At 65.3% G+C, this 227,386-nt stretch carries 203 protein-coding genes and 3 pseudogenes (2 of these 206 only partly in view); 124 read left to right on the forward strand and 82 right to left on the reverse strand.

The genetic code is table 11. The features are described 5' to 3' along the window. The 5 genes and pseudogenes from AC2T4A_RS20120 to AC2T4A_RS20140 form a co-directional block, all read left to right on the forward strand. A protein-coding gene (locus tag AC2T4A_RS20120) for a methyltransferase domain-containing protein (RefSeq protein WP_486741609.1) crosses the window boundary here: on the forward strand, positions 1-379 show its 3' portion. It extends 209 nt beyond the left edge of the window; the window shows 379 of its 588 coding nt (coding positions 210-588); the start codon falls outside the window, past its left edge; it ends in the stop codon at positions 377-379. Beyond that, a complete protein-coding gene (locus AC2T4A_RS20125) occupies positions 379-1,041 on the forward strand; it encodes a glycosyltransferase family 2 protein (protein ID WP_416750466.1) in 663 nt (220 codons plus the stop codon). Before AC2T4A_RS20120 ends, AC2T4A_RS20125 begins: the two co-directional genes overlap by 1 nt. A gap of 79 nt (positions 1,042-1,120) precedes the next feature. Continuing rightward, a pseudogene (locus AC2T4A_RS20130) lies at positions 1,121-1,366 on the forward strand ((2Fe-2S)-binding protein); the annotation flags it as partial. A gap of 10 nt (positions 1,367-1,376) precedes the next feature. Further along, positions 1,377-1,469 (forward strand): annotated as a pseudogene (locus AC2T4A_RS20135) (hypothetical protein); the annotation flags it as partial. Positions 1,470-1,488: 19 nt separating this feature from the next. Then, the gene (locus tag AC2T4A_RS20140; RefSeq protein WP_486741610.1) at positions 1,489-2,130 is read left to right on the forward strand and encodes a phosphoribosyltransferase; all 642 of its coding nucleotides are present in this window, start codon (positions 1,489-1,491) and stop codon (positions 2,128-2,130) included. A gap of 107 nt (positions 2,131-2,237) precedes the next feature. On the opposite strand, the gene AC2T4A_RS20145 is transcribed toward AC2T4A_RS20140, so the two are convergent. After that, positions 2,238-3,278 carry a LacI family DNA-binding transcriptional regulator gene (locus AC2T4A_RS20145; RefSeq protein ID WP_486741611.1) on the reverse strand — a complete coding sequence of 347 codons (1,041 nt, stop codon included), beginning with the start codon at positions 3,276-3,278 and terminating at the stop codon, positions 2,238-2,240. 235 nt (positions 3,279-3,513) lie between these two features. On the opposite strand from AC2T4A_RS20145, the gene AC2T4A_RS20150 reads away from it, so the two are divergent. From AC2T4A_RS20150 to AC2T4A_RS20180, 7 genes are all read left to right on the forward strand, one after another. Then, positions 3,514-5,772, forward strand: a complete 2,259-nt coding sequence (locus AC2T4A_RS20150; RefSeq protein ID WP_486741612.1) for a TonB-dependent receptor — start codon at positions 3,514-3,516, stop codon at positions 5,770-5,772. Positions 5,773-5,870: 98 nt separating this feature from the next. Beyond that, entirely contained in the window at positions 5,871-7,193 is a 1,323-nt protein-coding gene (locus AC2T4A_RS20155) for an LLM class flavin-dependent oxidoreductase (RefSeq protein WP_486741613.1), read from the forward strand. Positions 7,194-7,255: 62 nt separating this feature from the next. Further along, positions 7,256-8,299 carry an L-glyceraldehyde 3-phosphate reductase gene (gene mgrA / locus AC2T4A_RS20160; protein WP_486741614.1) on the forward strand — a complete coding sequence of 348 codons (1,044 nt, stop codon included), beginning with the start codon at positions 7,256-7,258 and terminating at the stop codon, positions 8,297-8,299. A gap of 4 nt (positions 8,300-8,303) precedes the next feature. After that, the gene (locus AC2T4A_RS20165; protein ID WP_486741616.1) at positions 8,304-9,233 is read left to right on the forward strand and encodes an aliphatic sulfonate ABC transporter substrate-binding protein; all 930 of its coding nucleotides are present in this window, start codon (positions 8,304-8,306) and stop codon (positions 9,231-9,233) included. Between the two features lie 337 nt (positions 9,234-9,570). Continuing rightward, a complete protein-coding gene (locus AC2T4A_RS20170; protein ID WP_486741617.1) occupies positions 9,571-10,377 on the forward strand; it encodes an ABC transporter substrate-binding protein in 807 nt (268 codons plus the stop codon). Between the two features lie 76 nt (positions 10,378-10,453). After that, entirely contained in the window at positions 10,454-11,167 is a 714-nt protein-coding gene (locus AC2T4A_RS20175; protein ID WP_416750483.1) for an amino acid ABC transporter permease, read from the forward strand. 1 nt (position 11,168) lies between these two features. Next, positions 11,169-11,861 (forward strand): amino acid ABC transporter permease, encoded by a 693-nt coding sequence (locus tag AC2T4A_RS20180; protein ID WP_416750485.1) that lies wholly within the window; start codon positions 11,169-11,171, stop codon positions 11,859-11,861. A gap of 221 nt (positions 11,862-12,082) precedes the next feature. Here the strand turns inward: AC2T4A_RS20180 and AC2T4A_RS20185 are convergent, their stop codons facing one another. From AC2T4A_RS20185 to AC2T4A_RS20205, 5 genes are read right to left on the reverse strand one after another with little or no spacing between them, the layout of a single operon-like run. Continuing rightward, positions 12,083-12,841, reverse strand: coding sequence for an ABC transporter permease (locus AC2T4A_RS20185; protein WP_486741618.1), 759 nt, complete (start codon positions 12,839-12,841; stop codon positions 12,083-12,085). Next, complete coding sequence (locus AC2T4A_RS20190) at positions 12,838-14,037, reverse strand: ABC transporter substrate-binding protein (protein WP_486741619.1); 1,200 nt, start codon at positions 14,035-14,037, stop codon at positions 12,838-12,840. The genes AC2T4A_RS20185 and AC2T4A_RS20190 overlap by 4 nt, the downstream gene beginning before the upstream one ends. Then, entirely contained in the window at positions 14,003-14,839 is an 837-nt protein-coding gene (locus AC2T4A_RS20195) for an ABC transporter ATP-binding protein (RefSeq protein WP_486741620.1), read from the reverse strand. Before AC2T4A_RS20195 ends, AC2T4A_RS20190 begins: the two co-directional genes overlap by 35 nt. Continuing rightward, the gene (locus AC2T4A_RS20200) at positions 14,836-15,894 is read right to left on the reverse strand and encodes an acyl-CoA dehydrogenase family protein (RefSeq protein ID WP_486741621.1); all 1,059 of its coding nucleotides are present in this window, start codon (positions 15,892-15,894) and stop codon (positions 14,836-14,838) included. Before AC2T4A_RS20200 ends, AC2T4A_RS20195 begins: the two co-directional genes overlap by 4 nt. A 46-nt stretch (positions 15,895-15,940) precedes the next feature. Next, on the reverse strand, positions 15,941-16,501 hold the full coding sequence (locus AC2T4A_RS20205; protein ID WP_416750495.1) for a carboxymuconolactone decarboxylase family protein: 561 nt from the start codon (positions 16,499-16,501) through the stop codon (positions 15,941-15,943). Positions 16,502-16,605: 104 nt separating this feature from the next. On the opposite strand from AC2T4A_RS20205, the gene AC2T4A_RS20210 reads away from it, so the two are divergent. Further along, entirely contained in the window at positions 16,606-17,508 is a 903-nt protein-coding gene (locus AC2T4A_RS20210; RefSeq protein ID WP_416750497.1) for an AraC family transcriptional regulator, read from the forward strand. Between the two features lie 8 nt (positions 17,509-17,516). Here AC2T4A_RS20210 and AC2T4A_RS20215 read toward each other — a convergent pair whose 3' ends face one another. Beyond that, complete coding sequence (locus AC2T4A_RS20215; protein ID WP_416750499.1) at positions 17,517-18,278, reverse strand: DUF899 domain-containing protein; 762 nt, start codon at positions 18,276-18,278, stop codon at positions 17,517-17,519. 95 nt (positions 18,279-18,373) lie between these two features. On the opposite strand from AC2T4A_RS20215, the gene AC2T4A_RS20220 reads away from it, so the two are divergent. The 7 genes from AC2T4A_RS20220 to AC2T4A_RS20250 all read left to right on the forward strand — a co-directional run bounded on the left by AC2T4A_RS20220 (position 18,374) and on the right by AC2T4A_RS20250 (position 26,179). Beyond that, positions 18,374-19,570 carry a helix-turn-helix domain-containing protein gene (locus AC2T4A_RS20220; protein ID WP_486741622.1) on the forward strand — a complete coding sequence of 399 codons (1,197 nt, stop codon included), beginning with the start codon at positions 18,374-18,376 and terminating at the stop codon, positions 19,568-19,570. Positions 19,571-19,610: 40 nt separating this feature from the next. Then, entirely contained in the window at positions 19,611-20,261 is a 651-nt protein-coding gene (locus tag AC2T4A_RS20225; RefSeq protein WP_486741623.1) for a Vgb family protein, read from the forward strand. Between the two features lie 75 nt (positions 20,262-20,336). After that, complete coding sequence (locus tag AC2T4A_RS20230) at positions 20,337-20,786, forward strand: methyltransferase family protein (protein ID WP_486741624.1); 450 nt, start codon at positions 20,337-20,339, stop codon at positions 20,784-20,786. Positions 20,787-20,885: 99 nt separating this feature from the next. Then, positions 20,886-21,578, forward strand: a complete 693-nt coding sequence (locus AC2T4A_RS20235; RefSeq protein ID WP_416750507.1) for a response regulator transcription factor — start codon at positions 20,886-20,888, stop codon at positions 21,576-21,578. Then, on the forward strand, positions 21,578-22,954 hold the full coding sequence (locus AC2T4A_RS20240) for a HAMP domain-containing sensor histidine kinase (RefSeq protein WP_486741625.1): 1,377 nt from the start codon (positions 21,578-21,580) through the stop codon (positions 22,952-22,954). The genes AC2T4A_RS20235 and AC2T4A_RS20240 overlap by 1 nt, the downstream gene beginning before the upstream one ends. An 87-nt stretch (positions 22,955-23,041) precedes the next feature. Then, complete coding sequence (locus AC2T4A_RS20245) at positions 23,042-25,261, forward strand: TonB-dependent siderophore receptor (protein WP_486743704.1); 2,220 nt, start codon at positions 23,042-23,044, stop codon at positions 25,259-25,261. A 24-nt stretch (positions 25,262-25,285) separates the two neighbouring features. Continuing rightward, positions 25,286-26,179, forward strand: coding sequence for an alpha/beta hydrolase (locus AC2T4A_RS20250; protein WP_486741626.1), 894 nt, complete (start codon positions 25,286-25,288; stop codon positions 26,177-26,179). Between the two features lie 146 nt (positions 26,180-26,325). Here the strand turns inward: AC2T4A_RS20250 and AC2T4A_RS20255 are convergent, their stop codons facing one another. Next, positions 26,326-27,219, reverse strand: coding sequence for a LysR family transcriptional regulator (locus tag AC2T4A_RS20255; protein WP_478378929.1), 894 nt, complete (start codon positions 27,217-27,219; stop codon positions 26,326-26,328). A gap of 99 nt (positions 27,220-27,318) precedes the next feature. Here AC2T4A_RS20255 and AC2T4A_RS20260 point away from each other — a divergent pair, with 99 nt between their 5' ends. Beyond that, a complete protein-coding gene (locus AC2T4A_RS20260) occupies positions 27,319-28,095 on the forward strand; it encodes an NAD(P)H-dependent oxidoreductase (protein WP_416750516.1) in 777 nt (258 codons plus the stop codon). Between the two features lie 87 nt (positions 28,096-28,182). Here AC2T4A_RS20260 and AC2T4A_RS20265 read toward each other — a convergent pair whose 3' ends face one another. Continuing rightward, positions 28,183-28,998, reverse strand: coding sequence for an aminotransferase class IV family protein (locus AC2T4A_RS20265; protein WP_416750518.1), 816 nt, complete (start codon positions 28,996-28,998; stop codon positions 28,183-28,185). Between the two features lie 124 nt (positions 28,999-29,122). Here AC2T4A_RS20265 and gcvA point away from each other — a divergent pair, with 124 nt between their 5' ends. Next, positions 29,123-30,037, forward strand: coding sequence for a transcriptional regulator GcvA (gene gcvA / locus AC2T4A_RS20270; RefSeq protein ID WP_416750520.1), 915 nt, complete (start codon positions 29,123-29,125; stop codon positions 30,035-30,037). A 90-nt stretch (positions 30,038-30,127) separates the two neighbouring features. Further along, positions 30,128-30,469 (forward strand): FKBP-type peptidyl-prolyl cis-trans isomerase, encoded by a 342-nt coding sequence (locus AC2T4A_RS20275; protein WP_416750522.1) that lies wholly within the window; start codon positions 30,128-30,130, stop codon positions 30,467-30,469. Positions 30,470-30,472: 3 nt separating this feature from the next. On the opposite strand, the gene AC2T4A_RS20280 is transcribed toward AC2T4A_RS20275, so the two are convergent. Then, the gene (locus AC2T4A_RS20280) at positions 30,473-32,437 is read right to left on the reverse strand and encodes a UvrD-helicase domain-containing protein (RefSeq protein WP_416750524.1); all 1,965 of its coding nucleotides are present in this window, start codon (positions 32,435-32,437) and stop codon (positions 30,473-30,475) included. Between the two features lie 165 nt (positions 32,438-32,602). Here AC2T4A_RS20280 and AC2T4A_RS20285 point away from each other — a divergent pair, with 165 nt between their 5' ends. Beyond that, positions 32,603-33,370, forward strand: a complete 768-nt coding sequence (locus AC2T4A_RS20285; RefSeq protein ID WP_416750526.1) for an ATP-binding cassette domain-containing protein — start codon at positions 32,603-32,605, stop codon at positions 33,368-33,370. A gap of 135 nt (positions 33,371-33,505) precedes the next feature. On the opposite strand, the gene AC2T4A_RS20290 is transcribed toward AC2T4A_RS20285, so the two are convergent. Then, positions 33,506-34,735, reverse strand: a complete 1,230-nt coding sequence (locus AC2T4A_RS20290; RefSeq protein ID WP_416750562.1) for a PilT/PilU family type 4a pilus ATPase — start codon at positions 34,733-34,735, stop codon at positions 33,506-33,508. A 187-nt stretch (positions 34,736-34,922) separates the two neighbouring features. Between AC2T4A_RS20290 and AC2T4A_RS20295 the strand changes: the two genes are divergently transcribed. From AC2T4A_RS20295 to AC2T4A_RS20315, 5 genes are all read left to right on the forward strand, one after another. Further along, positions 34,923-35,201 (forward strand): peptidylprolyl isomerase, encoded by a 279-nt coding sequence (locus AC2T4A_RS20295; protein WP_138523972.1) that lies wholly within the window; start codon positions 34,923-34,925, stop codon positions 35,199-35,201. 50 nt (positions 35,202-35,251) lie between these two features. Beyond that, positions 35,252-35,614 (forward strand): MmcQ/YjbR family DNA-binding protein, encoded by a 363-nt coding sequence (locus AC2T4A_RS20300; RefSeq protein WP_416750564.1) that lies wholly within the window; start codon positions 35,252-35,254, stop codon positions 35,612-35,614. Further along, the gene (locus AC2T4A_RS20305) at positions 35,614-36,168 is read left to right on the forward strand and encodes a putative glycolipid-binding domain-containing protein (protein ID WP_486741628.1); all 555 of its coding nucleotides are present in this window, start codon (positions 35,614-35,616) and stop codon (positions 36,166-36,168) included. Before AC2T4A_RS20300 ends, AC2T4A_RS20305 begins: the two co-directional genes overlap by 1 nt. Positions 36,169-36,408: 240 nt before the next feature. Continuing rightward, the gene (locus tag AC2T4A_RS20310; protein WP_486741629.1) at positions 36,409-37,590 is read left to right on the forward strand and encodes an MFS transporter; all 1,182 of its coding nucleotides are present in this window, start codon (positions 36,409-36,411) and stop codon (positions 37,588-37,590) included. Positions 37,591-37,872: 282 nt separating this feature from the next. Then, the gene (locus tag AC2T4A_RS20315) at positions 37,873-39,150 is read left to right on the forward strand and encodes an OprD family porin (protein ID WP_486741630.1); all 1,278 of its coding nucleotides are present in this window, start codon (positions 37,873-37,875) and stop codon (positions 39,148-39,150) included. 69 nt (positions 39,151-39,219) lie between these two features. Here AC2T4A_RS20315 and AC2T4A_RS20320 read toward each other — a convergent pair whose 3' ends face one another. Beyond that, entirely contained in the window at positions 39,220-39,501 is a 282-nt protein-coding gene (locus tag AC2T4A_RS20320; protein WP_416750572.1) for a hypothetical protein, read from the reverse strand. Positions 39,502-39,658: 157 nt separating this feature from the next. After that, positions 39,659-40,609, reverse strand: coding sequence for a phospholipase D family protein (locus tag AC2T4A_RS20325; RefSeq protein ID WP_416750574.1), 951 nt, complete (start codon positions 40,607-40,609; stop codon positions 39,659-39,661). A 246-nt stretch (positions 40,610-40,855) separates the two neighbouring features. On the opposite strand from AC2T4A_RS20325, the gene AC2T4A_RS20330 reads away from it, so the two are divergent. Then, a complete protein-coding gene (locus AC2T4A_RS20330; RefSeq protein ID WP_486741631.1) occupies positions 40,856-42,445 on the forward strand; it encodes an ABC-F family ATPase in 1,590 nt (529 codons plus the stop codon). 416 nt (positions 42,446-42,861) lie between these two features. Here AC2T4A_RS20330 and AC2T4A_RS20335 read toward each other — a convergent pair whose 3' ends face one another. Together AC2T4A_RS20335 and AC2T4A_RS20340 are read right to left on the reverse strand one after the other, a co-directional pair. Further along, positions 42,862-43,875 (reverse strand): alpha/beta hydrolase family protein, encoded by a 1,014-nt coding sequence (locus AC2T4A_RS20335; RefSeq protein WP_486741632.1) that lies wholly within the window; start codon positions 43,873-43,875, stop codon positions 42,862-42,864. A gap of 525 nt (positions 43,876-44,400) precedes the next feature. Beyond that, positions 44,401-45,009: an FMN-dependent NADH-azoreductase gene (locus AC2T4A_RS20340; protein WP_416750580.1), complete on the reverse strand. Its 609-nt coding sequence runs from the start codon at positions 45,007-45,009 to the stop codon at positions 44,401-44,403. Between the two features lie 131 nt (positions 45,010-45,140). Here AC2T4A_RS20340 and AC2T4A_RS20345 point away from each other — a divergent pair, with 131 nt between their 5' ends. Further along, entirely contained in the window at positions 45,141-46,046 is a 906-nt protein-coding gene (locus AC2T4A_RS20345; protein ID WP_416750583.1) for a LysR substrate-binding domain-containing protein, read from the forward strand. Between the two features lie 9 nt (positions 46,047-46,055). On the opposite strand, the gene AC2T4A_RS20350 is transcribed toward AC2T4A_RS20345, so the two are convergent. Then, positions 46,056-46,766, reverse strand: a complete 711-nt coding sequence (locus AC2T4A_RS20350; protein WP_486743705.1) for a DUF1294 domain-containing protein — start codon at positions 46,764-46,766, stop codon at positions 46,056-46,058. Positions 46,767-46,783: 17 nt separating this feature from the next. Beyond that, positions 46,784-47,614 carry an undecaprenyl-diphosphate phosphatase gene (locus AC2T4A_RS20355; RefSeq protein ID WP_416750585.1) on the reverse strand — a complete coding sequence of 277 codons (831 nt, stop codon included), beginning with the start codon at positions 47,612-47,614 and terminating at the stop codon, positions 46,784-46,786. A gap of 629 nt (positions 47,615-48,243) precedes the next feature. Between AC2T4A_RS20355 and AC2T4A_RS20360 the strand changes: the two genes are divergently transcribed. The 6 genes from AC2T4A_RS20360 (at position 48,244) to AC2T4A_RS20385 (ending at position 53,213) form a co-directional block, all read left to right on the forward strand. Then, the gene (locus AC2T4A_RS20360; protein WP_416750588.1) at positions 48,244-48,693 is read left to right on the forward strand and encodes a hypothetical protein; all 450 of its coding nucleotides are present in this window, start codon (positions 48,244-48,246) and stop codon (positions 48,691-48,693) included. 1 nt (position 48,694) lies between these two features. After that, positions 48,695-49,273, forward strand: coding sequence for an adhesin (locus AC2T4A_RS20365; protein ID WP_416750589.1), 579 nt, complete (start codon positions 48,695-48,697; stop codon positions 49,271-49,273). A gap of 55 nt (positions 49,274-49,328) precedes the next feature. Next, positions 49,329-50,339 carry a heme utilization protein gene (locus AC2T4A_RS20370; protein WP_416750591.1) on the forward strand — a complete coding sequence of 337 codons (1,011 nt, stop codon included), beginning with the start codon at positions 49,329-49,331 and terminating at the stop codon, positions 50,337-50,339. Positions 50,340-50,415: 76 nt separating this feature from the next. Further along, positions 50,416-51,096 carry a C39 family peptidase gene (locus tag AC2T4A_RS20375; RefSeq protein ID WP_416750592.1) on the forward strand — a complete coding sequence of 227 codons (681 nt, stop codon included), beginning with the start codon at positions 50,416-50,418 and terminating at the stop codon, positions 51,094-51,096. Between the two features lie 43 nt (positions 51,097-51,139). Further along, a complete protein-coding gene (locus AC2T4A_RS20380; protein ID WP_416750594.1) occupies positions 51,140-51,886 on the forward strand; it encodes a hypothetical protein in 747 nt (248 codons plus the stop codon). Between the two features lie 52 nt (positions 51,887-51,938). Further along, positions 51,939-53,213, forward strand: coding sequence for a hypothetical protein (locus tag AC2T4A_RS20385; RefSeq protein ID WP_416750596.1), 1,275 nt, complete (start codon positions 51,939-51,941; stop codon positions 53,211-53,213). A gap of 266 nt (positions 53,214-53,479) precedes the next feature. Here the strand turns inward: AC2T4A_RS20385 and AC2T4A_RS20390 are convergent, their stop codons facing one another. Together AC2T4A_RS20390 and AC2T4A_RS20395 are read right to left on the reverse strand one after the other, a co-directional pair. After that, on the reverse strand, positions 53,480-54,814 hold the full coding sequence (locus tag AC2T4A_RS20390; protein ID WP_416750598.1) for a sigma-54 dependent transcriptional regulator: 1,335 nt from the start codon (positions 54,812-54,814) through the stop codon (positions 53,480-53,482). Positions 54,815-54,945: 131 nt separating this feature from the next. Next, positions 54,946-56,436, reverse strand: a complete 1,491-nt coding sequence (locus tag AC2T4A_RS20395; protein WP_486741633.1) for a RimK family protein — start codon at positions 56,434-56,436, stop codon at positions 54,946-54,948. 140 nt (positions 56,437-56,576) lie between these two features. On the opposite strand from AC2T4A_RS20395, the gene AC2T4A_RS20400 reads away from it, so the two are divergent. Continuing rightward, positions 56,577-57,671 (forward strand): GNAT family N-acetyltransferase/peptidase C39 family protein, encoded by a 1,095-nt coding sequence (locus tag AC2T4A_RS20400; protein ID WP_486741634.1) that lies wholly within the window; start codon positions 56,577-56,579, stop codon positions 57,669-57,671. 2 nt (positions 57,672-57,673) lie between these two features. Here the strand turns inward: AC2T4A_RS20400 and AC2T4A_RS20405 are convergent, their stop codons facing one another. From AC2T4A_RS20405 to AC2T4A_RS20415, 3 genes are read right to left on the reverse strand one after another with little or no spacing between them, the layout of a single operon-like run. Further along, positions 57,674-58,330 carry a response regulator gene (locus AC2T4A_RS20405; RefSeq protein ID WP_478378946.1) on the reverse strand — a complete coding sequence of 219 codons (657 nt, stop codon included), beginning with the start codon at positions 58,328-58,330 and terminating at the stop codon, positions 57,674-57,676. Then, a complete protein-coding gene (locus AC2T4A_RS20410; RefSeq protein WP_486741635.1) occupies positions 58,327-59,595 on the reverse strand; it encodes a HAMP domain-containing sensor histidine kinase in 1,269 nt (422 codons plus the stop codon). Before AC2T4A_RS20410 ends, AC2T4A_RS20405 begins: the two co-directional genes overlap by 4 nt. Beyond that, positions 59,596-59,754: a hypothetical protein gene (locus AC2T4A_RS20415; protein WP_478378948.1), complete on the reverse strand. Its 159-nt coding sequence runs from the start codon at positions 59,752-59,754 to the stop codon at positions 59,596-59,598. It lies immediately after the preceding gene. 169 nt (positions 59,755-59,923) lie between these two features. Here AC2T4A_RS20415 and AC2T4A_RS20420 point away from each other — a divergent pair, with 169 nt between their 5' ends. From AC2T4A_RS20420 to AC2T4A_RS20450, 7 genes are all read left to right on the forward strand, one after another. Next, a complete protein-coding gene (locus AC2T4A_RS20420; RefSeq protein ID WP_486741636.1) occupies positions 59,924-61,126 on the forward strand; it encodes an ABC transporter substrate-binding protein in 1,203 nt (400 codons plus the stop codon). Positions 61,127-61,153: 27 nt separating this feature from the next. Continuing rightward, positions 61,154-62,122: a YVTN family beta-propeller repeat protein gene (locus AC2T4A_RS20425; RefSeq protein ID WP_416750612.1), complete on the forward strand. Its 969-nt coding sequence runs from the start codon at positions 61,154-61,156 to the stop codon at positions 62,120-62,122. 11 nt (positions 62,123-62,133) lie between these two features. After that, positions 62,134-62,865, forward strand: a complete 732-nt coding sequence (locus AC2T4A_RS20430; RefSeq protein WP_486743706.1) for an ABC transporter ATP-binding protein — start codon at positions 62,134-62,136, stop codon at positions 62,863-62,865. Further along, entirely contained in the window at positions 62,862-63,680 is an 819-nt protein-coding gene (locus AC2T4A_RS20435) for an ABC transporter permease (protein ID WP_416750614.1), read from the forward strand. The genes AC2T4A_RS20430 and AC2T4A_RS20435 overlap by 4 nt, the downstream gene beginning before the upstream one ends. Positions 63,681-63,785: 105 nt before the next feature. Then, positions 63,786-64,361, forward strand: a complete 576-nt coding sequence (locus AC2T4A_RS20440) for a PQQ-dependent catabolism-associated CXXCW motif protein (protein ID WP_486741637.1) — start codon at positions 63,786-63,788, stop codon at positions 64,359-64,361. An 80-nt stretch (positions 64,362-64,441) separates the two neighbouring features. After that, positions 64,442-65,107, forward strand: coding sequence for a response regulator AgmR (gene agmR, locus AC2T4A_RS20445; protein WP_024764454.1), 666 nt, complete (start codon positions 64,442-64,444; stop codon positions 65,105-65,107). Between the two features lie 55 nt (positions 65,108-65,162). Continuing rightward, positions 65,163-66,023 carry a DMT family transporter gene (locus tag AC2T4A_RS20450; RefSeq protein ID WP_486741638.1) on the forward strand — a complete coding sequence of 287 codons (861 nt, stop codon included), beginning with the start codon at positions 65,163-65,165 and terminating at the stop codon, positions 66,021-66,023. Between the two features lie 544 nt (positions 66,024-66,567). Here AC2T4A_RS20450 and nahK read toward each other — a convergent pair. The 3 genes from nahK to AC2T4A_RS20465 all read right to left on the reverse strand — a co-directional run bounded on the left by nahK (position 66,568) and on the right by AC2T4A_RS20465 (position 71,313). Next, positions 66,568-69,195, reverse strand: coding sequence for a hybrid sensor histidine kinase/response regulator NahK/ErcS' (nahK, locus tag AC2T4A_RS20455; protein ID WP_486741639.1), 2,628 nt, complete (start codon positions 69,193-69,195; stop codon positions 66,568-66,570). Further along, a complete protein-coding gene (gene nosP / locus AC2T4A_RS20460; RefSeq protein ID WP_416750623.1) occupies positions 69,125-70,282 on the reverse strand; it encodes a nitric oxide-sensing protein NosP in 1,158 nt (385 codons plus the stop codon). Before nosP ends, nahK begins: the two co-directional genes overlap by 71 nt. Before the next feature lie 110 nt (positions 70,283-70,392). Beyond that, positions 70,393-71,313, reverse strand: coding sequence for a LysR family transcriptional regulator (locus AC2T4A_RS20465; RefSeq protein ID WP_413350833.1), 921 nt, complete (start codon positions 71,311-71,313; stop codon positions 70,393-70,395). A 323-nt stretch (positions 71,314-71,636) separates the two neighbouring features. On the opposite strand from AC2T4A_RS20465, the pseudogene AC2T4A_RS20470 reads away from it, so the two are divergent. From AC2T4A_RS20470 to AC2T4A_RS20520, 11 genes and pseudogenes are all read left to right on the forward strand, one after another. Continuing rightward, positions 71,637-74,004, forward strand: a pseudogene (locus AC2T4A_RS20470) (TonB-dependent receptor); the annotation flags it as partial. Between the two features lie 55 nt (positions 74,005-74,059). Next, a complete protein-coding gene (locus AC2T4A_RS20475) occupies positions 74,060-74,965 on the forward strand; it encodes a TauD/TfdA dioxygenase family protein (RefSeq protein WP_486741640.1) in 906 nt (301 codons plus the stop codon). A gap of 202 nt (positions 74,966-75,167) precedes the next feature. Then, positions 75,168-76,055: a TauD/TfdA dioxygenase family protein gene (locus tag AC2T4A_RS20480; protein WP_486741641.1), complete on the forward strand. Its 888-nt coding sequence runs from the start codon at positions 75,168-75,170 to the stop codon at positions 76,053-76,055. Positions 76,056-76,277: 222 nt separating this feature from the next. Continuing rightward, complete coding sequence (locus AC2T4A_RS20485) at positions 76,278-77,027, forward strand: GntR family transcriptional regulator (protein WP_486741642.1); 750 nt, start codon at positions 76,278-76,280, stop codon at positions 77,025-77,027. After that, positions 77,024-78,775: a fumarate reductase/succinate dehydrogenase flavoprotein subunit gene (locus AC2T4A_RS20490; protein WP_486741643.1), complete on the forward strand. Its 1,752-nt coding sequence runs from the start codon at positions 77,024-77,026 to the stop codon at positions 78,773-78,775. Before AC2T4A_RS20485 ends, AC2T4A_RS20490 begins: the two co-directional genes overlap by 4 nt. Positions 78,776-79,029: 254 nt before the next feature. After that, the gene (locus tag AC2T4A_RS20495) at positions 79,030-79,275 is read left to right on the forward strand and encodes a 4Fe-4S dicluster domain-containing protein (protein WP_024767017.1); all 246 of its coding nucleotides are present in this window, start codon (positions 79,030-79,032) and stop codon (positions 79,273-79,275) included. A 221-nt stretch (positions 79,276-79,496) separates the two neighbouring features. Continuing rightward, positions 79,497-80,903: an ABC transporter substrate-binding protein gene (locus AC2T4A_RS20500; RefSeq protein ID WP_486741644.1), complete on the forward strand. Its 1,407-nt coding sequence runs from the start codon at positions 79,497-79,499 to the stop codon at positions 80,901-80,903. Positions 80,904-80,950: 47 nt separating this feature from the next. Further along, positions 80,951-81,739: an ABC transporter permease gene (locus AC2T4A_RS20505; protein WP_478378961.1), complete on the forward strand. Its 789-nt coding sequence runs from the start codon at positions 80,951-80,953 to the stop codon at positions 81,737-81,739. Then, positions 81,736-82,584 carry an ABC transporter ATP-binding protein gene (locus tag AC2T4A_RS20510; protein WP_478378962.1) on the forward strand — a complete coding sequence of 283 codons (849 nt, stop codon included), beginning with the start codon at positions 81,736-81,738 and terminating at the stop codon, positions 82,582-82,584. The genes AC2T4A_RS20505 and AC2T4A_RS20510 overlap by 4 nt, the downstream gene beginning before the upstream one ends. Continuing rightward, on the forward strand, positions 82,581-83,564 hold the full coding sequence (locus tag AC2T4A_RS20515; RefSeq protein ID WP_486741645.1) for a HEAT repeat domain-containing protein: 984 nt from the start codon (positions 82,581-82,583) through the stop codon (positions 83,562-83,564). The genes AC2T4A_RS20510 and AC2T4A_RS20515 overlap by 4 nt, the downstream gene beginning before the upstream one ends. Beyond that, the gene (locus tag AC2T4A_RS20520) at positions 83,561-83,854 is read left to right on the forward strand and encodes a DUF971 domain-containing protein (RefSeq protein WP_486741646.1); all 294 of its coding nucleotides are present in this window, start codon (positions 83,561-83,563) and stop codon (positions 83,852-83,854) included. Before AC2T4A_RS20515 ends, AC2T4A_RS20520 begins: the two co-directional genes overlap by 4 nt. Here the strand turns inward: AC2T4A_RS20520 and AC2T4A_RS20525 are convergent. Next, a complete protein-coding gene (locus tag AC2T4A_RS20525) occupies positions 83,847-84,491 on the reverse strand; it encodes an alpha/beta hydrolase (protein ID WP_486741647.1) in 645 nt (214 codons plus the stop codon). The genes AC2T4A_RS20520 and AC2T4A_RS20525 overlap by 8 nt on opposite strands. 234 nt (positions 84,492-84,725) lie before the next feature. Further along, positions 84,726-86,009: an OprD family porin gene (locus AC2T4A_RS20530; protein ID WP_416750730.1), complete on the reverse strand. Its 1,284-nt coding sequence runs from the start codon at positions 86,007-86,009 to the stop codon at positions 84,726-84,728. Positions 86,010-86,701: 692 nt separating this feature from the next. Between AC2T4A_RS20530 and AC2T4A_RS20535 the strand changes: the two genes are divergently transcribed. The 3 genes from AC2T4A_RS20535 (at position 86,702) to AC2T4A_RS20545 (ending at position 89,879) form a co-directional block, all read left to right on the forward strand. Then, positions 86,702-87,181: a winged helix-turn-helix transcriptional regulator gene (locus AC2T4A_RS20535; RefSeq protein WP_416750641.1), complete on the forward strand. Its 480-nt coding sequence runs from the start codon at positions 86,702-86,704 to the stop codon at positions 87,179-87,181. Between the two features lie 11 nt (positions 87,182-87,192). Further along, a complete protein-coding gene (locus AC2T4A_RS20540) occupies positions 87,193-88,320 on the forward strand; it encodes an HlyD family secretion protein (protein WP_416750643.1) in 1,128 nt (375 codons plus the stop codon). Between the two features lie 71 nt (positions 88,321-88,391). Further along, on the forward strand, positions 88,392-89,879 hold the full coding sequence (locus tag AC2T4A_RS20545) for a DHA2 family efflux MFS transporter permease subunit (protein WP_478378970.1): 1,488 nt from the start codon (positions 88,392-88,394) through the stop codon (positions 89,877-89,879). Here AC2T4A_RS20545 and AC2T4A_RS20550 read toward each other — a convergent pair. The 5 genes from AC2T4A_RS20550 to AC2T4A_RS20570 form a co-directional block, all read right to left on the reverse strand. Beyond that, a complete protein-coding gene (locus tag AC2T4A_RS20550) occupies positions 89,873-90,775 on the reverse strand; it encodes a LysR family transcriptional regulator (RefSeq protein ID WP_486741648.1) in 903 nt (300 codons plus the stop codon). The two genes, AC2T4A_RS20545 and AC2T4A_RS20550, sit on opposite strands and share 7 nt — an antisense overlap. Before the next feature lie 73 nt (positions 90,776-90,848). After that, positions 90,849-92,048, reverse strand: a complete 1,200-nt coding sequence (locus AC2T4A_RS20555; protein WP_486741649.1) for an MFS transporter — start codon at positions 92,046-92,048, stop codon at positions 90,849-90,851. Between the two features lie 121 nt (positions 92,049-92,169). Continuing rightward, on the reverse strand, positions 92,170-93,075 hold the full coding sequence (locus AC2T4A_RS20560) for a LysR substrate-binding domain-containing protein (protein WP_416750649.1): 906 nt from the start codon (positions 93,073-93,075) through the stop codon (positions 92,170-92,172). A gap of 392 nt (positions 93,076-93,467) precedes the next feature. Continuing rightward, positions 93,468-94,091, reverse strand: a complete 624-nt coding sequence (locus tag AC2T4A_RS20565; RefSeq protein WP_478377898.1) for a hypothetical protein — start codon at positions 94,089-94,091, stop codon at positions 93,468-93,470. Between the two features lie 183 nt (positions 94,092-94,274). Next, the gene (locus AC2T4A_RS20570; RefSeq protein ID WP_486743707.1) at positions 94,275-96,272 is read right to left on the reverse strand and encodes a TonB-dependent receptor family protein; all 1,998 of its coding nucleotides are present in this window, start codon (positions 96,270-96,272) and stop codon (positions 94,275-94,277) included. Between the two features lie 339 nt (positions 96,273-96,611). Between AC2T4A_RS20570 and AC2T4A_RS20575 the strand changes: the two genes are divergently transcribed. The 3 genes from AC2T4A_RS20575 (at position 96,612) to AC2T4A_RS20585 (ending at position 100,892) form a co-directional block, all read left to right on the forward strand. Next, the gene (locus AC2T4A_RS20575) at positions 96,612-99,053 is read left to right on the forward strand and encodes a glucose/quinate/shikimate family membrane-bound PQQ-dependent dehydrogenase (RefSeq protein WP_486741650.1); all 2,442 of its coding nucleotides are present in this window, start codon (positions 96,612-96,614) and stop codon (positions 99,051-99,053) included. A gap of 92 nt (positions 99,054-99,145) precedes the next feature. Continuing rightward, a complete protein-coding gene (locus tag AC2T4A_RS20580) occupies positions 99,146-100,411 on the forward strand; it encodes a carbohydrate porin (RefSeq protein ID WP_486741651.1) in 1,266 nt (421 codons plus the stop codon). A 148-nt stretch (positions 100,412-100,559) separates the two neighbouring features. Next, entirely contained in the window at positions 100,560-100,892 is a 333-nt protein-coding gene (locus AC2T4A_RS20585) for a DUF1508 domain-containing protein (protein WP_486741652.1), read from the forward strand. Between the two features lie 113 nt (positions 100,893-101,005). Here the strand turns inward: AC2T4A_RS20585 and AC2T4A_RS20590 are convergent, their stop codons facing one another. From AC2T4A_RS20590 to AC2T4A_RS20605, 4 genes are all read right to left on the reverse strand, one after another. Then, complete coding sequence (locus AC2T4A_RS20590; RefSeq protein WP_416750659.1) at positions 101,006-101,398, reverse strand: hypothetical protein; 393 nt, start codon at positions 101,396-101,398, stop codon at positions 101,006-101,008. 80 nt (positions 101,399-101,478) lie between these two features. After that, complete coding sequence (locus AC2T4A_RS20595; RefSeq protein ID WP_416750661.1) at positions 101,479-102,681, reverse strand: porin family protein; 1,203 nt, start codon at positions 102,679-102,681, stop codon at positions 101,479-101,481. A gap of 313 nt (positions 102,682-102,994) precedes the next feature. Beyond that, entirely contained in the window at positions 102,995-105,289 is a 2,295-nt protein-coding gene (pqqF, locus tag AC2T4A_RS20600; protein WP_486741653.1) for a pyrroloquinoline quinone biosynthesis protein PqqF, read from the reverse strand. 162 nt (positions 105,290-105,451) lie between these two features. Then, positions 105,452-106,369: a helix-turn-helix transcriptional regulator gene (locus AC2T4A_RS20605; protein WP_486741654.1), complete on the reverse strand. Its 918-nt coding sequence runs from the start codon at positions 106,367-106,369 to the stop codon at positions 105,452-105,454. Between the two features lie 253 nt (positions 106,370-106,622). Between AC2T4A_RS20605 and AC2T4A_RS20610 the strand changes: the two genes are divergently transcribed. From AC2T4A_RS20610 to AC2T4A_RS20635, 6 genes are all read left to right on the forward strand, one after another. Beyond that, positions 106,623-108,443, forward strand: a complete 1,821-nt coding sequence (locus tag AC2T4A_RS20610; protein WP_486741655.1) for a DUF1302 domain-containing protein — start codon at positions 106,623-106,625, stop codon at positions 108,441-108,443. A gap of 2 nt (positions 108,444-108,445) precedes the next feature. Beyond that, entirely contained in the window at positions 108,446-109,792 is a 1,347-nt protein-coding gene (locus tag AC2T4A_RS20615; protein WP_486741656.1) for a DUF1329 domain-containing protein, read from the forward strand. Positions 109,793-109,855: 63 nt separating this feature from the next. Next, positions 109,856-111,247, forward strand: a complete 1,392-nt coding sequence (locus tag AC2T4A_RS20620; protein WP_486741657.1) for a DUF1254 domain-containing protein — start codon at positions 109,856-109,858, stop codon at positions 111,245-111,247. Between the two features lie 152 nt (positions 111,248-111,399). Then, complete coding sequence (locus AC2T4A_RS20625; RefSeq protein ID WP_486741658.1) at positions 111,400-112,446, forward strand: AraC family transcriptional regulator; 1,047 nt, start codon at positions 111,400-111,402, stop codon at positions 112,444-112,446. A gap of 59 nt (positions 112,447-112,505) precedes the next feature. After that, on the forward strand, positions 112,506-113,033 hold the full coding sequence (locus tag AC2T4A_RS20630; protein WP_486741659.1) for a cysteine hydrolase family protein: 528 nt from the start codon (positions 112,506-112,508) through the stop codon (positions 113,031-113,033). 19 nt (positions 113,034-113,052) lie between these two features. Next, positions 113,053-113,973, forward strand: a complete 921-nt coding sequence (locus tag AC2T4A_RS20635; RefSeq protein WP_416750667.1) for a LysR family transcriptional regulator — start codon at positions 113,053-113,055, stop codon at positions 113,971-113,973. A gap of 70 nt (positions 113,974-114,043) precedes the next feature. Here the strand turns inward: AC2T4A_RS20635 and AC2T4A_RS20640 are convergent, their stop codons facing one another. The 4 genes from AC2T4A_RS20640 to AC2T4A_RS20655 all read right to left on the reverse strand — a co-directional run bounded on the left by AC2T4A_RS20640 (position 114,044) and on the right by AC2T4A_RS20655 (position 118,533). Then, the gene (locus AC2T4A_RS20640) at positions 114,044-115,483 is read right to left on the reverse strand and encodes a short-chain fatty acid transporter (RefSeq protein WP_486741660.1); all 1,440 of its coding nucleotides are present in this window, start codon (positions 115,481-115,483) and stop codon (positions 114,044-114,046) included. Positions 115,484-115,738: 255 nt separating this feature from the next. Continuing rightward, entirely contained in the window at positions 115,739-116,920 is a 1,182-nt protein-coding gene (locus tag AC2T4A_RS20645; protein ID WP_486741661.1) for an acetyl-CoA C-acetyltransferase, read from the reverse strand. Positions 116,921-117,034: 114 nt separating this feature from the next. Further along, positions 117,035-117,691 (reverse strand): CoA transferase subunit B, encoded by a 657-nt coding sequence (locus tag AC2T4A_RS20650; RefSeq protein WP_138523896.1) that lies wholly within the window; start codon positions 117,689-117,691, stop codon positions 117,035-117,037. Positions 117,692-117,837: 146 nt separating this feature from the next. Further along, positions 117,838-118,533 (reverse strand): CoA transferase subunit A, encoded by a 696-nt coding sequence (locus AC2T4A_RS20655; protein WP_416750673.1) that lies wholly within the window; start codon positions 118,531-118,533, stop codon positions 117,838-117,840. A 127-nt stretch (positions 118,534-118,660) separates the two neighbouring features. Here AC2T4A_RS20655 and AC2T4A_RS20660 point away from each other — a divergent pair, with 127 nt between their 5' ends. Beyond that, positions 118,661-119,563, forward strand: a complete 903-nt coding sequence (locus tag AC2T4A_RS20660) for a LysR family transcriptional regulator (protein WP_416750675.1) — start codon at positions 118,661-118,663, stop codon at positions 119,561-119,563. A gap of 228 nt (positions 119,564-119,791) precedes the next feature. Here the strand turns inward: AC2T4A_RS20660 and AC2T4A_RS20665 are convergent, their stop codons facing one another. Next, positions 119,792-120,532, reverse strand: a complete 741-nt coding sequence (locus tag AC2T4A_RS20665) for an IclR family transcriptional regulator (protein ID WP_486741662.1) — start codon at positions 120,530-120,532, stop codon at positions 119,792-119,794. A gap of 99 nt (positions 120,533-120,631) precedes the next feature. On the opposite strand from AC2T4A_RS20665, the gene hmgA reads away from it, so the two are divergent. Continuing rightward, positions 120,632-121,924, forward strand: coding sequence for a homogentisate 1,2-dioxygenase (hmgA, locus tag AC2T4A_RS20670; protein WP_486741663.1), 1,293 nt, complete (start codon positions 120,632-120,634; stop codon positions 121,922-121,924). Between the two features lies 1 nt (position 121,925). After that, positions 121,926-123,230 carry a fumarylacetoacetase gene (fahA, locus tag AC2T4A_RS20675; RefSeq protein ID WP_486741664.1) on the forward strand — a complete coding sequence of 435 codons (1,305 nt, stop codon included), beginning with the start codon at positions 121,926-121,928 and terminating at the stop codon, positions 123,228-123,230. Between the two features lie 351 nt (positions 123,231-123,581). Here fahA and AC2T4A_RS20680 read toward each other — a convergent pair whose 3' ends face one another. From AC2T4A_RS20680 to paaY, 5 genes are all read right to left on the reverse strand, one after another. Beyond that, positions 123,582-125,072 (reverse strand): aldehyde dehydrogenase family protein, encoded by a 1,491-nt coding sequence (locus tag AC2T4A_RS20680; RefSeq protein WP_416750683.1) that lies wholly within the window; start codon positions 125,070-125,072, stop codon positions 123,582-123,584. Positions 125,073-125,088: 16 nt separating this feature from the next. Next, the gene (locus AC2T4A_RS20685) at positions 125,089-125,493 is read right to left on the reverse strand and encodes a c-type cytochrome (RefSeq protein WP_478377913.1); all 405 of its coding nucleotides are present in this window, start codon (positions 125,491-125,493) and stop codon (positions 125,089-125,091) included. 395 nt (positions 125,494-125,888) lie between these two features. Beyond that, entirely contained in the window at positions 125,889-126,806 is a 918-nt protein-coding gene (feaR, locus tag AC2T4A_RS20690; protein ID WP_138523879.1) for a transcriptional regulator FeaR, read from the reverse strand. 164 nt (positions 126,807-126,970) lie between these two features. Next, on the reverse strand, positions 126,971-127,894 hold the full coding sequence (gene paaX / locus AC2T4A_RS20695) for a phenylacetic acid degradation operon negative regulatory protein PaaX (protein WP_416750686.1): 924 nt from the start codon (positions 127,892-127,894) through the stop codon (positions 126,971-126,973). 77 nt (positions 127,895-127,971) lie between these two features. After that, positions 127,972-128,571, reverse strand: a complete 600-nt coding sequence (paaY, locus tag AC2T4A_RS20700) for a phenylacetic acid degradation protein PaaY (RefSeq protein WP_486741665.1) — start codon at positions 128,569-128,571, stop codon at positions 127,972-127,974. Between the two features lie 377 nt (positions 128,572-128,948). Between paaY and paaF the strand changes: the two genes are divergently transcribed. The 13 genes from paaF (at position 128,949) to paaZ (ending at position 142,530) form a co-directional block, all read left to right on the forward strand. Continuing rightward, on the forward strand, positions 128,949-129,722 hold the full coding sequence (paaF, locus tag AC2T4A_RS20705; RefSeq protein WP_486741666.1) for a 2,3-dehydroadipyl-CoA hydratase PaaF: 774 nt from the start codon (positions 128,949-128,951) through the stop codon (positions 129,720-129,722). A 58-nt stretch (positions 129,723-129,780) separates the two neighbouring features. Next, the gene (paaG, locus tag AC2T4A_RS20710; protein WP_486741667.1) at positions 129,781-130,572 is read left to right on the forward strand and encodes a 2-(1,2-epoxy-1,2-dihydrophenyl)acetyl-CoA isomerase PaaG; all 792 of its coding nucleotides are present in this window, start codon (positions 129,781-129,783) and stop codon (positions 130,570-130,572) included. A 3-nt stretch (positions 130,573-130,575) separates the two neighbouring features. Continuing rightward, complete coding sequence (gene paaH / locus AC2T4A_RS20715) at positions 130,576-132,093, forward strand: 3-hydroxyacyl-CoA dehydrogenase PaaH (protein ID WP_486741668.1); 1,518 nt, start codon at positions 130,576-130,578, stop codon at positions 132,091-132,093. Beyond that, the gene (paaI, locus tag AC2T4A_RS20720; protein ID WP_486741669.1) at positions 132,086-132,526 is read left to right on the forward strand and encodes a hydroxyphenylacetyl-CoA thioesterase PaaI; all 441 of its coding nucleotides are present in this window, start codon (positions 132,086-132,088) and stop codon (positions 132,524-132,526) included. Before paaH ends, paaI begins: the two co-directional genes overlap by 8 nt. Further along, positions 132,523-133,737, forward strand: a complete 1,215-nt coding sequence (gene pcaF, locus AC2T4A_RS20725) for a 3-oxoadipyl-CoA thiolase (RefSeq protein WP_486741670.1) — start codon at positions 132,523-132,525, stop codon at positions 133,735-133,737. Before paaI ends, pcaF begins: the two co-directional genes overlap by 4 nt. Before the next feature lie 172 nt (positions 133,738-133,909). Next, positions 133,910-135,229, forward strand: coding sequence for a phenylacetate--CoA ligase PaaK (gene paaK / locus AC2T4A_RS20730; RefSeq protein WP_478377919.1), 1,320 nt, complete (start codon positions 133,910-133,912; stop codon positions 135,227-135,229). Positions 135,230-135,579: 350 nt separating this feature from the next. Beyond that, a complete protein-coding gene (locus AC2T4A_RS20735; RefSeq protein WP_478377920.1) occupies positions 135,580-135,933 on the forward strand; it encodes a DUF1428 domain-containing protein in 354 nt (117 codons plus the stop codon). 423 nt (positions 135,934-136,356) lie between these two features. Then, entirely contained in the window at positions 136,357-137,349 is a 993-nt protein-coding gene (gene paaA, locus AC2T4A_RS20740) for a 1,2-phenylacetyl-CoA epoxidase subunit PaaA (protein ID WP_486741671.1), read from the forward strand. Positions 137,350-137,464: 115 nt separating this feature from the next. Beyond that, entirely contained in the window at positions 137,465-137,746 is a 282-nt protein-coding gene (gene paaB, locus AC2T4A_RS20745) for a 1,2-phenylacetyl-CoA epoxidase subunit PaaB (protein WP_017520939.1), read from the forward strand. A 10-nt stretch (positions 137,747-137,756) separates the two neighbouring features. After that, the gene (gene paaC, locus AC2T4A_RS20750; protein ID WP_416750706.1) at positions 137,757-138,512 is read left to right on the forward strand and encodes a 1,2-phenylacetyl-CoA epoxidase subunit PaaC; all 756 of its coding nucleotides are present in this window, start codon (positions 137,757-137,759) and stop codon (positions 138,510-138,512) included. Then, the gene (gene paaD, locus AC2T4A_RS20755; RefSeq protein ID WP_478377923.1) at positions 138,499-139,032 is read left to right on the forward strand and encodes a 1,2-phenylacetyl-CoA epoxidase subunit PaaD; all 534 of its coding nucleotides are present in this window, start codon (positions 138,499-138,501) and stop codon (positions 139,030-139,032) included. Before paaC ends, paaD begins: the two co-directional genes overlap by 14 nt. A 25-nt stretch (positions 139,033-139,057) precedes the next feature. Then, on the forward strand, positions 139,058-140,134 hold the full coding sequence (paaE, locus tag AC2T4A_RS20760) for a 1,2-phenylacetyl-CoA epoxidase subunit PaaE (protein WP_478377924.1): 1,077 nt from the start codon (positions 139,058-139,060) through the stop codon (positions 140,132-140,134). 344 nt (positions 140,135-140,478) lie between these two features. Beyond that, positions 140,479-142,530: a phenylacetic acid degradation bifunctional protein PaaZ gene (gene paaZ, locus AC2T4A_RS20765; protein ID WP_486741672.1), complete on the forward strand. Its 2,052-nt coding sequence runs from the start codon at positions 140,479-140,481 to the stop codon at positions 142,528-142,530. Between the two features lie 260 nt (positions 142,531-142,790). Here the strand turns inward: paaZ and AC2T4A_RS20770 are convergent, their stop codons facing one another. From AC2T4A_RS20770 to pedF, 5 genes are all read right to left on the reverse strand, one after another. Continuing rightward, positions 142,791-144,563, reverse strand: coding sequence for a methanol/ethanol family PQQ-dependent dehydrogenase (locus tag AC2T4A_RS20770; protein ID WP_478377926.1), 1,773 nt, complete (start codon positions 144,561-144,563; stop codon positions 142,791-142,793). A 589-nt stretch (positions 144,564-145,152) separates the two neighbouring features. Continuing rightward, positions 145,153-146,082 carry a quinoprotein relay system zinc metallohydrolase 1 gene (locus tag AC2T4A_RS20775; RefSeq protein WP_486741673.1) on the reverse strand — a complete coding sequence of 310 codons (930 nt, stop codon included), beginning with the start codon at positions 146,080-146,082 and terminating at the stop codon, positions 145,153-145,155. Between the two features lie 42 nt (positions 146,083-146,124). Next, the gene (locus AC2T4A_RS20780; RefSeq protein ID WP_416751802.1) at positions 146,125-146,874 is read right to left on the reverse strand and encodes a quinoprotein dehydrogenase-associated SoxYZ-like carrier; all 750 of its coding nucleotides are present in this window, start codon (positions 146,872-146,874) and stop codon (positions 146,125-146,127) included. A 10-nt stretch (positions 146,875-146,884) separates the two neighbouring features. Further along, positions 146,885-147,766, reverse strand: coding sequence for a substrate-binding periplasmic protein (locus AC2T4A_RS20785; protein WP_416751800.1), 882 nt, complete (start codon positions 147,764-147,766; stop codon positions 146,885-146,887). Positions 147,767-147,771: 5 nt separating this feature from the next. Continuing rightward, on the reverse strand, positions 147,772-148,209 hold the full coding sequence (pedF, locus tag AC2T4A_RS20790) for a cytochrome c-550 PedF (protein ID WP_138523765.1): 438 nt from the start codon (positions 148,207-148,209) through the stop codon (positions 147,772-147,774). Positions 148,210-148,516: 307 nt separating this feature from the next. On the opposite strand from pedF, the gene exaA reads away from it, so the two are divergent. The 3 genes from exaA (at position 148,517) to AC2T4A_RS20805 (ending at position 151,674) form a co-directional block, all read left to right on the forward strand. Beyond that, positions 148,517-150,388, forward strand: coding sequence for a quinoprotein ethanol dehydrogenase (exaA, locus tag AC2T4A_RS20795; protein ID WP_478377929.1), 1,872 nt, complete (start codon positions 148,517-148,519; stop codon positions 150,386-150,388). Positions 150,389-150,444: 56 nt separating this feature from the next. After that, entirely contained in the window at positions 150,445-151,107 is a 663-nt protein-coding gene (locus tag AC2T4A_RS20800) for a pentapeptide repeat-containing protein (protein WP_486741674.1), read from the forward strand. Positions 151,108-151,239: 132 nt separating this feature from the next. Beyond that, the gene (locus AC2T4A_RS20805) at positions 151,240-151,674 is read left to right on the forward strand and encodes a carboxymuconolactone decarboxylase family protein (RefSeq protein ID WP_401086877.1); all 435 of its coding nucleotides are present in this window, start codon (positions 151,240-151,242) and stop codon (positions 151,672-151,674) included. A gap of 160 nt (positions 151,675-151,834) precedes the next feature. On the opposite strand, the gene codA is transcribed toward AC2T4A_RS20805, so the two are convergent. The 3 genes from codA to codB are packed head-to-tail and all read right to left on the reverse strand — an operon-like array spanning position 151,835 to position 155,566. Then, on the reverse strand, positions 151,835-153,076 hold the full coding sequence (gene codA, locus AC2T4A_RS20810; RefSeq protein WP_478377931.1) for a cytosine deaminase: 1,242 nt from the start codon (positions 153,074-153,076) through the stop codon (positions 151,835-151,837). Positions 153,077-153,098: 22 nt separating this feature from the next. Then, entirely contained in the window at positions 153,099-154,310 is a 1,212-nt protein-coding gene (locus AC2T4A_RS20815; RefSeq protein WP_486741675.1) for a PucR family transcriptional regulator, read from the reverse strand. Beyond that, positions 154,307-155,566: a cytosine permease gene (gene codB / locus AC2T4A_RS20820; RefSeq protein WP_478377933.1), complete on the reverse strand. Its 1,260-nt coding sequence runs from the start codon at positions 155,564-155,566 to the stop codon at positions 154,307-154,309. Before codB ends, AC2T4A_RS20815 begins: the two co-directional genes overlap by 4 nt. A gap of 519 nt (positions 155,567-156,085) precedes the next feature. Here codB and AC2T4A_RS20825 point away from each other — a divergent pair. From AC2T4A_RS20825 to AC2T4A_RS20845, 5 genes are read left to right on the forward strand one after another with little or no spacing between them, the layout of a single operon-like run. Next, positions 156,086-157,174, forward strand: a complete 1,089-nt coding sequence (locus AC2T4A_RS20825) for an amine dehydrogenase large subunit (protein WP_416751897.1) — start codon at positions 156,086-156,088, stop codon at positions 157,172-157,174. Between the two features lie 33 nt (positions 157,175-157,207). After that, a complete protein-coding gene (locus tag AC2T4A_RS20830; RefSeq protein WP_088421441.1) occupies positions 157,208-157,747 on the forward strand; it encodes a MauE/DoxX family redox-associated membrane protein in 540 nt (179 codons plus the stop codon). 4 nt (positions 157,748-157,751) lie between these two features. Beyond that, the gene (gene mauD / locus AC2T4A_RS20835; RefSeq protein WP_054910258.1) at positions 157,752-158,384 is read left to right on the forward strand and encodes a methylamine dehydrogenase accessory protein MauD; all 633 of its coding nucleotides are present in this window, start codon (positions 157,752-157,754) and stop codon (positions 158,382-158,384) included. Between the two features lie 17 nt (positions 158,385-158,401). Further along, positions 158,402-158,923, forward strand: coding sequence for a methylamine dehydrogenase light chain (locus AC2T4A_RS20840; RefSeq protein ID WP_017518360.1), 522 nt, complete (start codon positions 158,402-158,404; stop codon positions 158,921-158,923). Between the two features lie 17 nt (positions 158,924-158,940). Next, the gene (locus AC2T4A_RS20845; RefSeq protein ID WP_478377934.1) at positions 158,941-159,468 is read left to right on the forward strand and encodes a c-type cytochrome; all 528 of its coding nucleotides are present in this window, start codon (positions 158,941-158,943) and stop codon (positions 159,466-159,468) included. 218 nt (positions 159,469-159,686) lie between these two features. On the opposite strand, the gene gntR is transcribed toward AC2T4A_RS20845, so the two are convergent. Continuing rightward, positions 159,687-160,730, reverse strand: coding sequence for an HTH-type transcriptional regulator GntR (gene gntR, locus AC2T4A_RS20850; RefSeq protein WP_416751781.1), 1,044 nt, complete (start codon positions 160,728-160,730; stop codon positions 159,687-159,689). 218 nt (positions 160,731-160,948) lie between these two features. Here gntR and AC2T4A_RS20855 point away from each other — a divergent pair, with 218 nt between their 5' ends. The 6 genes from AC2T4A_RS20855 to AC2T4A_RS20880 all read left to right on the forward strand — a co-directional run bounded on the left by AC2T4A_RS20855 (position 160,949) and on the right by AC2T4A_RS20880 (position 169,333). Then, positions 160,949-161,470: a gluconokinase gene (locus AC2T4A_RS20855; RefSeq protein WP_416751779.1), complete on the forward strand. Its 522-nt coding sequence runs from the start codon at positions 160,949-160,951 to the stop codon at positions 161,468-161,470. A 107-nt stretch (positions 161,471-161,577) separates the two neighbouring features. After that, positions 161,578-162,930, forward strand: a complete 1,353-nt coding sequence (locus tag AC2T4A_RS20860; protein WP_416751777.1) for a GntP family permease — start codon at positions 161,578-161,580, stop codon at positions 162,928-162,930. A 570-nt stretch (positions 162,931-163,500) separates the two neighbouring features. Beyond that, the gene (locus AC2T4A_RS20865) at positions 163,501-165,126 is read left to right on the forward strand and encodes an NADP-dependent glyceraldehyde-3-phosphate dehydrogenase (protein ID WP_478377936.1); all 1,626 of its coding nucleotides are present in this window, start codon (positions 163,501-163,503) and stop codon (positions 165,124-165,126) included. A 417-nt stretch (positions 165,127-165,543) separates the two neighbouring features. Beyond that, positions 165,544-166,815, forward strand: a complete 1,272-nt coding sequence (locus AC2T4A_RS20870; protein ID WP_478377937.1) for a Rid family hydrolase — start codon at positions 165,544-165,546, stop codon at positions 166,813-166,815. Between the two features lie 473 nt (positions 166,816-167,288). After that, complete coding sequence (locus AC2T4A_RS20875) at positions 167,289-168,332, forward strand: sterol desaturase family protein (RefSeq protein WP_478377938.1); 1,044 nt, start codon at positions 167,289-167,291, stop codon at positions 168,330-168,332. A gap of 626 nt (positions 168,333-168,958) precedes the next feature. Further along, positions 168,959-169,333 (forward strand): hypothetical protein, encoded by a 375-nt coding sequence (locus AC2T4A_RS20880; RefSeq protein ID WP_478377939.1) that lies wholly within the window; start codon positions 168,959-168,961, stop codon positions 169,331-169,333. 61 nt (positions 169,334-169,394) lie between these two features. On the opposite strand, the gene AC2T4A_RS20885 is transcribed toward AC2T4A_RS20880, so the two are convergent. Genes AC2T4A_RS20885 through AC2T4A_RS20895 form a run of 3 tightly spaced genes read right to left on the reverse strand, consistent with a single transcriptional unit; the run spans position 169,395 to position 171,234 of the window. Then, the gene (locus AC2T4A_RS20885) at positions 169,395-169,637 is read right to left on the reverse strand and encodes a DUF2790 domain-containing protein (protein WP_478377940.1); all 243 of its coding nucleotides are present in this window, start codon (positions 169,635-169,637) and stop codon (positions 169,395-169,397) included. After that, positions 169,634-170,194 (reverse strand): cytochrome b, encoded by a 561-nt coding sequence (locus AC2T4A_RS20890; protein WP_416751765.1) that lies wholly within the window; start codon positions 170,192-170,194, stop codon positions 169,634-169,636. Before AC2T4A_RS20890 ends, AC2T4A_RS20885 begins: the two co-directional genes overlap by 4 nt. Next, positions 170,194-171,234 carry a catalase family peroxidase gene (locus AC2T4A_RS20895; RefSeq protein ID WP_478377941.1) on the reverse strand — a complete coding sequence of 347 codons (1,041 nt, stop codon included), beginning with the start codon at positions 171,232-171,234 and terminating at the stop codon, positions 170,194-170,196. Before AC2T4A_RS20895 ends, AC2T4A_RS20890 begins: the two co-directional genes overlap by 1 nt. Before the next feature lie 161 nt (positions 171,235-171,395). Between AC2T4A_RS20895 and AC2T4A_RS20900 the strand changes: the two genes are divergently transcribed. Then, the gene (locus AC2T4A_RS20900; RefSeq protein WP_478377942.1) at positions 171,396-171,905 is read left to right on the forward strand and encodes a sigma-70 family RNA polymerase sigma factor; all 510 of its coding nucleotides are present in this window, start codon (positions 171,396-171,398) and stop codon (positions 171,903-171,905) included. Further along, positions 171,902-172,657, forward strand: coding sequence for an anti-sigma factor family protein (locus AC2T4A_RS20905; protein WP_478377943.1), 756 nt, complete (start codon positions 171,902-171,904; stop codon positions 172,655-172,657). Before AC2T4A_RS20900 ends, AC2T4A_RS20905 begins: the two co-directional genes overlap by 4 nt. A 182-nt stretch (positions 172,658-172,839) precedes the next feature. On the opposite strand, the gene AC2T4A_RS20910 is transcribed toward AC2T4A_RS20905, so the two are convergent. From AC2T4A_RS20910 to AC2T4A_RS20920, 3 genes are read right to left on the reverse strand one after another with little or no spacing between them, the layout of a single operon-like run. Continuing rightward, on the reverse strand, positions 172,840-174,678 hold the full coding sequence (locus AC2T4A_RS20910; protein ID WP_486741676.1) for an amidohydrolase: 1,839 nt from the start codon (positions 174,676-174,678) through the stop codon (positions 172,840-172,842). A 19-nt stretch (positions 174,679-174,697) separates the two neighbouring features. Next, positions 174,698-175,252 (reverse strand): antibiotic biosynthesis monooxygenase, encoded by a 555-nt coding sequence (locus AC2T4A_RS20915; RefSeq protein WP_416751755.1) that lies wholly within the window; start codon positions 175,250-175,252, stop codon positions 174,698-174,700. A gap of 57 nt (positions 175,253-175,309) precedes the next feature. Next, complete coding sequence (locus AC2T4A_RS20920) at positions 175,310-176,326, reverse strand: alpha/beta hydrolase (RefSeq protein ID WP_478377945.1); 1,017 nt, start codon at positions 176,324-176,326, stop codon at positions 175,310-175,312. A gap of 455 nt (positions 176,327-176,781) precedes the next feature. Here AC2T4A_RS20920 and AC2T4A_RS20925 point away from each other — a divergent pair, with 455 nt between their 5' ends. The 3 genes from AC2T4A_RS20925 (at position 176,782) to AC2T4A_RS20935 (ending at position 182,699) form a co-directional block, all read left to right on the forward strand. Beyond that, a complete protein-coding gene (locus AC2T4A_RS20925) occupies positions 176,782-179,985 on the forward strand; it encodes an autotransporter outer membrane beta-barrel domain-containing protein (RefSeq protein WP_486741677.1) in 3,204 nt (1,067 codons plus the stop codon). Between the two features lie 166 nt (positions 179,986-180,151). Beyond that, positions 180,152-182,155 (forward strand): peptidase U32 family protein, encoded by a 2,004-nt coding sequence (locus tag AC2T4A_RS20930; protein WP_416751749.1) that lies wholly within the window; start codon positions 180,152-180,154, stop codon positions 182,153-182,155. A 142-nt stretch (positions 182,156-182,297) separates the two neighbouring features. After that, positions 182,298-182,699, forward strand: a complete 402-nt coding sequence (locus tag AC2T4A_RS20935; protein ID WP_416751747.1) for a hypothetical protein — start codon at positions 182,298-182,300, stop codon at positions 182,697-182,699. Between the two features lie 124 nt (positions 182,700-182,823). Here the strand turns inward: AC2T4A_RS20935 and AC2T4A_RS20940 are convergent, their stop codons facing one another. After that, positions 182,824-183,453 carry an FMN-binding negative transcriptional regulator gene (locus AC2T4A_RS20940; protein ID WP_486741678.1) on the reverse strand — a complete coding sequence of 210 codons (630 nt, stop codon included), beginning with the start codon at positions 183,451-183,453 and terminating at the stop codon, positions 182,824-182,826. A 214-nt stretch (positions 183,454-183,667) separates the two neighbouring features. On the opposite strand from AC2T4A_RS20940, the gene AC2T4A_RS20945 reads away from it, so the two are divergent. From AC2T4A_RS20945 to AC2T4A_RS20955, 3 genes are all read left to right on the forward strand, one after another. After that, positions 183,668-184,864 (forward strand): GGDEF domain-containing protein, encoded by a 1,197-nt coding sequence (locus AC2T4A_RS20945; RefSeq protein WP_486741679.1) that lies wholly within the window; start codon positions 183,668-183,670, stop codon positions 184,862-184,864. Positions 184,865-184,972: 108 nt separating this feature from the next. Beyond that, complete coding sequence (locus tag AC2T4A_RS20950; protein ID WP_416751741.1) at positions 184,973-186,496, forward strand: sensor domain-containing diguanylate cyclase; 1,524 nt, start codon at positions 184,973-184,975, stop codon at positions 186,494-186,496. Beyond that, positions 186,493-187,257 (forward strand): SIR2 family NAD-dependent protein deacylase, encoded by a 765-nt coding sequence (locus AC2T4A_RS20955; protein WP_486741680.1) that lies wholly within the window; start codon positions 186,493-186,495, stop codon positions 187,255-187,257. Before AC2T4A_RS20950 ends, AC2T4A_RS20955 begins: the two co-directional genes overlap by 4 nt. 195 nt (positions 187,258-187,452) lie before the next feature. On the opposite strand, the gene AC2T4A_RS20960 is transcribed toward AC2T4A_RS20955, so the two are convergent. The 4 genes from AC2T4A_RS20960 to AC2T4A_RS20975 are packed head-to-tail and all read right to left on the reverse strand — an operon-like array spanning position 187,453 to position 191,624. Next, the gene (locus AC2T4A_RS20960; protein ID WP_486741681.1) at positions 187,453-188,556 is read right to left on the reverse strand and encodes an agmatine deiminase family protein; all 1,104 of its coding nucleotides are present in this window, start codon (positions 188,554-188,556) and stop codon (positions 187,453-187,455) included. A 10-nt stretch (positions 188,557-188,566) separates the two neighbouring features. After that, entirely contained in the window at positions 188,567-189,664 is a 1,098-nt protein-coding gene (locus AC2T4A_RS20965; protein WP_416751735.1) for a polyamine ABC transporter substrate-binding protein, read from the reverse strand. A gap of 2 nt (positions 189,665-189,666) precedes the next feature. Further along, a complete protein-coding gene (gene aguB, locus AC2T4A_RS20970) occupies positions 189,667-190,569 on the reverse strand; it encodes an N-carbamoylputrescine amidase (RefSeq protein ID WP_486741682.1) in 903 nt (300 codons plus the stop codon). Further along, complete coding sequence (locus tag AC2T4A_RS20975; protein ID WP_478377952.1) at positions 190,569-191,624, reverse strand: agmatine deiminase family protein; 1,056 nt, start codon at positions 191,622-191,624, stop codon at positions 190,569-190,571. The genes aguB and AC2T4A_RS20975 overlap by 1 nt, the downstream gene beginning before the upstream one ends. Before the next feature lie 133 nt (positions 191,625-191,757). On the opposite strand from AC2T4A_RS20975, the gene AC2T4A_RS20980 reads away from it, so the two are divergent. Beyond that, complete coding sequence (locus AC2T4A_RS20980; RefSeq protein WP_486741683.1) at positions 191,758-192,621, forward strand: LysR substrate-binding domain-containing protein; 864 nt, start codon at positions 191,758-191,760, stop codon at positions 192,619-192,621. Positions 192,622-193,494: 873 nt separating this feature from the next. On the opposite strand, the gene AC2T4A_RS20985 is transcribed toward AC2T4A_RS20980, so the two are convergent. Beyond that, positions 193,495-193,938, reverse strand: a complete 444-nt coding sequence (locus AC2T4A_RS20985) for a helix-turn-helix domain-containing protein (protein WP_478377954.1) — start codon at positions 193,936-193,938, stop codon at positions 193,495-193,497. A 108-nt stretch (positions 193,939-194,046) separates the two neighbouring features. Here AC2T4A_RS20985 and AC2T4A_RS20990 point away from each other — a divergent pair, with 108 nt between their 5' ends. Both AC2T4A_RS20990 and AC2T4A_RS20995 read left to right on the forward strand, forming a co-directional pair. Further along, a complete protein-coding gene (locus tag AC2T4A_RS20990) occupies positions 194,047-194,637 on the forward strand; it encodes a flavodoxin family protein (protein ID WP_486741684.1) in 591 nt (196 codons plus the stop codon). Continuing rightward, positions 194,634-194,858, forward strand: coding sequence for a DUF2798 domain-containing protein (locus tag AC2T4A_RS20995; RefSeq protein WP_416751725.1), 225 nt, complete (start codon positions 194,634-194,636; stop codon positions 194,856-194,858). Before AC2T4A_RS20990 ends, AC2T4A_RS20995 begins: the two co-directional genes overlap by 4 nt. A gap of 172 nt (positions 194,859-195,030) precedes the next feature. Here AC2T4A_RS20995 and AC2T4A_RS21000 read toward each other — a convergent pair whose 3' ends face one another. From AC2T4A_RS21000 to AC2T4A_RS21035, 8 genes are all read right to left on the reverse strand, one after another. Continuing rightward, positions 195,031-195,447, reverse strand: a complete 417-nt coding sequence (locus AC2T4A_RS21000) for a hypothetical protein (protein ID WP_478377957.1) — start codon at positions 195,445-195,447, stop codon at positions 195,031-195,033. A 276-nt stretch (positions 195,448-195,723) separates the two neighbouring features. Beyond that, positions 195,724-196,974: an OprD family porin gene (locus AC2T4A_RS21005; RefSeq protein ID WP_486741685.1), complete on the reverse strand. Its 1,251-nt coding sequence runs from the start codon at positions 196,972-196,974 to the stop codon at positions 195,724-195,726. A 77-nt stretch (positions 196,975-197,051) separates the two neighbouring features. Then, the gene (locus tag AC2T4A_RS21010) at positions 197,052-197,987 is read right to left on the reverse strand and encodes an electron transfer flavoprotein subunit alpha/FixB family protein (RefSeq protein ID WP_486741686.1); all 936 of its coding nucleotides are present in this window, start codon (positions 197,985-197,987) and stop codon (positions 197,052-197,054) included. Continuing rightward, on the reverse strand, positions 197,987-198,736 hold the full coding sequence (locus AC2T4A_RS21015; RefSeq protein ID WP_478377960.1) for an electron transfer flavoprotein subunit beta/FixA family protein: 750 nt from the start codon (positions 198,734-198,736) through the stop codon (positions 197,987-197,989). Before AC2T4A_RS21015 ends, AC2T4A_RS21010 begins: the two co-directional genes overlap by 1 nt. A gap of 134 nt (positions 198,737-198,870) precedes the next feature. Then, entirely contained in the window at positions 198,871-200,109 is a 1,239-nt protein-coding gene (locus AC2T4A_RS21020; RefSeq protein ID WP_486741687.1) for a CaiB/BaiF CoA transferase family protein, read from the reverse strand. 22 nt (positions 200,110-200,131) lie between these two features. Then, the gene (locus AC2T4A_RS21025; protein ID WP_486741688.1) at positions 200,132-201,334 is read right to left on the reverse strand and encodes a 3-oxoadipyl-CoA thiolase; all 1,203 of its coding nucleotides are present in this window, start codon (positions 201,332-201,334) and stop codon (positions 200,132-200,134) included. A gap of 32 nt (positions 201,335-201,366) precedes the next feature. After that, a complete protein-coding gene (locus AC2T4A_RS21030; protein ID WP_486741689.1) occupies positions 201,367-202,908 on the reverse strand; it encodes a 3-hydroxyacyl-CoA dehydrogenase in 1,542 nt (513 codons plus the stop codon). Then, positions 202,905-203,681, reverse strand: coding sequence for an enoyl-CoA hydratase (locus tag AC2T4A_RS21035; protein ID WP_486741691.1), 777 nt, complete (start codon positions 203,679-203,681; stop codon positions 202,905-202,907). Before AC2T4A_RS21035 ends, AC2T4A_RS21030 begins: the two co-directional genes overlap by 4 nt. 242 nt (positions 203,682-203,923) lie before the next feature. Here AC2T4A_RS21035 and AC2T4A_RS21040 point away from each other — a divergent pair, with 242 nt between their 5' ends. From AC2T4A_RS21040 to AC2T4A_RS21050, 3 genes are all read left to right on the forward strand, one after another. Then, on the forward strand, positions 203,924-204,790 hold the full coding sequence (locus AC2T4A_RS21040; protein WP_138526449.1) for an IclR family transcriptional regulator: 867 nt from the start codon (positions 203,924-203,926) through the stop codon (positions 204,788-204,790). A gap of 58 nt (positions 204,791-204,848) precedes the next feature. Further along, positions 204,849-206,003, forward strand: coding sequence for an acyl-CoA dehydrogenase family protein (locus AC2T4A_RS21045; RefSeq protein ID WP_478377965.1), 1,155 nt, complete (start codon positions 204,849-204,851; stop codon positions 206,001-206,003). A gap of 118 nt (positions 206,004-206,121) precedes the next feature. Further along, on the forward strand, positions 206,122-207,396 hold the full coding sequence (locus AC2T4A_RS21050) for an MFS transporter (RefSeq protein WP_416751287.1): 1,275 nt from the start codon (positions 206,122-206,124) through the stop codon (positions 207,394-207,396). A 144-nt stretch (positions 207,397-207,540) separates the two neighbouring features. Here AC2T4A_RS21050 and AC2T4A_RS21055 read toward each other — a convergent pair whose 3' ends face one another. Next, complete coding sequence (locus tag AC2T4A_RS21055; RefSeq protein WP_017518411.1) at positions 207,541-207,750, reverse strand: cold-shock protein; 210 nt, start codon at positions 207,748-207,750, stop codon at positions 207,541-207,543. 290 nt (positions 207,751-208,040) lie between these two features. Here AC2T4A_RS21055 and AC2T4A_RS21060 point away from each other — a divergent pair, with 290 nt between their 5' ends. After that, a complete protein-coding gene (locus AC2T4A_RS21060) occupies positions 208,041-208,208 on the forward strand; it encodes a hypothetical protein (protein ID WP_167523180.1) in 168 nt (55 codons plus the stop codon). A 61-nt stretch (positions 208,209-208,269) separates the two neighbouring features. On the opposite strand, the gene otsA is transcribed toward AC2T4A_RS21060, so the two are convergent. The 3 genes from otsA to otsB are packed head-to-tail and all read right to left on the reverse strand — an operon-like array spanning position 208,270 to position 212,269. Beyond that, a complete protein-coding gene (otsA, locus tag AC2T4A_RS21065; protein ID WP_478377967.1) occupies positions 208,270-209,679 on the reverse strand; it encodes an alpha,alpha-trehalose-phosphate synthase (UDP-forming) in 1,410 nt (469 codons plus the stop codon). After that, positions 209,661-211,460, reverse strand: coding sequence for a glycoside hydrolase family 15 protein (locus tag AC2T4A_RS21070; protein WP_486741692.1), 1,800 nt, complete (start codon positions 211,458-211,460; stop codon positions 209,661-209,663). The genes otsA and AC2T4A_RS21070 overlap by 19 nt, the downstream gene beginning before the upstream one ends. Beyond that, positions 211,457-212,269 carry a trehalose-phosphatase gene (otsB, locus tag AC2T4A_RS21075; protein ID WP_478377969.1) on the reverse strand — a complete coding sequence of 271 codons (813 nt, stop codon included), beginning with the start codon at positions 212,267-212,269 and terminating at the stop codon, positions 211,457-211,459. Before otsB ends, AC2T4A_RS21070 begins: the two co-directional genes overlap by 4 nt. Before the next feature lie 300 nt (positions 212,270-212,569). Here otsB and AC2T4A_RS21080 point away from each other — a divergent pair, with 300 nt between their 5' ends. From AC2T4A_RS21080 to AC2T4A_RS21120, 9 genes are all read left to right on the forward strand, one after another. Further along, entirely contained in the window at positions 212,570-213,547 is a 978-nt protein-coding gene (locus AC2T4A_RS21080; protein ID WP_486741693.1) for a fatty acid desaturase, read from the forward strand. Continuing rightward, a complete protein-coding gene (locus AC2T4A_RS21085; protein WP_486741695.1) occupies positions 213,544-214,338 on the forward strand; it encodes a phosphate/phosphite/phosphonate ABC transporter substrate-binding protein in 795 nt (264 codons plus the stop codon). Before AC2T4A_RS21080 ends, AC2T4A_RS21085 begins: the two co-directional genes overlap by 4 nt. Positions 214,339-214,471: 133 nt before the next feature. Further along, positions 214,472-214,978: a sigma-70 family RNA polymerase sigma factor gene (locus AC2T4A_RS21090; RefSeq protein WP_413352082.1), complete on the forward strand. Its 507-nt coding sequence runs from the start codon at positions 214,472-214,474 to the stop codon at positions 214,976-214,978. Beyond that, positions 214,975-215,931, forward strand: coding sequence for a FecR domain-containing protein (locus AC2T4A_RS21095; protein WP_486741696.1), 957 nt, complete (start codon positions 214,975-214,977; stop codon positions 215,929-215,931). Before AC2T4A_RS21090 ends, AC2T4A_RS21095 begins: the two co-directional genes overlap by 4 nt. A gap of 120 nt (positions 215,932-216,051) precedes the next feature. Further along, positions 216,052-218,685 (forward strand): TonB-dependent receptor domain-containing protein, encoded by a 2,634-nt coding sequence (locus tag AC2T4A_RS21100; protein ID WP_486741697.1) that lies wholly within the window; start codon positions 216,052-216,054, stop codon positions 218,683-218,685. 57 nt (positions 218,686-218,742) lie between these two features. Beyond that, positions 218,743-219,756 carry an ABC transporter substrate-binding protein gene (locus AC2T4A_RS21105; RefSeq protein WP_486741698.1) on the forward strand — a complete coding sequence of 338 codons (1,014 nt, stop codon included), beginning with the start codon at positions 218,743-218,745 and terminating at the stop codon, positions 219,754-219,756. Continuing rightward, a complete protein-coding gene (locus AC2T4A_RS21110; protein WP_486741699.1) occupies positions 219,753-220,595 on the forward strand; it encodes an ABC transporter permease in 843 nt (280 codons plus the stop codon). Before AC2T4A_RS21105 ends, AC2T4A_RS21110 begins: the two co-directional genes overlap by 4 nt. Before the next feature lie 126 nt (positions 220,596-220,721). Continuing rightward, entirely contained in the window at positions 220,722-221,948 is a 1,227-nt protein-coding gene (locus AC2T4A_RS21115) for an EAL domain-containing protein (RefSeq protein ID WP_486741700.1), read from the forward strand. 393 nt (positions 221,949-222,341) lie between these two features. Continuing rightward, positions 222,342-223,214, forward strand: coding sequence for an SMP-30/gluconolactonase/LRE family protein (locus tag AC2T4A_RS21120; RefSeq protein WP_416751265.1), 873 nt, complete (start codon positions 222,342-222,344; stop codon positions 223,212-223,214). Positions 223,215-223,241: 27 nt separating this feature from the next. On the opposite strand, the gene AC2T4A_RS21125 is transcribed toward AC2T4A_RS21120, so the two are convergent. After that, positions 223,242-224,156: a LysR family transcriptional regulator gene (locus AC2T4A_RS21125; RefSeq protein ID WP_486741701.1), complete on the reverse strand. Its 915-nt coding sequence runs from the start codon at positions 224,154-224,156 to the stop codon at positions 223,242-223,244. Positions 224,157-224,261: 105 nt separating this feature from the next. Here AC2T4A_RS21125 and AC2T4A_RS21130 point away from each other — a divergent pair, with 105 nt between their 5' ends. Both AC2T4A_RS21130 and AC2T4A_RS21135 read left to right on the forward strand, forming a co-directional pair. Beyond that, positions 224,262-225,263: a zinc-dependent alcohol dehydrogenase family protein gene (locus AC2T4A_RS21130; RefSeq protein WP_486741702.1), complete on the forward strand. Its 1,002-nt coding sequence runs from the start codon at positions 224,262-224,264 to the stop codon at positions 225,261-225,263. Positions 225,264-225,321: 58 nt separating this feature from the next. After that, the gene (locus AC2T4A_RS21135) at positions 225,322-226,215 is read left to right on the forward strand and encodes a LysR family transcriptional regulator (protein WP_416751259.1); all 894 of its coding nucleotides are present in this window, start codon (positions 225,322-225,324) and stop codon (positions 226,213-226,215) included. A 55-nt stretch (positions 226,216-226,270) separates the two neighbouring features. On the opposite strand, the gene AC2T4A_RS21140 is transcribed toward AC2T4A_RS21135, so the two are convergent. Both AC2T4A_RS21140 and AC2T4A_RS21145 read right to left on the reverse strand, forming a co-directional pair. Beyond that, positions 226,271-227,314 carry an NAD(P)-dependent alcohol dehydrogenase gene (locus AC2T4A_RS21140; protein WP_486741703.1) on the reverse strand — a complete coding sequence of 348 codons (1,044 nt, stop codon included), beginning with the start codon at positions 227,312-227,314 and terminating at the stop codon, positions 226,271-226,273. Positions 227,315-227,348: 34 nt separating this feature from the next. Then, a protein-coding gene (locus tag AC2T4A_RS21145; protein WP_486741704.1) for an aldo/keto reductase crosses the window boundary here: on the reverse strand, positions 227,349-227,386 show its 3' portion. The gene runs 970 nt beyond the window's last position; the window shows 38 of its 1,008 coding nt (coding positions 971-1,008); its start codon lies beyond the right edge, outside the window; it ends in the stop codon at positions 227,349-227,351.

Here is a 227,386-nt window from a genome sequence, read left to right on the forward strand (position 1 = left end):
CGATTACAGCGCCGCCGCCGTGGCGCTGGCACGCGAACGCCTGGCGGGAATGGAAAACGTGCGCGTCGAGCAGCACCAGTTGCCCCAGGGCTGGCCCAGGGCGCGCTTCGATCTGATCGTGCTCGGCGAAGTCGGTTACTACCTCGACCCGAAGGCCTGGCAGCGCACCGCCGAACTGGCGCGGGAAAGCCTCTGCGAAGGCGGTGTGCTGCTTGCCTGCCACTGGCGTCATCCCATCGAGGGTTGCACGCTGGCAGGTGATGCGGTGCATGAAGTACTGGCCGATGCCCTGGGCAAACGCCCGGCGGTGCGCCATGTGGAGAGGGATTTCCGACTGGAGCTGTGGTTCGACGAAACCGGCTTCGACAAGGAGGCGTGATGATCGGCGTGCTGGTGCCCGCACATAACGAGGAGCAAGTGCTGGAAAACTGCCTGCGCTCGCTGCAGGAAGCGGCGCGTCATCCTGACCTGGACGGCGAGCCGGTGTGCATCCTGGTGGTGCTGGATGCCTGCACCGATGCCAGCGAAGCGGTGGTCCGCTCGCTGGGCGTAGCGGTGTTGCGGGTCGAGGAACGCAATGTTGGCCATGCCCGGCGCGCCGGCGCCGCGCAATTGCTGGAAGCGGGCGCACGCTGGCTGGCCTGCACCGATGCCGACAGCAGCGTCAGCCGGGACTGGCTGGTGCGCCAACTGGCGTTCAACGCCGAAGCGGTATGCGGCACGGTACGGGTCGACGACTGGTCCCAGCACGCCGAGCACGTGCGCCTGCAGCATGAACGTCACTACCAGAGCCGGGAGAATCATCGGCACATCCACGGCGCCAATCTCGGCATCTGCGCCCTGGCCTACCAACGCGTCGGCGGCTTCCGGCCGCTCGCCAGCGATGAAGACGTGCACCTGGTTCGTGAGCTGGAACGCAGCGGCGCGCGCATCGTCTGGACCCACCAGACCTGCGTTACCACCAGTGCCCGCCATGATTACCGGGCGCTTGGCGGCTTCGGCGAATTCCTCCAGGGCCTCGACGGGCCGGCGACGCTCTGACCGCTCGCACGGATTTTCCGAACCATCGGCCCGGTGTCCACTCACAGCCCAGGCAAGCCATCCATCTTTCGGAGGCCCCATGCCCGCAATCCGCGAGCCGTCCATGGCGGCACAGAGCATCTGCCTGACCCTCAATGGCGAAGAACGGCAGCTGCAGGTGCTGCCCTGGACCACCACCCTCGACCTGCTGCGCGAGCAGCTTGACCTCACCGGCAGCAAGAAAGGCTGCGACCACGGCCAATGCGGCGCCTGCACGGTGCTGCTGGATGGCCGCCGGGTGAATGCCTGCCTGCTGCTGGCGGTGATGCGCGACGGTTACGCACTCGGCGGTATCTGTCGGCGTGGCGGCAGCCGTGGCTAACGCGGTCTACCATGCAACCGGTAAACGCATCCGCGAGCTGCCCATCACCCTGGACAAGTTGTTGTAACTCGCGAAAGGAGCCTCTGATGCCCTCAGTGCAGTACACCAACCGTCGCCATGCCGGCGTTGCCCTCGCCATGGCCCTGCGCGACATGCCGCTGGAGGACCCGCTGATCCTCGCCCTGCCCCGTGGCGGCGTGCCGGTAGCCAAGGAGGTCGCCTGCGCCCTCGGTGCTCCGCTGGACGTGCTGCTGGTGCGCAAGATCGGCGCGCCGGGCGACGAGGAATTCGCCCTGGGCGCCATCGTCGACGGGCCCGAGCCGAACTGGGTGGTGGACGAGCAGATGCTCGAGCGCTTCGACCCGCCGCCGGAATGGTTCGAACAGCAGGTGCTGGAGCAGATCCGCGAACTGGAGCGCCGCCGCTTGCTCTATCGCGGCGTGAAGGCGCCGGCGCGCCTGGAAGATCGCGACCTGATCGTGGTCGACGACGGCCTGGCCACCGGCAGCAGCATGCGCGCTGCGCTCAAGTGCCTGCGGGCGCACCACCCACACAAGGTGGTGCTCGCCGTTCCGGTGGGTCCGGCGGAAACCGTAAAGAGTCTGCGCGAAGAGGTCGATGTGCTGGTCTGCCTGGATACTCCGACACCGTTCCGCGCGGTAGGCGACCATTACCGCGACTTCCACCAGCTCAGCGACCAGGAAGTGATCGATCTGCTGGCCAAGTGAGCTTTTCGTAGGAGCGAGCTTGCTCGCGAACCGCTCAACTGCAGAGTCGCCGGGATACTCGTTCGCGAGCAAGCTCGCTCCTACAGTGGACGGACAGGCAGCGCGGTTCAGCCGCTTTCGCGCTCCAGCACCCGGCAGCCGAGCAGGTTCAAGCGCTCCACCTCGCCCTCCAGCGGCAACACGCCGATCGACTGCAGCACGCGCAGCGCGGCGATCTCGCCAATTTCCCGCGCCGGCGGCTTGATGGTCGAGAGGCTCGGCAGCAGCATTGGCGCAAAGGGGTAGTCGCCGAAGCCCAGCACCGCGCAATCCTCGGGAATCCTCAGGCCTGCTCGCTGGCCGGCAAGCAGGCCGCCGGCGGCGAGGTTGTCATTGGCGAAGATGATCGCTTCGGGGCGTTCCGAGCCTCGCGCCATCAATGCTTCCATCGCTTGCCGCCCGGCTTCGAAGGGCGCGCTTTCGGTGGGTACGAACATCCATGGCTCGCCGCCCAGCTCGCGCAAGGTGTTGGCGTAGCCGTCGCGGCGGTCGAGCGCACTGAAGTCCCCCGGCGCACTGTTCTGCACGAACGCGATACGCCGGTAGCCCTGCCCGTGCAGGTAGCGCACCGCCTCCACGCCGACCTGGTAGTGGGAGAAACCCACCTGGATCGGTGCGCGTTCGGGCTGGTAATCCCAGACCTCCACCACCGGAATGTCGGCGCCGGCGATCAGTTTCTCGGTGGCCGGCGTGTGGAAATGGCTGGTCAGCACCAGCGCTGCCGGATTCCAGCCGAGGAAGGCGCGCACGGCGCTTTCCTCCTTGTCTTCGGAGAAGTAGCTGGAGGCCAGCAGCAGTTGGTAGCCATGGGCAGCCAGGGTGTCGCTGACAGCCTGGATGGTGTCGGCGAAGATCGGCCCGGAAATGTTCGGCACCACCATCCCCACTACCCTGCCCCGCGCCGAAGCCAGCCCGCCGGCCACCTGGTTGGGCACGTAGCCCAGCGCATTCACCGCCGCGCCGATGCGCTCGCGCAGGTCATCGGACAGCTGCGCCGGCTGGTTGAAGTAGCGCGACACGCTGATGGCGGAAACGCCGGCACGTTCGGCGACTGCGGTCAGCGTGACGCGTCCTGCGCCACGGCGTTTGCGGGGGGTCTGATTGGCCAATCCTGCTCTCCTGCCTTCCGCCATTTATCTGGCATAAAAGAATATAAACGTAATTTTTAATTATTTGACGATCTATGTGGCGATTCAGGATACTCGCCAATGTTAGCGCTAACAACACAGACTGTCCGTACCCATGCATGCCACTCGCACGAGCGAGCGCTCGTGACAGTCCCGCAGATAAAAAGGCGCCCCGGAACAAGAGAACCGAGGGCGGACCAGGGCACGAGGAGTGGCTATGCAATCGCAACAACAGGTGGCGCTGGGGCGCCCGCAATTCACTGGCCGGCGCAGTGCGCTGGCCCTGGGCATCGCCGGTGTGATCGGCGCGCTTGCCATCAGTGCTCAGGCCGCGGAGGCCACCAGCCCGCAGAGCCAGAACGCCGACTCGGCGCCGACGCTCAAGGCCGTGACCGTCACTGCGACCCGCCGCGAGGAATCGCTGCAGAAGGTCCCGGTGGCCGTCTCGGTGATCGACGGCGAACAGCTGGAACGCGACAACCGCAACAACGTGTCGAGCATCGTCCAGCAGGTGCCGACCCTGAACTTCCGCACCGGCGCCTCGAACAAGGACACCTCGCTGTTCATTCGTGGCGTGGGCACTATCTCCACCTCCCCCGGCGTCGAGCCGAGCGTGTCGACGGTGATCGACGGCGTAGTGCTCGGTCGCCCGGGCCAGGCGACCCTGGACCTGCTCGACGTCGAGCGCATCGAAGTCTTGCGCGGCCCGCAGGGCACGCTGTTCGGCAAGAATGCCTCGGCCGGCGTGCTCAACGTGGTGACCCGCGAAGTGCCGGACGAAACTACCGGCTACATCGACTATTCGCACTTCGGCGGCGGCAACGAGAACCGCACCCGCTTCGGCATTGGCGGCACGCTGATCCCCGGCAAGCTCAAGGCCAGCGTCACTGCGTTGCTGGGCAGCTACGACGGCAATGTCGACAACGTCTACAACGGCCACGAAGTCAACGGCTATAACCGTGCCGGCGCACGCACCAAGTTCGAGATCACGCCCAACGACGACCTCAAGGTCACGCTGATCGCCGACTACATGAAGGGCAACGACGACGGCCCCAGCGGCGTCATCACCAGCACCACCAGCCCGGCCTTCGCCAACGCCCTGCGCCCGGTGACGCCGGACAGCGACAACCGCAAGATCAACAGCGACTACCGTACCCACGTCGACGACACCAACAAGGGCCTGTCGGCGCAATTGGACTGGAACCTGGGCGACTACACCCTGACCTCCATCAGCGCCTGGCGCGGCTGGGACAACACCCAGTGGCAGGATGGCGACCGCCTGTCGCAGGTCACCGCGAGCATCCCCAGCTCCCACGACAAAGGCGAGCTGAACTACGACCAGTACTCCCAGGAACTGCGCCTGGCCTCGCCCAAGGGCGAGTTCCTCGAGTACGTCGGCGGCCTGTACTACATGCACGCCGTGGACGACGAGACCTACCGCCGCGTGGTGACCTCCACGACCGCGCAGAACACCGGCGTGGCCGACTACAGCACGCGCAGCGATACCTACGCGGTGTTCGGCGAGAGCACGCTGAACTTCACTGAGGATTTCCGCGGCATCGCCGGCCTGCGCTACACCCACGACGACCTGGAATACGACCACCGCCGCCGTTCCACCTCGGCCGCGGCGGTGACCGGCATCCAGCCGTCGACCTCCAGCTCCGGTTCCACCGACGAGGACGGCTGGTCCGGCCGCCTGGGGCTGCAGTACGACCTCAGCGAGCAGCTCACCAGCTACGTCACCTACTCGCGCGGCTACAAGGGGCCGGCCTACAACGTGTTCTTCAACATGCAGCCGCGCGACACCGACGCGCTGAAGCCGGAGACCTCCAACTCCTGGGAAGCCGGTCTGAAGGCCACCGCGCTGGATAACCGCCTGACCGCCAACCTCGCGGTCTTCCACACGGTCTACGACAACTACCAGGCGAACTTCTACGACACCGTCGCAGGCCAGGTGGTGACCCGCCTGATCAACGCAGGCAAGGTGAAGACCGAAGGCGCGGAGCTGGACTTCAGCTACCAGGCCACGCGCCAGCTGAAGCTCTCCGGCGCCCTCGCCTACACCAAGGCCCGCGTGGACAGTTTCGCCTGCCCGCCGGGCGCGGCGTCGAGCTGCAATGTCGACGGCAAGCCGCTGCCCTTCACTCCGGACTGGAAGAGTTACGTACGCGCCGACTATGGCATCCCGCTGGACAACGGCCTGGATGTGGAGCTGGGCACCGACTACAGCTGGCAGGACAAGGTGCAGTACGACCTCAGCCAGAACCCCGACACCATCCAGGGCGCCTACGGTCTATGGAACGCCAGCATCGCCCTGGCCGACTACAACGATGGCTGGCGCGTCGCCCTGCTGGGCAAGAATCTCACGGACAAGTCCTACTCGCCGCTGCTGGCGAGCGGCGGCAGCTACATCTACCGCATGGTGCCGCGCGACGACGGCCGCTACTTCGGCGTGGAACTGCGCAAGGACTACTGAGCCTTCTGAGGAAGTGCGGCGCCGGCTCGCCCCGGTGCCGCCCATGAGATCGAACCCGCTGCCTTGCGTCCTCCCAATGGACACACAGGAAACCCGACATGACACGAACCCTTTCCCTCGGTGCCTTTCTCATGGCCACCGGTCACCACGTCGCTGCGTGGCGCCACCCGGATGTGCCGGCTGACGGCGGCCTCGACTTCCGCCTCTACAAACGCCTGGCGCAAGTGGCCGAAGCGGCGAAGTTCGATGCCGTCTTCGTCGCTGACAGCGTCGCCGCGCCCACGGCGGATATCGCCAGCCGCATGGCCCGCTCCGATCACTTCGAGCCGCTGACACTACTCTCGGCGCTGGCAGCGGTGACCGAGCGCATCGGCGTGATCGGCACCGTGACCACCAGCTACAACGAGCCCTACCACGTGGCGCGCAAATTCGCCTCGCTCGACCATATTTCCGCAGGCCGCGCGGGATGGAACCTGGTGACCTCCGACGCCGCCGCCGAGGCACTGAACTTCAACCGCCAGGAACACTTCGGTCATGCCGAGCGCTATGTCCGCGCGCGGGAATTCCATGAAGTGGTCACTGGCCTGTGGGACAGCTGGGAAGACGACGCCTTCACCCGCGACAAGGCCAGCGGCCAGTACTACGACCCGGCCAAGCTGCACGTGCTGAACCACGAAGGCGAACACTTCCGTGTGCAGGGACCACTCAATGTGGCGCGCTCGCCCCAGGGGCGCCCGGTGATCGTCCAGGCCGGCAGCTCAGAGACCGGCCGCGAGCTGGCGGCGCAGACCGCGGAAGTCGTATTCACTGCACAGACATCGTTGGCCGCCGCGCGCGACTTCTACGCCGACCTCAAAGGGCGCATGGACACCTTCGGCCGCAGCCTCGATGAGCTGAAGATCATGCCCGGCGTCTTCGTGGTGGTCGGCCAGAGCCAGGCCGAAGCGCAGGAAAAATTCGAGGAATTCCAGGAGCTGGTAGAGCCGCAGGTGGGTGTTGCGCTGCTGTCGCGCATGCTCGGCAACTTCGACCTCTCCGCCTACCCGCTGGACGGCCCGCTGCCCGAATTGCCGCTCACCGACAGTGGCCAGCGCAGCCGCCAATTGCTGCTCACCGAACTGGCCGGGCGCGAGAACCTCACCCTCGCCCAATTGGGCCGGCGCATCGCCGGCGGGCGCGGGCACTACAGCCTGATCGGCACGCCGTCACAGATCGCCGACGAGCTCCATGCCTGGTTCGAAGGCGGCGCCGCCGACGGCTTCAACGTGCTGGTGCCGCACCTGCCGGGCGGGTTGGAGGATGTGGCCAACTTCGTGGTGCCGGAGCTGCAACGTCGCGGATTGTTCCGCCGGGACTACAGCGGCAGCACCCTGCGTGATCACCTCGGGCTCAAGCGCCCGGCCAACCGCTACACGATCTGACGACTCGCGGGCCGCCCCCGTGCGGCCCGTTTGCCTAGCGGCCCGTCTACAAAGGAGCTTCCATGACCTATCTCGCCCACCCCGACCGTTACCAGCGCGTCCCCTACCGCCGCGTCGGCCGCAGCGGCCTGGTACTGCCCGCCCTTTCTCTGGGCCTGTGGCACAACTTCGGCGACAGCGTGCCGCTGGACCGCCAGCGCGCCCTGCTGCGCACCGCCTTCGACCTGGGCATCAACCACTTCGACCTGGCCAATAACTACGGCCCGCCCTACGGCAGCGCCGAGATCAACTTCGGCCGCCTGTTGCGCGAGGACTTCGCCGCTTATCGCGATGAGCTGGTGATCTCCACCAAGGCCGGCTGGGACATGTGGCCCGGCCCTTACGGCCAGGGCGGCAGCTCACGCAAGTACCTGCTCTCCAGCCTCGACCAGAGCTTGCAGCGCCTGGGCCTGGACTACGTGGACATCTTCTACTCGCACCGTTTCGACCCGGACACGCCGCTGGAGGAAACCGCCGGCGCACTGGCCAGCGCCGTGCAGAAGGGCAAGGCGCTGTACGTGGGTATCTCGTCCTATTCCGCCGGCAAGACCGCCGAACTGGCCGCGCTGCTTAAAGAATGGAAAGTACCGCTGCAGATCCACCAGCCGGCCTACAACCTGTTCAACCGTTGGGTAGAAAAGGACCTGCTGGCTACCACCGATGAACTGGGCACCGGCGTCATTGCCTTCACGCCGCTGGCCCAGGGGTTGCTGACCGATCGCTACCTGAACGGCGTGCCGGCGGATGCGCGAGTGAATCAACCCGGCGGCGCCTCGCTGCGGCCGGAGCACCTGTCCGAGGACAACCTGCGCCGCGCCCGCGCGCTGCACGAGATTGCCCAGCGCCGGGGCCAGAGCCTGGCGCAACTGGCGCTGGCCTGGGTGCTGCGTGATGCCCGCGTGACCTCCGCGCTGATCGGCGCGAGCCGCCCCGAACAGATCATCGAGAACGTCGCTGCCCTGGACAATCTCGCCTTCAGCGCAGAAGAACTGGCGGAGATCGATCGCCACGCCGTGGAAGGCGGGATCAACCTCTGGGAGAAACCCTCCCACGACTGGAAGGAATGAGCCTGTGAACCTGCTTCATCGACTGCTCGCCGGATTGCTGCTGCTCGTGGCCAGCGCCGCTCACGCTCAGGACCCGGCGCAACTGCGCATCGGCTACCAGAAGGCCTCGGTCAGCCTGGTGCTGGCCAAGGAAAATGGCCTGCTGGAACAGCGCTTCCCGCAGACGCGCATCCAGTGGATCGAATTCCCCGCCGGGCCGCAGATGCTCGAAGCACTGAACGTCGGCAGCCTGGACCTGGGCTCCACCGGCGACATCCCGCCGATCTTCGCCCAGGCCGCCGGCGCCGACCTGCTCTACGTCGGCGTCGAGCCGCCCAAGCCGCAGGCCGAGACCGTGGTGGTGCCCAAGGACAGCCCCATCCGCAGCGTGGCCGAACTGAAGGGCAAGCGCGTGGCTTTCCAGAAAGGCTCCAGCTCGCACAACCTGCTGTTGCGCCTGTTGCAGCAGGCGGGCCTGACCCTGAGCGATATCCAGCCGCTGTACCTGACCCCGGCCGATGCCCGCGCCGCCTTCGAAAGCGGCAAGGTGGACGCCTGGGGGATCTGGGACCCGTGGTACTCCGCGCTGCTGCTGGGCGGCAACGCGCGGCTGTTGGCGGATGGTTCCGAGGTTGGGCTGAGCGGGCCGTTCTACCTGTCCAGCCGTGAGTACGCTGGAGCGAATCCCGCGTTCGTCCAGCAGGTACTGGACAGCCTCAATCAGGCTGAAGCGCTGACCCGCAGCGACGAAGCCGGCAGCGTGGCAATCATGGCGCGAGTCACTGGACTCTCTCCGGCGGTGATCGCGGAAACCTTCAAGCACCGCCCGCCCTCGCCCAACCGCCCGCTTGGCGATGCCGACATTGCTGCGCAGCAACGCACTGCCGACCTGTTCCTTGCCGAGCGCATCCTGCCCCGCGCCGTGGACATCAGCGCGGCGCGCTGGAAGCCCTGACAGCCCCTGCTCTTTGTAGGAGCGAGCTTGCTCGCGAACAATCTTCCAGGTGATTCAAGCGCTGGGCCGTTCGCGAGCAAGCTCGCTCCTACAAGTGAAACAGCGTGGTTTCTACGCACATGGAAATGGTTATCTAACCGGTTACTTTATATTTCTTCCGGTTATTAGATAGACGAATTCATTCCTTCTCCGCCGCCCCGTCGCACTGCCACACTCGGCCTCGCCGGCGGGCGACCCCCGCCCCTCTACAGCGGGCTTCTCCCACCCTCGAGCGCCCGCTCTCGATCATTCCGGGACCCCGTCACACGAGCGTGGCCCGACAAGGAGCTGGATGTTCATGAAGAAACTCACTGCCGTTACCGCCCTCGCCCTGGCCGTTGTCTCGGGCCTGGCCCACGCCGACCGCCTGGACGACATCAAGAAGGCCGGCGTGCTGCGCGTCGCCGCCTTCGACAGCAACCCGCCGTTCGGCTTCGTCGACGCCAAGAGCAAGCAGATCGAAGGCCTCGACGTGGATTACGCCAAGGCACTGGCCGACAAGCTCGGTGTCAAGCTGCAGGTGCTGCCGACCAACCCGGCCAACCGCATTCCGCTGCTGACCGCGAACAAGGTCGACCTGGTGCTGGCCAACTTCACCATCACGCCGGAGCGTGCCGAGCAGGTCGACTTCAGCATTCCCTACTTCTCCTCGGGCCAGCAGTTCATTGTCAAGAAAGGCACCCTGAGCAGCCCGGACGAGCTGAACAAATGGCGTGTGGGCGTCGACAAGGGGACCGTCAACGAAGGCGTGCTGCGCGAGAGGTTCCCCGGTGCCAAGGTTATCGCCTATGACGACACGCCTTTTGCCTTCACCGCCCTGCGCAACGGCCAGGTCCAGGCCATCACCCAGGACGGCCCGAAGCTGATCGGCCTGCTCGCCAACGTGCCGGACAAGGACAAGTACGAAGTGCCGCCCTTCACCATCTCCAACGACCTGATCGGCGTCGGCATTCCCAAGGGCGAGAAGGCCCTGGCCGAGTTCGTCAACCAGAGCCTGCAGGACCTGGAAGCCCAGGGCCAGGCACAGAAGATCTACGACACCTGGTTCGGGCCGGACACCAAGACCCCGCTCGCCCGCCTGTACAAGATCGGCGACAAGAGCTGATCCGCGCCTGACTCCGCACCACCCCACGCCCCGGTTCGCCGGGCGTGTCCGTTTCATTCACTGATGGATTCGTGACATGTTCGGCGAACTGCTCGCCCCGACCTACCTGCGCTGGCTGCTCGACGGCTTCCTGCTCACCCTGGGTATCTCCCTGTTCTGCTGCGTTCTGGCCACCGTGCTGGGCGCGCCGCTGGCCATCGCCCGGCAGGCGAACTCGCGCTGGCTGTCCTGGCCGGCGCGGGCCTATCTCGCGCTATTTCGCAATACTCCGCTGCTGGTGCAGCTGTTCTTCTGGTACTTCGGCGTGCCGGCCCTGCTCCCCGAAAACCTGGTGAGTTGGCTGAACATGCCCCACGAACTGGGTGCTTTATCGTGGCCGTCCTTCGAATTTCTGGCTGCCGCGTGGGGATTGACGCTCTACACCACGGCATTCATCGCCGAGGAGTTCCGCGCCGGGATCGCCTCGGTGCGCCCACAGCAACGCGAGGCCGGCATGGCGCTGGGCCTGCGCCCTCTGCAGGTGTGGCGCTGGGTGATCCTGCCGCAGGCGCTGCGCACTGCGCTGCCGCCGTTGATGGGCCAGTACATGAATGCGCTGAAGAACTCCTCGCTGGCCATGGCCATTGGCTTGGCCGAGCTGTCCTACGCCTCGCGCCAGGTGGAGACGCAGACCTTCAAGACCTTCCAGGCGTTCGGCATCGCCACCCTGCTCTACATCGGCGCCATTGCGCTGATCGAGGCGCTGGGCCAGGCGATCCAGCAGACCCGCCGCTATCGCCAGGGGGCCTGAGATGGACTTCTCGGTAATCTCGGACAACCTGTCCTACTTCCTGCTCGGGGCCTACCCGGATGGCCCGCTGGGCGGCGCTGCGCTCACGATCATCCTCGCCCTGGCTTCCGGCGTTGCCTCGGCCATCATCGGGCTGGCGCTGGGAATCGCGCTGTCGGTGCTGGGCGGCAAACCACGCCTGATACTGGTGGCGTTCCTCGGCTTTTTCCGCGCCATCCCGGTGCTGATGCTGATCTTCTGGACCTACTTCCTGCTGCCCATCGTCCTGCATATCGACGTGCCGGCACTGGGCACGGTGGTTTGCGCGCTGTCCCTGATCGGCGGGGCTTACCTTGCCCACTCGGTGCACGCAGGCATCGAAAGCCTGCCCAAGGGCCAGTGGGACGCCGCCCGCGCGCTGGGCCTGCGCCCGTGGCAGGTGCTCACCCTGGTGATCCTGCCGCAGGCGCTGCCGATCATGCTGCCGTCGTTCCTCAACCAGTGGGTCTCACTGATCAAGGACACCTCGCTGGCCTACGTGATCGGCGTCGGCGAACTGTCCTTCGTCGCCACCCAGGTGAGCAACCGGGTGATGGTGCATCCCACCGAGGTGTTCCTGTTCGTCGCCCTGCTCTACTTCCTGCTGTGCTCGGCGCTGGACCTGGTCGCGGCACTGCTCACAAAGCTGCGGCCGGATTACCGCAAGGCGATGTGACATACGGAGCCTGGGGCAATTTGATGCCTGTGAGCCAGCCCCAGAGCTCCCTCTCCCCAGCCCTCTCCCTGAAGGGAGAGGGAGCCGTTCGGCGTTCAGTGTTGTTCCGCAGTCGGCCGGCGAGCGCCTGGCTACCCGAAACCCAGGACAGTCCCCTCTCCCTTCGGAGCCGGGCGCGTAGCCAGGGTCAGGGCTGTATCAAGAACACTCAGAAGGTCCCATCACCCCCGTCGCCGATACAGGCTGCGCGCCACTGCATCCAAGGCGAAGCCCAGCACGCCGATCAGCAACACCATGGCCATCAGCTCCGAGTAGGCCAGGCGATCCCGCGTGTCGAGGATGTAGTAACCCAGTCCCGCGCTGACGCCGAGCATTTCGCAGGGCACCAGCACGATCCAGAGAATGCCGATGGCCAGGCGTACGCCCGTCAGCACATGGCCGAGCACGCCGGGCAGGATGACCTTGCGCAGCGTCTCGAACGGCGTCGCGCTGAGACTCCTCGACAACTGCAGCCAGCGCGGATCGAGCTGGCGCACGCCGGCGGCGGTATTGAGCAGGATCGGCCAGACCGCAGCGAACGCCAGCAGGAAGTAGATCGGCGAGTCGCCCACGCCCATCAGCATTACTGCGATGGGCATCCACGACAACGGCGAAATCATCCGCAGGAACTGGAAAGCCGGCGTGGTCGCCGCCTCCAGGTGACGCGAGGCGCCTACCAGCAAGCCCAGCGGTACGCCGACGGCGAGAGCCAGCAGCAGCCCCAGCAGTACCCGTTTCAGGCTCACCAGCACATGCTCGTACAGCTCCGGCCGGGCGAGCAGCTCGCCCAGGCTGGTGAAGGTCGCCTGGGGCGAGAACAGCTGCCCCAGGCCATCGCCGCCGAACAGGCGCACACCGAGCCACCACAAGCCGAGCAGGATGACGAGCCCGACCAGGCCCAGCGCCCAGTGGCGGCGCGTGGAAAGTACAACGGGTGTCACGTGGTGATCTCCTCGCTGCGCTCGAAGCTATCGGGGAAGCCGAAGGCGCTCAAGCCGCCCACGCTGGCAATGGCATTGCGCACGAAGCGATCGTCCACCAGGTCCTTGGCTACCTGTGTCGGCTCCAGTGCGGCGAGGAAGCCCTTGTCGCCCTGGATCAGTGTGTCCTTCAGGCGGCGCACCAATTCCTCGGTGTAGCTGGGGAACGGATACGGCTGGAAGTCGATGCGCTCCTCGTGCCAGTCGGCATGGCGGATGGCGCCGTCAGCCAGGTACTGCTGGCGTTCGCGGGCGGCCGGCGCCAGTACACGGCCGAGCACCTCCGGCGCGTGGGGCGTGTAGCGGTTCTCGCCGTCCTTGGACAGCAGCTTGGCCGCCTCGGCGCGGTTGTCGCGGGTCCATAGCTGCGCCTTGACGATGGCGTTGACCACTTTCTGCGACCACTCCGGGCGGTTGTTCAGATCGTGCTCATGCATGAACACCACACAGCATGCATGGTTGCGCCAGACATCGCCGGTAAAGCGCTGGATGCGCCCGACCTTGAGGTTCTCCGCGAGGGCGTTGAACGGCTCGGCGACGATGTAGCCGGCGATGCGTTTGGCGGCCAGCGCCGGAGGCATGTCCGACGGCGGCAGCACCACCAGGTTGACCTCATTGGCGGCCAGCGCGGCGTTGGCTGGCTTGCTTACCGCCTGCAGGCCGTTGTCACGCAACAACTGTTGCAGCACCACGTTGTGGATCGAGTACCAGAACGGAATCGCCAGGGTCTTGCCGCCCAGCTGCTTCACGTCGCTGATGTCCGGTGCCACGGTCAGCCCGGAGCCGCCGACGTGGTTCCAGGCCACCACCTTGGCGGGAACCTTGCTGCCGTAGCGCGCCCAGACGGTCATCGGTGACAGCAGGTGGATGACGTTGACCTGCCCGGAAATGAACGCCTCGATCACCTGTGCCCAGCTGCGCAGCAGCACCGGGCGCTCGGCCTTGATGCCTTCTGCGTCGAACAGGCCGTTGGCGTGGGCGACCAGCAGCGGCGTGGCGTCAGTGATCGGCAGGTAGCCGATGCGCACCGGTGCGTCCGGTTCGCTGGCGGCGCGCGCCTGCAGGCTGGTCAGCAGTGGCAACGCACCGGCGGCGGTGAGCAGCGCGCCGAGTTTGAGAATGTCACGTCGGGAGTGTGTGGGGTCGTCCAGGCACATGGGCAGGCTCCTGCGCAGAAGGGTTGTTTGCGTGGGTGCGGCTCGCCCGCCGTAGGGTTTTGAGGATGTCGACCCGCAGGGCGCCCAGTTCCTCGACCAGCTCCGCACGGGGTTGCGGCAGGTCGATGTGCCATTCGCCCAGCGTCCGCGCCGGGGTGTCACCCAGTAGCAGGATGCGGTCGGAAAGCAGCAGCGCTTCATCGATGTCATGGGTGATCAGCACGGCGGCGGTACGCCACTCGTGGATGACTGTCAGCAGCAATTGCTGCATATCGGCGCGGGTCACCTCGTCCAGCGCGCCGAAGGGTTCGTCGAGCAGCAGCACCTGCGGCTGCCGCGCCAGGCAACGGGCCAGCGCGGTGCGCTGGGCCATGCCGCCGGAGAGTTGTGCTGGCAGGAAGTCGCGGGCATGGCCCAGCCCAACCGAGGCAATTGCCTCGTCCACACGGGCTTGCAGGGTGGCTTTGTCCAGCTTCGGCTGGCGGGCGAAGTCCAGGCCGAAGGCGACGTTCTTCGTCAGGTTCAGCCATGGCAGCAGGCTCGGGTCCTGGAAGGCCACCGCAACGCGCGGGTGCGGGCCGTCGATCGGCTGACCGAGCATTTGCACGACGCCAGCCGCCGGCTTCTGCAAGCCGGCCAGCACCCGCAGCAGGCTGGATTTGCCGACGCCGCTGGGGCCGAGGATGGAGACCACCTCTGCGCGAGCCAGCTCCAGGGCGAAGCCTTCCAGCACGCTGCGCCAACCGTTGTCTCCGGGATAGCCCAGGGCAACGTCGCTGGCCTGCAGGATCGCTCGGTTCATGCCCTGGCCTGCTTCTGCAGTTCAGTGCGCAGTTGCACCAGGCTCGGCGTGACGATGGGCACGAAGGCCGACTCACGCCAGCGCCGGGCAAAGGCCGCGCCGTGCTCGGTCAGGTAGGCCTTGCCGCCGCTGGCCTGCAGTTCCAGCTGAACAGCGGCAGCTGCACCTTCGGCCAGGCCGATGCGGATGCGGAACAACCGCGCCGGCTCGGTCAGAAAGGCGCCATCGAGCAGGCCTTCGCGCAAGCGTGCAACCTTCTCGTCCAGCTCATCGGCCAGACGCTGCTGTTCTTCGCACAGCACCGAACGACGGTCGCTCAGGTGCTCGCGCACGGACTCCAGGGCCTTGCGGGTCAGGCCAATGCTCATGGCGCATTGCAGGCCGAGGAAGGCCGGGCGCACGCGTGGCAGGTATTGGCGGGCATCCTCGTGCAGCAGCCAGTCGCGCGGCAGATCGACCGCTGAGAAATCCAGCGCAGCGGTGTTGCTCGATTGCAGGCCGAGCAGTTGCAGATCGTCAGAGCGGGTCAGGCCCACGCGGTCCGACGGGATCGCCGCCACCAGCGGTGCCGCTCCCTCTCGTTCGATGGCCGCCGCCACCACGAAGCGCCCTTTGCGCAGGTTGGTCACCCAGTGCAGCCGACCATCGAGGCTCCAGCCATCGCCGGTCGAAGTCGCGTTCACTTGCAGGCGTTCAATGCCCGAGAGGAACTTCATGGCGTTGGACAGCCCGGTAGCGCCGGCCAGGCTGCCGTCGAGCAGTTCGCCGAGCAGGCGGTCACCCAGCACGCGATTGGGGCTCTGCAACAGGTATTCGATGAAGGCGCGCTGGCCCCAGAAGACGAAGGCGGCCGTCAGCGAATGGCCGGCCACATCGGCAATGGCGTCGATCGCATCGAGCACGCTGCCGCCATTGCCGCCGCGCTCTTCGGGCACACCGATGGCGAACAGCCCGGCGGCAGCCAGTTGCGGCAGTACGCTCTGCGGGTCGGTATGGCCGAGGTCGAGGCCCTCGGCATGGTCGTCGAGCCAGCGGCTCAGGGTCGGGTCGAGCATTTCGCTCTCCTTGCTTGGGCGGCGGCTGCCGCCCGGTCACACGAAATCAGTGGGTGGCCTTTTCCCAACGGTATTTGCCCAGCTCGGGGTTCAGCGGGGTCTGGGCCAGCACGTTGGCGAAGTTGCACAGGGTCGCCAGACTGATACCCAGCAGCACTTCCAGCGCATTGCCATCGCTGAAGCCGGCAGCACGGAAGGCCGCAAGGCCAGCATCGCTGACCGCGCCGCGGGTGGCGATGGATTCACGGGCGAACGCGGCCAGGGCCTCCAGGCGCGCATCGGGCAGCTCGCGCTGTTCGCGCAGGGCGGCTATGACTTCCTCGGGCAGCTTGGCCTTGTTGAAGGCCACCGCCGTGTGCCCGGCTACGCAGAAGTCGCAGCCGTGGGTGGTGGCGGCGATCAACTGGACCACTTCGCGCTCGGGCAGGCCCAGGTCGGACTTGCCGTTGAGGCCGGAAACGGTGACGTAGGTTTCCAGCGCGGCCGGCGCGTTGGCCAGCACTCCCAGCAGGTTGGGGATGAAGCCGGACCCCTTGAGGGCATTCTCGAGGAACGGCTTGGCAGCTTCCGGGGCGCTGTCGAGGGTCTGGATGGGCAGGCGGGACATGGTTCGACTCCGTTGAAATGGGGTGTCGAAAAAGTCTGTTGGTAATAAGAAATCCATTCAATATTCTAAAGTCGCTATCACTTGCTCATGAGTCTTTCCATTAGATGATTTCGTCCAGCCCCCTCGTTGATTGGTTATTAGACAACCTCGAACTGAGCGCGAGCCTGTTTCACGTGGGACGCTATTGCGGCGGCTGGCACGCATCGACGCATGGCTTGGCGCGGGCCAGTTTCCACCTGGTGGTGCAAGGGCATTGCTGGCTGCACCTGGAAGACGAAGCGCCCTGTCGGCTGGATAGCGGTGACGCGGTGTTCATCCTGCGCGATGTGCCATATCGGCTGTCCAACGAATCCAGTGCCGACGAGGCGGCTTGCCAGCCGCGCCAGAGCATGACCGCGCTGGAGCTGCAGGCCGAGGATGGCGTGGGGCTGGTCTGCGGGTTCTTCCAGTTCGATTCGGGGCTGTCGGCGCTGATCATCGACGCCCTGCCCGCCTTCCTCGTGCTGCGTGCCGAGGAGCCGTCCCAGCGGGCCGCGCGCAGTCTGTTCGAGCTGATCCTGGAGGAATGCCAGCGGCAGCCCGCGCCGTCGCAGCAGATGCTCGAACGGCTGAGCCATCTGCTGTTCCTCTACGTGCTGCGGCAGCAGGTCGTGGCCAACGTATCCCTCGGCGGGCTGGTCGCCCTCGCTCGCCAACCGCAGTTCGCCAGCCTGCTTGAGCGGATGATCCAGCAACCACAGTTGCCCTGGACACTGGAAGACATGGCGGCCTGCGCGGGCCTGTCGCGTTCGGCCTTCTTCAAGCGCTTCAACGAAACCTGCGGGCAATCGCCCGGCCAGGTACTGCTGGCCCTGCGCATGGGCCAGGCGTGCCGGCTGCTCAAGGCCGACCAGAGCGTGGCGGAAGTCGCGGCTGCCGTGGGCTACCAGTCCATCGCGGCGTTCACCCGTGCCTTCCGCAAGGCGACCGGACAGCAGCCAGGCGCATTTCGCCGCGCAGCCAACTGACGTGCTGCCTAGCGTCCGGCCTCGTATTCGTCGTGCCGCCGCCACCACATACCCTGCTCATTGCGCCCCAGCGGCGCGCGGTCGAGCCACTGGAACAGGCCCCACAGTGAGTCCAGGCCGCGGGCGTAGGTGGAGTAGCAGTGATAGAGGTTGCCGCCTTCGCGAACGAAGCTGCTCATGCCCGGCATATCGCGGGTGAAGGTCGCCACATCAGTGCCACAGCAGGCGGCCGTTTCCACCACGGGGGCCGGTGCAGGGCCTGTAATGGGGCCTTCGCGACGGAAGTTGTAGTCGACTTCCCCGCCGCGCTGCTGCGCCTCGGTGAAGGACACGTTGAAGTCATAGTTGAAGCCGCTGCCGTGGGATGACGCCCAGGGGAAACTCCAGCCCATGCGTCGGCGGTAGGCCAGCAGCTTTTCCAGTGGCGCGCGGGACACCGCCACCAGGCTCACGTCATGGTTCGCCAGGTGGGTGGCGTAACCGTCGAAGCCATCGGCGATGTTTGAGCAGGAGGGGCAGCCGGCGCGGTAGTCCGGGCCGAACATGAAGTGGTAGACCAGCAACTGCGAGCGGCCGGCGAACAGGTCCGCGAGACGTGCCGGCCCCTGCTCGGTGTCGAAACGGTAGTCCTTGTCGATCAACACCCAGGGCAGCGCCTGGCGCTTGCGCGCCAGCTCGTCGCTACGCCGGGTCAGGGCCTTTTCCTCAGCCAGCAGTTCCAGGCGCGCGGTGAGCCATTCTTCGCGGGTGGCGGTGGGATGGGCAGTCATGACAGTTCTCCTCCGCCAACGGCGGCTCGATGGGCATGGCATAGACTAGGCAGCGGGCGTCGGGGGACGGGAGTGACAAAGTTGGCAGGATTTCCATGGATTCGCTGATCACGGCGGCGGCCAGCGCCCTGGCGGCGGGCGACCCACTGGGCGCGCTGAACCGCGTGGCGCTGCGCGAGGACCCGCCAGCGCTGGCCTTGCGCGGCATCGCCATGGCCCAGTTGGGCGAATTTCCCCTCGCCCGCACTCTGCTGCGTCGCGCCGCCCGCGCCTTTGGCGCCCACGAACCGATGGAGCGCGCCCGCTGCCGGGTGGCCGAGGCGGAAGTGGCGCTGGCCAGCCGCGAGCTGAACTGGCCGACCGAACCGCTGGAGCAGGCGGCGCAGGTGCTACAGAGCCACGGCGACAGGATCAATGCCGCCCATGCCCGCTACCTGCTGATCCGCCGTGCGCTGCTGATCGGCAAGCTCGATGAAGCCGACATGTTGCTGGGCTCGCTGGAACCGGGTTCGCTACCCGCGCCTCTGCGCACGGTGCATTGGCTGATCGCTGCCGGCCTCGCCGTTCGCCGGCTGCAAGCAGCCGAGGCGCGGACCACATTGCGCCTGGCTGCCGACGCGGCTGCAGCGTCGGGCATTCCAGCCCTGTGTGCAGAGGTGGATCAGGCGGTGCACATTCTTGATGCGCCGGCAGCCCGGCGCATCGACCGACAAACCACGCGCCTGCTGTCGCTGGATGAAGTGGAAAGCCTGCTGCGCTCCGATGCCCTGGTGATCGACGCCTGCCGCAATCGTATTGGTGATATTGCCCTGGGCAGCCGCCCGGTACTCTTCGCCCTCGCCCGCGCGCTGGCCGAAGCCTGGCCCGTTGATGTGTCACGCGTCGAACTGATCGGCCGGGTGTTCCGCACCCGCCAGCCGGATGAAACCCACCGGGCGCGCCTGCGCGTGGAAATGGGCCGTCTGCGGCGTCTGCTACAGCCTTTGGCGGGGATTCAGTCGACTTCGCGTGGCTATGTGCTGGTTGCCGCCAATCCGGTGGTCCTTGCGCCGCCGCTGGAGGACGCCAACGCTGAAGTGCTGGCGCTGCTCAGCGATGGCCAGGCCTGGTCCAGTTCGGCCCTTGCACTGGCGCTGGATACCAGCCAGCGCAGCGTTCAACGCGCCCTTGAGGCACTGGCCGAAACTCGTCGGGTACAGGCGCTGGGGCAAGGGCGCGCGCGACGCTGGACACTGCCGCCGGCGCCAGGATTCGCGACGACCTTGTTACTCCCCGCGCCCTTCGGTGCCTGAATAGGCTGAAGGCTCCAATTCACACATGCAGGGCGACACCATGACCACTCACTACAAGCAATCCCCGGCGCAGGTTCTGCAGGAATACGGCCCCTTCCCCGGCGTCAGTGCCGTCCACGGCCTGACCTTCGACGGCCAGCGCGTCTGGTTCGCGGTGGGCGAGCGCCTGCAGAGCCTGGACCCGAAGGACGGCCACCTGGAGCGCGCCATCGAAGTTCCCGCCCACGCCGGCACTGCGTTCGACGGTACGCACCTGTACCAGATCGCCGAAAGCCGCATCCAGAAGATCGACCCGGCGAGCGGCAAGGTGCTCTCGACCATTCCCGCGCCGGGCAACGGCGGCGATTCAGGCATGGCCTGGGCAGAGGGTTCGCTCTGGGTCGGCGAGTACCGCGCACGGAAGATCCATCAGATCGACCCGGAAACCGGTGAAGTCCTACGCACGATTGATTCAAATCGTTTCGTCACCGGCGTGACCTGGGTCGAAGGCCAACTCTGGCACGGTACATGGGAACCCGAAGCGACCTACAGCGAGCTACGCCGCATCGACCCACAATCTGGCGCGGTTCTGGAGCAACTGGACATGCCCGAGGGCGTGCATGTATCCGGCCTGGAAGCGGACGGCGGCGAGCGCTTCTACTGCGGCGGCGGCAACAGCGGCAAGGTGCGCGCGGTACGTCGGCCGCGCTGAGGCGCGCTAAGGAAAGCAATCTGGGCTAGTGTTGGCACCTCACTGGAGATGGCCGCACTGGCCCGGAGACCGAGCATGGATTGGCTGGAACACCGTATTCCCCCGCCCCTGGTGGCGTTCATCAGCGGCCTGCTGATGTGGTTGGCGGTTCGCCCGATCACGGCGCCGGGCAGCCGTCTATGGCTGGCCCTGCTGGTGGCACTGGGTGGCGTCGCGGTCTGTCTGGCGGGCGTGGCGTCCTTCCGCCGCGCGCGCACCACGGTCAACCCGCTGAAACCGGAAAGCGCCTCCGCACTGGTGATTGCCGGCATCTACCGGCACACCCGCAACCCCATGTACCTGGGTTTCGCCATCATCCTGCTGGGCTGGTGCGTGTTCCTCGGCTCGGCACTGGCGGTGCTCGGTGTCGCCGCCTTCGTGCTCTACATCGGGCGATTCCAGATCCGCCCCGAGGAAAAAGCGTTGCGCGAACTGTTCGGCGCGGAGTTCGACGCCTTCTGCAGCCGGGTACGACGCTGGGTCTGAGGGCCTCGCGGCAGATTGCCATTGCCTTCCGACCGGGAGAGATGAGATATTTGCAAATGCTAAACATTCGCATCAAAGAAACTCTCATCAAGGTTTACCGTGTCCCCTTCACTTCTGCTGGTGGAGGACGATTCCCGTCTTCGCCTGGACCTCGAACGCCATTTCTGTCAGCGCGGCTTTTCCGTCACCACCTGCGCCAACGGTGACCAGGGCCTCGTAGCCGTTCACCAGAACGACTTCGATCTGGTCCTGCTGGACATCATGCTGCCCGGCGTCGATGGCCTATCCCTGCTCGACACCCTGCGCAGCCATCGTGCTACGCCGGTGATGCTGATGTCCGCCCTCGGTGCGGAACAGGACCGCATCACCGGCTTCACCCGTGGCGCCGACGATTACCTGCCCAAGCCTTTCAGCCTGGCGGAGCTGGATGCGCGCATCGATGCGCTGTTGCGCCGGGTCGATCTGGATCGCGCGCGATCCGCTCCGCGCCCACAAGGCTCGCTGCAGTTTGACGATGAACTGCAGGACGTCTCCCGCGCCGGTGAACACGCCGGCCTGACAAACTCCGAATACCGCCTTCTGGCCACGCTGAACGCCCACGCCGGCGAGGCGCTGAGCAAGAGTTTCCTCTACCAGAGCGTGCTGCACCGCGCCTACACCCGCCTCGACCGCGGGCTGGACGTGCACGTCTGCAACCTGCGCCGCAAGTTGGCCGCAATCGGCGCGCAACAGGTACAGATCCAGGCTGTGCGCGGCCAGGGCTACATCCTGGTGGACGCGGAACGTCACTGATGCGCCGTCATCCGCTGCTGTGGAAAATCGCCGCACTGCAGGTCGGCTTCTGCCTGTTGCTCACCTGGCTGATCTGGACCTGGGGCCTGTCGCTGGAGCGCAGCACCTACTTCCTGGGCGAAGCCGATCGCGAGTACCTCGCGCGCTACGCCGAGCAGGCGGAGAGGGTCGTTGACCAGCACGGCGCAGAAGGTGTCGAGCGCTTCCGTCGGGAGCTGTCCGCCGCCGAAGACACCTGGGTCGCGGTGATCGGTGAACACCTGCAGAGCCTGGGCACTACGCCGCTGACGGCGGAAGAATCCAGCCACCTGACGTTCATGCGCAAGCTCGACTGGCCGATGAGCCGGCGCCTGCAGGACGAGTTGCCTTACGTCAGCATTGAGTTTGCGCAACACCCCGAGCGCGGCCGACTGGTCATGCAACTGCCCGAACGCCTGCTACCCGGCGGGCTGACGCCCTGGACGCACCTGTTCAGCCACGGCGTGGTGCCGACCCTCCTGGCCGCCCTCCTCGGCCTGTTGATCTATCGGCACCTGGTGCTGCCGCTCAACCGGCTGCGTGCCCGCGCCGATGCCTTGCGCGCGGACGACCTGGACAGCGAAGGACCGGGCACGCCGCTGGCCCACCGCCGTGACGAGCTTGGCGAGCTCGCGCTGGCCTTCGATCACATGGCCGATCGGCTTCGTCACAGCCTGGCGCAGCAGCGACTGCTTCTGCGCACGCTGTCCCATGAATTACGTACTCCATTGGCCCGCCTGCGCATCGCCCACGACAGCGACCTGCCTGCGCAGCAATTGCGCGAGCGGCTGGACCGCGAGATCAACGACATGCAGCGCCTGCTGGAAGACACCCTGGACCTGGCCTGGATGGACACCGAGCGCCCGCAGTTGGAGCGCGAACCAGTGCTGGTGCTCTCGGTGTGGGAAGCGCTGTGCGAGGACGCCTGTTTCGAAAGCGGTTGGACGTCAGAGCGACTGCCCTGCTCGCTGGGCACCGACTGCGTGGTGCAGGTGCACCTGGACAGCTTTGCCCAGGCCATCGAGAACCTGCTGCGCAATGGCATCCGCCACTCCCCGCGCGGTGGCAGCGTGCGCCTGGACGGCTGGCGCGAGGGCAACTTCTGGCACCTGTGCATCAGCGACGACGGGCCTGGCGTCGCCGAGGCAGACCTCGAACGCATCTTCCAGCCCTACCAGCGGCTGCAGCCCTCCGAGTCCAGCGGATTCGGCCTGGGTCTGGCCATCGCCCGGCGCGGTGTCGAACTGGCCGACGGGCGCATGTGGGCAGAGAACGGCAGCGAAAATGGCAATCGTGGCCTGTTCCTGCACCTTTTGCTCCCCGCGGCACCGACCCACGACTGCGTCGCAAGTGTTTAGAAAGTTAATGCGCTTTACTAGCAAATAGCAGTCATTATCATTTGGCGATCTTTCAGTTGCCGGAGATCACCGATGTCGCCCCGTCCGATGCAGTTCGTTCCGCCCTTCCTGCTGCTTTCCAGTTGCCTGCTGTCTTTTGCCGTACAGGCCGCCAGCGCCGATTCCGAGCCTGTCGAACTCGACAGCGAAACGATCGTCGCCACCGCCGCCGAGGAAGCCAAGCAGATGCCGGGCGTGTCGATCATCACCGCCGAGGACATCAAGAAGCGCCCGCCCGCCAGCGACCTGTCGCAGATCATCCGCACCATGCCGGGCGTCAACCTGACCGGCAACTCCACCAGCGGCCAGCGTGGCAACAACCGCCAGATCGACATTCGCGGCATGGGCCCGGAAAACACCCTGATCCTCGTGGACGGCAAGCCAGTCGCCAGCCGCAACGCCGTGCGCTACGGCTGGCGCGGCGAGCGCGATTCCCGTGGCGACACCAACTGGGTGCCGGCGGACCAGGTAGAGCGCATCGAAGTGCTGCGTGGCCCGGCGGCGGCGCGTTATGGCAATGGCGCGGCGGGCGGCGTGGTGAACATCATCACCAAGCAGGCCGGCACGGAAACCCACGGCGATGTCACCGTCTACAGCAACTTCCCGCAGCACAGCGACGAAGGCGCCACCCAGCGCATGACCTTCGGCCTCAACGGCCCGCTGACCGATACCCTGAGCTACCGCGTCTACGGCAACGTCGCCAAGACCGACTCGGACGACTGGGACATCAACGCCGGCCACGAATCCAACCGCACCGGCAACCAGGCCGGCACCCTGCCCGCCGGTCGCGAAGGCGTGCGCAACAAGGACGTCAACGGCCTGCTCAGCTGGCACCTGACGCCCGAACAAACCCTCGACTTCGAAGCCGGTTTCAGCCGCCAGGGCAACATCTACACCGGCGATACCCAGAACACCAACAGCAACGCCAACGTGAAATCCATGCTCGGTCACGAGACCAACCGCATGTACCGCGAGAACTACTCGATCACCCACCGTGGTGAGTGGGACTTCGGCAGTTCCATGGCCTACCTGCAGTACGAGAAGACCCGCAACAGTCGCATCAACGAAGGCCTGGCCGGTGGCACCGAGGGCATCTTCAGCAACACTGATTTCTACACCGCCACCCTGCGCGACCTGACCGCCCACGGCGAAGTGAACCTGCCGTTGCACGCCTGGCGCGACCAGACCCTGACCTTGGGCAGCGAGTGGGTGCAGCAGAAGCTCGACGATCCGAGCGCCAATACCCAGACCACCAGCGAAGGCGGCTCGGTGCCGGGCCTCACCAGCACCAACCGCGATACGTCCTCGCAGGCGCAGATCTTCTCGCTGTTCGCCGAGGACAACATCGAACTGCTGCCCGGCACCATGCTCACCCCGGGCCTGCGCTGGGATCACCACAGCATCGTCGGTGACAACTTCAGCCCGTCGCTTAACCTGTCCCACGCGCTGACCGACAGCGTCACCCTCAAGGCCGGCATCGCCCGCGCCTACAAGGCGCCGAACCTGTACCAGCTGAACTCCGACTACCTGCTCTACAGCCGAGGCCAGGGCTGCTACGGCCAGACCACCAGCTGCTACCTGCAGGGCAACGAAGACCTCAAGGCGGAAACCAGCGTCAACAAGGAGCTGGGCATCGAGTTCAACCAGGACGGCCTGATCGCCGGCCTGACCTACTTCCGCAACGACTACAAGAACAAGATCGAATCGGGCCTGTCGCCCATCGATCAGGCTACCGGCGGCACCGGCAGCTACGCCAACGCGGCGATCTACCAGTGGGAGAACGTGCCCAAGGCGCTGGTCGAGGGCCTGGAAGGCACCCTGACCATCCCGCTGATGGAACAGCTGAAGTGGAGCAACAACTTCACCTACATGCTGCAATCCAAGAACAAGGAAACCGGCGACGTGCTCTCGGTAACGCCGAAGTACACCCTGAACTCCATGCTCGACTGGCAGGCCACCGACGCCTTGTCGCTGCAGGCCAGCGTCGCCTGGTACGGCAAGCAGAAGCCGAAGAAGTACGACTACCACGGCGACCGTGTCACCGGCAGCGCCAACAACCAGCTCTCGCCCTACGCTATCGCCGGGCTGAGCGGCACCTACGTGTTCACCAAGAACCTGAGCTTCACCGCCGGGGTGGACAACGTCTTCGACAAGCGCCTGTTCCGTGAAGGCAACGCCCAGGGCGTGGCGAACATCGAAGGCGCCGGCGCCGCCACCTACAACGAGCCGGGCCGCACGCTGTACACCAGCCTCACCGCGTCCTTCTGATTCGTAGAACGAGAAAAAAGCCTGATGAGATTTCGCCTCCTGGCCCTGGCATTGGCAATCGCCGTGCCCGGGCTGGCAGCGCACGCCGCGCCTGCCCCCGATCAGAAAATGGACACCCACCTGCTGCAGCGCAACGACCTGGCCTACCGCTTCAGCGAGCTGAAGCTGGACTCCGCCGACGGCCAGCGCCACTACCAGCTGTGGATCGCCCGCCCGAACCAACCCGCGCCTGCTGCCGGCTATTCGCTGGTATGGATGCTCGACGGCAACGCCGCCATCGGCGCGCTGGACGAAAAGCTGCTGGCCGACCTGAACAACGGCAAGGCCCCATTGCTGGTCGCCGTGGGTTACCAGACACCCCTGCGCCTCGACCGCGCCGGCCGCACCCGCGACTACACCCCGCCACGCCCGGAGCTCGCCGAGCAGAAAGACCCGCTTACCGGCGACCCCAGCGGCGGCGCCGATGCCTTCCTTGACCTGATGCGCGACCGCATGCTCCCGGCGGTAAATGCCCAGGCACCCATCGACCGCTCGCAGCAGACCCTCTGGGGCCATTCCTACGGAGGCCTGCTGACGCTCCATGCGCTGCTAACCCGGCCGCAGCAGTTCAACTTCTACGCCCCGGCAAGCCCTTCGCTGTGGTGGGGCGACGGCGCCATCCTCAAGGAGCAGACTGGCTTCGCCCAGCGCCTGGCCGGACATTCCGCGCAGCTACTGCTGATGCGCGGCGGCGAGGAGCCCTTCAAGCCGCGCGAAGACATCACCCCCAGCGCTCCCCGCGCCGCTCAGCAACTGGTGGACGACGTCGCCAAGGTGCCGGGCATGCAGGCCCGGTTCCATGCCTTCGATGGCATGAGCCATGGGCAGACGCTGGCCGCTTCGCTGCAGTACCTGTTGCGGACGCGGTTTACCCGGTGACCTGACGCGCCGCCTCCCGAAGAGCGCGCGGCACTTCGCCGGAGCTACCTGTAGGAGCGAGCCTGCTCGCGAACACGAACTCCCCGACCACTTCGGTGCTGGGCGGTGGTTCGCGAGCAAGCTCGCTCCTACAAAAGCACCAACGCTCAGACTGATGCCGCAATCTGCTCGCGCAACCACCGATGTGCCGGGTCACGGTGCGAACGCTCGTCCCATAGCATCGACATCTCGTAACCCGGTACCTCCACCGGCGCTTCCACCACGCGCAGCGCCGGGTTATCCCGCACCAGTCGCGCCGGGACCATAGCGACCAGGTCGCTGCTGGCCAGCGCCGAGATGACGAAAAGGAAGTGCGGTACCGACAAGGCTACGCGCCGGCTGAGTCCCACCGCCGCCAGCGCTTCGTCGGTCACGCCACTGAAACCGCCGCCATCGGGCGAGACCATCACATGCTCCAGCTGGCAGAACTGCGCCAGGGACGGCTTGCGCTTGAGCTTGGGGTGCCCTGCGCGGCCCGCCAGCACATAACGCTCGGTAAAGAGCGTGCGGCGGCGCATGCCCGGCGGGCTGCCTTCGGTGGTGTGGAACGCCAGGTCGATTTCGCCCTGCTCCGCCTGCCGGGCGATGCGCGGCGGCGATAGTTCCAGTAGCGCCAGGCGAGTAGCCGGCGCGCTGCCGCGGATGGCGCTCAAGGCCGGCAACAGAATGGTGGATTCGCCGTAGTCGGTCGCGGCAATGCGCCAGGTGTTGTCTGCCTGGGCCGGATCGAAAGGCGCGGATGGCGCCACTGCCTGCTCCAGCGCCTCCAGGGCGATGCGCAACGGCTCACGCAGGGATTCCGCCCGCGCCGTCGGGCGCATGCCGCGCGGACCGGGTAGCAGCAATGGGTCATCGAAGATGTCGCGCAGCTTGGCCAGGTGCACGCTGACCGAGGGCTGCGAGAAGTTCAGCCGCTCGGCCGTACGGGTGACGTTGTGCTCGGAAAGCAGCACATCCAGGGTCACCAGCAGATTGAGGTCGAGCCTGCGCAGATTATTCATTGATATACCTGGGATACCGGATATTCATTTCTACTATACCCTGGCAATCCGCATCCTGCGTCCATCCCCTCTCACCGGATGACTCACAGGAAGGCATTCATGAACGTACTGATCGTCTACGCCCACCCAGAGCCACGCTCGCTCAATGGCTCGCTGAAGGATTTCGCCGTGCGTCGCCTGCGGGCCGGCGGCCATGAAGTTCAGGTCTCGGACCTCTACGCGATGAACTGGAAAGCCACGCTGGATGCCTCCGACAGCCTCGATCGCGACCCCGAGGCACGCTTTGATCCATCGCTGGACTCCAAGCGCGCCTATGCTGCCGGTCGGCAGAGCAGCGACATCGCCGCTGAGCAGGAAAAGCTGCGCTGGGCCGACACGGTGATCCTGCAGTTCCCGCTGTGGTGGTTCACCATGCCGGCGATCCTCAAGGGCTGGTTCGAGCGGGTCTACGCCTACGGCTTTGCCTATGGCGTCGGCGAGCACTCCGACGCGCGCTGGGGCGACCGCTACGGCGAAGGCAATCTGGCTGGCAAGCGCGCCATGCTGGTGGTTACCACCGGTGGTTGGGAATCGCACTACAGCGCGCGCGGCATCAATGGGCCGATCGATGACCTGTTGTTCCCGATTCACCACGGCGTGCTGCACTACCCCGGTTTTGACGTACTGCCGCCCTACCTGGTCTACCGCACCAGCCGCGTCGACGCCGAACGCTACGCGCAGATCGAACGGGAACTGGGCGAGCGCCTGGATAACCTCCAGGCCACCACGCCCATCCCCTTCCGCCGGCAGAACGGCGGCGACTATGAGATTCCCGCGCTGACCTTGCGGGAAGAGATCAACCAGGGCGCCACTGGCTTCGCTGCGCATCTGGATTGACCTTATGTTCGCGAGCAAGCTCGCTCCTGCAGGGTCATGCACGCGGCTTTCTTGTAGGAGCGAGCTTGCTCGCGAACCACCAAATCCTCAGGGCCTCACCCGAGGCTCCGCGTCGAAGGCACGGCGCAGCAGCTCGACGAACTCCGGCGCCGCCGGGATTTCCACATCACCGATGCGGTTTACCGGCACTGCCGGCGTCCAGGAGTTCATCACCACGGCGCCCGCGAGGCGCGGCAGGTCCTGCTGGTCGATGCTCAGCGACGACTGCCGCGCGCCGAGCTTGTCCAGTTGGCGCTGGAGGATGCCCATGGTGGTGCCCGTGAGCATCTTCGCCCGCGGCCAGATCACCGACTCGCCGTCCCAGAACGCCAGGTTCCAGATGGTTGCCTCGCTGAAACGGCCACGATGGTCGGTGAACACCGCATCATCGAAACCGGCAGCCACTGCTTCGCGCAGGTACCAGGTCTTGGCGATCTCGCCGACGTGCTTGATCTCCGGCAGCACCCGCTCATGCCCGGCGATGGCCAGTGACAGCGGCCCCTGCGGCCCATCGGACGGCGGCGCGCTGCGCACCAGCAGCTCGGGCCGGTGCTCGGGGCCGGCAACAGTGAATTCCCCGGCGGGCGAGTACACCGTAGCCATCAGCGAAGTATCGTCCGGCGCTTGCTCCAGCGCGGCGCGCAGGGCCGCGCGGATTTCCTCGTCGGCATGGCTCTGGCCGAACAACCGCTGCGAAGCATTGCGCAAGCGCTCCAGATGCAGGTCCAGCCCACGGATACCGCCGCCGCGCACCTGCATGGCGGTGAAGTGCGCGTAGCCTGCGAAGGCCAGGGGCGCCAGGTCGTCCGCGCTGGCGGGCTGGGCGTTGCGTTGGGTGATGTAGGGATGGATGGCGGCTGACATGGCGTTGGCTTCCTCTGCTCGGTGATCTTCAAGTTCAGTAACAAGTGAAGCCACTATCGGCCTTTGACGAAGCCAGGAGAAACGAGTATTTCTCGACAGATCATCAAACAGGATTTGAAGATCAATGAGCCGCTCCTTTCCCGGCATCCGCTCCCTGCGCACGTTTGAGGCCGCCGGCCGCCACCTGAATTTCACCCGCGCGGCGGAAGAAGTCGGCCTTACGCCAGCGGCGGTCAGCCACCAGATCAAGGAGCTGGAAGACCAGCTCGGCCTCTGCCTGTTCGTGCGCACCAGCCGCAGCATCCAGCTGACCCCGGCGGGCGCGCTGCTGCTGGAGGCGGCGGCGGAATCCCTCGGCCTGCTGCACCGTGCCACCGTGCGCGCGCGGCGATTGGCGCGCACCTCGGAACAACTGCGGGTTTCGCTCACCGCGCGCTTCGCCACCCACTGGCTACTGCCGCGCCTGCCGCAGTTCCGGGCACTGCATCCGGGGCTGAAACTCAGCTTCGACGTCAGCGACGAGCTGCGCGACTTCGCCGTCGACGATATCGACCTGGCCATTCGTTTCGGCAGCGGGCGCTACCCCGGTCTGCAGGCCGAGCGCCTGTTCGATACCCAGATCGTCCCGGTTTGCTGTCCGAGCCTGCTGGAAGACGGCCCGCCCCTGCGCGAGCCGCGCGACTTGAAGGCCCACACTTTGTGCCACGTGGTGTGCGAAACCGAAGGTGCGTCCTGGCCGGACTGGTCGCGCTGGATGGCGGCGGCCGGCGTGGAAGACTTCGACGCCAGTGGCTGCGTTACCTTCGAAGACACCAGCCACGTGGTGCAGGCAGTTCTGGAGGGCGGCGCTGTCGGGCTGGCCGACCATGCCATGGTTGCCCGGGAACTGGAACAGGGCCTGCTGGTGCAGCCGTTCGCCCTGGGCGTGCGGGTCGCCGAGGACTACGCCTACAACCTGGTGTATCCATTGGCCAGCGCGGACGATCCGCGCGTCAAAGCCTTCCGCGAATGGATTCTCGGGGAAATGGCCACGGGCTGAACGCTCGGGCGGCTTGCAAAGGTCGTGCTTTCCTGCGAAAACGCACGCCCTCGCGGCGTTCCTGCCGCACCTGCCTTACAGGAAAACGCCATGAGCAGCGAACTGCAGATCGAAGATATCGTCGTCGGCGACGGCAAGGCCGTGGTCAAGGGAGCGCTGATTACCACCCAGTACAAGGGCACCCTGGAGGACGGCACCGTCTTCGATTCCTCGTACGACAAGGGCCGCCCGTTCCAGTGCGTGATCGGCACTGGCCGGGTGATAAAGGGCTGGGACCAGGGCCTGATGGGCATGAAGGTCGGCGGCAAGCGCAAGCTCTTCGTGCCGGCGCACCTGGCTTACGGCGAGCGTCAGGTCGGCGCACACATCCAGCCCAACTCCAATCTGCTGTTCGAGATCGAACTGCTGGAAGTCCTCACCCGCGACGATTGAACCTCATGCCGGCGCAGCTTCCACGTTGCGCCGCATCGCCAGGATCGCCGTCGGCCCCTGGGCCTTGCGGGTAAACCAGAACACCCGGCTTACGCCACGGGTGATCGCCACGTAGGCCAGGCGCGATTGTTCGTCCTGCTGGGCCTGGTCGTAGCTGCTGGCGAAGAAGCCCGAGGCGGTGTAGAGCGCGCTGCGCAGCGGGTGTTTCTCCGGCGGCGCACAGTCGTCGACGATGATCGCCACTTCCGCCTGCAGGCCCTTGGCGCGGTGGATGGTCATGCCCTTCACCGGCAGCTTGCGGTCCAGCTCGCCGAGGATCGTCTGCAGGGTTTCATTGCGCCGGCTGAGCAGCAGCACGGCAGTCTTCTCCCGTGACCCGCGCGCGGCGACGTGCTCGCACTGCTTGCGGATCTCCTCCAGCAGGAGCGGCAGGCTGTTGCGCGCATCGAAGCGCTGCACCAGTTTCACCCCGTGGTCACCCGCCTCCGCCGACTTGAAGGCACGACAGGTCTTGGCCTGCTTGCTGGCCACGCCCACCAGTACCCGCTCGCCATCGCGGATCACCGGGTCGATGCTGCGGTAATTGGTTTCCAGCAGCAGCACGCGGCTCTTGCGCCGGCCCTTGCTGGGGAAGTGCCGGTCGAAGTCCATGAACAGTTCCGGCGAACTGCCGCGCCAGGCGTAGATGGACTGCCAGTCGTCACCGATGGCCATCAGGCTGACGGCTTCGCCGCGTTTGGCGAGGTCGCGGTGCAGCGCCTGCAGCCATTGCACGATCTGCGGCGAGACATCCTGGAACTCATCGATCAGCAGATGCTGGAACGGTGCCAGGGCTTCGGCTGGCAGCTTGCCGTCGCCTAGCTGGTCGGTCAGGCGCTGGAAAGCCAGGTTGAAGGTCAGCAGACCCTGCTCCTGCAAGGCAGTGTCGAAGGCCGCCCAGAACAGCTGCAGCGCCTCGATGAACTGGCGCTCGCGCGGCGGGCAGCCGAGCTTCTTCGGCTGCAACTGGTCGATGCGCAGGCCGATGCTTTCGATAAAGCCGGACTGGGCATAGAAAGCCTCGAACAGCGGCAGCGCGATGAATTCTCCAGGCAGTTTGAAAGAATCCAGTGGCGCCTTGCCGATACGGGGCGGCTTGCCGTCTTCCTCTGCCTCGGGCGGTGGCGGCAGCTCCAATAGTTGATGCACCAGCACACGGAATTCGTGCTGCTCGGCGTAGCACTGCTGGTAGACCTGTTTGAGCAGGCGCTGCTGGGCCGGCCGCAGGCGGCCGGCGAGCAGCGGGTTGTCCAGCTCGTCGGCCGGGGTGCGTTCGTCCAGTTGCTCGAACCAGCGCGGACTCTTCAGTGCGATTTTCGCCAGGGTGCCCATGGCCGAATGGAAGGTCCGTACGCACTGCCGCGCCTGGGCCGCATCGAACGGATGGCCCCAGTAGCCGAGCACCTTCACCAGTTGCTCGCGCAGCTGCGCGCAGGAGGCGTTGGTGAAGGAAATCACCGTCACCTTCTCGGCGTCGATGCCCAGGTGGCAGAGCATATAGACGACACGCAGAACCAGCGTCGTCGACTTGCCGGAGCCCGCTCCGGCAAAAATGCGGGTCAGCGGCTCGGGAGCGAGAATCATCGCCCACTGCTCGTCCGACGGCAGGCTGACGATTCCATGGGCGGCGGCCTGGGCCACGCGCTGGCGCATGTCGAGGGCGTGCTGCTCGTCCGGAGCGCTGGCGGTGCCGTAGATGCCAACCGCAGCCGGCGAGCGCGGGCGCTTGGGCGCAGCCGCGTCACCGTCTTTCTTGGCTTTGGCGGTGCGCTTGGCCGGTGCCTTGCTCGCGCCTTTTGCCTTGCCGCGCGCTCGGGGTTGAGGTCGCGCCGCTTCACGCTCGGCGCGCAGGTATTCGGTGGTACGGGGGAAATAACGCGCAAGGGCTTCGGCAAGCAGCCGCTTGTAGCGTTCGACAGCAGACTCCATGGGCCCATCCGTTCAATTACAGCGTTGAATCATAAGCGCTTTCGGTCAGGGACAGGCAATCAATCGGGCGATTCCGCGAGGCCCTGAAAAATTGATAACCATTAGCGATTGCATTAGAGTCGGGCTCCCGCTTTTTCCGCCCACGCCGCCCATACGGATGACCCCATGTTCGAACTGGAAAATGTCAGTTTCAGCGTCCCCGGTCGCACCCTCCTGCAACCGCTGAGCCTGCAGTTGGCCGACGGCAACATGATCGGCCTGATCGGCCACAACGGCTCGGGCAAATCCACCCTGCTCAAGTTGCTGGCCCGCCAGCAACAGGCCAGCGGCGGCAGCATCCGCCTGGACGGCAAGCCGCTGCAGGACTGGGGCAACCGCGACTTCGCGCGCCAGGTGGCGTACCTGCCGCAGCAGCTGCCGCAGACCGACGGCCTGACCGTGCGCGAACTGGTCGCCTTCGGCCGCTATCCCTGGCACGGCGCCCTGGGCCGCGTCACCGGCGAGGACCGCCAGCAGATCGACCGCGCGCTGGACCTCACCGACACCCTCGCCTTCGCCGACCGCCCGGTGGACCTGCTCTCCGGCGGCGAACGCCAGCGCGTCTGGCTGGCCATGCTGCTGGCGCAGAACAGCCGCTACCTGCTGCTGGACGAGCCGACTTCAGCGCTGGACATCGCCCACCAGGTGGAAGTGCTCTCCCGCGTCCACGAACTCAGCCGCGAGCTGGGCCTGGGCGTGCTGGTGGTACTGCACGACATCAACATGGCGGCGCGCTACTGCGACCACCTGATCGCCCTCCACGGCGGCCGCCTGCTGGCCCAGGGCACGCCAGCAGAGTTGATGCGCGGGGAAACGCTGGAAGATATCTATGGCATTCCCATGGGCGTACTGAGCAACCCCGTGGACGGGTCGCCGATCAGTTATCTGCGCTGAGCCCGCCCCCAGCAGGAGCGAATCATGCGCGTGGGTACCCTGCTAGGTTGAGGTCCGCATTTGCGCACCTACCGGAAATCCGTTCCCATAAAAAGCCCCGGCATGCCGGGGCTTTTTATTCGCTCATCTGGCGGCTTACTGCCCGCCCGGCTTCTCCGCGTCCTCCGCCTCGATTTCCTCCAGGGCAAGCTCCAGGCCCCAACTGGAAGCCTCGACCGGTTGGGTGGCGGCTGGCGGAGCAACCGGCGCCGGCGCGGCCGGCTTGGCTGCCGCCGGTGTGGCGGTGCTGCCGACGCTGCCCGGGTTGTCCTTGTAGAGTTTGAGTTTCAGCCGCAGGTTGTTTGCCGAGTCGGCGTTCTTCACCGCCTCTTCCTCGGTGATCGCGCCTTCCACTGCCAGGTCGAACAGCGCCTGGTCGAAGGTCTGCATGCCGAGGGCGCGGGACTTGTCCATGATCTCCTTGATCGAACTGAAGTCACCGCGCTTGATGATGTCGCTGATGGTCGCCGTGCCCAGGAGCACTTCCACCGCCGCGCGACGCTTGCCGTCCTGGGTGCGGACCAGGCGCTGGGAGACGAAGGCCTTGAGGTTGTTGCCCAGGTCGTTGAGCAACTGCGGCCGGCGCTCCTCGGGGAAGAAGTTGATGATGCGGTCCAGCGCCTGGTTGGCGTTGTTGGCGTGCAGCGTGGAGATCGCCAGGTGGCCGGTGTCGGCGAAGGCCAGGGCGTGCTCCATGGTCTCGCGGTCACGGATCTCGCCGATCAGGATCACGTCCGGCGCCTGGCGCAGGGTGTTCTTCAGCGCGGCATGGAAGCTGCGGGTGTCCACGCCCACTTCGCGCTGGTTGATGATCGACTTGCGGTGTCGGTGCACATACTCGATAGGATCTTCGATGGTGATGATGTGGCCACCGCTGTTGCGGTTGCGGTGGTCGATCAACGCCGCCAGGGACGTGGACTTGCCCGAGCCGGTGCCGCCGACGAACAGCACCAGGCCGCGCTTCTCCATGACTACCTTGAGTAGCACTTCGGGCAGCTTCAGGTCGGCGAACAGCGGGATATCCAGCTTGATGTTGCGCGCCACGATGGATACTTCGTTGCGCTGCTTGAAAAGGTTGATCCGGAAACGCCCCACACCGGGCACGGAAATCGCCAGGTTCATCTCCAGTTCACGATCGAACTCCGCACGCTGCTCCTCATCCATCAGCCCATAGCCGATGCGGGCAACGTCGCCGGCCTTCATCGGTTCGTTGGCCAGGGGCTTGAGCACCCCGTTGAACTTGGCGCACGGCGGAGCGCCGGTGGAGAGGTAAAGATCCGAACCATCCTGGGTGGCCAGGATCTTGAGCATCGCTTGGATATCCATTGAACTGCATCCATACGCAAGGTGGCGGCGGACGCCGTCTGTAAGCAGCGTCCTTTAAATAAGAATTTGCTTATTGACTCTATGGAGCGCTCCTGCGCCAGACAATGCAACCCATCGCGAAATGCGACCTGCATCACTGCTGCCGTACAATGCCGCCCCAGACGCTTTCATTTAAGGACACGAACCAATGCCCGTCGCCATGGCCCGCCATATCCTGGTCAAGACCGCCGCCGAAGCCGAGCAGATCAAGCAGCGCCTGGCCAAAGGCGAGGATTTCGCTGCCCTGGCGCGCAAGCATTCCACCTGTGCTTCCGGCAAGCGCGGCGGTGACCTTGGCGAGGTACGCCCCGGCCAGATGGTCCGCAGCATCGACCAGGTGATCTTCAAGAAGCCGGTCGGCGTGGTCCACGGTCCGGTGAAAAGCCAGTTCGGCTACCATCTGGTCGAGGTTTACTTCCGAGACTGATCAAGCGCGTGACTGATCGAAAGCGCGACTGACCGAAGGAACGCACGCACATGACGCCGCAACAGATTGCTCGCTTCTGCCTGGAACTCCCCGGCGCTCGCGAAGACATCAAATGGGGTAGCAACCGGGTGTTTTCGGTGGCTGGCAACAAGATGTTCGCCATCCTCGATTTCCTCGACAGCGGCAATGGCGGTCTGGCCTTCAAGGTTGGCCCGGAGCTGTTCCTGGGTTACGTCGACCGCCCCGGCATCCGCCCGGCACCCTATCTGGCGCGGGCCTTCTGGATTTCCATGCAGCGCCCCTACCCCATGGGTGAAGCCGAACTGCGCGAAGCGCTGACGCGCTCTCATCAACTGGTGGTTGCCCGCCTGCCCAAGCGCCAACGCCTGGGACTCGTACTGGAGACACCCTGATGCGCACACTGGACTGGGAAGGCGTCTGGCACGCACCGACAGCCAGCTGGGAATCACTGCAATTGGGAGAACGTCGCGCCGAGAGCCAGTTGCGCGCCATCGATGAGGCGGGTGGGCCGTCCTATCAGCTCGACTACCAGTTGGACTGGGACGCCGAATGGCGCCTCAATGAAGCGCGCTTCAGCGTGGAAAGCGCCCGCGGTATTCATCGGCTGCACCTGCTGACCGACGGCGTCGGTCATTGGCGGACTGATCAAGGCGAAACGCTTGTGGAGCTGGACGGCTGCCTGGACATCGACATCTGGCCTTCGCCCTTTACCAACACTTTCCCCATTCGCCGCCTGCAACTCGCCGATGGCGAGCGTCGGGAGCTGGCGGTGGTGTATCTGGAAGCGCCGAAGCTCAAGCCGGTACGGATGCGCCAGGGCTATACGCGGATCGACGCCCATCATTACCTCTACGAAAACCTGGAAGGAACGAATTTTCAGGCATTGCTGACGGTGGATGACGACGGTCTGGTGATCGATTACCCCACCCTGTTCCGCCGCGCCTGAAAGACATCCTTGTAGGAGCGAGCGTGCTCGCGAAACGCCCACCTTCGATGCTCACCGAAGAAAAGCGTTCGCGAGCATGCTCGCTCCTACAGGTACTGAGCGGACCGGGGCGTAGGAGCGGACTCCGTCCGCGATGGGTTTGCATCACGCCGGAACTGAAAGGTAGTTCGTTAGCTAGCTTTCCTACACGTGTGTCGCGGTCCATCATGTAAGCCCACTTGCCGTACCGAACTGCTGCACATGTCTGCCGATTCCCGCTCGCCTTCGTCCACCACGCTGCAAGTGGTGTCCGTTGTCCTGTTCACCTTCATCGCCTACCTGACCATCGGCATTCCTCTGGCCGTGCTGCCCGGCTACGTACACAGCGACCTGGGCTTTGGCTCGGTGATGGCGGGACTGGTCATCAGCATCCAGTACCTGGCCACCCTGCTCACCCGTCCCTACGCCGGCAAGGTCATCGACACCCTCGGGCCCAAGCGCGCAGTACTCTACGGCATGGTCGGCTGTGCCGGCAGCGGTGCACTGATGCTCGGTTCCTGGGCGATGCAGGGTCTGCCGTGGGTCAGCCTCGGCATGCTGATGGTCGCGCGCCTGGTGCTGGGCACCTCGGAAAGCCTGGTCGGCAGCGCCTCGATCGCCTGGGGCATCGACCGCGTCGGGGCAGCAAACACCGCGAAAGTCATTTCCTGGAACGGCATCGCCAGCTACGGCGCCCTGGCCGTCGGCGCGCCGCTCGGTGTGCTGATGGTCGGCCAGCTCGGGCTGGCCAGCCTGGGCGGCAGCGTGGTCCTGCTGGCCGCGCTCGGCTTTACCCTGGCCTGGCCCAAGCGTGCGGCGGCGCTGGTGCATGGCGAGCGGATGCCCTTCCACCACGTGCTCGGTCGCGTCGTCCCCCACGGCATGGGCCTCGCGCTGGGAGGCATCGGCTTCGGCACCATCGCCACCTTCATCACCCTGTACTACGCCAGCCTTGGCTGGAAAGACGCGGTCTACTGCCTGACCGCCTTCGGTGGCTGCTTCATCGGGGCACGCCTGCTGTTCGCCAACGCCATCAACCGCCACGGGGGCTTCCGCGTCGCGATTGCCTGCCTGTCGGTGGAAAGCCTCGGCCTGCTCCTGCTGTGGAGCGCCCCTACGCCCTGGATCGCCCTGGCCGGCGCGGCGTTGACCGGTTTCGGATTTTCCCTGGTGTTCCCCGCACTGGGCGTGGAAGCCGTGGGTCTGGTGCCGGCCTCAAACCGGGGCGCGGCCCTGGGCGCCTATTCGCTGTTTATCGATGTGTCACTGGGCGTCACTGGGCCGCTGATGGGCGCCGTCGCCAGCGGCTTTGGCTTCGGCTCGATCTTCCTCTGCGCCGCACTCGCGGCATTCAGCGGGCTGATCCTCAGCCTCTGGCTGTTTCAACGTTCATTCGCCCGCTGACCCCGACGCCGCGGCATTCTGCCGCGACTTCGCCCATCCCCCGCGAGCCACTGCGATCCGGCGGCCAAAACCGCTGATCAGGTAATCATGACGGGAGCGTGACAGAGGCTGGACGAAAAAGTTCGAACCTCTGCTATCATCCCGCGGCGCCGGGGCGACCACGCCCCGAATACAACCAAAAGAATATGCCAGCACAGGACTCCACCTACCCCGATCACGCACTTCGGGGCGGAGAGCTTTTTTCTTTCTGTTCGCTGGCGCTGCACCATTAAGGAAATCAAGATGCTGAACCACCGGATCAGTCTGCTCGCACTGGGGATCCTCGCGTCGACCGCTGCCATGGCCGATGACCAATCCACCGCCAAGGGCTTCACCGAAGACAGCCACCTGGATCTGTTCTTCCGCAACGCCTACATGAACCGTGACTACAAGCACGGCCGCGACGACAAGGCCGAGTGGGGCCAGGCCGCCACCGCGACCTTCACTTCCGGCTTCACCCAGGGCACCGTCGGCTTCGGCGTTGACGCGTTCGGCATGTACGCCCTGCGCCTGGATGGTGGCAAGGGCAAGAGCGGCGCTGCCGGCATCGACTTCTTCAAGCAGGGCGACAGCGGCGAAGCTGCCAACGATCTGGCTCGCGCCGGTGGCGCGGTGAAAGCTCGCTTCTCCAACACCGTGATCAAGTACGGTGACCAGATGCCGGCCCTGCCGATCCTGAGCTACGACAACTCCCGCCTGCTGCCGGAAAGCTTCACCGGCACCCTGATCACCTCCAAGGAGATCGAAGGCCTGGAGCTGAACGTCGGTCGTTTCACTTCCGAAACCCGCAAGAGCGCCGAAGGGCGTGACAGCGGCGGCCTGAAGCGCATCGACGTGTTCGGCGGCAGCTACAAGTTCACCGACAACTTCAGCGGCTCGCTGTACGGCTACGAGAGCGAAGACGTCGCTCGCAAGCAGTACATGAACCTGAACTACGTCATCCCGGTGGCCGACAAGCAGTCCCTGACCTTGGACTTCAACGGCTACCGCACCCGCGTCAACGAAGACTTCGCTTCCGACAACGGCATCGACGGCACCAAGAACACCATCTGGAGCCTGTCGGCCGCCTACAACATCGGCGCGCACACCTTCATGGTCGCGCACCAGCGCAACAACGGCGATTCCGGCTACAACTACGGCTGGTACCAGAACCAGGGCGGCCTGGGCGACGGCGGCACCACCATCTGGCTGGCCAACTCCTACTGGTCGGACTTCAACGGTGAAGACGAGCGCTCCTGGCAGGGCAGCTACAGCCTGGACTTCTCCGAGTACGGCGTACCCGGCCTGAGCTACACCGTGGCCTACGTCTACGGCGACAACATCAAGACCGCCGAGACCAGCAACGGCAAAGAGCGCGAAATCTTCAACCAGCTGAAGTACGTCGTACCGAGCGGCCCGGCCAAGGACCTGTCGGTCAAGCTGCGTGGCTCCTGGCTGCGCGTGTCCAACGACGCTCGCTCCTACAACGACGACGGCAACGAAGTGCGCGTCTTCGTCGAGTACCCGGTCAACATCTTCTGATGATCTGATCAGGCTCGAAATAGAACGCCCCGTGGCAGTGATGCCACGGGGCGTTTTTCATTGCGGGGGCTATTCGACGGTGCGCCGCCTGGACAGCCACGGCATCGGTGGCAGCGCCATGCGCAGGATGTGGAAGCACAGCAGCAGGATCAGAGCACCAGCCACGAAGGACCCGAGGCGCTGGGCCGGTTCGAGCGTGTCATTGAGCACATTGAGAAACAGCATCGCGCTGCCGCCCAGCATACAGGCGAGCAGGAATACCGAGAGGATGTAGATCTTCAGCGTCAACAGCCGCCAATGCCAGCGCATACGGCGGCGAACGGGGACTTCATCGGGGGGAAGTTGCGGCATGATCCTTTGCCTCCTGACAGGTTTCTGACGGGCTCACGCAACAGCGGCATGCGACGTCGAGATACTGGCAGGATGCTAGCCATCCGCAGGGGATATGCCAAGGCGCGCAACGCGGGACCGACCGGTCGCAGGAGGCGCGCCGATGAACGGTTGCCGCTTAGCGCACCACGCTATTGATGTCGTGGCGATTGAGCGAAGTCCGCATTTCCTCGTACCACTCCGGAATCACGTCCTTCAGACGCTCCTTGGCGTCCTCCAGCTTGAACGGCTGGGTGTAGCGCTTCTTGCGGTAGGAGTAGATGTAGTAGGTGCCGTCGCGGTAAAGGATGCGGTCGAAGGTATAGAAGCCGATATGCGTGCCGTTGCAGCGCGCGGTCAGCACCATGTCGCCCTCTTCGTAGGGCAGCACGCCTTCGGCGCACTCATAGGTGAAGAACTCGCGTACATCGTCCCAATCCACACCATCGCTGCTGGCGTGCAGGAAGGCCTCGGCCTTCTCTTCGGAATCATCGGAGTGGTCGCTGTACCAGATGAACAGCGGGATGCTCTGGTTGGTCTCGTCGCCCAGCCAGCTCTCGCCGTCCAGATACTGCGCGCTACGCGCCAGGCTGGCCTGCACGCGGCGGTGGCTCTGGCGGTATTCCTCGAGTTTTTCGTCGAAGGCTGGCGAGTCCTCGCCCAGCACGACACCTTCCATGCCCTTGATCTCGCTGACGCGCGCCAGGTAATCGGCATACAGCGCAGCATCCTGAATAACGGTGCAGGTGTCGCGGGTCAGGCTCAGGCCGATCTCGGTGAAGTTGGCGCTGCCGAGGATCACCACGTCCGGTTCGATCAGGATCAGCTTCCAGTGCACGCTGTTCTGCGCGCGGAAGTCCACGTGCAGAGTGACGCTGGTGCCGGCATCGCGGACGCAGTAGTCGATGAAGTCCGGCGAGGTGAAGGAATTGATGCTGCCCACCAGCAGGTCCAGGCGATTGCCCTTCTCCACCAGGGTTTCGATCAGTGACTCGGTTTCACTGGCGGAGGCCGAGACGACGGTGATCAGCTTGCCGCTGACCTGCTCCAGGTACTGCTTGAGCGAATGTTGAGCGTTTAGGATTTTCATACAGCCCCCACCAGAATTCTGAACACCGAATTCTGATGCAGGACAATGGGGGGTTTCAACTGTCTGATTTCGCCATACGCCCGCATAACGGGCGCTGCAGCGGCAATACATGCAGCCAGGGCCCGGCTATGGCATAATGAGCGGCTTTGCCAGGCTCCTGTCGGTCTCGTTCGACAGCTATGCCTTCCTCGCCCGCCCGCGCCGTCTGCGCCCGGCGCGCACCATGTCCAGCCAAGGGTCAGTCAGTTGATTTCCACCGCCAATATCACCATGCAGTTTGGCGCCAAGCCGCTGTTCGAAAACGTTTCCGTCAAATTCGGCAACGGCAACCGCTATGGCCTGATCGGCGCCAACGGTTGCGGCAAGTCCACCTTCATGAAGATTCTTGGCGGTGAGCTGGAGCCTTCGGGCGGCCAGGTGATGCTGGAAAACGGCGTGCGCCTGGGCAAGCTGCGCCAGGACCAGTTCGCCTACGAAGATTTCACCGTGATCGACACCGTTATCATGGGCCACGAGGAGCTGTGGAAGGTCAAGGCTGAGCGCGATCGCATCTACTCCCTGCCTGAGATGAGCGAAGAAGACGGCATGGCCGTTGCCGAGCTGGAAGTCCAGTTCGCCGAGTTCGACGGCTACACCGCCGAATCCCGTGCCGGCGAACTGCTGCTGGGCCTGGGCATTCCGCTGGACCAGCACTTCGGCCCGATGAGCGCCGTCGCGCCGGGCTGGAAGCTGCGTGTGCTGCTGGCCCAGGCACTGTTCTCCGACCCGGACCTGCTGCTGCTCGACGAGCCGACCAACCACCTGGACATCAACACCATCCGCTGGCTGGAAAACATCATCACGGCGCGTAACAGCACCATGATCATCATTTCCCACGACCGTCACTTCCTCAACAGCGTCTGCACCCACATGGCGGACCTGGACTACGGCGAGCTGCGCCTGTTCCCGGGCAACTACGACGAGTACATGACCGCCGCCGAGCAGGCCCGCGAGCGTCTGCTGTCGGACAACGCCAAGAAGAAGGCCCAGATCGCCGAGCTGCAGACTTTCGTCAGCCGCTTCTCGGCCAACGCCTCCAAGGCCAAGCAGGCCACCAGCCGCGCGCGCCAGATCGACAAGATCCAGCTCGAAGAGGTCAAGCCGTCCAGTCGCGTCAGCCCGTTCATCCGCTTCGAGCAGCACAAGAAGCTGCACCGCCAGGCGGTGACCCTGGAGAAAGTCAGCCAGGGCTTCGACGACACCTCGCTGTTCAAGAACCTGAGCATGCAGGTCGAAGCCGGGGAGCGCATCGCGATCATCGGCCCGAACGGTATCGGCAAGACCACCCTGCTGCGCACCCTGGTCGGCGACATGGCACCCACCGCCGGTGAAGTGAAGTGGACCGACAGCGCGGACGTGGGCTACTTCGCCCAGGACCACGCCGAGGACTTCGAGGACGACTACAACCTGTTCGACTGGATGGCCCAGTGGACCCAGGGCGGCGAGCAGCTGGTGCGTGGCACCCTCGGCCGCATGCTGTTCTCCAACGACGACATCAAGAAGTCGGTGAAAGTGATCTCCGGTGGCGAACAGGGCCGCATGCTGTTCGGCAAGCTGATTCTCAAGCGCCCCAACGTGCTGGTGATGGACGAGCCGACCAACCACCTGGACATGGAGTCCATCGAGTCGCTCAACCTGGCGCTGGAAAACTATCCGGGCACCCTGATCTTCGTCAGCCATGACCGCGAGTTCGTTTCCTCCCTGGCCACGCGCATCATCGAGCTGTCGGAAAACGGCGTGACCGACTTCAGCGGCACCTACGATGACTACCTGCGCAGCCAGGGCGTGATCGTCTGATCATCTCGCCATTGCGATAAAAAAGCCCCGCCTTGTGCGGGGCTTTTTCTTTGCTGTCTGTAGGAGCGAGCTTGCTCGCGAACCACGTTCCGATATTGATCAGGGCGGCCGGAGAGCAATCGCGGACGGCGTCCACTCCTACAGGCGGAATCCGGCGCTCGGGGCGGCCCTCGCCCTGACCCTCTGACGGTGTGGCCAGGATGAAAACCACAGCACCAGCCGGCACGATCTGCTCCCTCTCCCTTAGGGGAGGGTTGGAGTGAGGGGAAAGACAGGCGCAAATGTCCCCCAGAGAAGGCCGTTGCTCCTACGCACGCCGGTGCCTGCGTGCTCAACCGCAGGAGCGGACTCTGTCCGCGATATTTCGGGCGCGCAGGGGGAGTCGGTTCGCGAGCAAGCTAGCTCCTACGGGAGCATCAGCGGCCCGCGGTGTGCATCGTTGCGCTGCCCAGGCTGACGTCGAAGAACTCCGCTGCCGAGGAGGCCAGATCGCGGTGGATGGCCTGGCGGTCCAGCCCCTGGGTGTCGGTGCACAGGTCCGGCGTGGCTTCCTTCTCCTCCTCCGAGCAGGGCGACATGAAGACGAAGTGCCCTGCCCCATCCAGTACGCGCAGGTCCGCCTGTTGCGGCAGCTTGCGCGCCAGGGCGGCGGCATTCTTCTTCCAGTCCAGGATATGGTCCTCGTTGCCGGTGTAGAGCAGCACCGGTACCTGCACGTCTTCCAGTTCATGGGCGCCGTACATGAGGCTCAACGGAGCCAGCAAGAGCAAAGCACCGACGCGCGGGTCGGCCATGGGTACCAGGTCATTGCGGTCGGCGCGTACCTGGCCCTTCTCGCTGCAAGCGTCACGATCATCCGGGCGCTGCTGGCAGTATTTGATCAGGCGCTCCAGGCGCGGCTGGGCGCCGGCCAGGATCAGCGCGGTTTCACCGCCGGCGGAATAGCCGATCACCCCGACCTTTCGCGGGTCGACGATAGCCGCGACCTTGGAATCGAGCAGTGCGGCACTGATGGTTTCCGAGACCTGCAGCGGTCGCCCGTAGAGATTGCTCACCGCGCCGAGACGGCTGTGGTCATGGAGGTTATCGCCGGGGTGCAGCAGGGTCACCACCACGAATCCCTTACGCACCAGCGCCTCGATCAGGTCACGGTGGGCCAGGGGTGTACCGTAGTTGCCGTGGGACATTACCAGCAGCGGGAAGCGACCATTGGCGGTCTGCCCCTCGTAGGCGACATCAAGGATGAAGTTTCCCAGGTGCAAGGGCTGTTCGCTGGCCCGCGTCGGATAGAAGGCGATGGCCTTCATCGGCTGCTGATCAAGCGGATCGCTGACCTGCAGGCGATGGAAACCCACGTTCCAGCCGGGCGAAGCCCAGCCGGCGGTACTGAAAGTAACGAGCAGGAAAACCCAGAACAGGCGCCTCGCCATGGTGCAGACCGTCCCGATACGTATCCAGATCAGGCGCCACGGGATTCCCCCCCGCACAAGTTACGGGCTTCGGGCGCCGCCCAGGAGATTCCCTGCATAGTACGCGCCAGACCGGCACCCTCGACATGGGCAGACGAGCGGACCAAGGAGCGACAGAGTCCGATTCGCCGATGAGACCCGCTGCCAGGCACCCTTCTGTAGGAGCAACTGTCTTCTTCCCGGCAGGTTTTTGCCTACGTTCCCCCTCACCCCAGCCCTATCCCAGAGGGAGAGGGAGCAGATTGTGCCGGCTGACGCCGAGGTTTCATCCTGCACCGAATGGTCCCCTCTCCCCCTGGGAGAGGGTTAGGGAGAGGGCCAACCCGAGCGCAGAACTTTCACGTAGGAGCGAGCTTGCTCGCGAACCACCCGAGCATCGGAGCCTGAGACTGTTCGCGAGCAAAATCGCTCCTACAAGAGCCGAGCCGGCGGGAGCGGAAATGAAAAAGCCCCGCGATGGCGGGGCTTTTCTCAGAGCAGGTTGGCTCAGGCAGCGGCGAACTGGCTGGCGATGCTCGCTTGGGCGCCGGCGATGGCGTTGCGGCGCGGCTCGTCACCGTAGGCCAGGCCTTCGGCACGGACGACCTCGATGTCGGTGATGCCAAGGAAGTTCAGCACCAGCTCCAGGTAGTTCTCGTGAGCAACACCGGTGGGTTGGCCAGCGTGGATGCCGCCAGCAGTGGAAACGATGACCACTTTCTTACCGCCTGCCAGGCCCTCCGGGCCGTTCTCGGTGTAGCGGAAGGTCTTGCCGGCCACCGCAATGCGATCGATCCAGGCCTTCAACTGGCTGGGGATGGAGAAGTTGTACATCGGCGCGCCGATGACAATGGCGTCGGCGCCGAGGAATTCCTCGATGCTCTTCTCGCCCAGGGCGGCTTCATGCTTCTGCGCTGCATCGCGCAGCTCGGCCGGGGTACCGGCGGCTACCAGGCTGGCGGAGGACAGGTGGCTGATGGCGTCAGCGGCGAGATCGCGATAGGTGACTTCGACGCCCGGCTCGGCGGCGGCCCAGGCAGCGACCAGTTCGGCGCTCAGTTGGCGGGAAGCGGAGTTGTCGCCGAGGATGCTCGAATCGATGTGCAGCAGTTTCATGTGTGTTCTCCAGGAAAGGTGCCAGGTGGGTTGGCGGAGGAATTCGTCGTTGGAGGCAAGACTACGCATGTAGCCAATCTTCGATAAGTCGGCAAAAATGCAATGATTCGTCTCACCAGCAGGACAATCCCATGCAGGACCTCAATGACCTCTTCTATTTCGCCAAGGTGGTGGAAGCCGGCGGATTCGCCGCCGCCGGACGCCTGCTGGGGCTGCCGAAGTCCCGGCTATCGAGGCGCGTAGCAGAACTGGAAGCACGCCTGAATGTGCGCCTGCTGCAGCGCACCACCCGCAAACTGGCGCTCACCGACCTGGGCGAGCGCTATTACCGGCACTGCCAGGCGATGCTGGTGGAAGCTGAGATGGCAGACGAAGTGGCCGCTCAACTGAGCGCGGAACCGCGCGGGCGGGTGCGCTTGTCGTGCCCGGTGGCGTTGGCGGAAACCTCGCTCAACGAAATGCTCCCAGGATTTCTGGCTGCCTATCCGCAGGTGAACCTGGAGCTGATGCTGACCAACCGCCGCGTCGACCTGCTCAACGAGAGCATCGATGTCGCATTGCGTGTGCGGGCGCCGGGGGACGAGGATCTGTCATTGATCTCGCGACGTCTGCGTCGGGCCAAGACTGCCCTGGTGGCTGCCCCCGCGTTGCTCAAGGGCGTCAAGCTACGCGCACCGGAAGACCTGGCCGCCCTGCCCGTCCTCGGCGCCATCGACAACGACCGTCGCGTGCACATGAAACTGAGCGGCCCGCAGGGTGAGGTGAAGGAAGTGGCGCTGGAGGCGCGGCTGGCGGTGGAGGATTTCAACCTGCGCAAGAACGTGGCGCTGGCGGGACTGGGGGTCACCCTGCTGCCGCTGCACTACTGCACCGAGGAGTTGGAGGACGGTCGCCTGGTGCGCGTGCTGCCCGCCTGGAGCGAGCCGGAGGCCTACCTGCAGGCGGTATACCCGCACCGGCGCGGCATTCTCCCGGCGGTACGGGCGTTGCTCGATTACCTGGAGGAAGGCTTCTCCAAGGATGATTGGCCGGTTTGACGACTGCGCTTACGCAGAATTCGCAACCAGCCCCATCAGCGCGCCGATCCAACCCAGCAGGCGGCCACCGCTGAGCCAGTCGATCCAGAACAGCTGGTGCAGCAGGACGATGGCCCAGAACACCAGCTGGAACGACAGCTTGCGGGTCTTGTGTCGAAACACCTGCTGGGCGAGGAAGGCTCCGGGCCAGCCGCCGAGCAGTTCCAGCAGGTGCAGGCTCTGTTCGGGGGTGCGCCAGTCGTTGCGTTCGGCGCTGCGCTTGTCGCGCCAGTAGGCGAGGAAAGCCAGTGCGCTGAAGGCGGGATAGAGCAGCAGGAACCAGACGAAATAGCCTTCCTTCAACCAGAATACCGAGCCGATGATCGGCAGAACCAGGAGCGCCGCGAGAATCGCCAGCGCCTTGCCCGGCGAGCGGGCCGGAGTGCTCGGGAAAGCTACTTCGCGACCGCTGCGGACCCGCTCGCGGGTCGCCGCTGGAGCGGGTTTACGGCGAATAGCCGGGGTATCGATGGCCAGCCCGGCAAGGCGGGCATGATCGGCGCGGGGGCGACCATCCTTCCCGGTGCCCTCGACATAGCAGACCTGATCGCCCGCTTCCGGGCGGCGGTCGCCGCGGAAGTCGGAGATATGCAGGAAGACTTCCTTGCCGCCGGCCTGGGGACGGATGAAGCCGAAGCCCTTGTCGTCGTCCCAGCGGCTGATGGTGCCGTTCTTTTCCACGTTCACTCGCTATCGGATCAGGGTCTGGCGCTGCTCCAGTCGATCAGGGCGAACTGCCAGGTCGCCAGGATCAGCAGGCCGAACACGATACGGTACCAGGCGAAAGCCGCATAGCTGTGGTTGGCGATGAACTTGAGCAGGCCGCGCACGGCGATCATGGCGAAGATGAACGAGGTGACGAAGCCGACGGCGAATACCGGCAGGTCCGAGGGCTGGAAGATGTCGCGGTACTTGTAGCCTGAGTAGACCGCAGCACCGACCATGGTGGGCATGGCGAGGAAGAAGGAGAACTCGGTGGCCGCCTTGCGCGACAGGCCGAACAGCAGGCCGCCGATGATGGTGGCGCCGGAGCGCGAAGTGCCCGGGATCAGCGCCAGGCACTGGCAGCAGCCGACTTTCAGGGCTTGCTTCCAGCTCATGTCGTCGACGGTTTCGGCCTGGATCACATGCTGGCGCTTCTCCGCCCAGAGCATGATCACGCCACCTACCACCAGGGCCACGGCCACGGTGATCGGGTTGAACAGGTAGTGGTGGATATAGTCCGCGAAGGCCACTCCCAGCACCACGGCCGGGAAGAAGGCGATCAGCAGATTGACGGTGAAACGCTGCGCCTTGGGTTGGGTGGGCAGGCCGCAGACGATGTCGAGAATCTTGCGGCGGAACTCCCAGACCACCGCCAGGATGGCAGCCAACTGGATGATGATATTGAAGGCTTCGGCACGTTCGCCGCCGAAGCCGATGAGGTCCGCCACGATGATCTGGTGACCGGTGCTGGAGATCGGCAGGAACTCGGTGAGCCCCTCGACCACGCCAAGGATGAAGGCCTGAAAGGCGCTCCACAGATCCATACTACTTTCCCCCGCGAGGCACGCTGGCTCGCACACTTCTAATGATTTTGTCCCGCTGCCTGCTCCTGGCGCATGAGCGCCGCAGCGGCGTCGGCATGCTAATGCATTGGCCGCCTGGCGCTACGAAATTCACAAAAATTTCTCTTGTACAGGACCGGCAGTGGAGGCGTTGGCACTTCGGCAAAAAATGTTCTGCGTTCTGTCACCAGGCAGATGCAGACACCCGCGATCCGGCCGGGTTCGCGCCATCATGCAAAATGCCTAATTCGTTGAAAAGACTGCTGTACTGAAGTACCAGAATCTCCACAAATCACGACATTCTGTTAGCTGCGCGAAACACTCCGATCGCCGCAAACGCTTGCTGCCCATACCTCGGGCCTCCCCGACCAAAGTTGTGTATCGGCGATGCAACAGAACTCGCTTCTTCGGTGATACGAGCCCCGTTCTAGGGCTCGCGCGCGGCTTTCGGACGATCGTTCTGTATCAACGCAGAAACACTGGCTCCAGTGTGGCGCACATGGCCTAAAGCCATGTCATTGATTCTCAATCGCTGATTCAAAGCGGCACGCCCCCTGCTCCTTCTTGGTACCGCTGGTTAGGGCTCAGCGCACCAAGAAGGAATCGCCATCATGGGGAACATCGACTCACGGATAGTCGGCATGCTCGTCACGCTCGCTTGCGGCGCGGCCAGCGTCCCACTGTGCCCGGCGGTTCTCGCCGGTGACGGCACCATAGTCCTGCAACGCGTCGTGCAGCCACGCGTCGCTACAAGACCGACCGACATCCCCGACCCGAACCCGGTCACCGTCAATCCGAACATTTCCGAACAGGTCGTGCGCCAGACCGGCAACGCCGAACTGAGCGACAGCGACTTCGCCAGCGTCACCAGCGGCTCCACTCTTGAGCGTCACATTCTTCCCGGCGGCACGCTGGTGGGCATGGACAACGGCAGCAATCAGAGCCTCAACAATGGCAGCCTCGGCGGCGGCATGGGCGCTGGCGGCGGCATCTCCAACTCGGTGAATCGCACGGTACAGCAAGGCCTCTCGCCCCTGCGCATGCTGACGGGAGATCGCTGAGATGAATGCTCACCTGCTCACCCTGCCATTGCTCTTCTGCACCCTTCCCGCCTTCGCCGCCGACCCTTCGACGGTCAACAACGCCAACATCGACAGCGCCGTCCGCCATTACAACGGCGTGGCGAGCGTGAACCAGGCAGCGGGTGATGAACAGCAACAGGCCAACGGTCGAACCATCGCCATCGGCACCAACGCCCAGGCCACCACCCAATTCAGGCAGACGGTCAACGCCTTCGTCGACCCCAGCCAGGCCGCGTCCGCCAGCATCACCGGCAACGCCTTCACCAACGGTAACGGCGCACTGGGCGTGAACCAGGCCGCCGGGGCTGCCAACCAGCAAGTGAACGCCATGCGGATCAGCGTCAGCGCTGTTGCGCAGAGCGTCGACGACAGCGTGCTTTCCCAGCAGAACGTCGCGCTGCCAGTGAACTCAGGCTCAGCTAACTCCACCACGGGGAACCGGCAGGTCGTCACCAGCGACCAGGCCTTTGCCGGCAGTCGCGGTGTGGTCCAGGTGAGCCAGAGCGCCGGGGTCGGCAATCGCATTGCCAACACCCTGAGCATCCGGGTCGCGGATTGACCCAAGCCAACTCCTATAACACTAAACACGCCAAACAAAGCAAAGGAGATACACCATGAAACCGTCAATGGCTCTGAAGCCGCTGGTGTTCGCTGTCGCAGCGATCATGGCTGTAGCTGTGCAAGCGGATAACCGTAATGGTCATGGAAACGGGCATGGCAATGGCCACGGCAATGGTCACGGTCATGAACAACATCAACCCAAGCCTCCGTACGATCCCTACAAGGACCCACGGATCGAAGCAGGCGCCAGCGCTACGGTGGAAGACACCCAGGAGAGCAGCGACAACACCGTCGTCAACATGGGCACCAAGAACACCGCTACGGTCGACAGCTCGCTGGGGACCGCATCGGGTAACGTGGGCGTCAACGTGGCAGCCGGCGACATGAACCAACAGGCCAACGCCGCCGCCCTGGCCACTGCCGATGAGAAATTCATCTTCGGTACCGCCTATGCGTCCACCGAAGTGACCCAGACCAACGAAGCCAACAAGGCGTTGAACCTCTCCACCACCAACAAGGCTTCGCTGAACAACTCCGGCAGCAACTCCTCCGGGAACATTGGCATCAACATCGCCTCGGGCAACTACAACCAACAGAAAAACGACATGGCAGCCGCCGTGTCCGGTGGTCGTAGTGCCGACTCCTACAGCGGCGCCACCCAGACCTCCACGGGCAACACCGTGGGTAACGTTGCCTTCCTGACTTACGAGAAGGAAACCCTGAAGTCCGAGTTCAAGGCCCATGGCACCTACAAGGGCGCCGGCGTTGGCTACGTCGTGGACGAAGGCGGTCGTGGTGGTAATGACAGTCGCAACAGCGGCGGCCACAAGGAAGACAAGGACCCGCTGTTCTTCGTCGAAGCAGGTACTGTTGATCTGAAAGGCCAGGCCACCTACCAGGTGCTGGTCCCCACCGGCTGGAAAGACCCGGTCAGAAACGACGCCACCATCAGCAACTCGCTCAACAATGTGTCGGGCAACCTCGGCGCGAACGTTGCAGCTGGCGTAGGCAACCAGCAGAGCAACTCGCTGTCCATCGCCGCAGGCTGCAAATCCTGCCTGTAAGCGACACGGCGTAGCACCTGGAGGCTCCGGCGACGGAGCCTCCTTTCTCCTGAGCCGCCCCCCAGGCGTCACGATCATGCGTACGTCCGCCCTGCTTTTGCTCGCCCTCTTCAGCCTCACGACGCAGGCCGCGCAACTCCCCTTCGCCATCCTTCCCGGCGGGTCGATGGCCTACAAACACGTCGAGAGCATCCGCGAGCGCAAGTTCAGCAACCTGGTCCAGCAGAAGACCGACTTCAGCTGCGGCGCCGCCGCGCTGGCGACGATCCTCCGCCAGGCCTACGCGCTGGACGTGGACGAGGAGTTCGTGATCAAGGGGATGCTGGTCCGGGCCGACCCGGACCTGGTGCGCACCCAGGGTTTCTCCATGCTCGACATGAAGACCTACCTGGAAGCCATCGGCATGCGCGCCCGCGGGTACCGAATTCCCGCTGCCTCTCTGGAGAAACTGACGATCCCGGTGATAGTGCTGATGGATATCCGTGGCTACAAACACTTCGTCGTGATGCAGCGTGCCTACAAGGGCTACGTCTACATCGGCGACCCGGTACTGGGCCACAAGCGCTTTACCCAGGAAGATTTTCTCAAAGGCTGGAACGGCATCATCTTTGCCGTCATCGGTCCGGGTTACGAACAGGCCAACGCCTTGATGAACCCGCCCGACCCGTTGACGGCCAGGGACCGAATCAATGCGTTCAGCCCGGTCAAGGACGCGGAGCTCATGGAATTCGGCTTCATCCAGAGCGACTTCCTCTGACCGAACCAGAACGGAAGGCAGGAATCCTTCCGGGGAGAACAATATGAAACTGATCCCGCTGCTTGCCGCCACCTGCATAGTGGCCTGCCTGCCGGTCCAGGCGGAAAGCGTCTTCAAGCCGATCGAGCTGAAAGATCAGGAGCTGGCCCAACTTCGCGGCAAGTACGTGATGCCTGGCCGGGTCATCAGCTTCGGCATCGTCATGAGCAGCACCTGGAAGAACGCCGTGGGCGACAACATCGGCGCCAAAGTGAGCATGCAAGTCCAGGAATCGACGATCAAACCGCAGTTCTACGTTTCCACCATCAACGAACCGGCCAGCGGCAATCCCGCTCCGCCGGCCGCAGGCACCGGCACGGTCACCGGCGGCGCCGGCCTCAACCAGACCCAGGGTGTGACACAGAGTGTCCGCGCCGCGGGCGACTACAACACTGTCGCCAACAACGTCAGCATCGACGTGAAGGAAGCCGACCAGGCCCCGCCTGTCGTCGCCCAGCAGGGCACACCGTTGAACAGTACGCCGATCAGCGCCAGCAACGCCGCCGGCACCGTCAGCGTGTCGCCCAGCAATGGCGGCGTGCAGATGGCAATCAACGCCAACGGCCAGGGCGCCGCCATGCAGCAACTGGCTGCCGGCGGGCTGCTCCAGGCTGCGCAGATGGTGGGTGGAAATAATGCCGTCAATAACCTGGCACAGCTCAGCGTGGTGCTCAAAAACAACCTTCCGTCGTCCGGAGCGCTCGACTGCAATCTCGACCAACTCAAAGGGCTTCGCACCATGGGTATGTGATCTACGCTCCAGTGCGACTGTGAGGTCCAACCTATAAGAAGGACAGCGCGCCATGCACCGATCGCTATCGCTAGGAACTGCAATCTGTGTATCCGCATTACTCCCCTCGAGCTTCGCCGCTGCCGCGACGGAAGCCGAGGTGGAGGCGTTGAAACAGGAGCTGCTGGAGCTCAAGCAGCGCTACGAGGCCCAGCAGAAGGCCCTGATGGTGCTTGAACAGCGGGTACGCCAGGTCGAAGAAGCGCCGGCCGCGCCCGCCCAGCCCAAGCGCCTGGTTACCTCCACCGGCAAGCCGACACCGCCTGGCACCGGCAACACCGTTGCTTCCAGCGGCAGCTCCTACGGCGAGTCGCTCAAGGACGACGCCAGTCCGCCCAAGAGCGTGGAGAACCTCTACGACGAGGCCAGCGGCTTCTTCGGCAACGGCACATTCAGTGTCGAGACGGGCCTCACCTACACCCACTACGACACCAAGCAGTTGATCCTCAACGGCTTCCTGGCGCTGGACACCATCTTCCTGGGCAACATCGGCGTGGACAATATCAACGCCGACAACTGGACCCTGGACCTCACCGCCCGCTACAACTGGAACAACCGTTGGCAGTTCGATATCAACGCCCCCGTGGTGTACCGCGAGAGCACCTATGAATCGGCCGGCGCCGGCAACTCTACCGCGCAGTCTACCGACGAGAAGGTGACCCGCGACCCGACACTGGGCGACGTCAACATCGGCATCGCCTACAAGTTCATGGACGAAACCGAGTCCCGCCCCGATGCGGTGGTCAGCCTGCGGGTCAAGGCGCCCACCGGCAAGGAGCCCTACGGCATCAAGCTCAAGCGCGCCTCGGACAACGACAACCTCAACGTGCCCGAATCGCTGCCCACCGGCAACGGCGTGTGGTCGGTCACCCCCGGCATCTCGCTGGTCAAGACCGTGGACCCGGCCGTGCTGTTCGGCAGCCTTTCCTACACCTACAACTTCGAGGAATCCTTCGACGACATCAGCCCTACCCAGGGCGTCAAGCAAGGTGGCAAGGTCGACCTCGGCGACTGGTTCCAGATCGGTGCGGGCGTGGCTTTCGCCCTCAACGAGAAGACCAGTATGTCGTTCTCCTTCTCCGACCTGATCGCCAAGAAGAGCAAGATCAAATCCGATGGCGGCGACTGGACCAGCGTCACCGGCAGCGACGCCAACGCGGCGTACTTCAACTGGGGCCTGACCTATGCATGGAGCCCCAACCTGACCATCGTGCCGAACCTGTCCATCGGCATCTCGCCGGATGCGCCGGATTTCAGCTTCAGCGTGAAATTCCCGTATTACTTCTGACGGCTCGGCTGTCCCAACGCAAAGGCCCCTTTCCGGGGCCTTTGTCATTTCCAGAGAGATTCATGTTTACGTAGGAGCGGACTCCGTCCGCGATGGGTTTGCCTAGCTCCCCGACTAATCGGAACGGCGCCGAGTCAATCGCGGACGGAGTCCGCTCCTACGTGAAGCCACGCGCGAATTGCCCGATCCGGGATTGTTGCGACACCCTCCGAATCGCGGCGAGCAACGGATCCGCGTCCGTTCCCGCCCCGACCGGTATCCCCGCCCTAGCGCAACTGATGCTTGTGCAACAAGCGATAGAAGGTCGGCCGCGAGATGCCCAGCATCCGCGCCGCCACGCTGAGGTTGTCGCCGTGCCGGGCCAGTGCATCGCACATGGCCTGGCGTTCGGCACCGAGCTTGTACTCTTCCAGGGTCACCAGCGGCGAATGCACCGCGCGTCCCTTTTCCCGCTCCAGGCCCAGATCACGCGCCTCGATCTGTCGCCCTTCCGCCAGCACCAGCCCACGCCGCACCCGGTTGGCCAGCTCGCGCACATTGCCCGGCCAGCCATGCTCGGCCATGGCCGCCAGCGCGTCGTCCGAGAAGCGCCGCGGACGGCGGCCAGTCTCGACGCTGTAAAGATGCGCGAAATGATTGGCCAGCAGCGCCAGATCGCCATTGCGTTCACGCAGCGGCGAGGTGGACACCTGCAGGACATTGAGCCGGTAGTAGAGGTCCTCACGGAACTGCCCGGCACGGATCGCCTGCTCCAGATCGACGTGGGTCGCCGCCAGCACCCGCACATCGACTTCGATGGGCTGGCTGCCGCCGACACGTTCGATCTGCTTCTCCTGCAGCACGCGCAACAGGTTGGCCTGCAGCTCCAGCGGCAGGTCACCGACTTCATCAAGGAACAGCGTGCCGCCGTTAGCCTGCTCGAAGCGGCCGATCTTGCGCTGGTGCGCCCCGGTGAAGGCACCCTTCTCGTGGCCGAACAGTTCGGACTGGATCAGCGCCTCGGGCATCGCCCCGCAGTTGATCGCCACGAACGGCCGGATCGCACGGCGCGACTGGCGGTGCAGCGTGCGCGCCACCAGTTCCTTGCCGGTACCGCTTTCGCCGCGGATCAGCACGGGGGATTCGGTCGGCGCGAATTTCGCGAGCAACTTGCGCAGTTCGCGCACATCGCGGCTTTCGCCCAACAGTTCGTGCTCATGCTCATCGATGTGCACGCTGCCGCGCCCGCGCAGGCGCGCCATACCAAAGGCGCGGCCGAGGGTGACCTGCACCCGCGCCACATCGAAGGGTAAGGTATGGAAATCGAAGAACCATTCGCTGACGAAATCGCCCACTTCATTCAGAGGCAATACGTCCGGGCTGAGCACGGCTATCCACTCCGTACCGCTGCGGCTGATGAGTTCCTTGACGGACTCCCGGCGTTCGAGATGCCGGGGTTGCAAACGCAGCAGGCCGACGTCACAACCGCGATTGCTGGCGTTATCCAGCTCGCAGCTGTCTACCTCCCACCCTGCTGCCCGTAGTCCGGGTAATAACCTGCGGCAGTCGTCGCATGGATCGACCACCAGCAGGCGACGAAGATTCGTGGCTGCCTCGAGCATGCTCCCTTCCTTGGCGCCATTATTTTGAAAAACTTTAAAAAACAGACGGTTGGCGCTCCAATTTGTAAAGCTAGCAATATCTTGACGCCACCCATTGACCGATTTCCTATAAGGTCAATGACGAATCGTTCTCACCAGCCCTGCCCGCGCCGCTTGACTTCCAGGCGCCGCACGAATTCTTCCAGCACCAGCTTGTAGAGGTCGTCCCCCAGGTACACATCCTCAACCCCGCAGTCGATGTTCGGGTTGTCGTTCACCTCGATCACCACCACCCGGTCACCGGCCTGCTTCAAGTCCACGCCGTAGAGCCCGTCGCCGATCAGGTTGGCGGTTCTCACCGCCAGATCCACCACCTTGCGCGGCGCCTCATGGACGGCCATGGTGCGAAAATCACCGCTGACTTCCTGGGCATCCGGGCTGTGGTCGTAGATCTGCCAGTGTCCCTTGGACATGAAGTACTGGCAGGCGAATATAGGCTTCTGGTTCAAGACGCCGATCCGCCAGTCATATTCGGTATAGAAGAACTCCTGCGCGAGCAGCAGCACCGAGCGTTCGAACAGCTCGGCGCTGGCCTTGAGCAACTCGTCCTGGTTGCCCACCTTGATCACCCCACGGGAGAAGCTGCCGTCGGGAATCTTCAGCACCAGCGGGAAGCCCAGGCGCTGGCCAACCTTCTCCAGCTCTTGCGGGTTGTCCTTGTAGAGGATTTCCGTGGCCGGCATGCCCAGCTTGTGGCTGCGCAACAGATCGGCAAGGTAGACCTTGTTGGTGCAGCGCAGGATCGACACCGGGTCGTCCATCACCACCATGCCTTCGCTCTCGGCCTTTTTGGCGAAGCGGTAGGTATGGTCGCTGACACTGGTCGTCTCGCGGATCAGCAAGGCGTCGTACTCGGCCAGGCGCGAGTAATCCTTCTTCTCGATCAGCTCGACGTCGATGCCAAGGCTGCGGCCAATGCGGATGAAATTCTTCAACGCCTTGCGGTCGGACGGCGGGAAGGTCTCCTCCGGGTCATGCAGGATCGCGAGATCGTAGCGGTACTGCTTGCGCGAGCGCGGCTTGCGCCAGACCTGCCGGCTGAAGCCTTCCAGCGCAGCTGCGAACTGGTCCTCCTGGTCCTCGCGCAGCTTGTGGATGTTGCCCGGTTTCACGCCCTCGATATGCCAGCCGCGGTTCTTGCGGAACTCCACCAGCAGCATCGGGCACGGCAGCGCCTCGAACAGCTGGCGCGCCAGGTCCTGCAACGGCTCGATATCGGTCCTGCCGAAGTACAGGGTCAGGGTAAAACCGTCAGTGCTGCCGTACGGATGGTCGGCCAGCGCCTTGTCGAGGGTCTTCTCCAGGTCTTCCAGCGCCAGGCTGTACAGCGACTTCTTCGCCAGCTCGCTGATGCTGCGCACCGACGGAATCACTTTGTGCCCGCGCGCCTCGGCCAGCAGCGAGCAGTAATAGCCGTGGCCCAGGTACTTGTAGTTGCGGCACAGGTTGATCACCTGCACGCGCTTGCCGTTGTCGTCGTCGATGGGCATCTCCAGGTATTGCTGGGCGGTGACCACGTCTTCGCTGGGATAGTAGGAGGCCCAGTCTTCCTTGCGTTCCACGATAATGAACAGCTTGCTCACGACACCTCCGAAGCTGGCCCGCGCTTGCCGCGCCGATGGGCCAGGACAATACTGGTTGCTGCTTCGACCGCACGACACAGCGCCCGTTCGCAGCCAGCACCGACACGGTGCTCCCTCGCAGATTAACGAATGCTTACCCTATGAAACTCCAGTTCCGCGCCGCCTCCGCCGACGACCTGCATGCCCTGGTCGAGATGGAAAACCGCTGCTTCGAACATGACCGCCTGTCCCGCCGCAATTTTCAGTGGATGATCACCCGCGCCCATGCCAGCCTCACCGTCGCCGAATCCGACGGCCAACTGCTCGGCTACGCCCTGGTGCTGTTCCACCAGGGCACCTCGCTGGCGCGCCTGTACTCCATCGCCGTGGATGAGCGCGCCCGCGGCATCGGCTTGGGCCAGAAGCTGCTGGACTGCGCCGAGGCTGAGGCGCTGGAGAACGACTGCGCCTACCTGCGCCTGGAAGTGCGCCCGGACAACCGCGGGGCGGTTGCCCTTTACGAACGCAATGGCTACCGCCCGTTCGCCACGGTGCGCGACTACTACGAAGACCATAGCGAAGCCTTGCGCTTCGAGAAGCGCATCCGCCACATCAACGAGCGTACCCACCGCCACGTGCCCTACTACCGGCAGACCACCGAGTTCACCTGCGGGCCTTCGGCCCTGCTGATGGCCATGGGCGCACTGGAGCCCAAGCGCCGCCTGGAACGCCGCGAGGAACTGCGCCTGTGGCGCGAGGCGACCACCATCTACATGACCGCCGGCCACGGCGGCTGCAGCCCGCAGGGGCTGGCGCTGGCGGCGCAGCGCCGGGGATTTCGCGTGCAATTGCAGTTGTCGGAGGATGGCCCGTTGTTCCTCGATGGCGTGCGCAGCGAGGAAAAGCGCGAAGTCATGCGCCTGGTCCACGAGGACTTCGCCGCCGAGCTGGCTCGCAGCGACGTGGAGCAATTGCTGCACCATCAGTTGGACATCGACAGTGCGCTGGAGGCTGGCGGCCAGCCGCTGGTGCTGATCAGCAGCTACCGGCTGACCCGCTCCAAGGCACCGCACTGGGTGACCGTCACCGATTGCGACGAGGACTTCGTCTACCTGCACGACCCCGACGTCGACCACAGCCAGCACCGCGAGCCGCTGGACTGCCAGCACATTCCGGTGAGCCACGCCGAGTTCGAGCAGATGAGCCGCTTCGGCCGCAGCAAACTGCGCGCGGCGGTGATCCTCTACAAGCGCTGAGGCTAGCCGGCCAGCGCTTCGCCGCCCACCCGCAAAACGCCGGTATCGATCGCCAGATGCACCAGTTCGGCGTGTGATACCACCTGCAGCTTCTGCTTGAGCAAGGTGACGTGGTTCGATACTGTCTTGGCGCTGATGCACAGGTGCTCCGCCACCTGCCGCACCGGCAGGCCACGGGCGAGCATCACGAAGATCTCGAACTCACGCTGGGTCATGCCCTGCAGGCGCGGGTCCTGATCGTTGCCGCCCTGGGGCTGGCGCGCCAGCTGTGTGGCCAGCGGCTGCTCGATGTAGGCATGGCCGGCCAGGATTCGCCTGACCGCCTCCACCAGCACTGCCGGCGACGCGCTCTTGGTGATGTACCCCGCCGCGCCGGCATCCAGCGCCTGGCGCACCAGCGGCAACTCGTCATGCATGCTGAAGAACAGCACGCGCAGTTGCGGCAGGCGCTGGCGCAACCGGCGGGTCACTTCCAGCCCGCTGATGCCGGGCAGACCGATATCCAGGATGACCAGGCTGGGCACGCTGCGCTGCACTGCCTCCAGTGCGGCTTCGCCATCGGCGGCCTCGCTCACTTCCACCTCGGGGATGAGCCCGCGCAGCAGCGAGGCGACACCGTCGCGCACCACGAAGTGATCGTCCACCAGCAGAATCTTCACCCGCGCTCTCCTTCCAGCGAGTCTTGCGTCAATGGCATCCACAGGCGCAGCGCCATCCCGCCACCGGGTCGGCGACGCAGGTGCAGTTCACCGCCCAGGCAACGGGCGCGCTCCCGCATCGAGCGCATGCCGATGCCGGCACGCGGCAGGCCGCTGCAGCCTCTACCGTCGTCGCGCACCCAGAGCAGCAACCGGCTATTGCGCTGGCGCAGGACCACTCGCACATGGCTGGCGCCGGCATGGCGGGCAACATTGGTCAGCGCCTCCTGCAGCAGGCGGTACAGGTGCGCCTTGGCCGATGCCGGCAGCACCGGCAGCTCATCCAGCCGCAACCGGCAGGCCACGCCCTGGCTGGCTTGCCATTGTTCGATGTGCAGGCGCAGCGCTTCTTCCAGGCTGACCCGCTCCAGCACCACCGGGTACAGGTCGCGCACCAGCGCGCGGAAGCTTTGGTTGAGCCCCTGGCAGTGCTGCTCCAGGCGGTCGAGGGTAGCGATACCTGAGCCCTCGCGGCTCTCCAGGCTGCGTAGCAGGAATACCTGCGCACGGATGCCGGCGAGGTACTGACCGATGTCGTCGTGCAGTGCCTGGGCCAATCGCTGGCGCTCGCGCTCCTGCACGGCGAGCAGCGCACGGGTCAGCTCGGCGTTTTCTGTGCAGGCGCGCTCCAGTGCGGCGGCCATGCCATTGAAGCCAACGGCCAGGCGCTGCGCCTCGGGTAACGAGTGATCCGGCAGACGCACCTGGAACTGGCCACGGGAGACATCCCCCAGCGCGTCCTGGAGTTGCTCCACCACGTGCAAACCACCTCGTACTGCCCAGCGGATCGCCAGCAGGCTGGCCAGCAACGACACGCCAAACAGCACCAGCAATTGCACCAGCGAGTCGCGCACCTCATCGATCTCATCGCGCGGGTCGAGGCTCAACTGCACGCGCCTGCCATCGACGAGGGTCAGCAGGGTCGGCGCCGCCAGGTCGGGATACAGGCGGGCGACCAGCCATTCGTCCAACCCGGAACGCGGCGCTGGCGCCGGGGTGCCCAGCCAGTGCACGCGCACATGACGCAGACCGGCAGTGAGGCCTGGATCGAGGCTTGCCGGGTCACGCAACGCCGCTTCCCCCAGGTAGTCGAGCACGCCTCGGGCAGCGTCCATCTCGCGGCGCACGTCATCGTTGCCCTGGTGCAGCAATACCGCGAGGCAAACGGCCGCCAGCAGGCCGAAGAACAGCCCGACCAGCAGATTGATCCGCCACAGCGCAGACATCTACGGCGCGCTGCGACAGGCAGTGACGCAGTTGAGCGGCGGTGTTGGCGCACGCAGTTCCGCCGCCGGCAGGTAACCGTTGCGGGTGTAGAGAAAATCGAAGCCGAACAGGCTGAGCATCAGCAGGATCGGCAGGACGAGAGTGACGGCGATACGCATGGCGACGCTCCTCTTCTGATTCTTGTAGCGCCATCCTAGGACGCGGGCGCGGCGCGCAACCTACTACCTTGGTACTGCCCCACCGGTACTTTCTGCATATTTGCCGCGCCCCGGGCGATTCCTATGCTGGCCGCACAACAACAAGCCGCATCGACAATGGGAGTCGCCCATGCGCCAGTTTGTCCTGCACGGCGTGGCCTATCTGCTCGCGGTCGCCTGCGCCGCACTGCTCAGCCTCGGCGCACGCGCAGAAGAATCCGCCGCGCTGGAAATCCGCATCGGCTACCTGGGCTACACGCCCGATCCCGGCCCGCTGCTGTCCAACGTCATCCCCGAACCCACCGATGCCGGCCTGCGCGGCGCCGAACTGGCAATCACCGACAGCAACAGCACTGGGCGCTTCCTCAAGCATCGCTACAGCCTGGAAGCCGCCAGTACCGACTCGCCGGAAAAACTGCTGAGCGAAGCCAGGCGCCTGCACGACGCCGGCCTGCGCCTGTTTGTAGTCAACGCCCCGGCCGACACCTTGCGCCATCTGGCCGCCGCGCTGCCGGACAGCCTGCTGTTCAACGCCGGTGCCGCCGATGACGAACTGCGCGCCAGCCAGTGCGCGGTGAACGTACTGCACACCCTGCCCAGTCGGCGGATGCTGACTGACGCCCTCACCCAGTTCCTGGTGCTGCGCAAGTGGACACGCTGGCTGCTGATCGTCGGCCAGCGTCCGGAAGACACCCTCTACGCCAATGCCCTGCGCCGCTCGGCCAAGCGCTTCGGCGCGAAGATCGTCGAGGAAAAGCCCTTCACCTTCGACAACGACCAGCGTCGCAGCGCCCAGGCCGACATGGCGTTGTTCACCCAGTCCAGCGAGGACTACGACGCTGTGCTGGTGGCCGACGAGCACGGCGATTTCGGCGAGTACGTGCCCTACAACACCTGGCTGCCGCGCCCCGTCGCCGGCACCCAGGGACTGGTCGCCAGCGGTTGGCACAAGACCGTGGAAACCTACGGCGCCGCGCAGTTGCAGAAGCGCTTCGAGGAGCACGCCGGGCGCTGGATGAACGACCGCGACTTTGCCGCCTGGATCGCCGTGCGCAGCATCGCCAGCGCCGTTACCCGCCTGCGCGACGCCGACGCGATGGCGATTCGCACGCTGTCGCTCTCCCCCGACCTGCCGCTGGACGGATTCAAGGGCTACAAGCTCGGCTTCCGCCCGTGGGACGGCCAGCTACGCCAGCCGATCCCGCTGGTACAGCCGCGCGCACTGGTCAGCACTTCGCCGCAGGAAGGCTTCCTGCACCCCTCCAGCGAGCTCGACAGCCTCGGCCTCGACGCACCGGAAAGCCAGTGCCACCTGGCCGATGCGAAGCCATAAGAAGAACATTCCATGAGGAACCTGCCCATGCCCCGCCTGCTTGCCCTCTCCTGCCTGAGCCTCGCTCTCGGGCTGATGTCACCCGCCTTCGCCGCCACCGCCTACGTGTCCAACGAAAAGGACAACAACCTCAGCGTCATCGACCTCGACACCCTGACTGTCACCGGCACCATCGACACCGGCAAGCGCCCGCGCGGCCTGGCGCTTTCCCACGACAACAAGCTGCTGTACATCTGCGCCAGCGACTCGGACACCGTGCAGGTGCTCGACCTCGCCACCCGCAAGATCATCCGGCAACTGCCGTCTGGGGCCGATCCCGAGCAGTTTGCCCTGCACCCCAATGACCGCTGGCTGTACGTCTCCAACGAGGACGATGCGCTGGTGACGGTGGTCGACACCCAGACCGCCCAGGTACTCGGGCAGATCGACGTCGGCGTCGAGCCCGAGGGCATGGCGGTGAGCCCGGATGGCAAGTGGGCGGTGAACACCAGCGAGACCACCAACATGCTGCACTGGATCGACACCTCGACGCAGAAGCTGGTGGACAGCACGCTGGTGGACCAGCGCCCGCGCCATGCCGAATTCACCCACGACGGCTCGCAGGTGTGGGTCTCGGCGGAGATCGGCGGCACCGTCAGCGTGGTCGATACCGTCAGCCGCAAGATTCTAAAGACCCTGCGTTTCGCCATCCAGGGCGTGCACCCGGACAAGGTGCAGCCGGTTGGCGTGCAGCTGACCGCCGATGGCAAGCTGGCCTTCGTCGCCCTCGGCCCGGCCAACCATGTCGCGGTAGTGGACGCGAAGACCTTCGAAGTCCTCGACTACCTGCTGGTGGGCCGCCGCGTCTGGCACCTGGCGTTCACCCCGGACGAGAAGACCCTGCTGGCCACCAATGGCGTCAGCGGCGACGTCTCGGTGATCGACGTGGCCTCGCGCAAGGTCACCAAGTCGATCAAGGTAGGCCGCTATCCATGGGGCGTGGTGGTGACGCCATGAACGCAGCCACCATGAATGCGCTGGCGGTTCGCGATCTCGGCTTCTCCTACGGTCCGCGCCGCGCCCTCGACGACCTCGCGTTCGAGCTGCCCGCCGGGCGCTTCACCGCGCTGCTCGGCCCCAACGGCGCCGGCAAGTCGACGCTGGTCGCCCTGCTCACCCGGCTCTACGACCTGCAGCAGGGCGAGATCGACGTGCTCGGCTGCAGCCTGCGCCGCCAGCCGCGCCTCGCGCTGCGGGAACTGGGTGTGGTGTTCCAGCAGAGCACCCTGGACCTGGACCTGAGCGTGGAACAGAACCTGCGCTACCACGCCGCCCTGCACGGCCTGCCGCGCCAGGTGGCGAACGAACGGATCGATGCCGAGCTGGCCCGCCAGCAGTTGCTGGAACGCCGCCGCGACAGGGTGCGTGCCCTCAATGGCGGACACCGTCGCCGGGTGGAGATAGCCCGCGCGTTGCTGCATCGCCCTCGCCTCCTGCTGCTCGACGAGGCCAGTGTCGGCCTCGACCCGGCGGCGCGCCAGGCGCTCAACGAACACGTGCGTCGACTATGCCGCGAAGACGGCCTGGCGGTGCTCTGGACCACCCACCTGCTGGATGAAGTGCGCGCCGAGGATGCGCTCCTGGTGCTCGACCGTGGCCGGCTGGTCGCCCGTGGCGAGACACGGGAAGTCTGTGCGCCCGATGCCGGCAACCTGGAGCGCACCTTCGAGCGTCTGACCCGCCTGGAGGCTTGCGCATGAAGGCCCTGGAAAACCCGCACTTCGGCCCCGGCGCTTACTGGCAATGTCTGCGTGGAATCGTGGTGCGGGAGTGGCTGCGCTTCGTCCTGCAGCGTTCTCGCTTCCTCAGTGCACTGGTGCGCCCGCTGCTCTGGCTGCTGGTGTTCGCCGCCGGCTTCCGCGCCGCGCTGGGTATCTCGATCATCGAGCCGTACGACACCTACGTCACCTACGAGACCTACATCGTACCGGGGCTGTGCTGCATGATCCTGCTGTTCAACGGCATGCAGGGTTCGCTGTCGATGGTCTACGACCGCGAGATGGGCAGCATGCGGGTGCTGCTGACCAGCCCGCTGCCGCGCGCCTTCCTGCTGGCCAGCAAGCTGCTGGCCACCGCGCTGGTGTCACTGCTGCAGGTCTACGCCTTCCTGCTGATCGCCTGGCTGTATGGGGTGCAACCACCGGCCATGGGGCTACTGGCGGCGCTGCCGGCGTTGCTGCTGGCCGCCCTGCTGCTCGGCGCGCTTGGGCTGCTGCTGTCCAACGGCATCCGCCAGCTGGAGAACTTCGCTGGGGTGATGAATTTCGTCATCTTCCCGCTGTTCTTCCTGTCCTCCGCGCTCTACCCGTTGTGGAAAATGCGCGAGGCGAGCCAGTGGCTCTACTGGCTGTGCGCGCTGAACCCGTTCAGCCACGCCGTGGAGCTGGTGCGCTTCGCGCTGTACGAGCGCTTCAACCTGCTCGCCACGGGCGTCTGCCTGGGCCTGACGCTGCTCTTCGCCAGCCTCGCCGTAGTGACCTTCAACCCGCAGCACGCCGCCCTGCGCAAGGGGTGAAACCTACTACTTTGGTACCGGTTCGCCCCTCCGGACGTCGAATTTCCAAAGCCGCACAGCCGGCATCTAATGGCCACTACAAGAAGAACGACTAGAGATACCGCCATGCCTCGCCTTGCTTCTGCCCTGTACGGCCACGCGAGCGGCTGCCTCGCCGCGTGCCTGCTCAGCCTTGTCCTCGCGCTCCCGACTGCGCAGGCCGAGGACGCGCCGCTGTTTTCCGCCGACGGCTACCGCCAGTCCCAGTACCGCAGCCCCACGCCGCCTTCCGCCGACCACGCCGTCACCCTCGACACCACCGCCCTGCAGGCGCTGCTCAAGCGCGAGCCGCAGACCCAGTTGGTGGACGTCTACCGTCGCACCTTTCTCAACGGCCAGTTCGTCGAGGACGAAAAGCATCGCAACCTGCCTGGCAGCCTGTGGCTGGCCAACGTCGGTACCGGCACTCTGGAGCCACAGTGGCAGGCCTATCTGGAGCAGAATCTCGCCCATCTCACCGAGGGCGATGCCACACGCCCGCTGGTGTTCTACTGCCGTTCCGACTGCTGGATGAGCTGGAATGCCATACGCCGCGCCCATGCGCTGGGCTATGCCAGCCTCTACTGGTACCGTGACGGTATCGACGCCTGGGAACAGGCAGGACTGCCCCTGCAGGACGCCCAACCGCAACCGCTTCCGTGACACCTGCTTCCGTGACACATGTAGTAGCCTGCGACCGCAAGCCGCTCGCCACCCATAACGACAACAACGAGGTGTAGGCCATGTACAAGATCCTGATCGCGGATGATCACCCGCTGTTCCGCGAGGCCATCCACAACGTCATCGCCGACGGTTTCCCCGGCAGCGAAGTGATGGAGACCGCCGACCTCGACAGCGCCCTGGGCCTGACCCAGGAACACGACGATCTCGACCTCATCCTGCTCGACCTGAACATGCCCGGCATGCATGGCCTGAACGGGCTGATGAGCCTGCGCAACGAAGCGCCGACCATTCCGGTGGTGATCGTCTCCGCCGAGCAGGACAAGCAGGTCGTCCTGCAAGCCATCACCTACGGCGCCGTAGGCTTCATCACCAAGTCCTCGCCGCGCGTGCAGATGACCGAGGCCATCGAGCAGATTCTCAACGGCAACGTCTACCTGCCCTCGGACATCATCCGCACGCAGAAGTCCTCGCCGCGCCGCAGCGGCCAGGAGGACCACAGCATCCCGCCGGAACTGCTGCAGGCGCTGACCCGCAAGCAGTTGCTGGTGCTGGAACGGATGACCAAGGGCGAGTCGAACAAGCAGATCGCCTACAACCTGGAAATCGCCGAAACCACGGTGAAAGCCCACGTCTCTGCGATCCTGCGCAAACTGAAGGTGCACAACCGTGTGCAGGCCATCCTCTGCGCGGGCGATATCGACTTCGCCGCCTACCTTCGCCGCTGAAGCGAGGCCCGCTGATTCATAACGTGCCGTTGCGACCGCTACCGGGAACCACTCGATGCCTTCCACCCGCACCCTGAGCCTCACCGGCCTGGCGATGGTCGCCTTCGCCGGCAACTCCCTTCTCTGCCGCCTGGCCCTGAAGGCCACCAGTATCGACGCGGTGAGCTTTACCGGCATCCGCATCTTCTCGGGCGCGCTGATGCTCACCGTGTTGCTGAAACTGCGCCGCCGCGTCGCCAGCGAAGGCGGTAACTGGCGCGCGGCGGCGGCCCTGTTTGTCTATGCCGCGGCTTTCTCCTATGCCTACGTGCAACTGGACGCCGGCACCGGCGCACTGCTGTTGTTCGGCGCGGTGCAGGTGACCATGATCCTGGTCGGCCTGGTGCGCGGCGAAAGCCTGCGCGGGCAGGCGCTGCTGGGCTTCCTGCTGGCCCTGGGCGGCTTGCTCGCCCAACTGCTTCCCAGCGCCAGCGCTCCGCCACTGGCCGGCGCGCTGCTGATGCTGCTGTCCGGTGTGGCCTGGGGTTTGTACTCGCTGCTCGGGCGCAAGGGCAGCGATCCGCTGGCAATCAGCAGTGGCAACTTCGTCCGTGCTATTGCCTTTGCGGCCTTGCTGGCGGTGTTCTTCCACTCGGATCTGAGGGTGGACGCCCTGGGTGTGGTTTATGCCGTGCTATCCGGCGCGGTGGCGTCGGGAATCGGCTATGCGATCTGGTACAGCGCGCTGCCGGGACTGTCGGCGATCCAGGGCGCGTCAGTGCAATTGAGCGTGCCGATTCTGGCAGCCCTGTCCGGCGCCGTGCTGCTGGGCGAAGCCATCAGCCTGCGCCTGGCGCTGGTGTCTCTGGCGGTGCTGGGCGGGATCGCCCTGATCCTGCTGGCCAAGGTACGCGCGCCCGTCGCCCAGCGCGCCTGAAAGAGCGTTTTTCGTAGGAGCGAGCTTGCTCGCGAACGATGTTTCCGCGTTGGGCGGTTCGCGAGCAAGCTCGCTCCTACAATTCCTGCTCCCGCCAGCTATTGCCCTCAAGCTCGCCCAGAAGGAGGGAATTGGATGTAACCACCCCCCTCCGACACGATCTGTCCCCTCTGCCTGTGGGAGAGGGTTAGGGTGAGGGCAAGTTCAAACGACGGAGCCTCGTTGCAGGAGCGGACCTTGTCCGCGAATCCGGCCGGCTGAGACTGCTATCAAGGTACGCGCGCCCGTCGCCCAGCGCGCGTGAAAGAGCGCTTTTCGTAGGAGCGAGCTTGCTCGCGAACGATGTTTCCGCATTGGGCGGTTCGCGAGCAAGCTCGCTCCTACAATTCCTGCTCCCGCCAGCTATTGCCCTCAAGCTCGCCCAGAGGGAGGGAATCGGATGTAACCAAACCCCCTCCGGCACGATCTGTCCCTCTCCCTTTGGGAGAGGGTGAGGGCTGATCCGTGCACAGAACTCTCCTCCAGAATGGGACCAGCGCCCGACTCAGTGCGCACCATCGATCAGATGACACAGCGCCGTCTTCAGCTTCATCGGCCGCACCGGCTTGTGCATCAGCGTATGCCCCAGCTCACGGACCTGCTGCTTCAGCTCATTGCTGTAGTTGGCGGTAATCATCAGCGCCGGCAGCGGCGTGCCGCGCCGGGCGTTGATCGAGGCAACGGCATCGACTCCGTTCAGCCCATCGTCGAGGTGGTAATCGACGATCAGCAGATCCGACTCGGCGTGGAAGTTGTCCACCTGGCGCGCCAGGTCCTCTTCCGATAGCGCCGTCACCACCTGGCAGCCCCAGGTTTCCAGCAGCGTGCGCATGCCGGCGCAGATCGAGGCATCGTTATCCAGCACCCATACACGGGAACCGCGCAGGCGCTCCACCAGGTCGTCGGCGGTACGCTCAGGCTCCGGCGCGCTGCGAGCGACGCGGCGAGCCAGCGGGACTTCGATGGCGAAGCGCGAGCCCTTGCCCGGCACCGACTCCACCTGGATGCGATGGCCGAGCATGCGCGCGATCTTCTCGACGATGGCCAGGCCCAGCCCCAGCCCGCGATCCTGATGGAAGCGCTGCACATCGCCACGCTTGAACTCCTGGAATATCTCGCCAAGCTTGTCGGCGGCGATGCCCACGCCGGTGTCCCAGACCTCGATCCACAAGCTGTGCCGGCGTCGCCGGCAGCCCAATAGCACTCTGCCTGAAGGCGTATAGCGGATGGCGTTGGTCAGCAGGTTGCGCAGAATCCGCGCCAGTAGCTGGATATCGCTGCGCACCTGCGCGCCGCAGGGCACGAAGTCCAGCGCCAGACCTTCGCTGGCGGCCACCTGACTGTATTCAGCGGCAAGGTTGCCGAGCAGTTCGCTGACATCGAACGAGGCGATGTCCGGCTTGATCACCCCGGCATCCAGCTTGGAGATGTCCACCAGCGTGCCCAGCAATGTCTCCACATCCTCCAGCGACTGGCTGATATTGCGCACCAGCGCCTCGCCGCTGCGCTCCTGGAGCGCGCTGGTGAACAGTCGCGCAGCATTCAGCGGCTGCAGCAGGTCGTGGCTGACGGCGGCAAGGAACTTGGTCTTCGACAGGTTGGCCTGCTCCGCCTCGCGCTTGGCTTCGCGCAGGCGGCCCTCGACCTGGCTGCGCTCGTCGATCTCGCGCTTGAGCTGGTCGTTCAGGCTGGTCAGCTCGGCAGTGCGCTCACGTACCCGCTGCTCGAGGTTCTGGTAGGCCTGGTGCAGCGCCTCGGCAGTGCGGCGGCGCTCGGTGATATCGCGGATCAGCACGAACAGCCCGCTCACCGTACCGTCAGCCTGGCGGTTGGGCACGTAGGAGCGCTGCATGTAGCGCTCCTGCCCGGCAAGGTTGGTCTCGGCGATCTCGAAGGTCACGCTCTCGCCCGACAGCGCGCGCTCGAAGTACGGCTCCAGGCGCTGGCAGTGCTCGGCGCTGTGCACCTCGCGCAGGTTGCGCCCGAGCATCGAGCCGCTGGGCCAGCGGTACCACTCCTCGTAGACCTTGTTGGTGAAGTCGTAGTCGAGGTCCGCAGTCAGGTAGGCAATCAGCGCCGGCACCTGATCGGTGATCAGGCGGATCCAGCGCTCGCTTTCGCGCAGCGCCTCGGCATGCCGGTAGCGCTCGGTGATGTCGGTGAAGGTGTTGACGAAGCCGCCGGTGGGCAGCGCGTGGGTGCGGATTTCCAGCATGCGCCCGTCGAACAGGCGTTGCTCGATCACGCCCTCCGCCTCGCCCTTGCGCGGCCGGCTGCGCGGGGTCAGCAGCGGCAGTTCGCTGTCGGCCATGACCTCGGCGAAGGGCCGGTGTGCCTCGATCGGCGCCAACCCGCAAAGTTCCAGGAAGCGCCGGTTCCACAGCTCCAGCGCGCCATCGGCGCCAACCATGGCGACGCCCTGGGACAGGTTGTCCACGGCGCGCTGCAGCAGGTGCGACTTCTGCGCCACCGCCTGTTCGCGGCGGGCCATTTCATTCTGCTTGATCTCGGTGATGTCGCTGTAGAGCACGACCAGGCCGCCGTCGCGGGTCGGCCGCTCGGTAACGCGTACCCAGCGGTCATTACGCAGGCGATAGAGGGTGTGTTCGTCGTCGTTGCTGCGTTGTTCCTCGACGATCAGCCCGCTGCTCTGCGCCAGCCGGCGTACTTCGGCGAGCCGCGTTCCTGCACCGACACGGGCGCGGGTCTGCGCCCAGAACGCACGGAAGCGCTCGTTGTACAGGACGATGCGCTGCTGCGGATCGAACAGCACGAAGGCGTCGGAGATGCTCTCGATGGCATCCAGCAGGTGCTGGTGCGCGGTCTCGGCGCGCAGGCGCGCATCGCTGAGCAGTTGGTTGCTGGACTTCAGCTCGACCATCGCCTCGCTCAGCGCGTCGGTGCGTTCGCGCACCTGCTCGGCCAGCACCACCGAATGCTGGAAGGCGCCGTAGGCGTTGTCACCCCGCGAGGCAGCCGACTCGACGCGCTCGATCAGCGCCGCATTGATCCGCTGCAGCTTGTGATTGTCGCGCTGCAGCTCATCGATGCGCGCGAGCAGCTCAGCATCCGGCGTTGCCCCGAGGACGGCCAATGGCGACACCGGTGAAGGTCTGGTTGATATGCATGCCATTGAATTGTTCCCCGTAGGTGTTGAAGCCGATCACCTGCTGGCTGCGGAGAAACTCGGCGGTGGGTTCGGTATCGCCGGCCACCTCCAGCTCCAGGCGCCGCAGGAAGCAGTCGCAGCCAATGGTCAGCAGTGGCGGCCCGAGGCGTTCGTGCAGGCGCTGAAACTGCGCTTCGAGCCCCGGCAGCAACGGCCCGGTACTCATGGCGGTGAGGACGATGCCGTTCTCCACTGCGCAGTAGAAGGTCAGGCTGAGGTCGTCGTTGACCTGCTGGATGGAGCGTACGTAGTACTGGTCGCGCACCCGCACCGCCAACGGATGCGCCGGGAACAGCGAGAAGTCCAGTTGCTCCAGCGGCACCCCGACCAGCCGGGCGAACTCCAGCGCGGCCGGCTCGGCGTTGAGCTCCAGCACACGGCGGCTGTCGCTGTCGGCGCGGGTGACCACCAACTTCTCCTCGCTGGGCAGCACGTGGTGGGTGGTGAACACCTCGAAGTCCAGCCAGGTATTGAACAGCACCACCACCGCCGCGCCCGTGTGGAACTGGCCCTGGTAATAGACGTGGGTGTGGGTCAGGTGATTGTCGTCGCCGGCCGAGCCGCCGAAATGCGGGATGGCGCCCAGCGCAGCGCTTAGCGCGGCGAGCACCACCTCCTCGCGGCTGGAAAGCCCGTCGAGCAGGGTCAGGGCAAAACTGTGGTCCTTGATCGGCGCCAGCCCGGCGCTGCGGCAGTCCGCCACCAGCGATTCGACCATCTGTTGCGCGTCGATCAGGCTGAAGCGCTCCATCTCGTCCACCAACGCACAGGAGATGGCGAAGCTGCGCAGATCGAACCCGACGGCAGTCACACAGCCACGTCCATAGCCCTGCGGGGTGATCTCCCCTGCGGTGGTGCAGCCGGCCAGGTCGATGCCGCCGAAGTACTGCTCCAGCGCGGCGGCAAGCGCCGGCAGGTCGTATTCGGCAGAACAGAAGAACAGCACAAAGCCGAGGTTGGGGTGGATCAGCTGGCGCGCCAGGTCCTGGGCCACCGCCTCGACGTCGCGGGCACTGGACATGCCGCGAACGACTCCTTGTGTTTCGTGCATGGCGTACGCCCAGTCAGGATATCGACGAAGGCATTCTACGAAGCGGCCGGGACGGACCCCATGCTACTTGGGTCGCGGCGGGTCTATCCGAAAGTAGCGGAACGCCGCCGTCACGCCACCTCGCTTTCCACTCCCGCGTCCAGGTCCACGAGCAGCTCGATCATCGCCCGCGCCGCCGCCGAGAGACGGTCGCCGCTGCGAGTGACAATGCCGCAGCGGGCCTGGAGGATATCGACGTTCTGCGGCAGATTGCGGAAGTGCAGGCGCACCAGTTCCCCGCGCGCCATCGGCTCGCTCAACGCCTCTTCCACGGCGATGCCGATGGCGTCGGTCTGGCTGACGATGCGCACCAGCGAGGCCATGTCCTCACACTGCACGTTGGTGGTGATGTCGATCTTGCCGCTCAGGTTGGCGAGCATCTTCCGCGCGCTGGGCGGGATCAGGGTGGCCGCCAGCGGGTAGGCGAACATGTCGTTGGTCGAGAGGCTTTCCTTGGCCAGCAGCGGGTGCCCCTCGCGGCAGAAGAACAGGCCGCTGCGCGGCTTCAGCGCGCGAGTCTGGAAGTTCGGGTCGGCCTCGAAATGGCGGATGTCGGCGACGAAGAACTCGATCTCCTCGCGGCTCAGGCTACGCGCCAGGCGCTCCCAGTTGTCCACGCCGAACTGGATGTGGATGCGCGGGTAGCGCTGGACGAAACGTGACACGGCGTCGGACACCAGTTTCTGCGCAGGCGCCGGGCCGCTGCCGAAGCGCAGTTCGCCCGAGTCCAGCTTGTTCAGCCGGGCCACCGCGTGGCTCAGGTTGTTGGCGCCCTGCACCAGGCTCAGCGCGTGCTGCAGCACCACCTGGCCCTCGGGAGTCGGGCGCAGGTCCTTGCTGCCACGGTCCACCAGACGGCAACCCAGCTCCTGCTCCAGGCCCTGGATGCTGCGGCTGAACGCCGGCTGGGTGATGCCCATGGCATCGGCGGCGCGAACGAAGCTGCGGTGTTCGTTGAGGGCGATGAAGTAGCGGAGTTGGCGCAGATCCATGATGCATTTCCGGCATTGAAAATAGTGGGCAAAGGCATTTGCCGCTCGTTATGCGCTGGTTTTAAATGCAAGCTCTTATTCCGTCAACGAAGAATAAAACAAACATCTATTCTTTTATGAACTAAGAATATAGCTCAGACCAGGAGTCGCCCGATGCCAGCCTTGCACCTCCTTTCCTCGCGAATGTGCCTGTCCCGCTGTCGCTGACAGCCGAAGCCGCACCTACCCACACCAAAAACGTCGTTCGCCACTCCCGCGTGGCGCGGCTCCCTTTTGCCCGCGATTGGCGCGGACAGACAAGGACACAGCATGACTTCGAGACATTCGCCCTTCCCCTTCAAAGCGCGCCGGCTGCGGGCTCCGGACTACGCCGTGGTCCTGCTGCTGGCCCTGGGCGGCGCCCTGCCGGTGCTCGCCGAAGAAACCGAGGACGCCACCACCGGCGGTGAAACCAGCAAGCCCGTCAGCGCCGCGCCGGCCAAGGCCGACGCCACACTGGGCAAGGTCACCGTCACCGCCCGCCGCCGCGAGGAAGACTCGCAGAAGGTGCCCACGCCGATCACCGTGGTCGGCGGCGAAACGCTGGAAACCCAGCGCGTCTACAAAGTGCAGGACCTGCAGCAGATCCTGCCCAGCGTGAACGTCGCCTTTATCCACGCGCGGCAATCGAGCATCGCCGTGCGCGGCATCGGCAACAACCCGGCCAGCGACGGCCTGGAAGGCAGCGCCGGGGTCTACCTGGACAACGTCTACCTCGGCCGCCCGGGCATGGCGGTATTCGACCTGCTGGACATCGAGCAACTGGAACTGCTGCGCGGCCCGCAGGGCACCCTGTTCGGCAAGAACACCACGGCTGGCGTGCTGAACATCAGCACCCGCGCACCGACCTTCACGCCTGAGCGCAGCGTGGAAGTTTCCGGCGGCCAGGACGGCTACTTCCAGGGCAAGGGCACCGTCTCCGGCGCGCTGACCGACACCCTGGCCGGGCGCGTGTCCGCCTACCGCACCCGCGACGATGGCTATATCAAGAACATCCACGACGACAACACCCTCAACGGCGGCGAGCGCCAGGGCATCCGCGGGCAACTGCTGTTCAAGCCCAACGAGGACTTCGACCTGCGCTGGATCAACGACTACAACGAGGAAGACTCCAGCAACGGCAGCATGGTGGTGTACGGCGCCGCCGACCGCTTCTGGCAGCGTGCCGCCGCGGTGGGAGCCTCGCCCATTCGCGATCCGGACCGCCACAAGGTCAACATCAACAGCCGCCAGCACGTCAGCGTGCACCAGGGTGGCAGTTCGGTGGAGGCCAACTGGAACCTCAACGGCGGCTACAAGCTGACGTCCATCAGCGCCTACCGCTACTGGCACTTCACCCCGGCGAACGACGAGCAGCTCAACGTCTCGGCGATCAACAATACCGGCGTGGAGGTGCACGACCGCCAGTTCTCCCAGGAGATTCGCCTGGCCTCGCCCACCGGCGGCTTCTTCGACTACGTGCTGGGGGCCTATGCGTTCAACCAGAACCTGGGCAACAAGACCTTCACGGACTACGGCCCGCTGGCCGACCGCTACCTGCTCGGCACCAACCTGAATGCGCTGAACAACACCTACTCGAAAGCCAACGGCAAGATCGAGACCGACAGCTTCGCGCTGTTCGCCCAGGGCACCTGGCACCTCACCGACAAGCTGGACTTCACCGCCGGCCTGCGCGGTACCTACGAGGAGAAGGACGCCAAGGTCGAACGCTTCGACCCGGTGGGCGGCGCGCCGGTCACCGGCGTCGGCGCGGTGGTGCGGCGCAACCAGCTGGGCGCCTACGACTCGGGTGACCTCAGCCTGTACAGCTTCGCTCCCTCGGCGCTGCTGAGCCTGAGCTACCAGTTCACCGACGACCTGCTGGGCTATGCCTCGCTGTCCCACGGCGAGAAGTCCGGCGGCGTCAACCTCGCCGTGGCCAGTGCGCCGACGGCAGGCGCGGACTCCCTGCTGGTCGGCCCGGAACGCGCCAACGACGCCGAACTGGGGATCAAGACCACCCTGTTCGACAACCGCCTGCAACTCAACACCAACATTTTCTGGACCGGCATCCACGGTTACCAGGCGACCACGTTGTACCAGCCGCCGGGCTCGACCCAGCTGGTCTCGGTGCTCTCCAACGCCGGCAGCGTGCGCTCGCGCGGCCTGGAGTTCGAAGCCACCGCCCTGCCGATCCGCGGCCTGACACTGAACTTCAACGGCTCCTACAACGACGTTACCTACCTGTCGTTCAAGGACGCCCCGTGCCCGGCGGAAATCTCCACCCAGCCGGGCGCACCGGCCACCTGCGACCTCACCGGCGACAGGGTTGTCGGGGCCTCGAAGTGGATCGCCAACCTCAATGGCGAATACGCCTGGAACCTCGACGACGGCATCCGCCCCTACGTGACCGGCAGCTACTCCTACCGCTCCGAAGCCGAGGGCACGCTGGACAACTCCGACCTCTCGAAGATCGACGGCTACGGCCTGGCGAACTTCTCCGTCGGCCTGCGCAAGGACCTCGGCGACGGTCAGCTGGACGCTTCCGTCTGGCTGAAGAACGCCTTCGACAAGGACTACTACCTGGCCGCCTTCGCCAGCATCAACGGCTCCTACACCGCCTCGGTGGGGCAGCCACGCACCCTGGGCGCCTCGGTTCGATACGACTTCTGATCCCCATCCGCCGCGCCCGAGCGCGGCTCTATTGCCACAGCAAGAGGACGATGAGATGAGCAACGCAGCACACGCTATCAAGCAGAACGCAGTAAGCCTCGACATCCACCCGGTGGCCGGCCGCATCGGTGCCGAGATTCGCGGCGTGACCCTTTCCGGCAATCTCGATGGGGCCACCATCGACGCCATCCAGGCCGCACTGGTGAAGCACAAGGTGATCTTCTTCCGTGGCCAGACCCAGCTCGACGACCAGGGCCAGGAAGCCTTCGCCAAGCTGCTCGGTGAGCCGGTGGCACACCCCACCGTACCGGTACAGGAAGGTACCCATTACCTGCTGGAGCTCGACGGCGCCCAGGGCCGCCGCGCCAACTCCTGGCACACCGACGTGACCTTCGTCGACGCCTATCCCAAGGCCTCGATCCTGCGCAACGTGGTGGCACCGGAGTCTGGCGGCGATACCGTCTGGGCCAATACCGCCACCGCCTACGACGACCTGACGCCGGAGCTGAAGGCGCTGGCCGACTCGCTCTGGGCCGTGCACAGCAACGAATACGACTACGCCAGCGTGCGCCCGAACGTCGATCCGGCGCGCCTGGAGGAATACCGCAAGGTATTCACTTCCACCGTCTACGAGACCGAGCACCCGGTGGTGCGCGTGCACCCCATCAGCGGCGAGAAGACGCTGCTGCTGGGGCATTTCGTCAAGCGCCTGAAGGGCCTCTCGCAGCATGACTCGGCGCATCTCTTCGCCGTGCTGCAGGGCCATGTCACCCGCCTGGAGAACACCGTGCGCTGGCGTTGGCAGCCGGGCGACGTGGCCATCTGGGACAACCGCGCGACCCAGCACTATGCGGTGGACGACTACGGCACCCAGCCGCGCATCGTGCGCCGCGTGACGCTCCACGGCGAAGTGCCGGTAGGCATCGACGGACAGCGCAGCCGGACGATCAAGAAGGTTTGAAGGTCCTCTGCCGCTTAACCCTCTCCCCAGCCCTCTCCCTGAAGGGAGAGGGAGCATCCGATTGAAGCGTACTTCACGTGCAGTCCTGACACCTCTGGTGCAGGGCTGCCGCCTGGTTTTGCCTGGCACCGATCCTGTCCCCTCTCCCTTCAGGGAGAGGGTTAGGGAGAGGGCCGCCCATGCCTGAACGGAGCACTGAAACATGACCCAATCCGCCCTAAAACAAACCACCGCCGAACCCTTCGCCATCGTCCCCCTCGACGCCCCGCTGGGCGCCGAAGTACGTGGCCTCGACGCCCGCGAGCCACTGACGCCTGAACAGATCCTGGCGATCAAGCAGGCCCATCGCGAGCATCACATTCTGATATTCAAGGACCAGCAGCTCGACGATCAGCAATACCTGCGCTTCGCCACCCTGTTCGGTGCAGTGTTCCAGCCGCCGGCGGACGTGCCGGTGCTGTCTTCGGGCGCCGACGGCAAGGCCCCCGACATCGTCAAGGTGGCCAACACCGAGGACGGCGAGCTGGGCAACTTCGCCCTGCCGGCCCACGTCGACCACCAATGGACGCCGGTGCCCTCTTCCGGCTCCTTCCTCTATGCGCTGGAGGTGCCCAGGACTGGCGGCGAAACCCAGTTCACCAACCTCGCACGCGCTTACGAGACACTGGACGAGGCAACCCGCACCGAGATCGATCCTCTGCGCCTGATCAACTACAACCCGTTCATCCGCTTGAAGAACGGCGGCTACAACGGCACGTTCGTGCGCTATCGCACGCCCGAGATCGAGCCCATCCAGGGCACCGAGCACCCGCTGGTGCGGACCCACCCGGAGAACGGCAAGCGTGTGCTGTTCCTCTCGGTGCACACCGAGGTGGAGATCCCCGGCGCCGATCCGCAACACGGCGCTGCGCTGGTGGAAAAACTGCGTGAGCACCTGCAGAAGCCCGATCTGATCTACAGCCACAAATGGTCGGTCGGCGACATCGTCTGGTGGGACAACCAGGCCGTGCTGCACGGTCGCAACGCTTTCCCGGCCAGCGAGAAGCGCCGCTTGAAGCGCATCAGCCTGTCCGGTAGCCGGCCGTTCTGAGGCATTCGCAAGCGCACTGGTCGCCTTGTAGGAGCGAGCTTGCTCGCGAACCGCTTCATGCCGGGATGCCCGGATGCCCCGTTCGCGAGCAAGCTCGCTCCTACAAAAAACCTGAGATACCCCTGCTGACGGCGCTTTCTATGCTTATGCGAAATCGTTTCTTGTCCTGAATCAATTATTCCTTTTATAGTTTCGGTAACTCGTCATAACAAGTTATGAACTATGGCCGAACTACTCCCCCTCTCGCCCGTTCCTCTCTACAGCCAGCTCAAGGAAATCCTGCGCACGCGCATCCTCGACGGCACCTACCCACCGCTCAGCCGCATGCCGTCCGAGGCTGAGCTGGGCAAGGCCTTCGACGTCAGCCGCATCACCGTGCGCCAGGCGCTCGGCGACCTGCAGAAGGAAGGGCTGATCTTCAAAATCCATGGTAAGGGCACCTTCGTCGCCAAGCCCAAGGCCTTCCAGAACGTCAGCACGCTGCAGGGCCTGGGCGAATCCATGACCCAGCGCGGCTACGAGGTGATCAACCGCCTGCGCAGCTTCAAGACCGTGCCGGCCAACACCCAGGTCGCCGCGCGCCTGCAGTTGGCCGAAGGCGAAAACGTGGTGCAGATCAAGCGCGCCCGCCTGGTCAATCGTGAGCTGGTATCGCTGGAGATAACCTGGCTGCCCGAGCACGTCGGCAAGCGTCTGGAAAAGGCCGATCTGGTCAGCCGCGACATCTTCCTGATCCTGGAGAACGACTGCGCCCTGCCCCTGGGCCACGCCGATCTCGCCATCGACGCCATCCTCGCCGACGCCGAGCTGGCCCGTGCGCTGGAGGTGCAGGAAGGCTCGCCGGTGATGCGCATCGAGCGCCTGACCCATACCGCCGACGGCGCGCCGCTGGACTACGAACACCTCTACTACCGCGGCGACGCCTTCCAGTACCGCCTGCGCATCGACCGCCACAAGGGACAGCAGCAATGAGCCAGTTCGACCTTTCCCAGATTCCCGAGGACAAGGAGCTCGCCTACGACATCGTGGTGATCGGCGGTGGCACCGCCGGCCCGATGGCCGCGATCAAGGCCAAGGAAGCCAACCGTGATCTGCGCGTGCTGCTGGTGGACAAGGCCAACGTCAAGCGCAGCGGCGCCATCAGCATGGGCATGGACGGGCTGAACAACGCCATCATTCCCGGCCACGCCACGCCCGAGCAGTACACCAAGGAGATCACCGTCGCCAACGACGGCATCGTCAACCAGGCAGCGGTCTACGCCTACGCCACCCACAGTTTCGAAACCCTGCAGCAGCTGGACCGCTGGGGCGTGAAGTTCGAGAAGGACGAAGTCGGCGACTACGCGGTGAAGAAGGTGCACCACATGGGTGCCTACGTGCTGCCCATGCCCGAGGGCCATGACATCAAGAAGGTGCTGTATCGCCAGCTCAAGCGCGCACGCATCGAGATCACCAATCGCCTGGTGGTCACGCGCCTGCTCACCGACGCCAACGGCGCGGTCAACGGCCTGCTCGGTTTCGACTGCCGCACCGCGCAGTTCCAGGTGATCCGCGCCAAGGCAGTGGTCCTCGCCTGTGGCGCCGCCGGCCGCCTGGGCCTGCCCTCGTCCGGCTACCTGATGGGCACCTACGAGAACCCCACCAATGCCGGCGACGGCTATGCCATGGCTTACCACGCGGGGGCGGAACTCTCGAACCTGGAGTGTTTCCAGATCAACCCGCTGATCAAGGACTACAACGGCCCGGCCTGCGCCTACGTCACCGGCCCGCTGGGTGGCTACACCGCGAACAGCAAGGGCGAGCGCTTCATCGAGTGCGACTACTGGAGCGGCCAGATGATGTGGGAGTTCCACCAGGAGCTCGAAGGCGGCAACGGCCCGGTGTTCCTCAAGCTGGACCACCTGGCCGAGGAAACCATCCAGACCATCGAGGACATCCTCCACAGCAACGAGCGCCCCAGCCGCGGCCAGTTCCACGCCAACCGCGGCACCGACTATCGCCAGCAGATGGTGGAGATGCACATCTCCGAGATCGGTTTCTGCTCCGGCCACTCGGCTTCGGGCGTGTGGGTCAACGAGAAGGCCGAAACCAGCGTGAAAGGACTGTACTCGGCCGGCGACATGGCGGCCGTGCCGCACAACTACATGCTCGGCGCCTTCACCTACGGCTGGTTCGCCGGCGCCAATGCCGCGCAGTACGTGGCCGGCCGCGAGTTCAGCGAAGTCGATAGTGCCCAGGTGGAGCGCGAGCGTGAACGCGTCTTCGCGCCTTTGAAGCGCGAACACGGCCTGCCGCCAGCACAGGTCGAGTACAAGCTGCGGCGCATGGTCAACGACTACCTGCAGCCGCCCAAGGTGACCAAGAAGATGGAGATCGGCCTGCAGCGCTTCGCCGAGATCGCCCGCGACCTCGACCAGCTCAAGGCCAACAACCCCCACGAGCTGATGCGCGCCATGGAAGTCAGCGTGATCCGCGACTGCGCCGAGATGGCCGCCCGCGCATCGCTGTTCCGCACCGAAAGCCGCTGGGGCCTGTACCACCACCGCGTGGACTACCCGCTGCGCAACGATACCGACTGGTTCTGTCATGCGCACCTGAAGAAGGGCGACGACGGCGAGATGACCAGCTTCAAGAAGCCCATCGAGCCCTATGTGATCGCGCTGGATGAGGACGAGCAACAGGCTTACGAGAAGCTGCGGGTGAAGAGCGAGGCGGCTTGAGGCGTTTCGGCTGATCGAAGAGCGCCTCTCCCCCCGCCCTCTCCCGCACGCGGTAGAGGGAGCTCGATCGGCGCCAGCAATGAACACGGAGCCAGCCGACGAACACAGAAACATCCACGACTCCGAACGGCCCCCTCTCCCTTCAGGGAGAGGGCTGGGGAGAGGGGCTCGAGCCGCCGCGCCGAACCCTCGACCTGAACAACCAGCCCGCCGCCACGACGGCCGGCAAAGCAACACGATGAGGACCGCGTGCCATGGCCTACCAACCCCAGGAAATCTTCTTCCGCTCCAGCGCCCCGGTGACGGTGGACGAGGACAAGTGCATCGCCGACAAGGGCTGCACCGTCTGCGTCGAGGTCTGCCCGATGGACCTGCTGGCGATCAACCCCGCCACCCAGAAGGCCTACATGGCCTTCGACGAATGCTGGTACTGCATGCCCTGCGAGAAGGACTGCCCGACCGGCGCGGTGCGCGTGGAGATTCCGTACCTCCTGCGTTGAACCAGCAGCCGCTCTTGCTCTTGTAGGAGCGAGCTTGCTCGCGAATCAGAGCCAGCAGAGGGGCTGTTCGCGAGCAAGCTCGCTCCTACGAAAAGCCCGAACAACCCATAAGAAACGCCATCCGGCCCCACCGCCGGACGCCTGATGCACCGCCCCTCGTTTCCCACCGCAAGGCCTGCGGCGGAGACGATTCCAACACTCACGATTCGAGGGGAACACCCATGACCTTGCGCACCACCCTGGCCGGCCTCGCGCTCGCCATTGCCAGTATCACCGCCCACGGCGAGACCATCCGCGTCGCCATCGGCACCCAGGACACCACCATCAACTGCGCCGCCGGCGGCCTGTTGATCCGCGAACTCGGCCTGCTCGACAAGTACCTGCCGCACGACGGCAAGTACCAGGACGCGCAGTACGACGTGCAGTGGAAGAACTTCACCAGCGGCGCACCGCTGACCAACGAGATGGTCGCCGGCAAGCTCGACTTCGGCGCCATGGCCGACTTCCCCGGCTCGCTCAACGGCGTCGCCCATGAAGCCGCCGGCAAGCGCAGCCTGTTCATCAGCGTGCTCTCGGGCAGCATCGAGGGCAGCGGCAACGGCATAGTCGTGCCCGCCTCCTCCAAGGTGCAGTCGCTGGCCGAACTCAAGGGCCAGACCATCTCGGTACCCTTCGCCTCCACCGCCCACGGCCTGCTGCTGCGGGCCATCGCCGCGCAGGGCTGGGACCCGGAGAAAGACGTCACCATCATCGCGCAGCCGCCGGAGGTCGCCGGTTCTGCGCTGCAAGCCAACAAGATCGCCGCCCACGCCGACTTCGTGCCCTTCGCCGAGCTGTTCGAAAGCCGTGGCATCGCCCGCAAAATCTACGACGGCTCGCAAGCCAAGGCGCCGACCTTCCACGGCGCGCTGGTGGAAGCCGATTACGCGCAGCAGTACCCGGAAATCGTCGAGGCCTACCTGCGCGCGACCTATGAGGCCAACCAACTGCTGGCCAAGGAGCCGGAGAAATACAGCGAGCTGATCGAAAAGGTCGCCGGCATCCCCGCCGAGGTGAACTACCTGTTCCACGGCCCGCTCGGCCTGCAGACGCGCGACCTGACCTGGAAGCCGGAATACCGCCAGGCCGTGGCCACCGCCATCGACACCTTGAAGCTGCTGAAAAAGGCCGACCGCGGGCTGAACGTCGAGCAGTTCGTCGACGACCGCTATATCCGCGCGGCCTTCAAGGCGTCCGGCGCCGACTACGACGTTGCGCTGAAGAACTACGCGCAGCAGCCGCTGCTGGGTAACGATGTGCTCACCAACAAGCCGATCAGCGATACCCGCAAGGTTGCGCAGATCTGGGTCCGCGGCGAGCCGAAGGTGCGCAGCTACGCGACCGCCAGGGAAGCCCTCGGCCAGCTCGCCGAGCTCAAGCAACAGGGCAAGGACATCCGCGCGGTATACGCCCAGGCCAGCGACAGCGGCATCAAGCTGCTGGCCAGCCAGGCATGGTTCGTTCGTGGCAAGGACGGTGCCCTGGACGCCTTCCTGCTGCGCGAACAGGCCGACGCCTTCGCCCACCAGCACGGTGGTGATGTTGCCGACTTCGCCGCTGCCAGCCAGCAGGCCGTGGCCAGTCGCTGAGGTGAAACCCCGGTGCCGCGCGCGCCGGGGTTCGACGGAGATCGATGATGAACACCACCACCCTCACCCGCTGGAGCCTGCGCCTGGCCTCGCTGCTGGCCTGCCTCGCGCTCTGGCAGGTGCTTAGCGCGCGCCACGTGAACCTCGGTCTGGTCACCTTCGCCAACGTGCCCGGCCCGCGTGACGTACTCGACGCCGCCTGGAACCTCGCGCAATCGAGCAAGCTCGGTCGTCACCTGGGTAGCAGCCTGCTGCGCGTGCTGGCCGGCTACCTGCTGGCGGCCTTTGCCGGCATCCTCCTCGGGCTGCTCATCGGTCGCGGTCGCTGGGCCCGCGACAGCCTGCTGCCGCCGCTGGAAGTGCTGCGACCGATTCCGGCGGTGGCGTGGATTCCGCTGGCGATCCTGATGTTCCCCAGCTCCGAGCTGTCGATGATCTTCATCACCTTCACCGGCGCGCTGTTCCCCATCCTGCTCAACACCATTCACGGCGTGGAAGCGGTGGACCCACGCCTGCTCGCCTCCGCCCGCAGCCTCGGCGCCGGCCGCCTGGCGTTGCTGCGCGAAGTGGTGCTGCCCGGCGCCGCGCCGAGCATAGTCACCGGCCTGGCGATCGGCATGGGCACCTCGTGGTTCTGCCTGGTCACCGCCGAGATGATCTCCGGGCAATGGGGCATCGGCTACTACACCTGGGAGTCCTACACCTTGCAGAACTATCCCGACATCGTTGTCGGCATGCTGCTGATCGGCGTCCTCGGCATGGCCAGCAGCCTGCTGGTGCGCCAGCTCGGCGCCCTGGCCACGCCCTGGCAGCGCCAGGCGGGAGGCAAGCCATGACCCTGCCCGCCAGCGCGCCGGGGCGCGTGCGAGTCGATGGCCTGTCGATCCACCTGGGTAGCGGCCGCGACGCCTTCGAAGCCGTGCAGTCCCTGAGTTTCTCCATCGAGCCGGGCGAATTCGTCTGCGTGCTCGGCCCGTCCGGCTGCGGCAAGTCCACCCTGCTTGGCGCACTGGCCGGGCATCTGGCGCCCAGCGCTGGCAAGCTGGAGGTGGACGGCAGCTCTGTCGCCGGCCCATCGCCGGAACGCGGCATGGTCTTCCAGCACCACACCCTGCTGCCCTGGCGGCGGGTGCGCGACAACGTCGCCTTCGGCCTGAAGATGCGCGGCGTGCCCCGCGCAGAGCGCCATCGCCAGGCCGACGAGATGCTCCAGCTGGTGGGCCTGAGCGGCTTCGCCGAGCGCTGGCCAGCGCAGCTCTCCGGCGGCATGCAGCAACGCGTGGAAATCGCCCGGGTGCTGATCAACCAGCCGCGCCTGCTGCTGATGGACGAACCCTTCGGCGCCCTCGATGCGCAGACACGGATGATGATGCAGGAACTGCTGCTGGAGATCTGGACGCGCCTGCGCACCAGCGTGCTGTTCATCACCCACGACATCGACGAGGCGCTGTTCCTCGCCGACCGCATCCTGGTCATGAGCCCGCGCCCCGGACGCATCCTCGAAGACATCCGCCTCGACTTCCCGCGCCCGCGCCACGCCGACCTGCTCACCACGCCTGAATTCTCCCGGCTCAAGCGCCACTGCCTGGAACTGCTGCGCCACGAAGACGGCCGCCAGCTGCCGCGCCTGACGCCCCTGGGCCTGCCCACTCCTCAACGGATACCGCGATTCGCCATATGACTGACTTCAACCGCTCTTACCACATCAGCACCGACAACCCCGACATCCTCGACCTGCAACCGCGCCTGCAGGATGCCGACGCCGGGGTGCGCCGCATCGCCCTGATCGAACTGGCCGACCTGGAAGATCCCGATGGCCTGCCCTGGCTCGCCGCGGCCCTGACCGGTGACGAAGCCGCCAACGTCCGCGCCGAAGCCGCACGCCTGCTGGAAGCCTGGGAAGAACCCGAGGTGGTGGACGCCCTCTGCCAGGCCCTGGCCGACAGCGACGACGACGTTCGCGCAGCCGCCGCCCAGAGCCTGAGCGAGCTGAAGACCGCCGAAGCTGGGGTGCACCTGCTTCCCTGGGCAACTCACGCCGATATCTTCGTGCGCCGTAGCGCCTTGCGGGCCCTGCGCGAGCTGCGCCTGGAAGAGGCTGCCGAGCCTGCGCTCAACGCACTGGTAGACACCGACGCCGGCGTACGCCGCGAAGCCGTGGGCATCCTCGGCTGGCTCAAGCGCAGCGACGCCCTGCCGCACCTGGCGCGCCTGACCCGCGACGACCCGGACGCCGAAGTCCGCCGCGCCGCCGCCGGCGCGCTCGGCCTGGCCATCGACGCCAGCGTGCTGCCGGCCCTGCAGGCCGCCCTGGCCGATTCCGCCTGGCAGGTCCGCGAGGAAGCGGCCGGCACTCTCGGCAAGCTCGCCCTGCCCGAAGCCGGCGAGGCGCTGGTGCAGGCGCTGGAGGACGACTTCTGGCAGGTGCGCCTGCGTGCCGCCCGCTCGCTGGGCAAGCTGCGCTATCTGCCGGCGCTGGAAGGCCTGAAGGTCGTGCTCAGCCACAGCATCAGCAACCTGCGCAAGGAGGCGGCGCTGGCACTGGGTGAGCTCGGTAATGGCGACGCCATCGAAGCCCTGCGCAATGCCGAGCACGACGGCGACCCGGAAGTCCGCAAGGCCGTGCGCATCGCCCTCGCTCAACTCGGGCAGAACACATGAACACGCCGGTCGCGCTGCATCGCTCCAGCACAGAGGGTCAGCTGCGCATCCGCTGGGACGACGGCGTCGAGCAGTACATCGCCTTCGCCCGCCTGCGCGGCGCCTGCCCTTGCTCGCAGTGCCGGGCCGCGCGTCTTCAGGGACGTATCGACCTGGTCGCGGCCGGAGTCGCCCTGCAGGAACTCAACCTGCAGGGCTATGGCGTGCAACTGGTGTTCGACGATGGCCACGACCGCGGCATCTACCCCTGGTCGTATCTGCGTGAATTAGGGCGGCAGGCGCTCAGTTGATCGCGCGGGACAGGTGCTCCAGCACGCGTTCCACGGCACGCTCCAGGCAACCCTTGAAGAAGTGGTCGGCGCCGGCGTAAAGCAGCACTTCGCGCTGCTGCGGGCGCGCCCAATCCAGCAGATTGGCCAGCGGCGCCATCTCGTCCGCCTCGCCATGCAGCAGCAGGCACTCGGCCGGCACCGCTTGCGCTTGGTAATCGCGGCCGCCGGGAACCGTGCCCACCGGCAAGCCCATCAGCACCAGTGCATCTGCCGGCGGTGACAACTCGCTGGCCACACGGGCGAACACATAGGCGCCGAAGGAAAAGCCCACCAGCGCCAACGGCAGGCCGGGATACTCGTTACGCAGGTGCGCGATCACCGCCAGCATGTCCTGCGCCTCGCCGATGCCTTCGGCGTACTCGCCCTCGCTGCCATCCACGCCACGGAAGCTCGGCCGCACGGTCAGCCAGCCGGCACTGCACAGCTTGCGCGACAGGGTCAGCGGCACGCGGTGCTTCGGGCTGCCGCCGAGCAGCGGCTGCGGATGACTGATCAGGGCGATGCCCTTGGGCGGCACGCCTGGCCGGTCGATCAGCAATTGCAGCTTGCCCACCGGGCCATCGATCAGTTGCGTGCGGCGCTCTTCTTCGGACATCGACTCTTCTCGCGGGACGGGGACGGAACGCCGATTGTAGCGCCCCGTCCGCACTAGAGATTCGCAGAAGACCGCCCTGCAAACCGGGAATATCTGCGCGTGACGTCGAATCCTGTAGGAGCGAGCTTGCTCGCGAACCGCTTGACGCCGGAGCGGCCGGGCAATCCATTCGCGAGCAAGCTCGCTCCTACGAAGAGCCCCCAGGGCAGCACCCAGCCAGGTGCTGCGTTGGCGTTAGAGGATGGACAACGGGTAGTCGACGATCAGGCGGAACTCGTTGACGTCACCCTCGACCTGGTCGGCATTGCCACGGTGGATCGCCTCGCGCAGACGGAAGGACAGGTCCTTCGCCGGCCCGGACTGCACCACGTACTTGGCTTCCAGGTTGGTTTCATGGTGCTTGCCGTCCTCACCGTAGCCATAGCCGCGGTACTGGCTGTCGGCAGCCATTTTCGTTCCGTCGATGCCGTGACCATTGACGTAGCGGGCCATGAAGCTCAGGCCGGGAATGCCATAGGTCGCCATCGCCAGGTCATAGCGCAGTTGCCAGGACTTCTCTTCCGGGCCGTTGAAGTCCGAGTACTGGATGGAGTTGGCGAGGAAGATCGAGTCGCCGGTGTCGCCGGGGCCGTTGACGCCGAACGCCACGTAGTCGAATGGCGTGTCGCCGTGGACCTTCTGGTAGGCCAGCGTCAGGGTGTGGGCGGTGAGGAAGGTGTACGCGGCGGCGGCGGACCAGGTGGTGTTGCTGATCTCGCCGGCCTTGGCGCTTCCGTCGTCGTTGGTGCGGTAAATGTTGAAGTCGAAGTTCAGCGACTGGTCGTCCGCCAGCGGCAGCGTGTAGTTGGCGTTGCCGTAGTACTGGCGCCACACGTCCTCGAGCTTGGAGGCATAGAGCGAGAAGTTCAGTGTGTCGTTCACCGCGTACTTGCCGCCCACGTAGTCGATGCTGCTGGCCTCGACGTTGGCGTAGGAGGCCCAGATGCCATGATCGCCATTGGTGGTCACCGGGCCATTGCCGCCGGTGAAGTGGCCGCCGTCCAGGTCCAGCCCCTCGATCTCGCTGCTGAGCACATTGAAGCCGGTGGCCGTCTGCGGGAACAGGCGGGTGCCGCCGGCGGCGAACACCGGAGCGGTGGGCTGCAGATCGCCCCAGCGCAGCTCGGTTTTGGAGACGCGCAGCTTCACGGCGCCCCCGGCCCGGCCGTATTCGCTTTCCGGCGAATCATCGTCACGCACTGGCAGGTTGCCGGTGCCGGAGGTGCCGGCGCCGCCATCCAGGCGAATCCCCCAGTTGCCGAAGGCTTCCACGCCGAAACCGACGGTGCCCTGGGTGAAGCCGGAGCTGTAGTTCAGCGTGAAGCCCTGGGTCCAGTCCTTGCGGTCACGGTCTCCGGACTTGCGGTCGCTGTTGTAGTAGTAGTTGCGCAGCAGCAGCGAAGCGGTGCTGCCTTCGATGAAGCCGGTGGCTTCGGATTGATCGGAAACGACGGCGGCGTGCGCTAGTTGGAACGGCATACCGATGATCGATGCACTGACACAGGCACCGAGCCATGAGAGTCGGAACGTGGACATCTGCTACCCCTTTGTTGGTCTTGTCTTGGCAGGTCTATCGTTTGTAATGCGAATAAATTTCTTATGTTTCCCCGCCACTGACGGAGCCCGCGAAGAAATAACAATCCGCCGCTTTGCCCTCCAACCAGCCTTGTCGATAGTTGATATCGAGACGAATGATTCAGCATTTGCCGCTATGGCCATTAAGCTTGCGCCCCGATGAAGAACATGAGTCCCGGATGCCCGCTCCAGAGCGTCCGGAGGATTGCTCCACTTCATCATCCTTTGGTTTGGCCGCCTCCCCAGGCGGCCTTTTTTTTGCGCGCGCAAATGTTGTGGGACAAACGTTCCAGACCACTTCCAGATAATTTACCTCCCCACTTCCCAGTTCATGGAAAGTTATTGCCACGACAACTTTTCCCGAACTTGCCCAGCAACTTTCGCAGGATCGGGCAACCCCTGCCGGCTTTGGAAAATCTCCCCGCCACGCCGTTTATCCCCTCCGCGTTTTCCCTCTCGACGAGTCACTTGCGCAAAGCAAGCGACCGCATTAGATTACAACCATAATCTTTTAGGTCGCCCTTGCCTGTTGCTCCTTCAGGCGCGTGGCAAGGCGGCCTCATTAGATGATGATGTTAATCCAAAGAGGGGCGACCATGCGCAGATCCACCTTCGAACACTTGCCCTGCCCCGTGGCTCAGGCGCTGGACCTGATCGGCGACAGCTGGAACGTGCTGATCCTGCGCGAAGCCTTTTACGGCTCCACCCGCTTCGACCAGTTCCTCGCACGATTGGGCATCGCCAGCAACGTGCTCACCCGCCGTCTGCGCGCGCTGGTGGAAAGCGGCCTGCTGCAGCGCAGCCAGTACAACGACCACCCGCCGCGCTACGAATATCTGCTTACCGAGCGTGGCCGTGACCTGCGCCCGGTGCTGCTGACCCTGCTGCAGTGGGGCAAGCGCCACGCCGCCATGGCCAGTGCCGCTGAGCTGGTGGACACCCGTAGCGGCCGCGCGGTGCGCATCGCGCTGGTGGACGCCGACAGCGGCGAAGCCATCGGCCCACACCACCAGATCCACCGTCGCGAGGGCGACCACCTCGTCCCCGTCCACATGCCCCAAGTCGATCACGCCTGAGCGAGGCCGCCATGAACCAGTCCGTCACCCTCCCCGCCACGCCAGCCGTCGACACGGCCAAACCGAAATCGCGCAAGGGCCTCAAGCTGGCCGTCGCCGCTACAGCCATCCTCGGCGCCGGCGCCTACGCCGGGCACTGGTGGCTCGACGGGCGCTTCCTGGAAAAGACCGACGACGCCTACGTCGGCGGAGACGTGACGGTGATCAGCCCGCGCGTAGCCGGCTATATCGCCGAGCTGAAGGTGAGCGACAACCAACTGGTACGCGCCGGCGACCTGCTGGCGCGCATCGACGACCGCGACTACCGCGCTGCGCTGGCCAAGGCCGAAGGCGCGGTGCACGCCGAAGAAGCGGCGCTGACCAACGTCGATGCCCAGGCTTCGTTGCAGGATGCGCTGATACGCCAGAGCCAGGCAGAGATCGACGCCACGGCCGCCGAGGAAGTACGCACCCGCGATGACCAGCACCGCTACGCCACGCTGGTGCGCACCAATGCCGTGTCGGTGGAGGCCGCGCAACGTGCCGACGCCAGCTTCAAATCCGCCCGCGCCAACAGTGACAAGGCCCGCGCCAGCCTGCTGGCCGCGCGCCGCCAGCTCGATGTGATCCAGAGCCAGCGTCAGCAGGCCGAGGCCGCGCTGGAGCAGGCCGTGGCCGCCCGCGACCTGGCGCGCCTTGACCTGAGCTACACCGAGCTGCGCGCCCCGGTGGACGGCTATATCGGCAATCGCCGCGCCCGCGTCGGCAGCTATGTGGCCGCCGGCACCCAGCTGCTGGCCGTGGTCCCCGCACAAGGCCTGTGGGTGGACGCCAACTTCAAGGAGGATCAACTGGCGCGCATGCAGCCTGGCCAGGCCGTGACCATCGAGGCCGACATCCTCCCCGGCAAGGTCTTCCACGGCCACCTGGACAGCCTGGCACCGGCCACCGGCGCGCAATTCAGCATCCTCCCGCCGGAGAACGCCACCGGCAACTTCACCAAGATCGTCCAGCGCGTACCGGTGCGCGTGCACCTGGACGACGCCGACGGTCGTCTCGGCAACCTTCGCCCCGGCCTTTCCGTGCTGGTGGAGGTGGACACTCGTGCCCATGACCACGGCGACGCCGATCAACGTGTCGCTCAGAGCAGCCGGCCGTGAGCTTCTGGAGCAGCGAGGTGGTGGCGGTGGAGAGCCTCTCCACCGGCCGCAAGGTCATCTCCTTCGCCTGCATGTGCCTGGGGATGTTCATCGCCCTGCTGGACATCCAGATCGTCTCCGCCTCGCTGCGCGACATCGGCGGCGGGCTGTCCGCCGGCGCAGATGAACTGGCGTGGGTGCAGACCAGCTACCTGATCGCCGAGATCATCGTCATCCCGCTTTCCGGCTGGCTGTCCAAGGTCATGTCCACGCGCTGGCTGTTCGCCGCCTCGGCGCTGGGCTTCACCCTCACCAGCCTGCTCTGCGCGATGGCCTGGAACATCCAGAGCATGATTGCCTTTCGTGCGCTGCAGGGCTTCCTCGGCGGTTCGATGATTCCCATGGTGTTCACCACCGGCTTCCTCTACTTCGACGGCAAGCAACGGGTGATCGTCGCCGCCACCATCGGCGCCATTGCCTCCCTGGCACCGACGCTCGGGCCGGTGGTCGGCGGCTGGATCACCGACATCTCCTCCTGGCCCTGGCTGTTCTACATCAATCTGGTGCCGGGGCTGTTCGTCGCCATCGTGGTGCCGATCATGGTGCGCATCGACAAGCCCGACCTGTCGCTGCTCAAGGGCGCGGACTACCCGGCCATCCTCCTGATGGCGCTGTTCCTCGGCTGCCTGGAATACACCATGGAAGAAGGCCCGCGCTGGAACTGGTTCAGTGACGACACCATCGTCGCCACTGCATGGATTTCCGGCCTGTGCGGCGTCGCCTTCATCTACCGCAGCCTGACCGCCACGCACCCCATCGTCGACCTGCGCGCACTGAAGGAGCGTAACTTCGCCCTCGGCTGCCTGTTCAGCTTCGTCACCGGCATCGGCATCTTCGCCACCATCTACCTGACCCCGCTGTTTCTTGGCCGCGTGCGGGGCTACGGCGCGCTGGACATTGGCCTGGCGATTTTCTCCACCGGCATCTTCCAGATCATGAGCATCCCGCTCTATGCCGCCCTCGCCCGTCGCGTCGACCTGCGCTGGATCCTGCTGCTGGGCATGGTGATGTTCACCCTGTCGATGTATGAGTTCGCCCCGCTGACCCACGACTGGGGCGCCGCGCAGCTGATGTTCCCGCAGGCCCTGCGCGGCATGGCCCAGCAGTTCTGTGTGGCACCCACGGTGACGCTCGCCCTCGGCTCATTGCCGCCGGATCGCCTGAAGCTGGCCTCCGGGCTGTTCAACCTGATGCGCAATCTGGGCGGCGCCATCGGCATCGCCGCCTGCGCCACGGTACTCAACGACCGCGCCAACCTGCACTTTCTGCGCCTGGCGGAGCACCTGAACAGCAGCAACGAAGCGCTCAACCAGTGGCTCGCACCGTCCATGGCCTTCAACGGCGAGCCGAGCCAGCAGGCGCTCAAGCACCTGTGGGACCTGACCTGGCGCGAGGCCCAGACGCTGACCTTTGCCGACGCCTTCCTGCTGGTGGGCGCTTGCTTTGCGGTGACGCTGCTGCTGGTGCCGCTGATGCGCAAGATCGCTCCGCCCACGCAGCCCAGTGCGGACGCTCACTGAGCCGCGAGGATTTCCTCGAGGAACGCAACGAACACGCGGATGCGGCTGGAGTCGCGCAGGCTCGGCGGGTACAGCGCGTTGATGCTGCTCACCGTGCTGCCGGGGTAGGTCTTGTAGTCCGGCAGCAGCCGCATCAGCCGGCCACTGCGCACGTCCTCGGCGACCAGCCAGTCGGATAGCAATGCGATACCGCCGCCGGCCAGGGCAGTTTCCCGGAGAACGTCGGCATTGTTGCTCTGCAACCGCCCCTGCACATTCAAAGCCCAGGTTTCCTCGCCGTCACTGCAGGACCAGGTCGCGTGCGGGCCGCCGTAGTCGAAGCGCAGGCACGAATGCTCCATGAGTTCCAGCGGATGCTGAGGCGTGCCCGCAACCCGCAGGTAATCGGGGCTCGCCACCAGCCAGCGATCGAACTGGCCGATGGGCCGGCTGATGATGTCATCGCTGATCAGCGTCGCTCCCAGGCGCACGGACAGGTCAATCTGCTGTTTGGGGAGGTCGACGAGCTGGTCGTTCAGCGACAGGCTGATCTCCAGTTCCGGGCACCGCGCCAGCAGGCGCCCCAGGTGCGGGGCGATAACACGCCGGCCGAACTCCACCGGTACGCTCACCCGCAGCCGCCCTTTCGCCTCGCTGCCGCGATCACTGACCAGGCCGTCGGCCTCCACCAGCGCCTCGATGATTGCCACGGCCTTGTCATAGTAGGCCTGCCCGGCCGGGGTCGGGCTGCTGTGACGGGTCGTGCGATTGAGCAGCGTGGCACCCAGTTCCGCTTCCAGCGCCGCCACCTGTCGAGTCACCGAGGATGTCGCCACACCCAGCTTGCGGGCCGCGGCCGAGTAGCCGCCGCAACGGACGGTCTCGACGAACATCGACAGGGCCTGCAGTTTGTCCATGGCGGGACTCCGGGAGCGGGAAATCCCGGAGTTTACCCAATCGCCCCCGCCTTCGCCTTGCACGCCTGTGCTCTCAGGCGTGGCTCTCGCCGCGGAGCAGGAAGAGCAAGGTGGCGACCGCCGGAACGACGGCCACGCCAATGGCGAACGGCGTCCAGCTGATGGTTTCGTACAGCGGGCTGGCGACCAGCGAACCGAGCGCGCCACCGACGAAGATGCTGGTCATGTACACCGCATTCAGGCGTGCACGGCTATGCGGGTCGAGGGCGTACACCTCGCGCTGGCCGAGCACCATGTTCAGCTGCACGGCGAAATCCAGCAGCACAGCACAGACCACGAGCCAGAAGAATCCGGCACCGGGCAGCGCCCCGAGCAACAAGGCGAATGGCGCCAGCAGCAACGCCACCAGAGTGCCCTTGAACGTGTGACCTGCATCCGCCAGCCGCCCGGCGATGGGCGCGGCCACGGCGCCCACGGCACCAACCAGGGCAAACAGCGCGACCTGGGTCTGGCTGAAGCCGTGGTGACGAATCAGTTCGATGGGCGCGATGGTCCAGAACGCGCTGAACGCGGCGAACAGCAACCCCTGATAGAGCGCGCGTTCGCGCAGCACGGCGTAGCGCCGGGCCAGCGAGAACACCGAACCGATCAGTTGCAGATAGGTGGCGCTGTGCGCCGGCAGGCGGCGCGGCAGCGCTATCGCCATCACCAGGGCGATCAACAGCATCAGTACCGACGCAGCAAGGAACACCCCGCGCCAGCCGAAGACCTCTGCCACCAGGCTCGACACCGGTCGCGACAGCAGGATGCCCAGCAGCAGGCCGCCCATGATGTTGCCCACCACCCGCCCCCGGGCCTCCTCCGGCGCCAGGTGCGCGGCCAGCGGCACGAGAATCTGCACCGCCACGGAGGTCAGGCCGATCAGCAGGGCGCAGGCCAGCAGCACTGATGGCGCATTCGCCAGCCCGGCGCCGGCCAGGCACAGTGCCACGGCCAGGGTGAAACCGATCACCAGCTTGCGGTTCTCCAGCAAGTCCGCCAACGGCACCAGGAACAGCAGGCCGATGGCGTAGCCGAACTGGGTCAGCGAGACGATCAGGCTGGCGTGCTGGGTGGAGAGGCCGATAGCCGGGGCGATCAGCTCGACGATGGGTTGCGCGTAGTAGAGGTTGGCGACCACGGCGCCACAGCAGAATGCGAGCAGCGCGACCATGGCCGAGGAGAGGGTCGACTGCGCGGGCGCGGTCGTGTGGGTAGTCGAAGCGGAGTTCATGACCAATCCTTGAGCGGGAAAACAGTGGCGCCAGACTAAGCCGGCAACCTTCCGGGCAGAATCGGTCGGGCCGGCAACACAGCGATGCGCAATACGCAACGCTGTCCGCGGACGGGGGGCTTCAGGCCATATCGCTGTTGCTGAATTCCTCGGCGAGGAAGTCGATCAGTGTGCGCACCGACGGCAACAAGCCGCGGCGCGACGGGAAGATCGCATGGACGATGCCGCATTTGGGCGACCAGCCTGGTAGCAACTCCACCACCCTGCCCGCAGCGAGGTCCTCGCGCACCGCCACGCGGGGCACGTGGGCGATACCGACACCGGCCAGCACAGCGTTGCGCAGGGCCAGCAGGTCATCGGTGACCATGCGCGGCTTGTGCGAGATCAGCAGGCGCTCGCCCTCCTCGTTGAACAGCTCCCACTGATACTCCCGCTGCATGCCGCCCCAGTGCAGGCTGGGCAGTTGCGCCAGGCCCATGGGCGAGCTGCCGCCCGCCATGCGCTCGAGCAGCGCCGGGCTGCCCACCAGGCACTGGGTACTGTTGGCCAGCACCTTCATCACCATGTCGGTGTTTTCCAGCGGCGGGAAACGCACCCGCAGGGCGATGTCGAAGCCCTCGTGGAGCAGGTCGATGCGGCGGTTGGTGCTTTCGATGAACAGCTCCACCAGCGGGTACTTGAGCATGTAGCGCGTCAGCATCGGTCCGACCCAGGAGTTGAGCAGCGTCGTCGGACACGCCAGCCGCACCAGTCCGCGCGGCTCGGCGCGGTTGCGTTCAATCACCTCGGAAGCCCCTTCCGCCTCGATGCGCATCGCCACGCAGCGCTGGTAGTACTCCTGGCCGATCTCGGTCAGCGAGCAGTGCCGGCTGGTGCGATGCAGCAGACGCACCCCCAGGCGCTCCTCCAACTGGGCGATGCGCCGGCTGAGCTTGGACTTGGGGATGTCCAACGCACGGCCGGCCGCGGCAAAGCCACCCTGCTCCACCACCTGGGTGAAGTAATAGAGGGTGTTGAGGTCTTCCATGGATCGTTCTCCGGGTGGAACGCTGGGAAAGCCTCGGATCTTAACGTATCGGCTGCATCGACAGGCCAACTCCGGCGTTTTCCCTCGCCTGGGAGCGAACTTCGTTCGTGATGGGCTCGTCTCGCTCCCTGCTCCTCCGCGGCGGCGGTCACCGCACGTGCCAGCGCTTTGTAGGACCGAGGGGGACGCCTGGTCCTTGCTCGCGAACCGCACGGCACGGCACTGCGCCCATTCGCGAGCAAGCTCGCTCCTACTGGGAACGTGCTGCTCGGGGATCTGCACGAGCGGACGTTATCCGCGAAAGCCCTCCGCGCAGGCAGGTACGTGCAGTTCCGCGGCCACCCCAGTTTCGTCAGTGGCGAACATGAGGCGCGCCTGCAGGACGCTGGGCCTCAGCCTTTGGTTTTCTTCGGCGCGAGGCCCGGTTTGGCGAATTTCACGATCAGCCAGTTCTCGGACTTGCCGTGCTTGACCGTGACCTCGGCCACTCGAATGTTCGCCGGTACGGTCGCCAGCACCTGACGCGCATCCAGGCCGGGCTTGATGTACTTGTCGAGCTGCTCGTAGAGACGGTAGGTGATCATGCCGCTGCGCAGCGCATGGGTCTCGAAGTCGCCGATGGCCTTGGCGTCGGCCTGGGTACGGTTGGGGTTCAGTGTGTGCGCCAGCACGTCGACCACACTCTTGTCGTCGGCGATGGCGACCAGCATGAAGCGCTTGGCCACTTCCTGCAGCACTCGGCGGTACGCGGCGTCGTCATACGCGCTGTACAGCACCGCTTCGACCAGTTTCTGCTTGTCGAAGGTCAGCGCCAGGCGGAAGCGCGTACCGGCGTAGTCCACGTTGCCCTTGCAGCGAGCGGTAACGCCCATGGGCTGCAGGCATTCCTCGAAGCCCTGCGGCTTGCCGAAACCTTTCTGCGCCGCACCGTAGTTGTACTTGCCGAACAGCGGGTCAGCCGCCGAGGCCATGCCCGCCACGCACATCAACAATGCGCCAATTGCCCATCTGCCCATCACACGCATGTCCCGCTCGATTAAAAACTCGCGAGGATAGAGGATTCGGAGCGGTTATGGTGCCCCGCGGGCGATGACCGGCGTTGGCAGTGACCGGTTCGCGAGCAAGCTCGCTCCTACGAAAAGCCCTGCGGAGCTGACCTGTAGGAGCGAGCTTGCTCGCGAACCGCCCTCACCACCGGATCACTCGAACCGGTATTCCACCCCCGCCCCCGCATACCACGAACGCCCCGGCGCCGCCTCGTAGTAGCGCCCGTTGCTGTCGCCGACGATCACCGAGCCGACATACTGGCGGTCCAGCAGATTGTCCAGGCGCACCAGCTGGTGGAAGGTCCAGGGCCCCAGGTGCTGCTCGAACCGAGTGCGCCAGTTGAACACCGCGTAGCTGGGCGCCGGTTTGTCCTCGTTGCTGTCCTCGACATAGACCTTGCTGCGGTATTGGCCTTCGAAGCCCATGCTGATGCCGTCCTGCGGCTTCCACACCAGTTCGCCGAACAGGCTGCTGCCGGGCACGCCGGGCAGGTGGTTGCCCTTCTCGATGGTGCTGCCGCCCTCGACGAAGTCCTCGTCGTAGGTGGCGTCCAGGCGGGTGTAGGCCAGGTTGGCCTGCCAGTGTTCGGACAGGTCGCTCTGCACGCCCAGCTCGAAGCCCCGGCGCAGGGTCTTGCCGGCGTTCTGATAGCTGGTGCGACCGCCGCTGGAACTGGCGACGACGATCTCGTCGTCGGTGCGGATCTCGAAGATCGCTGCATTGACCCGCGTGTTGCCGGCGACCTTGGTCTTCAGGCCAACTTCGTATTGCGTGCTGGTAGCGGGATCAAGACCGAAGTTGAAGCTTTCCGTCAGGCCCGGCGCGTAGGCCATCTCGGCCTGGGTCGGGGTTTCGAAACCCTTTCCGGCGCTGACGTAGCCGTGCAGGTTTGGGGTGAAGGCATACATCACCGAGAGCGACGGGTTGTTCTGTCGGTACGTCTTCGAGCCGCTGGAGTCGCCGTTGCTCAGGTAGTGGTCGTCGACTTCCATCTTCATGCTGCTGTGCCGCAGGCCTGCGTCGAAAGTCCAGTTGCCCAGCGCCCAGCGCGCCTGCACGTAAGGGGCGAGGCTGGTGGCGATGTCGTTCTCGTTGCGCCGCATTTCACCCTTCACACCGAGCTGGTCGCCGCTGAAGTTCTGGAAGCCTTTGCGGTCATCCTCGCTGCGGTCGTAATCCACCCCGGTGGTGACGGTCAGCTCACCCGGCACGCCGTGCACCGGCTGGATCCAGCGCAGGGTGCCACCGTGAAATTCACGGTCGAAGTCCACCACGCCACCGCCGCGCTGGGAGTTGGAGGCCACCGTCCTGGGGATCGACAGGTACTGCACCACGCTGCGCTGGCCGGCGTAGAGGTTGAACTGCAAGGTCGCATCGCCGAAGTAGCGCTCGTAGTTCATGCCCAATTGCTGGTGGTCGATGCTCTTGCGCGTATTGTAGGTCTCGGCGACGGAGGCCACGGAGCGCGGGTCATGCTGGTAGGCGTCCCAGGTCTGGCCGAGCGGGTCCTGCGTGCCATTCTGCTCCAGGCTGCTGTAGATCAGCGCCAGGCGGCTGTCTTCGTCGGGCTTGAAGTTGAGCTTGGCGAAGGTCTGGTCGCGGCGCGCGGCGCTGTGGTCGCGGTAGCCGTCGGTGTCCATGCGCGAGGCGTCGAGCAGGAAGCCTGCCTGGTCGGTGCCGCCCTCGGCATAGAGGTGGTTCTTGTTGAAGCCGTCGCTGCCGAAGGTAGTTTCCGCGCCGACCTTCGGCGGGCCGTAGCCGTCGCGGGAGAACATCTGGATCACCCCGCCGCTGTTGCTCCCGTAAAGCGTCGAGGCCGGGCCGCGCAGCACTTCGATGCGGTCTGCGACGTCGAGGTTCAGCGTGGCTGCCTGGCCCTGGCCGTCCGGTGTGCTGGCCGGTATGCCGTCACTGAGCAGCTTCAGCCCACGAATGCCGAAGGCCGAGCGCGCGCCGTAGCCACGGGAGGATATCTGCAGGTCCTGGGCATAGTTCTGGCGGTTCTGCACCACCAGGCCGGGTACGCGCTGCAGTACTTCCGAAGCATTGACGCCGAGTTGGCCATCGCTGAGCTGCGGTTGCTGCACGGTGTCGATGGAGAACGGCAGGTCGAAGCTCGACACCGGCGCATAGGCGCCCGTCACCACCATGGGCGCAAGCAGCGCCTCACTGTCTGTTTCCGTGGCTTCAGCACGAGCCAGTTGGCCGTGGGCGACACCGCAGATCAGCAACGGCAGCAATTTGAATTGGGCAGGTACGACAGAGCGATTGGCAGGCACGGCGACTAGGATTCTTCTGTAGGACCGAGCAGCGATGCTGCCAGTCTCGGCAGCCGCTGCACAGGGCTTTCGTGGGTCGGAATATTGCAGGTGATCGAGCATGCAAAAGCTATTTCATTCGTCTGCTTTTGCATCTTCGACGATTGTACTATCTAGTTAATTAGCATGCTAAGCGTATAATCACCGAATTCCACAGCGAGAACCCTCTGTATGAAATCGGTACAGCGCACCTCCGGCGCGAGCACTTTCATCCTCACCGGCCTGGGCGTGATCATCGCCCTCCTCGGCCTTGCCCTGGCCGCCGGCGGCATCCGCCTGGTCAGCCTTGGCGGCTCCTGGTATTTCCTCATCGGCGGCCTTGCGATGGCCGTTTCCGGCCTGCTGATCGCGCTGCGAAAGCCCGCCGGCGCCTGGCTGTTTGCCGTCTTCCTGGTCGCTACGGCGATCTGGGCCGTGGCCGACACCGGCCTGGTGTTCTGGCCGCTGTTCTCGCGGCTGTTCATGTTCAGCGCCATCGGCGTGGTCGTCGCGATGGTCTATCCGCTGCTGGCGCGCTCCGCCGGGCGCGAGGCTGGCCGCGGTGCGTACGGCATCGCCGGCGTACTGGCGGTGCTGGTGGCGATTGCCGCCGGCAACATGTTCGTCGCCCACCCCAGTGTTGCCCCCACCGGCAGCGGTCCCGGGCTGACGCCCGTTGACCCGGCCCATGCGCAGAAGGACTGGGCCCACTACGGCAACACCGAAGGCGGCAGCCGCTTCGCCGCGCTGGACCAGATCAACCGCAGCAACGTCGACAAGCTCAAGGTGGCCTGGACCTATCACACCGGCGACGTCGCGATCAGCGACGGCAACGGCGCGGAAGACCAGCTGACACCGTTGCAGGTCGGCGACAAGGTGTTCATCTGCACCCCGCACAACAACCTGATCGCTCTCGACGCGGACACCGGCAAGGAGTTGTGGAAGAACGCGATCAACGCCCAGTCCAAGGTCTGGCAGCGCTGCCGTGGCATGGCCTATTTCGATGCCACCCAAGAACTCGCCCAGCCGACCCAACCCAACAGCTCGCAGGTCATCGCCGCCAGCGTGCCGGCCGGCGCCAACTGCCAGCGTCGCCTGCTGACCAACACCATCGACGCGCGCCTGATCGCCGTCGACGCCGACACCGGCGAGTTCTGCCAGGGCTTCGGCAACAATGGCCAAGTGGACCTGAAGGCGGGGCTCGGTGATGTGCCCGATTCCTACTACCAGCTCTCCTCCGCCCCGCTCATGGCCGGCACCACCGTGGTGGTGGGCGGCCGTGTCGCGGACAACGTCCAGACCGACATGCCCGGCGGCGTGATCCGTGGTTTCGACGTGATCACTGGCGCCATGCGCTGGGCGTTCGACCCAGGCAACCCGGAAGACAAGCAGGCCCCGGCGGACGGCAAGACCTACGTGCGCAGCACGCCCAACAGCTGGGCGCCGATGTCCTACGACCCGGCGATGAACACGGTCTTCCTGCCCATGGGCAGCTCCTCCACCGACATCTATGGTGTGGAGCGCACCAAGCTCGACCACACCTATGGCGCTTCCGTCCTCGCACTGGACGCCACCACCGGTGCGCAGAAGTGGGTCTACCAGACCGTGCACAACGACCTCTGGGACTTCGACCTGCCGATGCAGCCGAGCCTGGTGGACTTCCCCATGGCCGACGGCAAGAGCGTGCCCGCCGTGGTGATCGGCACCAAGGCCGGGCAGATCTACGTGCTCGACCGCGCCACCGGCAAACCGCTCACCGAGGTGCAGGATGTACCGGTCAAGCCGGGCAACATCCCCAATGAGCCCTATTCGCCGACCCAGCCGAAATCCGTCGGCATGCCGCAGATTGGCGCGCAGACCCTCACCGAGTCGGACATGTGGGGCGCCACGCCCTATGACCAACTGCTGTGCCGTATCGACTTCAAGAAGATGCGCTACGACGGCCTGTACACCGCGCCGGGCACCGACCTTTCGCTGAGTTTCCCAGGCTCCCTGGGCGGCATGAACTGGGGCAGCCTCTCCACCGACCCGGTGCACGGCTTCATCTTCGTCAACGACATGCGCCTGGGCCTGTGGATCCAGATGATCCCCTCGGCCAACAAGGGCGCGGCAGCAGGCGGCGGCGAAGCACTGAACACCGGCATGGGCGCCGTACCGCTCAAGGGCACGCCCTACGCGGTGAACAAGAACCGCTTCCTCTCGGTGGCCGGCATTCCCTGCCAGGCGCCGCCGTTCGGCACACTTACCGCCATCGACATGAAGACCCGCCAGGTCGCCTGGCAGGTACCGGTGGGCACCGTGGAAGACACCGGCCCGCTGGGCATCCGCATGCACCTGCCGATCCCCATCGGCCTGCCGACCCTCGGCGGCACCCTGTCCACCCAGGGCGGCCTGGTGTTCATCGCCGGCACCCAGGACTTCTACCTGCGCGCCTACGACAGCGGTAACGGCGAGGAAATCTGGAAGGCCCGCCTGCCCGTCGGCAGCCAGGGCGGCCCGATGACCTACGTGTCACCGAAGACCGGCAGGCAGTTCATCGTCATCACCGCCGGCGGCGCACGCCAGTCCACCGACCGCGGCGACTACGTGATGGCCTACGCACTGCCTGACAACGCAAAAGCCGCCGGCCAGTAACGATCCCATCGCGCCCGCCCCGCGCGGGCGCCTCCTTCCGGCGCGGCACTACCACCGCGCCTTTTTTTATTCGCTTCACGTTCAGGATTCCCATGCGCAACTCCCTCCGCATCACGCCCGGTCTTCTGCTGTGCGTCGCGTCCCTGCCTGTGCTGGCCGAAGAAGGCCTGCTTGAACGATCCACCATGACCGGCGACTGGGGCGGCCTGCGCCACGAACTGGAAGACCGCGGCGTCAAGTTCACCGGCGACTACAGCGGCGAGACCGCCTACAACGCCCACGGCGGCCTGCACCGCTCGGCGCGTTATTCGCAGAACATCAAGCTGGGCGTGCAGTTCGACCTGTCGAAACTCTATGGCCTGGACAACGGTGGCAAGGTCCAGCTGACGGTCAATGATCGCCGCGGCAACAGCGCCTCGGAAGACCTGGTGGGCAACCGTCTGCCGATCCAGGAAAACTACGGCGGCCTCTACACTCGCCTGACCGAGCTGAGCTACGAGCGCGACCTGAGCCAGGCAGTGAATCTCAAGCTCGGCTACATGGCCATGGGCAACGACGTCGGCGGGCTGGACAGCGGTATCCTCTGCAATTTCATGAACGCCGGTTTCTGCGGCCACCCGCTGAACATGTCCGGCGGCAGCGGCTGGACCAACTACCCCAACGCGCACCTGGGCGCGCGGGTGAAATACAGCTTCGCGCCGGACTGGCAGCTGCGCATCGCCGCCTTCAATGTCGACCCGGAAAGCAACGGCAACTCCAGCCGCGCCTGGCACCTCACGCCCAAGCACAGCACCGGCACCGTGGTGCCCATCGAGCTGATCTACAAGCCCCAGGGCGAGCTGCCCGGCGAGTACAAACTGGGCTGGTACTACGACAGCTCCGACGCGCAGCGCATCGGCAGCGACAAGGAAGTATCCGGCCGCAGCGGCCACTATCTGCTGGTGGACCAGGCCGTGTGGAACGACCCGGCCTCCAAGGGGCGCAGCCTGCACGTCTTCGGCCAGGCCTCGGCTGCCAGTAGCGCCGCCTCGCCTTTCACCAAGTGGTATGGCGCTGGCGTGGTGCTCTACAAACCCTTCGAAGGCCGCCCGAAGGACAGCCTGGCGTTGGGTTACGGCCGCGCCGTGCCCAACCCGCGCAGCCGCGAAGTGCAGGAAAGCAACGCCCTTGCCAACGGCCAGGACTACCCGAACCTGGACAGCGGCGAACAGTTGATCGAGCTGAGCTACGGCTATCAGGCCACGCCCTGGCTGACCCTGCGCCCGGACCTGCAGTACGTCATCGAGCCTGGAGCCTTCTCCGGCCAGGACATCGACAACGCCCTGCTGCTGGGCCTGCAAGTCAAAGCGACCTTCTGAGACAGGCCGGCCTTGAGACAAATTGATACAGTAACCTTATGATTCATAGGACTTTTCTTATACAAACAAAGCGCCCGCACTCCTAAACTGGCCTGTCACCCTGCGGGAACACCCGCAGGACGTTGACACCGGTTATATGGAGCTACACATGCCCGGTTGGTATGAAATCAAGGAACTCAGCAGCGGCAACCGTCGCGTTCTGCTCAAGAACACTGCCCACGGTACTCTGCTGGAAACTCTGGCCTACCCGACACAGGAGGCAGCCGAGCAGGCCATCAACAGCCTCCGCAGCACCTGTGCGGCCGTCGAGCGCTACAAGCGCCAGATGTCCCCCGGCGGCAAGAATTTCTTCGTGATCCGCGATAACACCGGTGCAGAACTGCTGACCAGCAAGCTGTACGACTCCGAGGCCGCACGCGAACAGGCAATCGCAACGATCGCCCAGGCCGGCCTCAGCACCGAGCTGCGTTCGCACGCTTGAGTGAAGAGTGACTGAAAGAGCCCCGCGCAATGCGGGGCTTTTTTGTGGGGCGCAGAAAGGCCGGGGCACTGCAGCTGGCACCGCACTCGCGCAAGCGATGCGGCAGCAACGCCTCAAGCCATCGGCCAGAACATCAGCGTCAGGATGAACATCCCAGCATAGAACCCCGTCTCCAGCGTCTCCGTCCACGGCTGGATGCGTCGCAGCGCGCCGTAGATGTGGACCACGACCATGAGCGCCGCCACCGCCGCGAGCACCTCGAAGGTGGTCACCAGCGCCTCTGCGGTGAGTGCCGCGCGCAGCATGAGTCCTTCGACGATGAGGATGAACGCCCCCAGGCAGCGGCCGAAATACACCGCAAGATCCGTGTGTTCCGGCAGTTTCCACTGCATCACCCGTGCCCACAGCAACGGCACCAGGAAGATGGGCAAGGCGAACACCAGGGTGGTGGCGATGGACAGAACCAACAGGTATGTCTGCGCGTGCGCGCTCCACAATCCGATCATGACGAGCCTTCCTTGAGTAAAAAAAAGCGGGCGACACGCTGTGCCGACCCGCCGAGCTGGAGCCAAAGGAGTTTGCGGAGTTACCAGTTGAGGACGGCGCCCACCGCGAAGGTGTCGGTGTCCTCGCTGACGGTGGAGCCCTTGCGGCCGTCGATCTCGTAGACGTTGTATTCGGCCACCAGCTTCAGGTTGTCGTTGATGGTGCGGAAGTAGGCGATGCCCTTGGTGGAATAGTCCGCCGCACTGCCCAGGCCGTTGCCGTCGTCGCGGGTTTCGCCGGTGGACAGGGCCACGCGGTTCTTGCCCCAGCTGTAGGAGCCCTGCAGCAGCACGCCACGGCTGTCCACTTCACGCAGCGCGGCTTCGCCGGCGTTGTTGGTGAAGAACGGGTTGATGCCCTTGGCGGTGAAGCCCGAGCCAGTCAGCGAGAGGCCGCCCATCTTTGCCTGGATGCCGTAGCCCAGGCCCTTGGAGGTCACGCTGTCGACCTCGTCATTGGTGTTCTTCGACGTCTGGTAGGCGCCGTTGACCCAGCTGTAGATCTGCGCGCCACCCACATCGAACTGGTAGCTGATCTCGCTCTCGTAGCGCGGGTTGTCCTGGTAGGCCTTGTCGTCGAGGCCGTCGCTGGCATCCTTGTCGATCTGGTTGGTGTCGATCGGGTCCATGATGCCGACTGCCACGCGCAGGCCATCCACCAGGTTGTTGTTGCGGTAGGTGATCTGCGAGGTCGGGAAGGGGTACGGGTAGCCGGTGCCGATGTTGCCGAAGGACACGCCCTTGCCGTCCACCAGGCCAAGGGTGTCGCTGGCGTTGCCGAAGCCGGCGAGCAGTTCGTCGAGGAAGATGTTGGAGCGCGAGAACAGGCCGAAGTCCTTGCCGATCAGCACTTCGCCCCAATCGCCGGCGACGTTGCCGTAGAACTGGCGGACGTCGATGGCGGTATCGGTGCCGTCCTGTTCGCTGTCGTTGATGGTCACCCAGAACGAGGAGCGCCCGGTGAGGGTCAGGTCGTCGATCTTCTTGCCGAAATTGAAGCCGATGTAGTTGGGCAGGAAGCCCATCTTCACCCGCGACTGGCGCCGGTCGTAGGTATCGCCGTTGCGGTCGACGTCGCTGTTCACATAGAAGGCGTTGAAGTAGCCGTCGGTGGAAAAGGTCGTGTCGTCCTTGTCGTACAGCAGGATGTCGGCACGTACTCCGCTCGACAGTGAGGACATGGCCAGGGTGGCCAGGGCCAGCGGCAGCAGCTGGTGGCGGACGGCGATCTTGTTCTTGTTCATGGCGCTCTCCGGGTGGGGGTCGACTGTGGGTCAGTCGTGTCGGAGGCGATTATCGAAACGCTCGATGCCGCGCCATACGCTGCTTTGGCGCAGGTTCCATGGGCCTTGCGGGTGTCTCGCGGGAGTGCTGCGCAAGGCTCTGCGACTGCCGGCACTTAGGGCGCGCCGCGATGGTCGCGGGTGATCGCGACCGCCGGCCCACTACTGCGGACCGCTACTGAGGACCAGCACCTTGGGCAAGCCGCTGGGCGTAAGGCAAAAGTCGCCCGGGGCACCATCTTGCGGACGGCACCCTCGGTCGAAAGTACGAGGCTCAGGCGTGGCTGAGCAGCAGCCAGTGACCGCCCTGGGCGGAGGTCAGCGCCGAATGCGCAGCACGAAGCTCGGAGGCGCAGAGGCTCTCCAGAGCCTCGGCCATGAGCGCCCGGTGAGACGGCGCGACGCCGGCCAACTGGTCGCTCCAGGCCTGCTGCAAGCGCTCGGCGAAGTCGCCCGGCGTGCGCGCCAGTTCGGCAGCCAATGGAGCACGCAGACTGTCAACGCGCTGCGGGTCCATGCGCTGCAGGGCCTCACCCTGACGGAAGAGAAAGCTGTCCACCTCTGCCTGCAATTCCACCGCCGACAGTAGCGGCGACTGCACGGCGAAAAGGATGCCACGCCGCATACCCACCTGACGGAATCCGCAGTAAAGCGCGTAGGCCAGTTGCCGCTCGCCGCGCAGCCAATGGAAGAAGGCCGGCTCCAGTACGCGGGCCAGCAGGCGCCAGGCGGCTTCGTCGGCCGCCGAACGGGATGCCAACGGGCAGAACAGCAGCAGCGCGGCCTCACCCGGCATCTCCAGCACCTGGCGATGACGGCCGGGCGGACCATTGCGTGGCGGCAACGCGCTGGTGGTCGAGTAGCCAGCCAGGGTGTCCGGCAGTTCAATACCCAGGGCCAGGGCATCCCAATGAGCCGCCGACCAGTCCGGCAACGCGTCGCTTTCTCCCGCCAGCATCGATGGCAGCAGGTCGAGCAACTGGCGGATAGGCATTTCCCCTTCACGACGCCGGCGCTCAGTTGCCAGTAGCCGAGCGCCCTGCCCCAATACCCTGGCGGAGGGCTTCTGCAGGGCTTCAATCGCCGATTCCGCCAACTCCGCGAGATGGTTCTTCGCACCGGACAGCAGCAGCGCCCAGTCGCTTTCCATGGCCTCCAGACGCAGCGTGACGCCTTCGTGCCGCGCTGCCCCAGCCAGCGGGCGCAGGGCCTGCCGCGCTGCAAGAAAGGCTTGCCGACCCGGCGCCTGCGCAAAGCGCCAGCGCAGGTGCAGAGCCGCAGGCTCCACACCCGCGAGGTGCTGCGTCGGGGCGAAGGACCACGGCTCACCACGCAAGGGTTCAACAGTACGCTGCGGGCTACGTGCAACGTCCAGGGTGAAGCCGGCCGACGTCAGTGACTCGCCGATCACTGACTCGCAGGCAAGCAGGCGGATCACGCGGGGGGCCACCAACTGATCCAGCCATGCCGATGACCCGGCGCTACTCGCGCAACGTTGCAGTTGCTCCAGCACTCCCGTTGACTCATCGGCGGGAGCGGCGGCGAGAAGCTCCGCCGGCAGCTTGCGCAAGGCCTCCAGCCAGGCGAAGAAAGCTGCCTCAACAAGGTCGGCGGCGGAGGCTTCGGCCAGCTCGAAATCGAAACGCAGTAACGCCTGGCCATTGGCGAAACGGCTCAGCCGTGCACGGGCGCTGTCGCCCAGGCCGTTCTGCCCCAGACAGGCCAACAGCGAGCCGGGCGCCTCGTCGGCCAGCCAGCCTTGCAGTTGCCGCAGCAGCACGCCGCCCTCGCCCGCCATACCGTCCAGGGCAAACGCCAGGACCAGTCGCGGCGCACCGGGCAAACGAAGCTTGAGTTCCTGGCCGCTCAGCGGCAGGAGGGACTCGACGCTGGAGGGATCAACCAGCCCGCCCGACGGGAATACACCCGCCTCGCGCCGGGCCAGGGTTTCCAGTTCCTCCAGCGATTGCGGCCCCTGCAGCCAAAGCTCCAGCCCCCGGCCAGCCTGAGAGGCGCGGATGAAATCACGCAGGGCCTTCTGGAACCCGACGCTTTCCACCTTCAGGCTGTCGCGTCGGCCGGCCACGAAGCGCCCCAATGGATGCCCCGGCGCCACGGCCAGCGCCAGGGCAGCGTCGATCAGGGTATCGGGGTCGCGGCCACGGGCAAGATACTCCGCTTCCAGCACCTCGCGTTCGGCGACCTGCACGGCTTCATCCAGAACCGGCCGCGCGAGCATATCCACCAGCCGCGCCAATCCATCCCCCAGTGCCATGTCGGGCACTTCGAAGAAGTAGTCGGTGTGCCGCGCACGGGTACTGGCGTTGACCCGCCCGCCTCGGGCCTGTACCCACGGCATCAGGCGCTCGCCCTCGACGAAGCGTTCGCCACAGAGGAACAACAGGTGCTCAATGAAATGCGCGAGGCCGGGGAAGTCTTGTGGCTCGTCATGGCTGCCGCGAGCGATGCGCAGCAGCGCACCGGCGCGGCTGGCACCGGGAGCGTGGATGAGCGTGGCGCGCAGGCCGTTGGCGAGGGTCAGGCAGCGCGAGTGATCGCTTGAGGACATCGGCGAGGTGCCTTGAGAAGGATGCTGCAAAGATGACACCTCACCGGAAGAGTGCGAATGCTGCGTTGGTCTATCACGCCCCGCAGCGAGGAACATCACTTTGGATAATGCGCCAACCGGGTCGCCCATGGCGACAATCACGCGACACGCTGGTCAAGCCAGCTACACCCGATAGGCCCCCGGCGTCGTACCGTACCAGCGGCGAAATGCCCGGATGAAGCTGGACTGCTCGTCGAAGCCGAGCCGGTCGGCGATCTGCCCGATGCTGCGGTCTGTCTGCAACAGAAGGTCCTGCGCCAGTAACCGTCGGTGCTCTTCGACGAGTGCGGTAAAGCTCCAGCCCTCACGCTGCAGTGCCCGATGCAGGGTGCGCGAGGTCAGATGCAAGCGCAGCGCAACCGCCTCCTGCGTTGGATTGTCCGCCAGGCCGTGCAGGATCTCCGCGCAGGCGCGCTCCAGCTCCAACCCCGTCCCGGTTTGCTCCGCGTACTCGATCAGCGACTGTTCCAGCGCTTCTCGGATGGCCTTGCTGCCTTCGCCACGGGGCGTTTCAAGGGCCGCCAGGTCAAGGACCATTTCATCCACTGGCGCGGAAAAGGTCAGCGGCGCCCGCACCATGCGGTGCCAGGCGTCGGGATCCACCGGTGCCGGGCGACGCAGGCGCACTTCACGCACAGGTGACGACAAGCCCGGCGCGCTGCGCAGGTGCCACAGTTGCCGGCTCATCCAGTAATCAACCTCACACGAGGCTGGGTAGTAGTCGCGATACGGCCGCAGGACGATGCGCACGCGATCGCCCTCCACTTCCAGGCGCTGGTCGATATGCGCCGCGACCAGGGGCCAGAAGTACAGCAGTTGCTGCAGAGCGCTGAATCGGTCTGGCATCAATTGCATCAGGTAGGCCAGCCCCTGCAACTGCACGGGATCCGGCTGACGCGCAAGCTCCAGGCCGATTGCCGGGTCACCGCTTTGCTCTTGCGCCACCTCCCAGAAGCGCCGCGCCAGGAACAGCGGAACACGCAGGTTGCCGGCACGCAGCGCTGCCGGGTTTATGCCCCAGGCTGCGATGAAACGCGCCATGTCCAGGCCCTTCTGCTCCAGGCCCTGTACCCACGACAGAGTGATGGAGCCGCATAACGCGCCTCTATATCGATGTCCGGGAAAACTATTTGTCCCGTCGCGACTATCTGCCTGCACTGCCCTGCTCCCATCGTGCCCGACAGGCCGCGGTGATTCCGCGGCCAGGACCGGAATGTAGTGGCCAGCCATCGCCTGCGGCAACTGCATTACGTCCCCGACCTGCCAACTACAACAACTACAGGTACGTCTCAGCATGAACCACCTTCTCCTTCCCCGGGGGATTGCGCGCCCCAGCCTGCTCGCGCTCTGCGTTGCCGCCGGCAGTATCCCGCCGGCCCAGGCCGCCACCTGGCAGCTCAACGACGACTGGAGCGCAACCACCAACACAACGCTCAGCCTGGGCACCAGTTGGGCGCTGGAAAACACCGACAAGCACCTGCTGACTGCCGCCGATGCGCGCAGCATCGGCCGCGAGGGCAGCGGCATCAACTACAACGGCGACGACGGCAAGCTCAACTATCGCCGGAACGACACGATCTCGACCCTGTTCAAGGGCCTGACCGACCTGGACGTGCAAGATGGTTCCCAGGGCGTGTTCCTGCGCTTCAAATACTGGTACGACCAGGCGATGGAGGACGGCAACGGCGACTTCCAGAGATTCGACGACTCAGGCTGGCAGGACCTTGCCAGGTTCAAAGGCTTCGAGAACCTGGACGCCTATGTATGGAAGGACTTCCAGGTCGCCGACCGCAAGCTCGGGGTGAAGGTGGGCAAGCAGGTGCTCAGCTGGGGCGAGGCGCTGTTCCTGCAGAACGGCATCAACGCCATCAACCCGCTGGACGTCTCGGCGTTCAACCGCCCGGGCGTGGAGATCAAGGAAGGCCAGCTGCCGGTGGAGATGGTCAGCTTCAACTATGACCTGGCCGACTCCCTGAGCCTGGAAGGGTTCTGGCAATACAACTTCCGCCCCTCGGTGCTCGACGGTTGCGGCACATTCTTCAGCGCCAACGACAATATCGCCGAAGGCTGCCAGGTGGACTACATGGTTTCCGGCGGCACCGGCACCACCGCGCAGGCGTTGGCCCAGGGGCGCTACCTGCAACGCAGCGCTACCGACTACCCCAGCGACACCGGCCAGTACGGCCTGGCCATGCACTACGTGATCGAGGCGCTGAACGACGCCGACCTGGGCGTCTACTACGCCAACTACCACAGTCGCACACCGTTGATTAACGGAGTGATCGCACGTACCGGGCCTGTCTCGGCGACCCGCACCAATCTCAATAGCGGCGACTACTTCACCGTCTACCCCGAGGACATCCACCTGTTCGGCCTGAGCATGAGCGGCGTGGTCGGCACCACAGCACTGTTCGGCGAACTGAGCTACCGCCCGAACATGCCGCTGGGCTACAACCCGGCAGACGTGGTGGCTTTGCTTTCCGGGCAGACCAACACACCGATCCAGCCCATGACGCCCGCCGAACTGGCCGGCGCCCGCGGAGACGAAGTTCAGGGTTACGTGCGGCTGCCAGTCTGGCAGTTCAGCCTTGGCGCCACGGACACGGTGAACAACGTGCTGGGAGCCACTCGCCTTGCCTGGGCCGGCGAAGCCGGGGCGAACCTGATCCAGGGTATCGGCGATGACCGCCTGGGGCGCGCCGGCTCGTTCGGCCGTACGCCGCCCACCAATGGCGCGCTGTGCAGCGCCGCCTCCGCCGCCGGTACACCCGGAGGTGTGACGAGCGCGCAACTGGTCGACTACAACGCCGACAACTGCAACACCGACGGTTTGATGGATCACTTCTCCTGGGGCTACCGCCTGCGCCTGGCGCTCAACTACGAGGACCTGCTGCCGGCGACGGTGGTCACTCCATCGGTGAACTGGCGCCACGATGTCCAGGGCTATGGCCCGAACTTCCAGGAAGGCCAGCAGGCCGCCAGCCTCGCCCTGACCTTCGACTACCGCAACAACTACTCGCTGGAGCTGGCCTACAACAGCTTCTTCGGCTCCAACGAGTTCTCCACCGTCGATGACCGCGACTTCGCCTCCGTCACCCTGAAAGCGAGCTTCTGACCATGAACCTCATTCTTCGCAAACTTCCACTGGCGGTTGCGCTGCTGGCTGCCTGCAGCATGGCGCAGGCCAAGCAGACCGACCCTGAGCAACTGGACAGCACACTCACACCACTGGGCGCCGAGCGCGGCGGCAATGCCGACGGCAGCATTCCCGCCTGGACCGGCGGGCTCAAGGCAGGCGCCGCGGCTATCGGTGCCGACGGCGACTATGCCGATCCTTACGCCGGCGAACAGCCCCTCTACACCGTCAGCAAGGCCAACCTGGCGCAATACAAGGACGTGCTCAGCGCCGGCCAGCAAGCGATGTTCGCCCGCTATCCGGATTACCGCATGCGCGTCTTTCCCAGCCATCGCAGTGCGGTGATTCCCCAGGCCTACCAGGACGAATCGCGCAAGAACCTCACCCAGGTGAACCTGGCCGACAACGGCAATGGCGTGACCGGCTACCACTTCGGCGTACCGTTCCCGCAGCCCACCGAGGCGCTGGAGGTACTGTGGAACCACCTGACGCGCTACCGCGGCGGCTCGATCCTGCGCGATTTCTCCTCCGCCACCGTGCAAGCCAAGGGCGATTACACCCTGGTCACCTACCGCCAGTTGGTCGGCTTCCGCGAGAAAATCAGCGACCTCGACCCTGAGGCCAACCTGCTCTACTACACCCGCGTGCAGACCAACAGCCCGTCGCGCTATGCCGGTGAAGTGACGCTGGTGCAGGAGCCGATCAACCAGGTCTCTACGCCTCGCGCGGCCTGGCAGTACATCCCCGGCCAGCGGCGCGTGCGTCGTGCTCCAACGGTCGCCTACGACAACAGCGCACGCTACAGCTTCGGCCAGGTGGTCTCCGACAGCGTGGACGGTTTCAACGGCGCGCCGGACCGCTATGACTGGAAGCTGATCGGCAAGCGCGACCTACTGGTCGGCTACAACGCCTTCGCCCTGGCCAGCAAGAAGGTCAGCTACGACGAGCTGCTCAAGCCCGGCTACCTCAACCCCGACTTCAACCGCTACGAGAAGCACCGTGTCTGGGTCATCGAAGCCACGCTCAAGCCCGGCGCGCGCCATGTCTACGGCAAGCGGCGCTTCTACCTCGACGAGGACACCTGGCAGATCATGGCCAGCGACATCTACGACAACCGTGGCGAGCTGTGGCGCAACTACGAGTCGTTCCTGACCCAGTACCACGACCTGCAGTTGCCGATGACCGCCGTGGAAACCACCTACGACCTGATCTCTGGTCTGTACGCGGTGAACTACCTGACCAATGGCATCGACCACCGCGCCGAGTTCGGCAAACCCGTGAAGGAAGCTGAGTTCACCCCCGCCGAACTCAAGCGTCTGGGCAAGTAACTGCCTCGCAGGGCCGCGCTTCGCGGCGCCTGCCTTCCCCACTATTTCCAGGATAGATCGCACATGCCACTTTCCACCCGAACCCGTTGGGGCCTGGGCCTGACCGGCGCCGCCCTGCTCGCTGGCGCATCCGCCGGCTACAGCCTGTACCAGCAGGCCCGTGCCACCGCCGAAGCCTATGCGTTCGGCTATCCGCTGGTGATCATGGAGCTGACCAAGCAGTACCAGCTTGGCCGTGGCGAGACAGCGGTGAACCAGCTCAATCACCGCACGCGCTTCCCCGATTACCGCTTCAACAGCGTCGTCGCACCGAACGTCGACACGCTCTACTCGCTGGCACACCTGGATCTGCGTGCCGAGCCGGTGGTGCTGAGCATCCCGGACTCTGCCGGGCACTACTACATGATGCCGATCCTCGATGCCTGGACCAATGTGGTGGCCAGCCCCGGCACTCGCACCCTCGGCGATTCGCCCCAGCGCTACCTGATCGCCGGGCCCGCCTGGCAAGGCACCTTGCCCGACGGCATGCAACTGGTCCGCCTGCCGACCCAGATGGGCTGGATCATTGGTCGCTTCAAGAGCAGCGGCCCGCGGGATTATGCCGAAGTCAATGCACAGCAGCGGCGGTTCGGCCTTGAACCGCTCAGCCATTGGCAGAAGTCCGACGCCCCCCCACCGAAAGACCCGGCCATGGCCCGCCTGCCTCGCCTGAGCACCGACCTGCCGCCTGACCAGCAACTGGCACAGTGGACCCAGGCCGAGTTCTTCTCGACGCTCTGCCAATTGCTTCCCACCAACCCGCCCAGTGCCGCCGACGCGCCGCAGATACAGCGTATTCACGACGCCGGACTGCTGAGCGAGGATTGCCAACTGCAGCAATCGGCCTGGCAGCGGCTGGGCAGCCGCATCGGTTTTCGCAAGGTGACCGACCTGATGGCGCACGCCGACGAGCTGCGTGACAAGATGCCCGGCATCAATGGCTGGAAGGTCAGCTACGATCTGGGCGATTACGCTGACCGCTATGCCCAGCGCGCACTGGTGGCGAAGATCGGCCTGGGAGCCAATACCGCGGACGATGCGGTCTACCCCAACACCCGCGCCGACAAGGACGGCCAGTTGCTCAGTGGCAAGCACCGCTACCTGATCCATTTTGACAAGGCCCAGCTGCCGCCAGTGAAGGGCTTCTGGTCGCTGACCCTGTACAACACGCACCTGCTGCTCGCCGACAACCCGCTGAACCGCTATGCCATCGGCGACCGCGACGACCTGCATTACAACCCGGATGGCTCGCTGGACCTCTACATCCAGCACGAGGCGCCGGACCGCCCGGAGCTGCAGAACAACTGGCTACCCGCACCGGAAAACGAGTTCAGCCTGTTCCTGCGCCTGTACTGGCCGAAACCGCAAGTCCTCAAGCGCGACTGGCGACCGCCGCTGGTACAGCGCCAGTCCTGAGCGGCGGCAACTCGATTTTCATCGGCAACTCCTGACTGCTCCACTTGCGCCCCGGTCCCCGCCGGGGCTTTTTTTTACCATGACCGTTGAAGGTAAAGTCCACGCCCGTCATGCTCGATTTCTGTCGCCAATCGCCGCGCCCCTGGACGTCCATGAGCCGCTCCACTCCTGCCACTGACGCACCCGTCCCCAGTACCCTGGCCACCGTAGTCCGCTGCCTGGCGACGACCCTGCGCGAGCATTACGGCATCGACCCATTGCCGGTGCTGCGGCAGGTGGGGATCGACCCCGAGATCATGGACGACCCCGCCGCAAGGTTGCCGATGACCTCGCTGAGCCCGCTCTGGCTGCGCTGCGTCGAAGTCACCGGGGACGTACATTTCGGCATCCGCGCGGTGCGCTACCACCAGCCCTCGAACCTCTATGGAATGGACCTTGCCCTGTACGCCTGCGCGACCCTGGGCGAAGCCGTGCAGCGTCATGTGCAACTGGTCAATCTGGTAAGCAACGTGGGGCAGCCGAACCTGGTGCAGGACGAGCACGGCGACTGGCGCATGGAGTTCCGGGTCAGGGATGACTACGTACCGACCTTCGTCGCCCGCGACTTCTACTGGCACTTCCACGTACGCATGTTCGAGCGCCTGGCCGGTCGCCAGGCGGCCAGCTTCCTGCGTGGCCTGGAGCTCGCCCGCGCCACGCCACCCGACCTGAGCGCCTGGCAGGAGCTGGGCGTATCGGTGCATTTCGAGCGCCCGGTAAGCGCCATCGTCTTCAGTGGGGCGAGCTGGGATTTGCCCTTGCCCGGCGCCAACCCGCGCCTGCTGGCCCAGGTCGAGCGGCCGATCCTGCAATACCTGGCCCATCACGGCATGCCGCTGCCCCTCAGCGCTCTGCGCGCGCGCATCGCCGAGCAACTGACGCGGCCAACGTCGCCGGAACAGCTCGCACTCTCCCTGGGAATTCCTCCGGGGCAATTGAACAGCACCCTGCAACAGCATGGTCTGAGCTTCGCCCAACTGCTCGACCAGACCCGCGAGGCACAGGTGCTCCTGCTCCTGCGCGATCCTCAGTGGTCAATGCAACAGATCGCCGAGCTGGTCGGTTTCAGCGGCACCAGCAGCCTCATCCGGGCGTTTCATCGTTGGCAGAACATGACCCCATTGGCCTATCGCAACCGGTACCTTGCAGCCCGGCACTAGCTCGCAGAGCGCTCAGACACTACTCTCGCCGTTTCCCACGCTTGCCCAGGAAGTCCGATATGCCCACCGCCCTGCTGATCATCGACGTCCAGTCCGACCTGTGTACCGGCGACTACGCCTGTTTCGACATCGACAACGTGCTGCAGCGCATCAACGCCATGAGCCGCGAAGCGCGTGAGGCCGGCGTGCCGGTGGTGCTGGTGCAGCACGAGGACGATGACCTGCAGTATGGCAGCGCCGGCTGGCAGCTGGAAACGCGCTTGCTCACCGATGGCGCCGACCTCAAGGTACGCAAGACCACCCCGGACTCATTCCTGCGCACCGACCTGGCCGAGCATCTGGACGCGCACGGCATCGATCACCTGGTGATCTGCGGCCTGCAAAGCGACTATTGCGTCGACACCACCACTCGCCGCGCCCTCGCTCAGGGCTATAGCGTGACGCTGGTGGGCGATGCCCATTCCACGGTCGACAATGCCGTGCTCAGCGCCGCGCAGATCAGCGCGCACCACAACGCCGTACTGGGTAGCATCAGCAGCTTCGGCCCGCGCGCGAAGGTCATCCCGGCCGCCGACGTGCACTTCTGAGGCCCGCCAGGAAATCGCCATGAACTTCGACTGGAACGATATCCCGATCCTGCTCGCCCTCGCCCGCCATGGCAGCATGAGTGCCGCCGGCCGCGCGCTGGGCGTCGATCCCTCGACCATGAGCCGGCGCCTGGTGGCGGCGGAGAGCGCGCTGCAGACCCGTCTGTTCATCCGCGATAACTCGGGGTACAAGGCCACCGATGCCGGCGAGGCTTTCCTCAGCCATGCCGAGCGCATCCTCGGCGATGTGCAGAGCATGCTGCTGGAGACCCGCGACGAGGCCAGCGCCATCAGCGGCAGCGTGCGCATCACCGCGGTGGACTTCCTCTTCAGCCACTGGCTGGTGCAGCACATGCCGCAACTGGCGCGCGCCTATCCGAGCCTGCAGCTGCAACTGATTCCGGCGAACCGTTCGCTGTCCTTCACCCGTCGCGAGGCCGACTTCGCGCTACGCCTGGCGCGCCCGGCGGAAGACGCCGCCCTGGTGATGCGCAAGGTTGCCGACATCGGCTTCGCGGTGTACGCCGCGACCTCCTTCTCCCGCGTGCCGGTGGAACTCTGGCCGCAACAGGCCTGGCTCGGCTATGGCGAGGAGCTCGACGATACGCCGGAGATGGCCTGGGTGCGTGGCTTCGCCCCCGATGCCGGCTTCGCCCTGCGGGCCAGTAGCGTGACCACGCTGATCCATGCCTGCCAGAGCGGCCTGGGCATGGCCCTGCTGCCCTGCATTCTCGGCGATCGCGAGGGCCTGGTGCGTCTTTCCGGGCCGGTGGTGGTGCGCGAGATCTGGCTGCTCAGTCACCGCGATGCCGGCCGCATCGGCCGTTTCCAGGCGGTCAGCGATTGGCTGCGCGAGGTGTTCGACCAGGACGCCGCGCAGCTCAGCGGCGAACACCTGGATGCACGCGTGCTGGGGCCGGTGGAGATCAGCCGGGGCTGATTCCCGTGCAGAAAAAAGCCCGGATGTCTCTCGACCTCCGGGCTTGCTGCTGCAGGGGCCGAATGCGTGGTTACGGCTGGACCGGCGGCAGGTATTGCAGGGTCGTACCCAGCGCCCAGAGCAGGAACAGCACCAGCGGGATGTGCACCAGCAACTGGACGAAGCTGAAGCCGATCAGGTCGCGGGCCTTGAGGCCCAGCACGCCCAGCAGCGGCAACATGTAGAACGGGTTGATCAGGTTCGGCAGCGCCTCGGCGGCGTTGTAGATCTGCACCGCCCAGCCCAGGTGGTACTGCAGCTCATTGGCCACCTGCATCACGTACGGCGCCTCGATGATCCACTTGCCGCCGCCGGACGGGATGAAGAAGCCCAGCACCGCCGAGTACACGCCCATCAGCAGCGCGTAGGTGTCATGGGAGGCGATCTGCACGAAGAAGGTGGAGATGTGGTGGGCGATGGTCGAACCGTCGCCACCCTTCACCGTGGTCATGATCGCCGCGATGGAGCCGTACAGCGGGAACTGGATCAGCACGCCGGTGGTGGTCGGCACGGCGCGGGCCACGGCGTCGAGGAAGTTGCGCGGACGCCAGTGCAGTAGCGCACCGACCATGATGAACAGCAGGTTGTAGGTGTTCAGCCCGGAAATCGCGGTGATCGCCGGCTTGGTGCTGAACTCGTGGAACAGCCAGCCTCCGGCCAGGGCCACCAGCATGAGGATCAGCAGCGGGCTGTGCTCCAGCCATTCGCCGGGACGCGTCGCCTTGGGTGCGCTGGGCGGGGTGAAGCTGACGTCCACGCCGCAGGCCTTGGCATCGCGGGCGCTGCCGGCGCCAGGCGCGGTCATGTAGGCAATCACCAGCGACACCAGCACCAGGGCCAACAGCATCACGCCGGACTGCCAGAGGAAGATGGTTTCGGTAAACGGGATGACGCCAGTGATCGCCAGGATCGACGGCGGCAGGCTGGCCGGGTTGGCCTGCAGCTGCGCGGCGGACGACGACAGGCCCAGCGCCCATACGGCGCCCAGGCCCAGGTAGGCGGCAGCGCCGGCGGCGCGGTAGTCCATCTTCAGGTCTTCGCGGCGCGCCAGTGCGCGCACCAGCAGGCCACCGAACACCAGAGACAGGCCCCAGTTGAGCAGCGAAGCGAGCATGGAGATCAGCGCGACCCAGGCCACTGCCGAGCGGCCGTTCTTCGGCACGCGGGCAAACAGGTCGATGAGTCGGGAAGCCGGGCCGGAGCTGGCAACGACATAACCACCGATGACCACGAAGGCCATCTGCATGGTGAAGGGAATCAGGCTCCAGAAGCCGTCACCGAAAGCCTTGGCGGTCTCGGTGGCAGGTGCGCCGATGGCCAGGGCAGCGAGGGTGACGATCAACACCGCGAGTGCGGCGAAGACCCAGGAGTCGGGGAACCAGCGTTCGGCCCAGTTGGAACAAGCCATGGCGAAGCGCGCCGAACGGCTGTCCTGCAGGGCTGTGCCGGAGGTGTGTACGTGGGAAGTCATAATGGTCTACCTCGTTGTTCTTGTAATGGTTCATCGTCGAGCGGGGCTTGTGGCAATTCCCGTTCTGGAATGAAAAACCGCCCGGCCTGCGTGGGGCCGAGCGGTGACGCAAGGGCTTGCCGGCGCCGGGGGACGCCGAAAACCGTGGAGGGATGTCGTCTGTCGGTGTGCCCACCTCCCATCCCGCCTGCCGGAACGGCATGGATAGATGCCGCCCGGCGCTCGCCAATTGGTCGTTGTTCGCGTGTTCCCCGATCAGTCGCGCACGAGGGCCATTGCAACACCTTGGCCACCGCCGATGCACAGGGTCGCCAGACCCTTCTTCGCATCGCGGCGGAGCATCTCGTGGAGCAGCGTCACCAGCACGCGGGCGCCCGATGCGCCAATCGGATGGCCAAGGGCAACGGCGCCGCCGTTGACGTTGACCTTCTCGGCGTTCCAGCCCAGCTCCTTGCCGACCGAGAGTGCCTGCGCGGCGAACGCTTCGTTGGCCTCGATCAGCTCGACGTCATCCAGGCTCCAGCCTGCCTTCTCCAGGCAGCGACGGGTGGCGGTCACGGGGGCGATGCCCATGATCGACGGATCGACGCCACTGCTGGCATAGGCTTGGATGCGTGCCAGAACCGGCAGGTTCAGACTCTTCGCACGCTCGGCACTCATCAGCAGCACGGCGGCGGCGCCATCGTTGAGGGTGGATGCGTTGCCGGCGGTGACGGTGCCGTCCTTCTTGAAAGCCGGCTTGAGCTTGCCCAGGGACTCGGCGGTGGTGCCGGCGCGCGGCTGTTCGTCGGTGTCGAAGGACAGCGGATCGCCCTTGCGCTGCGGGATCAGCACCGGGGTGATCTCGTCCTTGAAGCGGCCCGCCTCGATGGCCGAGGCGGCCTTCAGCTGGGATTGCGCGGCGAAGGCGTCCTGCGCCTCGCGGCTGATGTCGAACTTCTCTGCCAGGTTCTCGGCGGTGATGCCCATGTGGTAGTCGTTGAAGGCATCGATCAGGCCGTCACGCAGCAGGGTGTCCTGCAGTTCTGCGTGGCCCATGCGCAGGCCGGTGCGCGCCTTGGGCAGCACGTAGGGCGCGAGGCTCATACTCTCCTGGCCGCCGGCGATGATGGCCTCGGCATCGCCACAACGGATCGCCTGGACGCCGAGGAACAGTGACTTCAGGCCGGAGCCGCAGAGCTTGTTGATGGTCATCGACGGCACTTCCACCGGCAGGCCCGCGCCGATAGCAGCCTGGCGTGCGGGGTTCTGTCCGGCGCCGGCGGTGAGCACCTGGCCGAGGATGACTTCGTCGATCTGCTCTGGCTTGACGCCGCTGCGCTCAAGCAGCGAGCGGATGACCAGGCTGCCCAGTTCGTGGGCGGGAATGTTCGCCAGGCTGCCCTGGAAGGCGCCGATGGCGGTACGGGTGGCGGCGACAATGACTACGTCTTGCATGGGTTTCACTCCAAAGCTGGCCTTATCTGTAGGAGCGAGCTTGCTCGCGAACTCTTTTGCTCCGGAGTCCGGGCGGGTTCGCGAGCAAGCTCGCTCCTACAAAGGATCACTGGGTCAGAAGGTCATTTCCTTCACATCGTCCGGCACGATGAGGCGGCCGGCGGTCTTCTCGGCGATCTCGGCTACGCTCACGCCCGGCGCGGTCTCGCGCAGGATGAAGGCGCCGTCCTCGATCTCCAGGTAGGCCAGGTCGGTCAGCACCTTGCGGATACAGCCGGCGCCGGTCAGCGGCAGCGAGCAGCGCTCCAGCAGCTTGGACTCGCCATCCTTGGAGGCGTGGGTCATGGTGACGATGATGTTGTCCGCGCCGGCCACCAGGTCCATGGCGCCGCCCATGCCCTTCACCAACTTGCCGGGGATCATCCAGGAGGCGATGTTGCCCTGGACGTCCACTTCGAAGGCGCCCAGCACGGTGAGGTCGACGTGGCCGCCGCGGATCATCGCGAAGGATTCGGCGGAGGAGAAAATCGACGCGCCTTTCACGGCGGTCACGGTCTGCTTGCCGGCGTTGATCATGTCGGCGTCGACGCTGTCTTCGGTGGGGAACGCACCCATGCCGAGCAGGCCGTTCTCCGATTGCAGCATCACTTCCATGCCCTCGGGCACGTAGTTGGCAACCAGGGTCGGAATGCCGATACCCAGGTTCACGTAGAAGCCATCCTGCAGCTCGCGCGCCACGCGCTGAGCCATTTGTTCGCGGGTAAGTGCCATGGCTGAATCTCTTCTCTTGTTCAATGCGGTTGAAGATCGAGCGAGCTAGCGACTGGCTAGGCGGATTTGAAACGAGTACGCGGAGTTCAGATGCCCTAAATGAGCAGGCCTCGTTTCCCGCCGCCAGGCCGACGCGCAGCCGATCCTTAGCGAGTCGTGCGTTTCTCGATGCGCTTTTCGAAGGAGCCCTGGATGATGCGGTCGACGTAGATGCCGGGAGTGTGGATCTGGGTGGGGTCCAGCTCGCCCGGTTCGACGATCTCTTCCACCTCGACGACGGTGATGCGGCCCGCGGTAGCGACTACCGGATTGAAGTTCTGCGCGGTGTGGCGATAAATGACGTTGCCGTAGTGGTCGGCCTTCCAGCCCTTGACGATGGCGAAGTCGCCGGTGATGGCGCGCTCCATCACGTAATGGCGGCCGTCGAACTCGCGCACTTCCTTGCCGTCGGCGACCGGGGTGCCGTAACCGGTGGCGGTGAAGAAGGCCGGGATGCCGGCGCCGCCAGCACGAAGTTTTTCCGCCAGGGTGCCCTGCGGGGTCAGTTCGACCTCCAGTTCACCGGACAGCAGCTGTTGCTCGAACAGGGCGTTCTCGCCAACGTAGGAGGCGATCATCTTGCGGATCTGGCGGTCCTCAAGCAGCACGCCGAGGCCGAAGCCGTCGATGCCGCAGTTGTTGGAGACCACGGTCAGGCCTTTCACGCCCATCTTGCGAATCTGCGCGATGAGGTTTTCCGGGATGCCGCAGATGCCGAAACCGCCCGCCAGTACCGTCATGTCGTCGGTAAGCCCGGCGAGGGCTTCCTCGTAACTGCCTACACGCTTGTCGAGTCCTGCCATGTTGCTGCTGCCTCTTTCTTATTTGGGGTATCCGACCAGCCGGTCAGAGAGCGAATGCAGCTTCACCGGCAACGACTGATTTGTTAAGTTTGTTTTTCCAATTTATTGATTTGGAATCCTAATCAATATGACCGTGAAGCAGTTGCGCGCATTCCTCGCCGTGGCCCAGAGCCTGAGCTTCGCCCAGGCCTGCGAGCGCTTGCACCTGTCGCAACCGGCGCTGAGCCTGGCGATCAAGAGCCTCGAAGACTCCCTCGGCGGCCAGTTGCTGGTGCGCACCACCCGCAGCGTGGCGCTGACTCCCGAGGGCGAGACACTGCTGCCGCTGGCTCGCCGCCTGCTGGCGGACTGGGACAACGCGGAGGAAGTGATGCACCAGCACTTCACCCTGCAACTGGGCAAGGTCTCCATCGCCGCCATGCCCTCCTTTGCAGGCAACCTGCTGCCCGCCGTGCTGCGCACTTTCCGCGACCGCCACCCGAAAGTGAACGTGGCCGTGCACGACGTGATCAACGAGCAGGTGCTGGAGATGGTGCGTAACCGCCGTGTAGAGCTGGGCATCGCCCTGGAGCCGGACAGCCTCGACGGGCTTACCTTCACGCCCTTCTACACCGACCGTTTCGTCGCGGTGCTGCCGGCGGATTCAGCGCTGGTGAACCAAGCTCGGATCACCTGGGAGCAGTTGCTGGAAGACCATTTCATTACCTTGCAGCGCCCGTCGGCCGTGCGTCTGCTACTGGAGGACCAGCTCCTGTCACGACACGGAAGGCTGCCGGTGGCCTTTGAAAGCCACCAGTTGGTAACCGTGGGCCGGATGGTGGCCGAAGGGCTGGGCGTCAGCGCCGTGCCGCGCCTGTGCCGGCAGCAGATGGAGGAGTTGGGTGCGCGCTGCGTGGCGCTGGAAGAACCCCGCATCGAGCGCCGCGTTGGCCTGTTCTGCCTGGCGGAGCACAAGCTCTCCAGCGCCGCGCAGGCGCTGAGCGATGTGCTGGTGAACGCAACGGATTGGGCGGGATTAGAACGGGAATGAAATTTACCTGTAGGAGCGAGCTTGCTCGCGAGCAGCTTCACGACGGGGCTGGTTCGCGAGCAAGCTCGCTCCTACGACTGCCCTCTCCCTGAAGGGAGAGGGGACTGTCTGGCGTGCGCTGTTAACACCGCGCTCGCTGGCTGACTCTGAGTCAACGCCTCGCGCCGAACGGCTCCCTCTCCCTTCAGGGAGAGGGCTGGGGAGAGGGCACGCCCGAGCACCGAAACCTTAGACAGTCAAACCTCTCCCCCCCATCCGCAAACTGACCTCCCGCGCCGTCTCCAGCAGTGCCTGCGCCGCCTCACCCTGGAGTTCTGCAGCAAAGCTCGCCTGCGAACCCACCAGGGTAATCACCCCCGCCAACTCCTGGCCGGTCTTGAACAGCGGCACCGACAGCGCGTTCACCCCTGGCATCAATAGCCCGTGGATCGCACAAAGCCCTTCCGAACGGATGCCATCCAGAATGCTCTGATCCGCCCCCTCCTCCAGCCCGGCCTTGTACGCCGCGAACACCAGCCCAGTGGACGAGCCGTGCAGCGGCAGCACCGAGCCGACCTGGGTCACCAGCGTGACCATGCCCTGGGCCGGCTCGACCTGTACCACGGTCGGCCCGTGGCTGCCCCAGATGGCCAGGAAGCAGGTCTGCCCCAGCTGATCGCGCAGATCGGCCAGCACCGGGCTGGCCAGCTTCACCACATCCAGCCGACGAATCGCCGCGAGGCCGACATACAGAGCCTCACGGCCCAGCCCGTAATGATTGGTCAGCGGGTCCTGCTCGGCGAAGCCGCTGGCGATCAGCGCCTGCAGGTAGCGATGGACCTTGGCCGCCGGCATGCCCAGGTACTCGCCCAGGCGCTTGAGCGAGGTGCTCGGCGCGAGATCCGCCAGGGCCTTGAGAATCTGCGTGCCGACCTCGGCGGACTGCACCTTGGTGCCCTTCGTCGGGACGGAGTCTTCTGCGTCGTTCATGGTCTTCAACTTAAAGGAACTCCCGGACGGACTTGACGGCCCGCCGACACGAAATTACGTTAATCGTAATTCAATTACGATAACAAGAGTAAAGCCATCATGACCGCCTCTCCTGCCTACCAATCCGGATTCGGCAACGAATTCGCCAGCGAGGCCCTGCCGGGAGCCCTGCCCGTGGGCATGAACTCGCCGCAGCAAGTGCCCTTCGGCCTCTACGCCGAGCAGTTCTCCGGCACCGCCTTCACTGTTCCGCGCAGCGAGGCCCGGCGCACCTGGCTGTACCGCATACGCCCGTCCGCCGCGCACCCGCGATTCGAGCGCCTGGAGCGGCAGATCACCGGCAGCGCCCTCGGCGCGGTCACGCCCAACCGCTTGCGCTGGAACAGCTTCGCGACGCCCGAGGAGCCTACCGACTTCGTCGACGGCCTGCTATGCATGGCCGCCAACGCCGAGGCGGAGGCCTGCAGCGGCGTCAGCCTGTACGCCTACCGCGCCAATATTTCCATGCGCCGGGTGTTCTTCAACGCCGATGGCGAGCTGCTGATCGTGCCCCAGGCCGGCCGCCTGCGCCTGGTCACCGAGCTGGGCGTGCTGGAACTGGAGCCGCTGGAGATCGCCGTGATTCCGCGCGGCATGCGTCTGCGCGTCGAGCTGCTGGGAGCCGAAGCAGCCGGCTATGTAGCGGAAAACCATGGCGCTGCGCTGCGCCTGCCCGACCTGGGCCCCATCGGCAGCAATGGCCTGGCCAATGCCCGCGACTTCCTCGCCCCGGTGGCGCACTACGAAGATGTGGAAGGCCCGGTGCAACTGGTACAGAAGTTCCTCGGCGAACTCTGGGGCACCACCCTCGATCATTCGCCGCTGGACGTCGTCGCCTGGCACGGTAACAACGTGCCCTACAAGTACGACCTGCGCCGTTTCAATACCATCGGCACGGTGAGCTACGACCATCCGGACCCGTCCATCTTCACCGTGCTGACCTCGCCCAGCGACACCCACGGCATGGCCAACATGGACTTCGTGATCTTCCCGCCGCGCTGGATGGTGGCCGAAAGCACCTTCCGCCCGCCGTGGTTCCACCGCAACCTGATGAACGAGTTCATGGGCCTGATCCAGGGCGTGTACGACGCCAAGGCCGACGGCTTCGTCCCCGGCGGCGCCTCGCTGCACAACTGCATGAGCGCCCACGGCCCGGACAACGCTACCACCGTGCAGGCGATCGCCGCCGACCTCAAACCCCACAAGATCGACCAGACCATGGCCTTCATGTTCGAGACCGGCCGCGTGCTGCGCCCCAGCCGCTTCGCCCTCGACTGCCCGCAGCTGCAGCGTGACTACGACAGTTGCTGGAGCGGCATGCAGAAGACCTTCGACCCTTCCCAGGAGCAGTAACATGAGCGGCGCCCACAACACATCGAGTTGGATCGAATCGGCCAACGGCCACCCGGACTTTCCCCTGCAGAACCTCCCCCTGGGTGTGTTCAGCCCGCCGGGTGACTCGCCCCGTGGTGGCGTCGCCATCGGCGACTACATCTTCGACCTGAAAACCGCCTGCGAGACCGGTCTCTTCCACGGCGCCGCGCATCAGGCTGCGCTGATTGCCAGCGGCGACAGCCTGAATGCCTTCTTCGCCGCCGGCCCCACCGCCCGTCGCACCCTGCGCGAGGCGCTGACCCACCTGCTCAGCGAAGGCAGCGGTGAACAGAAGCGCATGGAGCAACTCGGCGCCGCGCTACTCAAGCCCCAGGCCGCGTGCCGCATGCACCTGCCGGCCAAAGTGGGCGACTACACCGACTTCTACGTCGGCATCCATCACGCTAAGAACGTCGGCAAACTGTTCCGTCCGGACAACCCATTGCTGCCCAACTACAAGTACGTGCCCATCGGCTACCACGGCCGCGCGTCCACCATCGTGCCCTCCGGCAGCGAAGTACGCCGCCCCAACGGCCAGACCCTGCCCGCCGGCCTGGACGTGCCGGTGTTCGGCCCTTGCGCGCGGATGGACCTTGAGCTGGAACTGGGCATCTGGATCGGCCAGGGCAACGACCAGGGCAAGGCAATCCCGATCAATGCCGCGTCGGGGCACATTGCCGGCTTCTGCCTGCTCAACGACTGGTCCGCGCGTGACGTGCAGGCCTGGGAATACCAGCCACTGGGGCCGTTCCTGTCGAAAAGCTTCGCCACCAGCGTGTCGCCCTGGGTGGTCACCGCGGAGGCGCTGGAGCCCTTCCGCGTCGCCCAGCCGGCCCGCCCGGAAGGCGATCCGCAGCCACTGCCGTACCTGTACGACCAGGGCGACCAGCAGCACGGCGCGCTGGATATCGAACTCGAAGTCCTGCTGCACACCGCGCGCATGCGCCGCGAACACCAGAGCGCGGAACGCATCGCCCTGAGCAACACGCTGAACATGTACTGGACCGTCGCGCAGATGGTGGCGCACCACAGCGTCAACGGCTGCCGCCTGCAAGCGGGCGACCTGTTCGGCTCCGGCACCCTCTCCGGCGAAACCCCGGACAGCTTCGGCAGCCTGCTGGAGCTCACCGGCGGCGGCAAGCAGCCCGTGGTGCTGAGCAATGGCGAGGAACGGCGCTTCCTCGAAGACGGCGACGAGATCATCCTGCGCGCCCGCTGCCGCCGCGACGGATATGCCTCCATCGGCTTTGGCGAGTGCCGTGGGCGGATCCTGCCGGCGCATTGAGGCCGCCGCGCCAGCCTTATCCGCCGGATCGCCGGCGCGCGTTGCGCGTTCGCGGGCATGCCCCTACAAGGAGCACCTGCTCTTCGTAGGAGCGAGCTTGCTCGCGAACCGTCCCAGCTGCGTTGCCGTCGGTTGTTCGCGAGCAAGCTCGCTCCTACAGAGCCCCACCGAATTGCGCGCAAGAACGGCGGTTCGCGAGCACGCTCCTACAGAGCCCCCCCGAATTGCGCGCAAGAACGGCGGTTCGCGAGCAAGCTCGCTCCTGCAAGTCCAATCTTGTCCACTTCCCGCGCAAAAAAAACGGGCCCGAAGGCCCGCTGCTAAACGAGGGTGTTGCTCTCTCACTATCAATCAGTGTGCGATGCACACCGATTTGATCTCGGTGTAGGCCTCGACCACGGCACGGCCGAACTCGCGGCCCATGCCCGACTGCTTCACGCCGCCAAAAGGCATGCTCGGATCGAGCAGGACGTGGGCGTTGACCCACACGGTACCGGACTCGATGCGCGGCACCAGGTTCATCGCCTTGGACAGGTCGTTGGTCCACAGGCTCGCGCCCAGGCCGTATTCGCTGTCATTGGCCATCTCGATGGCCTGGTCTTCGTCGTCGAAAGGCAGGACTGCCAGCACCGGGCCGAAGACTTCGTCGCGGGCCACGGCCATCTGCATGGTCACGTCAGCCAGCACGGTGGGCTGCACGTAGAAACCGCTGCCAGCGATCTGCTCGCCGCCGCAGACGATGCGCGCGCCCTGCTCGCCGGCACGGGCGATGTGGTCGAGTACGCTGCGCTGCTGCTTGGCGGATACCAGCGGGTTGATCTGCGCGCTCGGGTCCATGCCCTCGCCCAGGCTCATGCCGGCTACTGCGGCGGCCAGCTTTTCGACGAACTCGTCATAGCGCGAACGGTGCACGTAGAAGCGCGAGGCCGCAGCGCAGACCTGGCCGTTGTTCAGCAGGCCGCCCAGCAGTGCGCCCTGCACGGCGTTGTCGATGTTGGCGTCGGCCAACACGATCATCGGGTTCTTGCCGCCCAGTTCCAGGGCAAAGCGGGTCATGTTCTGCACAGCGGCCAGGCCGACGCTGCGACCCACGGCGGTGGAGCCGGTGAAGGAGACCTTGTTGATCAGCTTGTGGCTGGCCAGGCCGCCACCGATGCGCGGGCCGTCGCCGGTCACCAGGTTGAACACGCCGGCCGGTACGCCGGCCTCGAAGGCCAGTTCGGCCAGACGCAGGGCGGTCAGCGGGGTTTCCGAAGCGGGCTTGATCACCACGCTGTTGCCGGTGGCCAGCGCCGGAATCAGCTTCCACACGGCGATCATCAGCGGGAAGTTCCACGGCACGATGCCGGCCACCACGCCCACCGGCTCGCGGCGGGTGTAGGCGGTGAACTTGGCGCCGGGCGGCAGCGGGATGGAGACATTCAGCGACTGGCCTTCGATCTTGGTCGCCCAGCCGGCCATGTAGCGCATGAATTCGACAGTGGCGCCCACGTCCAGCATGCGAGCGATGTTGATCGACTTGCCCTGGCTGAGGGTTTCCAGCTGGGCCAGTTCTTCGCCGTTGGCTTCCACCAGGTCGGCGAAGCGCAGCAGGATGCGCTCGCGGTCGGCCGGGCGCAGGTCGGCCCAGACGCGGGACTTGAACGAAGCCTGGGCGGATTTCACCGCACGGTCGAGCAGGTCGGTGTCGATGTCGGCGACGCTGGAGATTGCCTCGCCGGTGGCCGGGTTGAGCACGTCGGTGCGGGCACCTTCGGGCACCACCCAGGCGCCGTCGATGAAGCAGCCGTGCTTGCGTGCGAGGAAGGCAGCGACCTGAGGCAGGGTCTGTGTGACGTTCATGGTCTCTCCTGAAAGATCAGTGCTGCTGGCTCAGCCAGCAGGTGAGCGCCCGCCGCTCGGCCGCGTCGGCCAGGCCTGCGAAGGGCATGTAGGTTCCCGGCACGGCGGCCTGGGGCTGGCTGACGAATGCGTCGAGGTTGTCGCGCGACCAGGCCGCGCCCTTGCCCTTCATCGCCTGGGAATAGCTGAAGCCGGCGAGCGAGCCGGCCATGCGACCGACCACGCCATGCAGGTTGGGGCCCATCATGCCGGGACCGTCGGCCTTGGCGGTGTGGCAGATCGAGCAGTCGCGGGCGAAGACGGTCTCGCCCTGCTGGGCATCGCTTGCCGGGCAGTCGCCGGCGAACGCCAGGACCGGTTGCAGCAGTGCGCCGGCCAGCATCAGGCCAAGGGCGCCGAATCGGAGCTTGTTGCGGGACATCGGGAAATCACCTTCGAGTACAGCTTGCGGCCGGATGGCGCGCGTCATCGAAGGTGATTGTTGCCAGCGGCGCTGGGAAGGGTCTTTTCCTCTGTGCCAGTCGTGTTGGCGGGAGTGCCAAGGTGGCGCTCAGGTGATGGGGGTCATTGTCCGAAAACGTTCGCGAGCAAGCTCGCTCCTACGAATAACACCCGCTCACGCCCTGTAGGAGCGAGCTTGCTCGCGAACCCGCACGGCACGGTGCAACCTGGCAGAACACTGCGCTCCAGACATCCCCCAGGAGGTCAGTCGAGCGAAATGCTGCAGACGCGCGTCAACGCAGGATGGCGCGGAGCGCAGCGATACCCATCATTGGCGGCAAGCAGCCGCTTGGGTATCGCTGTCCACCGTCAGAATCAATTCGCGTAACGCTTGCGGTACTCGCCCGGCGAAACCCCGAACCGGCCCTTGAACGCCGTGGAGAAGTAGCTCGAATCGGAGAAGCCCCAGGCATAGCCGAGCGCCGACAGCTTCTGCTCGAACTGGGCGTTGCGCAGGGTTTCGGCGCAGAAGTCCAGGCGGCGGTTCTTGATGTACTGCGCCACCACCAGGCCCTTCTTGGCGAACATGCGGTACAGGCCGCGCACCGAGATGCCCACCTCACGGGCGATCAGCTCGGGGCAGAGCTCTTCGGCGCCGATGTGCTGGTCGATGAAGGCCGTGGCCTTGCGGAACATGCGTTCGTGGTTGTCCTGCTCGGCGTCCTGGCTGGCCAGCGCGGGGCGCAGCAGGGTCACCAGCGCGTCCAGGGTCGCCTCGCTTTCCAGCATGCCGAGGCTTTCCTGCTGGCTGGTCTCGACGATCAGGCGGTTGGCGAGCACGGCGATCGGCGAGCTGGCCGGGATCTTCGACGCGCAGGTCACTTCCGACATGCGCAGGCCGCGCTCGATCACCTGGCGCGGCAGGATCAGCGAGAGCTGCCGGGATTCCTCCAGGTAGGTCATGTCGCTGGGGCGGCTGGCGTCGATCAGGCTGATGTCGCCACGCGACAGCTCCACGCGGTTGTCGCCCTGCTCCAGGCGCGAGCGCCCTTCGAGCTGGAACACCGCGTAATAGTGCCCGCCGGCACTGGAGCCGACTTCCTTGCTGGTCCGGTACAGATGCACCTGGGCCATGTCGACCACGGAAAGCTTGATCGCACCGCCCTGGTATTCGCGCAACCGTCCATGGAACTGGGGGCCGAGGGTGCGCGCATCGAAACGACCGCACGCCCGGTTGACCTGTCCCAGCCACGCCTCGAAAGCGTCATCCCTCAATGTCGATGAAGAATTCATGACCTGCAAAGCCTCACACGCATTGTTTGTTGTTATTCAGCGACGGCCTCCAGGGCCTGTCGTCATCGTTCGCGGCGCCCTCTAAACGCAAGGTCGCACCGCGCTGTCTCCACCCTGCAACCGCAGCGTTGCAGAGCGGGAGGCATTTTTCACGCCAACTCCTGTCAGTTCAATCCGCCGAAACGCTTATAGAAGCTTTCCCCGACGTCCGGCAGCGGGCCGTCGGCGGTCTCCAGGTTGCGGTTCAGCCAGTCCTCGGCCTTGGCGTGGATCAGTCGGTAGATGTTGCGGCACAGCTGACGCGCCGCACGGCCTTCCCAATCACCCGGGAGCAGCTCATCGGGCAGTTGTGGGTCGCGCAGCAGCAGCCGGCGGTATTCGTGGATCAAAAGGGTGCGTGCCAGGAAGCAGTCTTCCGGGCGTAGCTGGTCCTGCTCGCGCAGTGCCTGCCAGAGCGGGCGGAACAGCTGGATGAATTCGCTGTAGTGCTGGCCGAGTTCGTCGATTTTCCAGCTCTCGCGCACCTGCATGCGCATGGCGCGGGAGGCCAGCACATCCTGGGCGCGGGTTTCGAAGACGATGCTGTCGTCGGCCACATCCAGGTCCTGCAGGGTTGCCATGACATCGCTGCGGTCGGCCCGCGGGCAGGCCATGACAGTCGGCGAAATCGCACCAAAGCCCTGCCATTCCAGCTCCTCGCGGACCTGCTTGCGCTTGTCGGCGGCGATCTGCGAGAGCATCACCAGGGTCCAGGAGCCGTCCCAGGCCGGCAGGCTGGAGCTGTAGACGCGCTTGAAAGCCTTCTCGAAGCGCCGACGGCCGGTGCCGGTCAGGCTGTAATAGCTGCGCCGGCCGACCTTCTCGGCGGTCAGCCAGTCTTCCTTGGTCAGGCGGAAGATCGACGTACGGATCAGCCGCTCGTTGATGCCGAAGGGTTCCAGCAGATTGATCAGGCTACCCAGCCAGACGGTGCCGCCATGGGGTTCGATGGCATCGCCATACAGGGTGATGATCAGCGAACTGGCGCGGATCGGTGTCTGTTCCTGGAAGCGATTGATCAGCTGGTTCAGCGGTGCTAGAGCGGTCATGGCACGTTGCGCAGTCGAGGGAGCGGCGACTATACCTGCCCGTCGCACCGCCTGGCCATTGGAGCGAACCCCAGTACTCATGCGCCCTTCCCTGCCCTGGGCCGGAATCCGGAATCGCCCAGGCGCGGGCGCTCTTCTTCTATCTCCGCCAGGGGCTGGCACTCCACCAGGCTTTCGATGCAACGCTTGGCCAGGGCCTGGTATTCCTCGGTGCCACGGCGCTTCCAGGCGATTTCTTCGTCGCTCAGGCTTCGCTTGACGCTGGCCGGTGCGCCCATCACCAGACTTTGCGCAGCGCATTCGAACTTCGCTTTGACGAACGCGGCAGCTGAAACGATGGAGCGCGCGCCAATCTGCGCGTAATCCATCACCACGGCGTTCATTCCCACCAGGGCGTCCTCGCCGATGCGGCAACCGTGCAGCACGGCGCCATGGCCGATGTGGCCGTTGCGCTCGACCACGGTGTCACTGTCCGGGAAGCCGTGCATGACGCAGGTGTCCTGAAGGTTCGCGCCTTCTTCGAGGACGATCCGCCCGAAATCACCGCGCAGAGCCGCCAACGGGCCGACATAGCAGCCAGGGCCGATGATGACGTCGCCGATCAGCACGGCGGTGGGATGGACATAGGCGGTCGGGTGAACGACCGGGCGCACGCCTTCGAGGCTGTAGCAGGGCATCAGTTTCTCCTGCGGTACTGCCGGCACTCCGGCATCACCGCACAAAGCGATTTGTTCTTTTGCAAATCTTGTATCACATCAAAGCTGAAGCCTCCAATCGAAATCTGACGTATCACTTTCGCCAGGCACCGAAAGAAAGCAAGAATGGCTTACAAAACCAGCAAATACGCGTCAAAAGCGTAGGAGCTCGAGGGGGCTCCGTACTCACTCAGTGGCACCCGCAGAAATACTTTAGACACGCGATTCAACTTTCGTAGTTGTTTTTCCGTATCACTTTAAGCCTATACTGCGAGAAGGCCGGAGACGGGCCATGCCTGCCTCCCATAATTCCAATACAGCCGGCCATGAAGCCGTGCGTGCAGCCTGAGGACGATGTCATGCCTCGCACCCTTGCCGTTCAGATGCCTGAAGCGGGCGTCCGCCTGATTACCCTGCAGCGCCCCGAGGCGCTGAATGCACTGAACACCGAACTGCTCGGCGAACTGGCCGCCGAACTCGAGGCCGCCGAGCAGGACAGCGAAACGCGCGCCGTGGTCATTACCGGCAGCCGCAAGGCCTTCGCCGCCGGGGCCGACATCAAGGAGATGGCCGAGCGCGACCTGATCGGCATCCTCAACGATCCGCGTGTCGGTTACTGGCAACGCATCGCCGCCTTCTCCAAACCGCTGATCGCCGCTGTCAACGGCTTTGCCCTGGGCGGCGGCTGCGAGCTGGCGATGCACGCCAACATCCTCGTTGCCGGCGAAGACGCTCGCTTCGGCCAGCCGGAAATCAACCTCGGCATCATGCCCGGCGCTGGCGGCACCCAACGCCTGCTGCGCGCCGTGGGCAAGCCCCTGGCGATGCAGATGGTCCTTACCGGCGAGGCCATCGACGCCCGCCACGCCCAGCGCGCCGGCCTGGTCAGCGAAGTCACCCAACCCGAATTCACCGTCGAGCGCGCCCTGCAGATCGCCCGCAGCATCGCCGCCAAGGCGCCGCTGGCCGTGCGCCTGGCCAAGGAAGCGCTGCTCAAGGCCCAGGACACCGACCTGGCCAGCGGCCTGCGCTTCGAACGCCACGCCTTCACCCTGCTGGCCGGCACCGCCGACCGAAGCGAAGGCATCCGCGCCTTCCAGGAAAAGCGCAAACCGGTCTACGAAGGCCGCTGAGCGCCAGCCCCCTTTCTCTTCTGGCAAAAGCCTGCCCATTGATGGAGCGAGTCCGCCCATGAACTTCGAGCACATCCTGTTTTCCATCGAGGACGGCGTCGCCCTCCTCAGCCTGAACCGCCCGGAGCAGCTGAACAGCTTCAACACCGCCATGCACGGCGAAGTGCGCGAAGCACTCAAGCAGGTCCGGCAGAACCCGGAAGCCCGCGTCCTGCTGCTGACTGGCGAAGGTCGCGGCTTCTGTGCAGGTCAGGACCTGTCCGACCGCAACGTTGCGCCCGGCGCAGAGGTGCCCGACCTGGGCCAGTCCATCGAGCAGTTCTACAACCCGCTGATCCGCACCCTGCGCGACCTGCCGCTGCCGGTCATCTGTGCGGTCAACGGCGTGGCGGCCGGCGCCGGCGCGAACATCCCGCTGGCCTGCGACCTGGTGCTGGCGGCGCGTTCGGCCAGCTTCATCCAGGCGTTCTGCAAGATCGGCCTGATCCCCGACTCCGGCGGTACCTGGACCCTGCCCCGCCTGGTCGGCATGGCCCGCGCCAAGGCACTTGCCCTGCTGGGCAATCGCCTGACCGCCGAGCAGGCCGAGCAGTGGGGCCTGATCTACCAGGTGGTGGATGACGCCAACCTGCGCGAGGAAGCGCTCAAGCTCGCTCGCCATCTGGCCACCCAGCCGACCTACGGCCTGGCGCTGATCAAGCGCAGCCTCAACGCCAGCCTGAACAACAGTTTCGACGAGCAGCTGGAACTGGAGCGCGACCTGCAGCGCCTGGCCGGCCGCAGCGAGGACTACCGCGAGGGCGTGTCCGCCTTCATGGAAAAACGCACCCCCAGCTTCAAGGGCCGCTGATCGATGAGCGCACTTTCGAACGACGCAAAAGTCGCGGTGATTGGCGCAGGCGCCATGGGCGCGGGTATCGCCCAGGTCGCCGCCCAGGCCGGCCATTCGGTGAAGCTCTACGACAACCGCCCCGGCGCCGCCGCCCAGGCGATCGATGGCATCGATCGCCAGCTCGGCCGGCTGGTTGAAAAAGGCAAACTGGACGCCGAAGCCCGCAGAGCCATCGTCGCGCGCCTGCAACCGGTGGAAGCCATCGAGGCGCTGGCCGACTCGAAGCTGGTAATCGAAGCCATCGTCGAGAACCTGGAGGTCAAGCGCAGCCTGTTCCAGCGGCTGGAAGCGCTGTGCGACGACGACTGCATCCTCGCCAGCAACACCTCCTCACTGTCCATCACCAGCCTTGCTGCCGGCCTCAAACGCCCGCAGCAGGTGGTCGGCATGCACTTCTTCAACCCGGCGCCGCTGATGGCGCTGGTAGAGATCGTCTCCGGCCTCGCCACCGATCCGGCTCTGGCCGACAGCCTGTATGCCACCTCGCTGGCCTGGGGCAAGAAACCGGTCCACACCAGGTCGACCCCCGGCTTCATCGTCAACCGCGTGGCGCGCCCGTTCTACGCCGAAAGCCTGCGCCTGCTGCAGGAAGGCACCGCCGACTGCGCCACGCTGGATGCGTTGATGCGCGATGCCGGCGGCTTCCGTATGGGCGCCTTCGAGCTGACTGACCTCATCGGCCATGATGTCAACTACGCCGTGACCTGCTCGGTGTTCGCCGCCTACTACGGCGACTTCCGCTTCCAGCCGTCGCTGATCCAGAAGGAGCTGGTGGATGCCGGCCGCCTCGGTCGCAAGAGCGGCCGTGGCTTCTACGACTACGCCGAAGGCGCCGAACGCCCGCAGCCGGCCAGCCTGAGCAGCAGTGCCAGCGTTGAAGCGTGCGTACTGGAAGGTGATCTGGGCGTCGCCCAGCCGTTGATCCAGCGCCTGAAAGAAGCCGGCATCGAGATTATCCAGCGCGCCGGCAATGGCCTGCTGCGCGTCGGTGATGCAGTGATCGCCCTGTCCGACGGCCGCCTCGCCAGCCAGCGCGCCCAGGAGAACGGCCTGCGCAACCTGGTGCTGATCGACCTCGCGCTGGATTACACCAAGGCTTCGCGGCTCGGCATCTCCTGCTCGGTGGACACCACGCCCGATGCTCTGAACCAGGCTGTCGCCCTGCTGGCCAAGGCCGGAATCGCCGCCAGCCGCCTGAGCGACACTCCCGGTCTCGCCGTGCTGCGCACCGTCGCCATGCTCGCCAACGAGGGCGCGGATGCCGTGCTGCAAGGCGTCGGCAGCGCCGGCGACATCGACCTCGCCATGCGCGCCGGCGTGAACTACCCGCAAGGCCCGCTGGCCTGGGCCGGGCAGATCGGCATTGGCAACGTGCTGCACGTGCTGGACAACCTGCAGGCCGCTTACGGCGAGGATCGCTATCGCCCTTCCCTGCTGCTCCGCCGTCTGCACGCCGAAGGGAGAGCTTTCCATGACTGACGCCAGCCAACTGGCTCGCGCCTGCGCCGAAGCCATGTACGAGCGCGACCAGGCCACCCGGCGCATGGGCATCCAGCTGCTGGATGCCGGCCCCGGCAGTTCGAAACTGTTGATGCGCGTTCGTGAAGAAATGATCCAGGGCCACGGCACCTGCCACGGCGGCTATCTGTTCGCCCTGGCCGACTCGGCCTTCGCCTTCGCCTGCAACAGCTACAACGACGCCACCGTCGCCATCGGCTGCAGCATCGACTACGTGGCGCCGGCCCGCGAGGGCGACGAGCTGATCGCCAGCGCCTGCGAGCAGAGCCGCAGCGGCCGCACCGGCAACTACGACGTGCGCATCGAGAATTCCCAGGGGCAACTGATCGCCCTGTTCCACGGCAAATCCTACAAAGTGCGCGGCACCGTGCTGGCGCAGGAGACCTCCGAATGACCGACCTCACTGACGCCCTGATCATCGACGCCGTGCGCACGCCGATTGGCCGCTACGCCGGTGCACTGTCCGGCGTGCGTGCCGACGACCTCGCGGCGATCCCGATGAAGGCCCTGATGCAGCGCCACCCGGAGCTGGACTGGAGCGCCATCGACGACGTGATCTTTGGCTGTGCCAACCAGGCTGGCGAAGACAACCGCAACGTCGCCCACATGGCCTCGCTGCTGGCCGGCCTGCCGGTCACCGTACCGGGCACTACGCTGAACCGCCTGTGCGGCTCCGGCCTTGACGCCGTGGGCAGCGCCGCACGCGCCCTGCGCTGCGGCGAAGCGGGCCTGATGCTGGCCGGCGGCGTGGAATCCATGTCGCGCGCGCCGTTCGTGATGGGCAAGTCCGAGCAGGCCTTTGGCCGCAGCGCGGAAATCTTCGACACCACCATCGGCTGGCGCTTCGTCAACAAGCTGATGAAAAAGCAGTTCGGCATCGACTCCATGCCGGAAACCGCCGAGAACGTCGCCGAGCAGTTCAACATCAGTCGCGAAGACCAGGACGCCTTCGCCCTGCGCAGCCAGCACAAGGCCGCCGCCGCCCAGGCCAATGGCCGCCTGGCGAAGGAAATCGTCCCGGTGGAAATCCCCCAGCGCAAAGGCCCGGCCAAGGTGGTCGAGCAGGACGAACACCCGCGCGGCGACACCACCCTGGAGCAACTGGCCAAGCTCGGCACGCCGTTCCGCGAAGACGGCAGCGTCACCGCCGGCAATGCCTCGGGCGTCAACGACGGCGCCTGCGCGCTGCTGATGGCCTCCCCGGCCGCCGCTGCACGTCATGGCCTGAAGGCCCGCGCCCGCGTGGTCGCCATGGCCACTGCAGGCGTCGAGCCGCGGATCATGGGCATCGGCCCGGTACCGGCGACCCGCAAGGTGCTGGAGCTGGCCGGCCTGTCGCTGAACGACATGGACGTGATCGAGCTCAACGAAGCCTTCGCCGCCCAGGGCCTCGCCGTGCTGCGCGAGCTGGGCCTGAAGGACGACGACGCACGGGTGAACCCCAACGGCGGCGCCATCGCCCTCGGCCACCCGCTGGGCATGAGCGGCGCGCGCCTGGTCACCACCGCCCTGCATGAGCTGGAGGAGAGCGGCGGCCGCTACGCCCTGTGCACCATGTGCATCGGCGTCGGCCAGGGCATTGCCCTGATCATCGAACGAATCTGATCCATCGGCGGGATCGAACCCCGCGCCGCCAGTCGCCTTTCAGTACCGACTGACACGCAGAGCAAAGTCTCTGGCAGGGGTTCGAATCCTTCCGCGAACGGGGGCGCTATGCTGCTCCCATGACACTCGCAGCCCTTACCGGCTGGCGTACAAGAACAAATCGAGTGAACCCATGAACATGTACCATGATGCCGAACGTGCCCTGCTTGACCCGATGGAGACCGCCAGTGTCGACGAGCTGCGCCAGCACCAACTGGAGCGCCTGCGCTGGAGCCTCAAGCATGCCCACGACAACGTCCCGCTGTACCAGAAGCGCTTCGCCGAGGCTGGCGTACACCCGGACGACCTGACCTCCCTCGACGATCTCGCCAAGTTCCCCTTCACCGGCAAGAACGACCTGCGCGACAACTACCCCTACGGCATGTTCGCCGTGCCGCAGAACGAGATCGTGCGTCTGCACGCGTCCAGCGGCACCACCGGCAAACCCACGGTGGTCGGCTACACGCAGAACGACATCGACACCTGGGCCAACGTGGTCGCGCGCTCCATCCGCGCCGCCGGCGGCCGCAAGGGCGACAAGGTGCACGTATCCTACGGCTATGGCCTGTTCACCGGCGGCCTCGGCGCGCACTACGGCGCCGAGCGTCTGGGCTGCACCGTGATCCCGATGTCCGGCGGCCAGACCGAGAAGCAGGTCCAGCTGATCCGCGACTTCCAGCCGGACATCATCATGGTCACTCCGTCCTACATGCTCAATATCGCCGACGAGATCGAGCGCCAGGGCGTCGACCCGCACAGCCTCAAGCTGCGCCTGGGCATCTTCGGCGCCGAGCCGTGGACCGCCGAGCTGCGCCGCGCCGTGGAAGAGCGCATGGGCATCACCGCCCTGGACATCTACGGCCTCTCGGAAATCATGGGCCCGGGCGTGGCCATGGAGTGCGCCGAGACCAAGGACGGCCCGACCGTCTGGGAAGACCACTTCTACCCCGAGATCATCGACCCGGCCACCGGCGCCGTACTGCCCGACGGCGAATACGGCGAGCTGGTGTTCACCTCGCTGTCCAAAGAAGCGCTGCCGATGATCCGCTACCGCACCCGCGACCTGACCCGCCTGCTGCCGGGCACTGCGCGACCGATGCGGCGGATCGACAAGATCACCGGGCGCAGTGACGACATGCTGATCATCCGCGGCGTCAACGTCTTCCCGACCCAGGTCGAGGAGCAGGTGCTGAAGATCAAGCAGCTTGCCGAGTGTTACGAGATCCACCTGCACCGCAACGGCAACCTCGACTGCATCGACATCCACGTCGAACTGCGTCACGACCTGCAGGGCCTGTCGGCGGACGAGCAGAAGGCCATCGGCAACGAACTCGGCAAGCAGATCAAGACCCACATCGGCATCAGCGCCCGCGTGCTGGTGCAACCTTCCCACAGCCTCAAGCGCTCCGAAGGCAAGGCCTGCCACGTGTACGACAACCGGCCCAAGGGCTGATTGGTCCGCGTCGTCAAAAAGCCCCGCTTCGGCGGGGCTTTTTGCTTTTCGCTTTTTCGCTTTTTCGCTTTTTCGCTTTTTCGCTTTTTCGCTTTTTCGCTTTTTGTAGGAGCGAGCTTGCTCGCGAACCCGCCCAACACCCACGCCACCGACAAGACCGTTCGCGAGCAAGCTCGCTCCTACAGGTCTCATGACACACCGGCGCGAGAATCCCCCAGCCCAGGAATCACTCGCCACACCGACCACCCGTCGCCTCACCACCGGTCGCTGTCGATTTCCCGCCGCACCCTTCGACTATCCCTCAAAGGCAGGCGGCATCCGGCCGTCCACCCACCCGCAGGAGATGAACGATGAACTATGTCGATGGCTTCCTCGTACCGGTGCCCACCGCCAGTCGCGAGCGCTACATAGAGGTCGCACGCAAGGCGGCGGCGATGTTCAAGGAATATGGCGCGCTCAGCGTCGTCGAGTGCTGGGGTAACGACGTGCCCGAGGGCAAGGTGACCTCCTTCCCCATGGCGGTGAAACTCAAGGAAGACGAAACCGTGGTGTTCTCCTGGATCACCTGGCCCAGCAAGGAGGCACGGGACACGGGCATGAAGAAGTTCATGGAAGACCCGCGGATGAAGACCGAATTCAGCGACATGCCCTTCGACGGGCAGCGCATGATCTTTGGTGGATTCGAGGTGATCGTCCAGGCCTGACGCCCTCCGGCTCTTCGTAGGAGCGAGCTTGCTCGCGAACCATGCTTTCCGGCAGCTAAGGAGTCAGGTGGTTCGCGAGCAAGCTCGCTCCTACTACCCCGCCATAAACCCTGCTTTAACCATCGCTAAAATTAAATTTACGTATCATTTCATCGATTTCCTAGCTACTCCGCGCACTCCTCAATTCGCCCCATCCAGCTCTAAGCATCCCAACACAATTACCGCTTTTCTCCGATTTTAATCGCGTAAATCTGAGATTTCTCGATTTATTCCGCTCGACCACGCCCTTCAGAAGCCCGCGACCCGATACAAAAATCGTTTACGACACATCATTTATTGTTAGACATCCATTTCTGTATCATTTAAAAATACAGCCATGGCCAAGGCCGTCCCACGAACAAGACAAAAGGCTGGAGACACAGCATGTACGCACAACTGGTTGAGACCGGCGTGAAGCGCATCAAGGCGCTGGAGGAGATGTCCCCCGAGGAACGCGCCTTCCAGGAAAAGATCGATGCCGAGATCAAGATCGAAGCGAAGAACTGGATGCCCGACGCCTACCGTCAAACCCTGATCCGGCAGATTTCCCAGCATGCGCACTCCGAGATTGTCGGCATGCTGCCCGAGGGCAACTGGGTGACCCGCGCACCGACCCTGAAGCGCAAGCTGCAACTGATGGCGAAGATCCAGGACGAAGCCGGCCACGGCCTCTACCTTTACAGCGCCATGGAAACCCTGGGCGCCGACCGTGACACCGAAGTCGCCAAGCTGCACGCTGGCCGCGCCAAGTACTCGAGCATCTTCAACTACCCGACGCTGAACTGGGCCGACATGGGCGCGGTGGGCTGGCTGGTGGATGGCGCGGCGATCGTCAACCAGGTGGTGCTCCAGCGCACCTCCTACGGCCCCTACTCGCGCGCCATGATCCGTATCTGCAAGGAAGAGAGCTTCCACCAGCGCCAGGGCTACGAAATCCTCCTGACCATGATGCGCCACGGCAACCAGGCGCAGAAGGACATGGTCCAGGACGCCATCAACCGCCTCTGGTGGCCGGCCCTGATGATGTTCGGCCCGAGCGACGCCGACTCACCCAACAGCGCCCAGTCCATGGCCTGGAAGATCAAGCGGCAGAGCAACGACGAACTGCGCCAGCGCTTCGTCGACCAGACCGTGCCGCAGCTCGAACTGCTCGGCTGCACCGCGCCGGACCCGGACCTGAAGTGGAACGAGGAACGCGGCCACTACGACTTCGGCGACATCCAGTGGGAAGAGTTCTACGAAGTGCTCAAGGGCAACGGCCCGTGCAACACCGAGCGCGTCGCCACCCGCCGCAAAGCCATCGAAGACGGCGCCTGGGTCCGCGAAGCCGCGGTCGCCTACGCCCGCAAACAACAACAGAAAAAAGACGCCGCCTAATTCCGCCTCTGAGCTAGCGAGCTAGAGCAGAACTAGGCGGAAACAGGCACGGGCCTGTTTCCAACGACGTTATGCCGACGCGCAGCGGCTCATGCCTGATAAGCAGGAGAACACCATGAGTGAGTGGACTTTGTTCGAAGTATTTGTCCGTAGCAAACACGGCCTGAACCACAAGCATGTCGGCAGCGTTCATGCCGCCGACGCCGCCATGGCCATCGAGAATGCCCGCGAGCTGTACACCCGCCGCAACGAAGGCGTGAGCCTGTGGGTCGTGCCCTCCGCGCTGATCACCGCCTCTTCCCCCGACGAGAAGGACCCGCTGTTCGATCCATCGCAGGACAAGGTCTACCGCCACGCCAGCTTCTACGAGCTGCCGCCCGAAGTCGGCCACATGTGAGATGCGTGTGATGAACAACGACAAGATCGAATACCTGCTGCGCCTCGCCGACAGCGCCCTGATCCAGGGCCAGCGCCTGTGCGAATGGTGCGGCCACGCTCCGGCGCTGGAAGAAGAACTGGCACTGATGAACGTCGGCCTCGACCTGGTGGGCCAGGCGCGCAACTGGTACGAGTACGCCGTGGAACTGCTGGACGACGGCCGTGACGCCGATGCCCTGGCCTTCCGCCGTGACGAGCGCGCCTTCCGCAACCTGCTGCTGGTGGAACAACCCAACGGCGACTTCGCCGTCACCATCACCAAGCAGTTTCTCTATGACGCCTGGCACTTCCACGTGCTGCACGCCCTGAGCAGCTCCAGCGACGAGCGCATCGCCGCCATCGCCGCCAAGGGCCTGAAGGAAGTCACCTACCACCTGCGCCGCTCCTCCGAATGGGTGCAGCGCCTGGGTGACGGCACCGAGCAGAGCCATGCACGCATGCTCGCGGCCATCCCGCAGGTTTGGCGCTTTACCGTCGAGCTGTGCAATGCCGATGACGTCGAGCAGCGCCTGTTCGAAACCGGCGTCGCAGCAAATCCGACCGAGCTGGCCAGCGCCTGGAAGTCCAAAGTCGCCGACATCTTTGCCGCCGCAACCCTGCCGCTGCCCGAGCCTGCGGTGAATTTCTACCTCAGCGGCCGCCGCGGCCTGCACACCGAGCACCTGGGCATTCTCCTCGCCGAAATGCAGTTCCTCCAGCGGGCCTACCCCGATGCAACCTGGTGAGCTGATTACCAGCGATCGCGGCGCACGTGCCGGCACGGCTGACGACCTCAGCCGCGCCTGGAACGTGCTCGGCGCGGTGATGGACCCGGAAGTGCCAGTGGTCAGCGTGGTCGATCTGGGCATCGTGCGCGGGCTCGACTGGCAGGACGGGCACCTGCACGTGGTGGTCACCCCCACCTACTCCGGCTGCCCGGCCACCGAGGTCATCGAGCAGGACATCCAGCACGCCCTGGAACACGCAGGCTTCGCCGCGCCGCAACTGGAGCGCCGGCTGAGCCCGGCCTGGACCACCGACTGGATCAGCGACGAGGGCCGCCAAGCGCTGCGCGACTACGGCATCGCCCCGCCGGCCGGCAGCACCAGCAAGCGCAGCCTGCTCGGCGAGACCCCGGAAGTGCGCTGCCCGCAGTGCGGCAGCCTGCACACCGAGCAGCTCAGCCAGTTCGGCTCCACGGCCTGCAAGGCGCTTTACCGCTGCGTCGATTGCCGTGAGCCCTTCGATTACTTCAAGTGCATCTGAGCGGCGGCGCCGCCGGAGAAGAATAATGAGCAAGTTCCACAGCCTGAAAATCAAGGAAGTGCGCGCCGAAACCCGCGACGCCGTGTCCATCGCCTTCGACGTCCCGGCGGACCTGGCCGACAGCTTCCGCTTCCAGCACGGCCAGCACCTGGTCATGCGCACCCAGCTGGACGGCGAGGAAGTGCGCCGCTCCTATTCCATCTGCAGCGGCGTGAATGACGGCGAACTGCGCGTGGCCATCAAGCGCGTACCGGGTGGACGTTTCTCTGCCTACGCAAACGAGGCGCTGAAAGTCGGCGCCAGCCTGGAAGTCATGCCGCCGGCTGGCCACTTCAATGTCGAACTGGACCCGGCGCGCCATGGCAACTACCTGGCGGTCGCCGCCGGCAGCGGCATCACGCCGATCCTGTCGATCATCAAGACGACCCTGGAAACCGAGCCGAACAGCCGCGTCACCCTGCTCTACGGCAACCGCTCCAGCAACGCCGCAATGTTCCGCGAACAGCTCGAGGACCTGAAGAACCGCTACCTGCAGCGCCTCAACCTGATCTTCGTGTTCAGCCGCGAGCAGCAGGACGTCGACCTGTACAACGGCCGCATCGACGCCGACAAGTGCGGCCAGCTGTTCAGCCGCTGGCTCGACGTCAAGAGCCTGGATGCTGCCTTCATCTGCGGCCCGCAGGCGATGACCGAGACCGTCCGCGACCAGCTCAAGGGTAATGGCATGCCCGCCGAGCGCATCCACTTCGAACTGTTCGCCGCTGCTGGCAGCAACGAGAAACGCGAAGCCCGCCAGGCCGCCGCCGCGACCGACAGCGCGAAGAGCCAGATCACCGTGATCAGCGATGGCCGCGAGCTGTCCTTCGAGCTCGCCCGCAACAGCGTCAGCGTGCTTGACGCCGGCAACGAGCACGGCGCCGAACTGCCCTACTCCTGCAAGGCCGGCGTGTGCTCGACCTGCAAGTGCAAGGTGGTTTCCGGGGAGGTGGAGATGGACAGCAACTTCGCCCTGGAGGATTACGAAGTCGCGGCCGGCTACGTGCTGAGCTGCCAGGCGTACCCGATCAGCGACAGCGTGGTGCTCGATTTCGACCAGCTCTGATCCAGAGCCTGTAGGAGCGAGCTTGCTCGCGAACCGATCGACGCCGGCGTTGAGGTGAAATCGATCGCGGACAGCGTCCGCTCCTACCCAAAGCCGATCCCCGCGTAGGAGCGGACTCCGTCCGCGATCGCTCCCCCAGGACACTGAAACAACAGGAATGCGGTTCGCGAGCAAGCTCGCTCCTACAAGAAAGAAGGCTCCACCGCCAGCGGCCCACAAGGCCCCTGGCGGACCTAATCCGGCGGCCTCGTACCGCCAATTGGCTTGCGCCGCCGACGCCCACCCGGCACGGCGGTCACCGGCAGAAGCCGGCCCCCTTGCGTAGCAATTCGGAGGAAAACAACATGGCCCAAGCGCCAATCCTGCAAAGTTTCATCGGTGGCCGCTGGGTCGGCCAGCATGGCGCCCAGGCGCTGCGTAGCGCGCTCAACGGCCAGACCGTCGCGCGTACTCACGAGGAGGCACTGGACTTCGCCGAAGCCGTCGCCCACGCCCGTGAGCAGGGTCTCAAGGAACTGATGTCCATGGACTTCCAGCAGCGCGCCCAGCGTCTGAAGGCCCTGGCGCTGTACCTGACCGAGCGCAAGGAACAGCTCTACGAGATTTCCCGCCACAGCGGCGCCACCCGTGCCGACAGCTGGATCGATATCGAAGGCGGCGCCGGTACGCTGTTCGCCTACGCCGGCGTCGGCGGCCGCGAGCTGCCCTCGGGCAACGTGGTCCACGAAGGTCCGGCCATGCCGCTGGGCAAGACCGGCAAGTTCGCCGGCAGCCACATCCTGGTGCCGCGCGGCGGCATTGCCGTGCATATCAACGCCTTCAACTTCCCGATCTGGGGAATGCTGGAGAAGTTCGCGCCGAGCTTCCTCGCCGGCATGCCCTGCATCGTCAAACCGGCCACCGCCACCAGCTACATCACCGAGGCCGCCGTGCGCGTGATGCATGAGTCCGGCCTGCTGCCGGCTGGCAGCCTGCAGCTGATCATCGGCGGTACCGGCGACCTGCTGGACCGCCTGCAGGGCCAGGACGTGGTGACTTTCACCGGATCGGCCGACACCGCCGCCAAGCTGCGCGTGAATCCCAACCTGATCCGCAACTCGGTGCCGTTCAACGCCGAGGCCGACTCGCTGAACTGCGCCATCCTCGCGCCGGACGTCACCCCGGACGACGAAGAGTTCGAGCTCTTCGTCAAGGAAGTGGCCCGCGAGATGACCGTCAAGGCCGGGCAGAAGTGTACTGCCATCCGCCGCGCCATCGTCCCCGCCAAGCATGCCGACGCCGTGGCCGAACGCCTGCGCGACCGCCTGGCCAAGGTCGTGGTCGGTGATCCCTCGGTGGAAGGCGTGAAGATGGGCGCTCTGGCCTCGCACGCGCAGCAGGCCGACGTCGCCGAGCGCGTCGAAGCCCTGCTGAAATCCAGCGAACTGGTCTTCGGCGCCAAGGATGGCTTCGCCCCGCGCGGCGACGGCGTCAACGAGGGCGCTTTCTTCGCCCCGACCCTGCTGCGCAGCCGCGACCCGCACGCCGAAGGCGGCGCCCACGACATCGAGGCTTTCGGCCCGGTGACCACCCTGATGGCCTACGATGATATCGACGAAGCCGTCGCCCTGGCCGCCCGTGGCAAGGGCAGCCTGGTGGCGAGTCTGATCACCCGTGATCCGCAGGTCGCCGCCAAGGTCGTTCCGGTGATGGGCGCGCTGCACGGTCGCCTGCACATCCTCGATCGCGAATCCGCGGCCGAATCCACCGGCCACGGCTCGCCGCTGCCGGTGCTCAAACACGGCGGCCCGGGTCGCGCCGGCGGCGGTGAAGAACTGGGCGGCCTACGCGCGGTGAAGCACTACCTGCAGCGCACCGCCGTACAGGGCTCGCCGACGATGCTGATGGCCGTCACCGGCGAATACGTGCGCGGCGCCAAGGTCTACGAGACCGAAGTACACCCGTTCCGCCGCTACTTCGACGACCTGAAGATCGGCGAGTCGCTGCTGACCCATCGCCGCACCGTCACCGAGGCCGACCTTGTCAACTTCGGCTGCCTGTCGGGCGACCACTTCTACATGCACTTCGACGAACTGGCCGCCAAGGACTCGCAGTTCGGCAAGCGCATTGCCCACGGCTACTTCGTGCTCTCGGCGGCTGCCGGCCTGTTCGTCTCCCCTGGCGTCGGCCCGGTGCTGGCCAACTACGGCCTGGACACCCTGCGCTTCATCAACCCGGTGGGCATCGGCGACACCATCCAGGCGCGCCTCACCTGCAAGCGCAAGATCGACCAGGGCAAGAAGAGCCCCAAGGGCGAACCGCAAGGCGTGGTGGCCTGGGACGTGGAAGTCACCAACCAGCTCGGCGAGCTGGTGGCCAGCTACGACATCCTGACCCTGGTGCTCAAGCGCGCGTGATGCGCTGAGCGCAGCGACTCCAGTCTCCCTCAACCGGCCTTCGGGCCGGTTTTTTTATACCCCCGCCCCTTGTAGGAGCGAGCTCGCTGGTAAACCGCACCCTGCCGACACATCAGTGATCGCGAATCCCCATCGCGGACAAAGTCCGCTCCTGCGCTGCTGAATAGTACCGATGCTCCCGAGGAAAGAATCCACGCGCCAAGGGCGCCAAAGCAAAGGGCCGGCTCAATGGCCGGCCCTCTGATCACCTCACAGAACCATCACTTCTTGGCGACGAGATCCTTGGGCAGCTTGAAGGTCCAGATCATCCCGCCCTGGTCCAGGTCCTTGATGCGCTTGGCCACCTCGCCACCCCACAGCGGCACCGCGCCGCCCCAGCCGGAGAGCACGGTGACGTACTGCTCGCCGTCCATCTCCCAGGTGATCGGCGAGGCGATCACGCCCGAGCCGGTGTTGAACTCGTAAAGTTTCTTGCCGGTCTTGGCGTCGAAGGCCATCAGGTAACCCTCGGGGTTGCCGGTGAACACCAGGTTGCCGTGGGTCGCCAGCACGCCGCCCCACAGCGGCGCGTAGTTTTCGTAGCGCCAGACCTGCTTGCCGGTCTTCGGATCGATGGCGCGCAGCACGCCGATGTACTTCTCGTTCAGCGGCTTGATGGTGAAGCCCGCGCCGAGATAAGCCGCGCCCTTCTTGTAGGCGATGTTCTCGTTCCACATGTCCATGCCCCATTCGTTGGACGGCACGTAGAACAGCCCGGTGTCCTGACTGTAGGCCATGGGCATCCAGTTCTTGCCGCCGAGGAAGGACGGCGCAACGAACACCGAGCTGCCCTTCTCGCCGCCCTCACCCGGCGCGCCCGGACGGTGGGCGTCGTCGTAGATCGGCCGGCCGTCCTTATCCAGGCCCTTGGCCCAGGTCACCTTGTCGACGAAGGGGAAGCCACGGATGAACTTGCCGTTGGTGCGATCGAGCACGTAGAAGAAGCCGTTGCGGTCGGCGGTGGCAGCCGCCTGCACGGTCTTGCCGCCGTCCTTGTAGTCGAAGGACACCAGCTCGTTCACACCGTCGAAGTCCCAGCCGTCGTGCGGGGTGGTCTGGAAGTGCCACTTGATCGAGCCGTCTTCGGGGTTCAGCGCCAGGCGCGAGGAGGAGTACAGGTTGTCACCAGGGCGCAGGTGCGAGTTCCACGGCGACGGGTTGCCGGTGCCGATGAACAGCGAGTCGGTGCTCGGGTCGTAGTAGCCGCCCAGCCAGGGCGCGGCGCCGCCGGTCTTCCACAGGTCGCCCGGCCAGGTCTTGCCCGCTTCGCCGCCGGAGATGCCGTTCTCCACGGCCTTGCCGTCCTTGTAGACGTAGCCCATGTGGCCTTCCACGGTCGGGCGGCTCCACAGCAGCTCGCCATTGGTGGGGTTGTAGGCCTCGATCTTGCCGACCACGCCGAACTCGCCGCCGGCCACGCCGGTAATCAGCTTGCCCTTGGCGATCAGCGGTGCGGCGGAGATGGAGTAGCCGGCCTTGTAGTCGGCCACGGTCTTTTTCCACACCACCTTGCCAGTGTCCTTGTTCAGGGCGACCAGCTTGGCGTCGAGGGTGCCGAAGATCACCAGGTCGCCGTACAGGGCCACACCACGGTTGATCACATCGCAGCAGGGCATGATGCCGTCGGGCAGGCGTGCGTCGTATTGCCAGAGCTTGCGACCGGTGCGCGCATCGGCGGCGAACACTCGCGAGTAGGAGGCCGTGACGTACATCACGCCGTCCTTGATCAACGGTTGCGCCTGTTGGCCGCGCTGCTTCTCGCCACCGAAGGACAGCGCCCAGACCGGCCGCAGTTCCTTCACGTTATCGCTGTTCAGGGTGTTCAGCGGGCTGAAGCGCTGGCCCTGCTGGTTGATCCCGTTGACCACAATCTGGTCGGTGCGCTTGGCGGAATCACTGATGTCCTGGTCGGTCACCCCGGCTTGGGCGCCCAGGCTGGCCAGGCTGACGGCGGTGAACAGCACGGTGCGGGCGAAAGGTTGAAGCTGTCTCATGGCGATGCGCCTCTGCGATTGTTGTTGTACCCGGGAAAATTTCCCGGTCTGTCGCAGATTCTTGGTTTGGCGGGCTGGGGCAACAATTGAACGCAGTGCCGATTTTCCTAGTTCCTTGGTAGCAATACCGGGATGCGGCGGCGTGAAATTCGGGAGCTCTCACGGGCCGGGAGGCCGAGCCCAATCCCTGTAGGAGCGAGCTTGCTCGCGAACCAGATGTCCCGGCGACTGCGTTGCCTGAGCGGGGTTCCGAGCCCCTCACCCCAGCCCTCTCCCGGAGGGAGAGGGAGCTGTTCGGCGCGATAGGCGGACACAGGCGTTCATCCGGTCGGAAGGTTCGCGAGCAAGCTCGCTCCTACAGGCAGAGCAGGTCGGAGCGGCGAGCAGCAAGGCCGCTCCAGACAGCCCTCTCCCGGAGGGAGAGGGAGCCGTTCGGCGCGATGCGGACACAGGCGTTCATCCGGTCGGAAGGTTCGCGAGCAAGCTCGCTCCTACAGGAAGAGCAAAGCGGCTCCAGACAGCCCCCTCTCCCTCTGGGAGAGGGGTGGGGTGAGGGCATCTGCGCGCACCGAAACTTCCGCAGAAAGAGCTACTGCTCGTCGACGCGCGGCAGCGCCTTCTGCTCATAGCGCGGATAGAGATGGCTGACACTGCGGATCAGCTCGTAGCGCGTCAGGCTGACGCCGGCGAAACGTTCGGGGATGGGCGTGCGCAGTAGGTCGTTCATGTCCGCCCCCTGGGCGATGCCGTCGCGCATTACGCTGTCGAGCCAGCCGAGGTAGTCGCGCATCTGCACGAAGGGTGCGACATCACTGGCGACGGGGCCGTGGCCGGGGACGATCTGCTTCCACGGCAGTTGCTGCAACGTATCCAGGTCAGCCAGCCAGACGTCGAGCCCCGGACTGTTCGGCGTGGTCAGTGCGCGCTGGTAGAACACGATGTCGCCGGCGAACAGCACGCCGGTGGTCTCGTCGAGGATCGCCAGGTCCGCGCCGGTATGCCCGCGCAGGCCGACCAACCGGAACCGGTGGCTGCCCATCGTCAATTCACCCGGCGCCACTGTCTCGCTGGGCAACACCACTTCCGTGCCGCGCATCCAGTCGCCGACCAGGCGGTACATGTTCTCCGCCATGGCGTTGCCCTGCTCTTTCAGCAGTTTTGTGGTGCCAGCCAGCGCGCCGATGGGTACGTCGGTAAAAGCCTGGTTGCCCAGCACATGGTCAGGGTGGTGATGGGTCAGCAACACCCGACCCACCGGCTTGCCGGTGGTCTGCTGGATCAGCGTACGCAGGGCTTCGCCGTAGCGCTTCGACGGGCCGGTGTCGATCAGCAGCACCCCGTCGCCGGTGTCGATGAAGGCGACGTTGACGATGGCGCCGCCGTTGTCCTTGGCGAAATTGTCGGTGCTGCCTTCCACCACCCAGGTGCCCTCGGCGATCTGCCGGGGCTGGAGGTGGTACTGCAGGTCGGCCAGTGCCGGCAAGCACAGGCACGCGAGGGCGATCAGGAGAAAACGCATGGGCACCTCGTTAGTGCAGCGCTATAACGGCGCAGTGCGGCGTCAGCGCAGAGCGGCCTGGAATTCGTTGCCGTTGTTGTCGTGCAGCCAGAGTTCGGTGTGCGGATGGCCGCGCACCTCAAAGGTGAAAGTCGGGTTTTCGCTGACCGCCGGGAACAGGTCCAGTCGGGCGAAGACCTCACCATCGGGCCCACGCAGCTCGGCATGGTCGAGGTAGAACTCGGGGATGCCGCCGACCAGGCCGTTGTCCATCGGGTGCGACACCGACAAGCGCACGCGGCTGTATTCACCCTTGGGATAGGACTCGCCGTGGACCTGGCCGAGCCGGTCCTCCCAGCCCGGTTGCGCGCGCACCACGCTGGGCGCCGTGCAACCACCACCGGCGGCGTCGATCCAGGCCGAGCCCACATGCCAGACGCCCTTCTCATCGCGCAGCGCGGCGCGGATCGGCGTGGCCTGTTCGATGCGGATACGCACCGCCAGCAGCGGCTCCAGATGTTCGCCCGGATAGAGCGTCAGCACATGGGGAATCGGGTTCAGTTCGGCCCACAGCAGCAGGCGATCGAAACGCCCTGGCAAGGCGCGGGCGTCGACTTCCACCGGCACCTGGCGGGAATCTTCGGCGAACGGCGGCACCCCCAGCCTCACCCGCTCATCGAAGACGTAGGGCTCGCCGTTCAACAGGCGCTTGTGGTGGTACTCCCACATCACCGAGGGCATTGGGTCGCCCTCCACCGCCGCTGCCAGCAACGGCAGCGCACAGATCCCGAGCAGCAATTCGCGCCGGTGCATCCTCAATCCCTCACTGCACGTCCTGATAGAGCCCCGGCAGTTCATAGCGCATGCCGTAGGCCGCGTAGAGCTTTTCCATCTCGCCGCTGCGCACCAGTTCCTCCAGCTCGCCGTCCAGGGCGTTGGAGAGCTGGCGATTGCTTTCATGCACCGCCATGCCGATGTCCCACTCGGGCTGGCCGAGGTTGGGGTAGGTATTTTCGGCGTTCTTCAGGTGTTCATCGGCGGCCTGGGCACGCATCCAGTCCAGCTCGCCGCGCAGCGCCATTACTGCATCCACCTTGCCCGCGCGCATGCCGTCGAAGGCTGCCTGCGTGCTCGGGAAATGCACGGTCATGCGGCTGAGCTGGCCGCCCAGCACCGAGGTCAGGTAGAACGACGGCACGCTGTCCAGCTCGACGCCGATGGGGTGTTCGCGGAAGGCGGCGATGGTGTCCACCTCGGGCAGGCGCCGGTCATCGCTGACCACCTGCCAGCGCTCGCGCTGGTACGGGCCGAACATCACCACCTGCTCATTGGCGAACTCGCCGACGTCGTTGCGCCGGTTGGCGTACTGGCGGTCGTAGGGCACGCGCAGCATCACATCGGCGACCACGCCGGGGCGCAAGTAATGCCCCTTCCAGATGAAGTTGCGCAGGTCGTCGTCCAGGCGCTCGCCGGGCGTGACCCAGAGGAATTCCGCACGCAGGCCCAGCCCACTGGCCAGGCGCTGCGCAAGGTCGACGTCGACCCCGCGCGGCTGCCCGTCCTGCATGAAGCTGTAGGGCGGGAAGTTCTCGTACACAGCCACCCGCAACACACCGCTGGAGACCATATCCTCGTAGGGACGGACTCCAGCCTGCGCCTGCCCAATCAGCAGGCACAGGCCGAACAACCAGGCGAACAGGCGCATGGCGGTCACTCGTCCACGTGCACGCTGTCCAGGTAGGTGCGGATCGCCCAGAGGCCTTCCTGGCTGATGAAGTCGGCCATCTTCGGCATGTACACCGCACCGTCGCGCACCGCGCCGTTGATCACCCGCTCCTTGAACCACTCGTCACCCTCGGCGCCCACGTCGAGCATGCGCAGGTCGGGAGCGATGCCGCCGGACTTGGCTTCCAGGCCGTGGCAGCGCGCGCAGTTCTGGTTGTAGGCCGAAGCGCCGATCTCCACCGCCTTGGCGTGGTTGGCGTAGGGCTCGCGGTAGGGGTTGGTCTCGCGCCATTCCTTGCCCAGCGGTTCCAGCCCCGTGGTATCCACTGCCTGGGGCGTCACATTGCCGTGGGACAGGGCCAGACCCGAAACACCCAGGCCGGCCACCAGCATCAGGCCACACAGCACGTTCTTGTTGTTCATCACTTCATCCTCTCATCGAGATGCTTGGCAAGGCACGGCGCCCGGAAAGACGCCAGTGATGACGATGTTAAGAACGCACGCCTTGCGGCCGAATCCTGCTTTGGATGCTCCCGCCTACTCCCTTCGTACTAGAACCGCGGTCGGCCATCGGCGGCGCTTTGGCAGCAAGTCCAATTCATGCCCGGCTCGGGAAATAGTCCCGGCATTGCCGGGACTATTTCCGTTCCCCCTCTGGCAGCCCTCCTCCCACCATGGATTCGCCGCGGCACGTGCAGCGGCCTGCCGCCATCCATCACGGGAAACCACCATGAGAACAACAACAGCCCCCCTGCGCCTCGCCCCCCTGCACCTCACTTTCAGCAGCCTCGCCTGCGCCATCGCCCTCACCGCCGGCGGCTCAGCCCTGGCGAAAGACGTGACCTGGGACGATATCGCCAACGACCACACCACCACCGGCGACGTGCTGCAGTACGGCATGGGCACCAACGCCCAGCGCTGGAGCCCGCTCAAGCAGGTCAACGCAGGCAACGTGTTCAAGCTGACCCCGGCCTGGTCCTACTCCTTCGGCGACGAAAAGCAGCGCGGCCAGGAATCCCAGGCCATCGTCAGTGACGGCGTGGTCTACGTCACTGCCTCCTACTCGCGGCTGTTCGCCCTCGACGCGAAGACCGGCAAGCGCCTGTGGACCTACAACCACCGCCTGCCCGACGACATCCGCCCGTGCTGCGACGTGGTCAACCGCGGCGCCGCCATCTATGGCGACAAGATCTACTTCGGCACCCTCGATGCCTCCGTCGTGGCGCTGAACAAGAAGACCGGCAAGGTGGTCTGGAAGAAGAAGTTCGGCGACCACGGCGCCGGCTACACCATGACGGGCGCGCCGACCATCGTGAAGGACGGCAAGACCGGCAAGGTGCTGCTGATCCACGGCAGCTCGGGCGACGAGTTCGGCGTGGTCGGCCGTCTGTTCGCCCGCGACCCGGATACCGGTGAAGAGGTGTGGATGCGGCCCTTCGTCGAAGGCCACATGGGCCGCCTCAACGGCAAGGACAGCACACCCACTGGCGACGTGAAGGCGCCGTCGTGGCCGGAGGACAAGAACTCCCCCACCGGCAAGGTCGAGGCCTGGAGCCACGGCGGCGGTGCCCCGTGGCAGAGCGCGAGCTTCGACGCCGAAACCAACACCATCATCGTCGGCGCCGGCAACCCCGGCCCGTGGAACACCTGGGCGCGCACCGCCAAGGGGGGCAACCCGCACGACTACGACAGCCTCTACACCTCCGGCCAGGTCGGCGTCGACCCGAGCACCGGCGAGGTGAAATGGTTCTACCAGCACACGCCCAACGACGCCTGGGACTTCTCCGGCAACAACGAACTGGTGCTGTTCGACTACAAGGCCAAGGACGGCAAGATCGTCAAGGCCACCGCCCACGCCGACCGCAACGGTTTCTTCTATGTGGTCGACCGCACCAACGGCAAGCTGCAGAACGCCTTCCCCTTCGTCGACAACATCACCTGGGCAAGCCACATCGACCTGAAGACCGGTCGCCCGGTGGAGAACGAAGGCCAACGCCCACCGCTGCCGGAACCGGGGCAGAAGCACGGCAAGGCCGTGGAAGTCTCGCCGCCGTTCCTCGGCGGCAAGAACTGGAACCCCATGGCCTACAGCCAGGACACCGGGCTGTTCTACGTCCCCGCCAACCACTGGAAGGAGGACTACTGGACCGAGGAAGTGAACTACGCCAAGGGCAGCGCCTACCTGGGCATGGGCTTCCGCATCAAGCGCATGTATGACGACCACGTCGGCACCCTGCGGGCGATGAATCCCACCACCGGCAAGGTGGAATGGGAATACAAGGACCACCTGCCGCTGTGGGCCGGCGTGCTGGCCACTGCCGGCAACCTGGTGTTCACCGGCACCGGCGAGGGCTTCCTCAAGGCATTCGACGCCAGGACCGGCAAGGAACTGTGGCAGTTCCAGACCGGCAGCGGCATCGTCTCCCCGCCGATCACCTGGGAGCAGGACGGCGAGCAGTACATCGGCGTGACCGTCGGCTACGGCGGTGCGGTGCCGTTGTGGGGCGGAGACATGGCCGAGCTGACCAAGCCGGTGGCCCAGGGCGGTTCCTTCTGGGTGTTCAAGCTGCCCAGCTGGGACAACAAGACCGCCAGCCGTTGATGTACCGGCCCGCGCCGACCCCGGCGCGGGCCTTTTCACTTTTCCAGGAGATCGCCATGCGCCTGCTCGCCTGCCTGCTCTTCCCCCTCTCCGCCCTCGCCTTCGCCACCAGCCAGCCTGCGCTGGAGGCGGACGACGATGCGCCCACCGTCATCGCCGGCTGCCGCATCGAGCCGGACGGCCAATGCCCGAATGCCGACCTGCGCGGCGCCGACCTGCGCAACCAGGACCTGACGCGGATGAACCTGTCCGGCGCCAACCTCGCCGGAGCCGACCTGCGCCACGCCACACTGGACCTGGCCAATCTGCAACAGGCGCACCTGAACGGCGCCGACCTGACCCGCGCCAGCCTGCAACAGGCCAATCTGCGTGGCGCTGATCTGAGTGGGGCCAAGTTGGTCGCCATCCAGGCCTGGGGCCTCTTCGCCCAGGGCGCGCAGTGGCAAGGCGCGGACCTGACCGCCGCCTACCTGGAATTCGCCCGCCTGAGCGGCGGCAAGCTGCACAAGGCCAATTTGCGTGCGGCCGATCTGGAAATGACCTGGCTGTCCCGCGCCGACCTCAAGGGCGCCGACCTGCGCGACGCCAACCTGCAGGAAGTGAAGCTGGCCGAGGCCAATCTGGAAGACGCCGATCTGCGCGGTAGTCGGCAGCGCTTCGGCAACTTCCAGGGCAGCAACATGGCGGGCTGCAAGGGCTGCCCGGGCGGCTGGGACTGACACCGGACACAGTGCCGGAATTGGCTCCATTGGTCTGCCGGTATTGTCGGGAATTGGCTATTCGAACGTTGCAGCGCCGGCGTTACCTTAGCTCCATTCCCCGCACTACCGCGGGCCCCACTGGAGGACACCATGAGCGCACGTATCGAATGGGCCAAAGCCGCCCCCGACGCCTACAAGGCCATGCTCGGCCTGGAACAGGCCCTGGCCAAGTCCGGCCTGGAGACCTCGCTGCTGGAACTGATCCGCCTGCGCGCCTCGCAGATCAACGGCTGCGCCTACTGCGTGAACATGCACGCCAACGACGCCCGCAAGGCCGGCGAAACCGAGGCACGCCTGCAGACCCTGAGCGTCTGGGAGGAAACCCGCTTCTTCACCGAGCGCGAACGCGCCGCGCTGGCCTGGGTGGAAAGCCTTACCCGCCTGCCGGAGAAGCACGCCCCGCAGGATCAGTTCGACGCCCTGCGCGAGCACTTCAGCGACGCGGAGATCGCCAACCTGACCCTGGCCATCGCCACCATCAATGCCTGGAACCGCTTCGGCGTGGGCATGGCGATGGTGCCCTGAGCAGGCCCCGCGCGTATGCGGCGCATAACGCCTTCGGGGTTATGCGTCCTGCATTTCTCGCGGGTCACGGGTTCTTGATCTGGTAGGAGCGAGCTTGCTCGCGAACCCTGACCCCGCAACGCGGCTGTTCGCGAGCAAGCTCGCTCCTACAGGAAGCCGATCAGCTCTCGACCAGCTCCACCTTCTCCGGCTCGCGCTTCATCAGCACGCGGCCATTGCGGATCGAGTACAGCGCCTTGGTCTGCTGGCGTACCGCTTCGTAATCGCTGTCCACGCCCAGTACCAGCAGGTTCGCCGGACGGCCGGCGGCGATGCCGTAGCGCGCGCCCAGGTTCAGCGCGCGGGCGCTGTTGTCGGTGACTAGGTCCAGCGCACGCTGCAGGTCATCGAAGCCCATCATGTGGCAGATATGCAGGCCGGCGTCCAGCACGCGCAGGATGTTGCCGTTGCCCAGCGGGTACCACGGGTCCTTGATCGAATCCTGGCCGAAGCAGACGTTCATACCGGCGCGGTCGATCTCGGCCACGCGGGTCACACCACGGCGTTTCGGGAAGGTGTCGAAGCGGCCCTGCAGGTGGATGCTCTCGGTCGGGCAGGAGACGAAGTTGATGCCCGAACGCTTGAGCAGGCGGAACAGCTTGGAGCAGTAGGCGTTGTCGTAGGAGCCCATGGCCGTGGTGTGACTGGCAGTGACGCGGCCGCCCATGCCGCGCACGCGGGCTTCCTCGGCGAGCACTTCGAGGAAGCGCGAGTTCGGGTCGTCGGTCTCGTCGCAGTGCACGTCCACCAGGCAGCCGGTGCGCTCGGCCAGGTCCATGAGGAACTTGATCGAGCTGACGCCCTGCTCGCGGGTGTTCTCGAAGTGCGGGATGCCACCAACGACGTCAGCGCCCAGGCGGATCGCCTCCTCCATCAGCTCGCGGCCGCCCTCGTAGGACTCGATGCCCTCCTGCGGGAATGCAACGATCTGCAGATCCACCAGGTGGCGCGCCTCTTCACGGACTTCCACCATGGCCTTGAGCGCGGCCAGGGTCGGATCGGTCACATCGACGTGGGTGCGCACATGCTGGATGCCATGGGCGGCCAGCATGCGGATGGTGGTGTGGGCGCGGGACTTGGTGTCCTCGTGGGTGATGGTTTCCTTGCGCTGGGCCCAGCGCTCGATGCCCTCGAACAGCGTGCCGCTCATGTTCCATTCCGGCTCGCCGGCGGTCAGGGTCGCGTCGAGGTGGATGTGCGGCTCCACCAGCGGGGCGATCGCCAGGTTGCCACGGGCATCGATGTCGTCGCCGCTGGCGGCCAGGGTGCCGGTTTGCTGCACGACTTCGGCAATGACGTCGCCTTCGCAGCGGATGGTGAACAGGCCGGTCTGCTTGCGCAGGGAGGCGTTGATGATTTTCATGGGATCAAAGGTCCTCTTCAGGCTATTCGTGGCGCGGCGCGCTGGACATGCGCCAGATGAGCAGCGCCACGGAGGTATTCAGGCGGAATTGCGCGTCGTCCAGGGACTGGCCGCTCAGGGCCTCGATACGCGCGATCCGCTGGTTCAGGGTGTTGCGGTGGATGCCCAGGCGCTGTGCGGCCTTGAGCGCATTGCCGTTCTCCTGGACGAGCGCATCGAGCGTCTCGATCAGCAGGTGCGGCTGTTTTCGACCCGCTTCGTTGAGCGGGCCGAGAGTGTCCTTCATGAACTGCTCGACCACCGCGCGATCGGGGATCGCCCGCAGCAGGCGCAGCACGCCCAGCTCACGGTAGTCGCAGAAGCCACCGGGCGCCTGCATGCCTTCGGCGACATCCAGCGCCTGGCGGGCTTCGAGCAATGCGCGGGGATATTCCGCGCAACTGTCGGCGCGAGCCGAGAGCCCGAGATAAGCACGCAGCGGTGCCAGTTCCAGTTGCAGCTCCGAAGCCAGGGCGTGCAGCTCGGCTCGCTCGGCATCAGCCAGCAACAACACGAACAGGTCGCCCTGGATCACCACCGGCAAGCGCTCGCGGCGTTCCTGCTGCCAGCTTTCCAGATGGTCGAGCAACCGCTGGCGAGTCAGCTGCAGCGCCCGCTCGGCCTCCTCGGGTTGGTGTTGCTGGAACAAGGTGTCAACGCCAGCCACCCGCAGCGCCACCAGACGGCGTGGGACTTCCAGCGGCAATTCCAGGTGTTGCGCACGGCGACGGACGATATCGAGGCTGGGGAAGTCGCCGCTCAGCAATTGGCCAAGGATGTCGCGACGCGAGGTCTTCACCTGGGTCATCTGCACCAGCGCCGTGCCGATCAGGTGGGTGACGATGACCATCTTCAGCGCGTAGGGCTGCTCGATCAGCGGCAGGCCCTCCACTTCGGCCAGATGAACCACGGACTCGGGAATCCGCCGAATGAACTCGTCGCCCGTCAGGATGACGATACCGGCGATGCCGCTGGCAACGCCTTCGCGCACCAGCTGCAGCAGGTTGGCCTCGTCACGGGTGTGGTTGATGCCGGTGACGAACACCAGCTCGCCACCCATCACCCAGTCGGCAATGCCGACGTTCTCCGCCACGTAGGACCAGCGCACGCTGCGATGCAGATTGCGCGCGCCGGCCCGCAGCGCAAGGCTTTCCAGCCCCGGCAGACGGAGGATTTCCTCGACGCTCAGGCTCAAGCGCGCGGCTCGGTCACCGGCGCGCGGGCGCGGGTGACTTCGGTAAGGACGATGTAGCAGATGGCCGACGCGGCGATGCCCACCAGCGGCGCGATCCACGGCGAGGCATAGGCCAGGCCCGCACCGACCGCGTAGGACGCGAGGCCCGAGACGTTGAACGCCGGGATGTGGGTGCCCACCAGCGCCGGGTATTCGCCGCGGTTGCGGTACCAGTAGTCGGCCATGATCACGCCCCCCAGCGGCGGGATGATCGAACCCAGCAGCACCAGGAACGGGATCAGCCATTCGTACATGCCACCGATGGCGAGGATGATGCCGACGCCGGCGGCCAGCAGGGTCATGGTGCGGCGACGCTCGCTGCGCACCAGGTGGCAGGCGGCGGCGGAGACGTTGTAGATGGTCGGGCCCTGGATGGTCCACAGGTTCAGGCAGAGCATGATCACCGCGGCGAAGGACAGGCCCTGCAGCACCATCACTTCGACGATGTCGGCGTTCTGGTAGACGATCGCGCACCAGGCGCCGGCGACGATCATCAGGCCGTTGCCGACGAGGAAGGCAACCACGCTGGCGATCACCGCGATGCGCCCGCTGCGGGCCATACGGGTCCAGTTGGTGGCCTGGGTCGCGCCGCTGGCGAAGGTGCCGAAGACCATGGTGACGGCGGCGGAGAAAGTCAGGGTCTGGCTCGGTTCCTTCGCCAGCAGGCCGCTCCAGCCGCCAGCATGGTTGGTGGCGATGACCATCGATGCCACCAGCAGGATGAACATCAGCGGCACCGAGACGCGAGACATGATGTCCAGGCCCTTGAAGCCGATGATCGCGGTGATCGAGAACAGCAGGCCGAACACCACCATCAGCGGGATGTTCAGCCACTCGGGCAGGCTGAGCATCTTGACCAGCACGATGGCCACAGTGGCGGTACCCCAGGCATACCAGCCCAGTTCGGCGAAGCCGAGGAGGAAGTCGGACAGCTTGCTGCCGCGCTCGCCGAAGCAGAAGCGCCCCATCAGCACGGTATTCAGGCCGCTGCGCGAGGCGATCAGGCCCAGGGCGGCGGCGTAGATGGCCAGCAGCACGTTGCCGATGAAGGCGACCCAGAGCATGTCGACGAAGTCGAAGGCCATGCCGATCTTGCCGCCGGCGAACATGGTGCCGGTGAAGAAGGTGAAGCTGAACAGGACCATGGCGATGGGCAGCAGGCCTTTGCGCCCTTCCCTGGGCGTCGCGCTCAGGGGGAACTCACTGGGGGAACTCATCGAGGGGGGGATCTCCGCGAGGATTGGTTGAGGACTCCCGGCCAACGCAAATAGCGGGCCGGAAAAGCCAATCAGGAACGACGCGGAAATTTTGAGCATGTCGAACATTGTGAACTGTTCACAATGCACACTTCCGGTGGGTGTAACGGCGTTTCAAGATAGCTCAAATGTGCATTGTGCGGATTTTCGGGGCACGATGCAGCTTTTTCGCACCAAAACTGACGAAAGCCTTGATCCATGTCTGTGCCGTTCGGCGGAATTCCAGCCTCAAAACGCAACGGCGGTCTGCACTTTCTCCCTGCGTCACCCTGTCACCCCCAGACAAGGAAATGGCACGGACAACAAGTCCGGCGCGCACCGACGCAGGCAGACTCTCCTCAATGTTCCGTCCGCTGTCCGCCCCTGGCGGTCGGCCTGATAACAACAGATAGCCCGCCAACAAGAAAAAGGGAGTACCCGCCAATGAGCGTCGCCAGGTTCCTCGCTCCATCGGTCCTCGCGCTGGCAACTTGCCTCGCGATGGGCGCAGCCCAAGCCGAGCTGCCGACCGAGAGCATCGGTGAGACCGTCTTGCCGTTCCCGCCCTCGCCTCACCGTGCGTACATCGTCGACGTGGAGTTCGAGAACTTTATCGCCGGCCGCGTCACCGTGGTCGACCCCGAGCAGAAGAAGATGCTTGGCATGGTCAGCACCGGCTTCGTCGCTCCGTCCACCCTGAGCCATGACGCCAAGACTCTGTACTCCGCCGATACCTTCTACTCCCGTGGTACCCGCGGTGTGCGCACCGATGTGCTGACCGCCTGGGACACCTCGAACCTGCGTCCGAAGTGGGAAGTGGAAATCCCGGCCAAGCGCGCCTCGATCCTGACCCAGAAGTACGCCCTGGGCACCAGCTCCGACGACCGCTTCGTCTACATCTACAACTTCACCCCGTCCACCTCGGTCACCGTGGTCGACACGCAAGAGAAAAAGGTCGCCAGCGAAATCGCCATCAGCGGCTGCGTGCTCAACTACCCGGTGGGCAAGCGTGCCTTCGCCTCGCTGTGCGGCGACGGCCAGTTGCAGATCACCAAGATCGGCGACGACGGCAAGGAAACCGGCCGCAGCCAGACGCCGTTCTTCGACCCGAACAAGGAGAAGCTCAACGAACGCGGCCTGGCCGTGGGCGAAACCTACTTCTTCGTGACCACAGACGGCATGGTCAAGCCGGTGGACGTTTCCGGCGACAAGCCGAAGATGCTGCCGAGCTGGTCGCTGACCACCGACGAAGAGCGCAAGAAAGGCTGGGGCACTGGCGGCTGGCAGTTGATGGCGGTAGCGCCCAAGCTGAACCGCATGTACGTGCTGATGCATGAAGAGCACAGCGCCGGCAAATGGGAAGACCCGAGCCCGTTCATCTGGGTCTACGACCTGAAGACGCAGAAGAAGATCGGCACCCTGGAAGCGCCCAAGCCGGTATGGAGCCTGCACGCCACCACCGACGACAAGCCGCTGCTGCTGGGCACCGACATCGAAGGCGGCCTGCAGATCTTCGACCTGAAGACCGGCAAGTACAACGGCGCCATGGACAAGATCGCCAAGACCCCGATCCTGGTCCTGAGCCACTAAGCCTTTCAAGAAAGCCAACCGAGAGGTACGGAAATGTTTTCCGATCCGATCCTGATCATCGCCAGTGCGGTGGCCGTTGCGGTGCTGCTCGCCAGCGCCGCCAGCCACAAGCTGCGCGCGCCGATGCGCTTCGCCCGCCAGGTCGAAGACTACGGCCTGCTGCCAGCCTCGCTGGTCGGCCCGGTGGCCCGCGTGCTGCCAGTGGTGGAGGGCGTTATCGCCTTCGCCCTGCTGGTGCCGGCAAGCCGTCACGTCGCGGCCTTGGCCGCCACGGCGCTGATCCTGTTCTATGCCGGCGCCATCGGCATCAACCTCTGGCGCGGTCGTCGCGACATCGACTGCGGCTGCTCCGGCCCCGGCCAGATGCAACCGCTGCGCCCGGTGCTGCTGCTGCGCAACGCGATCATCGCCGGTCTCGGCCTGCTCGCCGCAAGCAGCCCGCAGGCTCGCGAGCTGGGCGTGTTCGACGCCTTCGTGATCCTCGCGGCCAGCGCCGTCACCCTGCTCCTGTACGCCGCGGCAGACAGCCTGCTGGCGAACCATCCCCGTCTGCTCAAACTCATCGGAAGGTGAACAAATGGAAGGCCTGATCGTTTCCAACATTCTTCTCTGGGTGCTGCTCATCGCCCTCGCCTTCACCGTGATGGCGCTGGTGCGCCAGATCGGCGTCCTGCACGGCCGCATCGCTCCGGCCGGCGCGCTGATGGTCGACAAGGGCGTGGCCGTCAACGAGCCCGCGCCTAAAGTCACCGCCGCCGACCGCCACGGTCGTCCGGTCAACTTCGGCTATGAAGGCGAGCGCGGCCAGCTGCTGTTCTTCCTTTCGCCGACCTGCCCGATCTGCAAATCACTGCTGCCGGCGATCAAATCCATCGCCAAGGACAAGGCCGGCGAGCTGGAGGTGATCTACGTCAGCGACGGCGACATGGCCGCCCAGCAGGCGCTGATCGCCGAGCATGGCCTGGAGAAAGCCGCCTACGTGGTCGGCCCGGAAGTCGGCATGACCTACCAGATCGGCAAGCTGCCCTACGCCGCGCTGATCGACAGCAAGGGCGTGCTGCGAGCCAAGGGCCTGGTGAACTCCCGCGAACACCTGGACAGCCTGTTCGAGGTCGAGCACCTGGGCAGCGCCACCCTGCAGCAGTACATGAATGGCCACAGCCACAACGGCGTGCACACCCACGACGCCAGCCACGGCCACAGCCACTGATCACGGAGAGAACAAGAATGAAATTCCTCGACAACCTGTTCGAGCGCTCCTCCCGCCAGGTGGCCAACGTCACTTCGCGGCGCAAGCTGCTGGGCCGCTTCGGTTCGCTGCTGGTGGCCGGCGCTGCGCTGCCGATCATCCTGCCGATCGATCGCACCTCCAAGGCGCTGGCCGCCGAGGCGCCGAAGGCCGGCGATCCGGGCGACCCGAACAGCTGCGACTACTGGCGCTACTGCTCCATCGACGGCTTCCTCTGCTCCTGCTGTGGCGGTACCACCACTTCCTGCCCGCCCGGCACCGATGCCTCGCAAGTGACCTGGATCGGCACCTGCCGCAACCCGGCGGATGGCAAGGACTACATCATTTCCTACAACGACTGCTGCGGTAAGCACAGCTGCTCCCAGTGCGCCTGTACCCGCAACGAGAGCGAGGAACCGCTGTACCGTCCGTTCAACAACAACGACGTCAACTGGTGCCTGGGCGCGGAGTCGCGCATCTACAACTGCACCGTCACCATCATCCGCGGCGTCGCGGTCTGAAGTCGGGAGAAAAGCCCATGCGCAGTCTCGTTGTCGGCGCCCTGCTCTGCAGCCTGGTCGCCCCCATTGCCCAGGCCCGCGCGATCCCCGATCCGCACCAGCGGCCGGCGCCCGGCAACGAGGAGGTGCAGAAGCCGATCTCCCAGCAAAGCTACACCCCGGCCACCAACTACCAGCTGCAATGCGCCGGCTGCCATCTCACCGAAGGCAGCGGCAGCAAGGCCAACGACACGCCGCGCCTGCACGGCTTCGTCGGTAACTTCCTGAAGGTGGACGGTGGCCGGCAATTCCTCGTGCGCGTACCGGGCATGTCCCAGTCCGCGCTCAACGACGCGCAACTGGCCGACCTGCTCAACTGGCTGCTGCGCAAGGAAGGCATGGCGGGCGACAGCATGCCCGCCGAGTTCAAGCCCTACACCGCGCAGGAAGTGAAAGATACGCGCTACCAGGCCCTGCTCAACCTGCCAGGCACCCGCGCCGGATTGATCCAGGAAATGCGCAAGCAGGGCATCACCATCACCGATGGGATGAGCGACTCCTACTGAAGATTTTCCTCCGCGCACCTTTTTTGCCTCCGCACTATGCCCGCTGCTCCAGCGGGCTTTTTTATGCGCGACATGTTCGTGCAGAGAACCTCTTTTTGTAGGAGCGAGCTTGCTCGCGAACAGATTCCCCGGCTGCACTGGCATCAAAGCGATTCGCGAGCAAGCTCGCTCCTACAAGGTACCCGCGCTCCGGAATTGCCGTAGGACGTGAATGGGCCTCAGCTGCTCTCGCGCACCATCAGCTCGAAGCCCAGGTCCATCACCGGTTCGCTCACCGGCTTGTCGTTGATCAGGTCGAGCAGTCGCTCGGCCGCATGGCTGCCGATGGCCTTGCGCGGGGTGCGGATGCTGGACAGGCGCGGGACCATGAACTCTGAACTGGGCAGATCGTTGAAGCCGAGCACCGCCACCTGTTCGGGAATACGGATGCCGTGGCGCATGGCTTCCAGCAGCGCGCCATGGGCCAGGTCGTCGTTGCCGAAGAAGATGCCCTCCACCTGCGGGTGGCTGGCCAGCAACTGGCGGAACAGCTCACCGCCCAGGCCGACCGAAGACGGGCGCGGCGTGAGGATTTCCAGCGCCGGGTCATAGCAGCCGGCCTGCTGCAGCGCGCGGCGATAGCCCTCGCCACGGAGCAGAGTGCGTTGGTCCAGCTGCGCGCCGATGTAGGCCAGGCGCTTGCGCCCACTCTTGAGCAGGTGTTTGGCCGCCGCCTCCCCTGCACGAATCTGCGAGAAGCCTACGCAATGCAGCCCCGCGCCGGGGTCCAGGTCCATCATGTAGACCGCCGGCACGCCACTCGCCTCGATCATCCGCCGGGCGCTCTCGGTGCGATCGAAGCCGGTCAGCAACAGGCCGCGCGGCTGGTACGCAAGATAGTTGCGCAGCAGGTTCTCTTCTTCGTCGCGGGAGTAGTGGTAGTTGCCGATCAGCACTTCCAGGCCGCGCGGATGCATGACGGCATGGATGGCTTCGAGGGTTTCGATGAACAGCTGGTTCGCCAGCGAAGGCACCAGCACCACGATGTTGTGGCTCTGCTTGGACGCCAGCGCGCGGGCGGCAGGGTTGGCCACGTAGCCCAGATCCGCGGCGGCCTGGCGGACCTTCTCCGCCAGATCCTCAGCCACCGTACTCACGCCGCGCAGGGCGCGCGAGGCGGTGATGGGACTGACGCCGGCACTGCGCGCCACATCGTTGAGGGTGGGTTTGCCGGTGGTGCGGGAGCTTCTGTCGTTTTTCTTGTCGTTCTTCCGGGCGGTCATCGGGCGGCTTGCCAAACAAAAATCGAGGCACTAAGGTAGCGCTGTCTCGCAGCCAGGGCAATTGCCTGAGACCGGCTCCCGCCGGTCCCTCGCCCGCCGGTGGAACTCATCCGCCGAAGCGCCGGGACAGACCGACTAGAATGACAAGAATACGGAGGCAGCCGATGCTTTTCGTTACGCCCAACAAAGATAGCGCTGTCTCAGCAATGAGGCCCTGCATGACCACCTCCATCGACGCCGTCCTCATCATGGGTGTCTCCGGATGCGGCAAGTCCAGCGTCGGCGAGGCGCTCTGCCTGCGCAACGGCGCCTACGCCATCGAAGGTGATTCCTTCCATCCCGCCGCCAACATCGAGAAGATGAGCGCCGGCATCCCCCTCACCGATGAAGACCGCGCCGGCTGGCTCGACACCCTCGCCGCCGAGCTGCAGAAAGCCATCGCCGCCGGCCAGCGCCCGGTGCTCACCTGTTCCGCGCTCAAGCTGATCTACCGCGACCGCCTGCGCCAGGCCGTGCCCGGCCTGGGCGTGGTGTTCCTGGAGCTGACCCGCGATGCCGCCGCCAACCGCGTTGCCACGCGTCCCGGCCACTTCATGCCGGCCAGCCTGATCGACAGCCAGTTCGCCGCCCTCGAACCGCCGCTGAGCGAACCCCTGACCCTGCACCTGGATGCTACCCGCCCGGTCGAAGACCTGGCAGAAGCCGCGCACCTGTGGTGGCGACAGCACTCCAGCGACTGACGTTGATAGCGCCTGCCCGCTCAAGATAGCGCTATCTCAATTCACCGATCTCTCTAAACCTAGAGAACAGCCGCTCCGGCACACAACGACAACAACAGGAGAGCCCCATGCTCGGCATGTCCCACGAGACCTATCTGCTGCTGGATGCGGTGGTCACCATCATCGGCCTGATCCTGCTGATCACCCGGTTCAAGATCCACCCGTTCATTGCCCTGATCATCGCCGCCGGCTTCCTCGGCCTCACCTCCGGCATGCCCGTGGCAACCATCGTCAAATCCTTCCAGGACGGCTTCGGCAGTGTGCTTGGCTTCGTCGGCATCATCCTTGCGCTGGGCACCATGCTCGGCAAGATGATGGCGGAGTCCGGCGGCGCCGATCAGATCGCCCGCACGCTGATCCAGGCCTTCGGCAAGCAGCGCGTGCACTGGGCGATGATGTTCGCCGCCTTTCTGGTCGGCATCCCGCTGTTCTTCGAGATCGGCTTCATCCTGCTGGTACCGCTGGTGTTCATCGTCGCCCGCCGCAGCGGTGTGTCGCTGATCAAGATCGGCATCCCGCTGCTCGCCGGGCTCTCTGCGGTGCACGGCCTGGTGCCGCCGCACCCGGGCCCGCTGCTGGCCATCGGCGTGTTCGGCGCGGACATCGGCAAGACCATCTTCTACGGCCTGCTGGTCGCCCTGCCGACCGCCGCCATCGCCGGCCCGATCTTCGGCGCCTGGATCTCCAAGGTGATCCCGGGGCAGCCCAACGAAGAACTGGTCGCGCAGATCGCCCACGAGCCGGACACCAGCAACCTGCCCAGCTTCGGCGTCACCCTGTTCACCGTGCTGCTGCCGGTGTTCCTGATGCTGTTCAAGACCTTCGCCGACGTCATGCTCGCAGACGGCCACATCGTCCGCGCCTGGCTGGACATGATCGGCCACCCGATCACCGCCCTGCTCCTGGCTCTGCTTCTGGCGCTCTACACCTTCGGCTACGCCCGCGGCTTCGACTCGAAGAAGATCCTCAAGCTGCTTGACCAGAGCCTCGCGCCCACCGCAGCCATCGTGATGATCATCGGTGCTGGTGGCGGCTTCAAACAGATGCTGGTGGCCAGCGGCGTTGGCGATGTGATCGGCCACATGGCGGTGCATGCGCAGATTTCGCCGATCCTCCTGGCCTGGCTGGTGGCCGCGGTGATCCGCATCGCCACCGGCTCCGCCACCGTCGCCACCATCACCGGCGCAGGCATCGTGGTGCCGGTGATCGACCTGATCCCCGGCGTCAATCGCGAACTGCTGGTGCTCGCCACCGGCGCCGGCTCGCTGATCCTTTCCCACGTCAACGACGCCGGTTTCTGGCTGGTGAAGCAGTACTTCAACATGAGCGTGATGGAGACCTTCAAGACCTGGACGGCCATGGAAACCATCCTCTCGGTGGTCGGCCTGGGCTTCATCCTGCTGCTGTCACTGTTCGTCTGATGCCCTGATCGATGGGTATCGCTTCGCTCTACCCATCCTGCGGGAGCCCCGTTGAGCTTCGTGTGCAGGATGAGTGGAGCGCAGCGATATCCATCACGGCCCGCTCCAAAACGCCCGGCGAGCTCCGAACCGCCCGCCCAACGGATTCCTGCAACGAGGTATCGCCCGTGACTTCCTCCGCAACTCCGAAAGCCCCCGCCCAACCCGCCTGGCCCCGCGATTTCGACATCCGCGCCCGCTATGCCGAGCAGCAGGAACTCCTGCAGCCCGCGCCGACGCCACAGCCAACCCGCTCGCCTCCGTAGGGCGTACAACCGTTCGCGGTTGTACGCCGATTCACCTTGCCTGTCTGTGGGTTCGCAGTGCCCTGAACCACCGTCAATCGGCGTACAACGCGGAACGTTGTACGCCCTGCGAAACGGGGCCGGACTAGGCTCAAGAGCATTCCGCAGCGTGCATGGCACGATGAGCGTCATCCACCAGCACAGTGCACGAGGACATCGGCGCATGACCGCGAACGGTCATGCGCCCTACACAGACCAGTCGCCCACCGTCCCCGAGGGATGAGTCATGCCCGACAACAACAAGCTCGACCATCTGTTCCCCCGCCTCACCGACATCCCCGAAGCCTGGCGCCCCGACGCCCCCGTCGAGCAGCGCGACTACCTGGTAAACGGCGAACTGCGTCGCTGGGACGGCCCGCTCGCGCCGGTACGCAGCCCGATATTCCTCAGCACCGACGAAGGTGACCAACAGGTGATCCTCGGCAGCACGCCGCTGCTGGACGCCGACGCCGCCCTCGCCGCGCTGGACGCCGCCGTGGCCGCCTACGACAACGGCCAGGGCGAATGGCCCAACCTGCGCGTGGCCGAACGCATTGCCCACGTCGAACGCTTCCTCGCCCGCATGCGCGAGCAGCGCAGCGCCGTGGTCAAGCTGCTGATGTGGGAAATCGGCAAGAACCTCAAGGACTCGGAGAAGGAGTTCGACCGCACCTGCGACTACATCGTCGACACCATCCAGGCGCTCAAGGAACTGGACCGTCGCTCCAGCCGCTTCGAACTGGAACAGGGCACCCTGGGGCAGATCCGCCGCGTGCCGCTGGGCGTGGCGCTGTGCATGGGCCCTTACAACTACCCGCTGAATGAGACCTTCACCACCCTGATCCCGGCGCTGATCATGGGCAACACGGTGGTCTTCAAGCCCGCCAAGTTCGGCGTGCTGCTGATCCGCCCGTTGCTGGAGGCCTTCCGCGACAGCTTCCCGCCGGGCGTGATCAACGTCATCTACGGGCGCGGCCGCGAGACCGTCAGCGCGCTCATGGCCAGCGGCAAGGTCGACGTCTTCGCCTTCATCGGCACCCATTCCGGCGCCGCCGACCTGAAGAAGCTCCACCCGCGCCCGCACCGCCTGCGGGCCGCCCTCGGGCTGGACGCCAAGAACCCCGGCATCGTCCTGCCCAGCGTCGACCTCGACAACGCCGTCAGTGAGGCCATCACCGGCGCCCTGTCCTTCAACGGCCAGCGCTGCACCGCGCTGAAAATCCTCTTCGTCCACGAAGACGTGCTGGACAGTTTCCTCGACAAGTTCAGCGCCAAGCTCGCCGAACTCAAGCCCGGCATGCCCTGGGAGCCCGGCGTGGCGCTGACGCCGCTGCCCGAGCCGGGCAAGGTCGATTACCTCAACGGCCTGCTGCAGGACGCCCTGGCCAAGGGCGCCAAGGTCATCAACAGCGGCGGCGGCGAAAGCCGCGAGAGCTTCTTCTATCCCGCGCTGCTCAGCCCAGTGCACGCCGACATGCGCCTGTACAACGAGGAACAGTTCGGCCCGCTGGTGCCGGTAGTGCCGTACCGCGAGCTGGACGAGGTGATCGACTACGTCCTGCAGTCCGACTACGGCCAGCAGCTCAGTCTGTTCGGTGACGACCCGGAGCAGATCGGCCCGCTGGTGGACGCCTTCGTCAATCAGGTCGGCCGCATCAACATCAACGCCCAGTGCCAGCGCGGCCCGGACAGCTACCCCTTCAACGGCCGCAAGAACTCCGCCGAAGGCACTCTCTCCGTCCATGATGCGCTGCGTACCTTCTCCATCCGCACGCTGGTCGCCACACGCTTCACCGACGCCAACAAGGCGCTGATCAGCCAGATTATCCGCGACCGCGATTCGAGCTTCCTGACTACCGATTACATCTTCTGAGTTGAGCGCCAAGAGCCCCTCACCCTAACCCTCTCCCGCAGCGGGAGAGGGGACCGTTCGTGCAGGACGAAACTGCGACGTCAGCCGGCACAGGCGGCTCCCTCTCCCTTAAGGGAGAGGGCTGGGGAGAGGGAAACGCTCTGGCACCGAGCTTCCACGGAAGCACCCGCTCCCGCTCACGGCCCACCGCCGAACCATCCCGACTAACGTCCATCGCCAATTGAAACAACCCGGTAAACAGACCCCACTACCCTTGCCTTAAGTCAAAGGGGTCGCCCTCTTCGACCCGATAGTCTGCGCACCTCTCGACGAGTTCGATATCCGTCGTCTGACCAACAGTGGCAACGACCGATAGCGAAGCGACGTAAGCCTTTGCCACGAAACCCACGGATTCCCAGCAAACCAGGGAGCAACCCTATGAGTGGCTACAACGCAGTACTGGCGAGAAACACCGACAAGGCACCCCAGAGCATCGGCCCGTATGCCCAGACCGTCGCCTTCTCCCACTACAACAACCTGTCCGCGCAACTCCCCGTCGACCCCGCCACCGGCAAACTGGTCGCTGGCGGTGCGAAGGAACAGGCCGAGCAGTGCTACAGAAACCTCAAGGCCGTGGTGGAAAGCATCGGCCACAAGCTCGACGACAGCGTCCGCATCTCGATCTTCCTCACCGACATCGGCGACGCCGAAGCCGTGGCCAAGGTCCACGCCGCCTTCTTCCCGGACTACCTGCCGACCCTCACCAGCGTCGCCGTGGCAGCACTGCCGCTGGGCGCCAAGGTACAGGTCGAAGCCCTCATCACCTGCGGCGAAGGCACCATCCCCAACGCCCCGCAGGCCGGCGACCTGATCAAGGTCGAAGGCAGCACCGAGAACGCGCCGCTGAACCCGCTCTCCACCCAGTCCGTCGCCTTCTCCCACTACAACAACCTGTCCGCGCAACTGCCCATCGACCCGCGCAGCGGCAAACTGGTCGCCGGCGGCATCAAGGAACAGGCCGCGCAGTGCCTGCGCAACATCAAGAACATCCTCGAAGGCATCGACGTGCCCTTCGATGACATCGTGCGGATCACCGTCTTCGTGAAGAACCTCACCGACGTCGAAGCCGTGAACCAGGTCTACACCACCTTCTTCCCCGATTCCGCCATCGCCCGCGCCGTCGGCTACTTCCCCGCACGCACCGTGGTGCAGGCGAAAGCCCTGCCACTCGACGCCCTGGTGCAGATCGAAGCCGTGGTCTCCCACGGTGACGGCACGCCGCCGCAAGCGGTGGAAGACCGCCACGGCATCGTCATCAAGGCCCGCAACACTGACGCCGCACCGCGCTGCCCGTACTCCACCCAGACCGTCGCCTTCTCCCACTACAACCACATTTCCGCCCAGCTGCCGCTGGATGTGAAGACCGGTGAACTGGTGGCAGGCGGCGTGAAGGAACAGGCCACGCAGTGCTTCAAGCACCTCAAGGCCATCGTCGAAAGCATCGACCATGCCCTGGCCGATGTGGTGAAGGTCAATCTGTACCTGAAGAACATCGACGACATCGCCGTCGTCGATGAGGTGTACGCGACCTTCTTCCCCGGCGGCACACCGGCGCGCAGAACTGTCGGCGTATCAGCGCTGCCCAAGGGCGCGCTGATCCAGATCGACGCCGTCGTCGGCAATGCCGAAGGCACGCCGCCGGCCGCGTGACGACAAACCGGGGACACCACTCCCCGGCTGACTGCATCCCCTCCCCTCATGCCGAAAGACCCCTCTCCCTTCAGGGAGAGGGCTGGGGAGAGGGAAACGCCCAACTCCACACTCCCCTTTGCGACAGCGCTCTTTGTAGGAGCGAGCTTGCTCGCGAACCCACCCCGCCTCCCATAGCGCAGGCAATCACGCCCTCCGCCACCCTGTCTCCCGCCGCTCCTCACCCATCAACCACGACACCGCCAGCGCCCGGCAGCCGCCCCCTTGGCCTGCATCCGCTGCGCAAATCCCGCCTTACTCGGCCCCTGGTCCCTCAATACTGGCCACATAGGTCCGGGGCCCACCGGCGCGAGCCGCCAGGATGTGCACCCAAGCGCCACTCGCCCTCCTGTCTAAACGAACTGTCGCGCCCCTTTTGCAACTGCTAGAGCAAGAATATTCTGGCCGCAGAACTTAACGGCGCGTAACTCTCCATGCCTGACCTGTTTCACCTCCACCACCACCTGACCACCCTCTTCCTCGAGCCCGTGGCCAACCAGCTCTCCGGCCTTTTCGACCTGAGCGGCCGCGTCGGCGTGGTATTCCTGCTGTGCTCCTACGCCATCGCCTACGCCCTGTTCCGCTTTCGCCAGCAGCGCGGGCTGACGCAGGCGACGTCGTTCTGGCAGTTCATCGGCGGCAGCCGGGTGAATCTGCATCGCTCGGCACTGCTGGATTACCGCTATTACCTGGTGCGCGGGATTCTCAACGTGGCCTTGATGGTGCCCATCGTCGGACTGGTCGATCCGTACATCCTGCGCTCGGGTGACTACATCGCCTTCTTCACCCACCTATGGGGCGCGCGGCCGCAGGTGGGCGAGAACCTTGGGCTGTCGCTGCTCTATGGGCTGGGGGTGTTCCTGGTCAGCGACTTCAAGAACTACTGGGTGCACCGTGCCTTTCACTCGCGCTGGCTGTGGGCGTTCCACAAGGTGCATCACTCGGCGGCGGTGCTGACGCCGATCACGGCGAGCCGCGTGCACTTCGTGGAGAAGCTGGCGGCGAACCTGGCCGGGACCGTGCTGCTGGGCGCCTACGCCGGCGTCTTCTGGTACCTCTGCGGCGGGCAGATCAGCGCCTATACGCTGTTCGGCGTGACTTACATGATCCTGCTGTTCAATGTGCTGGCGACAAACCTGCGCCACAGCCATGTGTGGCTGTCGTTCGGGCCGCTGGTCGAGCACGTGATCAACAGCCCCGCCCAGCACCAGATCCACCACAGCGACGCGCCCCGCCACTTCAACCGGAACTTCGGCATCAACCTGTCGCTATGGGACTGGATGTTCGGCACGCTCTACGTCACCCAGCGGACGCCGGAACCAATCCAGTTCGGCGCCGGGGAACACGACGATGCGAAGTATTCGTCGCTGTGGAGCCTGATCGTTACGCCGTTTGTGGAGACGGTGCGGAAGGTAAGGATGGCAATCGGCACAAAGAAGCGTACTCATCAAGCCAGCAGTAGTACTCGAACGAGTTGAGGTCTTTCAGAAATTTATACGTCCCCACTACGCATTTCCTTCTTTGGCCACAGAACATTCATTCAACAACCCATATGCTAAGCGCTGCCTCGCAAGCATAGCGCCTACATCAATCCAGAACCTCCATCGGCACCATTGACTCTCCCTCAAGAACACCTTTCCGTTCTAATCAACCAAAGAGAAGACAATGGCACTGAATCGCGCACAAATAACGAATATCGTCTTTAACGAGACACGCTCACTTTCTGAAGTCCACATTCAGCAGGCCCGAATCAATGTCGCACACGCGATTATTAACGCGGTCTTGGCGCCCGGACGACGACCCATTTCCGCCCCGGCACATGCGTCTGTTCCGCCGGCAGAAGAGATCATATACACACAATGCAAAGTTGCAGTCGAAAGAATGTTTTCACAGCGCGCAAATAACGAAGACCCAACCTCCGGAGCAAAAAAACTTCAACTTCCGAAAAATTACTCCCGGGCAGCTTTCTATGGAATCCCACTAAAGACTCAAATCGGACCTCTTCAAAACATCTACCCAACGAACGACCTGCCGGCTTCCGGAGTTTACGCGAACACTTATGGGCGCTAACCATTAACCGCAATGACTTAACATCAAGGCAACCATGAAGAAATCAAACAACAAATTAGCGCTTTTAGTCGCATTTGCCATTCCACTTTCGGCTCACGCTGATATCAACGCTTCCGCTGGATGCAAAGCAAATCCAGCGGTGGTCGGTCAATGCAAATCAGTCAAGGGAACTATCGCTTTGCATAACGGCACTCCCTCCATCCGAATTCACCTGGACAAGAGCAAACGGGTCTTAGGGGTTATCCCAGCCGAAAACGAGATCATGCCGCAAGACTTGAAGGAAGAAATCAGTTTCGAGCAAAGCGTTCACGCGCAATTATTAGTTTGCCCATTATCACCTCGCCGCACTGGCACCATGCAGTCCGTGTGCGTCGAGTCTGCAAGTAATATCAAGCTCGTGAAACCCTAATACATGAGCCGTCACGTGGCGTGAGCCTCTTCATGAGGCTCACATTCGAACACCGCGCCTCTCAATTCTCATTCCCACACCCCTGTCCCCACACCGGATACCGCAACGTATGCCGCTGCCCGGCGCTGTCCTCATAGGTCATTTCCACCTCGCGAATCCCGCAGAAATCCAGGTCGGGTGCCTGCACCACGTGCTTGATGTCGAGCTTCTCGCCGTAGTGGTAGTCCTGCGCGACTGGTACCTCCTGCGCGGCGAGGGCCGCGCAGGAGGTGAAAAGGCAAGCTATGGCGAACCAGGGCTTCATGGCCGCTCTCCGGTGGAACCGCGCGGGATTGGCGCGCCGGTCATGCTGGGGAGGACTTCGTCGCGGCGAATCAGGCCGTGGAACAGCGCGGCGGCAAGGTGCAGGAGGATGGTCGCCAGCAAGGCGTAGGCGATGACCGTGTGGGCGCTGCGCAGGACGGTGTGCAACTGCACCGAGGGCGAGACCAGCGCGGGCAGTTCGAAGCCCCCCCAGAGCACGACGGGGTACCCGCCGGCGGATTGCATGGTCCAGCCCACCAGCGGCTGGGCCAGCAGCAGGCCGTAGAGCGCGAGATGCGAAAGGTGTGCGGCGCTGCGCTGCCAGCCGGGCATGTCACTGGGCAACGCGGGGATGCGGTGGGTCAGGCGCACGACGATGCGCAGCAGCACGAGCACCAGCAGCGCGGCACCCAGCGGTTTGTGGATGGCGACCAGGGCAGCATGGCGCGGCGAGACGCTGGCGACCATCCCCAGGCCGATCAGCAGCATGGCGAGCACCAGCACGGCCATGAGCCAGTGCAGCACGCGCAGGGAGAGCGGGAAGTAAGTCGGTTTCATCAGTGGGTCTCCTGGGCCTGCTCACGGGTGCGTCGGTTGAAGGATTCCGAGTAGGCGGCCGAGCGCGCGCTGAGCAGCGGGTCGTCGGAGGCACGGATGCCATCGGGGAGGATCAGCGGGTCGTAGTTGACGTCGCGGCAGTCACCGCCGATTTCCGGCTGCAGGCGTTCGATCACCAGTTCCCCGGCATCGACCTTGCGACGGCTGTCGGGCCAGGCCTGGGTGGCGTCGCGAGTACTGTCGCCAGGTTCACCCAGGGTGAATTGCAGGCGCCAGCGCAGCGGGCCGGCGGCGATGCGCTGGGCCAGTTCCGCGGCGAGGAAGTCGGCGTCGCCGCGTTTGTCCGCGGCCAACGGCTCGACCGGTGCTTCGGGCTGCACAGACCAGCGCACGGGCTGCTCCTTGCCGTCCTTGTTCACCAGATAGAAGGCGTTGAGGCCGTAGTAGGCGCTGTTGGCGTAGCTGGAGGACGGTGTGGAGGACTTCACCCATTGCAGGAAGGGCCCGGTCTCGGGGTGAGCCTTGAAGAAGGCGCCGGCCTTGGCCGGGTCGGGTTTGCCGGTGCCCGGTTGCGGCGCTGTGGCTTCTTGCAGGGCGAAGAAGCTGGCGACGTCGCGGACGACAAATACCGGCATGGCATTCATGCCGGTGCGCCACTCCTGGCCATCTGCCGGCAGGAAGCGCAGCGCCAGGCTGCGGATCGGCGCGGCGCCGTCACTGGCCTTGGGGTTGCCGCCGGGAATGGCAAGTCGCCCGACCACCGGTACGCGGCCGACCGAGAACAGGCTGGCGCGAGACAGGTCGGCCACGCCGCCGTTGCTGTCGAAGTGGCCGATCACGCACAGGCCCTTGGCGTGGTTGCGCCGGTAGCCGGGATAGACGCCGCCGTTGTGCTCCAGGGTATTGATGACCTTGTCCGGGGTGAGCCGCTGCGGGTCGAGCCAGCCGGCGACGTAGGCGAAGACGGCGGCCACGCCGAGTACCACGGCGCCGATGGCCGCCAGGCGCAGGGGCACGTTGGGTGTGGGTGTTTCTGTCATTTCCAGCTCCTCAGGCTTAGGCTGAATGCGTTGAGCCGGTACGACGCACCGTGCGCAGCGTTATTCCCACCCACTGCAAAAGAATTATTTTTCGCCTGGCGGGAATAGATTGCCGCGCGGAGCGTCTTTCTCGCTCGAACCCACCCATTCCTGGCGCCCCGATGCATTCACTGGACGACCATTCACTGCGCGAACTGCTGCCCCGGCTGCGGCGCTTCGCGCTATCGCTGACGCGCAGCGCCAGCAGCGCTGACGACCTGGTGCAGGCCACCCTGGAGAAAGCGCTGTCAGCCTGGACCGGCCGCCGCGACGACGGTGACCTGCGCGCCTGGCTGTTCTCGATCCTCTATCGGCACTTCATCGACGGGCAGCGCCGTGCGCGCCGTTATGCGCGCATCCTCAGCCTGTTCGGCGCGGACAACGCGGTCAGCGCATCGCCGGAGGACATCGTCAGCGCACGCTCGACACTGGAAGCTTTTGAACGACTGCCGGCCGAGCAGCGCGCGTTGCTGGCTCTGGTCAGCGTCGAAGGCCTGAGCTACCGCGAGGTGGCCGAGGCGCTGGATATTCCCATGGGCACCGTCATGTCCCGCCTGTCGCGCGCCCGCACGGCGCTGCGCGCACTGAGCGAAGGACAGACGGCGACACCTTCTTTGCGGGTACTGAAATGAACGAACGCATTCCCGACCGCACTCCCCAGGAACAGGACCTGCACGCCTACCTCGACGATCAGCTGGACCCAGCGCGCCGCCAATGGGTGGAAGCCTGGCTCGCCGCGCATCCGGACGACGCCCGCCGCGTGGAAGGCTGGCGGCAGGATGCGCAGCAACTGCGCGCGGCATTTGCCGGCCAGGCGCGTGGTGTGCCGGAGCAGCTCGATCCGGCGCGGATTCGCCGGCAGGTCCAGCAGCGGCGGCGTTCGCGATTGGCTACAGCGGCGGCGCTGCTGGTGGCGCTGGGTGTCGGCGGCATGGGCGGCTGGCAGATGCGCGGCGACGCGATGCTGCGTGGCATGCTGCCGATGCAGGACGCGGTGCAGGCCTACCGTTTGTTTGCCGATGCCAGCCAGAACGGGCTGGACCTGCGCGATGGCGGCGACCTGCGCGGCTGGCTGGCCCGCTACCTGAAAGATGCCCCGCCACCGCCTTCGCTGGAGCAGGTTGGTTTGAAGACAGTCGGGGCGCGGCTACTCGCGACCGAACAGGGCGCGGCGGCGCTGGTGATCTACGAGGATGGTCAGGGACGGCGATTGACCTTTTTCATCCGTCCGCCAGGACCGCGCCACGAGATGTTGCCACAGGGGCAGCGCACGGATGGCGACCTGCTGGCGCGCTACTGGAGCCAGGGTGGCTACAACTACGCACTGGTGAGCCGCAGCGATGATCCGCAGGCCCAGGCGGTGGGTCAGTTGGTGGGGTTCTAGCGGAACGGACTCGGTCAGTACGCACTCTGTTCGCGATTTGCGAACAAGGAGCGTACCGAAGCTACCTGTAGGAGCGAGCTTGCTCGCGAAGTGCCCAGCACCCTATCGATCCGGCGTGAGGCGGGTTCGCGAGCAAGCTCGCTCCTACACAAGAGCTTTCGGCGTAGGCCGCTGCGCCAGTTTCAGAACGCGAAGCAGGAACAACCAAAAGCGCCCCAGAACCCCTGGAAGTCACTCACCGGCACGCTGGATTGCCGTGCGCGTTCGTGGCTGTGGCCATGCACGCCGCAGGAGCCGGCGCACTGGTGCACGGCCTGCTGTAGCGGGCCTTGCGGGCGCCAGTGGCCGGGGACCTTGGCCACCGGCGACCAGTCTGGCAGCACTGGGATCGCCGTCGGCGCCTGGCGCTCGAAGTCGCCGCTACCGAACACCACGCGGCCGTCCACCACGGTCAGCACCGATTCGATGACCTTGATCTCTTCCTCCGGCACGTTGAAGTAGTCCGCCGAGAGCACGGCCACGTCGGCCATCTGCCCGACCTTGATCATCCCTTTCTTGCCCTGCTCGTTGGAGAACCAGGCGCTGCCGTGGGTGTAGAGCTGCAGCGCGGTGGCGCGAGACAGCCCTTCGGGATAAAGCTCCATGCCTCCGACTGTCTTGCCGCTGACCATCCAGTACAACGAAGTCCAGGGGTTGTAGCTGGAAACACGGGTGGCATCGGTGCCAGCACCCACGGGGACGCCTTCGGCCAGCATGCGTTTGATCGGCGGAGTCGCCTCGGCGGCTTGCTTGCCGTAGCGGTCGACAAAGTACTCACCCTGGAAAGCCATGCGGTCCTGGATGGCGATGCCGCCGCCCAGCGCCCTCACCCGCTCGATGTTCTTCGGCGAGATGGTCTCGCAGTGGTCGAAGAACCAGTGCAGGCCGTTGAACGGGATGTCCTGGTTGACCTTCTCGAACACATCGAGCATCCGCGAGATGGATTCGTCGTAGGTCGCGTGGAGGCGGAACGGCCAGCGTTGCTCGACCAGATGGCGCACCACCGGCTCCAGCTCGGCTTCCATGCTGCCGGGCAGGTCCGGGCGCGGCTCGAGGAAGTCCTCGAAGTCGGCCGCCGAGAACACCAGCATTTCGCCGGCACCGTTATGCCGCAGGAAGTCGCTGCCCTGGCCGTACTTGACGCTGCTGGTCCAGTTCTTGAAGTCCGCCAGCTCTTCCTTGGGCTTCTGGGTGAACAGGTTGTAGGCGATGCGCACGGTGAGCTGGTTGTCTTTCTCCAGCTGCTCGATCACCTGGTAGTCGTCCGGGTAATTCTGGAAGCCGCCGCCGGCGTCGATGGCACTGGTGACCCCCAGGCGGTTCAGCTCGCGCATGAACTGGCGGGTGGAGTTGACCTGGTAGTCGAAGGGCAGCTTCGGCCCCTTGGCCAGGGTCGCGTAGAGGATCATCGCATTGGGCCGCGCCACCAGCATGCCGGTGGGCTCGCCGTTGCTGTCGCGGACGATCTCGCCACCGGGCGGGTTGGGTGTGTCCTTGGTGTAGCCGACGACGCGCAACGCGGCGCGGTTGAGCAGCGCGCGGTCATACAGGTGCAGGACGAACACCGGAGTGTCCGGCGCGGCCTGGTTCAACTCTTCGATGGTCGGCATGCGCTTTTCGGCGAACTGGAATTCGTTCCAGCCACCGACCACGCGCACCCACTGCGGCGACGGCGTGCGCAGGGCCTGCTCCTTGAGCAGGCGCAGGGCGTCGGCCAGGGACGGCACGCCTTCCCAACGCAGCTCGAGGTTGTAGTTCAGCCCGCCACGGATCAGGTGCAGGTGCGAGTCGTTGAGGCCAGGAATCGCAGTGCGCCCTTTGAGGTCGATGACGCGGGTGGCGCCGGCGCGCAAGGCCATGGCTTCGGCCTCGGTGCCCACGGCGATGAACTTGCCGTCGGCGATGGCCACGGCGGTGGCCTCGGGTTTCTCGCGGTCGACGGTGTGGAAGCGGCCGTTGGTCAGGATCAGGTCGGCGTACATGGGCAAGTTCCTCTTTCGATCAGCGGGCATTGAGCCAAGCGGAGAACAGGCGCGTGGCCCGTGGCATGAAAACGTAGACCACCAGCAGGACGATGGTCGCGACGATGAGCATGTTGGCCGGCACGAAGCCGCCCAGCAGCGGGATTTGCGTGAACAGCGGGCGCCAGAGCTGCGGCACCAGCATCACCAGCGGCAGGATGACCAGATACGAGACGGCAGCCTGCTTCCAGCGCGGCGGTTGCTTCTGCGTGTTTTCCGGGGAGGTGAACCAGAACTCGTGGGCCTTGTGCAGCTCCTTCTGTTCGCCTTCGAGCAGGTGCGGGTCAGCGCGTTCGATCAGCTCACGGCGCTGCGGCGAGTCCAGCCAGGCTTGCAGTTCGTTGGCGCTGGCGAAGCGCAACACCGAAGTGAAGTGTTCGCCCTGACGCATCACGTCCACCCCCTGGTGGCCGGGGAACTCGCTGGCGGCGCGGGTCAGCTCGCGCAGGATGGCTTCATAGGCGGCGACACTGTCGGGGCGGGCACGGTGGCGGATGATCAGGGTGACGGATTCTTGCTGCGTGGTCTGGCTCATGTGGGTTCCCTCCAGAGAAGTGGCCTCCCCCGCCTGGCGGCGAGGGAGGTAAGCGGCTTACTGCAGGTGGACCTTCAGTTCCTGGCCGGCCTGGCGCATGGCGGCTTGAACGGCCGGTACTTTGCTCACCACGTTGAGCAGACCGTAGTCGTGGATCATTCCGTTGTAGCGCACGGACGTGACAGCCACACCAGCGGCGTCGAGTTTGCGACCGTAGGCTTCGCCTTCGTCACGCAGCACGTCGGATTCGGCGGTCTGGATCAGGGTCGGCGGCAGCCCCTTGAGCTGGTCGGTCGTGGCACGCAATGGAGAAGCGTAGATCTCGGCGCGCTGTTTCGGGTCGGTGGTGTAGCTGTCCCAGAACCACTGCATCATCGGCTTGGTAAGGAAATGCCCTTGGGCGAACTGGTTGTAGGAACCGGTCTCGAAGCTCGCGTCAGTCACCGGCCACAGCAGGGCCTGGAAGCGCAGCTTGGGCGTGCCCTTGTCCTTGGCCATCAGCGCGACTACCGCCGCCATGTTGCCGCCCACGCTGTTGCCGGCCACGGCCAGGCGCTTGCCGTCGACATTGAGTTCCTTGCCATGCTCGGCCACCCATTTGGTGGCGGCATACGCCTGGTTGATCGCTACCGGGTAATGCGCCTCGGGGGACGGGGTGTAGTCGACGTAGACCGCCACTGCGCCGGAGTTCACCACCAGGTCGCGGATCAGGCGAGCGTGGGTTGGGTAGTCACCCAGCACCCAGCCGCCGCCATGGAAGTACATGAACGCGGGCAGCGTGCCCTTCACGCCGGCCGGGCGAACGATGGTCAGCTTCACCGGGCCGACGTCGGTCTGCACGGTCTTCTCGCTGACCTGGGTGCCGGAGAGGTCGACCTTCACCGAAGCCTGTGCGCCGGTCAGGACGGCACGAGCGTCTTTGGGCGAGAGGGTTTCCAGTGGCTGGCCCTTGCCCGCTTCCAGGGCCTCGAGGAAGGCCTGGGTGTTGTGTTCGACGGTGGGATTGCCGGCGGCGAAGGCATTGCCGATGGCCAGTGCGAGGGAAGCGGCGAGCAGGGATTTCTTGGCGTTCATGATTCGGTTCCTTGAAAGTGGGAGAGGTATTCCGAGAGGACGAACGAATCTTGATCCATGCCTGCAAAGCGCGGAATAGACAGGGTTGCAGGGTCACTTTGCAGTTCTGCAAGGGCACCGAGCTGCCCTGTGCAGTGCTGCATGGGCGGCGGTTTGCGCACCTTCAAGGCCGGTGCGTATTGAGGCAGGTCACGTGGGATCTGGCCTTCTCATGACGTTTCTCAATACCCATGCCGGAATCGAAATCCTTCTGACATAACTCAACGGTGCTTCCCGGCCCGTCGGTCGACAATCGCCCCGACACCAACCCCCGTGAGCGACTCACAGTGCCAGGACACCACCACTGAAACCCACCTTCCCACCCCTTCTCGCCAGGATCTCGCTGGCGCGGCACACGGAAAACGAGCACCCGGGTTCTCTTCACCCATCCCGCCGAGAGGCGGTAGGAAACCGTGATGAAGAACACCCCATTGATGCTTCTACTGGCCAGCCCGCTGGCCGTGGCCACCGCAACGGCGGCCAACAGCGTCACCGAAACCGACCAGCGCTACACCGCCAACCAGAGCGGCCAATACGAAGACTTCACCCAGGTCGGGACCATCAAGACCTTTGCCGTGAGCAATGGCGCGATCATCACCATGACCGGGCCCAGCGGTTCGCCCCTGGTGCTGACCGGCGTCAGCGGCAAGGTCGACGGCAATACCCTGGATATCAAGGGTGCCAATAGCCTGGTCACCGTCAACGGTGACATCACCTACAACTACGGCAGCAATACCAACCTCAACAGCAAGTACGTTTACAACGGTATCGCCGTGACCGCTGGCGGGCGCTTCGTGCTCAACGGCAACCTCACCGCCACCTCGACCAGCTCGGGCTACAACAGCCCGAAAAGCGCGATGTACGTGGACGGCGCAACCTCCAGCGCCGAGCTCAACGGCAATGCCAACCTGACCATCGCCGGCGGCAAGGGCCTGTTCGCCGCCAACGGCGGAACCATCGACATGACCTCGAAAGATGGCGCGCCCTATGTGCTGGCGGTCACCAACAAGTCGAGCCAGCGATCGGTGGAGGCCAACAATGGCGGCACCGTGACCCTCGACCTGGTGGACATGAACGGCACTGGCTTCAGCAACGGCGTGGGCCTGTATGCCACGAAGAATTCGTCGATCACCTTCATGGGCGGCGATTTCAACCAGGGCAGCAACAGCCGCTACGGCGCCAACGCCCTGTTCGCGCTGAACCATTCCAGCGTCACCGCTACTGGTTATGACGGTGGCCACCTGCGGATCAAGACCGCCGGCAACAACGAGATCGGCGCCTGGGCCACCGGCAACTCGCAGGTGACCATCAACAGCGAGAAGCATCAGGACTTCCAGACGGTGATCCACACCACCGGCAGCGGACAGTCCCATGGCCTGGCCGCCGGCTCCCTGGGTGGCGGCAACGCCAGCGCCCCCACCGACAGCACCGGCCACGCCGGCTCGCAGTACGGCAACTCCGACGTCACGGTGTACGGCAAGACCGACATCACCACCGAAGGCAAGGACTCCGCCGGCCTGCGAGTGATGGGCGACGGCGCGCAGATCACCCTCACCCCGCTGGTGGCCGGCGTGCGCAACAGCATCAACTCCGCCGCCAGTGCGATCCGCTATTCATTCGCCAATGGCTACAGCCTCGCCAGCAACGGTGATCGCCTCGAAGGCGGCCAGGTCATCAATCTGACCGATACCGACATGGCGCACCTCGACGGCGCCACCGGCACCGCCGGCCTGATCGAGGTTGGAGGCCTCGTCGGGCGTACCAGCGACGGCCAGAACGCCGGCATCATGAACGTCGCCGATGCGGTCAAGGACGCCACCCTGAACCTGGCCAACAGCAGCGCCACCGCCCAGGACGGGCGCAGCCTGTTCAACGTCAACGCCAGCCAGAACAGTGCCGACGGCGTGTTCGCCAGCAGCTTCACGCTCAATGCCGAGGGCAGCGAGCTGGTAGGCCGTGCGGTGACCGACAGCACCCAGGCGACCGACGGCAGCGTCAGCAGTGCCACCCTCAACCTCAAGGGCTCGCGCTGGTACCTGCTGGACAAGAACAGCAGCGAGGCCAATCACTACGCCGCCTCCAACCTCACCGCGCTGGACCTGCAGGACGACTCGCAAGTCTTCCTCAACAGCCGCGAGTCCTGGCAGAGCGGCTTCGCCGCCAACCAGCCCGCGCATTACGGCAGCCTGCAACTGGGCTCGCTCAGCGGCGCCGGGGCGTTCCACTTCTACACCGACATCGTCAACCAGCTGACCGACAAGCTGACCATCAGCGAAAGCGGCGGCAGCACCGGCAGCCATTCGGTGCTGGTCGCCAACGATGGCTCGCAGAGCACCCTGGGCGACGAGCGCATCGAGATCATCGAAACCAATGGCGGCAGTGGCCAGTTCGGATTGTACGAAGGTGCGCTGGTGGAACTGGGCGGCAACACCTATGCCCTGCGCAAGAACGAGGATGACAACTGGGAACTGTATGGCTACACCGCGCCGCCGGTAGACCCGGGTCCCCCCGATCCGATCGACCCTACACCTCCTGGCCCGATTGATCCCCAGCCGCCAGTTGATCCGGTACCTCCGGTTGACCCGATACCGCCGGTAGACCCCACGCCTCCGGTCGATCCCACACCGCCAGGCCCGAGCGAGCCCGGCGATCCAGTCGCGCCGACCCCGCCCGGCCCGGGACCAGGCCCCGGCACTTCGACCACCCGCGCCTTCCACGCGCAGGTGCACACCAACTACCTGCTGTCCTACCTCGACATGCAGACTCTGCTGCAACGCCTGGGCGAGCTGCGTTACACCGAGCGCGACACCGACGGCAACGTCTGGTTGCGCACCAACGGCGGCCGGCTGCACTCCTTCGCCGGCAGCAACTTCGACGGCTACCGCCTGAGCTACCAGGGCATCCAGCTCGGCCTGGACCGCCGCGTGCCGATCAGCAGCGGCGACCTGTTCATCGGCGCCATGCTCGGCCACACCGAGGCCGACCAGAGCTTCGACGAAGGCAGCGGCGGCGCCCGCAACACGCAGGTCGGCATCTATGGCACCTGGCTGCACGAGAACGGTTTCTACATCGACGCTGTGCTCAAGGCCGCACACCTGAAGAACAACTTCAGCGTCAACGACACCCAGGGCAACCGTGTGAAGAGCTCCGGCAGCAGCAAGGGTTACTCCGCCTCGGTGGAAACCGGCAAGCGCTTCACCCTGCACCGTGAGAAGGACAGCCAGTGGTTCGTCGAACCCCAGGCGCAACTGGTCTACACCGACCAGGGCGGCTTCTCCTCGCGAGCCAGCAACGGCCTGAAGATCCACTACGACGACTACGACTCGCTGCTGGCCCGCGCCGGTGGCATCGTCGGCTACGAGCTGAGCAACGCCAAGCACAAGTCCGAGGTTTACCTGAAGGGTGGCTATGTGCGCGAACTGATGGCCGATGACATTGGCTACCGGATCAACGGCACGCCCAAGCAGAGTTCGGACTTCAGTGGCGGCTGGCGCGAAGCGGCGGTGGGCGTCTCCACGCGTCTTGCCGAAGGGCACAGCCTGTTCATGGAAGTGGGCTACCGCGATGGCGACAACTTCGACCAGAACCACGCCAACGTCGGCTATCGGTTCGAATACTGAGTCGCCGGGGCGGCTGGCAACGGCCGCCCCGTTCTATCAGGCCTGCCGTGGCGCACCGTCCGGCACGCCACGGGTGCCGGCGGGGCATTTGGCCGGTACAATGCGCGATTGCCCGTGCCATACCTGAAAAGCACACCTGATAAGCACGCCTGATAAAGAAGAAACCATGTCCTTGCCCAAACACCATCTGGAACTGCTCAGCCCTGCCCGCGATGTGCATATCGCCCGCGAGGCCATCCTGCATGGCGCCGACGCCGTCTACATCGGCGGCCCGAGCTTCGGCGCGCGGCACAATGCCTGCAACGAAGTGAGCGATATCGCCCAGTTGGTGGAGTTCGCCCATCGCTATCACGCGCGGGTGTTCACCACGATCAACACCATCCTCCACGACAATGAGCTGGAGCCGGCCCGCGCGCTGATCCACCAGCTCTACGACGCCGGTGTCGATGCGCTGATCGTGCAGGACCTCGGGATCATGGAGCTGGACATCCCGCCAATCGAGCTGCACGCCAGCACCCAGACCGACATCCGCACCCTGGAGCGGGCGAAGTTCCTCGATCAGGCCGGCTTCTCCCAATTGGTGCTGGCCCGCGAGCTGAACCTTGCAGAAATCCGCGCCATCGCCGACGAGACCGATGCCGCCATCGAATTCTTCATCCACGGCGCGCTGTGCGTGGCCTTCTCCGGCCAGTGCAATATCTCCCACGCCCAGACCGGCCGCAGCGCCAACCGCGGCGACTGCTCCCAGGCGTGCCGCCTGCCCTATACCCTGAAGGACGACCAGGGCCGCGTGGTGGCCTTCGAGAAGCACCTGCTGTCGATGAAGGACAACAACCAGAGCGCCAACCTCAGCGCGCTGGTGGACGCTGGCGTGCGCTCCTTCAAGATCGAAGGGCGCTACAAGGACATGGGCTACGTGAAGAACATCACCGCCTATTACCGCCAGCGCCTGGACGGCATTCTCGCCGAGCGCCCGGACCTGGCCCGCGCCTCCAGCGGCCGCACCGACCACTTCTTCGTGCCGGACCCGGACAAGACCTTCCACCGCGGCAGCACCGACTACTTCGTCAGCGACCGCAAGATCGATATTGGCGCCTTCGACTCGCCGACCTTCACCGGCCTGCCGGTGGGCACCGTGGAAAAGGTCGGCAAACGCGACATGACGGTGGTAACCAAGGACCCGCTGTCCAACGGCGACGGCCTCAACGTGCTGGTGAAGCGCGAAGTGGTCGGCTTCCGCGCCAACATCGCAGAACCCAAGGGCGAATTCGAAGAAGACGGCGAGAAGCGCTACCGCTACCGCGTCGAGCCCAACGAGATGCCCGAAGGCCTCTACCGCCTGCGCCCGAACCACCCGCTGTCGCGCAACCTCGACCACAACTGGCAGCAGGCGCTGCAGAAGACGTCCGCCGAGCGCCGTGTCGGCCTGTCCTGGATCGCCAGGCTGCGTGAAGAGCGCCTGGAACTGACCGCCACCAGCGAGGAAGGCGTCAGCGCCAGCGTCGCCCTGGACGGCCCGTTCGGCGTCGCCAACAAGCCGGAACAGGCGCTGGACCAGTTGCACGACCTGCTCGGCCAGTTGGGCACCACCCAGTACCACGCCGACCAGATCGAGCTGGACGCCCCGCAGGCGTTCTTCATCCCCAATTCCCAGCTCAAATCGCTGCGCCGCGAGGCCATCGAGGCGCTCACCGAAGCCCGCGTACAGGCGCACCCGCGCGGTGGCCGCAAGGCCGAGACCAACCCGCCGCCGGTGTACCCGGAGTCGCACCTGTCGTTCCTGTACAACGTGTACAACGAGAAGGCCCGCGCGTTTTACCACCGCCACGGCGTACAGCTGATCGACGCGGCCTACGAGGCCCACGAGGAAACGGGCGAAGTGCCGGTAATGATCACCAAGCACTGCCTGCGCTTCTCCTTCAACCTGTGCCCGAAACAGGCCAAGGGTGTCACCGGCGTGCGCACCAAGGTGCAGCCGATGCAGCTGATCCACGGCGACGAAGTGCTGACCCTGAAGTTCGACTGCAAGCCGTGCGAGATGCACGTGATCGGCAAGATCAAGGGCCACATCCTCGGCCTGCCGCAGCCAGGCAGCGAGGGCGTGAGCAACATCGTCGGGCAGATCAGCCCGGAAGACCTGCTTAAGACCATTCGCAAGCCGGCTCACTAAGGTTCTTTTGTAGAAGCGAGCTCGCTCGCGAACGAGTTTGCCGGCGGCTCCAGTGCCGCAAGGCTCGCGAGCAAGCTCGCTTCTACAAAGAGCAAGAACAGTCCCCCTGCGCAATTCCCCGATCCCCCGCTATGATCGGGACATGCCCACCACTCTCCCGCTCCGCCAGCAATGCCCGCCCGGCGCCTGCAACTGCCACCGGGAACGCCTGCTGGAAACCCCCAACGCCGACCTGCGCATCCTGCTGCTGACCCGGCACGAGGAACAGCGCCTGCTGGAGCGCCTGGAAAACCTCAAGGACCTGGGTGACCTCCAGCGTCTGCAACAGAAGCTCTACGACCAACTCGGCATCCGCCTGCACATCGCGCCCGGCTTCAATGAAGTGCGCACCATGCGCGGCATCGAGTTCGACTTCGACGAGCAACCCGGCCTGTGCCGCAAGACTCGCCAGGCCATCCCAGCCGCGATCCGCCGAGGGCTGGAGAAGAACCCGGAAATCGCCTGGCGCCTGCTCGACTCCCACGATCTGCTCGGCGGGTTCTGAGCCGTGCCAGGTTTCGGGGAACTCCTGTAGGAGCGAGCTTGCTCGCGAACCGATGCCCCCGGTAGCTCTGCTGCCAAGGCGGTTCGCGAGCAAGCTCGCTCCTACAACTGGCCTGGAGTCCAGGCTATTGCGGAACGTCCTTCGAGCTGACCATGGCCCCGGCCAGCTCGGTGCTGCCGCGCTGCTGCAGCTCGGCGGCAGCGCCCAGCCGATCGCGATCTTCCTTGTTCTGGCTGAGCTTGGACTTGCCGACGATCTCGCTGATTTCCACCTCGATGCCGACGATGTTGGCCAGCATGCCGCTGATGAACTCCGGGGTGGAGTCGCTCATCTTCCACGGTTTTTCCTCGCCGGCCTCGTGGGTGCGGGTCAGGCGGCCGACCACGCCGCGCACGAAGCGCTCCTCATCCATCACCTTCAGGCGTCCGCGTACGTGCACCACCTGGTAGTTCCAGGTCGGCACCTGGCGGTGCGCCTCGTGCTTGCTCGGGTACCAGTTGGGCGAGACGTAGGCGTGCTCGCCACGGAAGATCACCAGCACCTCCTCGCCGTCGGCCTCCTGCCATACCGGGTTGCTGCGGGCCACGTGGGCGCGCAGCAGCGGTTTCTCGCTCGACAGCTCCAGCTCGAACGGCAGGTGGTTGGCGTCCAGCAGACCGTCGTGGCCAGTGACCAGGATGCCCAGGGGGTAGTCGCGGATCAGCCGATGCAGCTCGTCCGGGCGGGTTTCCTCGAAATGCGAAGGTACGTACATGAAAAGCCTCGACAACAGGTGATGGCGGTCATCATGCCGCCGCATTGGCACCCAATAAAGATCCATTGGCAACCCTGGCGACAGGACCAATCCGGGGCGAGCGAATATTTGGTACGCCCCATGCATCGCCCCGCTGGACGGCAAGGTGCCGCCACCCTACTCTAGCCCTTGGCCAGCATTCGCCCTGGATGGCAGACACAGGCTCCCACTCTCGATGACCGTACCCGAGTTCCCCGCCGTTCCTCCTCGGCAGCAGTACCAGGGGAGAATTCCGCCACGCCTGCAGGATGCCTACAAGGCGTACGTGGTCCAGCATTACCGGCGCTTCCTGTTGGCGATCAACTTCATTGCCATGGCCGCCTATGATTCCTACGTACTGGCTGATGCCCTGCTGATTCCGGACATGGCCAGGGAATCGCTGTTCCTGCGCACGGGCCTGAGCCTGATAGGCCTGCTCAACATCTTCCTGGTGTTCCGCTTCAGCCGCAGCGTGCTGGTGATGGATATGCTGATGCCGGTGCACGACATCATCTCCACCATCGCCTGGTTCGAGCTGCTCAAGCGCAGCGCCTCGCCCGACGTACCCTTCTTCCTCTATGCCTCAGTGGTGTTCGTGCTGCTCGGCAACCTCGGCGTGCGCTACTCCTTCAAGGGCATCGCGCTGGTCTCGGCAATCATCTCGGCGATCATTCTCTACAACGTCTGGCTGATCCACGACGGTGCGGCCAAGCCACTGCTGATCTTCACCCTGGTCTACCTGCCCATCGCACTGTTCAGCCTGTTCATCAGCTGGACCAACATCAAGGGCGTGCGCCAGGCCTTCCTCGCCGACCTCGAGGAGCGCCGCCAGCGCACGGAGCTCGCTGCCCTCAACCTGCGCCTGCAGGAGCTGGCCGCCACCGATGGCCTCACGGGCGTGGGCAACCGCCGCGCCCTGGACCTGCAGCTCAACGAGAGCTGGCACGGCATGCGTACCAATGGCCGCCCCTTTGCCCTGCTGATGGCCGACATCGACTACTTCAAGCCCTACAACGACCATTACGGCCACCAGGCCGGCGACCGTTGCCTGTGCCAGGTAGCCGAAAGCCTGGTCGGCACCCTGCGCGGCGGGCAGGCCAGCGTCTATCGTTATGGCGGTGAGGAGTTCGCCATCCTGCTGGAGGCTACCAGCGTCGAAGACCTGCGCTGCGTCGCCGAGCGGCTGCGCGAACAGGTGGCGAGGCTGGATATCGAGCACCTCTACCGGCCCGACAGCCTGCGCCACCTGACCATCAGCCTGGGTGCGGCGATGGCCAACGAGATCGGGCTGCGGGAACCGCGCGAACTGCTGGCGCGCTGCGACCAGCACCTGTACATCGCCAAGCAGAAAGGTCGAAACCGCGTGCAACTCAGCGGCATGCCTGGCGTCTGACGAACGACACGTAACCCGGCACGCGCGGCCGGCGTCTCCCTGCTCTATCGCCGGGCGATGCCCAGGGCGCGTGGCGACCGCCACAGGGAACGACCCAACGAGGCCAGTGTGAAACGCGACATCCGCCTTGCCATCCTCCTGCTGTCGATCATCAGCCTCGCCGTGGCCGCTGCCACGGCATGGGAGCTGTGGTCGGCCCGCGAGCGCACGCTGGCGGAAACCACCACGCACAACCTCAACCTCACCCAGGCGCTGGACACCTACGTCGAAGGCATCGTCACCCAGAGTTCCATGCTCCTGCTCGGCCTCGCCGAGCGCCTGGAGCACGAAGGCCGCGGCGCTGAACAACTGCAACGCCTCAATGAACTGGTGCAGCGCCAGCAACACCTCCTCGCCCAGCTCAATGGCGTCGGCATCTACGACGCCCAGGGCAACTGGCTGATGACCTCCACCGGGCCCTTCCCGCCAGGCTCCAACAGCGCCGACCGCGCCTATTTCATCCACCACCGCGACAATCCATCGCTGGAGGCGTACATCGGCGGCCCGATCCACAGTCGCTCCACGGGTGTGTGGGTGATCACCGTCAGCCGCCGCTACAACGACGCCCAGGGCAACTTCGCCGGGGTGATAGTCGCCGCCCTCGGTGTGCAGGACTTCCTCCGCCTGTTCGGCAAGATCGACATCGGCAAGACCGGCGCCATCGGCGTGGCCACCAGCAACGGCCAGGTGCTGGTGCGCTATCCGTTCCGCGAGAGCGACATGGGCCGGGTGCTCTCGCGCTCGCCGATCTTCACCCAGTACCTGGAGAGCGCCACGGTCGGCAGCGCCACCTTCGCCTCGTCGCTGGACGGCATCGAGCGCATCTATGCCTTCCGCAAGAACGAGCGCTACCCGCTGGTGACCTCGGTTGCCCTGGGCAAGGATGAAGCCCTCGACGCCTGGGCCGCCGACGCCCTGCGCACGGTAGCCATCGCCTTCGGCCTGCTGATGGTCGTGGTGGTGATCGGCAGCCTGTTGATCCTCGCCATCCAGCGGCGCATCGGCACCGAGCGCCTGTTACGCGATGCCCGCGAGGACTTGCTCAAGGCCAACCGCCAGCTGGAAGTGCTCGCCTCGCGCGACCCGCTCACGGGGCTTGAGAACCGCCGCAGCTTCGACGACCACCTGATCGCCGAGTTGCGCCGCGCGCATCGCGAGCGCGCGCCGCTGGCGCTGCTGCTGATCGATGTGGACCACTTCAAGCGCTTCAATGACACCTACGGCCACCCGGCCGGCGATGATTGCCTGCGCCGTATCGGCCGCGTACTCGCCGACAGTGTGCGCCGCCCCGCCGACCTTGCCGCGCGCTATGGCGGTGAGGAACTGGCAGTAATCCTGCCCAACACCGGTCCCGACGGTGCCCTGGCCGTGGCCGAGCAGTTCATGCAACGCCTGCAGCAGGCCAACCTCACCCACGCCGGCAGCCCGCTGGGACGCATCACCGCGAGCATCGGCATTGCCACCCTGCCCGGTGGCAACGACAGCAGCCCGCAGGCCCTGATCGAATCCGCCGACCGCGCGCTGTACCGCGCCAAGGCAGCCGGCCGCAACCGTCTGGAATGCGCACCGACCGTGCAGGAAACCCCGCAATGATCTTCGACTCCACACTGCTCGAAGCACTTCGCAGTGCCCGCCACGTCGTGGTATTCACGGGTGCCGGCGTTTCCGCCGAGAGTGGCATTCCCACCTTCCGCGACCGTCTTACCGGACTGTGGGAACGTTTCGACGCCGCCTCACTGGCCACTGCCGAGGCCTTCCTCGCCGACCCGGCGCTGGTCTGGGGTTGGTATGAATGGCGACGCAGTATCGTCCATCGCGCCCAGCCCAACCCCGCGCACCTGGCCATTGCCGCCCTGGCGGGCAAGGTGCCCAAGCTCACGCTGGTCACCCAGAACGTCGACGACCTCCACGAGCGCGCCGGCAGCCAGGACGTCACCCACCTGCACGGTCAGTTGGAGCGCCCGCGCTGCTTCAAATGCCAGCGCGAACCGGATACACCGCTACCGGTACCGGACGAGCCGCAAGCCGGGCGCCGCGTCACCCCGCCAGCCTGCGTCCATTGCGGCGGCCCGCTGCGCCCCGGCGTAGTGTGGTTCGGCGAAAGCCTGCCGATGGACGCCATCACCCACGCCTTCCAGGCCGCCGAACAGTGTGACCTGCTGATCTCCGTCGGGACATCCGGGGTCGTCTACCCGGCGGCAGAAATTCCCGAGATCGCCTGGCGCCTTCGCGCCACCGTCCTCCACGTCAATCCCGCCCCCGGCCCGCTGCACGGCGAACGTGACTTCGCCCTCGCCAGTGCGGCAGGCACCACACTGCCGACGCTGCTGAGTGCGGCCTTTGCCGAGCGCTGATTCCGCCACCCTGCAGGGCGCATAACCCGGAATGGGTTATGCGCCCTACTTTCTGGCTGGGCTGCACACCGGGTCCACGATGTCATCGACTTCGTAGGAGCGAGCTTGCTCGCGAACCTGATTGACACCGGTGCAATCGGGGAACGCTGTTCGCGAGCAAGCTCGCTCCTGCAAAGAGCCGGTCGGGGCGAATCCCTATACCGCCGGCATCTGCAACGTCACGCAGTGAATGCCGCCACCGCCGGCGGCGATCGGGTCGATATTCAGCTGCACGATCTCCCGGTCCGGGTACAGTTCGCCGAGCAGAGCATGGCAATGCTCGTCCGCCGCCGCATCGCCGAACTTCGGTGCAATCACTCCGCCATTCACCGGCAGATAATTGATGTAGCCAGCGGCAAAGTCCGGGTTGTCGCGGTTGTAGGCGCTGGGCTTGGGTTTCATCGGCGGCGGCAGACTGTGCAGTTCGAGCTTGCGCCCATCGGCGTCGGTCGCGGACTTGAGAATCTCCAGGTGCCGGCGAGTGACCTCGTAGTCATAGGAGCGCTTGTCGTTGTCCAGGTTGACCACCACCACGCCCGGCTCGACGAAGCGCGCATAGAAATCCACATGGGCATCGGTGATGTCCTTGCCGCGAATGCCCGGCAGCCAGATCACCTTGCGCAGCCCCAGCATGTGCTTGAGCTCGGCCTCGATACGCGGGCGCGTCCAGCCCGGATTGCGGTTGTCGTTCACCCAGCAACTCTCGGTGAAGATCGCCGTGCCATGGCCGTCCACCTCGATACCGCCGCCCTCCCCGCACAGCTCGCTGACGATGGCTTTCGCCTCCAGCTCCTCGGCGAGCGCCGCCGACACTTCGCGGTCGCGCTCGGCGTGCTGCTTGCCGCCCCAGCCGTTGAAGTTGAAGTCGGCCAGCGCCAGGCCGCCCAGCGCGTCGTTGACCAGGAAGCAGCCGCCGTAGTCGCGCACCCAGATGTCATCCACCGGCACCGGCAGGAAGTCGACGTTCTGCCCACCGCAGGCACGCTTGGCCTCGGCCTGTTGCTCCGGCCGGCAGAGCACCGTCACCGGCTGGAACTCGGCGATGGCGCGGGCCAGCCGCGCCACCGTGGCGTTGACGTCAGGGGCGATGTCTTCCCACACGTCGGCGCTCGCCGCATAGGCAACGAACACCCGCTCCTGCTTGCGATGCTCGTCGGGCATGTACCAGGGCTTCGCCGCCAGGGCGACGCGGCCCAGGCCGAGCCCGAGGCCCGTCGCCAGCGTCATGCCGGCGCCGAGCAGGTTCCTGCGTGTCATCATCCTCGTCTCCTCAACCGCCAGTGCCAGTCTTGAAGCTGGTCCAGGTACGCATCCGTGAACGCATGTCGCGCTGCGGGATGTCCTTGCCAGGGAACAAGCGTGCGTAGGCCTTCTCATCAAGATAGATGTCCGGATTGTCACGCATGCTCGCCTCGACCATCGGCCGCGCCTTGGCGTTCGACGTCGGGTAGCCAGTGGCATTGCTGATCGCCGCCATCACGTCCGGGCGCATCAGGTAGTTGATCAGTGCATAAGCATACTCAGGGTGCGGCGCGTCGGCGGGAATGGCCATGGTGTCCATCCACACCGAAGTGCCTTCGCGTGGTACGCGGTATTCGAAGCGCTCCGGCTTCTTAGCCTCGTCAGCGGCACGTTGCGACTGGATCACGTCGCCGCTGTAGCCCAGCGACAGGCAAAGGTCGCCATTGACCAGTTGGGTGACTGGCTGGGACTGGAACTTGCGGATGTATGGACGAATGCCGTTGAGTACCGCCAGTGCCTCGGCCAAGTCCTGCGGCTTGCCGCTGCGCGGGTCGCGGCCCAGGTAGTTGAGCACCACGGCAAGCACTTCGTCCGGCGAGTCGATCATCGAGATGCCGCAGTCGGCGAACTGCTTGGCCAGTTCCGGCTTGAACATCAGGTCGAGGCTGTTCACCGGCGCGCCGGGCATGCGCTGCTCGATCTTCTGCTGATTGAAGGTCAGGCCGATGCTGCCCCAGGTGTAGGGCACCACGGCGTGACGCGAGTACGGGTACTTGGTCTGCAGGCTCTGCAGGCCCGGCTCGATATCGCCCAGGTGCTCCAGCTTGCTCTCGTCGAGCTTCTGCAAGGCGCCGGCGCGCATCAGGCGCTCGGCAACGGTATCTCCGGGGAAGATCAGGTCGTAGCCGCTGTGCCCGGCCATCATCTTGGCTTCCAGCGTCTCGCTGCTGTCCATCACGTCGTAGATGACGCGGATGCCGGTTTCCTTTGTGAAGTTCGCCAGCGTGTCGGGGGCGAAGTAATCCGCCCAGTTGAAAAGGCGCAGGACCTTCTCCTCGGCCGTGGCCGGTTGCAGGGTGCACGCCAGGGACAACCCCAGCGCGCCGATCAACAGGTGCTTGTTCATGGTCAGACTCCTTGCCAGCGCGGGTGCAGGTGGCGGCCGTCGAGGCCGAGCAGCGGGCCGTACATTTCCGGGCGACGGTCGCGGTAGACGCCCCAGGTCAGGCGCTCTTCGCGAGCCAGTCGCAGGTCCAGCTCCTGCACCAGCACGGCGGCTTCGTTGCGGCCGGCCTCGGCCAGCAGCGCGCCCTTGTGGTCAGTGATGAACGAAGAGCCATAGAAGCGCATACGCAGCGCGTCATCGCTGGGCGCTACTTCCTCGCCGATGCGATTGGCCGCCAGCACCGGCAGCAGGTTGGCGGCGGCGTGGCCGCGCTGGGCGGTCTGCCAGTGGTCGCGGGAATCCAACTGTTCGGCGCCCGGCTCGGAGCCGATGGCGGTGGGGAACAGCAGCATCTCCGCGCCCTGCAGCGCCAGGCAGCGGGCAGTCTCGGGGAACCACTGGTCCCAGCAGATGCCCACGCCGATGCGTCCGACGGCGGTATCCCAGACGCGGAAGCCGGTGTCGCCGGGGCTGAAGTATTCCTTTTCCTGGTAGCCGATGGCATTGGGGATGTGCGTCTTGCGGTACACGCCAAGCAGGCTGCCATCAGCGTCGGCCACGGTCAGAGAGTTGAAGTAGGCATTGCCGGCGCGCTCGAACCAGCTGATGGGCAGCACCACGTTGAGCTCTGCCGCCAGGCTGGCGAAGCGCTGCAGCAGCGGGCTGTCGTCGAAGGGCTGGGCCAGCGCCAGATGGCGATGGTCCTGCTCGATGCAGAAATACGGCGTGGCGAACAGCTCGGGCAGCAGGATCAGCTTGGCACCCGCTGCCGCCGCCGCGCGCACGTGGCGCTCGGCTTCGGCGAGGTTGCGCGGCAGATCCCAGCTGCAGGAAAACTGCAGGACAGCAACGGTCAACTTGCTCATCACAGGCCTCCGAGCGGCCAGGCCGGCTGCTGCTGGGTGATGCAGTGCACACCGCCACCGCCGTGGGCCAGGTTGTTGATGCGCACCGGCACCACTTCGCGGCCGGGGAAGGCTCGGGCCAGCACCGCCGCGGCTTCATCGTCGGCGGCAATACCGTAGGCCGGCATGATCACTGCGCCATTGGCCAGGTAGAAGTTGGTGTAGGACGCGCAGAAGACTTCGGCCTCCGGGTCCACCGCCGCGCTGGCTTCGAACAGCTCTATCAGCTCGAAGGAGCGGCCCTTGGCGTCGGTGGCCAGCTCCAGCGCGCGACGGTTTTCCTTCGCGACCTGGGCGTAGACGCTGGAGCTGTCGTGGGTCGCATCCACCAGCAGCACGCCGGGACGGGCGAAGGCACACACGCCGTCGACGTGGCCGTCGGTCATGTCGCCGGTGACATACTGCGGGTCGCCCGGCAGCCAGATGGTCTTGGTTACCCCCAACAGGCGGCTGAAGATTTCCTCCATCTCGCGCTTGCTCACGCCGGGGTTGCGGTTGGGGTTGAGCAGCACCGACTCGGTGGTGATCAGCGTGCCCTCGCCGTCCACATGGATCGCCCCGCCCTCATTGGACAGCGGCGTACCGAAGCAGTCGAGCCCGAGGCTGTTAAGAATGCGCCGGCCCAGGCCTTCGTCCAGAGTGTGCTCGGACTTGCCGCCCCAGGCATTGAAGCGCCAGCTCACGCCGGCCACGCCAAACTGCGGATGGCAGACGAAGGTCGGCCCGGAATCACGGCACCAGCTGTCGTCGATGGGCAGCGGCACCAGCTCGACATTCGGCCCGCAAAGTTCGGCGGCGCGAGCCACGGCGGACGGGTCCACCACCAGCTTCACCGGCTCGAAGCGGGCGATGGCATTGGCGACACTGGCGAAGTCTTCCTGCACCTGCTCCAGGGTGACGCGCCAGCCGCCCTCCCAGAGCGGACGGTTGTGCGGGAAAGCCATCCAGGTCGCCGCGTGGTTGACCCATTCGGCAGGCATGCGCCAGCCGTTCTGCATGTCGTCGTTGCGATGCATACTCAAGCCTTTGGTAAGGAATTTTTATCGGAAGGAAAGGGTTCAGCGGCGCCTGATGACAATGCTAGGCCTGTAAAAACGTCACAACAAACGATAGATTTTGCGTAAATCTGATTAGACGAACTTATCGATCATGCTCAAACACTGGCCACCCCTGAACGCCCTGCGCGGCTTCGAAGCCGCCGCGCGCCTGGGCAGCTTTCACAAGGCAGCCGAGGAGTTGCACCTCACCCAGTCGGCCATCAGCCAGCAGATCCGCAGCCTGGAAAGCTTCGTCGAGCAGCCGCTGTTCTATCGTTCCGGGCGCAAGGTAGCGCTCACCGACGCCGGCGCCGACCTGCTCAGCACCACGCAATCCATGCTGCAGCAACTGGCCGTGGGCATCCGTCGCCTGGACCAGTACCGCAAGCCCAACCAACTGGTGGTTAACACCACCCCGGCCTTCGCCCGCCACTGGCTGGTGCCGCGTCTGGGCGACTTCCACGCGCGCCACCCGCAGATCGACCTCTGGCTGCTGACCACCGATGAAACTCCGGACATGGCCAGCCAGACCATCGACATCGCTGTGCGCGACGACCTCACTGCCCAGGCCGAGTGCCGCTTCCGCGTGCTGCTGGAGGATCGTCTCTATCCAGCTTGCCACCCCGCGCTGCTGCAGCAGCCGGAACCGGCACGCACCACCCTGCACGGCGAACGGGAAATGGACTGGGCGCACTGGCAACTGCAGGGCGGCGCGGACGTTGGCCAGCGCAGCGAAGGGCTGAACTTCTCCGATCCCGGCCTGCTGCTGGATGCCGCCAGCCAGGGGCTGGGCGTTGCACTGGTGAGCCAGCTGCTGGCCGGCGATGCACGGCAGAATGGCCTGCTGACGCCCCTCAGCGAGCAGACCGTGCGAGGGCCGAACTGGTCCCTGCTGGTACATCAGCAGAGCGAGCGGAATGCGCAGGCGCTGGGATTCTGCGAGTGGCTATCCGCCACGCTGGAAATCCCCCTGTAGGAGCGAGCTTGCTCGCGAACCGCCCTACGTTGATGTAACGGGCCGACACTGTTCGCGAGCAAGCTCGCTCCTACAAGAACGCCCCTATCTCGCGAAGCGCAGGCGAGTTGGTCGCTGTGGGGGCATCAGCAACGCGGGCGCGATGGGTAGGCGTCAAGTTTCTGCGGGCAGCCCCCAGTCGCACTGCCCCTGTAGGAGCGAGCTTGCTCGCGAACCGCCCAGCGTCGATGTAACCGGCCGACACTGTTCGCGAGCAAGCTCGCTCCTACAAGAACGCCCCCTATCTCGAAGCGCAGCCGAGTTGGTCGCTGTGGGTGCATCAGCAAGGCGGGCGCGATGGGCAGGCGTCAAGGTTCTGCGGGCAGCCCTCAGTCGCACTGCCCCTGTAGGAGCGAGCTTGCTCGCGAACCGCCCAGCGTCGATGTAACCGGCCGACACTGTTCGCGAGCAAGCTCGCTCCTACAAGAACGCCCCTATCTCGAAGCGCAGGCGAGTTGGTCGCTGTTGGTCATCAGCAAAGCGGTCGCGATGGGCAGGCGTCAAGGTTCTGCGGGCAGCCCTCAGTCGCGCTGCCCCTGTAGGAGCGAGCTTGCTCGCGAACCGCCCAGCGTTGATGTAACCGGCCGACACTGTTCGCGAGCAAGCTCGCTCCTACATGAACGCCCCTATCTCGAAGCGCGGGCGAGTTGGTCGCTGTTGGTCATCAGCAAAGCGGTCGCGATGGGCAGGCGTCAAGGTTCTGCGGGCAGCCCCCAGTCACACTGCCCCTGTAGGAGCGAGCTTGCGCGCGAACCGCCCAACGTTGATGTAACCGGCCGACACTGTTCGCGAGCAAGCTCGCCCCTCCAAAAGCTGGGCCAGCCGATCACGCCATCATCCCGCGATACCGCCCTCGCCCTTCCTCAACCGACCCCGCGCCTTCTTCCCCTCCAGCGCACTCTTCGCCGCAGCCCTCACCAATCGCTGGAAGGTCGGGCACTCGGCGTGGCTGGGCGCCGGGCAGGCTGCCGCATGGCGCAATCCCCGGCTCATCGCCCGCAGGCGCCTGATCGTGGCGTCCAGCTCGTCCGCCTTGGCCGCCAGCATCTGCCGGTCGATATTCGTCCCGCCGTCGCCAGCGAACATCGAGCGGATATCCTCCAGGCTGAACCCTGCCGACTGCCCTAGGGTGATCAGTGCCAGCTGGTCGAGAATCTGCGGGGCGAACTGGCGGCGCGCGCCGGGCTTGGCGAGCGAAACGATCAGTCCCTTCTCCTCGTAGAAACGCAGGGTCGATGCCGGCACGCCGGAGCGCCTGGCCACGTCAGCGATATCCATGGAACACCTCTTGACCTCAAGTTCGCTTGAACTTGTAGGTTCACGCCAAAGCCCTTCACGGTCAACCCGGATGCGGCTTTGACCTTGCGTGAGAAACAGGAGAACTCCATGAAAAGCATCGCCATCGTCTACCACAGCGCCAACGGCCGCACCGAACGTATCGCCCAGATCATCGCCAACGGCGCTCGCCGGGTGCCCGGCTGCGATGTGCAGCTGCTCCAGGCCCAGGCGTTGATCGAACGGCCACAGGCACTGCTCGCCTTCCACGGCCTGATTCTCGGCTCACCCACCTACCTGGGCGGCGTTTCGGCGCCGCTGAAAGCCCTGATGGACAGCACCGGCCCATTGTGGCGCCAGCAGAAGCTGCACGGCCGACTTGCCGCGGGCTTCACCGTCTCGGCGCTGCCGGCAGGCGACAAGCAGTCCACGCTGATCTCGCTGTTCACCTTCTGCATGCAGCACGGGATGCTCTGGGCCGGCAACCCGATCCTCCCCGAGCAGCACCTGGGCGTGCCCTACGACGAAGCCGCCAACCGCCTCGGCTCCTGGTCCGGGCTGATGGCCCAGGCAGACAAGACCTCCCCGGACTTCTGCTCCGGCGACCTGAAGACCGCGCTTATGTTCGGCCAGCATTTCGCCGAAACCCTCAGCCGCCTTCAGCAGCCACAGCTCGAGCCCGCGCAGGAGGCCCACGCATGATCCCGCGCCGCTACGCTCCGCTATTGTTCGCGCTGATTCTGTCCGGCGTGATGACCTTGCTGGTCTCCGGCCTTTCCACCGGGCGTGCCATCGGCCTGGTGCCGGACTTCGTCCAGCTATGGCTCGGCGCCTGGCTCACCAGCTGGAGCATCGGCTTCCCGCTGGTGCTGGTCATCGCCCCGCTCACTCGCCGCCTCGTCGAGAAGCTGACTCAGGCGTAGGAGCGGAGTCCCTCCGCCATCGGCTGATCCACGCGCCAAACTCATCCACGGAGCGGCCGATAGGACATCGCGGACGGAGTCCGCTCCTACGAAACCTGATACCTGGGTAGGAGCGGACTCCGTCCGCGATCGCCATCCGCCCGCAGTGGTCCAGGCAGGAGTCCCCGCCGACTTACTGCCGAATCCCGTCGGTGAACCGGCAGAAGCCGTCACGCACCGCGCCTTCGGTGGTGTACATGCCACCCAGGGTGACGAAGACATAGCTTACCTTGGAGCCGGAGCCTGACTTTTCCACCACGACGTTCAGCGGTGCGTTTCGGCTGCTCAGGATTACGCCCTGGTAGGCGGAGATGGTGCCGCTCTTCTCGTCGGCGTTCTGGATGGTGAAACCTTCCTTCACCAGCGTCTTCTGTGCCCGGTCGAAGACCTTGGACACAGGCATGTCCAGCTGGACATTGGACGTGAAGGTCTTGCCGGCGATGAAGCCGCCTTCGGTGTTGAAGTTGTCTTCGCACTGGTTGCCGGTCTTCTGGTGCGCACAGCCCTGCAACAGGGCGGCAGCGAGCAGAATCATCGTGACTCGTCGCATCATCGTTCCTTGATCTCGTGGGGCCGCCATCCCTGCGGGGTCTACAGCGGCGAAGGGGTTTTATAAGCCGAGGGCACAGGCCCTGACCAGACTTTTCCTCGCCCGATGAGACAGCCAGCACGTAGGAAATGTCTCCTCACTCGCTCAAGCACGGGCTTTCGCGCCGTTCGTCCCAGGAACCTGCTGACATGGGTTCCTGCCCGGTTATCCAATCGCCCGACAGCCTTGAAGCGAAGCCTCCCCAGGCGCCATGCACCGGGAAGGCTTCCTCTCCCTTTACCAGATCGGCAAGGTGTAGCTGACGATGAAGCGGGTCTCGTCCATGTCGTTGCCGAAGCTGCTGCGGAAGGTGCTGTTGCGCAGCTTGAAGCCGACGTTCTTCAACGGGCCGCTCTGCACGACGTAGCCAACGTCGGTATCGCGCTCCCATTCCTTGCCGTTGCCCTGCCCATTCAGCAGGTCGATGTTGTCGCCGCGCAGGTAGCGGGTCATCAGGCTCAGGCCGGGCAGCCCATAGGAGGCGAAGTTGAAGTCGTAGCGCAGTTGCCAGGAGCGTTCGTCCTTGTTGGCGAAGTCGCCGATCTGCACGTAGTTGACCAGGTACGGGTCGGTGCCGGACAGGTAGGCGAAGCCGGTGTCGCCGGACATGCGCTGCAGGCCCAGGCCGAACGCCTGGTTGCCCAGCTTGTAGGTGAACATGGCGTTGAGCGCACGGTTGTCGACGTTGCTACCACCGTCATCGGTGGAACGCGCCCAGCGGATGTCGGATTTGAGCGACTGTCCCTCGGCGATCGGCAGCGTGTGCACCAGGCTCACGTAGTGCTGGCGGTACAGGTCTTCGAGGTTGGCGTAGTGGTAGCTGGTGCTCAGCTGGCTGTTCCAGCGGTAGGTGCCGCCGGCGATGTTGAAGCGGTCGCTGGTGAGGTGGCTGCCGGCGACGATGTTGCGCTTGTTGCCGCGGGTCATCGACAGATCCTCGTTGTTCGAGGAGTCGCGCTGCTTCACTTCGCGCAGCTGGCCGAGTTGCAGGTCGAGGTCGTCGAGCTCCTTCGACTCCACCAGCGCGCCCTGGAAGGTCTGCGGCAGCAGGCGGGTGTCGTTGTACTGCACCACCGGCAGCTTGGGCAGCAGCGTGCCGACCTTCAGCGTGCTCTTGGACACGCGCAGCTTGGCGGTCAGGCCGAGGTCGCTGTAGTCGTCGGCGGCGCGCTTGTCGCTGGCGGAGTACGGCAGAAGACCGGAGCCGGAGCGGTCCGGGCTGGAGTCCAGCTTCAGGCCGAGCAGGCCGAGGGCATCGACACCCACGCCGACGGTGCCATCGGTGTAGCCCGACTCGTAGCGCAGCAGGAAGCCCTGGGCCCACTCTTCGGATTTGGACTGCGCGGCGCCGCTCTGGCGGTAGTCGCGGTTGAAGTAGAAGTTGCGTGCTTCGATGCTGGCCCTGCTGTCGGCGAGGAAATCCGCGTGGGCGAACGAGGGCAGCAGCGCCAGTCCGGAGACCAGCACAGGGGTACGACGATTTTTCATTGTTCTTGTTTCTTTCTACTGGGGTGTTGGCAAAACGCCGGGCCGATGAGGCAGGCCCGGCCAGGGGAAGAACTGGGTCAGAGAGTCTTTTCCAGCTCCGGTACGGCTTCGAACAGATCGCCAACCAGGCCATAGTCGGCGACCTGGAAGATCGGCGCCTCTTCGTCCTTGTTGATCGCCACGATCACTTTCGAATCCTTCATGCCCGCCAGGTGCTGGATGGCGCCGGAGATACCGACGGCCACGTACAGCTGCGGAGCAACGATCTTGCCGGTCTGGCCGACCTGCATGTCGTTCGGCACGAAGCCGGCGTCAACGGCAGCGCGGGAAGCACCGACGGCAGCGCCCAGCTTGTCAGCCAGGGAATAGAGGATGCTGAAGTTGTCGCCATTGCCCATGCCGCGGCCGCCGGAAACGACGATCTTGGCAGCGGTCAGTTCCGGACGGTCGGACTTGGCCAGTTCTTCGCCCACGAAGGCGGACTTGCCGGCATCGGCCGGGCCGGAAACGGCTTCAACAGCGGCGGAACCACCTTCGGCAGCGACGGCGTCGAAGCCGGTGCCACGCACGGTGATCACTTTTACGGCAGCCGAGGACTGCACGGTAGCGATGGCGTTACCGGCGTAGATCGGGCGCTTGAAGGTGTCAGCGCTGACCACTTCGATGATCTCGGAGATCTGGTCGACGTCCAGCAGGGCGGCAACGCGCGGCAGGAAGTTCTTGCCGCTGGTGGTGGCGGCGGCCAGCACGTGGCCGAACCCACTTTCTTTCACGACAGCGGCGATCAGCGGAGCCACATTCTCCGGCAGTTGGTGAGCGTAGGCAGCCTTGTCGGCGACCAGCACCTTGGCAACACCAGCGATCCTGGCAGCAGCTTCGGCTACGCCACCGACGTTCTCGCCAGCGACCAGGACAGCGATGTCACCATCGATTTTCTGCGCGGCAGCGACGGTATTCAGCGTCGCGGCGCTGAGCGCACCATTGGAATGTTCTGCAACAACCAGCACAGTCATCAGACCACCTTCGCTTCGTTCTTCAGTTTCTCGACCAGTTCAGCCACCGACTTCACCTTGACGCCGGCGCTACGTGCGGCGGGCGCTTCCACCTTGAGGGTCTTCACGGTCGAGGCCGTGGAGATGCCCAGCGCGTCAGGGGGAAGGAATTCCAGCGGCTTCTTCTTCGCCTTCATGATGTTGGGCAGCGACGCGTAGCGCGGCTCGTTCAGACGCAGGTCGGTGGTGACGATTGCCGGCAGGTTCAGGGCAACGGTCTGCAGGCCGCCGTCGATTTCACGGGTGACGTTGACCTTGTCGCCAGCAACTTCGACCTTGGAGGCGAAGGTGCCTTGCGCGTAGCCGGTCAGCGCAGCCAGCATCTGGCCGGTCTGGTTGTTGTCGCTGTCGATGGCCTGCTTGCCGAGGATGACCAGCTGCGGCTGCTCTTTGTCGACCAGGGCTTTCAGGGCCTTGGCGACCGCCAGCGAGTTCAGCTCGTCGTTGCTCTCGACCAGCACCGCGCGGTCTGCACCGAGTGCGAGCGCCGTGCGCAGTTGTTCCTGCGCGCTATTCGGACCAACCGAGACCACCACGATCTCGCTGGCGACGCCCTTCTCTTTCAGGCGTACGGCTTCTTCCACGGCGATTTCGCAGAAGGGGTTCATGGACATTTTGACGTTGGCGAGATCGACGCCGGAGTTGTCCGCCTTGACGCGGACCTTGACGTTGTAATCGACCACGCGTTTTACCGCGACCAGTACTTTCATCAGTTGTTTCCTTGGCTGACGCCGGTTTGTATCGGCGCTGCGGTTGGGGGTGGTTCGCGAGCAAGCTCGCTCCTACAGGTCCAGGCTTGTGCCGGTGCGCTTTTTCGTAGGAGCGAGCTTGCTCGCGAACGGACTCATGCCTTACCGAGCTGCTCGATCACACCCTCGGCCTTAAGCTGCGCCAGGCGCGCATCGTCGAGCCCCAGGCGGCGCTTGAGCACCTCGTCGGTGTGCTCGCCGAGCATGGGCGCCGGGCGCTGGTATTCCACCGGCGTCTCGGAGAGCTTCAACGGGCTGCCGACCATGCGGAACGCGGGGTTCTGCGCGTGGGGAATCTCCACCAGCATGTCGCGGGCGACCACCTGCGGCTCGTCCAGCGCACGGCCGATGTCGTTGATCACGCCCACCGGCACCTTCATCGCGTGGATGCGCTTCACCCAGTTGTCGGCGGTGTCGCCCTGGAAGTGCTCGGCGAGCTTGCCGACGATGATGTCGCGGTTGCGCACGCGGTCGGCATTGCGGGTGAAGCGCGGGTCCTTGGGCAATTCCGGCAGGCCGATGGCATCGCACAGCGAAACGAACTGGCTGTCGTTACCGCAGGCGATGATGAAGTCCATGTCCTGCGCGCTGAACACCTGGTACGGCACGATGTTGACGTGGGCATTACCCTGGCGGCCCGGCGAGCGGCCAGTGGCGAGGTAGTTCTGGCTCTGGTTGCCGAGCATGGCGACCTGCACGTCCAGCAGCGCCATGTCGCAGTGCTGGCCGCGGCCGGTCTTCTCGCGGGCCAGCAGCGCAGCCTGGATGGCGACCACCGAATACAGGCCGGTCATCACGTCGGAGACGGCGACACCGACTTTCTGCGGGCCGGCGCCGGGCACACCGTCCTTCTCGCCGGTGATGCTCATCAAGCCGCCCATGCCCTGGATGATGAAGTCGTAGCCAGGCTCCTCGGCACGCGGGCCGGTCTGGCCGAAACCCGTGATGGAGCAGTAGACCAGGCGCGGATTGACCTTCGACAGGCTGTCGTAATCCAGCCCGTACTTGGCCAGCGAACCGGCCTTGTAGTTCTCGATCAGCACATCGCACTCGCAGGCCAGGGCGCGCACCAGCGCCTGCCCTTCCTCCGTCGCCAGGTTCAGCGCCACCGACAGCTTGTTGCGGTTGGTGGACTGGTAGTACGCCGCCTCGGAGCTATCCGAGCCGTCGGCCGCCTTCATGTAGGGCGGGCCCCAGCCACGGGTGTCATCACCCACGCCGGGCCGTTCGATCTTGATCACTTCCGCGCCCAGGTCGGCCAGTACCTGGCCGCACCAGGGGCCGGCCAGCACGCGGCTGAGGTCGAGTACGCGGTATCCGCTCAAAGCACCCATCTTCACATCCTCACTGGCGCGCTCAGGCGCGCTCGATAACCATGGCGAGCCCCTGGCCGACGCCGATGCACAGGCTGATCACCGCATAGCGTTGACCGCTGCGCTGCAGTTGTCGCGCCACGCTCAGCGCCAGCCGCGCGCCGGAAGCACCCAGCGGATGACCGACGGCGATGGCGCCGCCATTGGGGTTGACCCGTGCATCGTCGAAGTCCACGCCCAGGCCATGCAGGCAGCCGAGCACCTGGGAGGCGAAGGCCTCGTTGATCTCGATGATGTCCATGTCGGCGAGGGTCAGGTTGGCACGGGCCAGCGCCTTGTTGATCGCCTGCACCGGGCCGACGCCCATGATGCGCGGCTCCACGCCGACGGCGGCCGCCGAAAGAATTCGCGCCAACGGCTTGAGGCCGTGGCGCTCGCCCGCCGCGGCCGAGCCGATCAGCAACGCGGCCGCACCATCATTGACGCCGGAGGCGTTGCCGGCGGTGACCACTCCACCTTCGGACAGAGGCTTCAGGCGCGCCAGTGCGGCTTCATCGGAGGACGGACGCGGATGCTCGTCCTGCTCGACCACATTCGGCGGCGTCTTGCGACCGGTGGGTACGCTGACCGGGAGGATTTCCCCGGCGAAGAAACCGTCCTGGCGAGCGGCTTCATAGTTGGCCTGGGAGCGGGCGGCAAAACGGTCGGCCTGCTCGCGGCTGATGCCGAATTCGCGGGCCACGTTGTCGCCAGTCTCCGGCATGCTGTCGTTGCCGAACCCGGCGACGATCTTCGGGTTGGGGAAGCGTGCGCCGATGGTGCTGTCGAACACCGTCAGGTCACGGCTGTAGGCGGCCTCGGCCTTGGCCATGACGAAGGGCGCGCGGGACATGCTTTCCACCCCGCCAGCGACGAACAGCTCGCCTTCGCCACAGGTCACGGCGCGCGCTGCATCGATCACCGCAGCCAGGCCACTGGCGCACAGACGGTTCACCGTCTGGCCCGGCACGGTGACCGGCAGGCCGGCGAGCAGCGCGGCATGGCGGGCGATGTTGCGGCTGTCTTCACCGGCCTGGTTGGTGTTGCCGAGGATCACGTCCTCGATGGCGTCGCCCGGCACCTGTGCGCGGGCCAGCAATTCGCAAATCACCTGGGCGACCAGGTCGTCCGGGCGTACCGGCGCCAGGGCGCCGCCGTGGCGGCCGAAGGGGGTGCGCAGGCCGGCGTAGATATAAGCATTGAGCATCGGTATCTCCTTGAATCAGTAGGCGCCGGGCTTCAGCCCAACGCAGGCTCGGCATGGCGCAGCGACAGGCCCAGCGCGGCGCGGCGGCGCAGCCACGGGCCGGGGCGGTAGCGGGCGTCGCCGGTCAGGTCGGTCATGCGTTCGAGGATGGTCAGCAGGCGCGCCGGGCCGACGCTGTCGCCCCAGGCCAGCGGGCCTTGCGGGTAACCCAGGCCACTGCGCACGCCTTCGTCGAGGTCGTCGACACTGGCAATACGCTGCTGGACGATGTCGCCGGCCAGGTTGACGATCAGCGCCAGTACGCGCTGGGCAACGAAGCCGACGCTGTCATTGACGACCGTGACGCCTACACCGTCAGCCGCCAGCAGCGCATGGGCGGCGTCGCGCATGGCTGGAGCGGTCGCCGGGTTCTGCATCAGGCAGCGGTGGCGTTGCAGGTCCAGCAGCAGGTCGATGCAGACCGTGCGCGCCGGCTCGGTGCCGAAACGCTGGCAGGCGCTGGTGGCGTCGATGCCGTAAGGGGCCAGCAGGCAAAGCGCTTCGCTGCTCGGCTGGGCGCCCTGCTCCAGATTCGCACCCAGCTTCTTCAGCAGCTCGCTGAGGCGCTCGCGGTCCTGGTCGTTTTCCACACCGATCCACACGGGCGGCAGTACGGCAACGCTCGGCACCGGTTGCGGCACCGGCGGGTCGATCATCTTGCCGTCCGCGTAGCGATAGAAGCCACGACCGACCTTGCGGCCGACGAAACCGGCCGCGAGCATCTGCCGGGTCAGCGCCGCCGGGCGATAGCGCGGCTCCTGGTAGAACTGGTTGTAGATGGACTCGATCACCGGGTGGGAAACGTCCAGCGCGGTCAGGTCGAACAGTTCCAGCGGGCCCATGCGGAAGCCCAGGCCCTCGCGCAGGATGCGGTCGATGTCGGCCGGCTCGGCGATGGCTTCCTTGAGCATCTGCAGGGCTTCGGTGCTGTAGGCACGGCCGGCGTGGTTGATGATGAAGCCGGGGGTGTCCTTGGCGCGGATGCCGCGATGGCCCATGCGCGCGGCCAGTGCCACCAGGCGGTCGCCGACCTGCGGATCGCTGGCCAGGCCGTCGATTACCTCGACCACCTTCATCAGCGGCACCGGGTTGAAGAAGTGGAAGCCCGCCACGCGCTCGGGATGCTGGCAGCCACGGGCGATGCTGGTAACCGACAGTGACGAGGTATTGGTAGCGAGGATGCAGTCAGCGCTGACCACGGCTTCCAGCTCGGCCAGCAGGGCCTGCTTGGCGTCGAGCCGCTCGATGATCGCCTCGACCACCAGATCGGAATCCGCCAGCTCATTCAGCGAGGCGGCGACCAGCAGCCGCGCCAGCGTAGCATCGGCCTCGGCGGCGCTGATCTTGCCTTTCTCCGCCAGCTTGGCGAGGGTCCGCCCGAGATTGTCGCGAGCCGCTTGTGCAGCGCCATCACGGGCGTCGAAGAGTTTCACCTGGATGCCGGCCTGGGCGGCGATCTGGGCGATGCCGCTGCCCATGACGCCAGTACCGACAATGGCCATGCGCTCGATGCCGAAAGAAAGGGTCATGCTCATTCCCCCAGGAAGCTGGCTTGGCGTTTTTCCAGGAAGGCGGCGGCGCCCTCCTTCTGGTCCTTTGAATCGAACAGCAACTGGAAGGCCTTGCGCTCCAGGGTCAGGGCGCTTTCCAGCGGCAGGTCCGCACCGGTCAGCATCACTTCCTTGATCTGCGCCACGGCCAACGGCGGCAGTGCGGCGATTTCGGCAGCCAGCTCCAGCGCGCGGGGCAGCGTGCGCGAGTCTTCCACCACTTCACTGAGCATGCCGATGGCCAGGGCTTCGGGCGCCTTGATCAGGCAGCCGGTCAGCGCAATGCGCATCGCCTGGAACTTGCCGACAGCGCGGATCAGTCGCTGGGTACCACCGGCGCCGGGCATCAGGCCGAGCTTCACTTCCGGTTGGCCGAAACGCGCCGATTCACCGGCGACGATGATGTCGCAGTGCATCGCCAGCTCGCAGCCGCCGCCCAGGGCGAAGCCATTGACCGCGGCGATCACCGGTTTCGGGCAGCGGGAAATGGCTTCCCACAACAATTCGGTATGGCGGCGGTACATCTCGATGGGGCTGGCCTGGGCGAACTCACGAATGTCGGCGCCGGCGACGAAGCACTCCTCACCTCCCGTCAGCACCACCGCGCGAACCTCGCGGTTGTCGCTCAGGGCGCGGAAATGCTCGGCCAGTTCCTGGCGCACGGCGGCGTTCAAAGCATTCTTGGCTTCCGGACGGTCGATGCGGACAACCGCCACGCCATCGGCCCGGATATCGAGATGAACCACGTTGGTACTCATGACAGCGAAGACCTCTTATTGTTTCGTCTGACGAAACTACATTCCGTATTTCGATTTCATCATAGTGATACAGAATCCAGGCTGTAAACGGTGATGATCCAACCAACCCTGAAAGCCCAGTAAAATCAGGGTACTGGATATTTTTACCAGCACGCCTGTACTAACCAACTCAGACCCATTACAATTTCGTCTGACGAAACTGAATTTTATTTTATTGATTTTCCGTGAATAGGGGTTCTACCATGCGCCGCAACAAGACGGAGATGGATTCGGCTGCGCCGACGAAAAACGAAGGTGAGATCGGCCTGCTGGAACGGGGTCTGTACGACCCGGCCACGGCACTGAGCGAAGAGGAAAACAGCGGCCAGTTCGTCACGGCCCTGGCTCGCGGCCTGGAGATCCTGCGCTGCTTCACGCCACGGGAAAACGTGCTGAGCAACCAGGACCTGGCCCGCAAGACCGACCTGCCCAAGCCGACCGTGACGCGCCTGACCAACACCCTGATGCGCCTGGGCTGCCTCAAGCGCGAGATGCATTCGGGCAAGTACCAGCTCGACGTCGGCGTACTGGGTTTCGGCTACGCGATGCTGTCGAACCTGTCGATCCGCGCGGTGGCCCATCCACTGATGGAGGAACTGGCCAACCACGCCCAGGCGGCGGTGGCCATGGCTGCCCGCGACCGCCTGCAGATGGTTTATCTGGACGTGGTCCAGGGACAGGGAAACATGACGATGCGCCGGCAGATCGGCAGTTATCTGCCGCTGGCGGCGAGCTCGGTGGGCCGCGCGTGCCTCGCGGCGATGCCGGAGAACGAGCGGGAATTCCTGCTCGAGCACATTCGCGAACGCGAACCGGACACCTGGCCGGCCATCCGCAAGGGTCTGGACCGTGCCTTCAGGGACTACACCGATTACGGCTACTGCCTGTCGATCGGTGAATGGCACCGCGACGTCAACTCCGTCGCCGTGCCCTTGGTACACCCGCAGTACGGCCTGCTGGCCTTCAACTGCGGCGGCCCGAGCTTCCAGCTGACCCGCGAGAAGCTCGAGGACGACATCGGGCCCCGCCTGATCAACATGGTCAACAACATAGGTGCCGCCGCTCGCTGAATCTCGGGTGACGGTGCCTCGGAAGACAGGCCCGCTCACGGGCCTCTGAGGAGTGCACATGATCCGAGACCCAGAAACGCTGCAGATACTTCTGGACTCCATCCACCAGTTCGTCGGCGAAGTGCTGATTCCGCGGGAGAACGAGGTCGCCGAGACCGACGCCATCCCGCAGGACATCATCGAGCAGATGCGCGAGATGGGCCTGTTCGGCCTGACCATCCCCGAAGACTTCGGCGGCCTGGGCGTGACCATGGAAGAAGAGGTGAACATCACCTTCGAACTCGGCCGCACCTCCCCTGCCTTCCGCTCCTACATCGGCACCAACAACGGCATCGGCTCCATCGGCATCCTGATCGACGGTACGCCGGAGCAGAAAGCTCACTATCTGCCGAAACTCGCCAGCGGCGAACTGCTCAGCGCCTTCTGCCTGACCGAGCCGGACTCCGGCTCCGACGCCGCCTCGCTGAAGACCACCGCCGTGCGCGATGGCGACTTCTACGTGCTCAACGGCACCAAGCGCTTCATCACCAACGCCCCGCACGCCGGCATCTATACCGTGATGGCCCGCACCAACCCGGCAATCAAGGGTTCCGGCGGCATCAGCGCATTCATCGTCGAGCGCGGCACGCCGGGCATTTCCCTTGGCAAGCCGGACCACAAGATGGGCCAGAAAGGCGCGCACACCAGCGACGTGATCTTCGACAACGTGCGCATTCCCGCCAGCCAGCTGATCGGCGGCGTCGAGGGCGTGGGCTTCAAGACCGCCATGAAGGTGCTCGACAAGGGCCGCCTGCACATCGCCGCGCTGAGTGTCGGCGCCGCCGAGCGCATGCTTGCCGATGCGCTCAACTACGCCCTGGAGCGCAAGCAGTTCGGCCAGCCGATCGCCGAGTTCCAGCTGATCCAGGCGATGCTCGCCGACAGCAAGGCCGAGATCTACGCCGCCCGCTGCATGGTGCTGGACGCCGCGCGCAAGCGCGATGAGGGCCGCAACGTCAGCACCGAAGCCTCCTGCGCGAAGATGTTCGCCACCGAGATGTGCGGCCGCGTTGCCGACCGCTGTGTGCAGATCCATGGCGGCGCCGGCTACGTCAGCGAGTACGCCATCGAGCGCTTCTACCGCGACGTGCGTCTGTTCCGGCTCTACGAGGGCACCACGCAGATCCAGCAGGTGATCATCGCCCGCAACATGATCCGCGAAGCCCAGGCCTGATCACCCCATAAGGCGGCGCGCGGCCACGCACCTCGCGCCGTCGACTCAAAGCACCTGCCACACGCTTACCGAGGATCGGCACGCCGGTCCGCCAACAACTACAACAGGTAATTCGTTCATGGAAACCACTGCTTCGACCTCCCACGCGACTACCCAGGACAAGACCTGGGTGCTCGTTTTCGCGTTCTGCTTCATCGGCCTGCTGATCGATGGCGCGGACCTGATGCTGCTCTCCTACAGCCTCACCAGCCTCAAGGCCGAGTTCGGCCTGAGCAATCTCCAGGCTGGCAGCCTGGGTAGCGTCACCCTGGCCGGCATGGCCTTCGGCGGTATCTACGGCGGCTGGGCCTGCGATCGCTTCGGCCGGGTCAAGACCGTGGTCTGGACCATCGTGCTGTTCTCCGTCGGCACCGCCGTCCTCGGCCTGACCCACAACTATTGGCAGTTCGCCGCCGCACGCTTCGTTGCCTCTCTGGGTCTCGGCGCGCTGTACGTCGCCTGCAACACGCTGATGGCCGAATACGTGCCGACCAAGTACCGCACCACCGTGCTGGGCACCCTGCAGGCGGGCTGGTCGGTCGGCTACATCGTCGCGACCCTGCTGGCCGGCTGGATCCTGCCGGACCACGGTTGGCGCTACCTGTTCTACATCGCCATCATCCCGGTGGTGCTGGCCGTGGCCATGCGCAAGCTGATCCCCGAGCCCGCGGCCTGGGTCCAGGCTCAGGCCGAACGCCAGCAGCGCAAGACCGCCGGCCAGTCGAGCAGTGTCGCCGCCGCCCCGCGCCAGAACGCCTTCCGGCAGATCTTCAGCGACCCGAAGGCCAGCCGCATGTTCCTGTTCTGGGCGCTGACCGCCGGCTTCCTGCAGTTTGGCTACTACGGCGTGAACAACTGGATGCCGTCGTACCTGGAAACCGAGATGGGCATGAACTTCAAGGCCATGACCTCGTATCTGGTGGGCACCTACGCCGCGATGATCCTCGGCAAGATCCTGGCCGGCGTCGCCGCCGACTGGTTCGGCCGCCGCACCGTGTTCTCCTTCGGCGCCCTGGGCACCGCCGTGTTCCTGCCGGTGATCGTGCTGTTCCACAGCCCGGAGAACATTCTCTGGATGCTGGTGGTGTTCGGCTTCCTCTACGGCATTCCCTACGGCGTTAACGCGACCTACATGACCGAGAGCTTTGCAGCCGCCTTCCGTGGCACCGCAGTCGGCGGGGCGTACAACATCGGCCGTATCGGCGCGGCCATCGCACCGGCGGTGATCGGCTTCCTCGCCACGCAGATGTCCATTGGCGTGGGCTTCCTGGTGATGGGCGCGGCGTACTTCATCTGCGGCGTGATCCCCGCCCTGCTGATCCGCGATAAGCAGTTCGACCCGCAGCAGGAGTGACCTGAGCGCTCAGCGCCGAGCCACGAAAAACGCCCGGTGCACTGCACCGGGCGTTTTTGTTTGTGCCTAACCAAGGGCGCCAAGGCAAATCGCAGGCAAAAAAAAGCCCCGCCTAAGCGGGGCTTTTCTCGTCAGCGATGTCGATTAGACAGCGCGAACTTGTTCAGCTTGCGGGCCTTTCTGGCCGGCAGTCACAACGAAGCTGACCTTCTGGCCTTCGTCGAGGGACTTGTAGCCGTTGCCTTCGATCTGACGGAAGTGAACGAATACGTCCGGGCCGCTTTCCGGGGTGATGAAGCCGAAGCCCTTCTCAGCGTTGAACCACTTGACGATGCCGTTTTGACGATCGGACATGATGTTGTCTCCTAAAAAAATGCTAAAGGCCGGCCGAAAGCCGACCGGCGATGAGCTGAATGCGTAGTGAAGAGGTGCCGAGGAGATGGAGCATCTTGTAGAAGAACATCAAGTCGCGGAACTCGTTACTGGGCAGGCAGCCCATGCAGAATACAAGGTTTGGCGCTAATTCATAGCTTTTTTTCACGACCAGTGGTGATTTTGACAAATGGTCGAGCAATCCCGGCCAAATGCGCAAAAGACGTGTAGGCTGGCCGGGCCGGCTTGGCGCCCAACGCATAGGTGACTTCATGACTGATTCACAGCTGATTCGCGAACGTTCGGAGCTCGATGAAAAGATTGCCGCTTTCCTCTCCCAGGGCGGCGAAATCCAGGAAATCCCCGTTGGCCAACTGGCAGTGAAGGTCGAGCGGAAGTCGCAGTGGGCCAAATCCGACGGCAAGAAACCGGCACCCTAGCCTGGCGTTGACCTTGAATACCCCAAAAAACCCCGCCAAGGCGGGTTTTTTCATTTGTACCTCAGTGACTGAGGTAATGGTTCGACAGCCAGTTCAGCGCCCTCCCCGGCCGCGTCAGCGCATCGATGAAGCTCGGCCCCCAGAAACGGATGTCATTGGCCTCCAGCACCGCATACATGTCGCGGTGGCGCGCCTGGCGTTCCTTTAGCGGCATGCGCAGTGCCTGCTGCATGGCATCGGCCAGGGCATCGCGATCATGGGGGTTGATGATCAGCGCGCCGCCCAGTTCGGCAGCGGCGCCGGCGAACTGGGAGAGGATCAGCACACCGGGGTCGTCCGGGTCCTGCGCGGCGACGAATTCCTTGGCAACCAGATTCATCCCATCCCGCAGCGGCGTCACCAGGCCGATGCGCGCGTGGCGCATGACCATCGCGATGTCCGCGCGCTGGTGGTTGCGCGCGACGTAGCGCAGCGGCACCCAGGACACGGCGCCGAACCGCCCATTGATGTGGCCTACGCGCGAGCTCACGGCGGCGTCGATGTCGGCGTACTCGGGAATATCCTGGCGGCTGCCCGGAGATATCTGCAGGCAGGTCACGCGGTTGTGCCAGTCCGGATTGCGCTCGAGGAAGCGCTCGTAACCGTCCAGGCGATTGACGATGCCCTTGGAATAGTCGAGCCGATCCACCCCTACCATCAGCGCGCGGCCGCCCAGGCTTTCGCGCAGGTCTTCGGCGGCCTGGCTCTGCGAGGCCTCTTCGGCGAGCTGGCGGAAGCCGGCGGCATCCACGCCCACAGGGAACACCCCCACACGAAAATGCTGGTCTTCCAGGTGATAGCGGCGGCCATCGGGCGTCGCCGCGCCAACGACGCGGGTCAGGTAACGAGCGAAGTTGCTGGCGTCGTTCTCGGTCTGGAAGCCGATCAGGTTGTATTGGGTAAGCGCGCGGATCAGTTCATCGTGGTGCGGCAGTGCGGTGATGAGATCGGCCGGCGGCATCGGGATGTGCAGGAAGAAGCCGATGCGGTTGCCATGCCCGCGCTGCCTCAGGGCCGAGGCAAGGGGAATCAGGTGGTAGTCGTGGACCCAGAGGACGTCGTCCTCCTCCAGCAACGGGCTCAGGCGCTCGGCGAAGAATTCGTTGACCCGCTGGTAGCCGCCGAACTCGGCTTCGTTGAATTCCGCAAGGTCCACCCGGTAATGCAGGATCGGCCAGAGCACGCGGTTGGCGAAGCCGTTGTAGTACTCGTCGAAGTCCTGCGGGTGCAGGTCGGTGAGGATGTACTGCAGGTTATCGCGCTGGACCATGGTTGGCGGGCCCGGCTCCTCGGCTTTCTCGCCGCTCCAGCCGAACCAGATGCCCTCGCGGTTGCGCATGGCGGCCTCGACCGCCACGGCCAGCCCGCCCGGCGCCGGGCCGTTTTCATCGGGGATCGCGACCCGGTTGGAAATCACCACGAGGCGCGGCATAGACCTTCCTCCCAGCCAATGGAAAGTCGCATGGCGGAATTGATCAGGCCGGCCATGGAGTAGGTCTGCGGGATATTCCCCCAGAGCTCGCCGGTGTGTGGGTGCAAATCTTCGGAGAGCAGCCCGTAGCGGTTGCGCGCGGCAATCAGTTGCTCGAACAGCTCGCGCGCCTCGTCGGTGCGGCCGATGGCGGCGAGCGCATCGAGGTACCAGAACTTCACCACCAGGAAGGCGGTTTCCGGCACGCCGAAATCGTCCGCCGCGGCATAACGCAGCATCTGCCCGTTGATGTTGAGTTCGCGGCCGATGCATTCGACGGTGGCGATGAAGCGCGGATCGTCGGCCTCGATGATGCCCAGTTCGTTCATCAGCAGGACGCTGGCATCCAGGTCATCATGACCGAAGGCGCCGGTGAAGCACTGCTTCTTCTCGCTCCAGGCCTCGGCGAGGATGCGTTCGCGCAGATTGGCCGCCTTGTCCAGCCAGCCGCCGGCCTCTTCGCTTCGGCCCAGGCGCTTGGCAATGCGCGCGACGCGGTCACAGGCGACCCAGCAGAGCAGCGCGGAATGGGTGTGGATGCGCTGGCGGCCCCGGTACTCCCAGATGCCGGCATCCGGCTCGAAGGCTGCGTGCACGGCCTTGGCGGCGAGGTTCTCGAGCAACTGCAACATGCCCTCGCTGCTGGGGTTGGGCAGGCGCTCGTCGACGAAGCTCTGCAGTACCGCCAGCGCCACCGAACCGAAGACGTCGTGCTGGTTCTGTTCCACCGCCTGGTTGCCGACACGCACCGGCGCGTGGTTGAGGAAACCGGCGAGGTCCGGCTCGATGCGTTCGGTGAGGTCTTGGTTGGGGATGATCCCGTACAGCGGCTTGAGCTCGGCGTCGCCGCTGGCCACGGTGGTGATGAAGTCGATGTAGCCCTCCATGGTCCGCGTGGCACCCAGGCGATTCAAGGCAAGGATTACGAAGTAGGCATCGCGCAGCCAGCAGTAGCGGTAGTCCCAGTTGCGCTGGGAATCCGGGGCCTCCGGCACGGAGGTGGTGGCGGCGGCGATGATCGCCCCGGTGTCTTCGAAATTGCACAGCTTCAGGGTGATGGCCGAGCGGATCACCACCGGCTGCCATTCGAAGCAGATGGCCAGGCCGCGCACCCAGTCGTGCCAGTGGTTCTGGGTGCGCTTGAGGTAGTCGCGGACCACTTCGCCGGGGGCATTGCCCAGCGGCTCGTCCATGCCGATCACCAGGCTCACCGAATGACGCAGGGCGAACGGCGTTTCATGCTGGATGTAGGCCAGCGGCGCATCAGTGGTCAGGCGCAGCGGCTCCTCGCCCTCCAGGTAGCGGATGTGACTGGAGCCCGTGACGCCCTGGCTGGGGGTGCCGTAACCGTGGGTCGGACGTACGCGCAAGATGATCTTCGGTACGCCTTCGATGGGTTCGATCAACCGACACAACTGCGCCGGCCGGTAGATGTGCCCGTGTTCCAGGAAGCGCGGGGCGAAGTCGGTGATACGTACTGCCCCACCATTGTCGTCGCGCAGCACGGTGGTGATGATCGCTGTGTTGCGCTGGTAATCGGAGGTGCTGCTGACCTGGTTTTCCAGCACCACATCAGCAAAGCCCTTCTCGTCATCGCCGGCCAGCAGCCGGGAAAACGCTGGATCGCTGTCGAAATTCGGGTAGCACCACCAGACCATACGCGCCTGCGGATCGACCAGCGCCGCCACCCGGCAATTGCCGATCAGGCCCAGTTCAAGAGCACCTTCGTGCCGGTTCGTCATCGGTGAATTCCTCCTGCTTGCATCAATGCGTCACGGACTTGTTCCGCGTCGCTGAACACCGCGCTGGCGCCGGGCAAGGCACGCCCGACGGACAGGCCGAGGCCGCCCAGGGATGGCATCAGCGCGATGGCGGGTTCGTCGGTGACATCGTCGCCGAGGTACAGCGGCAGGCGTCCGGCGAAACCCGGCGTGGCCAGCAGGCGCTGGATCGCCCGGGCCTTGTCGACGCCTTCGGAAACGACTTCGTAGACCTGCTTGCCATTGAGCAGCCGCAGGCCGGCGCTTTCTGGGGCGCGCAGCAAGGCCTGCAATTGGACGCGCAATTCTGCGGCGAGCGAGGGGGCGGTGCGGTAGTGCAGCGCATAGCTGCTGCCCTTGTCCTCGACATGGATTCCGACATGCCGGTTCGCCAGGGCGTTCAATTGCACTCGCACGCTGGCGGGCAAGTCCTTGGTGGTTCGGCGCAGCGGGCTATCGCCGCTCTCGCGCCAGTGCGCGCCATGGCCGCCACTGGCAGCGAGACGCAGGGGTTGGAAGAGCCGGTCGAGTTCTTCGACCGGTCGGCCGCTGATCAGGGCCAGGGCACCATCGAGTCGGCGATGCAGGTGCGTAAGCGCATCGAGCAGCCCGGGCGGTACGACGACCGCGTCGGGTGATTCGGCGATGTCCAGAAGGGTTCCGTCGACATCCAGGAACAGTGCGGTCTGCTGCGGGCGGCTGAGCCAGAGGTTCAGCAGCGCAGTGGCTGAGGCCTCGCTATGCGGGACCATGGCCGTGTCGACAGGTCCCCCAGGTACGGGACGTGACATGAGCCATTTCTCCATGTTCAGGGCGTGCCGCGCGGCCGTGGGTAGCCATTGCGGACGTGAAAGGGAGCCCAAGGACCCTAACATGTGGGACCACAGGGGTCGACCATGGGTTTCACCCGTATTCCGCGCGACAAGCCGCAGGCCAGAGCTGGCGGCGCCTGCAGCAGGTTCTCGCCTGTCGCTCACGTCCGGGCATAAGGCTATGCCCAAAGGTTCTGCAAGATTTTCCCGCCTCGCTCCACAGACATCTCAGCGGACCTGCGTAGCGGTTCGAATCCACTGACCTGCCCGGGAGCCCCCATGCCACCTTTGCCACCCGCCGAGGCGCCGTTGGCGCTTGACTGGCAACTACTGCGCGATGCCCTGGAACGCGACCGTCTCGGCGCCAGCGAATGGCCGACCTGGCTGCTGCTGATCGGTGTCCAGGCAAGCTGGTTCGCCCTGCTGCTGGCCAGCCCCTGGCTCGGTGTGTGGCCGACTACCCTGCTGCTGGTTCCCGTCGTCGCGCTGTGGATGTCGGTACAGCATGAACTGATGCACGGCCACCCTACCCGCCTGCCCTGGCTGAACAGACTATTGGGCTATGGTCCCTATGCCCTCTGGTATCCCTATGAGCTGTACCGCGACAGCCACCTGGCCCATCACCGCGATGAGCAGTTGACCCTGCCTGGAATAGACCCGGAGAGCCGCTACATCGGCCATGCCGGCTGGCACCGCCTGCGCATGCCGGCGCGGGTGTTGCGCTGGGCCGACAAGACCGTGCTAGGTCGCCTGCTGATAGGCGCGCCGATAGCCCTCTGCGGCCTCGCCATCGAAGAAGGTCGCCGGCTGCGGCGCGGCGATCGGCAGGCCTGGCTGATGTGGTCGACCCACGGCATTCTGTGCCTGTTGCTGCTGGCATTCGTGGAGCATTTCAGCCGGCTGTCCGCGCTGCACTATATCGTCTGGGTCAGCGTGCCGGCGCTGGCCCTGGGCATGCTGCGCTCCTTCTACGAGCACCGCCCCGCCGCTGCGCCGGAGCATCGCAGCGTGCTCAACGAAGCCGGCTGGCCCTGGCGGTGGCTGTTCCTCAACCTCAACCTGCACCTGGTCCATCACGACCTGCCCTGGGCGCCCTGGTACCGCCTGCCGCAGCTGTACTTCGCGCACCGCGACTACTGGCTGCAGCGCAGTGGCGGCTTCCTCGTGCGCGGCTACGGTGAACTGATCCGCCGCCACGCCGTGCGGCCCGTCGACAGCCCGCGACACCCCTTCGCCGGAACGGAGCCGACAGCATGACCCGCGCCATTGCCGAACTGCCGATGTACACGGCGCCCGAGGCCGTGCGCCACGCCAGCGAAGCCTGGATCGCCCATACGCTTGAACTGCTGGGCGTTCGCCGGCAGCGCTGGCAGGGAGATGACCTGCACGCCCTGTTCCTGACCCCGGACCTGCTCTTCACCCAGACCTGTGGCTATCCGCTGATGACCGCCTTGCGCGGCCGTGTCCGACTGATCGGCCGACCGGATTTCGACCTTCCGCATAGCACCGGCGGTGAGCATTGCAGCCTGCTGCTGGTGCGCGAGGACGAACCGCGCAACGATCTCGACTCCCTGCGTGGCTGTCGGGGCGCGGCCAACAATCCCGACTCGAACACCGGCATGAACCTGCTGCGCCACGCGCTGGCTCCCTGGCAGCGAAACGGCCGCTACTTCAGCGAACTGCAGTGGAGCGGCAGCCACCGCCAGAGCCTGGCATGGCTGCGCGAAGGCAGCGTCGACCTGATCGCGATGGACAGCGTCACCTTCGCCTACCTGGCGCTCCATTCACCGGCGGAGACCCGCGGAGTCCGCTTGCTGCAACGAAGCGCGCCGAGCCCCGCCCTGCCCTATATCACCGCCGCCGGCGAAGCAGACGCCAGGGACATCCGTGAGGCCATGAATCAGGCCCTGGCACAGCATCCGCACTTGTCCACCGCGCTGCGCATCCGCCGCATTCTGCCGGCAGTCGAAGCGGATTATCAGGTGCTGCTGGACTACGAGCGCGAGGCCGTCTCACTGGGTCTGGCAATGCTGCATCCGGGTCGCTGATCAGGCCTGGAAAATGTGAATTTTGGTTATAAACATCTTTTACAAAGCTATTTTTAAAGAATAAGACGCCTTGCTAGGATGCCTCCACCGGAACACCGGACTCCCTCGCATCACTCAAGTTTCTGGAGCCGTCATGTCCGGTGCCGACAATTCCCATGGCCAGTATGTTGGCCTGCTGTTCCGCCAGCACTATGACTGGCTGCAAGGCCGCCTGCGACGGCACCTGGAATCCGGCGCCAGCGCCGAGGACCTGGCGGCGGAAACCTTCGTCCAGTTACTGGCCAGCCCGGTCCTGGCGCCGATCCGCGAGCCTCGCGCGCTGCTCACCACCATTGCCCGCCGCCTGCTGTTCCAGCTGTGGCGGCGCCGCGATCTGGAACGAGCCTACCTGCAAAGCCTCGATCCCGAAGCGGCCGACGAGCGCTCGCCCGAGCAGATCGCCGAACTGCTGGAAGCGCTGCAACGCATCGATCAGTTGCTGGACGGCCTGCCGGCGAAGGTGAAGGCGACTTTCCTGCTGTCGCAGATCGACGGCCTGACCTACCCGGAGATTGCCCGCACCCTGGGCATCTCCCAGCGCTCGGTGAGCGACTACATGGCCAGGGCCCTGCAGCGCTGCCTCAAGGCGAGCCTGTCATGACCGGCGAACAGGAACAGGCACTGCTGATCGAGCAGGCCACTCGCTGGCTGGTACTGCTGCGCTCCGGCCACGCCAGTCGTGACGACTGGCAGGCGTTCATCGCCTGGCGCGAGCAGGACGTGCGCCACCAGCAACTCTGCGAACGACTGGAACACACCCTTGGCGCATTCCGCGTGGCCCAGGCCCAGGGCGTGCGCGGCGAACAACTGCAGCGCACCCTCGGCGCCGCCGGCGCGAGTCGCCGGAGGTTGTTGCACGGCGCCCTGGCCGGCGCCGGTGTGATGCTCTGCGCCGGCCTGCTGGCCGACCGTCAATTGCCCCTGGAGGAGCTGACCGCGGACCTGCGCACCGCCACCGGCAGACGCCAGCGCATCACCCTCGACGATGGCAGCGAACTGGTGCTTAACGCGCGCAGCGCTGTGGACATCGACTTCACCCCGCAGCGCCGCCTGCTGCGGCTGCGACGCGGGGAAATCCAGCTGCGCGTGGCCGCTGACAAGCGTCCGCTGCTGATCGCCAGCCCTTTCGGCCAGGTACTCAGCCAGGGCGGCCGCCTGCAATTGCGGCTGGACGAGGAGCGCTGCGCGGCCAGCGCACTGGAGGGTTCGCTGGAACTGGCCACCCTGGCCGGCGAGCGGATGCAGTTGCCGCGCCGCCAGCAAGTGATCTTCGACCGCTACGCTTTCGCCCCGCCAGCGCCCTTGCAGGGCGGTGAAGGCGCCTGGGTGGACGGCCTGCTGGAAGTACGCAACCAGCGTCTGGCGGAGGTTCTCGACGCACTGCGCCCCTACCGCAGCGGCGTGTTGCGCGTCGACCCGGCGGTGGCCGGGCTACGCGTCAGCGGACTTTTCCGCCTGGACGACAGCGACCAGGCACTGGACACCCTCGCCCGCACCTTGCCGATCCGCATCGCGCGACGCACGGACCTGTGGGTCAACGTCGGGCCCGCCTGATACCGCACCGTTACCAGGGCGGTTCTAAGGACATAACCAATCGATCTGCAAGGTTCTCGCACGCCGCTGCACAGAGATGACGTAAGCGCCGCCTTTTGCGGCGCATCCTCTGGGGGAGTCATGTCGCGTCATTCCGTTTTCATCCGCAAGGCCGGGGCGTTGACCCTGGGATCGCTCGCCGCCCTGTTCCTCGGTTCGGCGCTGGCTGCCGGGCCCTCGCAGGCCTACCACATCGCGTCGGGGCCCTTGGACGAGGTGCTGCTGTCGATCAGCCGGCAGAGCGGCCAGGTGATTTCCTTCACGCCAGAAGTGGGGCGTTACTCGTCATCGGCGGTCGATGGCACCTACTCCGCACAACAGGCGGTGGACGCCGCGCTGCGCGGCACCGGCTTGCAACTTCAGGTCAGCGAAGACGGCGCCTTCGTCGTCCGCAAGGTCGGCAACGCCAGCCTAAGGGCCAATGGCGCAGCGGCGGATTCGACCATTCCGACCCTGGACCGCGTGGTTGCCATCGGCACCCGTCGCCAGGACGCCACCGCGCTGACCAGCAGCGCGCCGGTGGACGTGATCAACGCCAGCGAGCTGGTTCAGACCGGCGCCACCAGCCTGAACCAGGCCCTGTTCCAACTGCTGCCGTCGTTCAATTTCCCGCAGAACCAGAGCGCCACCCGCGGCCAGGACCCGAAGGGCGCTTCGCTGCGCGGGCTGTCACCGGACCAGACCCTGGTGCTGGTCAACGGCAAGCGCCGGCATGCCTCGGCGGTGGTGAACATCTCCGGCGGCGTCCCCTTCATCGGCGCGCAGTCGGTGGACCTGGACATGATCCCCATCAGCGCCATCGACCACGTCGAAGTGCTGCGTGACGGCGCGTCCGCCCAGTACGGTTCCGACGCCATCGCCGGGGTCATCAACATCGTCCTCAAGGAACGCGACAGCGGCGGCCAGGCCACCACGCAATTGGGCAAGTACAGCCAGGGCGATGGCTTCAGCAAGTCCGCCGACGGCTGGTACGGGCTGGCTCTGCCAGGCGATGGCTTCCTCACCCTGAGCTTCAACGGCCTGAACAACAAGCCCGACGATATCGGCGAGAAGTACCAGGCCGACGGCCAGTGGCAGGACCCACGCTGGGGCGGCGCGAGCCGGGAGAAATTCAACCTGGCGGCCAACGGCGAGATCGGCCTGGACGATGCCTGGCGCCTCTACAGCTTCGGCACCTACGGCCGCGATACCTCCTACAACAACACACCGCCACTGCTGGCCGGCAGCCCCAACAACGTGCCGCAGATTTACCCCAACGGCACCATCCCGCAGTACCGATACCACTACGAGGATGCCTCGCTGACCTTCGGTTCGCGCTACGAGGACGAATCCCTCGGACGCTTCGACCTGTCCGCCACCTATGGCCGCGACAAACACACCGAACGTGCCTCGGACACCGTCAACCCCAGTTATGGCGTGGCCACCCAGACCAGGTTCGACGTCGCCACCCTGATCAACGAGCAGACCAACCTGAACCTCGACTACAGCCGCGATGTGGACGTGGACTGGGCATTCAAGCCGCTGACGCTGTCCGCCGGGCTGGCCTGGCGCGACGAGCGCTACCGCCTGGAGGAAGGCGACTTCGCCTCCTACTCCTACGGCGGTATCGATGGCGTGCAGGTCGGCGCGGTGCAGGCTTCAGGGCTGACGCCGGACGATGCCGACACCTATACCCGACAGGTACGCGGCCTCTACCTGGGCCTGGAAAACCAGCTGACCGAGCGCTTCCAGTTCGGTCTCGCCGCACGTACCGAGCACTACTCGGACTTCGGCGACACCACCACCGGCAAGCTCTCCGCGCGCTACGAACTGACCCCGCAACTGGGCCTGCGCGCGACCATCAACAACGCCTATCGCGCACCCACACTCGGGCAGATCGGCACCTCCTGGACCACTACCACCAACGTCGGAGCCGATGGCAACCCGGTCCTGACCCGCATGCTGCCCGTGGACAATCCGGCGGCGCGCGCCCTGGGGGCGGAGAAGCTCAAGCCGGAGAAGTCCGACAACTACTCCCTGGGCCTGGTCTGGCGCCCCAGCGAGCAGGCCTCACTGACTGTGGATGCCTACCAGATCGACATCCGCGACCGCATCCTCTACAGCGGCGGCATCTATGGTCCCGAGGCCGAGCGCATCCTCACCGAGGCGGGCTACGGGCAGTACAGCTGGGCTCAGTTCATGACCAACGCCGCCGACACCCGCACCCGAGGCGTGGACGTGGTGGGCAAGTACAACCTGGAACTGGGCGCCTACGGCAACCTGGCGCTGTCCGCCGGCTACACCAAGACCCGTACGCGGGTGCAGAAGATTCACGAGAACCCCAACGGCTTTGTCACCGTCACCCGCGAATCCGAGGGCTACCTGGAGCACGGCTATCCGGAAGACAAGCTGGTGCTGGGCGCCGTGCACAGCTTCGGTCCCTGGACCGTCAGCCTCTACGAAACCCGCTTCGGCCGATACCGCAAGTACGCCGCCGACGAGAGTGCGGCGCAGTACGACCAGACCTTCTCCGCGCAGTGGGTCACCGATCTCGACCTGAACTACGCATTCAACCGCAGCTTCAAGGTCTCGGTCGGGGCCAACAACCTCTTCGACAGCCGCCCGGACAAGTACAACGACCAACTGCGCCAGACCCCGGCCCAGCAGTACAGCTACCTATCCCCGGCCGCTCCAGAGGGAACCTTCTACTACACCAAGCTCACCTACGACTTCTGAGGCCGAACGGGCGTGCCCTGGCGCGCCCGCAACCTCACCTTCACGAGGAAACCTTGCATGCAATCGTTCAAACGCTGGTTCGGCGGCGCCGCACTCGCCCTCGGCTTGCTGACCTCCGCGGCCCACGCGGCTGACAACAGGACGCCCATCCATTTCGGCGAACTCACTTGGGAAAGCGGCAGCCTGATCACCGAAGTCCTGCGTCTGCTGGTGGAACAGGGCTACGGCTACCCCACCGATACCCTGCCCGGCAGCACGGTCAGCCTCGAAGCGGCATTGGCACGCAACGACGTCCAGGTGATTGGCGAAGAATGGGCCGGGCGCAGCCCCGCCTGGGTCAAGGCGCAGGCCGAAGGCAAGGTATTCGGTCTGGGCGATACCGTGAAGAATGCCGATGAAGGCTGGTGGGTACCCGAGTACGTGATCAAGGGCGACCCGGCGCGCGGCATCGCGCCCCTGGCGCCCGAACTGCGTTCGGTGGCCGATCTGCCGCGCTACCGCGAGGTGTTCCGTGACCCCGAATCGCCGGACAAGGGACGCTTCCTCAACAGCCCGACCGGTTGGACCTCGGAAATCGTCAACTCGCAGAAGCTCAAGGCGTACGGCCTGACCGACAGCTTTACCAACTTCCGCACCGGCTCCGGCGCGGCCCTGGATGCCGAGATCGCCTCATCGATCCGACGCGGCAAGCCAGTGCTGTTCTACTACTGGTCGCCTACTCCACTGATGGGTCGCTACAAGCTGGTACGCCTGGAAGAACCGCCGTTCGACGCCGAGGCCTGGAAGACCCTGAGCGACGCGAAGAACCCCAACCCGCGCGGCACCCGTTCGATGCCGGCGCGCCTGTCAGTCGGCGTATCCGCGCCCTTCCATCGCGACTATCCGGAGTTGGTGGGCGTATTCGAGAAGGTCGACTTCCCCATTGGCCTGCTCAATGCCTCCCTGGCGAAGATGAGCGAGACGCGCCAGCCGCCGCGCGAAGCCGCCCGCGATTTCCTCAGGGCCAACCCGCAGGTCTGGCATCCGTGGGTCAGCGAAGCGGTCCGCGCCAAGGTCGAGGCGGCGCTGTGAGTTCGAGCTTCCCGCAAGGCCTGCATCACTCCATTGCCGGGCCGGTGAACCAGTTGGTGGACAGCCTGGTCCTGAACTACGGCGACCAGTTGCGGCAGTTGTCCGACAGCCTGCTGCAACTGGTGACCCTGCTGGAAAACCTCCTGCGCCTGCCGCCCTGGTGGCTGCTCCTGACGCTGATGGGGCTGCTCGCCTGGCACGCCGGGCGCAGCTGGAAGCGCGCACTACTGCTGGTGACATTGCTGTTCCTGATCGGCGTAGTCGGGCTCTGGGACAAGCTGTTGCAGACCTGCGCCCTGGTACTGATCGCCACCGGCCTTTGCGTACTCATCGGCGTGCCGCTGGGCGTACTGCTGGCTTACCGACCGCTGGCTCGCCGCTTGCTGATGCCGCTGCTGGACGTCATGCAGACCCTGCCCAGCTTCGTCTACCTGATCCCTGTGCTGATGCTCTTCGGCCTGGGCAAGGTGCCGGCGATCTTCGCCACGCTGATCTATGCCCTGCCGCCGCTGGTTCGCCTGACCGACCTGGGCCTGCGCCAGGTCGACCCTTCGGTTCGCGAAGCGGCACGCTGCCTAGGTGCCAGCCGCTGGCAGCGGCTGCGCCACGTCGAGCTGCCGCTGGCCCTGCCCAGCCTGATGGCCGGGCTCAACCAGACGGTGATGATGGCGCTGTCCATGGTGGTGGTGGCCTCGATGATCGGCGCGCGCGGCCTGGGCGAGGATGTGCTGGTGGGCATCCAGACCCTGGATGTTGGACGCGGTGTCGAGGCAGGGCTGGCGATTGTCGCGCTGGCGGTCGTCATCGACCGGGTAACGCAGGGCTACGGGAAGCGCTGACAGCCACGAAAGCCGACCCAGCAAGGCTTGATGAGATTTTCCTTACAGAAGGCCCGGAATCCTCCGCCTCTCAACGAGGACGTCATTTTCGAGAATGTGCCGGGCCATCTTCCATGGGAAAACCACATGTCTCCGCTCTCCGCGCTGGTGCTCCAAGCTTCCGGTCTGCACCGCTCGACCGCTGTCACCGCGCTGCATCACCTGGGCTACAGCTTCCTCTCGGCGGTCTCCAGCAACGCATTCGCGCTGGACCGGATGCGCAGCCAGGGCGGCGTCCACCTGCTGATCTGCGATGTGCGCATCAACCCGGTGGCGTGCCTGGAACTGCTCCAGACCGTTGCCCGCGAACGCCTCGCCCATGGCGTCGTGGTCAGCGGTGAAATGGCCCCCGGCACCTGGAGTGCACTCTCCCACCTCCTGCAATTGCAGGGCATGAGAGTGTTCTGGCTGGGCAACGATGCAGCGACCCTGGAGCGCCTGCGGGCCCTGCTCAGTGACTTCCAGCCATCGGGCGGGCAGCTCGGGCTGCCACTGGCCGAGGCAGCCACTGACGACGACAGGGAAGCCGCTGGCCCGCTCGCGCGAGGAAAGCTGCGCGCCCACCTGCAACCCAAGGCAAACGTCGACACCGCGCAAATCTACGGATTCGAAGTGCTCGCGCGCTGGCAGCTGGAGGACGGTGCGGTGCTGCTGCCCGGAGAGTTCCTTTCGGCCCTGCGCCGCTCGGGCAGGCTCGACGGCATGCTCTTCGAGCTGATGACCCAGGCTGTCGAAGCGCTGCGCGCCCAGGGCAACAACGAACTGAAGCTGTCCTTCAACCTGGAGCCTGAGCAGATCGCCCAGACTGGTTTCGCTGCCGCCGTGGAGCGCAACCTGCGAGACCTGGATATCGACCCCAGGCGTATCACCTTCGAACTGACCGAGTCCTCGCCACTGCACGCCCCGGCCCTGAGCCTGGAAAACGTGCTGCGTCTGCGCTTGCTGGGCTGCGGCCTGGCCATCGATGACTTCGGCTGCGGCCACTCCACCCTGCAGCGTCTGATGGAGCTGCCGTTCACCGAGCTGAAGCTCGACCGCCATCTGCTGGCCGATGTGAACAACGGCGATCCGCGCCGCCTCATCGTGCTGCGCAATGCCCTGGCGCTGGGCCGCGAACTCGGTCTGCGGGTGATCGCCGAAGGCGTGGAGAACGCCGCGCAGCTGCGCCAGTTGCAGCAGCTGGAGTGCGATTGCGCCCAGGGCTATCTGTTCGGCGCACCACTGGACGCCAGCCAGATCGGTACCTTCTTGCGCAGCGCGCCGCTGCGGCTGCAGAAACTCGAAGCGGTTCAGGCGCTGCGCCCAGCGAACTGATGCGGAAAAGAAAACGGCTGTTGCGGACTTCCTGTCCGCAACAGCCGTCTGGATTGTCCTCAGCAAAGGACGCGGGAATTGTAGGCCATTGGCCATCAAGCCGTCTTCCCAGTACTCCCGCATGGCTGGCAAATAGGCTCAAACGCGGCAATAAACCGCAAATTCCTACAGCGATACCCGCTGATTCGCTGCACATTCGTCCCAACAGTGTCGGATATACGACGATTGGCCATCGCTTTACCTCTAACAGGCGTGATGTCCGTCACTGCTTTTCGCTCTAGCTTGCAATTGAACTGTCTGGTTACCATGCCCGGCCGCACGCTGGACGCCAGGAAGGCGCACAACCACAAGGAATGCCCAGCGCTGCCCACCTCCTGTATTGGCAACCGATACATGCCCCAGACATCCGCGCGCTCGTCCCGCCGCCCGCTGTTCCGCCTGGCCCTGACCGGCGCCAGTTTCGTCATCGCTGCCGCGCTCGCCTTTTTCGCCTGGCAGGACTTCTACCCCGTGCAGGCGGCCGATGGCTGGTCCGTCGAGGTCCTGCACAAGAACGTGCAGAAGGCTGCGTCGCTGGTCCCCCTGGCTGACGGCGGCCTGCTGGTCAGCCAGGAACTGAAGAAGGACAAGGGCAACATCCTGCGCATCGGCGCCGATGGCCAGCGCCGGGTCATGGTCGACGGGCTGTCCAAGCCGGATGGCATGATCGCCGCCCAGGGCGGCTGGGTGTTCAGCCAGGAGTCCGATGGCAGGCCGGTACAGCTGCTCAAGGACGGCAAGGTCACGGACCTGTTCATGGGCCAGTCCGTCCAAGGCCTGTGGGACGACGGCGACAACCTCTACGCCATCGAGGACCGCGGTGAGAACGGCCGCCTGCTGCGCTACCGCTGGAGCGACGGAGAGCTGACCGTGCTGCGTGACCGCCTGCAGGAGACCGAATCCGTCACCCGCTGCACCGACGGCAAACTGCTCTACACCGAGAAGAAGAAAGGCGTGGTGCATCAGTTCAGCGATGACGGCCAGGACCCGGTGCTGCTCTCGGGCCTGAACCAGCCGACGTTCCTGATGTGCGACTCCCGCGGCCTGTGGATCAGCGAGGACTCGACTCATCGCGCCCGACTGCTGCTGTGGAACGGCAAGGGCGAGCCGCGCACCATCCTGTCGTTCCTCAAGGCGCCGCAATCCATCGTGCCCGACGGCAAGGGCGGCTACCTGCTGGCCGAAGGCGGCCGTAACCGCGTGCTGCAACTCACTCCGGCGAACTGAACCCATTGGGCGGCTGCCATGGCTGCCCTACTCCGCCAGCCCCGGCATCACCAGGCCGGGGATCACCTCGACCAGCGCATCGATGGCCAGGCGCACCTTGCGCGGCAGCTGCGTGGTCTGCAGCCAGACCGCATGTACCCCGTAGAGGAATCCCGGCTGCTCTGGCAGCAACTCCTCCAGTTCCCCCGCCACCATCGCTTCGCTCACCAGCCAGTAAGGCAGCCACGCCAGGCCCATGCCGCGAACCGCTGCATCGGCGATGGCGGCCAGGTCATCGAAGCGCAGCCGCACGTTCGGCGCGAATTCTTCCGGCGTCATCCCTTCGCGAGGGAACAACCAGGGGTTTATCCGCCCGGAACGGTGATAAACCAGCGCCTGGTGTGCCGCCAGTTCCGCAATGCTTTGCGGTCGGCCGTGCGCCGCCAGGTACGCGGGCGCAGCGCAGACCACCATCCGCTGCCGGCCGATGCGGCGGGCGATGACGCCGGCCCTGGGTTCCGGTTCGCCGGTTCGAATGGCCAGGTCGATCTGCTCTTCTGCCAGGTCTGTCAGGCGGTCGCTGAAGCGCAGATCCAGTTCCAGTTGCGGATAGCGCTGTGCCAGCTCCAGCAACACCGGCGCCACGCATCGACGACCAAAATGCACCGGCAGGGCCACTCGCAAGCGACCGCGTGGCTCGGCGACTTCGCCGGCGGCGAGGATGTCCGCCGCCTCTGCATCAGCCAGCAAGGCGCGGCAGCGCTCGTAGTAGATCCGCCCGGCCTCGGTCAGGCTCTGCCGGCGCGTACTGCGCGTGAGCAGCCGGGCGCCGAGGCGCTCCTCGAGAAAGCGCACGTGCTTGCCCACCATGGGCGCGGACATTTCCAGGGCATCAGCGGCTGCCGCGAAGGACCCGAGGTCCACCGCGCGGACGAACACCGCCATGCTGGTGAGGCGATCCATTCGAAACTCCTGCTTTTGACTCAGCGTTTCTATACGCCATTTATTCGCTGATTCCCATCTTCGATAGTGACTTTGCGTCGAATCACTTTCGTATTGGAGCATCACATGGAAAAAATCATCGCCCGTGCCGTTCGCTTTCATCAGATCGGCGGACCGGAAGTTCTGCGCCTCGAACAGGTGGAGATTCGCCAGCCCGGCCCGGATGAGGTGAGCGTCCGGGTCAAGGCATTGGGGCTGAACCGCGCCGAAGTGCTGCTACGCACGGACCGCTACATCGAGAGCCCGCAACTGCCCTCCGGGCTTGGCCTTGAGGCCACTGGGCTGGTCGAGACCGTGGGCAGCCGGGTACGCGGATTCGCCCCGGGCGACGCGGTGAGCGTGCTGCCTCCGACCTCGATGCAGGAGCAACCGACCCATGCCGAACACCTGGTCGTCCCCCAGGTTCGCCTGGTGAAGAATCCGCCGGGGCAGACCTGGGCTGAAGCTGCCGCCACCTGGATGCAGTACCTCACCGCCTATGGCGCCCTGGTCCAGGTCGCCGGACTGCGCGCCGGGGACTTTGCCGTCATCACCGCGGCATCCAGCAGCGTCGGCCTGGCGGCCATCCAGATCGCCCGGCGTGTGGGCGCAGTGCCGATTGCCGTCACCCGCACTTCGGCCAAGCGTGAAGCCCTGCTGCAGGCCGGCGCCACCGAGGTGATCGCCAGCGAGGAGGAAAACCTGCGCTCGCGGCTGATCGACATCACTGGCCAGGCCGGCGCGCGGGTGGTGTTCGACCCGGTGGGCGGCCCGATCTTCGAACCCCTGACCGCCGCCATGGCCGAAGGCGGCATCCTCATCGAGTACGGTGGACTGAGCCCCGAGCCCACGCCCTTCCCGCTGTTCGAAGTGCTGAGTCGCTCGCTGGTCCTGCGCGGCTATCGCGTCTACGAAGTGCTGGAAGACCCGGAACGCCTGCAGGCGGCCAAGGACTTCATTTTCGCGGGGCTGGCCGACGGTTCGCTGCGCCCGGTGGTTGCCTGCGCCTTCGACTTCGAGGACGTGGTGGAGGCCTACCGCTACCTGGAATCCAACCAGCAGTTCGGCAAAGTCGTGGTCACGCTCTAGGCATCGGATACACTGCCCCTGCGTGGTGCCCAACCGCGCGGGTTGCAGCGGAGCCAAGATGCCAAGGGAAAATTTCAACGACCTGATCGCCTTCGTCACCGTGGCGCGCGAAGGCAGCTTCACCAAGGCGGCGGCGCAACTGGGCGTCTCCCAGTCGGCGCTGAGCCACACCATTCGCGCCCTGGAAACCCGCCTGGGCCTGCGCCTGCTGAGCCGCACCACCCGCAGTGTTTCTCCCACGGAAGCGGGCGAGCGCCTGCTGCAGACGCTCGCCCCGCGCTTCGAGGAAATCGAGGCGGAACTGGCTGCCCTCAGCGACTTCCGCGACAAGCCGGTCGGCAACCTGCGCATCACCGCCGCCGAACACGCGGCCAGTACGGTGCTCTGGCCGAAGCTGTCGAAAGTGCTGCCGGATTATCCGGACATCCGGGTCGAGGTGAGCATCGACTACGGCCTGACCGACATCGCCGCCGAACGCTTCGACGCTGGCGTGCGCCTCGGCGACCAGGTGGCCAAGGACATGATCGCCGTGCGTATCGCTCCGGACCTGTGCATGGCGGTGGTGGCCAGCCCGGCCTATCTTGCCCGCAAGGGCCGCCCACACGATGTCCCTGCGCTGGCCAGCCACGACTGCCTGAACCTGCGCCTGCCGACCTACGGCGGGCTGATGGCCTGGGAGTTCGCCAAGGACGGGCACGAAGTGAAGGCGCGGGTAGAAGGGCAACTGACCTTCAACAGCAGCCCGCACATTCTTCGGGCGGCGCTGGATGGCTTCGGCCTCGCTTACCTGCCTGCCGACATGGTCACCGAGCACGTCGCCGCCGGGCGCCTGGAAAAAGTGCTGGAGGACTGGTGCCCGACCTTCCCCGGCTACCACCTCTACTACCCCAGCCGGCGGCAGAAATCCCGCGCCTTCTCGGTGCTGGTGGACGCGCTGCGCTACCAGGAATGAAAGCCGGGCGCAGTGCGCGCCCGGCGTGCCGCGTCAGAACTGGTTCAGGCCCGAATCAGGACAACGTTGCCAGGTCGATGACGAAGCGGTAGCGCACGTCGGAGCGCTCCATGCGCTCGAAGGCGTGGTTGATCTCGTCCATGCGGATCATTTCGCACTCCGGCAGGATGTTCTTCTTGCCGCAGAAATCGAGCATCTCCTGGGTCTCGGCGATGCCCCCGATGGGCGAGCCTGCAATACGCCGACGCCCCAGCAGCAGCGGGATGCTGCTGATCTCGTCGATGGGCCCGACCTGCCCGACCATCACCAACGTGCCGTCGATGTCCAGCAGCGGCATGTAGGGTTTCAGATCATGCTTCACCGGCACGGTGTCGATGATCAAATCGAAGCTGTTGGCCGCCGCCTTCATCGCCTGCGCATCGGACGAAACCAGCAAGGCATCGGCCCCCAGTTCCATGGCATCGTCGCGCTTGTCCGGGGTGCGGCTGAGAACGGTCACGATGGCACCCAGGCCGACCGCCAGCTTCACCGCCATGTGCCCCAGGCCGCCAAGGCCGACTACGCCCACGCGGCTGCCCGGCCCGACGTTCCAGGTGCGCAGCGGCGAATAGGTGGTGATGCCGGCGCACAGCAACGGCGCCGCCTTGCTCAGGTCCAGCCCATCCGGCACGCGCAGGACGAACTCCTCGCGCACCACCAGTTGTTTGGAATATCCGCCCTGGGTCGCTTCGCGGGTCACGCGATCGACACCGTTGTAGGTCTGGGTATTGCCCTGTCGGCACAGTTGTTCTTCGCCCTTGCGGCACTGGTCGCACTGCTGGCAGGAGTCGACCATGCAGCCCACGGCCACGGCGTCGCCAACCTTGTAACGGGTGACCTTCGGCCCGACCGCGGTGACCCGACCGACGATCTCGTGGCCCGGTACCATCGGGTAGCGGCTGAAGCCCCAGTCATTGCGGGCCTGGTGCAGGTCGGAATGGCAGACCCCGCAGTAGAGAACGTCCATCGCCACGTCGTTGTCGCGCAGCGAGCGGCGCTCGAAAGTGAAAAGCCCGAGCGGGTCCTTCGGGTTCTGCGCGGCGTATCCAAGGGTCTTCATCGGCATTGCTCCTGACGCTTCGAATGGATGGGCTTCAACGGCGGGCCGGGCGGCCTTCGACGGGATAAGCGG

This window comes from Pseudomonas sp. PVC-3-1 (assembly GCF_057444315.1).

Bases quoted from the DNA above. Each gene is read 5' to 3' on its own strand.
- AC2T4A_RS20125 (WP_416750466.1), top strand. From the start codon at position 379: ATGATCGGCGTGCTGGTGCCCGCACATAACGAGGAGCAAGTGCTGGAA.
- AC2T4A_RS20140 (WP_486741610.1), top strand. From the start codon at position 1,489: ATGCCCTCAGTGCAGTACACCAACCGTCGCCATGCCGGCGTTGCCCTC.
- AC2T4A_RS20150 (WP_486741612.1), top strand. From the start codon at position 3,514: ATGCAATCGCAACAACAGGTGGCGCTGGGGCGCCCGCAATTCACTGGC.
- AC2T4A_RS20155 (WP_486741613.1), top strand. From the start codon at position 5,871: ATGACACGAACCCTTTCCCTCGGTGCCTTTCTCATGGCCACCGGTCAC.
- mgrA (WP_486741614.1), top strand. From the start codon at position 7,256: ATGACCTATCTCGCCCACCCCGACCGTTACCAGCGCGTCCCCTACCGC.
- AC2T4A_RS20170 (WP_486741617.1), top strand. From the start codon at position 9,571: ATGAAGAAACTCACTGCCGTTACCGCCCTCGCCCTGGCCGTTGTCTCG.
- AC2T4A_RS20175 (WP_416750483.1), top strand. From the start codon at position 10,454: ATGTTCGGCGAACTGCTCGCCCCGACCTACCTGCGCTGGCTGCTCGAC.
- AC2T4A_RS20180 (WP_416750485.1), top strand. From the start codon at position 11,169: ATGGACTTCTCGGTAATCTCGGACAACCTGTCCTACTTCCTGCTCGGG.
- AC2T4A_RS20190 (WP_486741619.1), bottom strand. From the start codon at position 14,037: ATGTGCCTGGACGACCCCACACACTCCCGACGTGACATTCTCAAACTC.
- AC2T4A_RS20195 (WP_486741620.1), bottom strand. From the start codon at position 14,839: ATGAACCGAGCGATCCTGCAGGCCAGCGACGTTGCCCTGGGCTATCCC.
- AC2T4A_RS20200 (WP_486741621.1), bottom strand. From the start codon at position 15,894: ATGCTCGACCCGACCCTGAGCCGCTGGCTCGACGACCATGCCGAGGGC.
- AC2T4A_RS20205 (WP_416750495.1), bottom strand. From the start codon at position 16,501: ATGTCCCGCCTGCCCATCCAGACCCTCGACAGCGCCCCGGAAGCTGCC.
- AC2T4A_RS20210 (WP_416750497.1), top strand. From the start codon at position 16,606: ATGATTTCGTCCAGCCCCCTCGTTGATTGGTTATTAGACAACCTCGAA.
- AC2T4A_RS20215 (WP_416750499.1), bottom strand. From the start codon at position 18,278: ATGACTGCCCATCCCACCGCCACCCGCGAAGAATGGCTCACCGCGCGC.
- AC2T4A_RS20220 (WP_486741622.1), top strand. From the start codon at position 18,374: ATGGATTCGCTGATCACGGCGGCGGCCAGCGCCCTGGCGGCGGGCGAC.
- AC2T4A_RS20225 (WP_486741623.1), top strand. From the start codon at position 19,611: ATGACCACTCACTACAAGCAATCCCCGGCGCAGGTTCTGCAGGAATAC.
- AC2T4A_RS20230 (WP_486741624.1), top strand. From the start codon at position 20,337: ATGGATTGGCTGGAACACCGTATTCCCCCGCCCCTGGTGGCGTTCATC.
- AC2T4A_RS20240 (WP_486741625.1), top strand. From the start codon at position 21,578: ATGCGCCGTCATCCGCTGCTGTGGAAAATCGCCGCACTGCAGGTCGGC.
- AC2T4A_RS20245 (WP_486743704.1), top strand. From the start codon at position 23,042: ATGCAGTTCGTTCCGCCCTTCCTGCTGCTTTCCAGTTGCCTGCTGTCT.
- AC2T4A_RS20250 (WP_486741626.1), top strand. From the start codon at position 25,286: ATGAGATTTCGCCTCCTGGCCCTGGCATTGGCAATCGCCGTGCCCGGG.
- AC2T4A_RS20255 (WP_478378929.1), bottom strand. From the start codon at position 27,219: ATGAATAATCTGCGCAGGCTCGACCTCAATCTGCTGGTGACCCTGGAT.
- AC2T4A_RS20260 (WP_416750516.1), top strand. From the start codon at position 27,319: ATGAACGTACTGATCGTCTACGCCCACCCAGAGCCACGCTCGCTCAAT.
- AC2T4A_RS20265 (WP_416750518.1), bottom strand. From the start codon at position 28,998: ATGTCAGCCGCCATCCATCCCTACATCACCCAACGCAACGCCCAGCCC.
- gcvA (WP_416750520.1), top strand. From the start codon at position 29,123: ATGAGCCGCTCCTTTCCCGGCATCCGCTCCCTGCGCACGTTTGAGGCC.
- AC2T4A_RS20275 (WP_416750522.1), top strand. From the start codon at position 30,128: ATGAGCAGCGAACTGCAGATCGAAGATATCGTCGTCGGCGACGGCAAG.
- AC2T4A_RS20280 (WP_416750524.1), bottom strand. From the start codon at position 32,437: ATGGAGTCTGCTGTCGAACGCTACAAGCGGCTGCTTGCCGAAGCCCTT.
- AC2T4A_RS20285 (WP_416750526.1), top strand. From the start codon at position 32,603: ATGTTCGAACTGGAAAATGTCAGTTTCAGCGTCCCCGGTCGCACCCTC.
- AC2T4A_RS20290 (WP_416750562.1), bottom strand. From the start codon at position 34,735: ATGGATATCCAAGCGATGCTCAAGATCCTGGCCACCCAGGATGGTTCG.
- AC2T4A_RS20295 (WP_138523972.1), top strand. From the start codon at position 34,923: ATGCCCGTCGCCATGGCCCGCCATATCCTGGTCAAGACCGCCGCCGAA.
- AC2T4A_RS20300 (WP_416750564.1), top strand. From the start codon at position 35,252: ATGACGCCGCAACAGATTGCTCGCTTCTGCCTGGAACTCCCCGGCGCT.
- AC2T4A_RS20305 (WP_486741628.1), top strand. From the start codon at position 35,614: ATGCGCACACTGGACTGGGAAGGCGTCTGGCACGCACCGACAGCCAGC.
- AC2T4A_RS20310 (WP_486741629.1), top strand. From the start codon at position 36,409: ATGTCTGCCGATTCCCGCTCGCCTTCGTCCACCACGCTGCAAGTGGTG.
- AC2T4A_RS20315 (WP_486741630.1), top strand. From the start codon at position 37,873: ATGCTGAACCACCGGATCAGTCTGCTCGCACTGGGGATCCTCGCGTCG.
- AC2T4A_RS20320 (WP_416750572.1), bottom strand. From the start codon at position 39,501: ATGCCGCAACTTCCCCCCGATGAAGTCCCCGTTCGCCGCCGTATGCGC.
- AC2T4A_RS20325 (WP_416750574.1), bottom strand. From the start codon at position 40,609: ATGAAAATCCTAAACGCTCAACATTCGCTCAAGCAGTACCTGGAGCAG.
- AC2T4A_RS20335 (WP_486741632.1), bottom strand. From the start codon at position 43,875: ATGGCGAGGCGCCTGTTCTGGGTTTTCCTGCTCGTTACTTTCAGTACC.
- AC2T4A_RS20340 (WP_416750580.1), bottom strand. From the start codon at position 45,009: ATGAAACTGCTGCACATCGATTCGAGCATCCTCGGCGACAACTCCGCT.
- AC2T4A_RS20345 (WP_416750583.1), top strand. From the start codon at position 45,141: ATGCAGGACCTCAATGACCTCTTCTATTTCGCCAAGGTGGTGGAAGCC.
- AC2T4A_RS20355 (WP_416750585.1), bottom strand. From the start codon at position 47,614: ATGGATCTGTGGAGCGCCTTTCAGGCCTTCATCCTTGGCGTGGTCGAG.
- AC2T4A_RS20360 (WP_416750588.1), top strand. From the start codon at position 48,244: ATGGGGAACATCGACTCACGGATAGTCGGCATGCTCGTCACGCTCGCT.
- AC2T4A_RS20365 (WP_416750589.1), top strand. From the start codon at position 48,695: ATGAATGCTCACCTGCTCACCCTGCCATTGCTCTTCTGCACCCTTCCC.
- AC2T4A_RS20370 (WP_416750591.1), top strand. From the start codon at position 49,329: ATGAAACCGTCAATGGCTCTGAAGCCGCTGGTGTTCGCTGTCGCAGCG.
- AC2T4A_RS20375 (WP_416750592.1), top strand. From the start codon at position 50,416: ATGCGTACGTCCGCCCTGCTTTTGCTCGCCCTCTTCAGCCTCACGACG.
- AC2T4A_RS20380 (WP_416750594.1), top strand. From the start codon at position 51,140: ATGAAACTGATCCCGCTGCTTGCCGCCACCTGCATAGTGGCCTGCCTG.
- AC2T4A_RS20385 (WP_416750596.1), top strand. From the start codon at position 51,939: ATGCACCGATCGCTATCGCTAGGAACTGCAATCTGTGTATCCGCATTA.
- AC2T4A_RS20390 (WP_416750598.1), bottom strand. From the start codon at position 54,814: ATGCTCGAGGCAGCCACGAATCTTCGTCGCCTGCTGGTGGTCGATCCA.
- AC2T4A_RS20400 (WP_486741634.1), top strand. From the start codon at position 56,577: ATGAAACTCCAGTTCCGCGCCGCCTCCGCCGACGACCTGCATGCCCTG.
- AC2T4A_RS20410 (WP_486741635.1), bottom strand. From the start codon at position 59,595: ATGTCTGCGCTGTGGCGGATCAATCTGCTGGTCGGGCTGTTCTTCGGC.
- AC2T4A_RS20415 (WP_478378948.1), bottom strand. From the start codon at position 59,754: ATGCGTATCGCCGTCACTCTCGTCCTGCCGATCCTGCTGATGCTCAGC.
- AC2T4A_RS20420 (WP_486741636.1), top strand. From the start codon at position 59,924: ATGCGCCAGTTTGTCCTGCACGGCGTGGCCTATCTGCTCGCGGTCGCC.
- AC2T4A_RS20425 (WP_416750612.1), top strand. From the start codon at position 61,154: ATGCCCCGCCTGCTTGCCCTCTCCTGCCTGAGCCTCGCTCTCGGGCTG.
- AC2T4A_RS20430 (WP_486743706.1), top strand. From the start codon at position 62,134: ATGAATGCGCTGGCGGTTCGCGATCTCGGCTTCTCCTACGGTCCGCGC.
- AC2T4A_RS20435 (WP_416750614.1), top strand. From the start codon at position 62,862: ATGAAGGCCCTGGAAAACCCGCACTTCGGCCCCGGCGCTTACTGGCAA.
- AC2T4A_RS20440 (WP_486741637.1), top strand. From the start codon at position 63,786: ATGCCTCGCCTTGCTTCTGCCCTGTACGGCCACGCGAGCGGCTGCCTC.
- agmR (WP_024764454.1), top strand. From the start codon at position 64,442: ATGTACAAGATCCTGATCGCGGATGATCACCCGCTGTTCCGCGAGGCC.
- AC2T4A_RS20450 (WP_486741638.1), top strand. From the start codon at position 65,163: ATGCCTTCCACCCGCACCCTGAGCCTCACCGGCCTGGCGATGGTCGCC.
- nahK (WP_486741639.1), bottom strand. From the start codon at position 69,195: ATGGCATGCATATCAACCAGACCTTCACCGGTGTCGCCATTGGCCGTC.
- nosP (WP_416750623.1), bottom strand. From the start codon at position 70,282: ATGCACGAAACACAAGGAGTCGTTCGCGGCATGTCCAGTGCCCGCGAC.
- AC2T4A_RS20465 (WP_413350833.1), bottom strand. From the start codon at position 71,313: ATGGATCTGCGCCAACTCCGCTACTTCATCGCCCTCAACGAACACCGC.
- AC2T4A_RS20475 (WP_486741640.1), top strand. From the start codon at position 74,060: ATGAGCAACGCAGCACACGCTATCAAGCAGAACGCAGTAAGCCTCGAC.
- AC2T4A_RS20480 (WP_486741641.1), top strand. From the start codon at position 75,168: ATGACCCAATCCGCCCTAAAACAAACCACCGCCGAACCCTTCGCCATC.
- AC2T4A_RS20485 (WP_486741642.1), top strand. From the start codon at position 76,278: ATGGCCGAACTACTCCCCCTCTCGCCCGTTCCTCTCTACAGCCAGCTC.
- AC2T4A_RS20490 (WP_486741643.1), top strand. From the start codon at position 77,024: ATGAGCCAGTTCGACCTTTCCCAGATTCCCGAGGACAAGGAGCTCGCC.
- AC2T4A_RS20495 (WP_024767017.1), top strand. From the start codon at position 79,030: ATGGCCTACCAACCCCAGGAAATCTTCTTCCGCTCCAGCGCCCCGGTG.
- AC2T4A_RS20500 (WP_486741644.1), top strand. From the start codon at position 79,497: ATGACCTTGCGCACCACCCTGGCCGGCCTCGCGCTCGCCATTGCCAGT.
- AC2T4A_RS20505 (WP_478378961.1), top strand. From the start codon at position 80,951: ATGAACACCACCACCCTCACCCGCTGGAGCCTGCGCCTGGCCTCGCTG.
- AC2T4A_RS20510 (WP_478378962.1), top strand. From the start codon at position 81,736: ATGACCCTGCCCGCCAGCGCGCCGGGGCGCGTGCGAGTCGATGGCCTG.
- AC2T4A_RS20515 (WP_486741645.1), top strand. From the start codon at position 82,581: ATGACTGACTTCAACCGCTCTTACCACATCAGCACCGACAACCCCGAC.
- AC2T4A_RS20520 (WP_486741646.1), top strand. From the start codon at position 83,561: ATGAACACGCCGGTCGCGCTGCATCGCTCCAGCACAGAGGGTCAGCTG.
- AC2T4A_RS20525 (WP_486741647.1), bottom strand. From the start codon at position 84,491: ATGTCCGAAGAAGAGCGCCGCACGCAACTGATCGATGGCCCGGTGGGC.
- AC2T4A_RS20530 (WP_416750730.1), bottom strand. From the start codon at position 86,009: ATGCCGTTCCAACTAGCGCACGCCGCCGTCGTTTCCGATCAATCCGAA.
- AC2T4A_RS20535 (WP_416750641.1), top strand. From the start codon at position 86,702: ATGCGCAGATCCACCTTCGAACACTTGCCCTGCCCCGTGGCTCAGGCG.
- AC2T4A_RS20540 (WP_416750643.1), top strand. From the start codon at position 87,193: ATGAACCAGTCCGTCACCCTCCCCGCCACGCCAGCCGTCGACACGGCC.
- AC2T4A_RS20545 (WP_478378970.1), top strand. From the start codon at position 88,392: ATGTGCCTGGGGATGTTCATCGCCCTGCTGGACATCCAGATCGTCTCC.
- AC2T4A_RS20550 (WP_486741648.1), bottom strand. From the start codon at position 90,775: ATGGACAAACTGCAGGCCCTGTCGATGTTCGTCGAGACCGTCCGTTGC.
- AC2T4A_RS20555 (WP_486741649.1), bottom strand. From the start codon at position 92,048: ATGAACTCCGCTTCGACTACCCACACGACCGCGCCCGCGCAGTCGACC.
- AC2T4A_RS20560 (WP_416750649.1), bottom strand. From the start codon at position 93,075: ATGGAAGACCTCAACACCCTCTATTACTTCACCCAGGTGGTGGAGCAG.
- AC2T4A_RS20565 (WP_478377898.1), bottom strand. From the start codon at position 94,091: ATGGGCAGATGGGCAATTGGCGCATTGTTGATGTGCGTGGCGGGCATG.
- AC2T4A_RS20570 (WP_486743707.1), bottom strand. From the start codon at position 96,272: ATGGTGGTGACGGGCGCCTATGCGCCGGTGTCGAGCTTCGACCTGCCG.
- AC2T4A_RS20575 (WP_486741650.1), top strand. From the start codon at position 96,612: ATGAAATCGGTACAGCGCACCTCCGGCGCGAGCACTTTCATCCTCACC.
- AC2T4A_RS20580 (WP_486741651.1), top strand. From the start codon at position 99,146: ATGCGCAACTCCCTCCGCATCACGCCCGGTCTTCTGCTGTGCGTCGCG.
- AC2T4A_RS20585 (WP_486741652.1), top strand. From the start codon at position 100,560: ATGCCCGGTTGGTATGAAATCAAGGAACTCAGCAGCGGCAACCGTCGC.
- AC2T4A_RS20590 (WP_416750659.1), bottom strand. From the start codon at position 101,398: ATGATCGGATTGTGGAGCGCGCACGCGCAGACATACCTGTTGGTTCTG.
- AC2T4A_RS20595 (WP_416750661.1), bottom strand. From the start codon at position 102,681: ATGAACAAGAACAAGATCGCCGTCCGCCACCAGCTGCTGCCGCTGGCC.
- pqqF (WP_486741653.1), bottom strand. From the start codon at position 105,289: ATGTCCTCAAGCGATCACTCGCGCTGCCTGACCCTCGCCAACGGCCTG.
- AC2T4A_RS20605 (WP_486741654.1), bottom strand. From the start codon at position 106,369: ATGGCGCGTTTCATCGCAGCCTGGGGCATAAACCCGGCAGCGCTGCGT.
- AC2T4A_RS20610 (WP_486741655.1), top strand. From the start codon at position 106,623: ATGAACCACCTTCTCCTTCCCCGGGGGATTGCGCGCCCCAGCCTGCTC.
- AC2T4A_RS20615 (WP_486741656.1), top strand. From the start codon at position 108,446: ATGAACCTCATTCTTCGCAAACTTCCACTGGCGGTTGCGCTGCTGGCT.
- AC2T4A_RS20620 (WP_486741657.1), top strand. From the start codon at position 109,856: ATGCCACTTTCCACCCGAACCCGTTGGGGCCTGGGCCTGACCGGCGCC.
- AC2T4A_RS20625 (WP_486741658.1), top strand. From the start codon at position 111,400: ATGAGCCGCTCCACTCCTGCCACTGACGCACCCGTCCCCAGTACCCTG.
- AC2T4A_RS20630 (WP_486741659.1), top strand. From the start codon at position 112,506: ATGCCCACCGCCCTGCTGATCATCGACGTCCAGTCCGACCTGTGTACC.
- AC2T4A_RS20635 (WP_416750667.1), top strand. From the start codon at position 113,053: ATGAACTTCGACTGGAACGATATCCCGATCCTGCTCGCCCTCGCCCGC.
- AC2T4A_RS20640 (WP_486741660.1), bottom strand. From the start codon at position 115,483: ATGACTTCCCACGTACACACCTCCGGCACAGCCCTGCAGGACAGCCGT.
- AC2T4A_RS20645 (WP_486741661.1), bottom strand. From the start codon at position 116,920: ATGCAAGACGTAGTCATTGTCGCCGCCACCCGTACCGCCATCGGCGCC.
- AC2T4A_RS20650 (WP_138523896.1), bottom strand. From the start codon at position 117,691: ATGGCACTTACCCGCGAACAAATGGCTCAGCGCGTGGCGCGCGAGCTG.
- AC2T4A_RS20655 (WP_416750673.1), bottom strand. From the start codon at position 118,533: ATGGCAGGACTCGACAAGCGTGTAGGCAGTTACGAGGAAGCCCTCGCC.
- AC2T4A_RS20660 (WP_416750675.1), top strand. From the start codon at position 118,661: ATGACCGTGAAGCAGTTGCGCGCATTCCTCGCCGTGGCCCAGAGCCTG.
- AC2T4A_RS20665 (WP_486741662.1), bottom strand. From the start codon at position 120,532: ATGAACGACGCAGAAGACTCCGTCCCGACGAAGGGCACCAAGGTGCAG.
- hmgA (WP_486741663.1), top strand. From the start codon at position 120,632: ATGACCGCCTCTCCTGCCTACCAATCCGGATTCGGCAACGAATTCGCC.
- fahA (WP_486741664.1), top strand. From the start codon at position 121,926: ATGAGCGGCGCCCACAACACATCGAGTTGGATCGAATCGGCCAACGGC.
- AC2T4A_RS20680 (WP_416750683.1), bottom strand. From the start codon at position 125,072: ATGAACGTCACACAGACCCTGCCTCAGGTCGCTGCCTTCCTCGCACGC.
- AC2T4A_RS20685 (WP_478377913.1), bottom strand. From the start codon at position 125,493: ATGTCCCGCAACAAGCTCCGATTCGGCGCCCTTGGCCTGATGCTGGCC.
- feaR (WP_138523879.1), bottom strand. From the start codon at position 126,806: ATGAATTCTTCATCGACATTGAGGGATGACGCTTTCGAGGCGTGGCTG.
- paaX (WP_416750686.1), bottom strand. From the start codon at position 127,894: ATGACCGCTCTAGCACCGCTGAACCAGCTGATCAATCGCTTCCAGGAA.
- paaY (WP_486741665.1), bottom strand. From the start codon at position 128,571: ATGCCCTGCTACAGCCTCGAAGGCGTGCGCCCGGTCGTTCACCCGACC.
- paaF (WP_486741666.1), top strand. From the start codon at position 128,949: ATGCCTCGCACCCTTGCCGTTCAGATGCCTGAAGCGGGCGTCCGCCTG.
- paaG (WP_486741667.1), top strand. From the start codon at position 129,781: ATGAACTTCGAGCACATCCTGTTTTCCATCGAGGACGGCGTCGCCCTC.
- paaH (WP_486741668.1), top strand. From the start codon at position 130,576: ATGAGCGCACTTTCGAACGACGCAAAAGTCGCGGTGATTGGCGCAGGC.
- paaI (WP_486741669.1), top strand. From the start codon at position 132,086: ATGACTGACGCCAGCCAACTGGCTCGCGCCTGCGCCGAAGCCATGTAC.
- pcaF (WP_486741670.1), top strand. From the start codon at position 132,523: ATGACCGACCTCACTGACGCCCTGATCATCGACGCCGTGCGCACGCCG.
- paaK (WP_478377919.1), top strand. From the start codon at position 133,910: ATGAACATGTACCATGATGCCGAACGTGCCCTGCTTGACCCGATGGAG.
- AC2T4A_RS20735 (WP_478377920.1), top strand. From the start codon at position 135,580: ATGAACTATGTCGATGGCTTCCTCGTACCGGTGCCCACCGCCAGTCGC.
- paaA (WP_486741671.1), top strand. From the start codon at position 136,357: ATGTACGCACAACTGGTTGAGACCGGCGTGAAGCGCATCAAGGCGCTG.
- paaB (WP_017520939.1), top strand. From the start codon at position 137,465: ATGAGTGAGTGGACTTTGTTCGAAGTATTTGTCCGTAGCAAACACGGC.
- paaC (WP_416750706.1), top strand. From the start codon at position 137,757: ATGAACAACGACAAGATCGAATACCTGCTGCGCCTCGCCGACAGCGCC.
- paaD (WP_478377923.1), top strand. From the start codon at position 138,499: ATGCAACCTGGTGAGCTGATTACCAGCGATCGCGGCGCACGTGCCGGC.
- paaE (WP_478377924.1), top strand. From the start codon at position 139,058: ATGAGCAAGTTCCACAGCCTGAAAATCAAGGAAGTGCGCGCCGAAACC.
- paaZ (WP_486741672.1), top strand. From the start codon at position 140,479: ATGGCCCAAGCGCCAATCCTGCAAAGTTTCATCGGTGGCCGCTGGGTC.
- AC2T4A_RS20770 (WP_478377926.1), bottom strand. From the start codon at position 144,563: ATGAGACAGCTTCAACCTTTCGCCCGCACCGTGCTGTTCACCGCCGTC.
- AC2T4A_RS20775 (WP_486741673.1), bottom strand. From the start codon at position 146,082: ATGCGTTTTCTCCTGATCGCCCTCGCGTGCCTGTGCTTGCCGGCACTG.
- AC2T4A_RS20780 (WP_416751802.1), bottom strand. From the start codon at position 146,874: ATGCACCGGCGCGAATTGCTGCTCGGGATCTGTGCGCTGCCGTTGCTG.
- AC2T4A_RS20785 (WP_416751800.1), bottom strand. From the start codon at position 147,766: ATGCGCCTGTTCGCCTGGTTGTTCGGCCTGTGCCTGCTGATTGGGCAG.
- pedF (WP_138523765.1), bottom strand. From the start codon at position 148,209: ATGAACAACAAGAACGTGCTGTGTGGCCTGATGCTGGTGGCCGGCCTG.
- exaA (WP_478377929.1), top strand. From the start codon at position 148,517: ATGAGAACAACAACAGCCCCCCTGCGCCTCGCCCCCCTGCACCTCACT.
- AC2T4A_RS20800 (WP_486741674.1), top strand. From the start codon at position 150,445: ATGCGCCTGCTCGCCTGCCTGCTCTTCCCCCTCTCCGCCCTCGCCTTC.
- AC2T4A_RS20805 (WP_401086877.1), top strand. From the start codon at position 151,240: ATGAGCGCACGTATCGAATGGGCCAAAGCCGCCCCCGACGCCTACAAG.
- codA (WP_478377931.1), bottom strand. From the start codon at position 153,076: ATGAAAATCATCAACGCCTCCCTGCGCAAGCAGACCGGCCTGTTCACC.
- codB (WP_478377933.1), bottom strand. From the start codon at position 155,566: ATGAGTTCCCCCAGTGAGTTCCCCCTGAGCGCGACGCCCAGGGAAGGG.
- AC2T4A_RS20825 (WP_416751897.1), top strand. From the start codon at position 156,086: ATGGGCGCAGCCCAAGCCGAGCTGCCGACCGAGAGCATCGGTGAGACC.
- AC2T4A_RS20830 (WP_088421441.1), top strand. From the start codon at position 157,208: ATGTTTTCCGATCCGATCCTGATCATCGCCAGTGCGGTGGCCGTTGCG.
- mauD (WP_054910258.1), top strand. From the start codon at position 157,752: ATGGAAGGCCTGATCGTTTCCAACATTCTTCTCTGGGTGCTGCTCATC.
- AC2T4A_RS20840 (WP_017518360.1), top strand. From the start codon at position 158,402: ATGAAATTCCTCGACAACCTGTTCGAGCGCTCCTCCCGCCAGGTGGCC.
- AC2T4A_RS20845 (WP_478377934.1), top strand. From the start codon at position 158,941: ATGCGCAGTCTCGTTGTCGGCGCCCTGCTCTGCAGCCTGGTCGCCCCC.
- gntR (WP_416751781.1), bottom strand. From the start codon at position 160,730: ATGACCGCCCGGAAGAACGACAAGAAAAACGACAGAAGCTCCCGCACC.
- AC2T4A_RS20855 (WP_416751779.1), top strand. From the start codon at position 160,949: ATGACCACCTCCATCGACGCCGTCCTCATCATGGGTGTCTCCGGATGC.
- AC2T4A_RS20860 (WP_416751777.1), top strand. From the start codon at position 161,578: ATGCTCGGCATGTCCCACGAGACCTATCTGCTGCTGGATGCGGTGGTC.
- AC2T4A_RS20865 (WP_478377936.1), top strand. From the start codon at position 163,501: ATGCCCGACAACAACAAGCTCGACCATCTGTTCCCCCGCCTCACCGAC.
- AC2T4A_RS20870 (WP_478377937.1), top strand. From the start codon at position 165,544: ATGAGTGGCTACAACGCAGTACTGGCGAGAAACACCGACAAGGCACCC.
- AC2T4A_RS20875 (WP_478377938.1), top strand. From the start codon at position 167,289: ATGCCTGACCTGTTTCACCTCCACCACCACCTGACCACCCTCTTCCTC.
- AC2T4A_RS20880 (WP_478377939.1), top strand. From the start codon at position 168,959: ATGAAGAAATCAAACAACAAATTAGCGCTTTTAGTCGCATTTGCCATT.
- AC2T4A_RS20885 (WP_478377940.1), bottom strand. From the start codon at position 169,637: ATGAAGCCCTGGTTCGCCATAGCTTGCCTTTTCACCTCCTGCGCGGCC.
- AC2T4A_RS20890 (WP_416751765.1), bottom strand. From the start codon at position 170,194: ATGAAACCGACTTACTTCCCGCTCTCCCTGCGCGTGCTGCACTGGCTC.
- AC2T4A_RS20895 (WP_478377941.1), bottom strand. From the start codon at position 171,234: ATGACAGAAACACCCACACCCAACGTGCCCCTGCGCCTGGCGGCCATC.
- AC2T4A_RS20900 (WP_478377942.1), top strand. From the start codon at position 171,396: ATGCATTCACTGGACGACCATTCACTGCGCGAACTGCTGCCCCGGCTG.
- AC2T4A_RS20905 (WP_478377943.1), top strand. From the start codon at position 171,902: ATGAACGAACGCATTCCCGACCGCACTCCCCAGGAACAGGACCTGCAC.
- AC2T4A_RS20910 (WP_486741676.1), bottom strand. From the start codon at position 174,678: ATGTACGCCGACCTGATCCTGACCAACGGCCGCTTCCACACCGTCGAC.
- AC2T4A_RS20915 (WP_416751755.1), bottom strand. From the start codon at position 175,252: ATGAGCCAGACCACGCAGCAAGAATCCGTCACCCTGATCATCCGCCAC.
- AC2T4A_RS20920 (WP_478377945.1), bottom strand. From the start codon at position 176,326: ATGAACGCCAAGAAATCCCTGCTCGCCGCTTCCCTCGCACTGGCCATC.
- AC2T4A_RS20925 (WP_486741677.1), top strand. From the start codon at position 176,782: ATGAAGAACACCCCATTGATGCTTCTACTGGCCAGCCCGCTGGCCGTG.
- AC2T4A_RS20930 (WP_416751749.1), top strand. From the start codon at position 180,152: ATGTCCTTGCCCAAACACCATCTGGAACTGCTCAGCCCTGCCCGCGAT.
- AC2T4A_RS20935 (WP_416751747.1), top strand. From the start codon at position 182,298: ATGCCCACCACTCTCCCGCTCCGCCAGCAATGCCCGCCCGGCGCCTGC.
- AC2T4A_RS20940 (WP_486741678.1), bottom strand. From the start codon at position 183,453: ATGTACGTACCTTCGCATTTCGAGGAAACCCGCCCGGACGAGCTGCAT.
- AC2T4A_RS20945 (WP_486741679.1), top strand. From the start codon at position 183,668: ATGACCGTACCCGAGTTCCCCGCCGTTCCTCCTCGGCAGCAGTACCAG.
- AC2T4A_RS20955 (WP_486741680.1), top strand. From the start codon at position 186,493: ATGATCTTCGACTCCACACTGCTCGAAGCACTTCGCAGTGCCCGCCAC.
- AC2T4A_RS20960 (WP_486741681.1), bottom strand. From the start codon at position 188,556: ATGATGACACGCAGGAACCTGCTCGGCGCCGGCATGACGCTGGCGACG.
- AC2T4A_RS20965 (WP_416751735.1), bottom strand. From the start codon at position 189,664: ATGAACAAGCACCTGTTGATCGGCGCGCTGGGGTTGTCCCTGGCGTGC.
- aguB (WP_486741682.1), bottom strand. From the start codon at position 190,569: ATGAGCAAGTTGACCGTTGCTGTCCTGCAGTTTTCCTGCAGCTGGGAT.
- AC2T4A_RS20975 (WP_478377952.1), bottom strand. From the start codon at position 191,624: ATGCATCGCAACGACGACATGCAGAACGGCTGGCGCATGCCTGCCGAA.
- AC2T4A_RS20980 (WP_486741683.1), top strand. From the start codon at position 191,758: ATGCTCAAACACTGGCCACCCCTGAACGCCCTGCGCGGCTTCGAAGCC.
- AC2T4A_RS20985 (WP_478377954.1), bottom strand. From the start codon at position 193,938: ATGGATATCGCTGACGTGGCCAGGCGCTCCGGCGTGCCGGCATCGACC.
- AC2T4A_RS20990 (WP_486741684.1), top strand. From the start codon at position 194,047: ATGAAAAGCATCGCCATCGTCTACCACAGCGCCAACGGCCGCACCGAA.
- AC2T4A_RS20995 (WP_416751725.1), top strand. From the start codon at position 194,634: ATGATCCCGCGCCGCTACGCTCCGCTATTGTTCGCGCTGATTCTGTCC.
- AC2T4A_RS21000 (WP_478377957.1), bottom strand. From the start codon at position 195,447: ATGCGACGAGTCACGATGATTCTGCTCGCTGCCGCCCTGTTGCAGGGC.
- AC2T4A_RS21005 (WP_486741685.1), bottom strand. From the start codon at position 196,974: ATGAAAAATCGTCGTACCCCTGTGCTGGTCTCCGGACTGGCGCTGCTG.
- AC2T4A_RS21010 (WP_486741686.1), bottom strand. From the start codon at position 197,987: ATGACTGTGCTGGTTGTTGCAGAACATTCCAATGGTGCGCTCAGCGCC.
- AC2T4A_RS21015 (WP_478377960.1), bottom strand. From the start codon at position 198,736: ATGAAAGTACTGGTCGCGGTAAAACGCGTGGTCGATTACAACGTCAAG.
- AC2T4A_RS21020 (WP_486741687.1), bottom strand. From the start codon at position 200,109: ATGGGTGCTTTGAGCGGATACCGCGTACTCGACCTCAGCCGCGTGCTG.
- AC2T4A_RS21025 (WP_486741688.1), bottom strand. From the start codon at position 201,334: ATGCTCAATGCTTATATCTACGCCGGCCTGCGCACCCCCTTCGGCCGC.
- AC2T4A_RS21030 (WP_486741689.1), bottom strand. From the start codon at position 202,908: ATGAGCATGACCCTTTCTTTCGGCATCGAGCGCATGGCCATTGTCGGT.
- AC2T4A_RS21035 (WP_486741691.1), bottom strand. From the start codon at position 203,681: ATGAGTACCAACGTGGTTCATCTCGATATCCGGGCCGATGGCGTGGCG.
- AC2T4A_RS21040 (WP_138526449.1), top strand. From the start codon at position 203,924: ATGCGCCGCAACAAGACGGAGATGGATTCGGCTGCGCCGACGAAAAAC.
- AC2T4A_RS21045 (WP_478377965.1), top strand. From the start codon at position 204,849: ATGATCCGAGACCCAGAAACGCTGCAGATACTTCTGGACTCCATCCAC.
- AC2T4A_RS21050 (WP_416751287.1), top strand. From the start codon at position 206,122: ATGGAAACCACTGCTTCGACCTCCCACGCGACTACCCAGGACAAGACC.
- AC2T4A_RS21055 (WP_017518411.1), bottom strand. From the start codon at position 207,750: ATGTCCGATCGTCAAAACGGCATCGTCAAGTGGTTCAACGCTGAGAAG.
- AC2T4A_RS21060 (WP_167523180.1), top strand. From the start codon at position 208,041: ATGACTGATTCACAGCTGATTCGCGAACGTTCGGAGCTCGATGAAAAG.
- otsA (WP_478377967.1), bottom strand. From the start codon at position 209,679: ATGCCGCGCCTCGTGGTGATTTCCAACCGGGTCGCGATCCCCGATGAA.
- AC2T4A_RS21070 (WP_486741692.1), bottom strand. From the start codon at position 211,460: ATGACGAACCGGCACGAAGGTGCTCTTGAACTGGGCCTGATCGGCAAT.
- otsB (WP_478377969.1), bottom strand. From the start codon at position 212,269: ATGTCACGTCCCGTACCTGGGGGACCTGTCGACACGGCCATGGTCCCG.
- AC2T4A_RS21080 (WP_486741693.1), top strand. From the start codon at position 212,570: ATGCCACCTTTGCCACCCGCCGAGGCGCCGTTGGCGCTTGACTGGCAA.
- AC2T4A_RS21085 (WP_486741695.1), top strand. From the start codon at position 213,544: ATGACCCGCGCCATTGCCGAACTGCCGATGTACACGGCGCCCGAGGCC.
- AC2T4A_RS21090 (WP_413352082.1), top strand. From the start codon at position 214,472: ATGTCCGGTGCCGACAATTCCCATGGCCAGTATGTTGGCCTGCTGTTC.
- AC2T4A_RS21095 (WP_486741696.1), top strand. From the start codon at position 214,975: ATGACCGGCGAACAGGAACAGGCACTGCTGATCGAGCAGGCCACTCGC.
- AC2T4A_RS21100 (WP_486741697.1), top strand. From the start codon at position 216,052: ATGTCGCGTCATTCCGTTTTCATCCGCAAGGCCGGGGCGTTGACCCTG.
- AC2T4A_RS21105 (WP_486741698.1), top strand. From the start codon at position 218,743: ATGCAATCGTTCAAACGCTGGTTCGGCGGCGCCGCACTCGCCCTCGGC.
- AC2T4A_RS21115 (WP_486741700.1), top strand. From the start codon at position 220,722: ATGTCTCCGCTCTCCGCGCTGGTGCTCCAAGCTTCCGGTCTGCACCGC.
- AC2T4A_RS21120 (WP_416751265.1), top strand. From the start codon at position 222,342: ATGCCCCAGACATCCGCGCGCTCGTCCCGCCGCCCGCTGTTCCGCCTG.
- AC2T4A_RS21125 (WP_486741701.1), bottom strand. From the start codon at position 224,156: ATGGATCGCCTCACCAGCATGGCGGTGTTCGTCCGCGCGGTGGACCTC.
- AC2T4A_RS21130 (WP_486741702.1), top strand. From the start codon at position 224,262: ATGGAAAAAATCATCGCCCGTGCCGTTCGCTTTCATCAGATCGGCGGA.
- AC2T4A_RS21135 (WP_416751259.1), top strand. From the start codon at position 225,322: ATGCCAAGGGAAAATTTCAACGACCTGATCGCCTTCGTCACCGTGGCG.
- AC2T4A_RS21140 (WP_486741703.1), bottom strand. From the start codon at position 227,314: ATGAAGACCCTTGGATACGCCGCGCAGAACCCGAAGGACCCGCTCGGG.